General features: G+C 40.7%; 207 protein-coding genes, 10 tRNA genes, 6 pseudogenes and 3 riboswitches (2 of these 226 cut by a window edge). Of the genes and pseudogenes, 31 read left to right on the top strand and 192 right to left on the bottom strand.

The genetic code is table 11. The features are described from left to right. Positions 1-131, top strand: the 3' end of a protein-coding gene (locus NKF87_RS03465; protein WP_253583972.1) for an SseB family protein. 298 nt of this gene lie to the left of the window's left edge; only the last 131 of its 429 coding nucleotides appear in the window; its start codon lies beyond the left edge, outside the window; it ends in the stop codon at positions 129-131. Between the two features lie 167 nt (positions 132-298). Here the strand turns inward: NKF87_RS03465 and NKF87_RS03460 are convergent, their stop codons facing one another. The 7 genes from NKF87_RS03460 to NKF87_RS03430 all read right to left on the bottom strand — a co-directional run bounded on the left by NKF87_RS03460 (position 299) and on the right by NKF87_RS03430 (position 9,225). Beyond that, entirely contained in the window at positions 299-1,315 is a 1,017-nt protein-coding gene (locus tag NKF87_RS03460) for a glycosyltransferase family 2 protein (protein ID WP_161143335.1), read from the bottom strand. A 293-nt stretch (positions 1,316-1,608) separates the two neighbouring features. Then, positions 1,609-3,537, bottom strand: a complete 1,929-nt coding sequence (locus tag NKF87_RS03455; protein ID WP_253583971.1) for a hypothetical protein — start codon at positions 3,535-3,537, stop codon at positions 1,609-1,611. Continuing rightward, a complete protein-coding gene (locus NKF87_RS03450; RefSeq protein ID WP_182448041.1) occupies positions 3,522-5,042 on the bottom strand; it encodes a hypothetical protein in 1,521 nt (506 codons plus the stop codon). The genes NKF87_RS03455 and NKF87_RS03450 overlap by 16 nt, the downstream gene beginning before the upstream one ends. A gap of 278 nt (positions 5,043-5,320) precedes the next feature. Further along, positions 5,321-6,568 carry a 6-phosphofructokinase gene (locus tag NKF87_RS03445; RefSeq protein ID WP_055282344.1) on the bottom strand — a complete coding sequence of 416 codons (1,248 nt, stop codon included), beginning with the start codon at positions 6,566-6,568 and terminating at the stop codon, positions 5,321-5,323. A 194-nt stretch (positions 6,569-6,762) separates the two neighbouring features. Further along, complete coding sequence (locus tag NKF87_RS03440) at positions 6,763-7,335, bottom strand: hypothetical protein (RefSeq protein ID WP_118309208.1); 573 nt, start codon at positions 7,333-7,335, stop codon at positions 6,763-6,765. Positions 7,336-7,358: 23 nt separating this feature from the next. Beyond that, positions 7,359-8,564 carry a sirohydrochlorin cobaltochelatase gene (locus NKF87_RS03435; protein WP_118378025.1) on the bottom strand — a complete coding sequence of 402 codons (1,206 nt, stop codon included), beginning with the start codon at positions 8,562-8,564 and terminating at the stop codon, positions 7,359-7,361. 208 nt (positions 8,565-8,772) lie between these two features. After that, positions 8,773-8,946, bottom strand: a riboswitch (cobalamin riboswitch). 205 nt (positions 8,947-9,151) lie between these two features. Continuing rightward, a tRNA-Arg gene (locus NKF87_RS03430) sits at positions 9,152-9,225 on the bottom strand. 213 nt (positions 9,226-9,438) lie between these two features. Here NKF87_RS03430 and NKF87_RS03425 point away from each other — a divergent pair. Next, the gene (locus NKF87_RS03425; RefSeq protein WP_253584310.1) at positions 9,439-10,293 is read left to right on the top strand and encodes a pyridoxamine kinase; all 855 of its coding nucleotides are present in this window, start codon (positions 9,439-9,441) and stop codon (positions 10,291-10,293) included. A 105-nt stretch (positions 10,294-10,398) separates the two neighbouring features. Here the strand turns inward: NKF87_RS03425 and NKF87_RS14240 are convergent, their stop codons facing one another. The 6 genes and pseudogenes from NKF87_RS14240 to NKF87_RS03395 all read right to left on the bottom strand — a co-directional run bounded on the left by NKF87_RS14240 (position 10,399) and on the right by NKF87_RS03395 (position 16,133). Beyond that, complete coding sequence (locus NKF87_RS14240) at positions 10,399-10,623, bottom strand: GH32 C-terminal domain-containing protein (RefSeq protein ID WP_301291890.1); 225 nt, start codon at positions 10,621-10,623, stop codon at positions 10,399-10,401. Positions 10,624-10,804: 181 nt separating this feature from the next. Further along, positions 10,805-11,908 (bottom strand): IS200/IS605 family element RNA-guided endonuclease TnpB, encoded by a 1,104-nt coding sequence (tnpB, locus tag NKF87_RS03415; protein ID WP_118310322.1) that lies wholly within the window; start codon positions 11,906-11,908, stop codon positions 10,805-10,807. An 18-nt stretch (positions 11,909-11,926) separates the two neighbouring features. Then, a pseudogene (locus NKF87_RS03410) lies at positions 11,927-12,227 on the bottom strand (transposase). Positions 12,228-12,421: 194 nt separating this feature from the next. Further along, positions 12,422-12,532: pseudogene (locus tag NKF87_RS14590) on the bottom strand (family 1 glycosylhydrolase); the annotation flags it as partial. A gap of 122 nt (positions 12,533-12,654) precedes the next feature. After that, positions 12,655-14,361, bottom strand: a complete 1,707-nt coding sequence (locus tag NKF87_RS03400; RefSeq protein WP_118378022.1) for an ABC transporter ATP-binding protein — start codon at positions 14,359-14,361, stop codon at positions 12,655-12,657. Next, on the bottom strand, positions 14,361-16,133 hold the full coding sequence (locus tag NKF87_RS03395) for an ABC transporter ATP-binding protein (RefSeq protein WP_118224205.1): 1,773 nt from the start codon (positions 16,131-16,133) through the stop codon (positions 14,361-14,363). The genes NKF87_RS03400 and NKF87_RS03395 overlap by 1 nt, the downstream gene beginning before the upstream one ends. A gap of 145 nt (positions 16,134-16,278) precedes the next feature. Here NKF87_RS03395 and NKF87_RS03390 point away from each other — a divergent pair, with 145 nt between their 5' ends. Next, the gene (locus tag NKF87_RS03390) at positions 16,279-17,121 is read left to right on the top strand and encodes a LysR family transcriptional regulator (RefSeq protein ID WP_253583970.1); all 843 of its coding nucleotides are present in this window, start codon (positions 16,279-16,281) and stop codon (positions 17,119-17,121) included. A gap of 4 nt (positions 17,122-17,125) precedes the next feature. Here NKF87_RS03390 and NKF87_RS03385 read toward each other — a convergent pair whose 3' ends face one another. The 9 genes from NKF87_RS03385 to NKF87_RS03345 all read right to left on the bottom strand — a co-directional run bounded on the left by NKF87_RS03385 (position 17,126) and on the right by NKF87_RS03345 (position 24,110). Next, positions 17,126-17,500, bottom strand: coding sequence for a hypothetical protein (locus tag NKF87_RS03385; protein ID WP_253583968.1), 375 nt, complete (start codon positions 17,498-17,500; stop codon positions 17,126-17,128). After that, positions 17,487-17,696, bottom strand: a complete 210-nt coding sequence (locus NKF87_RS03380; protein WP_028086111.1) for a hypothetical protein — start codon at positions 17,694-17,696, stop codon at positions 17,487-17,489. The genes NKF87_RS03385 and NKF87_RS03380 overlap by 14 nt, the downstream gene beginning before the upstream one ends. Then, the gene (locus tag NKF87_RS03375) at positions 17,693-17,956 is read right to left on the bottom strand and encodes a DUF2007 domain-containing protein (RefSeq protein WP_118378019.1); all 264 of its coding nucleotides are present in this window, start codon (positions 17,954-17,956) and stop codon (positions 17,693-17,695) included. Before NKF87_RS03375 ends, NKF87_RS03380 begins: the two co-directional genes overlap by 4 nt. A gap of 23 nt (positions 17,957-17,979) precedes the next feature. Further along, positions 17,980-18,648, bottom strand: a complete 669-nt coding sequence (locus tag NKF87_RS03370) for an ABC transporter ATP-binding protein (protein ID WP_118378018.1) — start codon at positions 18,646-18,648, stop codon at positions 17,980-17,982. A gap of 9 nt (positions 18,649-18,657) precedes the next feature. After that, positions 18,658-19,839 (bottom strand): FtsX-like permease family protein, encoded by a 1,182-nt coding sequence (locus NKF87_RS03365; protein WP_118378017.1) that lies wholly within the window; start codon positions 19,837-19,839, stop codon positions 18,658-18,660. Continuing rightward, positions 19,773-20,879 (bottom strand): ABC transporter permease, encoded by a 1,107-nt coding sequence (locus NKF87_RS03360; RefSeq protein ID WP_253583967.1) that lies wholly within the window; start codon positions 20,877-20,879, stop codon positions 19,773-19,775. Before NKF87_RS03360 ends, NKF87_RS03365 begins: the two co-directional genes overlap by 67 nt. 10 nt (positions 20,880-20,889) lie before the next feature. Then, a complete protein-coding gene (locus NKF87_RS03355) occupies positions 20,890-21,942 on the bottom strand; it encodes a 6-bladed beta-propeller (RefSeq protein WP_253583966.1) in 1,053 nt (350 codons plus the stop codon). A gap of 169 nt (positions 21,943-22,111) precedes the next feature. Continuing rightward, entirely contained in the window at positions 22,112-23,422 is a 1,311-nt protein-coding gene (locus NKF87_RS03350) for a HAMP domain-containing sensor histidine kinase (protein ID WP_195956350.1), read from the bottom strand. After that, positions 23,415-24,110 (bottom strand): response regulator transcription factor, encoded by a 696-nt coding sequence (locus tag NKF87_RS03345; protein WP_253583965.1) that lies wholly within the window; start codon positions 24,108-24,110, stop codon positions 23,415-23,417. The genes NKF87_RS03350 and NKF87_RS03345 overlap by 8 nt, the downstream gene beginning before the upstream one ends. A gap of 155 nt (positions 24,111-24,265) precedes the next feature. On the opposite strand from NKF87_RS03345, the gene NKF87_RS03340 reads away from it, so the two are divergent. After that, positions 24,266-24,619 (top strand): SH3 domain-containing protein, encoded by a 354-nt coding sequence (locus NKF87_RS03340; RefSeq protein WP_253583963.1) that lies wholly within the window; start codon positions 24,266-24,268, stop codon positions 24,617-24,619. Between the two features lie 112 nt (positions 24,620-24,731). Here NKF87_RS03340 and NKF87_RS03335 read toward each other — a convergent pair whose 3' ends face one another. From NKF87_RS03335 to NKF87_RS03300, 8 genes are all read right to left on the bottom strand, one after another. Then, on the bottom strand, positions 24,732-26,135 hold the full coding sequence (locus tag NKF87_RS03335) for a uracil-xanthine permease family protein (protein ID WP_253583962.1): 1,404 nt from the start codon (positions 26,133-26,135) through the stop codon (positions 24,732-24,734). 93 nt (positions 26,136-26,228) lie between these two features. After that, positions 26,229-26,945, bottom strand: a complete 717-nt coding sequence (locus NKF87_RS03330; protein ID WP_144101066.1) for a helix-turn-helix domain-containing protein — start codon at positions 26,943-26,945, stop codon at positions 26,229-26,231. 180 nt (positions 26,946-27,125) lie between these two features. Continuing rightward, positions 27,126-28,076, bottom strand: coding sequence for a hypothetical protein (locus tag NKF87_RS03325; RefSeq protein WP_117596794.1), 951 nt, complete (start codon positions 28,074-28,076; stop codon positions 27,126-27,128). Between the two features lie 421 nt (positions 28,077-28,497). After that, on the bottom strand, positions 28,498-28,740 hold the full coding sequence (locus tag NKF87_RS03320; protein WP_117596791.1) for an RDAC family protein: 243 nt from the start codon (positions 28,738-28,740) through the stop codon (positions 28,498-28,500). Positions 28,741-28,745: 5 nt separating this feature from the next. Continuing rightward, on the bottom strand, positions 28,746-29,831 hold the full coding sequence (locus tag NKF87_RS03315) for a MerR family transcriptional regulator (RefSeq protein WP_253583961.1): 1,086 nt from the start codon (positions 29,829-29,831) through the stop codon (positions 28,746-28,748). After that, positions 29,821-30,189, bottom strand: coding sequence for a hypothetical protein (locus tag NKF87_RS03310; protein WP_253583959.1), 369 nt, complete (start codon positions 30,187-30,189; stop codon positions 29,821-29,823). The genes NKF87_RS03315 and NKF87_RS03310 overlap by 11 nt, the downstream gene beginning before the upstream one ends. Positions 30,190-30,310: 121 nt before the next feature. Further along, positions 30,311-30,565 (bottom strand): hypothetical protein, encoded by a 255-nt coding sequence (locus tag NKF87_RS03305; protein ID WP_253583957.1) that lies wholly within the window; start codon positions 30,563-30,565, stop codon positions 30,311-30,313. Further along, positions 30,562-32,088, bottom strand: a complete 1,527-nt coding sequence (locus NKF87_RS03300; RefSeq protein WP_253583956.1) for a DNA methylase — start codon at positions 32,086-32,088, stop codon at positions 30,562-30,564. The genes NKF87_RS03305 and NKF87_RS03300 overlap by 4 nt, the downstream gene beginning before the upstream one ends. Positions 32,089-32,340: 252 nt before the next feature. Here NKF87_RS03300 and NKF87_RS03295 point away from each other — a divergent pair, with 252 nt between their 5' ends. After that, positions 32,341-32,667, top strand: coding sequence for a hypothetical protein (locus NKF87_RS03295; protein WP_006427836.1), 327 nt, complete (start codon positions 32,341-32,343; stop codon positions 32,665-32,667). A 159-nt stretch (positions 32,668-32,826) separates the two neighbouring features. Here the strand turns inward: NKF87_RS03295 and NKF87_RS03290 are convergent, their stop codons facing one another. The 4 genes from NKF87_RS03290 to NKF87_RS03275 form a co-directional block, all read right to left on the bottom strand. Continuing rightward, positions 32,827-33,831, bottom strand: a complete 1,005-nt coding sequence (locus NKF87_RS03290; protein ID WP_117596779.1) for an ATPase P — start codon at positions 33,829-33,831, stop codon at positions 32,827-32,829. Between the two features lie 68 nt (positions 33,832-33,899). Continuing rightward, entirely contained in the window at positions 33,900-34,454 is a 555-nt protein-coding gene (locus NKF87_RS03285; RefSeq protein WP_371286917.1) for a carbon starvation CstA family protein, read from the bottom strand. A gap of 54 nt (positions 34,455-34,508) precedes the next feature. Further along, positions 34,509-35,624: an alanine dehydrogenase gene (gene ald, locus NKF87_RS03280; RefSeq protein WP_055282293.1), complete on the bottom strand. Its 1,116-nt coding sequence runs from the start codon at positions 35,622-35,624 to the stop codon at positions 34,509-34,511. Positions 35,625-35,801: 177 nt separating this feature from the next. Continuing rightward, the gene (locus NKF87_RS03275; protein WP_028086092.1) at positions 35,802-37,199 is read right to left on the bottom strand and encodes an alanine/glycine:cation symporter family protein; all 1,398 of its coding nucleotides are present in this window, start codon (positions 37,197-37,199) and stop codon (positions 35,802-35,804) included. A gap of 348 nt (positions 37,200-37,547) precedes the next feature. Here NKF87_RS03275 and NKF87_RS03270 point away from each other — a divergent pair, with 348 nt between their 5' ends. Next, positions 37,548-38,405: a MurR/RpiR family transcriptional regulator gene (locus NKF87_RS03270; RefSeq protein ID WP_028086091.1), complete on the top strand. Its 858-nt coding sequence runs from the start codon at positions 37,548-37,550 to the stop codon at positions 38,403-38,405. A 43-nt stretch (positions 38,406-38,448) separates the two neighbouring features. On the opposite strand, the gene NKF87_RS03265 is transcribed toward NKF87_RS03270, so the two are convergent. The 4 genes from NKF87_RS03265 to NKF87_RS03250 form a co-directional block, all read right to left on the bottom strand. Continuing rightward, complete coding sequence (locus NKF87_RS03265) at positions 38,449-39,813, bottom strand: diguanylate cyclase (RefSeq protein ID WP_253583955.1); 1,365 nt, start codon at positions 39,811-39,813, stop codon at positions 38,449-38,451. A 74-nt stretch (positions 39,814-39,887) separates the two neighbouring features. Continuing rightward, a complete protein-coding gene (locus NKF87_RS03260) occupies positions 39,888-41,264 on the bottom strand; it encodes an MATE family efflux transporter (protein ID WP_055282289.1) in 1,377 nt (458 codons plus the stop codon). A 70-nt stretch (positions 41,265-41,334) separates the two neighbouring features. Beyond that, positions 41,335-41,892: a chromate transporter gene (locus tag NKF87_RS03255; RefSeq protein WP_055282287.1), complete on the bottom strand. Its 558-nt coding sequence runs from the start codon at positions 41,890-41,892 to the stop codon at positions 41,335-41,337. Next, entirely contained in the window at positions 41,889-42,455 is a 567-nt protein-coding gene (locus NKF87_RS03250; RefSeq protein WP_253583953.1) for a chromate transporter, read from the bottom strand. The genes NKF87_RS03255 and NKF87_RS03250 overlap by 4 nt, the downstream gene beginning before the upstream one ends. 253 nt (positions 42,456-42,708) lie before the next feature. On the opposite strand from NKF87_RS03250, the gene NKF87_RS03245 reads away from it, so the two are divergent. Beyond that, positions 42,709-43,818, top strand: coding sequence for a methionine synthase (locus tag NKF87_RS03245; RefSeq protein WP_117596774.1), 1,110 nt, complete (start codon positions 42,709-42,711; stop codon positions 43,816-43,818). Between the two features lie 129 nt (positions 43,819-43,947). On the opposite strand, the gene NKF87_RS03240 is transcribed toward NKF87_RS03245, so the two are convergent. The 23 genes and pseudogenes from NKF87_RS03240 to NKF87_RS03130 all read right to left on the bottom strand — a co-directional run. Continuing rightward, entirely contained in the window at positions 43,948-44,565 is a 618-nt protein-coding gene (locus tag NKF87_RS03240) for a hypothetical protein (protein ID WP_117596772.1), read from the bottom strand. Between the two features lie 246 nt (positions 44,566-44,811). Then, positions 44,812-46,311, bottom strand: a complete 1,500-nt coding sequence (locus NKF87_RS03235) for an HD domain-containing phosphohydrolase (protein WP_117596770.1) — start codon at positions 46,309-46,311, stop codon at positions 44,812-44,814. Further along, positions 46,304-46,519: pseudogene (locus NKF87_RS03230) on the bottom strand (GGDEF domain-containing protein); the annotation flags it as partial. The pseudogene NKF87_RS03230 and the gene NKF87_RS03235, both read right to left, overlap by 8 nt. Positions 46,520-46,524: 5 nt before the next feature. Next, positions 46,525-48,585 carry an ATP-binding protein gene (locus NKF87_RS03225; protein WP_117596768.1) on the bottom strand — a complete coding sequence of 687 codons (2,061 nt, stop codon included), beginning with the start codon at positions 48,583-48,585 and terminating at the stop codon, positions 46,525-46,527. Between the two features lie 30 nt (positions 48,586-48,615). Beyond that, positions 48,616-51,594, bottom strand: coding sequence for an ATP-binding protein (locus NKF87_RS03220; protein WP_253583951.1), 2,979 nt, complete (start codon positions 51,592-51,594; stop codon positions 48,616-48,618). 80 nt (positions 51,595-51,674) lie between these two features. Beyond that, the gene (locus NKF87_RS03215; RefSeq protein ID WP_253583949.1) at positions 51,675-52,010 is read right to left on the bottom strand and encodes a response regulator; all 336 of its coding nucleotides are present in this window, start codon (positions 52,008-52,010) and stop codon (positions 51,675-51,677) included. Positions 52,011-52,080: 70 nt separating this feature from the next. Further along, positions 52,081-54,948, bottom strand: coding sequence for a response regulator (locus tag NKF87_RS03210; RefSeq protein ID WP_253583947.1), 2,868 nt, complete (start codon positions 54,946-54,948; stop codon positions 52,081-52,083). Between the two features lie 174 nt (positions 54,949-55,122). Then, positions 55,123-55,198, bottom strand: a riboswitch (cyclic di-GMP riboswitch). Between the two features lie 313 nt (positions 55,199-55,511). Then, positions 55,512-56,189 (bottom strand): AraC family transcriptional regulator, encoded by a 678-nt coding sequence (locus tag NKF87_RS03205; RefSeq protein WP_334304159.1) that lies wholly within the window; start codon positions 56,187-56,189, stop codon positions 55,512-55,514. Between the two features lie 82 nt (positions 56,190-56,271). Beyond that, positions 56,272-57,084: a MurR/RpiR family transcriptional regulator gene (locus NKF87_RS03200; RefSeq protein ID WP_055195247.1), complete on the bottom strand. Its 813-nt coding sequence runs from the start codon at positions 57,082-57,084 to the stop codon at positions 56,272-56,274. Positions 57,085-57,101: 17 nt separating this feature from the next. After that, on the bottom strand, positions 57,102-57,989 hold the full coding sequence (locus NKF87_RS03195) for an ROK family protein (RefSeq protein WP_055195249.1): 888 nt from the start codon (positions 57,987-57,989) through the stop codon (positions 57,102-57,104). 134 nt (positions 57,990-58,123) lie between these two features. After that, positions 58,124-59,041, bottom strand: a complete 918-nt coding sequence (locus tag NKF87_RS03190) for a dihydrodipicolinate synthase family protein (RefSeq protein WP_028087690.1) — start codon at positions 59,039-59,041, stop codon at positions 58,124-58,126. 146 nt (positions 59,042-59,187) lie between these two features. Further along, complete coding sequence (locus tag NKF87_RS03185) at positions 59,188-60,438, bottom strand: sialidase family protein (RefSeq protein ID WP_330642799.1); 1,251 nt, start codon at positions 60,436-60,438, stop codon at positions 59,188-59,190. Between the two features lie 227 nt (positions 60,439-60,665). Continuing rightward, positions 60,666-60,878 (bottom strand): hypothetical protein, encoded by a 213-nt coding sequence (locus NKF87_RS03180; RefSeq protein WP_253583945.1) that lies wholly within the window; start codon positions 60,876-60,878, stop codon positions 60,666-60,668. Positions 60,879-60,886: 8 nt separating this feature from the next. Then, entirely contained in the window at positions 60,887-61,996 is a 1,110-nt protein-coding gene (locus NKF87_RS03175; protein ID WP_028087688.1) for a Gfo/Idh/MocA family protein, read from the bottom strand. 19 nt (positions 61,997-62,015) lie between these two features. Beyond that, a complete protein-coding gene (locus NKF87_RS03170; RefSeq protein WP_028087687.1) occupies positions 62,016-62,849 on the bottom strand; it encodes a carbohydrate ABC transporter permease in 834 nt (277 codons plus the stop codon). After that, on the bottom strand, positions 62,849-63,736 hold the full coding sequence (locus NKF87_RS03165; RefSeq protein ID WP_028087686.1) for a carbohydrate ABC transporter permease: 888 nt from the start codon (positions 63,734-63,736) through the stop codon (positions 62,849-62,851). The genes NKF87_RS03170 and NKF87_RS03165 overlap by 1 nt, the downstream gene beginning before the upstream one ends. Positions 63,737-63,795: 59 nt before the next feature. Then, positions 63,796-65,130, bottom strand: coding sequence for an ABC transporter substrate-binding protein (locus NKF87_RS03160; protein ID WP_028087685.1), 1,335 nt, complete (start codon positions 65,128-65,130; stop codon positions 63,796-63,798). 150 nt (positions 65,131-65,280) lie between these two features. Next, on the bottom strand, positions 65,281-66,129 hold the full coding sequence (locus NKF87_RS03155) for an AraC family transcriptional regulator (RefSeq protein ID WP_055195252.1): 849 nt from the start codon (positions 66,127-66,129) through the stop codon (positions 65,281-65,283). A 70-nt stretch (positions 66,130-66,199) separates the two neighbouring features. Then, positions 66,200-66,655, bottom strand: coding sequence for a YhcH/YjgK/YiaL family protein (locus NKF87_RS03150; RefSeq protein ID WP_028087683.1), 456 nt, complete (start codon positions 66,653-66,655; stop codon positions 66,200-66,202). Positions 66,656-66,668: 13 nt separating this feature from the next. Beyond that, on the bottom strand, positions 66,669-67,379 hold the full coding sequence (locus tag NKF87_RS03145; RefSeq protein WP_055195253.1) for a GDSL-type esterase/lipase family protein: 711 nt from the start codon (positions 67,377-67,379) through the stop codon (positions 66,669-66,671). 538 nt (positions 67,380-67,917) lie between these two features. Then, complete coding sequence (locus tag NKF87_RS03140; RefSeq protein ID WP_022381278.1) at positions 67,918-68,196, bottom strand: hypothetical protein; 279 nt, start codon at positions 68,194-68,196, stop codon at positions 67,918-67,920. A gap of 4 nt (positions 68,197-68,200) precedes the next feature. Beyond that, positions 68,201-68,428 carry a hypothetical protein gene (locus NKF87_RS03135; protein WP_055195256.1) on the bottom strand — a complete coding sequence of 76 codons (228 nt, stop codon included), beginning with the start codon at positions 68,426-68,428 and terminating at the stop codon, positions 68,201-68,203. Between the two features lie 2 nt (positions 68,429-68,430). After that, a pseudogene (locus tag NKF87_RS03130) lies at positions 68,431-69,255 on the bottom strand (IS1634 family transposase); the annotation flags it as partial. Positions 69,256-69,302: 47 nt separating this feature from the next. Here NKF87_RS03130 and NKF87_RS03125 point away from each other — a divergent pair. Then, entirely contained in the window at positions 69,303-70,217 is a 915-nt protein-coding gene (locus tag NKF87_RS03125; RefSeq protein ID WP_161143370.1) for a tyrosine-type recombinase/integrase, read from the top strand. A gap of 101 nt (positions 70,218-70,318) precedes the next feature. On the opposite strand, the gene NKF87_RS03120 is transcribed toward NKF87_RS03125, so the two are convergent. From NKF87_RS03120 to NKF87_RS03055, 14 genes and pseudogenes are all read right to left on the bottom strand, one after another. Beyond that, positions 70,319-70,404: transfer RNA gene (locus NKF87_RS03120), tRNA-Leu, on the bottom strand. 112 nt (positions 70,405-70,516) lie between these two features. Continuing rightward, positions 70,517-70,589, bottom strand: a tRNA-Val gene (locus NKF87_RS03115). A gap of 44 nt (positions 70,590-70,633) precedes the next feature. Then, positions 70,634-70,707: transfer RNA gene (locus tag NKF87_RS03110), tRNA-Asp, on the bottom strand. A gap of 6 nt (positions 70,708-70,713) precedes the next feature. Beyond that, positions 70,714-70,787 (bottom strand) — tRNA-Ile (locus NKF87_RS03105). 26 nt (positions 70,788-70,813) lie between these two features. Continuing rightward, positions 70,814-70,886 (bottom strand) — tRNA-Thr (locus NKF87_RS03100). 23 nt (positions 70,887-70,909) lie between these two features. Continuing rightward, positions 70,910-70,981 (bottom strand) — tRNA-Glu (locus NKF87_RS03095). 157 nt (positions 70,982-71,138) lie between these two features. Further along, positions 71,139-71,981 carry a PRD domain-containing protein gene (locus NKF87_RS03090; RefSeq protein WP_253584306.1) on the bottom strand — a complete coding sequence of 281 codons (843 nt, stop codon included), beginning with the start codon at positions 71,979-71,981 and terminating at the stop codon, positions 71,139-71,141. Positions 71,982-72,015: 34 nt separating this feature from the next. Then, a complete protein-coding gene (locus NKF87_RS03085; protein ID WP_055195266.1) occupies positions 72,016-74,208 on the bottom strand; it encodes a PTS transporter subunit IIABC in 2,193 nt (730 codons plus the stop codon). Positions 74,209-74,407: 199 nt separating this feature from the next. Beyond that, positions 74,408-75,508 (bottom strand): GntR family transcriptional regulator, encoded by a 1,101-nt coding sequence (locus tag NKF87_RS03080; protein ID WP_055282254.1) that lies wholly within the window; start codon positions 75,506-75,508, stop codon positions 74,408-74,410. 72 nt (positions 75,509-75,580) lie between these two features. After that, positions 75,581-76,552: an ABC transporter permease gene (locus NKF87_RS03075; protein WP_081021001.1), complete on the bottom strand. Its 972-nt coding sequence runs from the start codon at positions 76,550-76,552 to the stop codon at positions 75,581-75,583. Positions 76,553-76,562: 10 nt separating this feature from the next. Beyond that, positions 76,563-78,062 carry a sugar ABC transporter ATP-binding protein gene (locus NKF87_RS03070; protein WP_055282252.1) on the bottom strand — a complete coding sequence of 500 codons (1,500 nt, stop codon included), beginning with the start codon at positions 78,060-78,062 and terminating at the stop codon, positions 76,563-76,565. A gap of 19 nt (positions 78,063-78,081) precedes the next feature. Further along, positions 78,082-79,032, bottom strand: a complete 951-nt coding sequence (locus tag NKF87_RS03065; protein ID WP_022415810.1) for an ABC transporter permease — start codon at positions 79,030-79,032, stop codon at positions 78,082-78,084. Between the two features lie 101 nt (positions 79,033-79,133). After that, positions 79,134-80,297, bottom strand: a complete 1,164-nt coding sequence (locus tag NKF87_RS03060; protein WP_055282250.1) for a sugar ABC transporter substrate-binding protein — start codon at positions 80,295-80,297, stop codon at positions 79,134-79,136. A 325-nt stretch (positions 80,298-80,622) separates the two neighbouring features. Further along, positions 80,623-80,787: pseudogene (locus NKF87_RS03055) on the bottom strand (family 1 glycosylhydrolase); the annotation flags it as partial. A 138-nt stretch (positions 80,788-80,925) separates the two neighbouring features. Here NKF87_RS03055 and NKF87_RS03050 point away from each other — a divergent pair. Then, positions 80,926-83,301 (top strand): phosphoketolase, encoded by a 2,376-nt coding sequence (locus tag NKF87_RS03050; RefSeq protein WP_022415816.1) that lies wholly within the window; start codon positions 80,926-80,928, stop codon positions 83,299-83,301. A 159-nt stretch (positions 83,302-83,460) separates the two neighbouring features. Here the strand turns inward: NKF87_RS03050 and NKF87_RS03045 are convergent, their stop codons facing one another. The 14 genes and pseudogenes from NKF87_RS03045 to NKF87_RS02980 all read right to left on the bottom strand — a co-directional run bounded on the left by NKF87_RS03045 (position 83,461) and on the right by NKF87_RS02980 (position 101,773). Next, complete coding sequence (locus NKF87_RS03045; protein WP_055282248.1) at positions 83,461-84,360, bottom strand: LysR family transcriptional regulator; 900 nt, start codon at positions 84,358-84,360, stop codon at positions 83,461-83,463. Positions 84,361-84,523: 163 nt separating this feature from the next. Further along, positions 84,524-85,363 (bottom strand): carbohydrate ABC transporter permease, encoded by an 840-nt coding sequence (locus NKF87_RS03040; RefSeq protein WP_055282246.1) that lies wholly within the window; start codon positions 85,361-85,363, stop codon positions 84,524-84,526. After that, a complete protein-coding gene (locus NKF87_RS03035; RefSeq protein WP_044920163.1) occupies positions 85,363-86,205 on the bottom strand; it encodes a carbohydrate ABC transporter permease in 843 nt (280 codons plus the stop codon). Before NKF87_RS03035 ends, NKF87_RS03040 begins: the two co-directional genes overlap by 1 nt. A gap of 134 nt (positions 86,206-86,339) precedes the next feature. Then, entirely contained in the window at positions 86,340-87,638 is a 1,299-nt protein-coding gene (locus NKF87_RS03030) for an ABC transporter substrate-binding protein (protein WP_055282244.1), read from the bottom strand. A gap of 118 nt (positions 87,639-87,756) precedes the next feature. Beyond that, positions 87,757-89,037, bottom strand: coding sequence for an ABC transporter substrate-binding protein (locus NKF87_RS03025; protein ID WP_242998915.1), 1,281 nt, complete (start codon positions 89,035-89,037; stop codon positions 87,757-87,759). Continuing rightward, positions 89,027-90,805 (bottom strand): sensor histidine kinase, encoded by a 1,779-nt coding sequence (locus tag NKF87_RS03020; RefSeq protein WP_055282242.1) that lies wholly within the window; start codon positions 90,803-90,805, stop codon positions 89,027-89,029. Before NKF87_RS03020 ends, NKF87_RS03025 begins: the two co-directional genes overlap by 11 nt. Further along, positions 90,802-92,394, bottom strand: a complete 1,593-nt coding sequence (locus NKF87_RS03015; RefSeq protein ID WP_117598442.1) for a response regulator transcription factor — start codon at positions 92,392-92,394, stop codon at positions 90,802-90,804. The genes NKF87_RS03020 and NKF87_RS03015 overlap by 4 nt, the downstream gene beginning before the upstream one ends. Positions 92,395-92,656: 262 nt before the next feature. Next, positions 92,657-94,144 carry a 4-alpha-glucanotransferase gene (malQ, locus tag NKF87_RS03010; protein ID WP_055284924.1) on the bottom strand — a complete coding sequence of 496 codons (1,488 nt, stop codon included), beginning with the start codon at positions 94,142-94,144 and terminating at the stop codon, positions 92,657-92,659. Positions 94,145-94,246: 102 nt separating this feature from the next. After that, a complete protein-coding gene (locus NKF87_RS03005; RefSeq protein ID WP_055284926.1) occupies positions 94,247-96,784 on the bottom strand; it encodes a heavy metal translocating P-type ATPase in 2,538 nt (845 codons plus the stop codon). A 38-nt stretch (positions 96,785-96,822) separates the two neighbouring features. Next, positions 96,823-97,137, bottom strand: coding sequence for a metal-sensing transcriptional repressor (locus NKF87_RS03000; protein ID WP_055284928.1), 315 nt, complete (start codon positions 97,135-97,137; stop codon positions 96,823-96,825). A 349-nt stretch (positions 97,138-97,486) separates the two neighbouring features. After that, positions 97,487-98,980: a sodium-dependent transporter gene (locus NKF87_RS02995; RefSeq protein WP_055284930.1), complete on the bottom strand. Its 1,494-nt coding sequence runs from the start codon at positions 98,978-98,980 to the stop codon at positions 97,487-97,489. Between the two features lie 298 nt (positions 98,981-99,278). After that, positions 99,279-99,653, bottom strand: a complete 375-nt coding sequence (locus NKF87_RS02990; RefSeq protein ID WP_055284932.1) for an ArsR/SmtB family transcription factor — start codon at positions 99,651-99,653, stop codon at positions 99,279-99,281. Positions 99,654-99,670: 17 nt separating this feature from the next. Beyond that, positions 99,671-101,539, bottom strand: a pseudogene (locus tag NKF87_RS02985) (heavy metal translocating P-type ATPase). 15 nt (positions 101,540-101,554) lie between these two features. Then, positions 101,555-101,773 (bottom strand): cation transporter, encoded by a 219-nt coding sequence (locus NKF87_RS02980; RefSeq protein ID WP_028087251.1) that lies wholly within the window; start codon positions 101,771-101,773, stop codon positions 101,555-101,557. Between the two features lie 785 nt (positions 101,774-102,558). On the opposite strand from NKF87_RS02980, the gene NKF87_RS02975 reads away from it, so the two are divergent. Further along, complete coding sequence (locus tag NKF87_RS02975; RefSeq protein ID WP_253583866.1) at positions 102,559-103,761, top strand: IS110 family transposase; 1,203 nt, start codon at positions 102,559-102,561, stop codon at positions 103,759-103,761. A 399-nt stretch (positions 103,762-104,160) separates the two neighbouring features. Here the strand turns inward: NKF87_RS02975 and gatB are convergent, their stop codons facing one another. From gatB to NKF87_RS02940, 7 genes are all read right to left on the bottom strand, one after another. Further along, a complete protein-coding gene (gatB, locus tag NKF87_RS02970) occupies positions 104,161-105,594 on the bottom strand; it encodes an Asp-tRNA(Asn)/Glu-tRNA(Gln) amidotransferase subunit GatB (protein ID WP_055284861.1) in 1,434 nt (477 codons plus the stop codon). Between the two features lie 2 nt (positions 105,595-105,596). Beyond that, on the bottom strand, positions 105,597-107,066 hold the full coding sequence (gene gatA, locus NKF87_RS02965) for an Asp-tRNA(Asn)/Glu-tRNA(Gln) amidotransferase subunit GatA (RefSeq protein ID WP_055284863.1): 1,470 nt from the start codon (positions 107,064-107,066) through the stop codon (positions 105,597-105,599). 13 nt (positions 107,067-107,079) lie between these two features. Next, on the bottom strand, positions 107,080-107,373 hold the full coding sequence (gene gatC, locus NKF87_RS02960) for an Asp-tRNA(Asn)/Glu-tRNA(Gln) amidotransferase subunit GatC (RefSeq protein WP_028087248.1): 294 nt from the start codon (positions 107,371-107,373) through the stop codon (positions 107,080-107,082). A gap of 58 nt (positions 107,374-107,431) precedes the next feature. Next, positions 107,432-108,559 (bottom strand): hypothetical protein, encoded by a 1,128-nt coding sequence (locus tag NKF87_RS02955; RefSeq protein ID WP_253583941.1) that lies wholly within the window; start codon positions 108,557-108,559, stop codon positions 107,432-107,434. 60 nt (positions 108,560-108,619) lie between these two features. Then, the gene (gene aspS, locus NKF87_RS02950; protein ID WP_028087246.1) at positions 108,620-109,954 is read right to left on the bottom strand and encodes an aspartate--tRNA(Asn) ligase; all 1,335 of its coding nucleotides are present in this window, start codon (positions 109,952-109,954) and stop codon (positions 108,620-108,622) included. Between the two features lie 844 nt (positions 109,955-110,798). Next, entirely contained in the window at positions 110,799-111,365 is a 567-nt protein-coding gene (locus NKF87_RS02945) for a chorismate mutase (RefSeq protein ID WP_253583939.1), read from the bottom strand. 20 nt (positions 111,366-111,385) lie between these two features. Further along, complete coding sequence (locus tag NKF87_RS02940) at positions 111,386-111,571, bottom strand: hypothetical protein (protein ID WP_253583937.1); 186 nt, start codon at positions 111,569-111,571, stop codon at positions 111,386-111,388. Positions 111,572-112,072: 501 nt separating this feature from the next. Between NKF87_RS02940 and NKF87_RS02935 the strand changes: the two genes are divergently transcribed. Further along, complete coding sequence (locus NKF87_RS02935; protein WP_253583935.1) at positions 112,073-113,386, top strand: chloride channel protein; 1,314 nt, start codon at positions 112,073-112,075, stop codon at positions 113,384-113,386. A gap of 81 nt (positions 113,387-113,467) precedes the next feature. On the opposite strand, the gene NKF87_RS02930 is transcribed toward NKF87_RS02935, so the two are convergent. The 9 genes from NKF87_RS02930 to NKF87_RS02890 form a co-directional block, all read right to left on the bottom strand. Continuing rightward, positions 113,468-115,150, bottom strand: coding sequence for a phospho-sugar mutase (locus tag NKF87_RS02930; protein WP_118225356.1), 1,683 nt, complete (start codon positions 115,148-115,150; stop codon positions 113,468-113,470). Between the two features lie 208 nt (positions 115,151-115,358). Next, positions 115,359-116,246: a DUF4340 domain-containing protein gene (locus NKF87_RS02925; protein ID WP_253583934.1), complete on the bottom strand. Its 888-nt coding sequence runs from the start codon at positions 116,244-116,246 to the stop codon at positions 115,359-115,361. A 36-nt stretch (positions 116,247-116,282) separates the two neighbouring features. Further along, positions 116,283-117,704, bottom strand: a complete 1,422-nt coding sequence (locus NKF87_RS02920) for a GldG family protein (protein ID WP_253583933.1) — start codon at positions 117,702-117,704, stop codon at positions 116,283-116,285. A 10-nt stretch (positions 117,705-117,714) separates the two neighbouring features. Further along, entirely contained in the window at positions 117,715-118,581 is an 867-nt protein-coding gene (locus tag NKF87_RS02915) for an ABC transporter permease subunit (protein ID WP_253583932.1), read from the bottom strand. Position 118,582: 1 nt separating this feature from the next. After that, on the bottom strand, positions 118,583-119,542 hold the full coding sequence (locus NKF87_RS02910) for an ABC transporter ATP-binding protein (protein WP_117597982.1): 960 nt from the start codon (positions 119,540-119,542) through the stop codon (positions 118,583-118,585). Between the two features lie 220 nt (positions 119,543-119,762). After that, positions 119,763-122,315 (bottom strand): glycoside hydrolase family 3 protein, encoded by a 2,553-nt coding sequence (locus tag NKF87_RS02905; protein ID WP_253583931.1) that lies wholly within the window; start codon positions 122,313-122,315, stop codon positions 119,763-119,765. A gap of 18 nt (positions 122,316-122,333) precedes the next feature. Beyond that, positions 122,334-123,017 carry a TIGR00266 family protein gene (locus NKF87_RS02900; RefSeq protein WP_253583929.1) on the bottom strand — a complete coding sequence of 228 codons (684 nt, stop codon included), beginning with the start codon at positions 123,015-123,017 and terminating at the stop codon, positions 122,334-122,336. Positions 123,018-123,232: 215 nt separating this feature from the next. Next, a complete protein-coding gene (gene galT, locus NKF87_RS02895; protein WP_253583928.1) occupies positions 123,233-124,723 on the bottom strand; it encodes a UDP-glucose--hexose-1-phosphate uridylyltransferase in 1,491 nt (496 codons plus the stop codon). Between the two features lie 37 nt (positions 124,724-124,760). Further along, entirely contained in the window at positions 124,761-125,930 is a 1,170-nt protein-coding gene (locus NKF87_RS02890) for a galactokinase (RefSeq protein WP_253583926.1), read from the bottom strand. 227 nt (positions 125,931-126,157) lie between these two features. Between NKF87_RS02890 and NKF87_RS02885 the strand changes: the two genes are divergently transcribed. Both NKF87_RS02885 and NKF87_RS02880 read left to right on the top strand, forming a co-directional pair. Further along, a complete protein-coding gene (locus NKF87_RS02885; RefSeq protein WP_161144000.1) occupies positions 126,158-127,114 on the top strand; it encodes an AraC family transcriptional regulator in 957 nt (318 codons plus the stop codon). Between the two features lie 110 nt (positions 127,115-127,224). Next, positions 127,225-127,752, top strand: coding sequence for an ECF transporter S component (locus NKF87_RS02880; protein ID WP_161144001.1), 528 nt, complete (start codon positions 127,225-127,227; stop codon positions 127,750-127,752). 139 nt (positions 127,753-127,891) lie between these two features. On the opposite strand, the gene NKF87_RS02875 is transcribed toward NKF87_RS02880, so the two are convergent. The 21 genes from NKF87_RS02875 to NKF87_RS02775 all read right to left on the bottom strand — a co-directional run bounded on the left by NKF87_RS02875 (position 127,892) and on the right by NKF87_RS02775 (position 145,855). Further along, positions 127,892-129,367, bottom strand: a complete 1,476-nt coding sequence (locus tag NKF87_RS02875; RefSeq protein WP_253583925.1) for a sodium-dependent transporter — start codon at positions 129,365-129,367, stop codon at positions 127,892-127,894. Positions 129,368-129,520: 153 nt separating this feature from the next. After that, the gene (locus tag NKF87_RS02870) at positions 129,521-129,805 is read right to left on the bottom strand and encodes a DUF2325 domain-containing protein (protein ID WP_055284895.1); all 285 of its coding nucleotides are present in this window, start codon (positions 129,803-129,805) and stop codon (positions 129,521-129,523) included. A gap of 171 nt (positions 129,806-129,976) precedes the next feature. Next, positions 129,977-131,419, bottom strand: a complete 1,443-nt coding sequence (locus tag NKF87_RS02865; protein WP_117597975.1) for a RyR domain-containing protein — start codon at positions 131,417-131,419, stop codon at positions 129,977-129,979. Positions 131,420-131,614: 195 nt separating this feature from the next. Further along, a complete protein-coding gene (locus NKF87_RS02860; RefSeq protein WP_242998889.1) occupies positions 131,615-131,860 on the bottom strand; it encodes a DUF1097 domain-containing protein in 246 nt (81 codons plus the stop codon). Further along, positions 131,860-132,567, bottom strand: a complete 708-nt coding sequence (locus tag NKF87_RS14295) for a hypothetical protein (protein ID WP_330412571.1) — start codon at positions 132,565-132,567, stop codon at positions 131,860-131,862. The genes NKF87_RS02860 and NKF87_RS14295 overlap by 1 nt, the downstream gene beginning before the upstream one ends. A 650-nt stretch (positions 132,568-133,217) precedes the next feature. Then, positions 133,218-134,030: a purine-nucleoside phosphorylase gene (locus NKF87_RS02850; protein ID WP_117597974.1), complete on the bottom strand. Its 813-nt coding sequence runs from the start codon at positions 134,028-134,030 to the stop codon at positions 133,218-133,220. Beyond that, positions 134,023-134,991 carry an adenosine deaminase gene (gene add, locus NKF87_RS02845; protein WP_117597973.1) on the bottom strand — a complete coding sequence of 323 codons (969 nt, stop codon included), beginning with the start codon at positions 134,989-134,991 and terminating at the stop codon, positions 134,023-134,025. Before add ends, NKF87_RS02850 begins: the two co-directional genes overlap by 8 nt. A 10-nt stretch (positions 134,992-135,001) precedes the next feature. Beyond that, positions 135,002-135,451 (bottom strand): cytidine deaminase, encoded by a 450-nt coding sequence (gene cdd, locus NKF87_RS02840; protein WP_117597972.1) that lies wholly within the window; start codon positions 135,449-135,451, stop codon positions 135,002-135,004. A gap of 18 nt (positions 135,452-135,469) precedes the next feature. Then, positions 135,470-136,252 carry a uridine phosphorylase gene (gene udp, locus NKF87_RS02835; protein WP_117597971.1) on the bottom strand — a complete coding sequence of 261 codons (783 nt, stop codon included), beginning with the start codon at positions 136,250-136,252 and terminating at the stop codon, positions 135,470-135,472. 203 nt (positions 136,253-136,455) lie between these two features. Next, complete coding sequence (eno, locus tag NKF87_RS02830) at positions 136,456-137,757, bottom strand: phosphopyruvate hydratase (protein ID WP_117597993.1); 1,302 nt, start codon at positions 137,755-137,757, stop codon at positions 136,456-136,458. A gap of 253 nt (positions 137,758-138,010) precedes the next feature. Then, positions 138,011-138,433 carry a flavodoxin gene (locus NKF87_RS02825; protein ID WP_117597970.1) on the bottom strand — a complete coding sequence of 141 codons (423 nt, stop codon included), beginning with the start codon at positions 138,431-138,433 and terminating at the stop codon, positions 138,011-138,013. A gap of 34 nt (positions 138,434-138,467) precedes the next feature. Further along, positions 138,468-139,034 (bottom strand): DUF3793 family protein, encoded by a 567-nt coding sequence (locus tag NKF87_RS02820; protein WP_117597969.1) that lies wholly within the window; start codon positions 139,032-139,034, stop codon positions 138,468-138,470. Positions 139,035-139,193: 159 nt separating this feature from the next. Then, positions 139,194-141,272, bottom strand: coding sequence for a heavy metal translocating P-type ATPase (locus NKF87_RS02815; protein WP_117597968.1), 2,079 nt, complete (start codon positions 141,270-141,272; stop codon positions 139,194-139,196). 92 nt (positions 141,273-141,364) lie between these two features. Further along, positions 141,365-141,700 carry a DUF6110 family protein gene (locus tag NKF87_RS02810; RefSeq protein WP_117597967.1) on the bottom strand — a complete coding sequence of 112 codons (336 nt, stop codon included), beginning with the start codon at positions 141,698-141,700 and terminating at the stop codon, positions 141,365-141,367. Between the two features lie 171 nt (positions 141,701-141,871). Then, positions 141,872-142,273, bottom strand: a complete 402-nt coding sequence (locus NKF87_RS02805; RefSeq protein WP_242998887.1) for a transcriptional repressor — start codon at positions 142,271-142,273, stop codon at positions 141,872-141,874. Between the two features lie 20 nt (positions 142,274-142,293). Beyond that, positions 142,294-142,656, bottom strand: coding sequence for a heavy-metal-associated domain-containing protein (locus tag NKF87_RS02800; RefSeq protein WP_117597966.1), 363 nt, complete (start codon positions 142,654-142,656; stop codon positions 142,294-142,296). A gap of 12 nt (positions 142,657-142,668) precedes the next feature. Next, entirely contained in the window at positions 142,669-142,830 is a 162-nt protein-coding gene (locus tag NKF87_RS02795) for a hypothetical protein (protein WP_181978363.1), read from the bottom strand. A gap of 14 nt (positions 142,831-142,844) precedes the next feature. Continuing rightward, on the bottom strand, positions 142,845-143,054 hold the full coding sequence (locus tag NKF87_RS02790; protein WP_022415935.1) for a FeoB-associated Cys-rich membrane protein: 210 nt from the start codon (positions 143,052-143,054) through the stop codon (positions 142,845-142,847). 61 nt (positions 143,055-143,115) lie between these two features. Next, positions 143,116-145,299 carry a ferrous iron transport protein B gene (gene feoB / locus NKF87_RS02785; protein WP_117597965.1) on the bottom strand — a complete coding sequence of 728 codons (2,184 nt, stop codon included), beginning with the start codon at positions 145,297-145,299 and terminating at the stop codon, positions 143,116-143,118. A gap of 70 nt (positions 145,300-145,369) precedes the next feature. Continuing rightward, positions 145,370-145,588, bottom strand: a complete 219-nt coding sequence (locus NKF87_RS02780; RefSeq protein ID WP_006428445.1) for a FeoA family protein — start codon at positions 145,586-145,588, stop codon at positions 145,370-145,372. A 57-nt stretch (positions 145,589-145,645) separates the two neighbouring features. After that, complete coding sequence (locus tag NKF87_RS02775) at positions 145,646-145,855, bottom strand: FeoA family protein (RefSeq protein ID WP_006428444.1); 210 nt, start codon at positions 145,853-145,855, stop codon at positions 145,646-145,648. Between the two features lie 254 nt (positions 145,856-146,109). Between NKF87_RS02775 and NKF87_RS02770 the strand changes: the two genes are divergently transcribed. After that, a complete protein-coding gene (locus tag NKF87_RS02770) occupies positions 146,110-146,490 on the top strand; it encodes a metal-dependent transcriptional regulator (RefSeq protein WP_006428443.1) in 381 nt (126 codons plus the stop codon). 77 nt (positions 146,491-146,567) lie between these two features. Next, on the top strand, positions 146,568-147,089 hold the full coding sequence (locus NKF87_RS02765) for a nitroreductase (RefSeq protein WP_117597964.1): 522 nt from the start codon (positions 146,568-146,570) through the stop codon (positions 147,087-147,089). An 82-nt stretch (positions 147,090-147,171) separates the two neighbouring features. On the opposite strand, the gene NKF87_RS02760 is transcribed toward NKF87_RS02765, so the two are convergent. The 3 genes from NKF87_RS02760 to NKF87_RS02750 all read right to left on the bottom strand — a co-directional run bounded on the left by NKF87_RS02760 (position 147,172) and on the right by NKF87_RS02750 (position 149,739). After that, positions 147,172-148,293 carry a 5-methyltetrahydropteroyltriglutamate--homocysteine S-methyltransferase gene (locus NKF87_RS02760; RefSeq protein ID WP_117597963.1) on the bottom strand — a complete coding sequence of 374 codons (1,122 nt, stop codon included), beginning with the start codon at positions 148,291-148,293 and terminating at the stop codon, positions 147,172-147,174. Positions 148,294-148,928: 635 nt separating this feature from the next. Next, positions 148,929-149,342 (bottom strand): GNAT family N-acetyltransferase, encoded by a 414-nt coding sequence (locus NKF87_RS02755; protein WP_330371137.1) that lies wholly within the window; start codon positions 149,340-149,342, stop codon positions 148,929-148,931. 181 nt (positions 149,343-149,523) lie between these two features. Further along, positions 149,524-149,739, bottom strand: coding sequence for a helix-turn-helix domain-containing protein (locus NKF87_RS02750; protein WP_004614640.1), 216 nt, complete (start codon positions 149,737-149,739; stop codon positions 149,524-149,526). Between the two features lie 114 nt (positions 149,740-149,853). On the opposite strand from NKF87_RS02750, the gene NKF87_RS02745 reads away from it, so the two are divergent. Further along, positions 149,854-150,162 (top strand): hypothetical protein, encoded by a 309-nt coding sequence (locus tag NKF87_RS02745; RefSeq protein WP_039959858.1) that lies wholly within the window; start codon positions 149,854-149,856, stop codon positions 150,160-150,162. A 183-nt stretch (positions 150,163-150,345) separates the two neighbouring features. On the opposite strand, the gene NKF87_RS02740 is transcribed toward NKF87_RS02745, so the two are convergent. Beyond that, positions 150,346-150,762: a helix-turn-helix domain-containing protein gene (locus tag NKF87_RS02740; RefSeq protein ID WP_004614642.1), complete on the bottom strand. Its 417-nt coding sequence runs from the start codon at positions 150,760-150,762 to the stop codon at positions 150,346-150,348. 161 nt (positions 150,763-150,923) lie between these two features. On the opposite strand from NKF87_RS02740, the gene NKF87_RS02735 reads away from it, so the two are divergent. The 3 genes from NKF87_RS02735 (at position 150,924) to NKF87_RS02725 (ending at position 152,491) form a co-directional block, all read left to right on the top strand. Beyond that, positions 150,924-151,244: a hypothetical protein gene (locus tag NKF87_RS02735; protein ID WP_117597962.1), complete on the top strand. Its 321-nt coding sequence runs from the start codon at positions 150,924-150,926 to the stop codon at positions 151,242-151,244. A gap of 171 nt (positions 151,245-151,415) precedes the next feature. Next, positions 151,416-151,958: a rolling circle replication-associated protein gene (locus NKF87_RS02730; protein ID WP_253583923.1), complete on the top strand. Its 543-nt coding sequence runs from the start codon at positions 151,416-151,418 to the stop codon at positions 151,956-151,958. Positions 151,959-152,002: 44 nt separating this feature from the next. Beyond that, positions 152,003-152,491: a tyrosine-type recombinase/integrase gene (locus NKF87_RS02725; protein ID WP_253583921.1), complete on the top strand. Its 489-nt coding sequence runs from the start codon at positions 152,003-152,005 to the stop codon at positions 152,489-152,491. 69 nt (positions 152,492-152,560) lie between these two features. On the opposite strand, the gene NKF87_RS02720 is transcribed toward NKF87_RS02725, so the two are convergent. From NKF87_RS02720 to NKF87_RS02705, 4 genes are all read right to left on the bottom strand, one after another. Further along, positions 152,561-152,634 (bottom strand) — tRNA-Pro (locus NKF87_RS02720). A 65-nt stretch (positions 152,635-152,699) separates the two neighbouring features. Continuing rightward, positions 152,700-152,770, bottom strand: a tRNA-Gln gene (locus tag NKF87_RS02715). A gap of 134 nt (positions 152,771-152,904) precedes the next feature. After that, positions 152,905-152,975, bottom strand: a tRNA-Gln gene (locus NKF87_RS02710). A gap of 93 nt (positions 152,976-153,068) precedes the next feature. After that, positions 153,069-154,382, bottom strand: coding sequence for an MATE family efflux transporter (locus tag NKF87_RS02705; protein ID WP_117597961.1), 1,314 nt, complete (start codon positions 154,380-154,382; stop codon positions 153,069-153,071). Positions 154,383-154,496: 114 nt separating this feature from the next. On the opposite strand from NKF87_RS02705, the gene NKF87_RS02700 reads away from it, so the two are divergent. After that, on the top strand, positions 154,497-155,297 hold the full coding sequence (locus tag NKF87_RS02700; RefSeq protein WP_117597960.1) for a MerR family transcriptional regulator: 801 nt from the start codon (positions 154,497-154,499) through the stop codon (positions 155,295-155,297). A gap of 119 nt (positions 155,298-155,416) precedes the next feature. Here the strand turns inward: NKF87_RS02700 and NKF87_RS02695 are convergent, their stop codons facing one another. From NKF87_RS02695 to NKF87_RS02675, 5 genes are all read right to left on the bottom strand, one after another. Continuing rightward, complete coding sequence (locus NKF87_RS02695; RefSeq protein ID WP_055284415.1) at positions 155,417-156,631, bottom strand: LL-diaminopimelate aminotransferase; 1,215 nt, start codon at positions 156,629-156,631, stop codon at positions 155,417-155,419. Between the two features lie 4 nt (positions 156,632-156,635). After that, complete coding sequence (dapF, locus tag NKF87_RS02690; RefSeq protein WP_028086310.1) at positions 156,636-157,484, bottom strand: diaminopimelate epimerase; 849 nt, start codon at positions 157,482-157,484, stop codon at positions 156,636-156,638. Between the two features lie 63 nt (positions 157,485-157,547). Continuing rightward, positions 157,548-158,096 (bottom strand): ANTAR domain-containing response regulator, encoded by a 549-nt coding sequence (locus tag NKF87_RS02685; RefSeq protein ID WP_055284410.1) that lies wholly within the window; start codon positions 158,094-158,096, stop codon positions 157,548-157,550. Positions 158,097-158,152: 56 nt separating this feature from the next. Continuing rightward, a complete protein-coding gene (gene glnA / locus NKF87_RS02680; RefSeq protein ID WP_117597959.1) occupies positions 158,153-159,484 on the bottom strand; it encodes a type I glutamate--ammonia ligase in 1,332 nt (443 codons plus the stop codon). Positions 159,485-159,530: 46 nt separating this feature from the next. Continuing rightward, positions 159,531-160,730 carry an FprA family A-type flavoprotein gene (locus NKF87_RS02675; protein ID WP_117597958.1) on the bottom strand — a complete coding sequence of 400 codons (1,200 nt, stop codon included), beginning with the start codon at positions 160,728-160,730 and terminating at the stop codon, positions 159,531-159,533. 389 nt (positions 160,731-161,119) lie between these two features. Here NKF87_RS02675 and NKF87_RS02670 point away from each other — a divergent pair, with 389 nt between their 5' ends. Together NKF87_RS02670 and NKF87_RS02665 are read left to right on the top strand one after the other, a co-directional pair. Then, positions 161,120-162,211, top strand: coding sequence for a sensor histidine kinase (locus tag NKF87_RS02670; protein WP_242998886.1), 1,092 nt, complete (start codon positions 161,120-161,122; stop codon positions 162,209-162,211). A 2-nt stretch (positions 162,212-162,213) separates the two neighbouring features. Beyond that, complete coding sequence (locus NKF87_RS02665) at positions 162,214-162,927, top strand: response regulator (protein ID WP_181978359.1); 714 nt, start codon at positions 162,214-162,216, stop codon at positions 162,925-162,927. Between the two features lie 215 nt (positions 162,928-163,142). Here NKF87_RS02665 and NKF87_RS02660 read toward each other — a convergent pair whose 3' ends face one another. Further along, positions 163,143-165,401 (bottom strand): glycogen/starch/alpha-glucan phosphorylase, encoded by a 2,259-nt coding sequence (locus NKF87_RS02660; RefSeq protein ID WP_117597956.1) that lies wholly within the window; start codon positions 165,399-165,401, stop codon positions 163,143-163,145. A gap of 213 nt (positions 165,402-165,614) precedes the next feature. Here NKF87_RS02660 and NKF87_RS02655 point away from each other — a divergent pair, with 213 nt between their 5' ends. Then, positions 165,615-166,484 carry an AraC family transcriptional regulator gene (locus NKF87_RS02655; protein WP_117597955.1) on the top strand — a complete coding sequence of 290 codons (870 nt, stop codon included), beginning with the start codon at positions 165,615-165,617 and terminating at the stop codon, positions 166,482-166,484. A gap of 110 nt (positions 166,485-166,594) precedes the next feature. On the opposite strand, the gene NKF87_RS02650 is transcribed toward NKF87_RS02655, so the two are convergent. Next, a complete protein-coding gene (locus NKF87_RS02650; RefSeq protein WP_117597954.1) occupies positions 166,595-168,403 on the bottom strand; it encodes a Na/Pi cotransporter family protein in 1,809 nt (602 codons plus the stop codon). Positions 168,404-168,694: 291 nt separating this feature from the next. Here NKF87_RS02650 and NKF87_RS02645 point away from each other — a divergent pair, with 291 nt between their 5' ends. Beyond that, on the top strand, positions 168,695-170,116 hold the full coding sequence (locus NKF87_RS02645; RefSeq protein ID WP_181978358.1) for a DUF512 domain-containing protein: 1,422 nt from the start codon (positions 168,695-168,697) through the stop codon (positions 170,114-170,116). A gap of 109 nt (positions 170,117-170,225) precedes the next feature. Here NKF87_RS02645 and NKF87_RS02640 read toward each other — a convergent pair whose 3' ends face one another. From NKF87_RS02640 to NKF87_RS02615, 6 genes are all read right to left on the bottom strand, one after another. Next, on the bottom strand, positions 170,226-171,116 hold the full coding sequence (locus NKF87_RS02640; RefSeq protein WP_117597991.1) for a cation diffusion facilitator family transporter: 891 nt from the start codon (positions 171,114-171,116) through the stop codon (positions 170,226-170,228). A 125-nt stretch (positions 171,117-171,241) separates the two neighbouring features. Beyond that, positions 171,242-171,368, bottom strand: a riboswitch (NiCo riboswitch). A gap of 244 nt (positions 171,369-171,612) precedes the next feature. Next, on the bottom strand, positions 171,613-171,687 hold the full coding sequence (locus tag NKF87_RS14475; protein ID WP_226850502.1) for a putative holin-like toxin: 75 nt from the start codon (positions 171,685-171,687) through the stop codon (positions 171,613-171,615). Positions 171,688-172,212: 525 nt separating this feature from the next. Beyond that, positions 172,213-173,418 carry a tyrosine-type recombinase/integrase gene (locus tag NKF87_RS02630; protein ID WP_253583920.1) on the bottom strand — a complete coding sequence of 402 codons (1,206 nt, stop codon included), beginning with the start codon at positions 173,416-173,418 and terminating at the stop codon, positions 172,213-172,215. Positions 173,419-173,485: 67 nt separating this feature from the next. Next, positions 173,486-173,719: a helix-turn-helix domain-containing protein gene (locus tag NKF87_RS02625; protein ID WP_021865324.1), complete on the bottom strand. Its 234-nt coding sequence runs from the start codon at positions 173,717-173,719 to the stop codon at positions 173,486-173,488. Then, complete coding sequence (locus NKF87_RS02620; RefSeq protein WP_226853028.1) at positions 173,664-174,782, bottom strand: replication initiation factor domain-containing protein; 1,119 nt, start codon at positions 174,780-174,782, stop codon at positions 173,664-173,666. Before NKF87_RS02620 ends, NKF87_RS02625 begins: the two co-directional genes overlap by 56 nt. Before the next feature lie 132 nt (positions 174,783-174,914). Further along, entirely contained in the window at positions 174,915-175,247 is a 333-nt protein-coding gene (locus NKF87_RS02615; protein WP_009244196.1) for a hypothetical protein, read from the bottom strand. Positions 175,248-175,530: 283 nt separating this feature from the next. Here NKF87_RS02615 and NKF87_RS02610 point away from each other — a divergent pair, with 283 nt between their 5' ends. After that, the gene (locus tag NKF87_RS02610) at positions 175,531-176,370 is read left to right on the top strand and encodes a helix-turn-helix domain-containing protein (protein WP_117537929.1); all 840 of its coding nucleotides are present in this window, start codon (positions 175,531-175,533) and stop codon (positions 176,368-176,370) included. 170 nt (positions 176,371-176,540) lie between these two features. Here NKF87_RS02610 and NKF87_RS02605 read toward each other — a convergent pair whose 3' ends face one another. Beyond that, the gene (locus NKF87_RS02605; RefSeq protein ID WP_004844112.1) at positions 176,541-176,909 is read right to left on the bottom strand and encodes a hypothetical protein; all 369 of its coding nucleotides are present in this window, start codon (positions 176,907-176,909) and stop codon (positions 176,541-176,543) included. Next, positions 176,902-177,543 carry a hypothetical protein gene (locus tag NKF87_RS02600; RefSeq protein ID WP_242995281.1) on the bottom strand — a complete coding sequence of 214 codons (642 nt, stop codon included), beginning with the start codon at positions 177,541-177,543 and terminating at the stop codon, positions 176,902-176,904. The genes NKF87_RS02605 and NKF87_RS02600 overlap by 8 nt, the downstream gene beginning before the upstream one ends. Before the next feature lie 469 nt (positions 177,544-178,012). Here NKF87_RS02600 and NKF87_RS02595 point away from each other — a divergent pair, with 469 nt between their 5' ends. Continuing rightward, positions 178,013-178,684, top strand: coding sequence for a hypothetical protein (locus tag NKF87_RS02595; protein WP_117597952.1), 672 nt, complete (start codon positions 178,013-178,015; stop codon positions 178,682-178,684). On the opposite strand, the gene NKF87_RS02590 is transcribed toward NKF87_RS02595, so the two are convergent. The 13 genes from NKF87_RS02590 to NKF87_RS02530 all read right to left on the bottom strand — a co-directional run bounded on the left by NKF87_RS02590 (position 178,679) and on the right by NKF87_RS02530 (position 193,903). Further along, a complete protein-coding gene (locus NKF87_RS02590) occupies positions 178,679-179,377 on the bottom strand; it encodes a P-II family nitrogen regulator (RefSeq protein WP_117597951.1) in 699 nt (232 codons plus the stop codon). The genes NKF87_RS02595 and NKF87_RS02590 overlap by 6 nt on opposite strands. Before the next feature lie 10 nt (positions 179,378-179,387). After that, positions 179,388-180,932, bottom strand: a complete 1,545-nt coding sequence (locus NKF87_RS02585; protein WP_253583918.1) for a DUF1538 domain-containing protein — start codon at positions 180,930-180,932, stop codon at positions 179,388-179,390. 124 nt (positions 180,933-181,056) lie between these two features. After that, positions 181,057-182,715 carry an acyl-CoA dehydratase activase gene (locus NKF87_RS02580; protein ID WP_117597949.1) on the bottom strand — a complete coding sequence of 553 codons (1,659 nt, stop codon included), beginning with the start codon at positions 182,713-182,715 and terminating at the stop codon, positions 181,057-181,059. Further along, the gene (locus NKF87_RS02575; protein ID WP_117597948.1) at positions 182,708-184,012 is read right to left on the bottom strand and encodes a 2-hydroxyacyl-CoA dehydratase subunit D; all 1,305 of its coding nucleotides are present in this window, start codon (positions 184,010-184,012) and stop codon (positions 182,708-182,710) included. The genes NKF87_RS02580 and NKF87_RS02575 overlap by 8 nt, the downstream gene beginning before the upstream one ends. A 156-nt stretch (positions 184,013-184,168) precedes the next feature. Continuing rightward, complete coding sequence (locus NKF87_RS02570; RefSeq protein ID WP_117597947.1) at positions 184,169-186,700, bottom strand: YfhO family protein; 2,532 nt, start codon at positions 186,698-186,700, stop codon at positions 184,169-184,171. Next, entirely contained in the window at positions 186,687-187,685 is a 999-nt protein-coding gene (locus NKF87_RS02565) for a glycosyltransferase family 2 protein (protein WP_117597946.1), read from the bottom strand. Before NKF87_RS02565 ends, NKF87_RS02570 begins: the two co-directional genes overlap by 14 nt. Before the next feature lie 103 nt (positions 187,686-187,788). Continuing rightward, complete coding sequence (locus NKF87_RS02560; protein WP_117597990.1) at positions 187,789-189,099, bottom strand: sensor histidine kinase; 1,311 nt, start codon at positions 189,097-189,099, stop codon at positions 187,789-187,791. A gap of 16 nt (positions 189,100-189,115) precedes the next feature. Next, the gene (locus NKF87_RS02555; RefSeq protein WP_117597945.1) at positions 189,116-189,790 is read right to left on the bottom strand and encodes a response regulator; all 675 of its coding nucleotides are present in this window, start codon (positions 189,788-189,790) and stop codon (positions 189,116-189,118) included. 16 nt (positions 189,791-189,806) lie between these two features. Further along, positions 189,807-190,460, bottom strand: coding sequence for a phosphate signaling complex protein PhoU (gene phoU / locus NKF87_RS02550; protein ID WP_117597944.1), 654 nt, complete (start codon positions 190,458-190,460; stop codon positions 189,807-189,809). A 3-nt stretch (positions 190,461-190,463) separates the two neighbouring features. Then, entirely contained in the window at positions 190,464-191,213 is a 750-nt protein-coding gene (pstB, locus tag NKF87_RS02545; protein WP_055284374.1) for a phosphate ABC transporter ATP-binding protein PstB, read from the bottom strand. A gap of 45 nt (positions 191,214-191,258) precedes the next feature. Further along, on the bottom strand, positions 191,259-192,122 hold the full coding sequence (gene pstA / locus NKF87_RS02540) for a phosphate ABC transporter permease PstA (RefSeq protein WP_055284373.1): 864 nt from the start codon (positions 192,120-192,122) through the stop codon (positions 191,259-191,261). Beyond that, on the bottom strand, positions 192,115-192,990 hold the full coding sequence (gene pstC, locus NKF87_RS02535) for a phosphate ABC transporter permease subunit PstC (protein ID WP_055284372.1): 876 nt from the start codon (positions 192,988-192,990) through the stop codon (positions 192,115-192,117). The genes pstA and pstC overlap by 8 nt, the downstream gene beginning before the upstream one ends. Position 192,991: 1 nt before the next feature. Then, positions 192,992-193,903, bottom strand: coding sequence for a substrate-binding domain-containing protein (locus NKF87_RS02530; protein ID WP_055284371.1), 912 nt, complete (start codon positions 193,901-193,903; stop codon positions 192,992-192,994). A 336-nt stretch (positions 193,904-194,239) separates the two neighbouring features. Here NKF87_RS02530 and NKF87_RS02525 point away from each other — a divergent pair, with 336 nt between their 5' ends. Continuing rightward, on the top strand, positions 194,240-195,100 hold the full coding sequence (locus NKF87_RS02525; RefSeq protein ID WP_117597989.1) for a class I SAM-dependent methyltransferase: 861 nt from the start codon (positions 194,240-194,242) through the stop codon (positions 195,098-195,100). A 151-nt stretch (positions 195,101-195,251) separates the two neighbouring features. Here the strand turns inward: NKF87_RS02525 and NKF87_RS02520 are convergent, their stop codons facing one another. The 7 genes from NKF87_RS02520 to NKF87_RS02490 all read right to left on the bottom strand — a co-directional run bounded on the left by NKF87_RS02520 (position 195,252) and on the right by NKF87_RS02490 (position 201,440). Continuing rightward, complete coding sequence (locus NKF87_RS02520) at positions 195,252-195,443, bottom strand: hypothetical protein (RefSeq protein WP_117597943.1); 192 nt, start codon at positions 195,441-195,443, stop codon at positions 195,252-195,254. Between the two features lie 26 nt (positions 195,444-195,469). After that, entirely contained in the window at positions 195,470-196,834 is a 1,365-nt protein-coding gene (locus tag NKF87_RS02515) for an MFS transporter (protein WP_117597942.1), read from the bottom strand. Between the two features lie 55 nt (positions 196,835-196,889). Continuing rightward, positions 196,890-197,915 (bottom strand): zinc-dependent alcohol dehydrogenase, encoded by a 1,026-nt coding sequence (locus tag NKF87_RS02510; RefSeq protein WP_055303105.1) that lies wholly within the window; start codon positions 197,913-197,915, stop codon positions 196,890-196,892. A gap of 349 nt (positions 197,916-198,264) precedes the next feature. Continuing rightward, positions 198,265-199,374, bottom strand: coding sequence for an ROK family transcriptional regulator (locus NKF87_RS02505; protein ID WP_117597941.1), 1,110 nt, complete (start codon positions 199,372-199,374; stop codon positions 198,265-198,267). A gap of 162 nt (positions 199,375-199,536) precedes the next feature. Next, complete coding sequence (locus tag NKF87_RS02500) at positions 199,537-200,184, bottom strand: HAD family hydrolase (protein ID WP_117597940.1); 648 nt, start codon at positions 200,182-200,184, stop codon at positions 199,537-199,539. A gap of 1 nt (position 200,185) precedes the next feature. Continuing rightward, complete coding sequence (locus NKF87_RS02495; protein WP_171029252.1) at positions 200,186-200,347, bottom strand: hypothetical protein; 162 nt, start codon at positions 200,345-200,347, stop codon at positions 200,186-200,188. 151 nt (positions 200,348-200,498) lie between these two features. Beyond that, positions 200,499-201,440, bottom strand: coding sequence for a LysR family transcriptional regulator (locus NKF87_RS02490; RefSeq protein ID WP_117597939.1), 942 nt, complete (start codon positions 201,438-201,440; stop codon positions 200,499-200,501). A gap of 204 nt (positions 201,441-201,644) precedes the next feature. Between NKF87_RS02490 and NKF87_RS02485 the strand changes: the two genes are divergently transcribed. Beyond that, positions 201,645-202,862, top strand: coding sequence for an aminotransferase class I/II-fold pyridoxal phosphate-dependent enzyme (locus tag NKF87_RS02485; RefSeq protein ID WP_253583916.1), 1,218 nt, complete (start codon positions 201,645-201,647; stop codon positions 202,860-202,862). 105 nt (positions 202,863-202,967) lie between these two features. Here NKF87_RS02485 and NKF87_RS02480 read toward each other — a convergent pair whose 3' ends face one another. The 5 genes from NKF87_RS02480 to pepT all read right to left on the bottom strand — a co-directional run bounded on the left by NKF87_RS02480 (position 202,968) and on the right by pepT (position 207,843). Further along, positions 202,968-203,816 carry a YitT family protein gene (locus NKF87_RS02480; protein ID WP_055284451.1) on the bottom strand — a complete coding sequence of 283 codons (849 nt, stop codon included), beginning with the start codon at positions 203,814-203,816 and terminating at the stop codon, positions 202,968-202,970. Positions 203,817-203,924: 108 nt separating this feature from the next. Continuing rightward, positions 203,925-204,143: a hypothetical protein gene (locus NKF87_RS02475; RefSeq protein ID WP_055284367.1), complete on the bottom strand. Its 219-nt coding sequence runs from the start codon at positions 204,141-204,143 to the stop codon at positions 203,925-203,927. A 310-nt stretch (positions 204,144-204,453) separates the two neighbouring features. Then, positions 204,454-205,146: a GntR family transcriptional regulator gene (locus NKF87_RS02470; RefSeq protein WP_022416019.1), complete on the bottom strand. Its 693-nt coding sequence runs from the start codon at positions 205,144-205,146 to the stop codon at positions 204,454-204,456. Between the two features lie 30 nt (positions 205,147-205,176). Further along, positions 205,177-206,496 (bottom strand): M18 family aminopeptidase, encoded by a 1,320-nt coding sequence (locus NKF87_RS02465; protein ID WP_117597937.1) that lies wholly within the window; start codon positions 206,494-206,496, stop codon positions 205,177-205,179. Positions 206,497-206,625: 129 nt separating this feature from the next. Beyond that, positions 206,626-207,843: a peptidase T gene (gene pepT, locus NKF87_RS02460; protein WP_117597936.1), complete on the bottom strand. Its 1,218-nt coding sequence runs from the start codon at positions 207,841-207,843 to the stop codon at positions 206,626-206,628. A gap of 185 nt (positions 207,844-208,028) precedes the next feature. On the opposite strand from pepT, the gene yfcE reads away from it, so the two are divergent. Beyond that, the gene (yfcE, locus tag NKF87_RS02455; protein ID WP_117597935.1) at positions 208,029-208,562 is read left to right on the top strand and encodes a phosphodiesterase; all 534 of its coding nucleotides are present in this window, start codon (positions 208,029-208,031) and stop codon (positions 208,560-208,562) included. Positions 208,563-209,039: 477 nt separating this feature from the next. Here the strand turns inward: yfcE and NKF87_RS02450 are convergent, their stop codons facing one another. The 3 genes from NKF87_RS02450 to recQ form a co-directional block, all read right to left on the bottom strand. Next, on the bottom strand, positions 209,040-211,478 hold the full coding sequence (locus tag NKF87_RS02450; RefSeq protein ID WP_117597934.1) for a cation-translocating P-type ATPase: 2,439 nt from the start codon (positions 211,476-211,478) through the stop codon (positions 209,040-209,042). A gap of 169 nt (positions 211,479-211,647) precedes the next feature. Further along, complete coding sequence (locus NKF87_RS02445) at positions 211,648-212,304, bottom strand: viroplasmin family protein (RefSeq protein ID WP_006428390.1); 657 nt, start codon at positions 212,302-212,304, stop codon at positions 211,648-211,650. Positions 212,305-212,309: 5 nt separating this feature from the next. Further along, entirely contained in the window at positions 212,310-214,184 is a 1,875-nt protein-coding gene (gene recQ, locus NKF87_RS02440) for a DNA helicase RecQ (RefSeq protein ID WP_117597933.1), read from the bottom strand. A 229-nt stretch (positions 214,185-214,413) separates the two neighbouring features. Here recQ and NKF87_RS02435 point away from each other — a divergent pair, with 229 nt between their 5' ends. Together NKF87_RS02435 and hcp are read left to right on the top strand one after the other, a co-directional pair. Next, entirely contained in the window at positions 214,414-214,650 is a 237-nt protein-coding gene (locus NKF87_RS02435; protein WP_117597932.1) for a hypothetical protein, read from the top strand. Positions 214,651-214,733: 83 nt separating this feature from the next. After that, positions 214,734-216,302, top strand: a complete 1,569-nt coding sequence (gene hcp, locus NKF87_RS02430; RefSeq protein ID WP_334294263.1) for a hydroxylamine reductase — start codon at positions 214,734-214,736, stop codon at positions 216,300-216,302. Here the strand turns inward: hcp and NKF87_RS02425 are convergent. The 15 genes from NKF87_RS02425 to NKF87_RS02355 all read right to left on the bottom strand — a co-directional run. Next, positions 216,299-216,589 (bottom strand): hypothetical protein, encoded by a 291-nt coding sequence (locus NKF87_RS02425; RefSeq protein ID WP_117597930.1) that lies wholly within the window; start codon positions 216,587-216,589, stop codon positions 216,299-216,301. The two genes, hcp and NKF87_RS02425, sit on opposite strands and share 4 nt — an antisense overlap. 124 nt (positions 216,590-216,713) lie before the next feature. Continuing rightward, entirely contained in the window at positions 216,714-217,346 is a 633-nt protein-coding gene (locus NKF87_RS02420) for an endonuclease III domain-containing protein (RefSeq protein WP_055283031.1), read from the bottom strand. A gap of 5 nt (positions 217,347-217,351) precedes the next feature. Beyond that, positions 217,352-217,906 (bottom strand): prolyl-tRNA synthetase associated domain-containing protein, encoded by a 555-nt coding sequence (locus tag NKF87_RS02415; protein ID WP_117597929.1) that lies wholly within the window; start codon positions 217,904-217,906, stop codon positions 217,352-217,354. Positions 217,907-218,047: 141 nt separating this feature from the next. Beyond that, the gene (locus NKF87_RS02410; protein WP_117597928.1) at positions 218,048-219,058 is read right to left on the bottom strand and encodes an alpha/beta hydrolase; all 1,011 of its coding nucleotides are present in this window, start codon (positions 219,056-219,058) and stop codon (positions 218,048-218,050) included. Between the two features lie 452 nt (positions 219,059-219,510). Beyond that, positions 219,511-220,425 (bottom strand): quinolinate synthase NadA, encoded by a 915-nt coding sequence (gene nadA / locus NKF87_RS02405; RefSeq protein WP_117597927.1) that lies wholly within the window; start codon positions 220,423-220,425, stop codon positions 219,511-219,513. Positions 220,426-220,440: 15 nt separating this feature from the next. Continuing rightward, positions 220,441-220,692 (bottom strand): hypothetical protein, encoded by a 252-nt coding sequence (locus NKF87_RS02400; protein WP_181978356.1) that lies wholly within the window; start codon positions 220,690-220,692, stop codon positions 220,441-220,443. A 25-nt stretch (positions 220,693-220,717) separates the two neighbouring features. Next, positions 220,718-221,893, bottom strand: coding sequence for a MalY/PatB family protein (locus NKF87_RS02395; protein ID WP_117597926.1), 1,176 nt, complete (start codon positions 221,891-221,893; stop codon positions 220,718-220,720). Between the two features lie 12 nt (positions 221,894-221,905). Then, positions 221,906-223,051: a trans-sulfuration enzyme family protein gene (locus NKF87_RS02390; protein ID WP_117597925.1), complete on the bottom strand. Its 1,146-nt coding sequence runs from the start codon at positions 223,049-223,051 to the stop codon at positions 221,906-221,908. Between the two features lie 3 nt (positions 223,052-223,054). Beyond that, positions 223,055-224,209 carry an ATP-binding protein gene (locus tag NKF87_RS02385; protein ID WP_117597924.1) on the bottom strand — a complete coding sequence of 385 codons (1,155 nt, stop codon included), beginning with the start codon at positions 224,207-224,209 and terminating at the stop codon, positions 223,055-223,057. Between the two features lie 395 nt (positions 224,210-224,604). Further along, positions 224,605-225,051, bottom strand: coding sequence for an RrF2 family transcriptional regulator (locus tag NKF87_RS02380; protein WP_055283016.1), 447 nt, complete (start codon positions 225,049-225,051; stop codon positions 224,605-224,607). Positions 225,052-225,079: 28 nt separating this feature from the next. Further along, positions 225,080-226,390: an O-acetylhomoserine aminocarboxypropyltransferase/cysteine synthase family protein gene (locus NKF87_RS02375; RefSeq protein WP_022415468.1), complete on the bottom strand. Its 1,311-nt coding sequence runs from the start codon at positions 226,388-226,390 to the stop codon at positions 225,080-225,082. A 78-nt stretch (positions 226,391-226,468) separates the two neighbouring features. After that, the gene (gene cysK, locus NKF87_RS02370) at positions 226,469-227,401 is read right to left on the bottom strand and encodes a cysteine synthase A (protein WP_006428369.1); all 933 of its coding nucleotides are present in this window, start codon (positions 227,399-227,401) and stop codon (positions 226,469-226,471) included. 304 nt (positions 227,402-227,705) lie between these two features. Then, positions 227,706-228,089, bottom strand: coding sequence for a DUF6483 family protein (locus tag NKF87_RS02365; RefSeq protein ID WP_147332469.1), 384 nt, complete (start codon positions 228,087-228,089; stop codon positions 227,706-227,708). A 319-nt stretch (positions 228,090-228,408) separates the two neighbouring features. Next, on the bottom strand, positions 228,409-229,104 hold the full coding sequence (locus NKF87_RS02360) for an ABC transporter ATP-binding protein (protein WP_055282997.1): 696 nt from the start codon (positions 229,102-229,104) through the stop codon (positions 228,409-228,411). Next, positions 229,094-230,686, bottom strand: partial view of an ABC transporter permease gene (locus tag NKF87_RS02355; protein ID WP_117597922.1) — the 3' portion only. Its footprint extends 570 nt past the window's final position; only the last 1,593 of its 2,163 coding nucleotides appear in the window; its start codon lies beyond the right edge, outside the window — the gene reads right to left on this strand; its stop codon occupies positions 229,094-229,096. The genes NKF87_RS02360 and NKF87_RS02355 overlap by 11 nt, the downstream gene beginning before the upstream one ends.

Below are 230,686 nucleotides of genomic sequence, written 5' to 3'. Positions count from 1 at the left end.
ATATGAAACAGTTATTTAATTCTGCTATTACAACTGATAACATTCAGGGCATCATCATCAACCCCTGGAACCGGACGATTATGTTGGATAAAGTACTATTGAGAATTATTTTAGGGGAGATTTCTATTTAATGCACTAAGCCAAATCCCCGAACCGTAATAAAAGATTACAGTTCTCCATTTAATTATTATGGCATGCGAAACCGCAGGAATAAACTTACAAGGTCCTATCCTGTGCATACGGACCTTGTAAGTTTATTCCGATCGGTGATAGCCGCCATAATGCATTAAATAGAAAATTAATTAAACCCGATCAGACGTCTTGCAACTGTATACGCCAGCGATGATATCTTACGTCCTGATTTTCCCGGAATATTCATAGTCTGTCCGAGAATTCCATAGCGGATCTTTATAAAACTGCGCAGATCTTTCTTCTTCAGATACTGCCATAATTCCTTTTTCTTCTCCAGATTTTCTTTATTCTTGGAACGGATACAAAGAATAGAAGAAACTGTCATCATGATTGCCAGATAATTCAACATATACTGTCTTAATTTCTTACTTCCGATGTTTTTCAGCTGATACATATCGATCATTGTCTTTGTGACAAATATCTGCTGATCCAGCCTTTTGATCATTACTTTCTCATTAACCGACTGATCCTCGCGTCCGATAAAATATCTGTAAAAATCTACATCCATATAGTAAATCTTTCGCACATGTGGAAGTGGATAATATACATAAATATTGTCCACATAGAATGTATGCTTCGGCAGATGAAGCTGGATTAATTTCAACATATCGGTGCGATAGATAACTGAATGCATCAGAATATACTGATCCAGATGAAAATGTCCCATATCATCCCAACGGAAAATCTCATCCTGCGGCAATACATTACGGTAATGGATTACTTTCTTGTGTGCTGCTCCAACTTTCTCATATACGTAGTTGGCAATCAGCATATCTAATTCCATGGCATCTTCTTCCATATGACGCAATACTTCCAGAATTTTATGAAGTGCATCTTCATCCACCCAGTCATCACTGTCTACAACCTTAAAATATTTGCCGGTGGCATGTGTCAGTCCTGAGTTTACAGCATCTCCATGTCCACCATTTTCCTTGTCTACTACTTTAACAATTGTAGGATATTTTTCCATATATTCGTGAGCAATCTCTGATGTTCTGTCTTTTGATCCGTCATTTACGATAATAATTTCAACGTCTTCTCCACCCGGAAGAATACTTTCTATCGCATGCGCCATATAGTCCTGTGAATTGTAACACGGAATGGCAAAAGAAATATATTTCATTCTTCTTTTCTCCTCTTTCTTCAAAATTGACTTCTATTAGTATAATCTATTTTCCTCTGTTTTCCAACAAAATCTTTGTAAAATCCCGTGTTCACAATTTGTTCATTTATCCTTCAAAATTCTTTCACTACTTTAACATTCTTTCTTCATAGGTCTTTTTTATACTATAATCATCAAAGAAATACACAAGACATTATCTAGTATGTAAATACTATTTGGAATAAACTTTTTCATAATACATGCCGGGAATCGCGAAAGCGGTTACCCGGCATCCTCCCTTTTATGGAAAGATTCTACTTGTTTTTGTTGTCTGGCTGCATTTTTTTCAATATATTCCCCAATCTTTCTCTCTTCCAGAAGCCAATTCCCGTTAACATACCCGTGAGCATAATACCTGAACATAATATACTTTTACCATTTCTTTTGTTCATCTGTTCTTCTTTTAACTGCTCTTCTTTTTTTACCGCTTTCTCATTTCCATAAAAAATATATTTCTTTACAGGCTCTGTTATCTTCTGTAATAATGTTTTTTCCTGTTCTATCTGAAATCCAATCCGTGAGATCTGTTCATTGCCCGCAAGATCTTTTGCCTTTACTTCAACTTCATATGCTTTTACTTCATCTACTTTACATTCATAAAGTCCCTTTTGCTTTTCACTCTTTGGCTTCGCTCCATTAATCTTAATGTATTCAATCTGATCTTCCGGATTTTCCGTTCGGATATAAAATTTTCTTTCCTTTTCATAACTTTCTCCTTCTCTGATATTTTCAAATCTGATCACCGGCGGGGTATGATCAATTGTAAACCTTGCCTTTGCATCACTCTTATTGCCTGCAGAATCTACCGCTTCCACAACCAGTGTATGCATGCCTTCTTTCTCGATCTTCTCTCCCGGACGGTATACTGTATCATCTAATTTCATGGTGTATGTATAACTGGTAAAATCTTTGACCGATTCTCCGGCCGAATAATCCCATCGGAAGTATTTTAAATATTTTCCATCGAGTTCATCCACATGAACAATCACTGGATTTTCTTTGTCAATAATCACCTGTCGCTCCACCTGATTTTCATGTCCTGCCATATCAGCTGCATTCATTCTCAGTTTATATATTCCGTCTTCTGTAAGTGTCTGACTGCTTTCTTTTCTCATCTTTCCTGACTCATCCGACTTTCCTATCCGCCACTCTGTGATCTCTGTTTCTTCTTTTCTTCCGGTGATATCTTCCTTCGAAATATGTGCCTGCACAACCTGAAATATATTTTCCTCTTCTGCCAGATAGTTCACTTTAACCGGTTTACTGGTGATCATATAATCCTGCACTCCTTGTATAGATGCCTCCGGAACATTCCTGTCAATATAGACCTTATCTGTCACTATCGTCTTATTTCCCGCAACATCTTTTACAATAAAAGTTACAGGAATTCCTTCACCATTCTTCGATTCTTCTTCCATTCGAAATATTTCTGTTTCTTTATTGCTTTTTCCAATTACTTTTTCTCCTGTTTTACAGATAATTTCCGCAATCTGACTTCCATTTAGCCCATCGGAAGATTCTACCCGGACTTCCGCAATATCTTTGTGCCATATCTCCGAACCTCCTGTTATTTCATAATGTACTACAGGTTTACTGCTATCCAGCCAGAATTCTTTTTGACTTTCTGAATTTTCTACCCGGTGTCCTTTTTCATCTTCCATCCATATCTTCAATTCATTTCCGCCGTCTGTAAAATTCAATTGTTTCAACAGGAAGCTTTCATTTTGTCTGTCCAATATTCCTTCCTGCTGTTCATTATTTCCATTTTTGAAGAGATATCTTGTTGTCCCTCTTTTGCTCATATGCATAATTCTTCCATCCGGACGATGAATATAGTATCTGTTTTCCCCATCTGGTTCGTTATATACAATCTGATAAGGTTTTATCGCTTCTTTTTCAGAGTCTTCTTCCGGATCTTTATCCTCTTTTTCAGAGTCTTTATCCGGATCCTTATTCTCATCCTTGTCTTCTTCCGGATTCTTGTCTTCTTCCGGATCCTTGTCTTCTTCCGGATTTTTATTCTCATCTTTGTCTTCTTCCGGATCTGTTTCTTTTTCTGCTTCTCTGTGATCTCCAGCCTCTGCCTGTACAATGCTTCCAACCGCTGACATATCTGCAAACTGTGAGCCTATGATCATTCCTGCTATTACAACCGTGATTGCTTTTTTTATCTTCCTACCCATACCTCTTCTCCTTCCATCTTGATCGCATATTCTTTCTGCAGCTTTTTAAATTCCTCCTGATCCGGCAGTTGTCCGTCATCTCTTACATACTCTTTGATCTTCATGGAACATTCTTCCCTGCTGACGGACGGATCTGCACACATGAATCGGATATGCATCAGTTTTAACTCCTGAGATTCCTTCAATTCTCCGATTCCCTGAATACAGATATCCATTGCCATATCGCACCTGCCTGCTGCTTCATATAATTGTGCAATTTTTTTATACAACATTTCTCTGTTTCCGTCCTCCTGCTCCATCTCCAATAGCTCTGTATATATCTTTGCCGCTTCCTCCTCCGTCTTCTTTTTTTCACAGGCGGCCGCCTGGTATTCTAACATTTCTTTTTTTACCGGATCATTCAGATAATCCGTCTGCATCCCCCTCTTTACCAGTTCTAATACCTTTTCTACACTGTCCTCGTCATCCAGAAGTCCATATCCTCTGATCAGGCACTGGATTTCCTGTTTTTGCTTCTCCTCGGATATCTTGCTCCTTTTTTTCCATACCTTTTCCAGATATGCAAGACTCTCTTTATATTTTCTTACATCTTCCGGACATTCCTGTTTTTCATATGCGCCGATCAACATTTTCAGATTCTCCGCAAGTTCTTTATTGGTCAGTTCATTCAGACAAATACGGCTTTTCTCCACATTCCCGACATTTAAGAAATACGCAAGTGCCAGTTCCAGATATTCTTCGTCCCGTTTCTCATTCTCCTGACTGTCTGTGCGTAATTCTGTATTGGCATTACTGGTTGCTTTCTGTTGTTCCTTTATGATTCCGTCAGGTACATTTTTTCTTTGCTGTATCAACATGTACCCTGCCGCCACCACTGCGAAAAATAATGCGATATATATCTTCCACCTGCGTTTTCCTTTGTCTCCCGAACTTTCTTTATTAACTTTTTCTTTCCATTTTGGGATTTGTTTTTGAATTTCTGAAACGCTTTGATAATAAGACCCTTTTGTTCCCATTGTTTTTGAAATGATACTCTGAAGTCTGTGTTCTTCCCACCGGTTCAGATGCGGTTCTGTTTCTGACGAAGCGAGAATATATTGAAATGTCTTTCCCAATCCATATATGTCCAGCTCTTTACTGGCATTTTGATAATAATTCTCTTCCGGAGGGAGAAAATATTCCCGCATGTCCCTCCTTTGCATAAATACTACCTGTTTCATGTTTGTCTCGGCTTTCATATCCAGAAAATAGACCCTGCCGTCCTCCGCCAGAATAATACTGTATGGATTCACATACTGATAGCATGGATTCCCTCTGCATCTGTGGATCAGTTCCAGCTGTTCTGCAATTGCCTTTAACAACAGGAACATTTCCTTCTTCTCCATTACCGGATGATACTTCAAATATCTGGCAAGTGTTCTTCCCTGTACATTTTCAGAACTGATATAACAGATCTGTCCATGTTCGATCAGACGCAGTACATCATAGCTTTCCTTTTGCTGCAATGCATTCCACCTCAATTCTATTCTTCAGTTTTTTACAAATGGTAATTTTTTGAACCCTCACACAGGTTATAGAATCTTTATAGATTGATTAACCGAATCTATCTTGAAAATATAGATTAAGCATATACTACCTGATTATTTTCAAAATTTCAAGACTTTTTTTACTTTTCATGCACTTTTTTATCGCAGAAGATCAGACGTCCCGATAAAAAAACGTCCTGACATGAGATATCCTCATGACAAGACGTTCTTTTATCTTCTCTCTGATTTTAAATGGATTATCTGTGGCTGAGTTCTTTCGGTGTATACAGATGTCTTGGAATTCCATCTACCATAACCGGTGATACATCTCCCTGGATCAACGGACGTACATATGAAATAAACTCATTTGTTACATAAGTGCCTTCTTTGTTTACCCAGCTTCTTGGAACCAGCTTCTCATCATTGGCAATCTTATGTACATCTTTCACTTCCGTTCCGCACTGATACGGATCATCGGACAGACGTTTTAAGACAACCATCTTTCCGGTATCTCCTTCGTCTGCTGCTTTTACTGCAGCTCCCCCAACCTGATACGCCTCCAGAATATCTACTCTTGAAGCCGCATGCGATGCTGCTCTCTGCAATGTACTTAATTCAATCGCACGTGTCTTACATCCGATCTCTCCTGCAATATAGCTTGCCAGATAAGATGCCGTTCCTGATAACTGTTTGTGTCCGAATGCATCCACAAAATCAATACTGTTGCCAAGTTCACATACATATGTACCATCTGCTGTACGGATTCCTTCTGATACCGCAACTACGATGGATGTCTTTTCCTGTAATAACTGCCTGATTTTTTCCCCGAATAACTGAAGATCAAACGGCAGCTCCGGCAGATAAATAAGATCCGGACCTTCACAATCCTCTCCCTGTGACAGTGCTGTGGAACCTGTCAGCCATCCTGCATTTCTTCCCATGATCTCTACAATAGATACTACGCCCTTTTCATATTCCAGGCAGAAGCTGTCACGGATAATCTCTTTCATTGATGTTCCGATATATTTTGCCGCACTTCCGTATCCCGGTGTATGATCTGTCAACGCAAGATCATTATCAATTGTCTTCGGACATCCTATGAACCGGATGGAATGTCCAAACACAATTGCATAATCCGATAACTTTTTAATCGTATCCATAGAATCATTTCCGCCGATATAAATAAATGCTTCAATATCCAGTTTATCCAGAATTTCAAAAATCTTATCATAAACTTCCCGGTTCTCATGTATCTCCGGAAGTTTATACCGGCAGGAACCTAAAAATGCAGCCGGTGTTCTCTTTAATAACTCTGCATCCAGCTCTGTCTTGATGTGATCTGACAGATCAATATATTTTTCCTTTAATAATCCCTGAATTCCATGAAGCATTCCGTACACTTTATTCGCTCCACGGTCTTTTGCTGTCCGGTATACACCGGCAAGACTCGCGTTGATCGCTGCAGTTGGTCCCCCAGATTGTCCTACTATTACATTTCCTTTCATTCGCTTGTTTCCTTCCTGTTTTTATTACATTTTGCTGTTGATTTAATATTAGTATATTTTAACATAAAAGTCTAGTAAATATTATATTTTTTATGCATTTTCACTATTTTAAATGAATAAAAAATCTCTTATCCTTCACATCTATACTTTATACAATAATATGAAAGACAAGAGATTTTATGATCAATTGATATTTATTCAGCTTTTACAGGATTGGAAACACTTACTTTATGATTGTACCACTTTCCTTTTGTTCCGATCAGTGCCAGATCAAATTCTTCGTCCAGTGCCGGCACCGGAACATCGAAACCATAGACTTCTTTCGGCTTACCATCTATACCTATTACAGCATTGCCATTTTCATCTGTTATGGTATCCGTCGTTGGCTGTAAAAGTTTCGCTCCTTTTTTCTTGGCATCTTTTATTGTACCAGGAAACAGATTTACAATATTTTTTGATACAAGACTGATATGAATCGTCATCTTTCCGTCTTTTACCGTCAATGTCCCCTTATCATCATATGCATCATTTACATGAAACATAGAACTGTCCGTTTTAAACTCTGCTGTATAGGTTCCATCTTCAATCGGAGCTTTTGTCTCTTCCTTTTCTGCTGCTTTCTCTTTTTTCGCATCAGACTTCTGCTGTTCTGTCTTTTTGCTCTCTGACCTAGATGTCTTACTGTCATCTTTACTGCCGCATCCTGTAAATACAGACACGGTCATCACTACCGCTAATGCAAGCGTCATCAGTCTTTTTCTTAACATTGTTCTCTCCCTTTAATATTTTTTTACTGTGCATCCATGGCTGCTTTTGTATGAGCTGCATATAACTGCTGGATTGCATCGATTTCTCCAAGACCTGCGATCTGTGTCTTCACACTGTCAAAGTTCTTAGATGCCTCGAACTGGCTCAGCCATGAATCATCATCATCTCCGGCCATGTCATTGTTCGCATGATCACCTGCCACAACCATCAGTGGACGAAGAATGACATTCTTATATCCGGCATCTTTTACTTTTGCGATAACAGATTCACACGAAGTTTCCTCCGGTTCTCCTTCTACTGTTCCGATAAATACATTCTTATATCCCAGTGTTTCCATCTGTGTCTGCATCTGAGAATAGCTGATCTTTGCTTCATCTGATGTTCCGTGTCCCATGAATACAAATGCTGTACTGTCTGCTGCGGCCGCATCAAGGCTGTCATATTCTGCTGTCTTAACAGCTTCTGCTGTAATTGCTTCTGCTACTGCTGCTTTATCTGCATTGATCACTGTCGCATCCGATCCGACTTCTCCGAGAAGCGGTTCTGCGATCTTGACAGATTCAAATTTATCTTTGTAACTCTCCACTGCTTCTGTTAACTCTTTATATTCTGCACCATGCATTAAGTGTGTTGGCTGTATAACCAGTTGCTTGACACCGTTTTTTACGGCACGCTCTAAAGCCTGATCCACATTATCAATCTTCTCGCCATCTCTCGCCTGTACATGGTTAATGATGATCTGAGCTGTAAATGCTCTTCTTACAGACCAGTCCGGATTTGCTGCCTGAAGTGCTTTCTCTACTCCACCGATATCAGCTGCGCGGCTCGCATTAAAAGAAGTACCGAAACTTACTACCAGAAGTTCCTTCTCTCCGATATCATCTCCATTTAACGGGTCATCCTGGGAAGCATCTCCTGTATCTCTTCCGAAGTAATCCGGATCTGCATTGTCTCCTTCTACCAGTTCTTTCTGCGCATCTGTCAATTTATCCCACGCTTCTTTTGCTGCTTTACACTGTTCATCCGTCTTGTCTGTTCTTTCCTGAACGTAGATCGCATCAATCTTTTTTGCAACTGCATCTGCTGCTTTCTGATCTTCCTTTTTTGAAGAAGTCTCTGTCTTCTTGTTACTGCTGCTGTCGGAGCTGTCTGATTTTGCTCCACATCCGCCAAATGCCGCTACACACATAGCTGCTGATAATAATACTACTACCAGTTTCTTTTTCATTTCTTTCTACCTCCTGTTTTTTGATTGTCAATACATGAGATACAAGATCTCTGCCACCGGCGGTTCCTTCCGGACACATAATATCAAAAAAAGCCTCCGCCAGGAAACGAAGACAACGAAAATAAAACTGTATTACATAATATCTACATATCACATACAGTTCTGTGACTTATTTCGTACTGCCAATTCCTCGTGGCCTGAACTTTTACGTTCCTGTACTGCGAAAGGCAGGTCTCCCGGCTTATTGCTCTGGCGCTTCAGCTCCCTTCCCGGTCATCCCAGTGGGTATGCAGCTTCCGCTCGCAAAATACGGTGACGAGTTCGTACAGGATTCTCACCTGTTTCCCTTTTCACCAGTCAGATCATTCTTTCTATAAAATAATTCCCATAAATTATCCTTGATATCCTGACTGACACCTCACACAATCATGATTTAATTTACCTTGTAACCTTACCACAGTTGCCCAATCTGTGTCAATACTGCCCGGTCTACCGTGTACGAAACCATATATAAAAAATATGACTCACCGGACATGTAACAACAAAAAACCCTCGTCTGACTTTATATCAAACAAGGGTTTCTCCTACGTGCGCGAGAAGATTCGAACTCCCGACCTTCTGGTCCGTAGCCAGACGCTCTATCCAGCTGAGCTACGCGCACATATTCATTTTATTGTTTCCGAAGCTTTTGTACCTCAGCAACGAAATTAAGTATAGCGCAATGTGTTCCATCTGTCAACAACTTTTTCAAACTTTTTTATTATTTTTTACCCGGAAGATTTCTTTCTTCTTTTGTTAAGGCAAAAAAACCCAACTATGATATAATCAATACATGTTTGTAAATATATTAGGAAACGAGGATTTCTTTATGACAATGACAAAAAAAGTTGCTGTAATCAATGATCTGTCCGGTCTTGGACGATGCTCCCTGACTGCCGCCATCTCTGTATTATCTGCGATGGGCATCCAGACCTGTCCGCTCCCGACAGCCATCTTAAGTTCTCAAACAGAATATCCAAGCTACTACTGCTATGATTTTACCGATAAGATGGATTATTTCCGTCAGGAATGGAAGAAACTCGGCACTTGCTTTTCTGGAATCTACACCGGTTACATTGCCAGTGTACCTCAGATTGAAGAGATTTTTCATTTTCTGGATACGTTCCAGACACCAGATACTTTTCTTCTGGTTGATCCTGTAATGGGTGATGACGGCATGACCTATGATATGTATACTTCCGAATTTCTGTCTGCCATGAAGGAACTGACCGCACGTGCAGATGTTATCACTCCAAATATTACAGAGTTCTGTCTGCTGACAGATATGGATTACAATACCCTGCAGAACTCCTCTTTGTCCCTGCATCAGCTCATTTCATGCCTCAAAGATGCAAGCCATACATTATTAACAGCAGAACGTGCGAAAAAGATCCTTATCACAGGAATTCGCTTTACTACAGATGATGGAATCCCTAAGATTGGGAATCTCCTGTTAGACGGCTCTTCGCATTTTCTGTCGGCATTTCCCTGCTGCGATGGAAGCTATTCCGGTACCGGCGATCTCTTTGCCTCCTGTATCACAGGTGGACTTGCCCGCGGAACTTCCCTTACAGAAATGATGCAGACTGCCGGATCTTTTCTCGAAAAAGCATTAGCCGATTCCGTAAAAGAACATGTCCCTGTAAACGAAGGAGTTAACTTCGAAAAGTATTTATATCTCTTACATTAAGAAAAATCACCATATATCCCGATAAAATTTCTCTACTGAAATTTTTTCTTTTGATATATGGTGATTTTCTTTCTATAATGATTCGTATCTTAAATTCATATTTCGTTACATAATTTCTGACAATCTAATCTGTGCTTCCACAGCTTCTGCCAGTAATTTATGATTTTCCGGATAATATCTTGTCGAAAATACATACTCTCCATTATTCACAAATACTTCTACCGATGATCTATCAGCCAGAATCTTCAGATCCTTCACTTCATCCACTTCCACATAACGCATGCTTCGTCCTGCAGATACAGAAGTCTTGTCCTGACTTATAAAATGCATCCGGAATCTTCCGTCTGCATAATCCAGGATCAGTTCATTCGACAGGATGACTTTAAAATGGTTTTCTGCAATAGTGAACTACCCATTGTCTAAAGCCAATGGGCTTCCTGCTTCGCAGACCTCGTAACCTACTATCTCCACAGGCGTTAATTCGGGCAGTCCCTGCCCTATATTGTTATTTTTATGCTATTTGTCTTAATCCTTCTTCCAGTATATTTTTTGCTGCGTTGATATCCCTGTCATGATTTGTTCCACAGACAGGACATGTCCATTCCCTTACTGATAGATTTTTTGTCTCTGTATTTTGGTATCCACAGACTGAACACAGCTGACTACTGGCATAGAATGTGTCTATTTTGACATATTTCCTGCCATTCCACTTTGCCTTATATTCTAACTGTCTTGTCAGCTCATACCATGATACATCACTTATAGACTTTGACAAACGGTGATTTTTTACCATGTTTTTTATCTGCAAATCTTCCGAAACTATCACTTGGTTTTCGCTGATAATCTCATGGGACATCTTGTGCAGATAATCTTTTCTGGTATTTGTTATTTTTTCATGGCATATTGCTATCTTTTTCTTTGTTTTGTAGTAATTTTGACTTCTTTTCTCTTTATGGGCTAACTGCCTTTGCAGTTTCACCAGTTTCTTTTCGTATTTTCTGATGATTTTTGGATTTTCGTATTTCTTTCCAGCAGAAGTAATACATAACTCCTTAATACCTAAATCTATTCCTGTATTTTGTTTTATATGTGGCAGTTCCACGTGTTCTGTTTCCACTAAAATTGATACATAATACTTTCCACTCGGAACTTGTGATATCGTTGCCGATTTTATCTGTCCGATAAAATTTCTATGCAGTTTTGCTTTTATTCCTTTTAATTTAGGCAGTTTTACTCTATTGCACCCGAAATCTACTGTTATATTGCCGTTCGTAAAATTTGTTGTATATGACTTATGATTATTGTGTTTACTCTTAAACTTCGGATAACCTGCGTGTTCCTTGAAAAACTTCTGGTATGCAGCATCCATGTTGTAAATCGCATTTGTCAGAGCAAATTTATCCACTTCTTTCAGCCATTCATACTCTTTCTTTAATTGTCTATTGCAGTAATTGTTACAGTCGGTTTTACTAACTGTTTTTTTCTCTTTCTCATATACTTCTTTCCGGTATGCCAGTGTCTGATTATATACAAAACGGCAACAGCCAAATGTTTTTGCAATCTGTATTTTCTGCTCATTATTTGGATATATTCTATATTTATATGCCTTTAACATCCACTGTCACCTTCTTTCTCAACCTTGATTTTCTATATATCTCTTCAGCATTTCTTCCGATACATTTCCTACACTACAGGCAAAATATCCATCTTTCCAAAAGGTATGTTCTTTCCAGAATTGTTTTCGTAAATATTGGGGATATCTTTTCCATATATCTTATTATCACACTGTGTCTCTGACATATCTCATACGAAAACTGTTTTATATCATCTGATATCTGCCTCGAAACCGGTAATTTCTTCCTATATTTACAGACAAAAATAATGTGATATTGTAATAGGTATTTGTGTCTGTTTTTAGATTTCCATGTCCCCATGCCATGAGTATACAATAATTTCTGATTTTTGGCTACCTTAACCCACCGTCTAAAGCCAGTGGGATTGCGGTAGCCTTATTTCAAAGTTATCCATCAGTGACCGCTGGAAGTACAATCGCTGTTTTTGGAAATCCTTCATAGCGGCTTACTGTTTCCGACCTTCCGTCTTCTCCCATCCACACACAATATCCATTATATATATTCTGTCCATATACATCGATCGGTTTTCCGTCTTCTTTCACGGCACCTTCTATCTGATATGCACTTGTTGCTGCTCCCCATACAAAATCTTTTCTAAAACCCATGCTTATTCTCCCTGTTTTCATTACACTGTAATTGTATTATACCGCAAAAATTCATACTGTGCATTATAAGTGAGGCCGGAGATTTCAAAAACCTCCGGCCTCACTTATGTTACATTGATATATTAACTTTCAAACTGGCTGTGATACAGTTTATGGTAAAATTCACCTTTTTTCAGCAGTTCTTCATGATTGCCCTGCTCGATGATCTTACCGTCTTTCATAACTAAGATTAACGAAGCATTCCGTATCGTGGAAAGTCTGTGTGCCACGATAAAGCTTGTTCTGCCTTTCATCAGTTTATCAAATGCTTCCTGTACCTGCAGTTCGGTACGGGTATCAATACTTGATGTCGCCTCGTCTAAGATCAGCATCGGCGGCAGACAGAGCATGACTCTTGTGATACACAGAAGCTGTTTCTGTCCCTGGCTGATGCTGTCTTCATGGAGCACCGTGTCCAGCCCTTTCGGAAGTCTGCGGATGAATTCCCAGCTTCTTGCTTCTTTCGCCGCACAGATAATCTCTTCATCAGTTGCATCCGGCTTTCCAAAACAGATGTTGTCTCTCACGGTTCCGCTCTTGATCCAGGTATCCTGCAGTACCATGCCAAAGCTGCTTCTGAGCGCATGTCTGGATACTTCCCGGATGTCTTTTCCATCCACCAGGATTTTTCCTTCATCTACGTCATAGAAACGCATCAGCAGATTAATAAATGTCGTCTTACCGCATCCGGTCGGACCAACGATTGCGATACGCATACCTGGTTTTACATCCAGATTGAAATTCTTAATCAGTTCTTTTTCTTTATCATAACTGAATGCCACATCACCAATTGTAACATTGCCATCGACTGTAGCAAATACTCCTTCTGCATCCGGTGTCTCTTCTTTCTGCTCCAACAGGTCAAAGATACGGTCCGCACATGCCAGCGCATTCTGCATCTCTGTAATTACCGAACTGATATCATTAAACGGCTTCATATACTGGTTCGCATAGGATAACAGTACAGAAAGTCCTCCAACCGTCAGCGTTCCGCCCGGTATCAGAAAAGCTCCGAGTAGTGCTACTCCGGCGTAAATGATATTGTTGACAAATCGTGTAGATGGGTTCGTTAAACTGCTGTAAAATACCGCTTTCTGGCTGTATGTCTGCAGTTCTTTATTGATCTCATCAAATCTTCTGGATGATTCTTTCTCGTAACCGAATGCTTTGACTACCTTCTGTCCGCCGATCATTTCTTCGATCAGTGCAGTCTGGCGTCCTCGGGTCTCGCTCTGCTTCCGGAACATCGTATAAGATCTGGAAGAAATGAATTTCGCTACTACGAAACTAAATGGTGTCAGAACGATCACTAAAAGCGTTACCCACACATTCTTGGAGAACATGAAGATCAGCGTCACAACGATCGTCACAATTCCGGAAAACAGCTGTGTAAATCCAAGCAGCAAACCATCGGATAAGATATCTGTATCTGCAATGACACGGCTTACGATATCTCCGGTACTATGCTGATCCAGATAAGATAACGGCAATACCTGGATGTGGCGGATCGCCTGTGAACGGATATCCTGTACGATCCGGTAAGTCATACGGTTGTTCAACAGATTCATGAACCAGGTAGCAAGTGCCGATATCACGATGAATACCAGAATCTGTCTCAGATAATACCACATCATATCAAAGTTCACCTGATGTGCTGCTACCACTTCATCGATCGCATCTCCGAATAAGACCGGCACATACAACTGCAATACTACAGAGATCGCAGCAAAGATGACACTGAATCCAAGGAAAATCTTATATTTCCCTATGAGCTTTAATAATTTCTTCATTACTCTGCCGCTCCTTTCTCTGTCTTCTCAGAAGTCTTCATTACAACCGGACGTTCTTCCGGGAACTGTGAATAATAGATTTCCTGATAGGTCTCACAAGTTTCCATCAGTTCTTCGTGTGTTCCCTGTCCTGCCAGTTCACCGTCGTCCATAACTAGGATCTTGTCCGCCTGCCGGATGCCGGAAATTCTCTGGGATACCAGGAATGTTGTCACATTGCCTTCCAGTTCACCGATTGCTTTACGAAGCGCTGCGTCTGTCGCAAAATCCAGTGCACTTAAACTGTCATCCAGTATCAGGATATCCGGCTTGCTGACCAGTGCACGCGCGATCGTAAGACGCTGTTTCTGTCCTCCGGACAGGTTGCGTCCGTTCTGTTCCACTTCAAAATCAAGCTTTCCAGGCTTAGCTTCTACAACATCTTTTGCCTGAGCGATTGTGATCGCTTTCCACAGATCTTCATCTGAAGCCTGATCATTGCCCCACTTTAGATTATCACGGATACTTCCTTTGAACAGGATAGAACGCTGCTGAACCACGCCTATCTCACTGCAAAGTTCTCCCTGCGGATAATCCTTTGCATTGACGCCATTTACCTTTACTATACCTTCCTGTGGATCATAGAATCTCGGAATCAGGCTGACCAGTGTACTCTTACCACTTCCGGTTCCGCCGATGATTCCAATCGTCTGTCCTTTCTTCGCCCGGAAGGTGATGTCTGATAAGCTGGATGCTCCGGCACCTTCGTATGTGAAGGTGACGTGGTTGAACTCAACTGCCATATTATCATCAACTTTATCATTTCCAGCCACTGCTTTGTATTCCATACTGGACTTCACATCCAGGATACCAGCCACACGGTCTGCACACGCCATTGATTTATTCAACGTAATGATCAGAGAGGCTAATTTGATCAGCTCTACAATAATCTGTGCCATATAGTTATACAGTGCTACCACCTGCCCCTGTTGCAGATTCCCGATATTCACCTGCACTCCGGCACGTGCGATCAGTAACACAGTTGCCACGTTGATCAGTACATACGTAAGTGGATTCAGAAGAGCGGAAATTCTTCCTACGAATTCATTCAGTCTCGTAAGCTCACGGTTTCCTTCTTCGAATTCCTCCACCGACTGTTCTTCCCTGCAGAACGCACGGATGACACGGACACCTGTCAGATTCTCTCTTGTAAGTCCTGTCACACGGTCCAGTCCTGCCTGTACTTTCTTGAACAGCGGAATACTGATCAGCATAATGGAAAATACAACTACAAACAGGATCGGCACTGTTACGACAAAGATCAGTGCACAACGCACATTGATGGTAAATGCCATCACCATCGCACCGATCACGACAAACGGGCTTCTCAGCAACAGACGCAGTCCCATATTAATTCCATTCTGCACCTGGTTCACATCGTCTGTCAGTCTTGTGATCAGCGTATCCGTTCCGAGCGTATCCAGTTCTGTAAATGACAGTCTCTGGATATGATCGAACATTGCCTGTCTGACACTGGTCGCAAATCCGACACTTGCCTTTGCAGCAAAGAACTGTGCGGTAAAGCTGCACAACAGTCCGACTGCTGCCATAAGCAGTAATACGAAGAACATTTCCACAATATATCCACGGTCATTCTTCGCAACGCCCACATCAATGATCTGAGCTACCACAACCGGAACCATAAGATCGAATACCACTTCCAGCAATTTAAAAAGCGGTGCCAGGATACTTTCCCTGCGGTATGGTCTCAGAAATTTCTCAAGACGCTTCATTTCTTTCACTCCATTCCTTTATTTTCTTGTCTCTTCTTATTATTAATGTCCTTGACTGTTTTATTATAGTCCGTTATCATTGATATGAATAATATTGTTTTTATAGCTTTGCAATACAAAAAATATATAAGGAAGGTGATTCAACATGGAACTCAGACAGTTAGAATATTTCCGCGAGATTGCATCCACCGGCAGCATTAACGAAGCTGCAAGACACTTAAATATGTCCCAGCCGCCGCTCAGCTATCAGATCCGCCAGCTGGAAAATGAATTAAATGTAAAACTTTTCGACCGCACCAGCAAGGGTGTTACCCTGACTGAAGCCGGCAAGCTTCTCTACGACCGCTCCGGTAACCTGCTGGAATACGCAAGGTCTACCGAACTGGAAGTCTCAAAAACCGGCAAAAAACGTATCTTACGTATCGGCCTGACTCCGACAACGGTAGATACCATCATGCCTTATATTTCCCAGTTTTCGAAAAAAAATCCCGACGTGAACTTTGAAGTCCACGACGGAATCACTTATTCGCTTTATCAGTATCTTCTGGACGGGATCATCGATATCTCCGTTGCCAGAACACCACTGCGTCTTGACGAGGTGTCTTATATGGAATTGTGTTCTGAGCCGATGATCGCGGTATCTGCGCCAGAAAATACTGCCCCTTCCTTAAAACTCGCTGATCTTCTACACAGACCATTAATCTTATACCGAAGATACGAAGAACTCATCATGAATACCTTTCATGCCCAGAATATGAATCCGGACATCTTCTGTGTCTGCGACGATCCGAGAGGTGCAATGCTCTGGGCAAAGGAAAATCTTGCGACTGCCATCTTTCCACAGTCCATGGCAAGCTTGTGTGACGGACTTTGTATACAAGAATTGGATGAGCCGGATCTTGTAACCAAGATTCTTCTGATCTGGGCGAAAGGAAAGAAACCAGTGCCGCTGGTGCAGGAATTTCTGGATGTGTGTGGAGAGCGTTAGCACATTAGAGCTTACGGCTCACCCACCATATTCCAACCACAATATATGCCGCCATCACTCCTAATATGGCAGATGCTGCAGCCAGTTGATTCATATTTTCCAAAGCAACTACTAACAGCAGAAGTACAATTTCGCCGCACCAATAGGACCAGATACATTTCCTTTTTCCGTAATCAGTAATCCAGGTTTTGGAATCCACGATCCAGAGTAAATTGATGAATATTCCAAAACCAATAGATACAATTAGTGACGTAACCGCTTCTGCTGACATATTTGTCATTCCATTTTTTACAAACGCAATACATAACACCAGCAAATCATATAGTAATAGCAATATAGCATTTCTTTTTAACGCTTTCATTTTTTTATGAATGTTCACTTTTTCTCCTCCTCGTTATCCTAAAAATAATCCTGGATATTACAAAGACTGTCACTAGGCCTATATACACTCTAACTATCAGGAGTAAATCCTGTTGTATCTCAGGATACTTATTTCCTAACCACATTACAATGAAAAGCAACATCATTCCCCAAGAAACTAATGCGATTCCTACTATATTATCTAATTTTTTCATACGTTCACCTGTTTACTATATTGCCTTAACGCTTCTGTTGCTTTTTGGTAATCCTTATTTCCCACAAAAATATAATACTTTTTTCCTTCATTTTCTCTAAATCCAAAATCTCCTGATCCTGTTATAAATAGCAATGTTACAAATTTAAACATATTATTTTTGTTTCTAACATCTATCCGATATGTTATTTTTTGTGATGATAAAATTGTTTTTATGTTTTCGCATTCCACAGGATTGCTCGTTTTTGCCAGTAATTTCATTTTGTCATCATTCCCTTTCTTTACTATTCATGCTCTTCTATTTTCCCATCCTTAATATAAATGATTCTTGTCCCATATTTCGCCAGTGACAAATCATGCGTCACCATTATAATTGTCATTCCTTCCTTATTCAGACGAGATAAAATCTCCATAACCATTCTAGAATTGTCACTATCCAGATTTCCAGTCGGTTCATCCGCCAAGAGAATCTGCGGTCTATTGGAAATTGCACGCATAATAGAAACTCTCTGTTGTTCTCCACCAGACAACTGCGCCGGATACTTTTTTTCTAAACCTTTCATATGGAATTCATCCAATAATTCCTGTGCTCTTGCAGTTCTATTCTTTTTAGACATTCCTGCATATCCAAGTGGGACAGCAATATTTTCCAAAACATTCATTTCCTGAACTAAATGATACGCCTGAAAAACAAATCCAATTTTCCGGTTTCTGATTTCTGCCATTTTTTTATCATTCAAATTTTTAATAGATATCCCATCCAATGTGTATTCCCCTTCGGTTGCATAATCTAATACCCCCACAATATTTAACAATGTTGATTTTCCACTTCCTGAGCTCCCATAAATACAAACAAATTCTCCCGGATGAATCATCAAATCTACACCTTTCAACACATTGGTTTCTATATTTTTTCCATAATATGTTTTTTTTATATCTTTTAGTACAATCATTTTCTTTTTCTAATCCCCATTTAAAAGCTCAATCACTTTTCTTTGTTTTATTTTTATATAACTCTTTCCAGACACAATAATAGTTATTAACAAATAAACACTTATACTTGCAATGAATGACACGATACTCCCTTCTACTTTTATATAACCGATCATAATTCCCATATCAACAAAGTATGTAACTATGTAGCCAATACCTATTCCTATGAACATTCCTATCCCATTCAATAAAGCAACCTCTGCAAACATTTCATAAAATACCGTCCTATAATCCGCTCCACACGCAAGACTAATCCCGTATGCTTTTTTTCTATGGTTAAATAATAATTCGAAAATTGATATCATCCCTCCCAAAAAAGCTATTAAAAATAAAATACCAGCCTGCATGATTACCCGTATCGATTGCTTCACTTTATATCCATTATTCTTTAAGTCTATTTCCGGAGAATAGATACGGTAAGAATATACTTCTCCATGCATTTTATTTAAATACTCTTCTATATTCTTTAACATCTGATCTTTATTTTCTAATTCCTTAGAATTCCATTCCATATGAATGTATGCCGGTTCTATTTTTTGTTCTATCTGTTCCATATATTCAACAGGAACAATTACACAATTCTTCAGTTCTATATTCTCCACTTCTGTCTTCCATGATTGCTCATTTATCCGTGTCGGCATTTTCCTTGGAACCATTTCAGAAATCGTAAATATATCTTCGATACTTTCTTTATTGCTTCCCCAATAGCAATAGCCTTTCTTTAATCCTAATTTATCATAATCCGCTAAAATCATTGTAAACTCATAATTTTTATCATTTGCTACGTAAAATTCTGGTAAGGCAATATAGAAAAAGGTTTTCCCACTCGATATTTTCTGTATCTTTTCATAATCTTGAATCGTCAACGCTACTGTCTCTGATAACATTTTTTCATTAAATCCAGATATCTCAAGACATAAATCTCGACTTTGGTTTGCTCTTCTTCTTTCTTCCTTTACTAGTGAAGAATACATATTCATTGCATATACCAACACACTCATTCCTAATATCATCTCAATAATCATCAATATTGAGATCCATTTATTCCATTTTAACCGTTGCCATGCTCTTCTTATAATATAGCTCACTCTGTCTCCTTCATTTTCAACATTAATGCAATTGGATATAGCTTTATTTTCTTTATCGAACATCTTGCTAATATTCCACAGGTTAACAACGATATCGTAATCATTTCCGCAATAATCACTCCATCCACCACGATAACATTATCTAATTGAAGCATTCTGGCCAGTGGATTCATCGTAACAATTACTAACAGCACTGCAATTCCTGTAATCCAAAAAGTTTCCAAAAGTGCCTCTATCCGCATCTCTTTCCTGGAAGCTCCCAGTGCCAATTTGATTCCTACCGTTCCCTGCTCTTCGTCCCTCTTTTCTATAAGTACGATAGATTCATTTAATGCAAAAAAAGTGAGTGCAACCATTGCAATAAGTCCCCGGACAATTCTCCATTGTTTTTTTGTTGTCAATGCATTTTTATATAATTCCATTCCTGTAGTTGTTGATATAAGCTCCGATTTCGGATCATTTTTTTCAATGATCTTTGTTCCCTTATCTGCAATTTTTTCTAAATTATTACTTTCTCCCCAAAAAGTTCCTGTAAATTGTATCTTTTCTTTGTTCTGATATATATCCTTCATTGTCTGATACGGGATTACAATTCCCGAATATATGCTGCTGTTCAATATACCTACAATCTTACACTTTTTATCTCGGATTAAAATACCATCTCCAACTTTATAAGAATATGTTTTAGCACATTGACCATCAACCAAGCATACTGCTGCACCAGTCTTCATTTCCCTTTTATTGAACATCCTTCCATTAATATCAGGCATTGGATAAGCATATTTTTCATCTATTCCTATTATAGAAACATATTTATCCCCCCATTGTTTAAAATTCTCTTCTTTATATGCTTTTATCGAATACTCCATTCCTTCTGGAAAAAGAATATCAAATTTTTCACTAAACCAATCAATCTGCACCGAACTATTCATTTTTTTAAATGTCGTAAAATAGAACACTCTGTCTACCGATCTTATATTAGCCAAACAGAATGCTGGAAGCAAAAGACCTACATAAAACGAAAGAATATATAAGAAGTATCTTTTCTTTTGGTATTTGATTTTTATCCAGGTTTGATACCCTATATATAAGTACCGTTTCATACATTTCCCCTTACTTTTTATAAATTCGGTATATTTTTTTTGCTTTCGGCATAACTATAAAGTACTCTCCCTGATTGTTTTCATCTATTTGCGGATTTTCTTCATTTTCCAGTCCTGAAATGATTGCAAGAGTTTCCTTATACTCCCCATTCCATCCCAATGAATATACCGATGCTCCCGATCCAGAAATACATATTATTTTCTTGTCTTCAATCAGAAAATCAGTTATCCCAAATCCATATGGTAATTCAGATACCTTTTTTAACTTGTTCCCACTAACAGACAAAAGCCACTCAGGTGCTGTGGTGACCGCTCCAAAGCTATCATTTTTCTTATCATAAAACCGTACCATGGAATTTATTCCATATATTTCTGATTGATAACTTGCAATTGATCCGATAAAATTTGCTCCTATTTCTTCTTCATCTCCATTGCTATATTTATCTATTACCGCCTCTTTTAATGACATTCCCGTAACGTATATTCCCTCTTCGTTTACTGCCATTTTTTGTGGAACATAATCTGGATCATTTATTTTTTTGTTTATCAAATCTACTTTATCTACATAATTTAACTGCTCATCAAATATCTGAACTCTATTATTTCCTTGATCAAGAACATATATTTCATGATTATATTCTTTAATTGCACCTGGAGATAAAAACTCCCCTTCTCCATTACCAGTCTTTCCAATTTTTTTAATTAGATTTCCAGAATAATCCATTTGTATAATAGCATCACTTGCTTTATCCGAAATCATTATCGAATCTTCCAGGCATATGATTCCATTTGGTTCATCCACATTTTCCAATTCTTCTACACTGTATCCCGCGTCGATATCTTCAAGAGACGCTAAATCGAATGTTTTATTACTTATTTCCTTAGCATTCTCCGCATAAATGGGTAATACATCACTTTTAGAATTAAGCATAATATTATAATTTTCACTCGTTTTGTGTTGACATCCACTCAAACAGCAAAACAAACTCCCGATAATAGCGGTAATAAATATTCTCCTTTTCACAATTCCCACCTCTTCTTTGCCAAAAATAATTTCTACCATGAAACTATAATTGTCCATTTTCTCAATTCAGTAAAATTGTATGATTCCTTTTTCCAAATACCCCAAAACAACTCGATTTACTTACCCTTACTATACCCAATAAATCTTATCCTGCTTCTTAACAAATCTGAATAATTCTTAATTTCTAACAGGCGGTTTTCGCAGTATCTTATTCTATATATATCGGAAAACTTAAAACAATTGCATATCTGTTTTCATTATTTATAATTTCAGATTCTCCTTTCATCTGCTCCATCATATTTTTTATATTCTGTATTCCTATTCCCGTTCCTTTTACATACTCTTTTTTAGTATTTTTTTGATTTTCAAAATCTATCTGTATCATATTTTCATTATTCTTCATCTCCAAAATAATTGGGTACTCTTTATCCGCATATTTTTTTATATTTGAAACCAGATTATCCATAATACGTCCTATATATCTATGGTAAACCTGTACTTTTGCTTCACCCCATTCCATATTTTTAACAATCACTTGATACCCTTCTGCTTCAACAAATGCGCAAAATTCTGATAGATATTCCCCCAATGCATATTCCACATTTGCCGGTGGATCTAATTCTATTTTTTCCTGCTTTTGAATCAAAAAGAAATCGAACAACTGATCTGTCAGTTCCCTGATCTGATTTGCTTTTTGATAGCTCTTTTGTATATATTCCTGATTCTCATTATTTGTTGATTTCTTTATTGCAATTTCTAAAAAAGTAATCAGACTTGTCAATGGCGTCCGAAGGTCATGCGCCATCGCAAGCACCAATTTACTTTGATACTCTTTCATCTGCTTTTCATTTTCTTCTTTTTTTATCAAAGTCTTGCGCATCTGATCCAATCCGTAGGCGAGATTTCCCAGTTCGTCTTTTCCTCTCACCTCTATATCGGCATCCCAATATCCGCCCTCTATTTGCTGGATAGATTCACTTAACTTTTGTATATATTTCACTTCTTTTCTTATTCCAAAAATAAATACAACAAAACATATTCCAAAGCTGATTGCAGTAATCGTAAATATAAAAAAGAGTTTTATCTTCACTTCATAATCCGCATAAATATATACATCCGCATCACCATCTTCGAATTTTACATTTTGCAAAAAATACCAGGTATAATTCAACATGTCATTTTCTACTGGCTTTAATAAATTGGCTTCTACATAAAAATTATCAAATAATATTTTTCTTTCTCTTGAAACTGAAAAATATGAAATCTTCTGCTTATTTGACCATTTTTTCAATTTTTCAGAGTCTGTAGCTGCCACATGATTTTCAGTAACATATTTTTGCAGACGCTTCACATAAGGTGTTTCCGCCTTATATATATAATCGGATTCATAATAGTAGTTCATTAATACATGACTACCACCAAAATATAATAATATAAAAACAATACTTCCTATTAAAATTCCTTTCAAAAGTAATAGTAACATTTTAACTGTAAGATTGGCATTTTTTACTTTAACCAAATGTATACCCCTTTCCCCATACAGTTCTTATTATTTTTGGATTTTGTGGATCTTCTTCTATTTTTGACCTTAATTTTCTGATATGTACCATAATCGTATTAGCCGATGCCTTGTAAAATGGTTCCTGCCATACAGTTTCATATAAATTTTGTATAGAAAATATTTTTCCTGGATATTTCATCAGCAATAATAAGATTCTATATTCTATATCTGTCAAACACAGTTCTTTTTCTCCCATATACACATCATTATACACGCTGCTAATAACTATCCCATGCCTTTCAATCCATTCCTCTTTTTGGGAATCTCTATGAAATTCGGTATCATATACCTGATGTCTTCGTAACAACGCATGAATTCTTGCAAGTAATTCTGCCGCTGAAAATGGTTTTACCAAATAATCATCCGCTCCCGCTGTTAATCCCGTAATCTTATCTTCCTCACTTAATTTTGCTGTTAAAAAAAGAATTGGAACAACTGATCTTTTTCTTATTTCTTCACAAGTTTGAATACCTGATATTCCAGGCATCATAATGTCCAATATTACAAGGTTTATTTCTGCGGAAAATTTATTAAGTCCGTCTGAACCGTTTTTTGCTTCTGTTATCAAAAAATTTTCAGATTCCAACAATATTCTGAGACTCTCCCGGATATCCGGATCATCTTCAATAATTAAAATATGATTCATATATTCCACTCCTTCTACACATTCTACTGTTCAAATCATAACATACAAATCATAATACCCAGAAAAAATTAAGAATTTTTCAGATTTTTTAATCCCATATTTAAGAATTGATCTGTAAAGTATAAATTATCAAATACTAAGGAGGAGCGTTGTAAATGAAATTTCTTAAACAAACACTATTTTTTATTATTGTTGGAATTACAATAAGTATAACTTTTTGTTCTACCACTTATGCTGCTACTGCTTATTCAAAATTATCTTTACCTCCCTCACAATCTTCGGAAGATAATTTAGCGGATTCCAGTGACCGTAGTCTTCACACAACCAAATATGTCGTCACATCTGCCCAAGCCACCTTACGCACCGGACCAGGAAATAACTATTCTTCTGCCGGCACCGTCAAAAAAGGAAACATTATCTTAGTAGTGTCAATTTCTAACAATTGGGCTAAATTTAAACTTAGGAACAATTGGGTTTATATCTCTGCTTCTTCTATCAAAAAGCTTTAACCGATATAAATCATAACTGAAACATATAAACGCATAATGAAAAAAAGATTATCCAGATATTTTTCTCCAGATAATCTTTTTTCTTTATTATTCTATTGTTGTATCTTCTCTTCTACTCCACCTTCGTCTTCTTCGGCAAAAACAGACTCAAAAGTAACGATACCACGAACACTCCTGCCACTGCATTTCCATTAAATACATCTCCTACCGCACTTGGAAATGCTGCAAAGAAGTTCCCGGATGTCTGTGTCAGACCAACTCCGATACTAAATGACAATGACACGATAATCATTGTTCTGTCATCGAATTTACATTCTTTCAGCATCTTGATTCCTTCATACATGATCGATCCAAACATCATAACCGTACATCCGCCAAGCACTGCCTGTGGAAGTGAATTGAAGAACGCTCCAAGCGGCGGGAATAATGATGCAAGGATCAGAATCAGTGCTCCCATCAGAATTGTAAAACGGTTGATTACCTGTGTCATCGTCACAAGTCCGATATTCTGACTGAATGATGTCAGCGGCAGACATCCGAAACATCCGGAGATCGCACTGGAAAATCCATCGACTGCCAGTGAACCGCGAAGTTCTTTCATCTTAAGATCACGTCCAAGTCCACCTGTGCAGACTGCTGTCGTTGCTCCTGTCGTCTCTGCTGCCGATACCAGGAATACGATTGCGATCGTGAAAAATGCTCCCAGATTGAATACCGGTTTATGACTGGTCAGAAACACAAGCTTCGGAATGCTGAATACGCCGACCTCCTGAATCGTCTTATGAATACCGGAAAAGTCAACCATCGGTGCGATTCCTGCTACAGTAAATATAATTGCAAGTGCATAGCCAAATACCAGTCCGACCAGTACATTCAGATTCTTATAGACACCTTTCAATACTTCTCTGGATACCAGACATACGATCAATGTAAATGCTCCAACGACCAGATGATACCAGGAACCGAAGTCTTTCACTCCACTTCCACCGCCCCAGGAATCCATACCTACCGGCAGAAGTGACAACCCAATCGCAATGACTACACATGCCGATACAACCGGCGTCAGATATTTTCTCCAGTACTTGGCACTCAGTCCGACAAAACCTTCAAAAATACCGCCTAAAATAACCGCACCTGCCATAGCTTCATATCCCAGATCCGGATTCGTTGCAATGACCAACAGACTTCCAAGAAACGTAAAACTGACTCCCATAATAATCGGAAGTCCGGATCCGATCACTCCTATCGGATATAACTGTAAACAGGTTCCGATTCCGGCTACAAACATCGCACACTGCAATAACTGTGTAATCTCCGCCGAACTTAAATGCGCCCCGTTACTTCTAAGTACTGCCGCACTGCACACGATCAGCACTGGTGCCAGATTCGATACGAACATCGCCAGTACATGCTGCAATCCAAACGGGATGGCTTTTCTAAGCGGAACCCTGCCGTTCAGCTTATAGATATTCTCTTCACTGACCGTCTTTATCTTTTCTTCTTTGTTGCTTTCCATGACTTTTCCTCATTCTCTCTGTAAAATTTTATTTATTATAAGTTTAACTTATATTTTTCAAGAAAGCAACACGAGAATTAATAAATGCATTTATTACTTTAATACAATCCGAAAATATTCTACTGTCGTTGAAAGAAGAAATATTCCACACACTGCCATTTGCAGATATTTTTTCTTAATTACACTTTCAATAAAATCTTTTAAAAATATAAAATCAATCACACTACCAATAAGAATGCTCCCCACATCCATGATACTGTTTATTGCTTTTATCGAAAACAACCGGAACATCCATATCAGACTGGCTGCCCCCAGACACCAGATAAGTGAAAAATAAAATTCCCTTTTTTCACGAATTTCCCAATATTGCCGTAAAAGAACCACACATGTAGTACATCCTATGATACAGCCATAAAATGCAATCGAAGAAAACACTTTTGTTGACTGTGTAACCATTACACCTAATACTGCCATTACAAAGCTAATTCCACTGATTAACCATTTCATTTTCTTTGCCGCATGATACTCCGATATCTCTGCCGTTGATTTCATAATCTCTACTACGTTCTTCCGATCTACAGCAGTTTCTCTTCTTTCTGTATTGATTTCCGATCTCATAAGCTCCACCACTTCTATCCCGAGTGCATCTGCCAATGGTTCTAACGTATTAATGTCTGGAAAACCAAGTCCTCTTTCCCATCTGCTGACTGCCTTATCCGTTACATTTATCTTTTCTGCCAGTTCCGCCTGTGTCATACCCAGCTGCTTTCTCCGTTCCATGATAAATTTTCCAAATACTTTTGCATCCATGTAATTCACTTCCTTTTTCCGTTCTTCGAAACCGAATAGACTTCTTTGTTTAATTACATCATATACATTTTTTGTTAAATACGTCAATCGACGAATCCTTTACTTTTTTAATTTTAAGGTAAAAAACTTTGAATAGTAAAAGAAGACTCTTGCAATGCAACAGCCTTCCTAATCATATACTTATTCTTCTTTTTGTATTTCTTCTATAATTCGTTGAATTGCAGTTACCTCTTCCTCCAATTCATCCGCAATTTGTCCTATAGACTTTCTTTTTTTCAACTTCTTTTTAATCTGCTTTTTCAAAAGACTCCGTTCTCCAAGCTCAATTCCAGATTCTACTCCAGCCTCCACACCAGCTTCATACTCCGCTTTCCGTAATTTTTTCTCTTCAAATTCTTTATCATACTCATAGATGCTCACTTTGATCACCTCTGCCTTATTCTTCACCAAAAATTCTGCCAGAATTCCTTCCTCTATGCATTCATCTACCGCTCGCGTAACTGCCTCTTCCAGAGGAATATTCTGCGTCACATATTTTCTTACCCTCGCAACATATTTGGCATATTCCTTTAATGTTCTGCAGTGTTCCATCAGTTCTAGGTTATGACCATCATTTACATTCAACATAGTCACCTTTAATTCCAGATCCGGATCATCCGTCGGATTCTCATAAGCTGAAGATAATCGGAATTCATTATAATCGTCTACCTTTTTCGTTCCATTATAAAATACAATAAATCTTGGTGTCGCTATCTTTTGTATTACCGTGGAATATAAAGATTTCCGAACTACTAATCTTTGATATTCATCCGCAATATAGAATAAATTTCTAAGCGGAATATTCGGGTTATACGTCGACTGGTGCTCATACAAATATAAATTCATATCCATAATAAACGCCAGATCATTTTTCATTCCCATATAAATTGCATTTTCTAATGTGACAATCTGCAAATCTTCTACATTAGTATAATTCCGACCATTCACTGCATTATACAATGATAGCAGATTTTCTTTATCATGATACAACATTCGAAAAATCGTATCTTTGTATGGCCGTTTTGCCTTTAACTGACGGTTGCTTACCTGATACTTTTTGTTACGTCTCTTCTGACTTTTTCTTCTCGCCATATTTAATTCCTCCTATGTGCAGGAGGATATCTTACTTACACGTTCAGTCCTCTCCTGCTTTTTACAATTGATTGGTATAAAAAACATAGATTCCTGAAATGCAATTAGAATGTAGATAGTATATGATTCAATATACCTTAGATTTCTTTTGAAGTATGCTTTTATATAGATTAACATATAAATAAATATTATTCAATATATTTTCAAACAAATTTTGTTGCTGTTTATTACATGAAGCGGTCATTCCGTGGGTATCGCATGCTGTAATGATTCAACAGCGGAACCATAACTGCTGTGATACCGGAAGTGTACAAAAAAAGCCGGAAAGTCAAGGCTTCCGCCACAACTTTTCGGCCATACACAGGTTACAATTCCGCTATTGAATTCAGTATCATGGACCGGGGTAAGCCACAATACTGTATTAAACAGCAAAAAAATTCAACTTCGTCTCATCAAACTCTATCTTCTGCCCTTTACTTCTAAAATACTCCTCCACAACCTGATACATCTCCTCATACCGTCCTTCGCATGCACAATTTCCTAACGGTTCGATCCAACAGGACTGTTTTCCACAGGCATCTCTCAAGTGAACCTTAAAATTCAGCCCTTTCTCCTCCAGCAATCCGTTCACTTCAATCATCTCATTAAATGTAATATAATTCATATCCGCTATCTCCTCCAGTTCTTTCCACTATAGTATCCGGCTGAATTGAATATCGTTGCGAATACATTGATCATCTTGTTTGACGTATACACTGCATGATACCGGTTATATTTTCCCCAGTCTGCATTCGCCAGTGTCCATGTTCCGGATACTGCGACCAGGTAAATAACCGCACACAGGAATCCGACGATAAGTTCACCGGTTGCCATCAAGTGTCCATACTTCTGATTCAGCATCTGCGCTATCACTCCTGCCATGATCAGGCTCGCAAGCATACTGATCCAGAGTTTGTTCAGGATATAACGGTTCATCTTTGATCCCATCCACAATATGATTGCAAGAATAAATACCCCGCCATACAGATAGATTACATACTGCTTCAATACCGCCGTATCACGACACACAATATATCCTCTTCCCATCACTGTTCCGATTGTAAAAAGTCCGACAGGCTGTACAACTGCCCCCAGAAGCAACAATGTCAGATGCACTTTCATATTCGCCGAACATGCTCCTATGATCAACAGACCAACCACAGCTGCAAGTGAAATCAGCCCGACATAAAGATGTGTTCCGATATAATCCTTCGGGAGCAGCCATATAGATATCACACTTAAGATCGTTCCTGCAATAAAAAAGCATGCAATCTCATTGTTCATCTCATCCCTGCTTAATTTTTTCTGTACAATATCCTCTTTCAAAAGGATTGCCAGACGTACCTGCCACTCTTCTTTTTCTTCCTCAATCTCAAGCTGATCGATCGATGTAATATCAAGCTTACTTTTCAGTGCTTTCTGGCAGGTCAGTTTCGTTTCCTTTAATGTACGTTCTTCTTTTTCGATCTCGTCCAGTCTACGGGATAAAGCTTCCTGCAAGGTCAGTCTGTCTTCATAGATTTCTTTAATCTCCTGTACCGGAATACCGATCAGACGCAACTTTTTAATTTCCTGAAGCTGTTCTACATCTGTTTCTGAATACTCCCGGTAATTATTTTCCTGATTACGTGCCGGATGGATCAGTCCTTCTTCTTCGTAGAATCTTATATTCGCCTTGGAAATGCCAACCTGTTTTTCTACATCTTTAATCTTCATAAAGTGACACCTTCTTTCCATTTTTCCAGTCTGTTTCTGTAATGATTTCTTTGCGGTGTTTTATCGTCTTGTACTTTACTTTTCCAAACAAACCTTTCTGCTCTTTACAATAAATGATATGAAGCGCCATATGAAATTTCTGGTTCTCATCTTCCAACTCATGACTGTATTCCAGATGAGTCGCACTGTAACGAAGCAGAAGCACTTCACCGGCTCCCACCGGTACATTCCCACCATCCACAGACATAACCTGAAATGTAATGGTTCCCGGTATTTCAATTTCTTTTAATTCAACCTGTTCTTTTATTACTGTCTGAAGCTCAGAAATGATTCTATTTCTTTCTTCACTTTTTTCCATACTGTCACCTTCCTTCATTCCGGATATCTACATCCTTCTCCCTCTTTGTTAAGATAATTATATTCCTTCAAGCCGCTTGAAGGTCAAGAGATTCACCATATTTTTCTTCCATTTTTTGCCTTTACTCGCATTCCCGCTCGATTTTTTTCTCTGCCAGCCGCTCTGTCTCTTCTATTGCTTCTTTATAGCCGGTCAGTGCCGCAAATGGTGCAAACTGAGCCGCCCGGTCTGCTATCGGCATCGAAGGACGCGTCTCCGATACATGATGCGGAAGGTTCAGAATATCTCCATACTTTTGCTGCACTTCGATCACCGATCTCTGTAATTTCCCCGAAACCTGTGTAACATTTTCTTTCGAAACATTTTCATTTCTCACGCTTTATGTCCTCCGATCTGCCGGTTCCGTTCCATCGCAGTTCCATCCTCCTGCAGATTCATTCCTTTTAAGATTGCATTCTTCCCATATTTTTTCTTGATATCCAGCATCGCCTTCTGCATCTTCTTTTCCCGTTCCAGCTTCTCATTCTTCTCTTCTTTTTCCTTCTTTGCAGTGCCAAAATCTGTAAAAAGATTCATCTGTTCATACTGCTGTTCTTCCTGTACCTCTTTCTCACTGATCACATGATTCGCTGCCATCGTAATCCGGCGGATCAGAAGATCCGGATTCACAATTTCATGATACAGCTTTACACCTGCCTGTGTCATCAGCCTCGATGAAGAAGTATGCTGCTTCAGATTAGCGGTTCCGTGTGCATGTTTCGGCAGCTTCCTGCCATACCAGTCTGTCGTGATCTCCCCTACATTTTTCTTCGTTCCTTGTTCCAGATTCTTGATGTCGTATCCGATCGTCAGAACGATCTGATCCGTTACGAGACGTTTATCTACCAGATCCAATGCCAGCTGGTCGATCATTTCCTTTACCACGATCTTCGTCTGCTCGAAATTATATGGACAATGCAGTACCTGTCCCGCACCCATACTGTTATTTTCGGGCTTATACGCCTTCACATCTGCGATCGTGCATGGCTCCCATCCCCATGCATGATCAATCAGAAGTTCTGCATTCACCCCAAATAGCCGGTACAGCAAATCTTCATTATAATATTCCCCCGGCTTACCAAGAGAACATCTTGCCACATCTCCCATGGTAAATAATCCGACTTCCGCAAGCTTCTTCGCATACCCCGGGCCCACACGCCAGAAATCCGTGATCGGCTGATGCGCCCACAAAAGCTTCCTGTAAGAAATTTCTGTAAGTTCTGCGATTCTCACCCCATTCTGGTCCGGCTCGATATGCTTCGCAACAATATCCATGGCAACTTTACACAGGTACAGATTCGTTCCGATTCCGGCCGTTGCCGCAATCGACGTCTCCTGCTGAATCTCCCGAATAATCTTTCCAGCCAGCTCTCTTGCCGTCATCCGGTAAGTATTCAGGTAATCGGTCACATCCATGAATACCTCGTCAATGGAATAGACATGGATATCCTCCGGTGCAACGTATTTCAGATAAAAGTTGTAGATCTCCGTACTGCATTTCATATATAATGCCATTCTCGGAACCGCCGTAATATAATCCAGTTCCAATTCCGGATGTAGTTTTATTTCTTCATTATCTACGGAAGCTCCTGCAAACTTCTTTCCGGGTGCCATACAGATCCGTCTTTTATTCACTTCTTTCACCTTCTGCACAACCTCGAAAAGTCTGGCACGGCCCGGTATCCCGTAGGATTTCAAGGAAGGAGACACTGCCAGACAGATAGTCTTTTCCGTACGGCTTTTGTCCGCTACTACCAGATTGGTCGTCATCGGATCCAGTTCTCTTTCTTTGCATTCTACCGATGCGTAAAATGATTTCAGATCGATTGCGATATAGCTTCTCTGTCCTTTGTCTGCCATGCCTGTTCTCCTCCTTTCTTTACTCACAAATTCATTCACAAAGTTGTCTTTTCTTATTTCGAATGTATGTTCTCATTATACCAACATTCTGATTTGTCCACAATACAGAAGCAGTTACAAATTATTTTTTTTAAAACTATTGACCTTCAAGTTACTTGATGGTTTATATTATAGACAACAAAAGAGAAGAAACAAAAAATTGATAAGAATGCCGGCTATTACCAAATTCTCTTAAAGAAAGGGGACATTAAAATGAAGAACGGAACAAGAAACGAAAAAGTTGTCTTTGATATTATTTTTAACTTAATATGCATGATATACATAATCTACAGTTGGATGTCAATTACAAATGTTGGAGTCGTAACTGCACTGACACATAATAATGGTGATGCTATGCTACTGATCTTCGGTGCTGCAATTGTTCTAATCGTCTTTTTTATAATCGATATCATTTCTTTAATATTAGGCAAAAAGCAAAAAGGATATTTGCTGCCGGGGTATGTCGGAGTGTCTATTGGTGTGAAATGTATCGCAATACTATTCCTGGTTTTAGCATATATATTGAAGCTTAAAATCTAAGTACCCGCCACCGGTGGCTTCTTTCAAACACATAGCGCTACAAAGAACCTCCCGCTGGTATCTTCTCTTGTATACTTTGATATGTCAAAAATACGGCCGGTAATATATTCTTACTCATAATCTCAGAATATATGCCGACCGCATTTTCTATCTGCCAAATTATTTATAATCCATCACCAGAAACATCGGTTTGATCGCTACCACTTCGTCATACTCTTCTTTCTCGACGACTACGCTGGAATTCAACGCTTTCAGATCTTTTTTCAAAACCTGCAATGCTTCCGGAATATTTCTCGCACGCCCTTCTTTCATAATTTCCTGCATTCTCTTTAGCACAATCGGATGTGCATAGTGAGCCGGTACCGGAAAATCCGGATACACTCTGATATACTCTTCCATCTGACTGATCGATTCCGTCAGCCGCTTCTCAATATAATTCTTATTATTCTTCGAAGTCGGAAGTACATTCGCTCCGGCAAATAAGAAGATTGCAGCCAGACCAAACAAAAGGAAATACATTCCAAATCCTGCATGGGTCGTCAATGCATAGATACCATAGACGAATGCCGCACCGCCCATCAGTACGATTGCAAGAGCTACCCATTTATACGCCGGATTACTTCTGTCATAAGTACGCTTTTTCTTCGCCGACTGACTCAAGTCCATATAGATATCCGATTGCTTTTTCAGATACTGTTCTGCCTGTTCCAGCTTCACGAGACATCTTTTTGTTTCTTCCGATACATTTCTTTCTCTTTGCTTTTCTGCCAGCCATCTTTCCTTCTCTGCCAGCTTTCGCTCAGCCTCAAGACTGTGTATCGGAATATCCGGATATTTTTCTTCTATGTATGCAACAAATCTGTCCACATCTTCTTCATGTTTGAAATTACATTGCTTTTCTTTTCCGTCCTCATATACGACCACAAGATAGGATAATGTACCGAATACTCCTTTTCCTGTAAATCCACCCTTACTCATGGCGATTCTTTTGAAGATCCTTTTTACAGAACTGATCGGTATGTAATACCTTCTGTCAATATAAAAGCTGCTAAGATACACCGCCTTTTTTCCAATTCCGCAAGGTCCGATCTTCTTACATTCTTTTCTGTCTTTTATCAATTCTTCATCCGGAATCGATACATTACCCAGTCTTTGTGGTTTCATCTTTTCATCATCTCATTTCTGTCAATTCATTCTGCCTTTTTATGTATTCAAATTACACTGTCTTACAACTATGCTTTCATTGGTTTCTTTGTCGCACGGATAAAGATTCCAAGGAATGCTGCTGCCAGGATAATTCCTACCGGATAAGCAACCTTCGTAGAAAGTCCCAGACACTCTTCTGCACAGAAGAAATATGTCATGGAAACTGCACTCATGAATGTTGCCGGTACCGCTGTGATCCAGTAATTCTTCTTCTCGCGGAACAGATACATACTTGCTGTCCACAGAACGATCATAGCAAGTGTCTGGTTTGTCCAGCTGAAGTATCTCCATACGATTGCATAATCCAGATGTCCGACAAATGCTCCGACTGCCAGAAGCGGAACACATAACATCAGACGTTTCTGCATCTTATTCTGATCAACTTTGAACCAGTCTGCCAGTACCAAACGGGCACTACGGAATGCAGTATCTCCGGAAGTGATCGGGCATACGATAACTCCGATCATTAGATCTGTGTGCATTTTCCACAATGCTATCATCTCGGGAACTGCATGCTTAAAGCCCAATACAGAAAACTCAAAAGAAAAATGCCGGCACCCCAAGATACCGGCATTTTCCACTCATAGGAATCAATCATTTAGTTTTAGTTTCTTCTTATTACAATAGCGATTCAATTAACATACAGTTCTGATATCTGTGTATTCATAGCAGTCAAAACTGTCTGCTACGTTCTTGCATGTTAATTTTCCATCGTATGTATTTACAGCTGAATAGATAACTTCGTTATCTTTGCATGCCTGCTCAAGTCCTTTTCCTGCAATCTGCAGTCCATAAGACAGTGTAGCATTTGTCAGTGCAATTGTAGATGTTCTTGGAACTGCTCCAGGCATATTTCCTACACAGTAGTGAACAACACCATCTTCAATGAAGATCGGATCATCGTGGTATGTAACTTTTGTTGTCTCACCACATCCGCCCTGATCAACAGCTACGTCTACAAATACAGCACCTGGTTTCATCTCTTTGAGATATTTTTTCTTGAAGATCTTAGGAGCTGATTTTCCTGGAATCAGAACACATCCGATTACGAGGTCTGCTTCTTTTACAGCTTTTTCGATATTTGCATCATTAGAAACAAGTGTCTGGATACGTGCTCCGAAGATATCATCCAGATAAGCAAGTCTCTGAAGATTGATGTCCATGATTGTTACATTAGCGCCCATTCCTACAGCGATCTTACAAGCGTTTGTTCCTACAGATCCGCCTCCAAGGATTACGATGTTAGCCTTTGGTGTTCCAGGAACTCCTGCTAAAAGAACTCCCTCTCCTCCAAATCTCTTCTCAAGATATTTTGCACCTTCCTGAATACTCAGACGTCCTGCGATCTGGCTCATTGGAGCAAGCAGAGGAATACTTCCGTTTCTTTCGATCAGTGTCTCATAAGCAACACCTTTTACCTTTGCTCCGAGAAGAGCATCTGTCTGCGGCTTGTCTGCTGCAAGGTGAAGATATGTATAAAGGATCAGTCCTTCATGGAATAATGGATATTCTTCCGGAAGCGGCTCTTTTACTTTGATCATCATCTCTACAGTATCCCATACTTCTTTTGCTGTATCAATCACCTTAGCCCCAGCTGCCACATATTCGGCATCTAAGAATCCTGATCCTTCTCCGGCACCTTTTTCAATATAAACATCGTGTCCTGCGTTCACATAGCTCTTAACATTGTCAGGTGTCATACCTACACGGAACTCGTTGTTTTTAATTTCTTTTACACATCCTACTTTCATTTTGAAAAACCTCCTAAAAAATTTTAATCCGTTTGTTTTTTGAAGTGAAGATTATTTTTCTTCTTGTTATTTTGTTGAAGAATATTCTTCATTTCTGTCTGAACTCATACTAACACACTCAAGTTGTTAATGCAATAAAAGTTATTTTTTTCACTAGTAAGTTATTTTTTTGTCTTTCTAATTCTTTTTCTCTTGTTTTGCAAAGTAATCTTTTACCAGTTTTGCCACTGTTCCTGACAACAGGAATAATGCGATCAAGTTAGGGATAGACATCAGACCATTACAGGTATCTGCAATTCCCCAGATGATACCAAGATCCACTGTTGCACCAAGGATTGCGACCAACGCATACACGATCATAAATGGTTTCACAACCTTTGTTGTAAATACAAACTCGACACATCTTGCTCCGTAAAGTCCCCATCCAAGAATCGTTGAGAATGCGAAACAGCACATTGCAATTGCAGTAAAGATCGTCACCCAGCTTCCATACGTTGTTACGAATCCTGAGATGGTAAGCTCCGCACCTGCTGCCACGCCGTACTGGATTCCTTCGCCGCCACAAAGGATAACCAGTGCTGTCAGTGTACAGATCACGATTGTATCTGCAAATACTTCAAAGATACCAAACATACCCTGTTTTACAGGCTCATCTGTATCTGCACATGCATGTGCGATCGATCCGGTACCGATTCCGGCTTCATTTGAGAAGATACCTCTGGAAACACCACGTCTCATAGTCATAAACATGCTTCCAACCACACCGCCGGTAAATGCGGACGGGTTAAATGCTCCTACAAAAATCATCTCAAATACATGTGGAACTTTGTCTGCATTCAGTGCAACTACTCCGATTGCAAGGATGATATAGAATACTGCCATGAATGGAACCAGCTTCTCTGTTACGGTACCGATACGTTTTACTCCGCCAAGTAAAACAACCGCTACCAGTGCTGCAATCACAATTCCGATCACCAGATTCACCATACTTATCTGTGCGTCATCAATCACATTGTAGCTTATAAGTGCTGAATCGATGGATGTCGTAATGGTATTTACCTGTGTTGCATTTCCTGTTCCGAGTACTGTCAAACTTCCAAGGATCGCATAGACCGAAGCCATCCAGTACCATTTCTTGCCAAGACCGTTCTTAATATAATACATCGGGCCCCCAACATAATCTCCCTCTGCATTCTTCTCTCTGTAATGAACCGCAAGTGTAACTTCTGAGAACTTCGTACACATTCCAAGCAATGCGGACACCCACATCCAGAACACTGCTCCTGCTCCTCCGATTGCAATCGCACCGGCAACTCCGGCAATATTTCCCGTTCCTACCGTTGCCGCAAGCGCCGTACACACTGCCTGGAATGGAGTGATACTACCTTCTTTCGCTTCTGACTTTGTGAAGATACGTCCGATAGAATTCTTAATGGCATACCCAAATTTTCGGAACTGTATAAATCCTGTACGAGCTGAAAGTACAAGCCCTACACCGATGATACAGACCATTGCCGGAACCCCCCAGACGAAATTGTTAACGGCCGCATTCACGTTTTCAATTGTTTGTAACATTTCTTTTCCTCTCTTTCGTCGTTCGTTGGTTTGATAATAACATACCATTATTTTTTTGTACACAATTATTTTTGCACTTTATCCATATGTGTTATTATTTTCACACATATTTTTGTGCAATATGCACATGGTTTTCTCCTTTTTTTACGATTTTCATTCAAAAAGATTGGAGTATACTTCATTTGTGTGATATATAAATAACGAGAAAAAATCATCATTATCTATAAGTTCTATCTTCTTTTCCCCATATCCACACGTTTTTTTCTTTTTTCATGCTCTCCGTCTTGCAACTTTCCCAGATTCATGTTTTAATCTAATTATCAATATCACTTTCGGAGGAACTATATTATGAAAGATATGAAGGAATTACTCCATTCTGCACATCTTACCAAAACGCAGAGGATCATTGCGGAATATGTTCTGGATAATGCTTCGGAAGCCTGTTTTATGACATCTACGGAGATTGCTTTAAAGCTCGGGGTGAGTGAGTCTTCCGTAATCCGTTTCAGCCGTACGATCGGATTTGACGGCTTTATGGATTTTCAGAAGGCACTGCGGAAAGATTATCAGGACAAAGTACTCAGCATTTCCAGCAGTATCACAATCCCATCCCAGCGGATTGCAAAGCAGGCAAAATTAGACAACTCTTCTGATTACATCAACCGGCATTTTAAGAATGCTGCTCATAACCTTGAAGAGATATTTATCCAAAACTCCATTGAGACCTTTGAGAAGGCTGCGGATCTTATTGTTTCCAGTAAGCACAAATACATTGCTGCAACGAGAGGAAATATCTGTCTTGCAGATTTCTTCCTCCTGTATTTAAAACAGATGGTTCCGCATGTAACCATGACAACCACAACTTCCATGAGCCCGATTGATCATATGTGCAATATCTCGCAGACCGACTGTCTGGTATTATTTAGTTTTCCAAGATATTCTTCTCAGGACGAAGTGACCGCCGAGATGGCACGCGATGCCGGAGCTTCAATAATTGTGATCACTGATAAACCGAGTTCCCTGCTTGCACAATATGCCGACATTCTTCTTACAGTCCCGGTAGACAGTAATACATTCTTCAACTCTATGATCGGTCCGCAGTTCGTAACAGAGTCTTTGCTGGAAATCATCAGCCATAAGGCCAAGGGAATTGAAAAAAGACTTAATACGATTGACAAATATCTGAATAAACTCGGAAATTATTAACAAAGAAAACCTGCCGCAGATTTTCTCCAAGTCTCATCAATGATTATGACTTGTCGGAAATCTGTGACAGGTTTTCTCTCTCTTCTATCTGCGCTGTCAGGATTTTTACCAGTCTGCGCTGTTTTGCATATAATTTGATCATGTTAAATACCCGTTGATATACGATCCGCATATCAAACGGACGCCTAATATAATCCACGGCACCGGCTTCGTAAGCTCTCCCGATATATTCTTCCGAATCCTCTCCTGATATTACAATTACCGGAATGTCATCTATCCACTGTTCCTGATTCATATATTCCAGTACTGCAAATCCATCCATCTTCGGCATCACAATATCCAGAAGTATCAATGCTATATCATTTCCATATTTCTCCAGCTTCTCTACACATTCGTTCCCGTTTTCCGCTTCTATGATCTGGTACTTATCCTGCAGAATTTCTGTCAGAAGTTCTCGGTTGATCTTAGAATCATCTACAATAAGAATCCGTGGCTTTAGAATATCCGTATGCTCATCATGATCCTCCTCCGCTATTTTCTGATCCATTCCCTCTACCATTGCAGTATTTTTATACATTTTAGCAAGGTACATCCGTTTATCCGCTCTCTGGACAGCCTCTTCCACTGTCTCTTCTGTCGCTGACACACCTCCGATGCTGACTGATAACTTAATCCGCTCATATCCTGGGACACTCGTTTCAGCAATTTTTTTCTTAATCTTATTCAGCTTCCGCGCAAAGTTCTCACTGTCGATCTCCGGCAGTAAAAGCAGAAATTCATCCCCTCCGTATCTGATCAGTTTATCTGTCTTTCTGATATATTGCCGTATTACTTCTACCACTGTAATCAGTGCCATATCTCCTGCGTGATGACCACGCATATCATTATATAACTTAAAATCATCTACATCAAGAATCGCAACCCCTGCTTTTCCCTTTACATGCTTAATCTCATCTTCATAGTATCTCCGATTATAAGCCCCTGTCAGCGCATCTCTGTAAAGCTTGTCATTATAAACAGAAAGCTTCTGGACCATCTTCCCATATCCAACCGCATCAATCAATGTGTCTTCATCCAGCTTCTTCAACATCTCCATTACGTACGGTTTTCCATCAATCTCCACATATCTTGAAAACACCTGAAAAATATCCGAATCCAGAAATTCCAGCTTCGCTGCCTGTTTTTTTTCTCTCAGCGATTTCATAGATATGCAATTCTCACACGGCTTTGCCTTATTCCAGAATGAATAGCACTGACACATCTCCATTACATCTGCATCCGCACTGTGCTCCGCTCTCTTCTCCAGCATCTCACCATCAACCAGGCGTACAATTGAGAACACTTCTCTTAGGCACTCCATCTTCTGTTCTGCCTGCTCCATTGTCATACAGTCCTTCTTATCCGTCATCGCACACCTCATTCTTTCTGTCCTTTCCTGCTACTCTTTTCTCCAAACATACTGTCTATATTTTAACATATAATCTATGATTTTTGAAGATGAGATCCATATGTACTCATTCTTCTTTTCTTCCGCCAGAAATAGTACGGGATCAGACAAAGTAACGTTGCCCCCCATGCCAGCGGATAACTGATCAGCAGAATCTCCACCTTATGATGAATCTTCGTAAGAATTATGATCCACGGAAGCCTTACAAAGAACAGACCTCCGAATGTAAATATGGTCGGCCAGAGGACATCTCCCAGACCACGCAGTCCTCCAGACAGATTCTCAAGCAGCACACTCAACAGATAACTCGGAATCAGGAAACGTAACATATATACTCCTATCCCGATGACCTTTGGATCTGTCGTGAACATATGGTATAACGGTTCGCAGAATGCAAACAGGACTATAATAATAGCTCCTGTAAATATATAAGAGATCACTACATTCACCCGGATACTTTTATATACCCTGTCCATCTTTCCTGCCCCGTAGTTCTGTCCGGCGAATGTGGTCACTGCCGCACCAAGCGCGCTCGATACTGTCCAGAAGATCATATCAAGCTTTCCGTAAGCTGCCCATCCTGCAGCGGTATCTGTACCAAAACTGTTGACGGATGCCTGAATCACTACATTTGTCACACCGTAAGCACATGCCTGAAGTGCCCCCGGAACACCGATTTTCAATTCTTTTCTCAATACTCTGGCATCCATCCGGAGTTCACGGAACTTTAATTTCATAGCATCATATGCCCTGGTCAGCGACCAGGTAACCAGAACTGCACTGACACATTGTGAAATAACCGTCGCGAGTGCTGCCCCCGCAATCCCCATCTTCATTCCTACCACCATGACAATGTCCAGTATGATATTCATCACACAGCAGATCAACAGATAGAGAAGTGGTCTTCTGGAATCTCCGACCGCCCTCATGATTGCCGATCCCATATTGTAGACCAGCGTAAACAGAATTCCCATAAAGTAAATTCTGAGATAAGTTATAGAATCCGCCATCATATCCTGTGGTGTATTCATGATTTTAAGCAGCCATGGTGTCAATACTGTACCGGTCAGTGATACGATCAGACTGATCACGACAGAGAACAGATATGCCGTATGTACCCCCACATGCAGGCTCCTCCTGTCCTTTGCACCATAATATTGTGCGATAATAACTGCTGCCCCGTTCGCCAGCCCATTAAAGAATGTAACAACAATTGTTGATAAGACGGCTGCCGGTCCTCCGACACTGGCAAGTGCCGCTTTTCCCACGAAGCGTCCTACAATGATCGTATCCACAGTTGTATATAACTGCTGGATCAACGTCCCAAGCATGATCGGGAAGAAGAAGATCAACAGTTGTTTCCAGATAACTCCTTCCGTGATCGCATTTTTCTCAATTGTTTTTTTCCCCATTTTTTTGTCCCTCTCCTACTTTTTCCACATTTTTTGTTTTTTCCCTATGTAATTTCCCCTTTATTCAATTTCAAATGAGTGATATTCCCACTTTCATCACTCCGGCCAGGACCATCACCCATATTGGATTCATTTTCACTTTCCGAAGTAATATCATACAAACTACAAAAATCACTACCAAACTCCATTTCGTCCCTGCAAGTGCGATCAGATCCCTGTTTCCCCAGAATGCCGTGATCAGGATTGTGATCCCTGCTGATGCGATCATCGCCACAACGGCAGGTCTTAAAGATCCCAGTACACCTTGCAATACCTCCATACTGCGATATTTTAAATATAGTTTTGCAATAACAGTTACGATAATACAAGAGGGCAGAATGCATCCAAATGTTGCTGCCAGGGCACCCGGTATCCCCGCAATCTTGATTCCGACAAAGGTTGCCGAATTCACCGCGATCGGTCCCGGTGTCATCTGGGAGATTGTAATAAGATCCGTAAATTCCGACATACTAAGCCAATGATGTCCCGTCACAACCTGTCCCTGTATCAGGGGCATCGCCGCATAACCGCCGCCAAAACTGAACATTCCAACCTGTAAAAAGCTTAAGAAAAGCTGCAGATATATCATTTGCCTTCTCCTTTCCTGCTCATACATGTGCGTAAGACACCCAGCAATCCACATATAATCACAATATACACAACATTTACTTCAAATACACAGGATGCCACAAATGCACCTGCCATGATCAGCAGCGAGATTCCGTCCTTTTCTTTCACTATGCCCGCGCCCATCTCATAGGTTACTGACGCGATCACCGCTCCGACTCCCGCCTGCATGCCTTCCAACATCTGACTTACCAGTTCATTAGTGCGAAACGCATTATAACAGACAGAAAGTAACGCTATAATGACAAATGGCGGAATGACTGTTCCGATAATCGATACCAGTACACCAGCAATTCCTGCAAGCTTATATCCTACAACAATTGCTCCATTTATCGCGATTGCCCCGGGTGAAGACTGTGCAATCGCAACCAGATCCAGCATTTCCTTTTCTTCGATCCAGTGAAGCTCATCTACAAATTTCTTCTTCATCAGGCTCACAATCACGTAACCGCCACCGAATGTAAATGCACTTAAATATAATGTTGAAATGAATATCTTCCATAAGACTTTTTTTCTGCTGTTCATATTCGATTTCCCTTTTCTCCTGTGGTTTCAATTCTAATGTAACACATGTCATATTTATATTATACACTCTTTAAGATAATAAAAAATTTTTAAATATCCACAAACAGCAATATTGATCTTCTTTTTCATATGCTATAGTTTAAAACTATACCAAACCCACAATTTTAAGTATTATGCAAAAAGCTATTACATCTGGCATAATAAAATCATCAACTAAGCAAAGACAAATAATCAAAAAATCGGGGGTTTTCATATGATAAAAGACACATTAACTTATGACATCGTAGGTTCTTTTTTACGACCTGCAGAAATTAAAGAAGCACGTAAAGCTTATAAAGACGGTAAGATTACAAAAGAAGAATTAACACAAGCTGAAGATCTTGCAATCGCATCACTGGTAGAAAATGAAGTGGCACACGGTTTGAAATATGTAACAGACGGAGAATTCCGCCGCAGGTGGTGGCATTTGGACTGGCTCAAAGAATTTGATGGATTCGATACCATTCATTTCACAAAAGAAATCAATGGAACCAGTAATGAAATTGAGCTTGGAACCGTTACCGGTAAGTTCTTCTATGATAAGAACAAGGCACATCCGGAGCTTTGTGCGTGGGACTATCTTCATTCTCTGGCACAAAAATATGACGGTATTACGGCTAAAAAATGTATTTCCGGTCCGAATATGATTCTGATTGATCACTTCCTTCAGCTTGGTAATAAAGAGACACCTTATTACGGAACAGACATCCATGCACTGATCGATGATATTGCAAAAGCCTATCAGGATGCAATTTTAGATTTCTACGACCATGGCTGCCGTTATCTTCAGATTGATGATACATCATGGACTTATCTCATCGATGAGAACTTCCAGAAAAAGATAACTGCTCTTGGATATACAAAAGGACAGATTCTGAACTGGTTCCAGCTTGTATCAACAAAAGCTCTGGAACACAAACCGGAAGATTTCTTTATTGCAACACATTTCTGTAAAGGAAACTTCAAGGGAAATCCTCTGTTCCATGGATTTTACGATTCCGTTGCCCCGGTAATCGCTGAAATTCCGTATGACGCATTCTTCGTAGAATACGACGATGCCCGTTCCGGTTCCTTTGCTCCATGGTCTGTCCTGAAAGATAAGGATGCTATCTTTGTCGCAGGATTAATCTCTACCAAGAACCCGATTCTGGAAGATCATGATTTTCTTAAAAAACGTTATGCCGAAGCCCGCTCCGTAGTCGGAGAGCAGATCGCACTTTCTCCGCAATGTGGCTTTGCTTCCGTTGAAGAGGGCAACTGTATTGATGAAGAGACACAGTGGAAGAAGATTGATCTTCTGGTATCTTGTCAGGATTTTCTGTAAAAACGCAAGAGAAGCTGCCAGTGGCAGCTTCTTTCAAATGCATGGCAATCAAAACCAGTGCTTCTTTACTTCTTTACATAGTAAGAAGCCAGCTATTCATAACTTCCTTCTATATTCCCGCATTTCATACTATTTTTCAAATGGAATACAATTCCACAATTCCAATAATTTTATTTTTCCTGTTTCGTTTTCCCATTGTTCCTTACTCAGTATCACTTTATCAATTTTTTCCGTTTTAAGTTTCTCCGTCCCATAATGTCCCTGTTGTCTCTTACAATAAAGCATTTCAATCTTTCCAAAATACTCCGAATGTTCTTTCCCTGTTACAACTGCATCTAATGCCACATCCCTGGCTTCTGAACCATCAAAACTAATCAACAGAACATGATCACTCACAATATTCCGTCCAGCGATACTTTTTACTCTAAATTGATCAATACCATTTCGTTTTCCCCAAAATTCCAACTCCACAGGCTCTTCTACTGCTTTTGAAATAACGGAAATTTCTGAATTGTACTTTGATGTTAATTTTTCCGTTTCCTTCTCAGTTGTTTTTATTGACTTATCATTTTTCCCTGAAATCATCCAGGTTAACATCACCATGATTCCCAATATGACAATAACACCTATCAACCAGCCAGGTATTACATGCCACGATGATTTTACTCCTGCTGTTCCTGCAGCTCCCATAAATATCCCCCACACAATCAACATTGGATATCTTACTTTTCTCATTTTCTCTTTCATACTCTTACGCCCGCCTTTCTTCTACTTAATCTTTACACTTGCCTTGCTTATAATGTAAACGATCAAGTAACTTGAAGGTCAATATTTTTCGAGAAAATTTAATAGAAAATCGGAATCTTGGTATTTTATCATAAAGTGATCAAATGTGTTCAAGCTTTTTGAAACAAAAATAAGAGAAACGCTGTAATTTCAACGTTTCTCCCATTTTTACTTAATGCCGCATTCCCTCCACTGCTTTGCATTTTTCTATTTTACAGTGTCAAAATATCCAACAATTCCTATATATCCATCTTTCTTTAAAGGCGACCACAACGTACGCAGTTTCAAATGATACATCTGACTGTCGTTCTTCACCTTCGCTTTTATCTGCAATGTGATTTCATTATTTTGTACAGATGTCTGATTTAACAAAAATCTAATGTGTTGAATGTCTTCCATGCTCACTTCGAACACATTGAATATATCAAATTTAGGATCATCTCTCTGACAAAGTATCTGCTGCTCCTCGTTTATTATGATTAGCTGCCCTGAAATTGCATTATACTCGATAGAATTTTTGCCACTGTGCGATCTGAAAAAATCTATCTTTTCCTGCATAATTTTAACGACATTCTGCGAATAGTTTTTGTTCGGCAAAGATTTTTCACTGAGTATTTCATTCGAAAGTCTCTGCGCCTCATAATAATATTTATTACTATCCATCTCTTTGCTGAGCATTTTTGAAAACTGAAGGCTCAATTCTTCCAAACACTTGAGAAGGATCGGATTAAACTGTCCGCATTGCCCGTCCAGGATCATCTTGATTGCCGTATCATGATCAAATGCTTTCTTATAACATCTTTCACTGGTAAGAGCATCATAAACATCCACAATAGACACCACCTGTGCAGAGATTGGTATTTCTTCTCCTTTCAGGCCATCCGGATACCCATTTCCATCCCATCTTTCATGATGCCATCTGCAGATTTCCCATGCGGTATGCACCAGTGGATGATTTTGCAAAAAATGCATATCCCGGATCATGGATGCTCCAATCTCACTATGGGTTTTCATAATTTTAAATTCTTCATCGGTCAGTCTTCCGGGTTTATTCAGTATTTCTTCCGGAATGCGTATTTTACCAATATCATGAAGCGAAGATGCAGTTGTAATTATAGCAATATCAGTCTCCGTCAGATGATATGCATCCGTTGTTTTTACCAGTTGCCTCAGCATCATTTCCGTCGCAGTACGGATATGTAAAATATGTTCGCTACTCTCACTGTTGCGTGATCCTAATACATTGCTCAGAATCCTGATCATAATATTATTATTTTCTTCTTTTTCATAAACCTGATCAACGACCACATTGATCAGGCGCTTTTGATTTGCATATAGCCCCAAAGTATTTTGAACTCTCTTTTTTACGATAACAGAGTCAAATGGCCGTGTAATATAATCTGTGATTCCCATCTCATATGCTTTACGCATAGTCTCAACAGATTCTTCCGAAGATATCATAATTACAGGAGTTTCTTCAACGCATTGGCTTAGTTTCATCCATTTCAGGACTTCAAATCCATCCATCTGTGGCATGTTGATGTCTAAAAGCATCAGATCGATTCCCGGATTCTCTTCCATAATCTGGACTGCCTGATTTCCATTTTCAGCTTCCAGATAATCATAGGTTTCTCCAAGAAATTCTTTCAATATATCCCTGTTGAACTTTGCATCATCGACAATCAGTATTTTTTGTCTTTTATTCATATTTTCTGTTTCCTTTATATTTCTTGCATAACTGTTTATTTTTATACATATAAGCATCTGCATCATCCAATAACATCTGCATTGTACACGACATATCATTGGAGGATAATGCCCATCCGCATGCATAGTCGATTGGTATTTGATTTTCATAACTATTTAATCTATCTTTTTCTCTGTACAAGGATTTCAATATTTCCTTAATTTCCGCCTATATTAGGAACAAATACTTTTAATAGTCTTTTTCATCTTTTCAATATCCAAAGGTTTCGCCAAATGAGCGTTCATACCCACGGCAATGCACTTTTCAGCATCTTCCTGGAATGCATTTGCTGTCATAGCTATAATCGGTACTGTTTTTGCATCTGAACGTTCTAATTCCCTGATTTTTCTCGTAGCTGTATATCCATCCATAACAGGCATCATCAGATCCATCAAAATTACATCAAATGTTCCTGCCGGTTTCTCTTTAAATAGTTCCAGTGCCTGCTGTCCATTCTCCGCTCTGGTAATTAACGCTCCGACATCTTCGAGAACTGTCTTTGCTATTTCCGCATTCAGCTCATTATCTTCTACAAGGAGAATTCTTTTCCCTTTTATTGTATGAATTGCAGATGACTCTATGGTATCCTCACTTCCATATACCTCTTCTTTCAATGCTATGTCAAAAGAAAGATCTATCGTAAATTTTGTTCCAATACCCTGTCTGCTTTCTACCTGAATACTTCCACCCATCAGCTCTATCATAGATTTGATAATAGGAAGTCCCAACCCGGTTCCCGGCACTTTGTTTTCTGTTGTACTATGTTCTCTGGAAAATTCTTCATAGATATGTGGAAGATATTCTTCACTCATACCAATGCCCGTATCTTCACATGAAAAAATATAGCGTATCTTTGAAGGATTCTCTGATACCGCCTCATGTACTTCTACATAGATTGAATGTCCCTCCGGGGTATACTTTATAGCATTGCTGATAATATTCAGCATGATCTCCTGTAACTTTGTCTGATCACAGACAACATAATGATGTCTTACATCTAAAACAGCATGATACTGCAGGTTCTTCTTTCTGACATCCTCTTCAAACACTGTATTTACTCTGTGAAATAATGCATCCATATCTTCAGCTTTTAACTGCAATACCGCAGTACCACTTTCAATCCGGGCCATCTCCAGAACCTGATTGATGATTCTCAGCAAAAGATTACTGGAAGACTGTATCTTTTCCAGATATTCTTTTGCCTTTCTTTCATTTTGCAGATTCTTCTCCAACAAACCGGAAAAACCTACAATTGCATTCATCGGAGTCCGGATATCATGACTCATGTTAAATAAAAATCTTGTTTTTGCCTCATTGGCATTTTTCGCCTGCTCAGCAGCTTTTTCCAGTTCTGCTTCATATTGTCTTTCCCTGTGTTTTTTACTGGATATTAAATAAAATACTGTAGCAATCAATAATGAGAATACATAAGAAATGACAATACACATAATCCAGTAAGAACGTGGACTCCATCCCTCTGAGGGTATAATATCAAAATACCATGTGTTATTGGGAACTGCACATTCTACTGTCAGAATATTATCCGACATATTATCCTGGCTCTCTGCTAAAATAATCTTGTCGCTGCTGCCTCTGTCATATGTCCAAATTCTGTAACAGAAATCTGCATCGCTTAAATAATCAAGATTTATCTCTCCAATGAAACGATCCCAGTCAATCACCAGAATCACAAAGCCCCAGAACTCATCCTGTTCTGAATTATTGTCCTGATAAACCGGATTAAAAAGCAATGCTCCTGTCCCTCCCTGCTTTAACTGGTATGGTCCTCCAAGCGTATATTTCCCGCTATCCCTTGCCAGAATTGCATCCTTTTTCCGTTCATGTTCCTGCAGCATATCCAGTCCAAAAGCCCCCTCATTTCCCTGTTTCGGATAAATGTCTGTAACAATCCCTTCAGGTGCCAGTTCAAATGCCTTTATCACTCCATCTTCATTAGGAATCTTTTCTGCCAGTTCAGAAAATGTATTCTCATCCAGATTCTCTCCTGCACTGATATAATTTCCCAAAAGAGCAGAGAGCATGCTATACTGATCCAGTCTTGCCCTGACTCTTTTCTCAGTAATCTGCGCCATATATTTTCCGGTTGTCTTTTCATCCTTTTCCAAATTATGAAGCAGAAAAACGCCAACAATCAATGCTGTCAGAAAAGCAATCAATCCAACAATATAGCAATGTACTCTTATTTTTTTATATAGTTCGCTGTCCTTTTTCATTCTGCTATCCCTCTGTTATTCTCTTTTCGGTCACTGACATATCTGCTTACCAGCACAGAATTTTCGGATTGTATCCATCAGTTCCTGTACATTTAAAGGTTTTGACAGGTGCGCATCCATCCCTGCCTCCATCGTCTTTCTTTTATCTTCAACAAAAGCATTGGCTGTTATGGCAATGATTGGAATCATTTCTGCATCTTTCTTTCCACTGCCACGAATCGCCCTGGCTGCCTGATATCCGTCCATCACAGGCATCATGATATCCATTAGAACCGCATCGTAATATCCTTCCGGCATTTTTAGGAAACATTCCACTGCCTGCTGTCCATCTTCCGCCTCTGTGACGGAAATTCCCTCATCTTTCAGAAGGAATGCCGCAATTTCCCTGTTAAGCTCGTTATCCTCTGCCAATAGAATACGGCACCCGGACAGATTTTCCTTTGGTAATTCAGACATTTCCTGTACAACTGCAGGTTCTTCTGCTATTTCAAAAGGTATGACCACATGTATGAAAGTGCCCTGATTTTCCACACTGTCAATCTGAATGGTTCCATCCATACGATCAAGCAGCTCTTTTACAATCGCCATTCCAAGTCCGGTACCTTTATAGTGTGATCTGGCGCCCTGATCAGCCTGAACAAATGGCTGAAATATATTCTTCAGGAAATCCTCTGACATTCCGATTCCCGTATCTTTTATAGTCACATCTACCAACACTCTATTATCGGATTGCTTCTCTTCTTTCAAGAAGCAATCCACTGAGCCATTTTTACGGTTGTATTTAATACTGTTTGTAATCAGATTTAAAAATATCTGTTTTACACGCAGGGAGCTTCCGGTAAGATTCGGATATGGAATCGAATAAGGATCATCCATAAAATGAATCGTAATACACTCTTTATCTGCCATCATCTGTGCAATGGTTTCCACCTCATGAAGCAGATCCGGCAGATAAAAATCTTCTTTCGAAATTTTTGTTTCTTCATTTTCCAGTTTACTCATTTCCAGTGTATCATTGATCAGCGACAACAGATGGTCTGCCGCTACTCTTGCCTTAAGACGGCTGGAATCCACCAGTGTTCTGTCCTCCGGGTGCTTCATGCAGATATCCATAAGCCCGATAATTCCATTCAATGGTGTCCGCATATCATGGGACATTCTGGAGAGGAAATCTGATTTACTCTGGTTTGCTTTTTTCTCGCTCTCCAGGGCAATGGTTTTTTCCACCAGTTCATTTTGGTCCAGAATCAGATTCCAGTGTTCGATCATTCCATCCGGTTTGCGGATTTTGTGTCCCCTGTCCTCAATATATTTCCAGGATCCATTTTTGCATTTCATTCGATATGTGATTTCATAATGATCCGATTTACTATACTGCTCCAACGCCTGTGCAATTCCCTGTTCCAGATCGTCCGGATGCGCCAGGTCAACAATCGTCCCTCCGGAAGCTTCCATCAATTCCTCCGGAGTATCATATCCCAGCATCTGTGCAAAATGCTCTGAAACATACTTAAAAGAATATTCCGAATCATCATTGCTGATTTTCACACCACCCGGCAGTGCAGATGTGATCATGTCCAGCTGATTCTTAAGTTCCTGGTTTACTTTTTGCAAAGAATCTTTATAAAACCGCTCTTTCTGTACGATCTCATCTATACTTCGGAAACCAAGGAACGCAAAATGGCTGCCTTCCTCGTACTCTTTTACAATATGTGCCTGAAAGCAGGACAAACCTGCTGCATTTGGTGACGTCTCAAAAGAAAAATGATATTCATCTTCTGTTTCAAAATGCTTTTTAATCTCGTTACGGTCCAGTTCCCGACGCATTACATCACGAAATTCCGGAAGTGCAAATGCAGAAGCATAGGCATCCACATAATCTGAAAATGCTTTGAACTCTTCATGTTTCTGAGCATGATTTGTCTCCTGATTAAATACAAACTCATACTCATCCGTATCCAGATTCAAAACAAAAGCTGTCGTATAATCACGGCTCAGTCCTGACAAAATCCTGTTCTTTTTTATCAGTTCCTGCTTATAAGTAATTTCAACCTGTTTTTCTTTATCAATCTGCCGGACAACATACAGAACATTTGTAACCTTACCAGATGGGTTCCGTTTTTTTACAATAAATCTTGCCAGATGCCAGGATCCACTTTGTGCCCGGTATTCGACCGCAATACTTTCCGTGTCTTTCAGCCTGTCAGCCAGAGTCGATGTATCAAGGAACTTTTTCATCATTTCCTGATGCTCCCCATCAACAATTGTATTGATAGCATGCTGGAAAGCTTCTTCCGTTTTTCCATGCTTGCCTGTAAGTTTATGCATCTCGTTGCCGGCAGATATTTCTTCATAAGTTCCTGTTTCCAGATTCATTCGGTAGATCAGCCAGTATAATTTACTGATGGAATCAATGATTTCTCCATTCAGATTTGCAGTTTCCAGTGCATCCTCAAGTGCCTTCATCATTCTCAGGTTTTCACGGACACTTCCCATATGGCACCCCACATCAGATAACAGATTCATGGACACCATATTCTGATTCAGATCCGGGTTATCCAATCCAATGAAGCCTATAAATTTATGATTTGTATAAATCGGCACAGCAATCAGAGCATGAATATTCTGAGGCTTTAAAATTTCATATTCCTGTGGGGTTTCTTCTGCTATTTCTTCCAGGTCATAAATGATGATATTTTTCTTCTGGATAAATGTTTCCACCCAGTTCTGCATCAGGCAGACAGGAACTTTCTGCAGATTCTGTATCTGCGGTTTGATTCCCGAGGCACACCATTCAAATGTATTTTTAAAACTTTCTTTTTTTTCTGAACTCCATTCAAAAATATACGCTCTGTCTGCTGCTGTATATTTTCCAACGCTCTTCAGTATAGATGGCGTAATGTCATCCAGTTGTTTTTCATTCTCTGCCTGACTCATGGAAGAAATCTTATGAAGGATTTCATCCATGTAATACAATTTACTTTTTTTATCATCTCTGTATTCTTCCATATCACTTTTCCCCATTTTATAATTATTTGCCGCCTGTCTTCTTGCTACTTACATATGCTCCAATTGGGAAACAACAACTTCTATACACCAAACACCTGGTCAAAAACAGCAAGTATTGTATTTATATCAATTGGTTTTGCAATATGAGCATTCATACCTGCTTTAAATGCCTTCTTTTTATCTTCTTCGAATGCGTTTGCGGTCATGGCAACGATTGGAATATTTGCTTTCCTGTTATTCCTCAGAGTACGGATTTCCCTGGTTGTCATATAACCATCCATGGCAAAGAAACCGACTTTGACAGTTTCATGCTGCGAACTGTCCTCGGCCGTATATGCAGTCAGGGAAGAAAATATCATACACACGCATACAAAAACCAGTAACACTGCCACATATTTCTTTGCTCTCGAAATCATATTAAATCTCCTGTCTGTCAAATATATTTCTCTATACGTCTCCTTGTCAAGCTCCTGGTTTAATAAATTTTCACCTGTCCCTACTGCTTCTCAATTCTTCGCATATAGTCTGCTTGATTGTTTTATCATCTAACGGCTTTGCAAGATGTGCGTTCATTCCTGCTTCCATACACTTTTCTGCATCTTCCCTAAATGCATTTGCAGTCATAGCAATAATAGGGATTGTTTTTGCATCCTGCCGTTCCAGGGATCTTATTGTTTTTGTGGCAGTAAGCCCATCCATCACCGGCATCATGACATCCATTAAAATAACATCGTATGTTCCTGATTCGCAGGCTTCAAAGTTCTGAACAGCTTCTAACCCATTTTTCACTGTTTCTACTTTAGCCCCATTTTCCGTCAGTATAAATTCTGCTATTTCCGCATTCAGCTTATTATCTTCAACCAATAATATCCGGACACCTGATATATCTGCATCAAAATCTTCTTTTTCTTCTAGCCGTGCATTCGTATCAATTTTAAATGGAAGTATTACAGTAAAACAGCTTCCTTCACCAAGCTTGCTTTCAACTGTTATGGTTCCGCCCATCTTTTCTACAAGTTGTTTCACAATAGGCATTCCCAGACCTGTCCCATTATAATCAGAACGTGGGGAATTATCTGCCTGTACAAATGGAGTAAACAATTCATTTTTTATAAATTCTTCTGACATTCCAATTCCATTATCTTTTATTTTAAATTCACATGTCATGTAATCTTCTGATCTTTCAATCGTTCTCATACTCATGTAAATAGAACCATTCACCTTATTGTACTTCATACTGTTTGTAAACAGATTCATCAATACTTTTTTCAGATGAACTGCATTGCTCCAAACATATATACCACTGTAATCATCATGTTCTCCTATAACATGAAGTCCTTTTTCTTCTGCCTGAAAAGATAGTGACTCCGTGATTTCCTGACATACCTGATCCAGATTGATGGATTCATCACTAAAAACCACGGTATCCGATTCTAACTTTGCCATATCCAAAACATCATTTACCAATGATAATAGCAGTTTCGAAGACTCATTTATTTTATTCAGGCAATCTTTTGCCCGCTCACCATCACTTCCGCTTTTTTCAAGAATTGTAAGCATGCCCATAATACCATTGATCGGTGTCCTGATGTCATGAGACATGTTATTTAAAAAGGAAGTCTTAGCCTTATTGGCACTCTGTGCTTCTACAAGTGCATTTTGTAATTCCTGCTGTTTTTCTTCAAGCTCCTGATTCAGCTTCAATGCTTGCTCAGCAGACTTCTTGGATTTTTCTTCCGCACGTTTTGATTTTTTCAAAGAATCAAGAATTATACACAGAACAACAAAAATAGAGATTCCAACTATGAGTGAGACAGCCAGTAAATTGTCCTGAATAAAATCCTTCGCTGTAACTTTTCGTGAAGAAGCATTATACGAAACTACTGCCCCCGAGAATTGAGCTGCAGGCATAGATGTCAGTGTTTTATTCAGAATGGACAAAAAAACCGGTTCTCCCTGCCGAACAGCAAATGAAACATCGGCTTCTTTTGTCAGGAAAACACTATGAAGCTTATTATTTTTCAAATAGTCAGAAACAGTACCTGAATTGCTTACAATGCAATCTGCCTCCCCTTTCTGCATCGCTTTTACTGCTGCATCTGATGTCCCATATTCTATAATCTCCCATTTTGGATAATTGTATGAAAGATATGCCTTCAATGAAAAATTATCTTTTTCAACGGCAACTGTATTCTCTTTATTTTCATCAAAAGAATCCTTTGCCGTAATTGCTGCCATATTGAGAGTCAATAGCGTATCCGACAAAGCAAATCCATTTGTTTCTGCGAAGTATGGATTCTGGTTTGCATGAAAAATCAGGTCTATATTTCCATCCTGCAATGCCTGAAGCAGTTCACTTCTTGTATCATACCCCTTTAATTCAAATTCCAGAGTCTGACCTTGCAGACAATTTTCTGCAAGATCCACATAATCTGTGATAACACCTGTCAATTTACCTGTTGATGAATCTACACTACTGATACCTCCATCCTGATTCAGATAGCCTATCCTGATTGCTCCATGCTGCCCGATCCACTCCCTTTCTTCTTTTGAAAGAAACGAGCTGCTCTGTGCAGAAAGATAACGCCTGTAGAGATCATCTGTGTAAAATGGGTTGTCATCCTTGATTCTGCGCATAGCACTATCCAGTGCTTCTTTGATATCCGGACGTTCTGGATTTATAGCGAAATAGATTTCTGTCTCTCCAATACTTGTAATCGGCGAAATCTCCGATTCTTCCCAACGGGGTTCTTCTACCGAAACGAAGCAGTCAATTTCATGTTTCGACAGTTTGTCCATAACTTCTGCGGTATTAGAAACATTGACATGCTGCGTATGCAGACCATACTTTAACTCCCATTCGTTAAGCACATCCTCCGTTATATTATCTTTAAACACACCAATATTTTTTCCCTCAAAAGAATCCAAATTTCCTGCTGTAAGATCCATATTGGATGCATCCGTATAGATGTAATATTTCTCTTCCCCCATAGGCATATCGGAAAAAAGCATATTTTCAGCACGTTCGTCTGTATAGGAAATGCCACCAAGAATATCAATCTCTCCATTTTCCAACTGTGTAAAGCAGTTTTTCCAATCACTTGTTATGTATTTATATGTCCAACCTGCATAACCTGCAATATCTTGAAGATACTCATAACCATAGCCGCTTCTTTCTCCCTTTTCATTGACAGTATTATAAGTTTCTTCAAAAGATCCTACCCGGATAACATTGTCAGAGTTTTCTTTGGCAAATGTAGGAACGGATAAAACAATAAAACATATAATTGTGCAAAATATAATGTAACAAAATTTGAAATTCATTATATTCTGTACTAATTTGCACTTCTTCATCTTTCTCCCCTCCTCTAGGCTACAGTTGCTTGCTTCCAGATTTTAATTTTACATTCATTAATTATCAATAACCTCCCCGCTATTTTTCACAATATTTTTCCAAACAGATTCTGTATTACTTATTCAAGTGCTCTACCATAAAAAAGCACTGCCAAACAGACAGTGCACCTCATTGCATGCAACTGGCTGCCATTTTACAGGCCCTGTAGCTTTGCGTCCCAGATTTTCATCTGGTTTGCCGATTTCCATATTATAACTTTAATACTTATGCAAAAAAACTGATTTTATTATACTATAGCACTCTACTGTACACAAGAAAACATTACCGTTTTAACGCCAAAAAATAAAAAAAGAACAGCCGATACATATACTCGAACTGTTCTTCTACTTCCGAAGTCCTTAACTGCTGTATTTACTTCTTTTTCTGAAGTAGTTCTCCGTTTGTTTCTTCCCCAGTCATACATGACATAATAATTAACCACTACCCCATATTATAAATAACACCCAGAGATACTTATTTCAGACTGATAATCAAATTTTTATTGAATTTATTAATCTATATGTTATGACAACATCTCTTTCACACAAGTACTCCGATAATCACTCGGTGATATTTTATATCTTTCTTTAAATACTCGGTTAAATGTTCTCTGACTTTCAAATCCACTATCCAGACAAATGTTTGTAATAGAATCACTCGTATTTTCCAAACGCTGGCATGCATAGTTCAGCCTTGCATCGTTAAGATATTGATTAAAGTTTCTATGGAATGTTTTGGAAAAGAGTCTGGATAAAACATATTTGCTCACCCCCAGATCTTTTGCCATCTCTTCCAGCGAAAATTTCTTCTTAAAATTTGCTGATATATAGGAAACTGTCTGGTAAATAAGATCGTTGCTCCCCACATTACTCTTTTCTACCAAATTTAATTTTCCTATGCAGCGTGCCAACACAATTTGAAGATATGCCTGTGCAACAGTAATATCCGACTGTTCTGTCTCTAAAATTGCATTTATAACCCTATATACCTCCGGTTCAACCTTTTCCGCTTTGATGATTGGGTATTCAGGAGCCATGGATTGCATGATATCTGCAAATTTGGCTATCGTAAATGGCGATGCCATCAGATAAGTCGCTTTATTTACACCGGGTGTCAGTACCTGATAGTGATGAATAACATCTGGAAATACAAAGCCTAATCCAAATTGGGTTAGTCTTTCTTTGTTTATTGCAAAATTCATAACTCTTCGCTGACACACATAAAGATAATTATTTCTTGCAGTTTTGATGTGTCACCAAATTAATCATTTAATTATTTGTTCATTATTCTTCCAATGCGCATAATGTGCTATCATGCATTCCTTCTCGGATATACTTATTCTGCTCTACATAATAAGCATAAATAATATCGAGTATAATCAATATCGGAAATTGTGGCGAAATCACATTACCATAGTTCAAATGTCTTAAAGAGGAAAGTGCTACTACCTCCGAATAGTACTCAGAAAACTTTTTTCCATTATTTGTGGTAAATAAAACCGTTTTAGCACCTTTGTTATACGCTTCCCGCAATAAATAGGTAACTTCTTCTCTTTCTCCACTTATACTAAAACCAAATATAAGACTTCTTCTATTCTGAAAAACAGATGCCATCTTTATCATATCTGAATCTGTCATCGAATCAACATCTATACCAATTCGCATAAAACGAATTTCCATCTCTTTTGCTGAAAGACCTGAACTACCACAACCACATACTAATACACGGTCTGCTTTATTCAGATATCCCACAATTCTCCCAATTTGAGCCTCATCCACTAAATTATATGTTTTATTTAATACTTCTTGATAAGCATTCAAAACTATTTTTGTATTTCCAGTAATTTTCTCTTCTTTTTCCTCAAATGTGTTCTCGTATTGATAAATGAACTCTTGATAACCTCGATATCCTATTTTTTTAGCAAATCTTGACAGTGTGGCTTTTGATGTATAAAGTAATTCTGCAATATGACTACTAGAAAAATCTGTGTTCTGATTATTATGAATAAAAAAATCTGCAACTGTTTTTTCTGCCGACGTCAATTTATGATAATTTGATTCGATAATCGATATTACTGATTTTACATAATATTCCATAATATAATCCTGCCCTTTTAATGCAAACTACAGAAATGATAAAATGCTCCTAACATTCCTGCATCATTCTGATGTTTTGCAAATACAATTTTTGTATGTTCCTCAATACTTGATACTAAATACCTTTTCACTGCACATTCGACTCTCTCTTTTAAAAATTGTTCCTGAGCCATGATTCCCCCTCCAAGTACTACAACTTCTGGATTAATCACGTAGCAAATATTTGCTATTCCTTCTCCTAAAATATCCACCATTTCATCAATTGCCAAAAGACAAAGCTTGTCTCCTTTTTTTGCCTCTTCAAAAATATGATATCCATCCCATTTCTTTTCTGTTTCCCCTTTCCATTCAGAAACTTTTTTTGTCAGAATACTTGCGGCTCCAAGTGTTTGAAAATCACTATCATTCATATGCATATATCCAACTTCACATGCACTGTTGCTGAATCCATGATACACTTCACCATCCATTATAATGCTCCCACCAATTCCCGTCCCAATTGTAAGAATTAGTGCCACATGACTTCCTTTTGCTGCACCTGAACGATATTCAGCAAGTCCTGCACAATTTACATCATTTTCTACTTCACAAGGAATTTTAAATTTATCTTCTAATAGCTTTTTAAACTGCATTCCTGTATAGTTTGGAATTAATGGTGCCGAATAAAAAATAGCACCTTGTTCTGTATTAACCATTCCTGCCGTTGAAATGCAAATTCCAGAAGCTTTTTCCTGAATTCGTCCTTGTAGTTTTTCTACAATTACAAAAACTTTTTCCAAAATTGCAGAACCACCTTTTTCAGCTTCTGTTTTCATGGTTTCCTTCATCATGATTTCAGCATTTTCACAGATAATTCCATATTTAATCGCGGTTCCTCCAATGTCGATACTAATATATTTTTTCATCTTATGAACCTTTCCTTTCAAATATATTACTTTTTGTTTTTGTGTCATATTATATATATTCAAAAAGGGTAAGCCGTTGCTCGGTTTACCCTTTTGATTATTCGCCAAGAATTCAAAAATTTATTTTCTTATACTTACAAATATTTCTTCTTAGCATCACAAATCATTTGTGCAGCTTTTTTTACAATATCGGAATCTTCGTCAATTAACCCAGGTAAAGGTTCCTTTACTCCACCAAGTTCAAGACCCTCATTAATTTTTAAAATTGCTTTAATCACTGCATACATATTTCCATGTGCAGAACACATTTTATAGATGATTTCATCACATGCATACTGGATTTCTCTTGCTTCTTCCATCTTTCCAGCCCTTACATACTCATCTAACTTCAGATATAACTCTGGCATAACTCCGTATGTACCACCGATTGCTCCTTCAGCTCCGATGACACGTCCGCTCATGAACTGCTCATCCGGTCCATTGAAAATGATATAGTCAGGACCTGCTGCCTGTTTGAACATCTGGATATCCTGTACTGGCATAGAAGAGTTCTTAACACCGATTACGTTTGGATTCTTTCTCATCTCTGCAAAAAGTCCCTGTGTAAGAGCAACTCCTGCAAGCTGCGGAATATTATAGATTACAAAGTCTGTGTTTGGTGCTGCCGCACTAATGTCATTCCAGTACTGAGCGATTGCATACTCTGGCAGGTGGAAATAGATCGGTGGAATTGCTGCAATAGCATCAACTCCAAGGCTCTCTGCATGTCTTGCAAGTTCCTGGCTGTCTTTTGTGTTATTGCATGCAACGTGTGCAATAACTGTAAGTTTTCCTTCTGCTGCTTTCATAACGTTCTCAAGGATGATCTTACGATCTTCTACGCTCTGGTAGATACATTCTCCCGAAGATCCGTTAACATATACACCTTTTACACCTTTTTCTACGAAATATTTTGTCAGTGACTGTACTCCTTCTGGACTTACATTTCCCTCATTGTCATAACATGCATAAAACGCTGGAATCACACCTTTATACTTTTCAAGATTTCTCATATTTTTTACTCCTTTTACAAATACTATTTATAATATTACGTTCTAATATTTAATTTCATTTAAGCAATTCTTATAATGAAAATATGCGGTTCACCTTTTATTTTTGTCAACCGCATATTTTATTTATTCAAAGTACATTATTCCTTTTATGGCTGAACCTTCAATTCGTCAATCGTGAATTTTTCATATTTTAATATATTTTTCAAATGTAGTTCATTTCTTGACCATGAATCATATTTCTCATATAAAAGTCCAACCTTACCATCCGGAAGTTCTGTTAAGCATGAATAGGAATAACCCATTTGCGGTGTATCTACAGAATAACAATATTTCCATTCTACAGAATATTTATTTACTCCAGATTGCCCTGTTTCATTAATTAATCCGATCCATATTTTTCCGTTTTTTCGTCCGTTTGTCGCATTCGGTGCCGATAATATAATAGCTGGTTTTCCATCTATTGGTTGTGAATAATTGATAACAGATAACTGTGTTCCATAAGAAGTGGTAGCAATTTCTGTAAGCGGTACTCTATCACTCCATGTTTCTCCTCCATCTATACTTGTTACTTCAGCAATATATCCAGACCCTGTTCTTAAATATGTTTTTAATGATCCATCTGGCATTTCTACTATCTGTGCTTCTGCGGTTGCTCCTCCAGTATTGTGGTCTGCCTCGACATAATTCCAGCTATTTCCATGATCATCACTATACATAAAGCCCAATTCTGCCGATGATTTTGAATATAATGGCACAATCAATCTTCCTGCATTCTCTCCTGTTGTAATTTGCTTTCCAATTCCAGGTCCCAGTACCAAAAACTTTGATTCTTCTGGTTTAAATGTACTCACTATATTTAAATCGGACCAGTTATCGCCTTCATCATCTGAGTACTTCATTGCCAGATAATTTGTTGGAAATACTTTAAACATAGAGTCCTTGTAAAAGACATTCATATTTACATCTGTATCTGTCGGTGTTTCTAATAAACTTGTTCCTTCAAAATTATAATCATATTGTTTACAGGTTAGTGCTTCGCCATTCTTATACAAGTTGTATTCACCATCTACACTATATTCTGTTGATGCATTTGTTGTATCATCATAAATAATACCATTTTCTCTAATTGAATAATTGTAATCACTAGACGAATCGTCTTTCCAATGTAATTTCAAATATTTTTTGCCATTGATTTCTTTAAATCCAGAACCAACAGATGCATTAGAACTTCCAATGCCGGCTGGCATTAAATCTGCAAAAAGAAAAACACGATGTGTTGATTTGTCTTCCAAAAGTACAGGATCTATATAAGATGCACTTCCCTGAATCTGTACATTCTTGCCTACAGAGTCTCTTGGCCAATCAATATTTTTTGCTACATAATCATCAAATTTCATAGGTAATGTTGGTTCACCCCATGTATTTCCACCATCTGTACTTTTTGCAAATGCTGTATTGATTTTGCTTTTTGAATCATGCGTCCCACCATACCTTGCATCTGCTGCCGCAATTACTGTACCGGAATCTAATGTTAATAGTGATGGAATTCTAAAATAATTTGATTTTGTTGCATCTCCCGCATAAAAGATATTATCTGCATATGTTGTTTGCCCTGTTAATTGAACTAATTCATATTGTTTAAACTATAGCCTGTTCCATTGGAAACTTCGATTTCTTTTTCTTGAAGTACCGGTGTTGGCAAATTTTCTGCGCTTTTTGTTTGACTAATTGTATTTTCAATATTACTATTTGGATCTACCTGTGCATAAACACTCATAGGTGTTATGCACAGAGAAAACATTGTCACTGCTGAAATTAATATTTTACTTTTTTTCATATATACTCCTATCCAATAATTTCGCTCAGTTTCACTTTCCTATCTTCAAATCTAGATCTCGTACATGCATCTGCAGTTGCAATTGCAGCTCTTGCAGCTTCACCTGTAAGAAGCGGTCTAAACTCTTCGTCTACTTCTTTTCCATGAAGAATTCCGTTCAAATATTTCATCTCGTTTTTCATGATACTATGAAGCCACATTGGTGGTTTCTTACCTGGTTTTCCATACATGATAGCACCATCCATCTCAGTACTGTGGTAGATTCGTGTACGGTCATCATCTTCTTCCTGTGATTCATGTACTAAGAAATGTTCATCCTTACCATCGATTTTTAATGTTCCGCCACAATCACACATATCAATTTTAATAGCTCCTTTAGTTCCCTGAATCAGTACATAATGTTCAGGCCAGTGGAATGCTGATCCCCATTCTAATACCGCATAACGATTATCAGAGAACTGCATGTTTACAAATAACATATCATCTTCGTCACCGAATGCTTCTCCCTGATGTGCAACATTTCCACCTGTCATTGTAACCTCTTCTGGCATTCCTCCCATCAAAAACTGTACACAGTCCAGTTCATGAATATGATGGTACAGATGACCTCCTGATTTTTCTCTAATCTTTTTCCACGAAATAGTTGGCTGCTGTTCTTCCCATCCATTTCGTGCTGAATGACAATAAAGTACTTTTCCGATAACACCATCGTTAATCAATTTCTTCGCATGTCTTACGCCATGGAAAAAGTTCATAACATGTCCTGCCATAAAAATCACTCCATGTTCCTGACAAGCTCTTACCATGTCATCACAATCCTGGTATGAAAGAGCAATCGGTTTCTCACAAAATACATTTACCCCATGCTCTGCTGCTTTAACAACCGGTTCTTTATGTAAATAATTTGGTGTTGCAACAATGACCGCATCTACATCATCTCTACTATATAATGTATCCAAGTCTGTTTCTACGTCGCACCCCAATTCATCCGCAATTGTCTGTCCGTTTTCTGGATCTAATACTGCGACGATTTTAGCTCCTTCTTGTTCCTTCATGATTCTTCCAAGTTCTGCTCCAAAATATCCTGTTCCTACAATTGCATATCCTACTGTTTTCATTTTTATAATCCTCCAATTTTTATTTTACTGCACCTTCTGTCATTCCACCTGCAATCTTATTTTGAATAAACATAAAGAAGATTACGGATGGTACAACAACGAGAGCTGATGCCGCCATCATATCTCCCCAATTTAAAATTTCTGCCCCCTGTAAAGACTTGAGCGCTACAGAAACTGTCATTTTATCTGTACTATTAATAAGAATTAACGAATACAGGAATTCATTCCATGCATTGATAAATGTATAAATTGCTGTTGCAACAATACCTGGCATTACCAATGGTAATACAATCTGTATAAATGTTTGAAATTTATTTGCACCGTCTACTTTTGCTGCTTCTTCAATTCCCAATGGAACCGTTTTAAAAAATCCGACTAACATCCAAACAGCATATGGTACACTAAATGATAGATACACAATAATAAGTCCTATTCTTGTGTTTACCAAGCCAAGCTTTGCCATGACCATAGAGTATGGAATCGCAAGCAAAATCGGTGGAAACATATATGTCGCTACTAAAACTTTCGACATAATCGATCCAAGTTTTGGAAAAAATCTTACTATTCCATATGCCGCCATAGATGAAATGACAATCGCAATACCTGTTGTTATAATTGCAATAATTAAACTATTTCCTATGTTTTTAGCAAACCCTAAATCCTGAATTACATGTGTAAAATTCTCTAATGTAAAATGTTTCGGGAAAAATCTTGTCGGATTCGATGTTAACTCTCCAGATGATTTTACCGAGCACAAAAGTACCCATACCAATGGAAAAACAGCTATCAAAGACAAAACAATCAGATAAATATGACAAAACGCATTCCCGACTTTTTCTTTTTTATTCGTCATCACTTATCCTCCTTTTCCCATTTTCCTATAATCGTAAAGTAAATAACACATACTAATAACAAGAATGCAAGTAATAGCATCGTAACTGCAGATGAACGACCTAACAGTTTTGTATTCCATCCCATGTTATAAGCATAAATTGGCATAGTCGTCGTCGCATTTGCTGGTCCACCACCAGTAAGCAGATAGATAATATCGAAGTTATTAAATACCCAAATTGTACGAAGAACTACTAATAAACCAACTACAACTTTAATATGTGGTACTGTAATATACCAAAACTGCTGAACTTTTGATGCACCATCGATCTGGGCTGCTTCATATTGATCCTGCGGAATTGTTTGGAGTGCTGATAATACATTTACCATAATCATCGGTGCCCCAAACCATATATTTATAAAAATTAATGTCAAAAACACAAAGCTATTATCACTCAAAAATTGTGGCAATTCATTACAAATGCCTAATTGAACCAATATGTTAGGAATAAATCCAGATACCCCATTTAAAATCCACTTCCAAGATAATGCAATAACAATGGATGGGAACGCCCATGGAATAATCATTAATGTTCTGTAAATGCCTTTTCCGAAATTTACTCTATTGATTGCAAGAGCACCTGTAAAACCTATAATCAATTGTCCTGCCAATGAACCTAGTGTCCACAAAACTGAATTTAAAAATGCTTTAAAAAAGTTCGGATCTGCCAACACTGCTTTATAATTTTCAAGTCCTATAAAATCATATGTTAAACGAATCAAATGTTTTGTTGTCATACTATAATATAAACTTGAAAAGATTGGGTAAATTAAAAGGATTCCCACAACTAATAGCGCTGGAAGTACGAATACCCAACGGGCATAATCTACCTTTGCTCTTCTTTTCATCATATACACCTTTCTTTATTTCAGAAAGCCGTTCAAATTGAACGGCTTTACTCTTTCATTTACTGTACCGTACTAAATAAATCATTTAGTTGATTTTCTGCTTTTTTAGCAGCTTTTTTCACATCTGTACCATTTGTAATAATGTCTTGGAACATGCTTTCAATGATTCCCTGCGAAGTTAAAAGTCCCGCCTGAACACTTGGTCCATGTTCATATCCGATTGCAGTTCCTTTATCCATTGCATCTGAAATAACATCTACAGCATTTGAAAATTTCTGTACAGTCTCATTTTCCTTATATTCCGGTGTGTCAGAAATTCCACTAATAGAAGGAAGCATTCCTACTGGCGTTGCGTCAAGGAATTTTATATATGTATCTTTTTCATATAATTTTTTCATGAATGCCTTACAGATTTCAGGATGTTTTGAGTTTTTCCAAACAACCATTGGAATATTTGATGTTTCAGCTCCATAATCTGGATCATCTGCATTAATCTTCGGAAGTGGCGCACAATCTATCTGATCAACCAAATCAGGTGAGTTTGTTTCTACACCGCTAATTTGGAAACCTGAGTTAAAATCAAAAGCAGTTTTTCCCTGATAGAACAAATTTGCCTGATCCAATACTGCATAATTTACCGAATCTTTTGGCGAACAGTTTTTATAAATATCTAACCAGTAATTGATTCCATCTATTGCCAGATCACTAGTTAGATTTGCTTTAAGATCATCTGTTAAAAGACTTCCGCCACCGCTTCTTACATAAAAGTTTAAAAATCTAGTTGCCATAAGGTCATTTGAACCACACGGGAAAGAACAACCATAAACACCATCTTTTGTAAGTGTCTTTGCTGCTTCAGCAAATTCATCCCAAGTTTTTGGTACAGAAAGTCCAGCTTTTTGCAGTAAATCTTTTCTATACCACATAACCTGCGCATGAGAATACAATGGTAATGAATAACAAGTTCCATCTTTTTTTCCTTCTGATAATGCTGTTTTTGAAAACTTGTTTCTTCCAATGTCATCAATCAAATCATCAACTGGTTCCAACGCATCTGCATCCATCATTTCAACTACATGGCCTGGAAGTGCCGTACTCATGTCTGGTACATTTCCTGATGCTAATCCTGTCGTCCATTTTGTATAAAAATCGCCCCATGAGAAAGTCTCAATTTTAATTTTTACTCCCGGGTTATCTTTCATAAACTGATCTGCTGTTTGCTGAATCACTTCCATTCTAGGTCCTTGAGTAAATGAATGCCAAAAGGTAATATCACCCTTTAGTTCTCCTGATGTTTCTTTCTTTGTCGGTTCACTTTTTTTGGAACCACACCCTGCTAATATTGAAGATGCTATCATCGTTCCAACAAGTAAAATAGCTAATTTCTTTTTCATAAGCTCTTCCTCTTCTATTTATTTTTCTATTGACTTGTTTCTCTTATTCAATGCGGCCACATCAATTTGTTTACTATGGTTCCATTTTATCCTTTATTTTTATGCATATCTACTAAGTGCACGCTTAATAATAGCATTTAACGCTCATTTTTATTCTCTCGCTATCTTTCTATATTGATTTGGCGTAAATCCAAAGGCCGATTTAAATTCTCTAATAAAATAATTTGCATCTTCATATCCGCATTCATATGCAATATCGTTAATATTTTTATTGCTCACAAGTAATGCTCTCGCTGCTGTAGTAAGTCGAATTTCTCTCACATATTCCATCGGACTTTTCCCCATATTAGCCTTAAACAAACTGCTGAATCTTTGTTTGCTTAATTCAACCATTTCTGCCATCTTTTGAGGTGTATATTTTTCTCTTGGATGAAGCACAACATAGTCTGCTACCAATTGCACTCTTGAGTCAATCTGCTCTTTCCTTTTTGCAATTTTAAGCACTGGGTTTTCATTTTTTTCCGTAACCTTTCCTGTATTTTTATCAAATTTATTTACTCGCATTGACAGAGTACCAATTAAAAGATCCAGATATCCTCTCACAAAACATTTTTTTACCCAGGAATCTTTTTTCACCCATTTGCAAATCTCTTTAAAATAATAATCCTCACCTTCATTTTCAATAATTCTTGGTATTCCATAATACTCTTTCAAAACATCTTCACCTTCATAAAATACAGAAGTTGTAAAACGAAGACTATAAAACTCAAATGATTCACTTAATGCTCTGCATGACATTCTACATCCTTGTGGAATATATACTATCTGGTTTTCCTTTACAATAATTTCTTCCCCGTCAATACAAAATTCAGCCTTTCCTTTTACAATATATCGAAATATATTATAAGGAATATAAGATTCTGGATATACCCAGGTTTTTCCCATTGAATAAAATTCAATATATAAAAATGTTAATCGTATATTATCAATAACTGACATTTCACTCATTTCTCCTATAAGCAAAAACAGCCATAAGTTCTTTTCTTACTTACAGCTGTTCTTCATACCATTATTCTTCCACTCTAATTTTGACTACGACTTTTTTTACCATTCCTGGAACAGTATTCATCATACCTACTTTATGTGCGTCACTCGGAAAACAAACCATAAAATCTCCTGTTTTTAAAAGATAACTACCTGATTCGCACCCTTCATAAAATCCAATATCTTTATCCTTATCAAACGGAACTTTTTCTTGAAGATTCTTTACATCTGCTGTCGCAATTTTTTCAATTCCTTCCATGATATAATGTACATCAATATGTTTTCGATGTGCTTCATACATGCATTCGCTTTCATCTTTGGACAAAAATGAAACTGGATTCGCCGAAATCCAATCCTTCTGTATAATCGCATTCGATTCTACATCATCCCATTTTTTTAACTTTTCCAAAAAATTTAATGTCTGATAGATTTCTTTTTCTTCCTTATAATTTTCCTTATTACTTATTGAATCAAATATCATGTTTCTTCTCCTTTCAGATTCTAATTCCATTTTTTTTCAAAGTATTTTTTAATACAGTTGCCATAATTTGATATCCTTTAGCATTTGGATGTAAACCATCGTATGTAATTCCATCAAGTAATTTATCTGTACCTGGAAATGTCATTGTAGCATAATAATTTACAAAAATTAAATTATTCATCTTTGCCATTTCCATGAGCCATTCATTTAGTTCTTTTATATACATTTTTCTGTCTCTTTCATATCGTAATATAGGAATATTGATTGGTAACAACGACGTTAAAATTAACATTATTTTTTCCTTTTTAGCTTGTTGTATAATTTCAATTATATTACTTTTAACTATTTTCAATTTTTCACTGTAGGGTACCGGTTCGAGTTTTTTCCAATAATCACCTTCCAATTCTATCGAATCGTTAATCCCAATTCCTAAAATACAATATTTTGGTTTAAGTTGAACCGCATCAACATAAAATCTTTTTTTTAAATATTTTGTCGTATCCCCTGCAATTCCTCTATTTATAATCAATTGATCAGAGTTCCTAAAGTATGCATTTAATTCCCAATATTCTGTGATAGAGTCTCCAATAAACAAGAAGTCCGGTCTCTGATTTGTATAACACAATGTATGATTTTTTATATCAAACTCTTTTCTATTTTTGTCTGCGGCAACATCCTCTGAAAAATATTCTAATCTTGTATACCCTTCATTTGTCGAAATCATCTGCTTTCTCCTCTCTGTATGTATATCAATTATAAATAGAAAATCATTTCTGCGAAACAGAGAGAACGCTCAAAAATAGCATTATACGCTTATTTTATTTCTTTTTTTACCATTTGTATATATCATAAATTCGAGTTTTAAAATTCACAAATCTAGCTAATATATTCGAGCTACATTTACTGCAAATATTGCTTTTATCAAAAGATAGTGTTATAAAAAATGAGGCGGTCTTTTTACTGAACCGCCTCATATACATAATATTTTTCCATAAAAACTTTTCTTATAATGCTTCTAACGCTTTATTAGATCCCACTAGGATCAGAACCATATCTTCCCGTAACACGGGAGTTTGACAGTTGAATAATGTAAAAAGTACTTGCAGGCCTTATAAAACCTGCTTTTTTTATGTCAATTTTTTATATATGTTATTTTCTGTTATTGTATGATATAATAAGGGGTGAGGAGGTATTACACATGAATCTTCATATACCTTAATTTCCAGCCTGGAATAGCCCTAAAAGCATCTCGGGCTGGAAATTTACATGTTATTGGCACCTTGAATCTGTGCTTCAGTCATACACATATCATGTTCTTTCGCAAATTTAAGAGTTGCCTTTAACCCTTTGGTTTTTTCTCCTTTCAAACCTTCGAATGCTACTTTTACATCTATCATGTAGCAGTATTCTAAAAATCTTTTCAATGCCTTTTCCTTCTGGCTGTTCTTAAATAATAATTCCCATACAGACATCATATCTTCATGATAGAGAAGAATAATGATATCTCCATACCTGACTGCAAAATAGTATTCCGTTAACATTTGATCACGCCTCTTCAGATTTACTGTGCAGGTACTGCATGATTTCTTCATAGCTCCGTCCACTCTGTGCTATAGCATCCAATAACTTTTTCTGGCGAAGTGCATCCCTCTTATCCAATAAATCTTTTAATGTTGCTGCCGCAGCATCATACCGATGCTTTGCTTTCACCAGATCCTGCTGTGCTTTTTCAATTTTAGTGTCCAGTAGTTCTGCGTTTATTTCACGTGCCATATTTACCGCCTTTCTTTCTGAATGTTTGATTTCTTAAGTGTATTACTGATCTCTCCGGCTCGATAAGTAATGTTTCCTTCATTCATCCCAAAAGCCTTTAAGATTTTTTTCTGCTTTGCTGTTACAGCATGGTCCAGCCGGTATACATTATCCGTCTGGCGTGTCATTTCAATCTTCTCAAGTTCCCCGACTGCTGCCGGAACTGTCATATAATTCTGTTTCTTCTCAAGTTTTTCGTTCTCTTCCTGTAATGCAGTATAAATTTTGTTTCGGATTATCAGTGCGATGAATTGTGTAAAAATCCTTCCCTCAACTCCTTCGTTTGTATGTGAACGCATGCTCTTGTTTCCAAGGAATGATTTATCAGAGGCAAAAAATTTCTCAGATACATCACGGCTCTTATAAAGATGCAGTGCTTCCTTTGCGGTCATCCTTTCGGATGTAATAATAACAAAGTATCCGCATAATGATATTTCCCGTTCTGTCACAGTTGTTTTTTCTTCCGGATATAAAAACACGCCATCTTTATCGTAGTGAAGATAAAAGTATTTTTCGTAAGCTGAACCGAACTCTACTGTTTCATTCTGATGTGACATCAGCAAAGCTGTCCGCTCTCTCAGTGCGTTTTCAAAATGCTCCCGTTCATCAGCATCTTTTGAAATACTATGATAAATATGAATGTATCTCTTTTTTTCATCGCCTTCAAATAAAGTCCTTTGCACTGTTTTTCCATACACACCATAGGCATTCATGTCACAAGAGCGCTTATTTTCGAACGTTCCTTTGTTCTCTAAGATCAAATCACTTATGAAAGAAGACATGCCTTTATGATTACTACTTCAATAACACATTAGAAGATATCTACAAGCAGTGGGTGCAGCATCGTGCAGAAACCCAAATCGTATCTCAGAAAACGATTGAAGAGGACATCGGAATTTGGAACCGATTCATTGCAGATACAGAATTAGCAAGAATGCAAATTGCAGAGATCAAACCAGTACATGTAATGAAATTATTTCAAATTTGGACCGGAAACGGAAAGATTACCAGAAAGGACTTTAACAACCGTAAGTCTGTACTAAATGGCATCTTTCGTCATGCTGTGCTAAATGAAATTATTACATTTAGTCCTATTACCGATCTTCCTTGCAACACATTAAAGTTCAAATTGCCAAATGCTTCAAAAAAAGCTTACACAGTAGAAGAACGTGCTATGCTACTGTCTTATCTAAAGACTTTAGAGCAAGATGCCTACACACTTGCAATTCAATTCGCGTTTTATGGAATTTTTCGAGTCGGAGAAATCAAAGGATTAACTTGGGATACGGAGAACGAAAATATTATCACAATCAAGCAGCAATTGGTAGAAGAACGTACGTTACAAGAGGATATGACTTTCAGTCATCCTCATCGTGTCTTAAAGGATCCAAAAGGCAATCCCTTTTACAGTATACGTACCGAAGAACTTCCAGAAGCTGGAATTAATATTCTGAGAAAAATGAAAGAGCTTAATCCAAATGGAAAGCTTGTATTCATGCACGAGGGACGGCCGCTTACTACAGATACGTTTAACCGGCGTTTAAAGAAATATTGCGGTGAACTGGGGATTACATATCTTTCCAGCCATAAAATCCGCTTTACCAACGCCTCGATGCTTTTTGATGCTGGTGTAAAAGCAATTGACATCCAGCCACTCTTGGGACATTCGAATCTTGCGATGACCCAGCACTACATCGGACAACGTACTACCGAACGAGACTCAACAGAAATGGCCCGAATACTGGCCTAAGCCCTGTAAATACTGCCTGTACAACTTTGTACAACTTTTTATGTAAAACAAAAAGTGCCTCAAACCCTATAATTATAAGGGTTTGAGGCACCTCAACCTAATGCCGCAGACCGGAATCGAACCGGTACGAGAGGTTAGTCCCGCAGGATTTTAAGTCCTGTGCGTCTGCCAGTTCCGCCACTGCGGCATACAAGATGAATCGCGCCAACTCCGAAGGAGTTGTGTGCATCGATGCGAAGCATCGCGTCACATTTCGTGATTACACTACTTGCAAATCGTGATAACTTACTATCACGAAATGGGACCAATAGGGCTCGAACCTATGACCCTCTGCTTGTAAGGCAGATGCTCTCCCAGCTGAGCTATGATCCCATATTTAATTGTTTATCGCCTGCTCACTAAAAGTGACAAGCAAGCGACCCAGAAGAGACTCGAACTCTCGACCTCCGCCGTGACAGGGCGGCGCTCTAACCAACTGAGCCACTGGGCCATTTCATGGACCTTCGGGGACTCGAACCCAGGACCGATCGGTTATGAGCCGATTGCTCTAACCAACTGAGCTAAAGGTCCAAAATCTTTAAGTCCCGTAAGGACTAAGCCGATGATCGGACTCGAACCGATAACCTGCTGATTACAAATCAGCTGCTCTGCCAATTGAGCCACATCGGCATTTTACCTAATTACTTAGGTAATGACTCCAACGGGAATCGAACCCGTGTTACCGCCGTGAAAGGGCGATGTCTTAACCGCTTGACCATGGAGCCATATCTCAGTCACTGTTTCGTGTTTTTATTCCTCTTGCGTGACCGAGATTTATAATATCATAACGCAATATCTTTTGCAAGTGTTTTTTTGAATTTTTTTTTATTTTTTTCAAAAAAAATTATTTTTGTGTATTTTCCGCCTTTTTTCCGAAGTGTACTATTCTTCTATTTCACGTTCGTCATTGGCAACTCTTTCAATATGCATTGCCAGATATCCTGTCTCTACTTCTTCCAGCTTTACTCCCAGACTCGTACCTACCCGGTCGCAGATGACTTGTGCCATCCCAAAAGATTCCGGGAATTTCACTTCCATATAGTCGTTCATATTCACCTTCAGCTTCTCACCGCTCAAGGCTCTTGCCACCATATAACGGATATGATTCATCAGACGGTTGTAAGATAATGATGCAATATCGATCGGTTTTCCGATCGCTTCTTCTACCATACTGATGCATTCCCTGACAGATCTTGCCATCTGCATTGCCTGTGATACTTTCTCATCTTCTATTGCCGAATGGATATGAAGTGCCACATATCCGATCTCGTCGTCTTCTATATCGATCTGAAACTGCTTTTTCAAAAGAGGCCGGATACTTTCCGCCACCTTGAATTCCATATGAAATAACACACGGATGTCTTCTGTGAGCGGATTACTGATCTGCTCATGATTCTGAATACGTTTTACTGCAAATGCAATATGGTCTGCAAGTGGGAATAGTACCATACGGTCAATCTTCCCAAATACCTTTTCAGCCTCGTTGAGCACAGCATTCGTCAGTTCCAGAAATTCCGGTGCGATAGACTTTACGATTTCTTTTGCCCCGCCCCGCTCTTTATATTTTTGGAGAGAATATAAACGGTCTTCTGGCCTTACTTTGATTCTTTCTGCAACTTTTCTGCCGAATCCTACTCCCTTTCCCATGATCAGGACTTCTTTATGATCGTCCTGATGGATGGCTATTACGGTATTATGATTTAAAACTTTCTCTATCCTGTACATCATATCCCCACTTGTATCTCCACATTACATTCTTTTACGCTTCGTAGATATCAATTGCGAAAAGCTCATCTCCTGCCTTGATCTCTCCCTCATTCAGAAGGCGGATCTTCTGGTTATCTTCAAGCTCTGTACAGAGAACCGGTGATGCTACCGATGGTGCATTTGCTTTCAGGTAATCCAGATCCAACTTCAGCATCGGATCACCCTTCTTCACCGTCTGTCCGTTCTCAACGAAGCATTCGAATCCTTTTCCGTCCAGTTTTACGGTATCAATACCGACATGGATCAGAAGGCTCACTCCGGACTCTGTCATGAATCCGATCGCATGCTTGGTATCGAATACGAAGCATACTTCTCCATCTTCCGGTGCTCTTACGATCGCATCTTCCGGTGTTACAACAGCACCGTCACCCATCATACGTCCGGCAAATGCTTCGTCCGGCGTTGTGGAAAGGTCTGCCGCAACTCCTGTGATCGGACTTGAGATCACGATTGTATCTACAATTTTCTTTTCTTCTGCTTTGGTTTCTATTTTATCATCTTCTGATATGTTCTGACCAGTACTTTCTGCGTCTTTCTGAGGCTCATACAGCTCTTTTGGCGCATGTTCCAGATAGTCTTCCAGGTTCGCCTTAATAACCGTCACACCCGGTCCGTAAATGATCTGTACACCCTGTCCGCGATGGACCACGCCGGATGCACCTGTTGCTTTCAAAATTCCGTCATTTACCAGATCTGCATTGCTTACCGTACAACGAAGTCTTGTCGCACAGCAGTCTACGTCTTCGATATTCGCAGAGCCTCCAAGTCCTCTTGTAATTTCCGCACTAAGCGAATCTTCGGAAGTTCCTTCTGTACCTGCTTCTGTATTTCCTGCTTTTTTGGCATTGACATCTGCTTTTGTATAAAGTTTTGTCTCTGCATCATCATCTTCACGACCCGGTGTCTTAAGATCTAACTTCTTGATCAGGAATGAGAAGATAAAGTAATACAGGAAGAAATAGATAATTCCTACCGGAATGATTCTGATCCAGCTTGTCTTCGCATTTCCCTGAAGGATACCGAATAACAGAAGATCTAAGAATCCGCCGGAGAATGTCAGTCCTACTGCAATATTCAGGATATGTGCAATCATGTATGCACTACCTGCAAGTACAACCTGTACTGCGAACAGAACCGGTGCCACAAACAGGAACGAGAACTCCAGAGGCTCTGTGATACCTGTTAACATACATGTCAGTGCTGCGGAAAGAAGCAGTCCGCCTGCCGCTTTTTTCTTTTCTGGTTTTGCCGTACGGTACATAGCAAGTGCCGCTCCCGGAAGTCCGAAGATCATGAAGATGAACTCACCGGAGAAATATCTTGTCGCATCCGCGCTGAAATGTGTAATATTGGCAGAATCGGCAAGCTGTGCGAAGAAGATATTCTGACCACCCTGGATCAGTTTTCCGCCAACTTCCATCGTTCCGCCGACAGCGGTCTGCCAGAACGGAAGGTAGAACACATGATGCAGTCCGAACGGGATCAGCGCACGTTTTACAATACCGAAGATCAGTGTTCCGAAATATCCGGTTCCTGTTACCAGACCGCCCAGTGCATAGATACCGTTCTGCACAACCGGCCATACGAAATACATTGCGATTCCGACGAACATATAAGTAATTGTTGAAATGATCGGTACGAATCTTGAACCGCCAAAGAATGATAATGCATTTGGCAGTACAATCTTGTGGAAACGGTTATGAAGCGCCGCAACTCCAAGTCCTACAATAATACCGCCGAACACACCCATCTGCAGTGTATTGATTCCACACACAGAAGCGATCGTTCCTTCAAGGACATTCTTGGAAATGGTTCCGTCAGCTGCGATCTTCCCGCTGATTTCCAGCATACTGTTAATGGAAATATGCATAACAAAGTATGCGATCAATGCTGATAATGCTGCAACTTCTTTTTCCTTCTTTGCCATTCCGATGGCTACACCAACGGCAAAAATCAGTGGAAGGTTATCGAAGATCGCACTTCCAACCTTGTTCATAATAATCAGCAGCGAATGAAGGATTGTTCCCTCTCCCAGGATTCCCTGCAGTCCATAAGTTGCAATGGTTGTGGCATTGGTAAATGAGCTGCCAAGACCGAGAAGCAATCCTGCTACCGGGAGGATTGCGATCGGGAGCATGAAGCTGCGCCCTACTCTTTGCAATACGCCAAAGATTTTGTCTTTCATATTTTTCTCCTTTTCTTTGTACGTGTATCTATGCATAGTCTTTCCTTTTTATCAACTTATTAACACAAAAAAGGCACTAACTCTGCATAAATACATTTAATAATTTACACATAGTTAATGCCTCGTTCATCGTTTACTAACAAGTAACATACTATATTTGTATAATACTCTTTTTCCCATTTCCTGTCAAGATTAACTTCTACAATTTTCTCACGGAATTACCATCATTTATTCTCACCGGAAAACGGTATGCATAATTTTTTGTCTGCCAGTCTTCATCATCCATCATACGCAACAGATGATTCCCTGTAATATATCCCAGCTTGTTTTTCGGATGTATGGCGGACAGTACTTTAACATCTGTATTATCCATCAGCTCCGCATCATCAAAAGATACTACCGACAGATCTTCCGGAACGTGTATCCCTCTCTCATCCAGAAATTCCAAATACACTCTCGCCACTTCATCATTATAGATCATCATCGCTGTACACTCTCTGGTGTGACGGTAAATATGAGTAAGTCCTTTCTTACCGAACTTGTCTTCCATCTCTCTGGTAGAATACCATCTGATGCAGTCATCGTCATATTTAATTCCATAATCCGACATGCATTGGATCAACCCCTTATAACGTGCAATCCCCTGCATATCATCATATTTCAGAATTCCTCCGATTTTTCTGTGCCCATGTTCGATCAGCGTCTTTGTCAGTTCATAGGCCGATCTGGTGTCCGACATCTCTACACTGTCAAAAGACATATTTTCATAATGATTGTGTATAAAGATTGTCGGTATATTCCGCTTCTTAATTTCTTCAAACAGACGCAGATTCGGATTCGGAAATGCAGAACGTGAACCTTCAATGATCAGACCCGAGACGTTATTCTTCAGCATACTCTCCAGATAAACCGCTTCATCGTTCAGACGGTTCTTGGTAACTGCCACATCAATACGATACCCCTTTTCACTCAGGGAAGCTTCTATGCCGTCATACACCTCCGGGAAGAGATATTCCGAATAATAGCTAAGCAGCAGTCCTACTCTCGGCCGGTCATCATCTATCATCTGTCCTTCATAAGACACATATGTTCCGCTCCCCCTCACCCGGGTGATCAGCCCTTCTTCTTCCAACTGCTGCAAAGCCGTTCTTACTGTCTGCCTGGAATACCCGAACTTCTTCTGCAGACTCGGCTCTGATGGGAATTTATCCATGTTCCTGATCACACCACTGGTGATCAGTGTATGTGCCCAGTTATATAATTTTTGATATTTCAGACCTTCCTGATTCGTATTCTTCATAAATGCTCCATATACCAATTACGGGCAAAAACATTAAAGAATGCCTTTGCCCGTAATGAATAAATAATTTTATTATTTGATAACTGTAAGTGATTCACGGTCTGCGAATACTGCTACGAAGATCAGGAATACAACTCCCTGGATCAGCTGCATCATCTGTGTTGAGAATCCCATCATTGTCAATCCACTGTTCAGTACGACGTAAAGAAGAGATCCAACAACGATATTTTCAAATCTTACCTTGGCTCCACCGGAAATAGGCATACCACCTAATACCAGAGCGATCAGAATCTGTGTCTCTAACTGGTTACCACCGGAAGATGTAACAGATCCAACCTTGATAACGTTGATAAATGCTGCAAATCCTGTCAGTGCACCTGCCAGTACATACATGAGGAATTTCATTCTGTCTGTGCGGATTCCTGAGAACATTGCTGCTTTTTCACCGGCTCCGATCGCTTTTAAATATGTTCCGAATTTTGTATAACGGAATGCGATAAATCCAATAACCAGAACAACTACTGTACAAGCCACTTTGAATCCTGTACTGTCATAATTGATCAATGTTGCAGAACCGGAAACGGGTGCATTCGTTGTCATATATTTGATAAATCCACGGAATAAGAACATGGTACAAATTGTAACAATGAATGATTTGATCTTACGGTATACATAGAAGAATCCGTTGATCGCACCGATGATCGCACCTGATGCAATACCACCAAGAATTGCAATTGCAATTCCATGTTTTGAAAGAATACATACAACGATTGAAGCAATTCCAAGGATAGATCCCTGAGAAAAGTCCAGGCCGCCCATTGTCATAATAAAGAACACGCCCATAGCTGCAATCATTGTAACATATACCTGCGAAAATGCCAGTGACATATTTCCCATCATACGGAAATCTGTCAGGACATTGAACAGCAGGAAAATAACAACCAATCCTACGATTGGCAGGAGCGCACGAACCATCGCCATCTTAGACGCTTTCTTAAGCTGCTGCTCCTTATCGTTTGTTTTTGCACTTACTTGACTTCCCATAGTTGCCTCCTTATACCATCATCGAAATCAGACCATTTTCATCCAGGTTCTGATTACGTTCAAGTTCTCCACTGATACTTCCATCTTTCATAATAATGATACGATCACTCATACCAATCAGTTCCATCAACTCTTCTGAGATCATGATGATGGATTTACCGTTCTTTCTCATCTGGTTCATCAACTGATAGATGTCCTGTTTTACCTTAATATCGATTCCTCGGGTAGGACTGTCCAGAACAACGATATCAGAATCTTTTCCGATCCATCTTGCAAGAACAACTTTCTGTTTGTTACCACCGGACAGATTTGAAACGAACTGGTTTACATCATTCATCTTTACAGACATCTGTTTTGCATATTTATCGGCAAACTCTCTACGTTTCTTATCGCTTAATATATGTGCTTTATTAGCAAGTTCATCTAATGATGGTAAGCAGATGTTGTCACCGATACTCTGATTCAGCACAACCGACTCATTGTCACGGTCTTTGGATGTATAAGCAACGCTGTGCTTAATTGCTGTAGGAATATCGTTGATGTGTGTTCCGTCAGCCAGAACAACTTCACCTTCTCTGTCATAAGATGCACCGAAGATTGCTTTACCGATCTCATGCATACCTGATTCTGACAGACCACCGAATCCAAGGATCTCTCCTTTGTGTAAATCAAAGCTGATATCTTCGATCAGTCCTGGAACTGTAACATTCTTTACGGATAATACAACTTCATCTGATACTTTTTCACCATAGTCTGAACGATAGTAATCACCTGTTACCTCACGTCCAACCATCAGCTTCTTCAGATCATCTTCGTTCACATCTGCACTTTTAACCGTATCGATATATACACCATCCCGGAGGATTGTGATTGTATCGGATTTGTCAAGAATTTCCGGAAGGTCATGGGAAATAAAGATAACCGTATTTCCATTGTCACGGACACGATTCATCTGTTTGTACAGTTCTTCACGTCCTTCCTGCGAAAGAGCAGTTGTCGTCTCATCGACAACGACGATCTTAGGATTAAAATATGTAGCTTTTACGATCTCAACCAGTTTACGGTCTTCGAAATTATAATCATCAATCATATCTCCTGCTTTGATCTTATCAAATCCATAGGATTGTAAAAGCTCATTTGCTTTTTTGTTCATTGCTGCGGTATTCTTGATCCCCAGATGAACGAACTGATCTTCATGTCCAAGGAAGATATTCTCTGCTACCGTCAGTCCGGAAAGAGTTCCAAGTTCCTGTACGATGATAGAAATACCTTCTTCATTTGCTTCTACCTGGTTCTTCGGATGAACTTCTTTTCCATCCAGAATGAACTGTCCACTTTCCAGTGTATAGATTCCTGTCAACATATTTGTCATTGTTGATTTACCGGATCCATTTTCACCGATCAGTGCGTGAACCTCACCTTTATTGATATTAAATGACACATCTTTCAACGCCTTCGTGATACCGAAGTTTTTAGAAACATGTTTTACCTGTAATCTCACTTCACTCATTGCTGTCTTCCTCCTTCTATTACTTGACAATCTCGCCTTTTGTAACCTTTGTTGTCAGAGTAACGATAATCAGCAGTGCAAATCCTGTAATAACGTCCTGGATCGCTGTAGGAGCACCAAGTGCGATGAAACCGAAGAAAATAATATTGATTACGAATTCACCGATGATAATAGCCTGCAGCGGCATACCATATTTCTTAAATGCCAGACCGAAGAAGCATCCCATTGTCGGTACGAAGTTTCGGCTCATAGATGCCATACCGGTAACCGCTACCATTGAAGAACCATAACTGATTGTCAGAATTGCCATTACTCCAAGGAACGCACCACTTAAGATGAATGCAAGTACCTTGTATTTATTAACATTAATACCCATGTTCTTAGCAACGAACTCGTCACTTCCGATCGCATAAGTATAAGTTCCGATTTTAGTGTAGTTTAAGAATATGTAAGCAACAACGCATGCTACCAATGCAAGGATGATATCCCATGGCATACGTCCGAATGCTCTTAAGTGTGCCGGAAGTGTCTGTTCTACACCACCTGCCATGTAGTTTGCCAGCGACTCATAGATAAGTGCCAGACCTGTTGTAACGATCATAGATGGAATTCTTAATTTCACATAGAAAATTCCGTTTAATAAACCAACGATTGTACCTGTAAGAATACCTCCGACGATCAGTCCGAAATATCCTAAATTAAATTTTGTTGCCAATACGCAACCAACGATTGCGGAAAGCATGATGTTTGCACCAATAGAGAAATCGAACATTCCCATTACCATTACGAAATAGAAACCAACCGCACCTACAGTGGCAATCAGACTGGCCTGAAAGTAATTGAGCATATTGGAAAATGAGCCGAAGTTATGTGGTGTCAATATTTTAAAGATTACCCAGGAAACAATCACAAGACCGATCAGGATTACATACCCCATTGTCTTTCCTGAGAGTTTTTTAGTAGTGCCCATATTATCTACCTCTTCTTATTATCTTTTTAAAAGAGAAGGTGGCATCGCCTTTTTTGCGACGTCACCCTCCCCAAATTATTTTCTGTTATCTTGTGTCCGTCTTATTTAGCGGCACGGCTCTCTGCATCAGCGATAGATACGCTTGCTGCAGTAGCTTTCAGCTCTTTCATACTTTCTTTAGACATAGCTACTAATTCATCGTCTGTGTATGGAAGCTGATCTACGAAATATTTCTCGTATGCTGCATAGTCTTCTGCTGATGATACATACAAGTATGGGAATGGAACATCTTCGAATTTACCAGCGAAGTCTTTGTAGTTACCTTTGACTGCATTGTAAACCATCATGAATGCGATCAGTGGGTCACAGAAGTGTCCACCGGATTCACCGGCCATTGATCCGTTCTGAAGTCTTTCTCCAAGGTCTGGAAGGAAGTCTGTAGAAACGATATCGATGTCCTGAGTCTTTCCTGCACGTTCAACTGCTGCGATTGCTCCCTGAAGTGGATCTCCACCACCACCAGCTGGGATCAATGCATCAAGCTTAGGATCTGCTGCCATTAAAGCTTCAGCGGCTTTTGATCCACCTTCTGAAGTTGTACCAGCGTACTGTGGCTCAGAAATTTTTGCTTTGTCGTCTGGGTTTTCTTTGTTCCATTTTTCAACTCCGGCTTTGTAACCTTCCCATCTTCCAAGCCAAGTAGCATCTCCCTGCTCCCAGCCGATCAGACCGATGTTACGATCACCTTTGTCAAGAAGAATCTTAACAAGTTCTGCACCGTTTTCAGGTTCATCTTCATGAACTGCTCCGATGTAGTAAGCGGAATCTTTTGCTGCTTTGTAGATATCTGCACTGTCTTTTTTGCTGATTACACGGAAGAACTGTGCAAGATATACTTTATTATCATTACATGTCTTGATTGCTGATGTCATCTCTGTATCAGATGAGTTACAGATGATGATTCCCTGGCATCCTGCTGCTGCTAACTGCTCTACAGAAGCTGTAACTTTCTCAGATACATGTCCCTGGTCAACATACTGTACTTCTACATCCAGTGCTTTAGCTGCTGCATCCAGCATCTTCTTACACTGTGATCCAAGAACGTCTGTTGAAGACCAGATAGAAACTCCGATTTTAACCTTTCCTGATTTACTGCTCTTGCTGCTCTTGTCATCAGAACTTCCACCGTTTCCGCATGCAGCAAGTCCAACTACCATTGTTGCTGCCAAAAGAGCTGCTGTTACTTTTTTGAGAACTCTCTTCATAATGTTTCCTCCGTTTTCTGTATTTATTTGATGATTAGATTATATACTTAACTGGTATCGTTTTGCAATAAAATACAACCATTTTTTTCAACAAAGTTGTACTGTCTCATAGCGCTTTTCATGGTGTTTTCATCTGTCAAAACCGTTTTTTGTGCGTTTTGACAGTCTTGGTTTCAATAATTATGAACAAAGAATGAATTTTTTGTGCATTTTTCTTCATTTCTTTCATACTTTCTTTATAGTACAATACAACTTTTATTTTGTACTCACTTGTATTATTTTTACAAAACAGCAACCTAAGTTGTATTTAATCTTATAAATAGCAATATTCTTTCAGGTATGCAATACGGTAACCATCATCACAAGTATGATCTTTTTTCAAGATATCAACTGCTCCTAAACCATTTTCTACTATAAATAATGGTACTTCATAATGTTCATATAATGTAACCAGCGCATAACGCACTCCTACCGGGTCAATCTGCCAGCCCAGTCTTTTCCTCCATCCATACCAAAAACTTATATTTGCAATGCATAATTGCTATTTTACGCATACTTTTCATTGTGTTATTCTACAAATGGTTAAAAAAATAACACAAAAAATTATTTTTAAGAAAGAGGTATGAATATGGAAGACACAAAAACATGTCTTGAGAAACAGCCGTTATCCCAGGAAATGCTTGAAAAGATGAATGCCTACTGGCGTGCTGCCAACTATCTGTCAGCCGGTCAGTTATACCTTCTTGACAATCCATTATTAAAAGAACCACTTACAATGGATCAGATCAAGAAGAAAATCGTTGGGCACTGGGGAACTGTCCCAGGACAGAACTTTATCTATGTACACTGCAACCGTGAGATCAAACGTTATGATCTGGATATGATCTTATTATCAGGTCCTGGACATGGCGGAAACTTCTTAATTGCCAATACATATCTGGAAGGTTCTTACAGCGAAGTATATCCGAACATCAGCCAGGATGAAGAAGGTATGAAGAAGATGTTCAAGCAGTTCTCATTCCCATGTGGAGTTCCGAGTCACTGTGCACCAGAGACACCAGGATCTATCAACGAAGGTGGAGAGCTTGGATACTCTATCGCTCATGCATTCGGTGCTGTATTCGACAACCCGGATCTGATCGCAACAGTTGTTGTCGGTGACGGTGAAGCTGAGACCGGACCGTTAGCTACTTCATGGCAGTCTAACAAGTTCCTGAACCCAGTTACAGACGGTGCTGTACTTCCAATTCTTCATTTAAATGGATATAAGATCAGTAACCCTACTATCTTCTCTCGTATTTCCCACGAGGAAGTTGAGAACTTCTTCAAAGGATGTGGATGGAAACCTTACTTCGTAGAAGGCGATGATCCGATGACAATGCACAAGAAGATGGCAGAAACAATGGATACTGTTATCGAAGAGATCAAAGCAATCCAGAAAAATGCACGTGAGAACAACGATCCAGAGCGTCCGGTATGGCCAATGATCGTTCTGCGTACACCAAAGGGATGGACTGGACCAAAGGTTGTAGATGGACAGCAGATTGAAGGATCTTTCCGTGCACATCAGGTACCACTTACAATGGAAAGTCCAGAACATCTGGAACTCTTAAAAGAGTGGCTGGAAAGCTATCATCCGGAAGAACTCTTCGATGAAAACGGACACCTGATCCCAGAACTTGCGGAACTTGCACCTAAGGGAGATGCCCGTCTCGGAGCTAACCCACATGCAAATGGTGGATTATTATTAAAAGACTTAAGACTTCCTGATTTCCGTTCTTATGGAATCGAAGTTGAACCAGGTAAGACAAAGGCTCAGGATATGATCGAACTTGGCGGATATATCCGTGACATCTTCGAATTAAACGAAGAGAACAAGAACTTCCGTATCTTCGGACCTGACGAAAGTATGTCTAACCGTTTATACAAAGTATTTGAAACACAGAACCGTGACTGGAATGCCGGACTTCTTGACACAGACGATTGTCTTGCAAGAAACGGACGTATCATGGATGGTATGTTAAGTGAGCATATGTGTGAAGGATGGCTGGAAGGTTATCTGTTAACAGGACGTCACGGATTCTTCGCAAGTTACGAAGCATTCATCCGTATCGTTGACTCTATGGCAGCTCAGCATGCAAAATGGTTAAAAGTATGTAACCAGCTTTCATGGAGACAGCCAATTGCTTCTCTTAACTTCATCCTGACATCAAATGTATGGCAGCAGGATCACAACGGATTTACACATCAGGACCCAGGATTCCTGGATCACATCGCTAATAAAAAAGCAGATGTTGTCCGCATGTATCTCCCACCGGATGCTAACTGCTTACTCTCTTGCTTCGATCACTGTATCAAGAGCAAGAACTATGTCAACGCTATCGTAGCTTCAAAACACCCAAGCTGCCAGTGGTTATCTATGGAACAGGCTGTTAAGCACTGTACACAGGGTATCGGTATCTGGGATTGGGCAAGTAACGACTGTGGTGAAGAACCAGATGTTGTTATGGCTTGCTGCGGTGACACACCAACTCTTGAAACAATGGCTGCTGTTACAATTCTTCGTGATGAAATGCCAGAACTCAAGATTCGTGTTGTTAACGTTGTTGACCTGTTCAAGATGGAATCAGATCACAAACATCCACACGGATTAAGTGATGCAGAATATGATGCAATCTTTACAAAAGATAAACCGATCATCTTCGCATTCCACGGATATCCGACACTGATCCATGAACTTACATACGAACGTAACAACCACAATATTTCCGTTCATGGATATCAGGAAGAAGGAACGATCACTACACCATTCGATATGCGTGTACAGAACCAGATCGACCGTTTCAACCTGGTAAAAGATGCTATCATGCACTTGCCACAGCTTGGCAACAAGGGATCATTCCTGATCCAGAAGATGAACGACAAGCTGGTTGAGCACAAACAGTACATTGCCGAATACGGACAGGATCTTGAAGAGATCCGTAACTGGGAGTGGCATAAATAAAAATTCCTACTAATTAGTTTGTTTTAATAAAAAGCCCGAAAGCTTACCATATTTTACTCCAATTCGATACCTTTTATCTTTGTCAGATCGTTATGATCATCCGAATTTGTGTAAGCTTCCGGGTTTTTATTATATTTCTCATTTCTCATGATTGGCAGATTAATTGCCCTTCTCTTTCAGGAATTTCTGGAACTCCTTTGCTGCGATACTCTGCGGATATTCCATATCGTAAATCAATATGATATTACGTTCCGGCAGTTTTTCTTTTACCTTGATTTCAAATACCTGTCCGGACTTAAGTTCCGCATCCGCAAATTCCGCCGGGATGAATCCCAGTCCCAGATTATGTCTTACTGCCGGAAGTATCATATCCGTCGTCGCAAGCTCCATATCCGGTGTAAATGTCAGACTGTTCTTTTCAAAATATTCATTTAGAAAACGTCTGGTAATCGTCTCTGCAGTCAGACTGATCCATGGATACGACACCAGTTCCTTAAGCGATAACTCCTCTTTCCCCGCTTTCAATTCTTCAAATCGCATTCCGGCGATCAGTATATCCCTGTATTTTCTCAATATCTTCATCCGAAGCGGCTTTGCCACCTGAAGGTTAGCCGATACAAATGCAAGGTCTACTTTTCCTTCTTTTACTGCATTCACCGACTCTGTCGTACTGTTATTCAGAATCTTAAACCTCACATTCGGATACAGGCTGTTGAATTCTTCCATTGCCTGAAAAAGATAACAGTGAAGTGCCGTCTCCGTAGCGCTGATATAGATTGTTCCGTTCTCCAGCGAGATCAGATTGCTCAGATCATTCTCTCCTTTGAAAAACTGGGCACATCCTGCCGCTACATATCCATAAAATGTCCGGCCTTCCGGAGTTAGCTGCATTCCGGTCTTACTCCTCGTAAATAAGCGGCAGCCAAGTTCATTTTCCAGTTTGTGTATGGTACGCGTGACTGCCGGCTGGCTGGTCTTCAGTACCGTTGCTGCCTTGGTAAGATTTTCATATTTTGCTACATAATAAAATATTTTGTAATATTCAAAATTTGAATTCATAATAAAAACTACTCCTCTTCATCTCTCACTATATTTTAAAAAATAAGTGAAAAATGTCAAGTGATATCTTCATTCTCCACCGCTGTCAACTTTTCTTATATACTTTTACATATTCCAAAAGAGATCTGACATATCCAAATGCCAAATCTCTTTTTTGTCCTTATTAACCTTTTACAGCTCCGGCTGCAACACCTTTGATAATATGCTTCTGACAAGCCAGATAGAAGATAACTACCGGAATTACCGCAAGGATCAGCGCTGCCATAACAGCACCCATATCTACACGTCCATAACTTCCCTTCATATACTGGATCGCAATTGAGATTGTCTTATACTTATTCAGATCCAGTACCAGGTATGGAAGCAGGAAGTCGTTCCAGATCCACATCGTCTCCAGGATTCCTACGGAAATGTATGTCGGCTTCATGATCGGAAGTACAACGGAGAAAAAGGTTCGAAGTGGTGTACATCCGTCGATCATTGCTGCTTCCTCAATTTCCAGTGGAATGGATTTTACAAATCCGCAGAACATGAACACTGCAAGACCTGCACCAAATCCGAGGTAAATGATGATGATTCCCCAAGGTGTACGAAGCCCTGTACGGTCAGCTACCAGCGATAAGGTGAACATAACCATCTGGAACGGAACAACCATGGAAAATACGCAGAATAAATATAACAGTTTTGTAAACTTACTGTTTACTCTTGTAATATACCATGCACACATAGAAGTACATACAAGGATCACAAGTACGGAACCAACTGTGATAAATACAGTCCAGCCGACTGCACTCAGCAGTTCATATTTGTCAATTGCGGACAGGAAGTTATCGATTCCTACCCATGTCTGCTTTGTCGGGAGTTTGAATGGTTCTTTGTTGATAAATACTTTATTTTTAAATGAGTTGATCAGCACGATCAGGATCGGCATGATATATACAATACCGATGATCGTAAATGCACCTGTTCCAAACCAGCTTAATTTACTTGTTTTTTTCTTCATTACTGCTGTACCTCCTTAGAACGTGTTGCACGTAACTGGATCATACCGATCACAACTACGATCGCAAAGAAGATGACTGCCTTCGCCTGTCCGACTCCTTCCCATCCGGTACGTCCGTAGAACGTATTGAAGATGTTTAACGCCATCATCTCAGACATCTTAGACGGTTCACCGGCTGTCAGGGACAGGTTCTGATCGAATAACTTGAATCCGTTTGTAATTGACAGAAACATACAGATCGTGATCGATGGCATCATCATCGGGATTGTTACCTTGAATAATGTCTGGATCTTATTTGCTCCGTCAATCTCTGCTGCTTCAATGACATCACCAGGAATGGACTGAAGACCCGCAATATAGATGATCATCATATAACCGATCTGCTGCCAGCTGACCAGAATGATCAGTCCCCAGAAGCCATACCACTCATTCAGAGCAAGTGCGGTACCATATCTGGAAAGAACTCCGTTAAAGATCAGCTGCCAGATATATCCAAGTACGATACCACCGATCAGGTTCGGCATGAAGAAGACCGTACGGAAGACATTTGTTCCATGCATTTCTTTTGTCAGTGCCATTGCAAGTGCAAATGCTATGATGTTAATGATCAGAAGAGAGGCAATCGCGAACAGTACGGTATACCAGAATGAATGACGGAATGCCGTATCTTTCAGTGCTTCTATGTAATTTGAAAATCCTACGAATTTCGCGTCTGTTACGGTTGTAAATTTACAAAATGAAAGCCAGATTCCCATAATAAAAGGAACGATAAAGCCAAGAATAAATGCAAAAAACGTTGGAAGCACGAAAATCGGCATATAACGTTTGATGGATTTTTCCATAATAAATTCCTCCTTCCATGCAGAGAATCTCCGCTTCATTTCCCTGCACTTTTTCATAAAAGCGGCGGGTGTTTCTTGCAACCGCCCGCCACTACTCACTTCATATAACTATTTTGATTGTTACATTTTTATTTTTATTTTGCTGCTGCAGCTTCTTTTGCCCATCCGTCAACGAATGCTGTTGTAACTTTTGCCCAGTTTGCATCTGTCGGATCTGCTGCGTAACTTGTCAGTGCAGAACCCACTCCGTTCTTCCACTCTTCTGATGGCATTGTTGAGAAGTTCCAAGATACAGGAGTCTTTCCGTCTTCTGTATATTTGTTTGCTTCGTTAACAAGTACGTTGTCTGATTTCAGGTTCTTCTTAAATGGAATTGTGAATCCCATGTCTTTGCACATTGCCTTTACACCATCATCAGATGTTACACACCAGTTCATGAAATCAAGTGTTGCCTGAATGTCGTCTTCAGATGCTTTGGAGTTTACACACCAGTAGTTCTCTGTACCTGTACAGATTCCCTGATCTTCTTCGCCTTCTACACCGATGTAGATTGGAAGGATTCCAAGATTGTCATCTCCGACGTCTTTGATGTTGTTATATTCCCATGTACCATTCTGGTAGAATACTGCATCACCTGTTACGAAATCTGCTGTTGCATCGTCAGCTGTCTTTGTAGAAAGTTCTGTTGGTTTGCAAGTAGCGTTGTTGATGTAGAGATCCCAGATCTGACGGTAGTTATCAAGGTATGTTCCTTTGATAGCATCTGTGTTATCGATTCCTTCATCTTTGTATTCATAGTAGATTGGAAGGTTTGCCAGATGAGTTTTGAATCTCCAGTCAGATGATCCGTCCATACCAGCGGATGTAAATGCTGAGAATCCAAGTTTGTCCTTATTCTTTGTGATGTCTTCTACAACTTTCTTGAAGCTGTCAAAGTTAGTGATATCATCAGCTGAGTATCCTGCTTTCTTTAACAGTTCTTTGTTGTAAATGATTCCGTAGCTTTCTATTACGTATGCGATTCCTGACATCTTGTCGCCGTCCATCAGTGCGAAATCATCACTTGTCAGCTGTTTTGCAACATCAGAATCTTTCAGATCGTAGCAGTAATCTTTCCAGCTTGCAAGTCCAACCGGTCCGTTTACCTGGAACAGTGTCGGAGCATTGCTCTTAGCCATCTCAGATTTTAATGTCTTTTCGTATTCTCCGGATGCTGCTGTAAGTACTGTTACATCCACTCCTGTTTCTTTTGTATACTCTTTTGCCAGATCCTGCCACTGCTCATCCTGTTCTGGTTTGAAGTTTAAGTAGTATACTTTTCCTTTTGCGTCTTTCTTGTCTGACTTGCTGTCAGAAGAGCTTCCACATCCTGCAACCATTCCTGTTGCCATGGCTGCTACCAGCATTGCTGATACAACTTTACGCATTTTCATAATTCATTTCCCTCGCCTTTCTTTTTTGAAACCTTCGTTTCTCTTGTTGTCATTATATTAACAGAAATGCGCTCAAACCCTGTATCAATAAAACAACCTGATATACAAAAAAACATATCTATTGTTCTTCTTCAAACTGCCGGATGCTTTCGTCTTCTGCCTGCGTGAATTCCTGCTCCGTTATCTTTCCCTGTGCCAGTTCCGCCAGACATTCTCCCAGTACATCCTCCTGTAGCAGTGAATTCCACTTCACCTGATAATTCGGTACAATCTGTGGATTTCCCGTATAAGCCTTCAGATAATCATCCAACAGCGTTCCTTCCTGTCTTGTCCTGCTGTTCAGCAATTCTTCTTTCTGTTCTTTATTCAATTTCGTTCTGAATTTGAGGAACTCAACTGCTCCTTTTTTCACCTTTTCACTATAAGTTGATACAACTGCCCAGCCGAATGTCTCTGGTGAGCCTATCAGTTTATTTTCAGGAAATGTAGAAAAACATACTTTTTTCTGCATTTCCTCCGGAATCTGATCAATCATCCAGTAACCATTAGGTATCATCGCTGCATTTCCTGCCACGAAATTATCATGAGCTACGTCAAAATCATTATGTAATGCATCCTGGGTCGTATATTGGAATAATTTTTTTAATGTACCGGCTATCTCCAGCCCCGGTTCATTCTGATAGGTATCCGGATATAATTGCTTCATGAATGCCGCACCTTCTTCACTTCCTGCTACTTCTGCTGTTGCAAGCAGCATTGCGGCCCATGCTGTTCCTTCCGTATGCAGGGCAAGCGGCGTGATCCCTGCTGCTTTCAGTTTCTCACAACATTTCCAGAATTCTTCCCATGTCTCAGGAAATCTGCTGATTCCTGCCTGTTCAAATAACTCCCGGTTCCAGAAAACCCCTGAACAGGCGAATGCCGCCGTGCTGACCGGACCCAGATAAATCTTTCCATCCTCTTCCCGGACCGATTCCATTACTGACGGTTCGATCATATCTTTCCATTCCTGATCTTCGTTTATGTAAGGTGTCAGGTCCTCAATCCTGCCTTTCTTGATCATCATCTGATAGAAAGACGGAAGCATACGCAGATCAGTGATAATAGCCGGTAATTCATCTGTCACATTCATACGTTTCAGATTCTTCCGGTATTCTTCCTCTGTCTCCATCACCCAGTCCACATCTATATGATACTTCCCTTTGTATGCCCTGTTGAACCGCTCCACCACTTCCTCTTCATTCTTATTACCGGTACTGGAATCTACGGTAAGGATCATTGGGATCTCTACTACTTTATTCTTTTTTCTGGTCTGTGTATTCTCTTTTCCCGCACAGCCGGTCAGTGCTGTCAGCATGGCGATCACCATCACTGCTGCCATAATCCGTCTACTGTTCACAGTTTTCTTTCCCGTCATCCGGGATCTGGATAACACAGACGGTTCCATTTGTATCCGATTCATAGAAAAATCTCACATCCTCCCCATACTTTAACCGCAGTCGCGTAATGATATTTATCACACCGTAACCATGTTTTTTGTCTTCAAAACTGTCTTTCATTTTTGATACCGGTATCTCTGACAGTCCGTTTAACTTCTCCGCCATCTGCTCTTCCATCGGAGTTCCGTTATTATAGACACTGAAAGTAAGCTGTCCTGCCTGTTCAGTGACACTGATCCTTATCAGACCGCCTTCGAAGATATCACAAAATCCATATTTGACTGCATTTTCCACAATTGGCTGTAAGATCAGCTTTAATATCCACCTTGTTTTCAGTTCTTCTGCACATTCGATCTCATAACGGAACAGATTCTCATTGCGGATCTGCTGAATCTCCATATAACTTTTTACATTTTCCAGCTCGTCTTCTACTGTCACAATCTCACGTCCTTTGCTCAGTGACAGACGCAGATACTTTGACAGTGCCTGTATCATCTTCATCGTCTTCTCTTCCCCGTTGATCCGCGCCAGCATATAGATGGTATCCAGAGTATTATAGAGAAAATGCGGATTGATCTGGCTGATCAGCGTATTCATCTCACTGATTCTTAGTTCTTTCTGCTGATTCTTGACCTCGTTCTGGAACTCTTCGATATTCTTTAACATCTCGTTATAGGCATGCCCGATCTTATCCAGTTCTGTATCCGTATGGATCTGAATGGTATGTGTAAAATCATTTCCATCAAAACTTGTCATGGCATCACTGATCTGTCTGATCGGCCGGGTAAATGTCTGTGATGCATAAAGACTTAATACAAACGCCAACACTGCGATCACCGCATAGATAGTGAGTAATACGATCAATATCTGCATCATTCCCTGATTCAATACCATATCCGGCACCAGTGTAAAGATCACCATCCCTGTCTCTTCCTGCCGGTATGCCTGTAAAATCCCGCCTTCTATCTTTTTTCCCCGCACGATCACACCGGATTTTTTCGTTCTGGTCAGTTCCGTAATCTTCTTCATTGTCCTTTTTTCGATACTGAGATCTTCCGGTTCCTGCCGGATGCAAGTCTTTCCTTCCGGACTTATGATTCCCACTGCAACATCTTTTGCAATCTTCCTGTCTTTATCCATAACACTTTCCAGAAACTGTTGATTCATCTTCAGATACACGATTCCAGGTTCGTGTGCGTAATCCATACTGTTCACATATCTTCCGATAAACAAAGCTTCGTTCCCCGTACCAAACAGGTAATCCCGGGTCCATATCCACTGCGTCTTCGCATACTCATCCCCCATTTTCTCACGCAGACCGCTGCTTTGAAAATCCGAATAACCAATCTGGGAATAGGATTTTGCGTAAACATTTCTTTTATTATCAATGTAGCAGTAATCAGCGACATGATTTAGATCTATATATGCAAAATATTTGCTCAGTGCATTCTTCTCTACTTCCTGCAGTTCTTTATTCTTCAGACTCTTCTGCACATCATTTTCCAGGATGATTTCCGCTGTCACGGCATCCGTCTTCCGGTACAGATTATCCAGGGCTATCCCCATCTTCTCATTCATGAATTCATACTTATCCACAATCACATCTGTCATATTCCGTCTGACATAAGTCCATACACAGATGCTGGAAAGAACCAGTGCCAGTATCAGAAGCGTACACATATACTTCAGATACTTTTTCTGGATTCCTGACATTTTACTTTTTTTCATACTTCATATTCCCTTTTGTAATCTCTCGGAAGCTGTCCTGTATATTCTTTAAACAAATGTGAAAAATAGGATGGATTACTGATTCCGACCTGCTCGCAGATATTACCGATGCTGGTTCTTCCGTCTTCCAGCAGTCTCTTTGCCAGCTCCATTCTACGCTGCAACAGATATTGTTTGAATGTCATATGAAAGGTATTCTTGAATACCCGTCCAAAATATACCGGATTCAGATATACATGTGTCGCCACTGATACAATCGAAAGATCTTCATTATCCAGATGTTCATCTATATATGCCACAGCCGCTGCAATGTATTCTTTTGATCCTTTATTCTCTTTCTTCTCTGCATTTTCCAGTCTTTTTTCAATAGCAGTTCCCAGAATCTTATAACAGACATCCACCGCTTTTGCCGCCTTTAAGTTTCTCATATTCGAATAATAATTTTCAAATTGCTGATTCAGTGATTCGTCCATCCCGTAACTGTCTTTTAACATGAATTCTGTCTTTACCATGATCTTGTGCATATACTGGCATTGCAGTTCTTCTCTGTGTGGCAGTTGGTAAATAAAATGTACAAATGCCTGCTTTAACTGTACGGCGTCGTTCTTCCGCACGCTGTTGACCACCATCATCTCTGCCTCCGCCGGATATGGGCTTTCCTCTTTTTCTTCAACAGTCTCCGGGATTGTAAATACTCCCGCTCCGGATGCATTTGTAACAGCGAACAATCTCTGTGCTTCTTCAAAACTTCTTCTGATTCCGCGGATCCCTTTATATGGTTTGGATATTGCTGCAATAACCGGGCTGTTCTCTTCTTTTTTTACCTCTTCCAGCAGTTCTTTCAATTCATGTACCGCTGTGTTCTCCTGCGTCTTTATAATAAATGTACGATGTCCTTCTTCACTCTCGAATTTCCAGTATGTGAATCTCTCTGCGATCTTTTCTTCAATCATTCTGACCATGGAAAATCTCGAGGCTTCATATTCCAGTTCATTGGTAATCTTATAGGCCAGATCAAGATCTGCATATACTGTAATAAACCGGTCCCCTTCCTTCATGACATCCTGCAGCGTATGGAAGACTTCATCTACTTTTTCTTCCGGCAGCCGGTTCTGGACATATTTTTGCACGACAACCTGCAAAAATCCATCTCCGTCCTTTTTCAGAAGTCTCTCCCAGCGGTCATACTTTTCCTCATTTCTGATCTGATCTTCACAGATTTTACCGACATCTGTCATCGTCGCCTGTAATTTTTCATCTTCAATCGGCTTCAGAAGATATGCGAATGCCCCCAGATCACATGCCTTCTTCGCATATTCAAAATCCCTGTATGCACTTAATACCACGAACTGACACTCCGGGTTCTCTTTCTTGATTTCTTCCATTACCATAAGTCCGGAAATCTGTTTCATCCTGATGTCTGTCAGCACTACGTGTGGTTTTTTTTCGCGTATTACCTTTAACGCCTGCTCTCCGCTCTGCGCAAAACCAACCACCTCATATCCCATACCGTTCCAGTCATACGTCTTTACCAGACCCTCCAGCAGGATCGGCTCATCATCTACGATCACCAGTTTTAACAACCCCATAGTACACCTCATACCTTTTATTAATACCATCTTAACATATTACAGTCTCATTCTATAATTTTTTATACTTTTTCTTTACCAAAAATCATATCTGTTATGCAAAAATCATACTTTTTATATCAAAAATTATACTTTTATGAAAAATCAGAGGTTTTGGCATATACAAAACAAAAAGAAAAACACAATATCCAAAACGTTTCCATTCCCTTCTCAGTGAATCCTTCGTTTGAATATTGTGTTTTCTTTTTGTTTCCTGTTATGTTTATCTTGCGCAGACTTCTGTCGTTTTTCTGATCTTCTTGATCAGTTCATCTGTAAATGCGCCTTTTTTCATTCTCCACATCCAGTTACCGCCGAGTGTAGATGGCATATTAATTCTTGCCTTATTACCAAGTCCCAGATAATCCTGTACCGGAATGATGCACGTATCTGCCACACTTCTCATCGCCAGACTTATGAAATCCCAGTGTACTTCTTCATCCGGAGTATATGGATTATTCAGATATTCCTTTGTCATCTCTTTATCTTCTTCGGAAAGTGTCTGATACCATCCCTGAAGGGTATCGTTATCGTGGGTTCCCGTATAAACTACACAGTTTTTATCATAATTATGTGGAAGATAATCACTGTCCTCTCCTGCCACAAATGCGAATTCCAGTACTTTCATTCCCGGATAACCACTGTCTTTTAACAATTGTCTCACCGTATCCGTCAGGAATCCCAGATCTTCCGCAATGATCGGAAGGTCACCTAATGTTTCCTTCATCTTAAGGAACAGATCCATGCCCGGTCCCGGCATCCATTCACCATTCTCTGCCGTCTCATCTCCATACGGGATTGCATAATATTCATCAAACCCACGGAAATGATCGATACGGATGATGTCATATAATTTAAAGCAGCAGGCCACCCGCTTCATCCACCAGTCATAGCCTGTCTTCTTATGGTAATCCCATGCATACAATGGATTCCCCCACAACTGCCCGGTTGCCGAAAATGCATCCGGCGGACATCCCGCTACCGCAACCGGCAGATTCTCTTCATCTAACTGGAACAGCTTCGGATTCGCCCAGGTATCTGCACTGTCAAATGCTACATAGATCGGGATATCCCCGATAATCTCAATGCCTTGTTCATTGGCATATGTTTTCAGTCCGGCCCACTGTCCGGCGAACAGATACTGCAGAAATTCATAAAAATCAATCTCTGCACTTAATTGTTCCTGATATGCCGCAATTGCTTCCGGCTTACGCAGCCTGATGTCTTCCTCCCACTGATCCCAGCTTTTTCCGTCAAATGAATCTTTCACTGCCATATACAATGCATAATCCGCAAGCCATGCTTTTTCTTCTTCCAGATAAGTACGGTATGCCTTACTTTCCATCAATCCGTTCTTTTTGGCTCTTTTATATGCAAGCTTTAATACTTTAAATCTTGCATTATATATTTTTTCATAATCGATTTCTTCTTCATTCTCTCCGAAATCTGCCTGGTCACACTCTTCTTTTGTCAGAAGTTCATCCTCGATCAGCGTCTCCAGATCGATAAAATACGGGTTTCCCGCAAATGTTGAAAAAGACTGATACGGTGAATCACCGTATCCTGTCTGTCCAAGCGGCAGGATCTGCCACAATTTCTGTCCTGCTTCTTTTAATATATCTACAAATTCATACGCTTCTTTTGAAAAACATCCGATTCCATATGCCCCCGGAAGTGCAGAGACCGGCATTAACATTCCACTCTTTCTCATTAACTTTCGTTCCTTCCTCGTTATGATACTTATAATTAAGTATAGCAGTGTTCTTTGGATGCTTCAAATAAAAAGTATACTCTGTATATAAGAAATCATAGATTATTCCACAGATGTCACCGTATAATCCTTGTCTTCTACTGTCTTCTTCAGCACATCATCTGCGATCTCTGCATTTAATGTCAGCTCTGCTGTTCCTGCCTCATGGCTTACAACTGCTTCATCTACCTGTGGAAGTGCTTCCAGTGCTTTCTTTACAGCTGCCTCACAGTGTCCACACATCATTCCCTCAATATGCATTATTTTTTTCATTGTCTTGTCCTCCTTCTTGGATCTCTTTTTTTCTTTTTTGGCTTTTAATTTTTTATCTTTTGATGCATCATACATCTTAAAAAGATTCAATCTCAATGCGTTCGATACTACGCAGAAGCTTGATAAACTCATGGCTGCCGCACCGAACATCGGATTTAATTTCCACCCGAACAGCGGATACCATACACCAGCCGCAAGCGGGATTCCGATAATATTATAGAAGAATGCCCAGAACAGGTTCTCATGAATATTACGGAGTGTCGCACGGCTCATGCGGATTGCTGCCGGCACATCACTTAACCGGCTCTTCATCAGAACAACATCTGCCGCATCGATCGCAACATCCGTTCCGGCTCCGATCGCAATACCCATATCGGCTCTTGTAAGTGCCGGTGCATCGTTGATACCATCCCCGACCATCGCAACTTTTCCTTTTTCTTTCAGCTTACGGATCACCTGCTCTTTTCCTTCCGGAAGTACGCCTGCAATCACTTCATCAACTCCGGCCTGCTGTCCGATGGCTTTTGCAGTACGTTCGTTATCTCCGGTCAGCATGACTACATGGATTCCCATGTTCTGTAATTCTTTGATTGCCTGCGGGCTGTCTTCTTTGATGACATCCGCCACTGCAATTACACCTAATAAACGGTCTTCATTTCCAAAGAATAATGGTGTCTTACCTGCTTCGGCAAGTTTCTCTGCCTTCTTCTGGATATCTCCATCAACGGATACCTTACTGCTGATAAATGTATAATTTCCTCCATATAATGTATGGTCATCCAATATGGCTGTCAGGCCGTTACCCGGAAGAGCCTGGAATCCGGTAACTTCTTCGATGCCGGCATTTTCCTCTTTTGCATTTTCAAGGATTGCTCTTGCCAGTGGATGTTCACTCTTATTCTCCAGTGCATACGCACATTTTAATAAGGTATCTTCTGTCACTCCCGCTGCCGGAATGATATCTGTCACTTTCGGTTCTCCACTTGTGATCGTACCGGTCTTATCCAGCGCAACAATTTGCATCTTTCCAGTCTCTTCCAGTGAAACTGCTGTCTTGAACATAATACCATTTCTGGCACCCATTCCATTTCCGACCATAATTGCTACCGGTGTTGCAAGTCCAAGTGCACATGGACAGCTGATCACCAGCACCGCAATTCCTCTGGATAACGCAAAACCAATACTCTGTCCTGCGATCAGCCATACAATAATTGTGAGCACTGCAATTGTGATAACCATTGGCACAAATACACCGGATACACGGTCCGCAATCTTTGCGATCGGTGCTTTCGTTGCAGCCGCATCACTTACCATCTGAATAATCTGCGAAAGTGTCGTATCCTCGCCGACTCTGGTCGCACGGCACTTCAGATATCCGGACTGATTTACGGTTGCGGCTGATACCTTATCACCGACAGCCTTATCTACCGGAATACTTTCACCTGTAAGAGCAGATTCATTGACTGCACTGTTTCCTTCTATGACTTCTCCGTCAACCGGAATATTCTCTCCCGGTTTTACAACAAAGCAATCTCCCTTTTGTACCTGTTCGATCGATACCTGAACTTCTTTTTCTCCACGGATCACAACCGCTGTCTTTGGCGCAAGCTTCATCAGTCCTTTTAATGCATCGGTCGTCTTTCCTTTTGATCTTGCCTCCAGCATCTTTCCGACCGTGATCAGTGCAAGGATCATAGCTGCTGATTCAAAATAAAAATCATGCATATAAGACATTACTGCATCCATATCCCCATGCATCTGCGCATCTGTCATTGCAAACAGTGCATACGTACTGTATACAAAAGACGCTCCGGATCCAAGTGCCACCAGGGTATCCATATTCGGTGCCCGGTGGATCAGTCCTTTGAATCCACTGATGAAAAACTTCTGGTTGATCACCATGACTGCAATCGTCAGAAGCATCTGTAACAGTCCCATCATTACATGATTGTCTTTCATGAATCCCGGAACCGGCCAGCCCCACATCATATGTCCCATGGAGAAATACATAAGGACGATCAGAAATCCCACCGATGCGATCAGACGTCTCTTTAGTACCGGCGTCTCTCTGTCTTTTAGCATATCCTCTCCGGCCAAAGCCTGTGCCGGCTGCGCCTTCGCTGCTCCTTCTCCTTTTTTTGACGCTCCATATCCGGCATCTTTGACTGCCTTAATGATCTCCTGTTCCGTTGCAGTACCTTCTACTCCCATAGAGTTTGTAAGGAGACTCACTGAGCAGGATGTTACCCCCGGTACTTTTGAAACTGCTTTTTCCACTCTTGCGCTGCAGGCTGCGCAGCTCATACCGGTTACAATATATTGTATCATCGTTGTCTGTTTCCTCCTGTCATCTTATTTCTTATTGTTTACCGCATCAGTTTCTGCAGAACCTTTACCAACTCATCAACCGTCTCATCTTTTCCTTCTCTGATATCATCCGCCACGCAGGTACGGATATGATTCGCCAGTAATACTTTATTGAAACTGTTCAATGCCGCATTCACTGCCGACACCTGTACCAGGATCTCCGGACAATAGGCATCCTTCTCCAGCATACCCTTGATTCCTCGCACCTGTCCTTCTATCCGGCTTAAGCGGTTCATCAGATCTTTGTATTCTTTTTCCGAACGATGCTTGGACGTGTGGCAACAGCATCCTTTGTCTATATTTTTATCCTCCATATATCTTCTCCTTCTCGGTTCTCATACCCTTACCGGGTATATGTATTTTACCTCTTATTCACAGATCTGTCAAGCATCCAAATAACAGACCGGAGCCGGAATCCTGTCACATCTGACAAGAATCCGGCTCCGGTCTGTTCGGTTATGTATTCATTTCAATCAGAACGTCGTCTAATCTATCATACTACCCTTTATTCCTTCCTCATTCGATAGCTACTCTTTGGATTTACTTCTTTCTTTTTTAAATACACGTATCATGAAATAACTAAATCCGCCAATATATCCAACCAGTGTAATCACCATCATAATAATTGCATCCATCGTCATAGTTCATACCTTCTTTCTACTATTATTTTCCAGCTTCGTTATCTTTCATAGCTCCCTTTGCAGTCTTTGTATTAAAGAACTTGGAAAGTGCGAGACCTACAAGGATCACTACTCCGAACTGAAGTAATACAGTTCCTGTGTTATCCTGGATAATAAACGGATTCAGCCATGTATCCGGGAACCATTCCTTTGTCTGTAATAACCAGTAAACCACCATGATCACTACCAGAACCGGAATCAGATACATACATCCGGTATAATATGCTTTTGGAAGATGTACATCTGCACCTTTTGCATTTACTTCCTGTGTACGTAATTTTTCCACACCATATTTCCATGCCAGGATTGCAATAAAGGCACCACTTACCAGAAGTCCGATTCCCCATACCCAGTCCTGATTATCAATGTTAACCAGTGACCAGCATGAGAAGCATCCTACTAAAAATCCTGCGAAGCAGACACTGACCACTGCTTTCTTCCGCGGCAATCCAAGGTCAACAACACATTTTACTCCAACTTCGATCATAGAGAACAGTGATGTGATTGCTGCAATTGCAAGTAATCCAAAGAAGATAAAGGAAATGAATCTTCCACCCGGGATTGTTGTAAATAACTGATAAATGTAAATAAATGTAAGTCCGAAGTTGCCCTGACTGAGTGCTTCATTCGCTGCCTCCGGTGTAGCTGAAAGTGCACAGATTGCCGGGATAACTACCAGTGCCGAGAGGATTGCTCCAAGGTTATCACCAAGTCCCATGATCAGACAGCTTGTCGGAACATCTTCCTCTTCTCCTACGTAGTTCGCATATGTAATAATGAATCCCCATCCGGCTCCGGTGCTCCATGCTGCCTGGATGAAGGCTTGAATCCATGTATTCGGGCTTAAAATATACTCTTTCTTAACAGTAAAGAGATACTGAAGTCCCTGATTTGCTCCATTTAATGTAACTGCGTAAATTGCTAATCCTACAAGGATGATAAACAGTGCCGGTATCGCTACTTTACAGAATTTTTCAATTCCACCTGCAATTCCCTGATAAACGATGAAACATGCAAGTGCAAATCCGATCGCATGGAATAAAATAACCTGTGCCTGTGAATCTGTAAATGCTGTCCACATTGCCGATGTCGTCTCTGTTGACAGATTCGGTTTAAATGCTGAAGTTACAGAATTAACTGCGTATTTCATACAATATCCCTGAAGTACACAATAATAACTCATCAGGAAGAAACATACTGCTGCAACAAAGAATCCCATCCATGTATATTTCTTTCCACCTGCATCACGGAATGTACCGATACATCCAAGTCTCGTCTTTTTACCGAATGCCATCTCTGTAGAAAGAAGCGGTACAGCAAATACCAGCATTGCAATCGTCCATGCTATGATAAATGCTCCTCCTCCGTTCGCCGCACACACTCGCGGAAACCGCCATACATTACCGGTACCAATACACATACCTAACGCGGCTGCTATGTAACCTATGGTACTAAATTTTTCTTGTTTTTGTTCCATATCAAAACCTCCATTCATATACCAATTTTTTAGAAATGAATACCTTGTAACTATAGTGTAAAAGATGGTTATATAATTGTCAATGAAAAATATTATGTTTTTTTATACAAATATAACAAACTGTAATATTAAATGCATTTTATTATATTTTTTATTAATTTCTGATAATTCAAAAGTAAATAGACTGTTTTTCATACTTTAGTCTAATTCATCTACAATTCCAAAAGTTTCTCTTGTATATTGGAGATATAAAAAAACCGTATCAGACTTTTTATCGTCTGATACAGTTTTCTTCTTTTCAATATAAATCTTCTTCTATATGTTCTCTTCCCTGATCCACAATTGTACGCACATGATCGTCTGCCAGTGAATAGAACACGGATTTTCCCTCTCTTCTGCTCTTGACCAGTTTGTTCTGCTTCAGAATCCTAAGCTGATGTGATATTGCAGACTGTGTCATATTCAATGCCTCTGCAAGATCGCACACGCACACCTCTGCTTCAAATAACACGAACAGGATACGCATTCTAGTCGAATCACCGAATACCTTGAACAACTCCGCAAGATCATATAATTCCGTTTCTTCCGGCATCTTTTCATTTACGATCTTCAGAAGATTCTCATGTACCTCACATGAGTCACATACTTCCATTCCTTCTTCTATTTTTGCCATCTGCCCACCAGCCTTTTCTATAAGTGTTTTACGAATAATGCACGGATTGCATTCAATACGGCAATAACCATGACACCGACATCTGCAAAGATTGCCATCCACATATTTGCAATTCCAAGTGCTCCGAGGATCAGGCAGACTGCCTTGATTCCAAGTGCAAAGTATATATTTTCATATACGATACGCATACATTTTCTGGAAATCCTGATTGCTTTTGCGATCTTCTTCGGATCATCATCCATCAGGACAACATCTGCCGCCTCAATCGCTGCATCTGATCCAAGCGCTCCCATGGCAATTCCGATATCTGCCCTTGACAATACCGGTGCATCATTGATTCCGTCTCCGACGAATGCCAGCTTTTCTTTCTCTGATTTCTGTTACAGAAGTTCCTCTACTTTCGCAACCTTATCTGCCGGAAGGAGTTCACTGTATACTTCGCCGATTCCCAACTCTTCTGCGACCTTATCTGCCACTCGCTTCATATCACCGGTCAGCATTACGGTCTTGGTGATGCCTGCTTTTTTCAGATCTCTGACAGCTTCTTTCGCATGTGGTTTTAATTTATCTGAGATCAGGATATGTCCCGCATACTTACCGTCCACCGCAACGTGAACGATTGTACCTGTTTCTTCACATTCACTGTATTCCACATTCAGATATTTCATAAGTTTTGCGTTACCGGCTGCCACCGGAATACCATCGACCTTCGCTGTCACACCTTTTCCGCTCAGTTCTTCAATCTCAGTCACACGATCCCGGTGAATCTGTTTTCCATATGCTTTCTGAAGACTCTTACTGATCGGATGGGATGAGGAACACTCCGCAAGTGCCGCATACTCTAATAACTGTTCTTCCGGTATCGTATTGTGATGCACTCCGCTCACCTCGAATACACCTTGTGTCATCGTTCCGGTCTTATCAAATACCACATACTTTGTCCGTGCCATCGTCTCCAGATAATTCGATCCTTTGACCAGCACACCTTCATGACTCGCCCCGCCAATTCCTGCAAAAAAGCTGAGCGGAATACTGATCACCAGTGCACATGGACAGCTGATAACCAGGAAGGTCAGCGCTCTGTAGACCCAGTCACCCCATTCCGGTGCGAGTCCCATTGCCAGCATCCTTACCAGTGGCGGCAGGATGGCAAGTGCAAGCGCACTGTAACAGACTGCCGGTGTATAATATCTGGCAAATTTTGAAATAAAATTCTCTGATCTTGACTTCTTAGAGCTTGAATTCTCCACCAGATCCAGAATTTTTGATACCGTAGATTCTCCGAATTCTTTTGTTGTACGAATCTTCAGAAGACCTGTCAGATTAATACATCCACTTATGACCTCCTCACCGGCTGCTGCTTCTCTCGGAACACTTTCTCCGGTCAGTGCACTGGTATTCAATGTACTGCTTCCTTCTTCGATCACACCATCGATCGGAACTTTTTCTCCCGGCTGAACGACAATGACAGTTCCAACTTCCACTTCATCCGGATCCACCTGTTCCAGCTCTCCGTCTTTTTCAATATTCGCATAATCCGGACGGATATCCATCAGTTCACTGATATTCCTGCGGCTCTTTCCAACCGCATAGCTCTGGAATAGTTCTCCGATCTGATAGAAGAGCATAACCGCCACACCTTCTGTATAATTTCCAAGTGCAATGGCTCCTATGGTAGCAACTGCCATCAGAAAATTTTCATCGAATACCTGCTTATTCAGGATTCCTTTGAATGCTTTCCTTAAAATGTCATATCCCACAACAAGATACGGGATCATATAAAGTACGAACCGCAGCCATCCTTCCGCAGGTAAGAACTTCAATATAATCATAAGTAGTGCTGCAATAATAATTCTGGTAAGCGATTTCTTCTGCTTTTTTGTCATATTTTTTCCCAACCTTTACAGAAATATCTCACAATCATCTTCTACTACTTTACAGTTCTTCTGTACCTCTTTCATTACCTTCTTAGGATCTGCGCCTTCTTCAAATTCTACGATCATCTTTAACATCATAAAATTCACAGTTGCATCCTTTACTCCGTCAGTGTTCTTCGCTGCCTGCTCCATCTTATTTGCACAGTTTGCGCAGTCTACGTCGATTTTATAAGTTTTTTTCATGATAAATACTTCCTTTCCTGTTTTTATTTGATTATTTGAATATATGAACAGTTATTCATATGTTTGTTTTAATTATAGCACTGCGCTGCATAATGTCAATACATTTTTTTGGGATTTTATTTATTAACGTAGTTGGCCTCTCGATCCTTGAAGAAAACAGTATAAAGTGGTTCTGGTTCAGGTTCCACGCTCTAAGAAAAACTAAGAGAGCCAGAATCTCCTAAAAGCAAAGGAACTACGCTCAAACTCGGCATTCGCCTCAAACACGTTCGCTTCGTTCCTTTAACGGAGATTCTGACTCTCTAACTTTTTCTAAGAGCATTTCACATTCACCAGAACCACTTTATACTGTTTTCTTCAAGTCGTGACTGGCTGCGGATGTTAAGAAATGAAATACCCGGAACTATAACCTGGTGTAGTCCACTACGGTACACAATCTTGTCAAAAGCCTTGAAAATCCGCTAATGACAGCTGATTACTGTAACCTTCCGTTGTCACAACCGTTACGCAATTGCCATTTAGTACCATAAAAGTGTAGTTGTTAGAGAGTAATTAACTCTAACATCTACACTTATTTTATTATAATAAGGGAAGTAGTTGGTATGACATATTGCCATTAGGATTTTCACATCCGTGAATGAAACCGTCAGCCATCCCCTTATTATAAACATTCATTTAAGCAGGTTGAAACTCGCAGGAGCTTTCGCGTAACGAACTAAACTGAATCATAATAAGTGTAGATGGGATAAACAACTGCAATTCTATAAAAAGAAAAGGAGTATATTATGATCAGCGTAGGAATTGATGTATCAAAAGGGAAAAGTACAGTATGTATTTTGAAACCATATGGAGAGATTGTTAGTAAGCCTTTCAATATTACCCATACCCAAAAGGATTTAAGCGAATTATCTTCCATGCTTTTCAGACTAAATGATGAAGTCAAAATCGTTATGGAAGCAACCGGAATTTATCATCTTCCAGTTCTTACATATTTACAGGAAAAAGGATTTTTTGTTTCTGTAATTAATCCGTATCTTATGAAAAGTTATCGTAACGAAAGTCTGCGAAAAGCCAAAACCGACAAGATTGATTCCCGTATCATTGCTAATTATGGAATTGATCATTGGTTTAAAATGAAAGAATTTCAAACTTCTGGAGAGATTTATGAAGAGTTGAAGTTGCTTGGACAGCAATATCGGCATTATATGAAGCTTCATCTTTTATCTCTCGCTGAATTGACCCATCTTTTAGATTTGACCATGCCTGGAATAAAGAATCTTCTTGCAAGTTGGAATGAAACAAATCGGAAAGATAAAAGAAGTGATTTTGTGGAACGTTTTTGGCATTATGATGTAATAACATCTATGTCTGAACAGGAATTTACTGAAGAGTATATACTTTGGGCAAAAGAAAAGAAATACGTCCCAAGCCAGGAAAAAGCCAAAGTTATATACACCCTGGCTCAGGAAAGTATTCCCACATTACCTTCAGAAACCTCATCGATCAAAATGCTGGTGACTGAAGCAGTTCGGGTGCTCAAGGAAGTTGATGCAACCCTTGGTCTAATTTTATCACGGATGCAGGAAATAGCCAAAACTTTGCCAGAATATTCGGTTGTAAGAGAAATGGGTGGAGTGGGAAATACATTAGCCCCAAAGTTAATTGCAGAAATAGGAGATGTTCGCAGATTTCGCAACGGGAAGGCATTGGTTGCATTCGCAGGAATTGATCCACCACCGTATGAATCTGGTCAATTTGTAGGTTGTAATAGGAAAATCTCGAAACGTGGTTCAGCATCATTGCGCAAAGTAGGATACGAAACAATGAGAAGTTTAAAAATGCATTCCAGACCAGAAGATCCGGTTTACCGATATGTTGTAAAAAAGGAATCAGAAGGTAAAAGTAAAAAATCAGCAAAGATAGCCGGATTAAATAAGTTTTTACGCATTTATTATGCTCGAGTAACCGAACTATATAAAAATATATAATCTTATATAAAATAAATAATTTTTTAGACTGCCAATCAGACAGTCTATTTGTGGTACGCAAATATATTTTGTGACAGAAAATAAAAAAGATAAAAATAATTATTGACTTTTCTTAGCAGGTTTCATTCGTAAGGCATTTGATACACACGGAATAAAACTTGGAAAGGCGTTCCAGTGAATGTGAAAGAGGCGTTGGTAATTCTTAAGGGGTAAAATTCTGCGTTAGGTTTTCAAAATTTGACTGTCTGAGGCGTATGCCGAGTTTCAAATTTTGAAAGCCTGCTTTTAGCAGAATTTTGCCCCTTTAGAATTGACCCGCCGATGGAACCTGAGCAGGAACGCCTTTTCAAGCTTTATTCCGGTTCGGGTATCCAAAGCCTTCCTGAATTAAATCCCAATTTAATTTAGCATCTCCCGCAATTTCTCATTCACCATTCCGGGATTTGCCTTTCCTTTCATGGCTTTCATAGTCTGTCCGACCAATGCGCCGAGTGCTTTTTCTTTGCCGCCTTTGTAATCGGCGATTGCTTTTGGATTCTTTGCAATGACTTCTTTTAACACTTCTTCCAGTGCACCTTCATCATTGACTGTCTTTAATCCATGCTCTTCTACGTAACTTTCCGGATCTACATTCTTTTCAAATACCTGTTCGAATACTTCTTTTGCAACGGAACTGTTAATGGTTCCGTCCTCTGTAAGCCCGATCAGTTTTGCAAGATTAGCCGGTGAGAAGCTGATATCTTCCGGTTCCATGCTGTGTTCTTTTAACAGACGCATGGTTTCTACCATCAGCCAGTTGGATACTTTCTTCGGTTTCCCACAGATTGCCGTCGTCTCTTCAAAGATATCCGCCATGTGTTTGGATTCTGTGAGTATTTCTGCATCATACTGCGGGATATCGAATTCTTTTTTATAACGTTCCAGTTTTTCATCGCGGAATTCCGGCTGTTTTTCTTTGATCTTTTCGATCCACTCATCATCGATCACGATTGGTACAAGATCCGGTTCCGGGAAATAACGATAATCCTGAGCATCTTCTTTGGAACGCATGGCATGAGATGATTCTTTATTGTCATCCCATCGTCTCGTCTCCTGGATAACGGATTTTCCCTCTTCAATGAGTTCGATCTGACGTTCTCTCTCTCCTTCAATGGCTCTTGCGATTGCCTTGAATGAGTTCAGGTTCTTCATCTCTGTTCTGGTTCCGAACTCCTGGGTTCCCACTTCTCTTACGGATAAGTTGACATCCGCTCTCATCGAACCTTCCTGGAGCTTACAATCAGATGCTCCCAGATACTGGATAATCGTTCTTAATTTCTCCAGATATGCAATGACTTCTTCCGATGAACGCATATCCGGCTCGGATACGATCTCTACAAGCGGCACACCGCTTCGGTTAAAGTCTACCAGAGATGTGTCATCCCATTCATCATGTACCAGCTTTCCGGCATCTTCCTCCATATGCATTTCATGGATACGGACTTTTTTCTTTGTATCTCCTACTGCAATCTCCACATAGCCGTTTCTGGCGATTGGCTGATAAAGCTGTGAAATCTGGTAGTTCTGCGGGTTATCCGGATAAAAATAGTTCTTACGGTCGAATTTGCACACTCTTGTAATATCGCAATGTGTTGCAAGGCCGATTCCCATTGCATATTCTACAACTTGTTTATTTAATACCGGAAGTGATCCAGGCATACCGGTACAAACCGGGCATGTATGTGTATTCGGTGCTCCTCCGAATGCAGTGCTGCATCCGCAGAAGATCTTCGTCTTTGTTGCAAGCTCTACATGGACCTCAAGTCCAATGACTGTCTCATATTGTTTTGCCATGACTATCTGTCCTCCTTTGCAAGTTCTGGTGCTTCATATACTTTCGTCTGTTCAAATGTATATGCGGTCTGAATGATTTTATTTTCTTCGAAACAATTTCCAATCAGCTGCATACCTACCGGAAGTCCTTTGGAATCCTTTCCTACCGGGATTGTGATTCCCGGAAGTCCTGCCAGGTTGACGGAAATCGTGTAAATATCTCCCAGATACATCTTGATCGGGTCACTTAAGCTCTTTCCAAGTTCCGGTGCCGTTGTCGGAGCCGCCGGAGCCACGATCACATCATATTTTTCAAACGCTTTATCAAATGCTTTCTTAATTAACGCTTTTGTTTTCAATGCTTTCAGATAATACGCATCATAATATCCGGAACTCAAAACAAATGAACCAAGCATAATTCTTCTCTTTACCTCCGGTCCGAAACCTTCGGAACGGGATTTTTTGTACATATTGTGAAGTCCTTCGTATTCCTCGGTACGATAACCGTATTTTACGCCATCGAATCTGGCAAGGTTGGAGCTTGCCTCAGCTGATGCAATGACATAATATGCAGGAATCGCATATTTTACAAGGCTTAAGTCGAATTCTTCTACAACTGCGCCTTTTTCTTCCAGAACTTTTACTGCCCGAAGAATATTTTCTTTTACCTCAGCATCCAGACCATCTCCAAAATAATCTTTTGGAATACCGATTCTCATGCCCTTCACATCATCTACCAGTGCAGATGTAAAATCATAACTGTCACGTCTGATTGATGTGCTGTCTTTCGGATCATAAGATGCAATGGTCTCCAGAACCGTTGCGCAGTCTGTCACATCTTTCGCAACAGGACCGATCTGATCCAGGGAAGAACCATAAGCGATCAGTCCGTAACGGGATACCGTTCCATATGTTGGTTTGATTCCGACTACGCCGCAGAAAGAACTTGGCTGACGGATGGACCCGCCTGTGTCAGATCCAAGTGCATATGGCGCTTCTTCTGCTGCCACCGCTGCACAGCTTCCCCCGGAAGATCCTCCCGGAACATGCTCTAAGTTCCATGGGTTCTTTGTCGGTCCGTAATAAGAAGTCTCGGTTGTACTTCCCATGGCAAATTCATCCATATTCGTCTTTCCCAGAATGACAGCTCCTGCTTCTTCCAGATTCTTTACTGCCTCTGCCGTGAACATCGGCCGGAAGTTTCCCAGGATCTTCGAACTGCAGGTTGTGAGCATTCCTTGCGTACACATGTTATCTTTGATTGCTACCGGCACACCTGCCAGTGGCCCTGTCAGTTTTCCGTCATCAATTAATTTCTGTACTTCTTCTGCACGTTTTAATGCGCCCTCTTTATCCAACGTCACAAAACTGTTTACATCTTTTTCTACTTTTTCAATCTGTGCAATGGAGGCTTTCACGGCTTCCACAACAGATATTTCTTTTGCCTTAATCTTCTTTCCAAGTTCTACTGCTGTAAGACTTGTGATATCCATAACCGTTTTCCTCCTATCCGATCGTCTTTGGTACTTTGAAGCTCTGGTCTTTTTCCAGCGGTGCATTCGCCAGTGTCTCCTTACTGCCGTCTCCATTTGTCACAATATCTTCGCGGAATACATTCTTTACCGGAAATACATGTGACATTGGTTCAATTCCGTCTGTGTCCAGTTCATTTAATGTATCTATATAATCTAACATTTTTTCCATATCTGCTTTGGCATCTTCTTTTTCCTGACCGGATAATTCCAGCTTTGCAAGAATACCAACATATTCAATGGTTTCATCTGATATTTTATTTGCCATCTTCCTGCTCCTTCTTCCCTGATGTTATCGATTTCCCTATAATTTATATTCAGTAAACTTATCTGTTATAAAAGCCATAATAATCCGTCGATGCAATCTCTTCTGACGGTGTAAGCCTTATTTTCAAATCTTCTGACACTTCCAGTGTTGCATTTTCCGGAATTACCAGATAATGGAATGTCTCTCCGTCTATTCCATCTTCCGACAGCCCCTGGCTCCATGAATTTATTTCTTCCTGTTCGTCCGAATAAATGATTACATCCACATTTCCAGCCCCTGATACACGGCTGAGATCATATATTCCCGGTTTAAGATCTCTTCCGGCCGTCAACGTTTTCTGACCTTTAATATCCACTGATTCTGTGAGCGGATTACTCTGTCCGGCCGTTTCCATTGCCTCTACATCCTGTGCATTATCGGTATGCAGTTTTACTGTAGTCTTACAATTTAATGTAAGATGCGCACCTTTATAAAGACGGATATCCTCTATCTTGTCTTTTTTACCCTCGGTGTATTCATACAGATAGATGCTGTTCTCAGGATCATCGATCTGCACGGTGTCATAGTCGTCTTTCGGTGTCACTGTATAGATTCCCTCCGGGATCTCCACACCTGCCACATAATTGCCGGAAGAAAGTTCATAGTCTGCACGTTCTCCCTCTTTCGGGATTTCCCGAGTCACATACTGATAATGATCATAGTCTGTTTCATCCGTATCATTTGTCTTTTGATCCCCCGTATCCTGAAATACATCTTGAACTGCATCTCCAATTGCATATTCTATATCGTACTTATGTTCCTCATAGAGATTACCCAAAACTGTAATCACGATAATTGCCAGAATCACTATTTTCAATGGTCTTCTCCGGTTTGTAATATCCGGAGTCTGCACATGCTTTCTCCGTTTTTTCCCGGTCATATCAGACTCATTCATACGGTAGCCTTGTTTTCCGTAATCTCTTTTTTTATGATTTGTCTCCTTGTGATTTATTTCCCTGTGATCTGCTTTCCTGTCCGGTCTGTATTTTTCTTTCTCCTCATGTACATGTGTAAGCGGCATTCCGTCACAATCACTCCGGTTGATCCGGTAATTCTTATCCGATTTGCTGTTATCAAGCCCACATTCCGTACAGATTCCTCTACTGTTTAACTTTCCTCCGCATAAACTACATCTTTTTCCAAACATATGATTTCCCTCTCATGACATGTTATCACCGGTATCATATCTATTATACCTTACTCCCCGCTATGGTTCCAGTCTGCTTAAATCTCTTGGGAATAATGTAGTCTCTCTTACGTTGTCTTCTCCTAACAACTGCATCGTCAGACGTTCCAGTCCGATTCCAAGTCCTCCGTGTGGCGGCATTCCATGCTTAAATGTCGCAAGATACTGTTCCATTCCTTCTTCTGTCATTCCCCTTGCAGCAATCTTATCTGTCAGCATCTTGTAATCATGAATACGCTGTCCGCCTGTCGTAATCTCCAGTCCTCTGAACAACAGGTCAAAGCTTAATGTATATCTTGGATCTTCCGGATCATCCATTGCATAGAACGGGCGTTTCTTAGAAGGATAATGTGTGACAAATACAAAATCACTTCCCCACTCTTCTTTCGCATAACGTCCGATCAGTACTTCTTCTTCCGGCTCAAGGTCGAATGGATTTCTCATCTTATGGTTGTATTTCTCTGCAACTATTTCTTTGATATCTGCAAATTTCACTGCTGGGATCTGACTCACATCAGGGAGTTCAACACACAATACTTTTAACTCTCTTGCATAATCTTTTTTCAGCAATTCCATCGCATACTGGAGGAATCCTGTCTCCATTGCCATGATGTCTTCAAATCCATCAATATATCCCATTTCAAAATCAAGACTGGTATATTCGTTCAGGTGGCGCTTTGTGTTATGTTTCTCTGCCCTGAATACCGGAGCTGTCTCAAATACTCTGTCAAATACGCCGACCATCATCTGCTTATAGAACTGTGGACTCTGCGCCAGCACTGCCGGTCTGTGGAAATATTCCAGTTTGAAAATGTTGGCTCCCCCCTCGGCTCCTTTCGCTCCGATCTTCGGTGTATGGATCTCTGTAAATTCCTGACTGTAGAGGAAATCTCTGAATGCTCTTGTAAGTCCTTCCTGGATTCTGAATTTGGCACGCTCCCGGATATTTCTAAGGGAAATGGAACGATAGTTCAGTTTTGCTTCCAGAGATGTGTTCAGTTTCCATTTGGAAATTGCAAGCGGCATCATCTCGTCTTCCGGCTCACTTAAGATTTTTACGTTCTCCATACGGATTTCAATTCCATTTGGTGCTTTTTCATTCTCTTCTAAGACGCCTTCTACTTCGACAGTTGCTGCTTCTTTGATGTCTTTCAGTTCGAAATCAGCACTGCCTTCTTCATAGACACACTGAAGCAGACCTTCTCTTTTTCTTAAGATCACAAATGCAACAGTTCCCATATCACGGATCGTATGCACTGCTCCGTTGACTTTTACCTTTGCTCCTGCTTCTGCCTGTTCCAGTAATTCACTGATTTCTTTTGTCTCTTTTGGCTTTACACCTGTTAAATACTCCATGTTCTTTTCCTCCTTTTCTTCCCGGGACGAATAACGGTTATAAACATAAAAATCCGCCCTGGAATACATACTTGTATCCCGGGACGGATATCATCATCGTTATCCGCGGTACCACCCGCATTGAATCTCAAAGCTGTATAGTGCTTTCTAAGATTCCTCTTTTCGTGCGTAACGTGCAGTCTACGTACCAACCTACTTTTCATTCAACTTTACCATATTTACTTGTTCAGCTGGTCTGCTCCAGAGTGTTCCCTATTGTCCTCATTCCCCAAGCAGTGCTCTCAGTCGGTGACACCACATTCCTGTCAGGTTCCAGAGTCCAGAGTCTCTTTCATCGCTTTACTATACTAAAATTTGTTTTAAATGTTAGCACATGTTTTTCCAGATTGCAAGAGGGTATTTCTAATTTTATGTAAAATGCCTTTCTTGCTTTTCATTTAAGACTTGTTATGGTATTATTTACTAAATATAATGTAACTATAGTTTAGTCTTTCTATGTGTGAGGAACTATTATGACCAAAAAACAAAAGTACTATTTGTGGTTTGCTCTTATTATCTCCATCTGTATAACTATACTGATGGAGATATTTCAACTGTACAGCTTGCCGGTACTCGGCATATTGGAACTTTTCATGCTCGTGAATGTATGCATAATCATAGTGAATTTATTTATTCGTAAATGCGTAAATCATGTCGAAACATTGATTGTTACGGGATGTTTTTTCCTGTTTCTGCTTGCGCGAAATACATTTATACTTTTGTTTTCTATTGGCATTCCACATTCACAATAATCCTTATCTATTGTTTCCTTCAATTCTCGTGACTGGCTGCGGATGTTAATAAATTAAATCCCAAACAATTCTAAAATCCGGAACTCCTCTGCCTCTTTCCCTATCTGACACAACAAGCACCGCATTCCCGCATCCGTGATCTTACCATCCAATGTCATAGTTACTTTCTGATTCCCATTTTCTGTCATCAGATTCATAGCATCAATCTGGATTCCATTTAACTTTGTCATGTTCACGAACAGGTTCAGATCACTTGTCTCTTTTGGGCAGGTAAATCCAATCTTTACCTGTGTATGTTCAGTCTCAGCTGTCAGTCCTGCTGCCGTCAAAGCTGCCGTTATAACTTTTTCCTGCATCTCTGGTAATAATTCATATTCATATTTTCTGCAAAGACTCATTAAGTGTCTCAGGAATGTTTTATATTCTTCCTGGATCTCCGGATCTACATCCATGGCTCTTTTTCCAATGATTTCAAGTTCTCTTTCGAGAACAAATACATCTCCTCCGTTCTGTCCTTTTACTTCTGCAACATGTTTTCCACATTTCATTCTTCTTAAAAACAGTGGCTTCATATTTGTATCTATTTCATCAATTTCATTTCTTACTTCTTCTAATGTCATCTTAGTTTCCTCGTAAAATTTTATACTATATTATATTTTTCAAATAGCTGCTGACAATATGATTTCTCTTCTGTCGCACGTTTCAACTCATCATATTGTTTATTTGAAAGCAACTTTTGTGTAAGCTTCATAAAACGATCATATTCTTTCATTCCTTCTTTTATTCCTTCATCACGGATCTGTCGTTCTCTTTCCTCTGCTTTCATAAACTCTGCCTCCATTTCAGCACTATCCTTTATTATCTGTACATTAGCATGAAGCTTCTGAAGACGTTTATCGCATACTTTTTCTAAGTCTACTGAACTACTATCTGATACATAATGCAAAAAATCAATCAATGAAGAGTCTACATTCCTCTCTATCTTTCCTTTCGTGTTAAGAATGCACTTCGTACATTCATATTCATCGGCATATCCTCCTTTGTAGGTACAGCGAAGAACTACCGTTTTACATTACTTTTGCAATCCGTTCTACAATTCCTCTCTGCCTGTATAAAATCTCTCTGGGTTACAAGCATTGAAAATTCATAGAATGCGAAATGCATAAGTTCTTGATAGGGCGTATATGCCAATGAAAATATAGAATTATAATGCTTAATTCAATTGTATCACATAGTATATAAATTGTCGAGTAAAAAATATATTTGCTTGCAGTTTCCGCCATACAAGTTATAATAAATACGAGAGAATTTATCTTTGGGGGTTATTATGATTAAAGCTTTGTTCAAACACATTTACAAATACTATAAAGATACTTTTATCCTGGCTATTGCCGGAGTAGTCATCGGTGTTCTCGTCGGAATCATCGATGCAGCATTCGGGCTGGGGCTTAATGCCTGTACCGCTATCCGGACGAAATACTTCTGGTATCTGATCTGGTTCCTGCCTCTTGGCGGGGTGTTCATCTGGTTCATCTATCACCAGTTCGGTAAATCTGTCGCGAACGGCATGAAGATGGTATTCCATGTAGGACTTGGTAAGAACAATAAACTTCCGATCCGCATGGTGCCGCTTGCCGTGATCGGAACCTGGACAACGCATCTGTTCGGCGGAAGTGCAGGACGAGAAGGCGTTGCCGTACAGATCGGGGCTGCTGTTTCCAACAACGTTGGGCGTCTGGTCGATAAGACTATTGATATCGAAAACAGCCGGAAGATGTTCCTGATCACTGGTATGGCTGCCGGATTTTCCGGACTTTTCTGTACTCCGCTTGCTGCAATCTTTTTTGCACTGGAGGTATTGGTTGCCGGAAAGCTGGAATATCATGCTTTGATTCCAGCAACAGTAGCTTCCATCAGTGCAGCTTTTACATCACGGGCGCTCGGACTTCGGAAATTTCATATTAATATACTGGAAACCCTGAACTATCATCCTTCTACGTACAACGCTGTTTTTCTTTTAAAACTGGCAGCTATGGGACTGTGCTTCGGTATCGTTGGTTCTTTATTTGCACTGATTCTCCGATATCTGCGTTTGAAATTCGCCTTCCGTTTTTCTTCGCCTATAAAAAAGGTTCTGATCATGGGGGTTGTTATCGCAGTTCTTATGATGGTCTTTCATCAGGGAAGATACTCCGGAACCGGCTCTAATCTGGTTGCTCTGTGCTTTGACGGTATTACAGACGATATATATGCTTATGACTGGATTCTTAAGATGACTCTTACGATTCTGACACTTTCCTCCGGATTCATCGGCGGTGAAGTTGCACCGCTGTTCTCCATCGGTTCCTGCTTAGGATATGTCCTGGGACCTGTATTTGGATTTGACCCAATGTTCGGTGCTGCGCTTGGATTCGCCTCTGTGTTCTGTAGTGGATCCAATACACTGCTTGCTGCGATTCTGGTCGGTGTGGAAAGTTTTGGATATTCAATGCTACCTTTCTTCTCTGTGGTATGCTTTGTGTCCTTTATCTTTAACTTTAACAATTCAATTTTTACGGCACAGAGAGTTGCATTTATCCACCCGACAAGACGACAGCGATTAAAAGAAAGACTTTCCGAGAAAAAGAATATTAATAATTAACTGCATACTCTGGTATAAAAAATAAGTGTACAATCCTTTCTTCCAAAAGAACTGTACACTTATTTTTAAATTAAAAAACTCCTATGCCATAATCGGCTTCACTGCCTCAGCAAGTTTGTCCTTCTCAGCCTGTGCCTCAGCAAGATCTTTACCAAGTGTTGTGTAGTAAATCTTGATCTTAGGCTCTGTACCTGATGGGCGAACAATCACGGTCTCGTTATTCTCCAGTTTATAAACTAATACATTTGCTGCCGGAAGTCCGGTCTCTTCTGTCTTCGTATAATCTGTTACTTCTGTTACCTTGTATCCAGCGATCTCTGCCGGTGCATTCTCACGCAGATTCTGCATGATTCCAGACATCTTGTCCATTCCGCTCAGTCCTGGGAATTCAAAGCTGTCGATCTTGTTGAGGTAACGTCCGTACTCTGCATAGATCTCTTCCAGTCTCTGTTTCAGAGAGCTGCCGATACTTCTGTAGTAAGCTGCCATCTCACAGATCAGCATAGATGCGATAACGGCATCTTTGTCACGTACATATGGTCCTGCAAGGTATCCGTAGCTTTCCTCAAATCCAAAGATGAATCTATCTACTTCGCCTGCTGCCTCTAACTGTGCGATCTGGTCTCCGATCCATTTGAATCCTGTCAGTACGTTTCTTAATTCTACTCCGTAATGAGCTGCTACTGCATCAGCAAGTGGTGTAGATACGAGAGATTTGACTGCTACTGCTTTTTCAGGCATTGTACCTTTCTCGATACGTCCTGCACATATGTAATCCAGAAGAAGTACTCCGACTTCGTTACCGCTTACTAATTCATAAGATCCATCCGGGCACTTCATAGCGATACCTACACGGTCTGCATCTGGGTCAGTTGCAAGCATAAGGTCTGCATCTGACTCTTTTGCAAGGTTCAGTCCAAGCTCCAGTGCCTCAAAGATCTCTGGGTTTGGATAGCTGCATGTTGTAAAGTATCCATTTGGATATTCCTGCTCCGGAACGATTGTGATATCTGTGATTCCGATATCTTTTAATACCTGTGTTACAGGAACAAGACCTGATCCATTTAATGGGCTGTATACCAGTTTTAATCCGGCTGTCTTACACAGTCCCGGACGAACCTGACGGGATTCAATCGCATCATAAAGTGCTCTCTTACAGTCATCTCCTACAAATCTGATCAGTCCTTCTTCTACACCTTCTGCAAATGACATATATTTTGCTCCGGTCAAAACGTCTGTCTTCTGGATCTCTTCGTATACAATTGCGGCTGCATCATCTGTCATCTGGCATCCGTCCGGTCCGTATGCTTTGTATCCATTGTATTTTGCAGGGTTATGAGAAGCTGTTACCATAATACCTGCATTACAGTTATAATAACGTGTTGCAAATGAAAGTGCAGGTACCGGCATCAGTGCATCATAGATTCTTACTTTGATCCCATTTGCTGCAAGTACACCTGCTGCTGTCTTGGCAAATACATCACTCTTTAAACGGCTATCATAACTGATTGCTACAGTCTGTGTTCCGCCCTGTGTCTTTACCCAGTTAGCCAGTCCCTGTGTTGCCTGACGTACTACATAAATATTCATACGGTTCGTTCCTGCGCCAAGCACACCGCGAAGTCCGGCTGTTCCGAATTTCAGTGCTACTGCAAAACGTTCCTTAATTTCATCATCGTTTCCCTCAATTTTTGACAATTCCGGCTTCAGATCTGCATCTTCAAGATCTGCCGCAAGCCAGCGTTTGTATTCTTCCTGATACATTTTTTATCACTCCTACTTATTTCTTTTCCGGGTTTTTTGTATATTTTCACAACAAACCTATTAATAATATACCATTTTTTATACTTTCAGGCAATAAATGTATTGTAAATTATGTGAAAACTTTTCGTCATTTTTCTCAAAAATCAGAAAAAGGCGGAAGACACATTTTCTGTGCCGCTCCCGTCTTTTTTCTTTCTATCGATATGTTTTATTTATCTACCGACATCATATTTTCTACGATCGAACTTCCAACCTCATATACCATATTGGAATCTTTGAGCTGTACATAGCGGTTATCACCATTTTCATTCCCAATATAAACGGTACAGGTCTTCTTATCTCCGGAAGTACTGTCTTTATAAGTTGCCGTCACCGTGATCCGGTTTGCTTCATCCAGACCATATTTTGCAAGATTTTTGACATTATAGTCTGCACACTGGGTAAGCGAGATGGTTCCCCAGCCACCGGCAAGTTCACTGCGTTGCTTCTTTTTCTTATAAGTCGTGGTCTCACCATTTTGTGTCACTTCGACCTTCTTCAGATTACCACTGCTGATCGATGGCAGTGTGTCGTTCTCCGTCAGGGATGACAGATCGAATACCAGATCCGATACCAGCGTACTTGAAATGGTATATACTGCATCCGAATCCTGGATCATCGCATAATAATTGTCTCCGGCTGCATCGCCGATTTCAATCGTTCCTTTGGTTCCATCCTTTGCCGTGTAGGTAACGGTGTAATCCGAACTGTCCAGTCCATAATCTGCTTTTTCATCCGGATCACTCAGCTTGCGGACCGCTGTCAGTCCAGTAATCTCTTTTGCCGTGCTCTTGATCGTACTCTGATTCAGACGTACCCCGTCATCCTCATCGTATACCCATTCGCCATCATCTTTGGTAAAACTCATCTTGCTTCCGCCGCTTTCATAGGCAAATGACTTCAGACTCTTTACATCTACCAGGCTGACTTTTTCTTTGTCCTCTTTTGCCTTCTTCTGCTTCTCGCTGTGACTGTTCCAGGCTTTTAATCCTCCGTACAGCGCAAGCAAGACCGCAAGCACAATCACCATGATGAGCATTGTCTTTTTCTGTTTCATCAAATTTCCCCTTTTCTGTCCATAAATCTTCTTAATTTACACTTTTCTTCTCTTCCACCAGCGCATGAATCCATAAATCAGGATTACAAGCGGAATTCCGAAGATTGTCAGGATGCTGATGATTCCCGCATGCTGCATCGTATTGTTGCTTACCTCCAGGCTCTTCGCCTTGATTGCTATATTTTTTGTCTTGTCAAAGTTAGCTGTCACCGCATTCATGAACAGATCCAGGTTCTCCAGTGTTGTGTAAGTATCTGTAATCTGTGAATTGATCATGCTTTCTGAAGAAATTACCGTCAGACGGCTGGTTTGGGATGAGCTGCTGTCGGATGAATCATCAGATGTAATCTGCTCAGTCGCAACTGCTCCTAATGTATATGTTCCCTCTTCCTGCTTATTCTCTGTCACTGCATAGGAATTATCTGATGTCTGCATAAACACCGTTGTTGTGATCGTATCTCTTGCCGGATCTGTTGTAGTCAGACCATGCGCATTGATCATCAGAACCATCTCGGATTCCAGATTATTGGCCAGATCGTCTGTTGCTGTAATCTCCGGGAAGATATAATAATAGTTGCCCTGGTAGCTTCTCTGCATATCTGCGATGTAACCGTCCGCTTCCTGCATACCATATTCTTTCAGCACTTCATCCAGATTCGGTGTCTCATCCTCAGGATCTCCAAGAATGATAAATACCTTTCCGCCCTTTTTCAGGTAATTCAGAAGTAATGTTTTCTCATCATCGGAAATGTCTTTTGATGGAGCATCCATGAATAACAGATCACAATCATCAGGAATTTCACCTGTCATCATCAGATTCACTTCATCTGTCGTCAGATTATTTTTACTGAACAGTTTTGTCACAGAATCTGAAAATGCTGCTTCTCCGTGTCCTGTTGTATAATACATCTTCTCTGTCTGTTCACTTGTAACCGAATTGATCGCACTTGTAAACTGACCTTCTCCGTCGAATTCAGATGCAGAACTGCTTCCTGTCGTATAGTAGGAATAAGAATCCGAAACTAAAATATCATCAAAAGAAACAGATTTCGTTTTTCCGGTATCTTTGCAGGAGATTACGATCGTATCTTTCTCTACTCCTGCTTTCGTAAGTGCTGCCGGATGCAGGACCGGATCGATCCATGTTACACTGATCTTATCAGACAATGCCGTATATTTCTTGATAAATGATTTGATCCTTGTATCTGTCGAATCTTTTTCTGCATAGATTTTAAATGTTACTTTTTTATCCAGTTTGTTCAATACCTTTTTACTGGTCTTTGATACTCCGTAAATGTTGTTATCACTGATATCTATGCTCTTAACATTCTCCGGAAGCTGACCTGCGATCAGATTGACAACGATCACCATGCAGATCACAAGTGCGATCATTCCCACACTGTAACTTCCGTTTTTCGATGATGCACTCCGGAATGACTTCTTGATTTTTTCTAACATTATGCTCCTCCTAACTCCAACGTCTCTTCTGAATCATCTGCATCGTCAAAAAGAAGAACAAGACGATCAGTGACAGGTACAATATAATCCCGTTCACATCCAGAAGATGGTTATCGGCAATATTGGAAAATACTTCTGTCAGTTCCAGTTTGCCAAGTACTGTGGAAAGCAGACTTTCAAACACTGTTTTCTTTACAAAGTAAGTAATCAGTGTTCCTGCCAGTACGATCAGCTCCAGTACCCCGCTGATCACGACATTTTTCGTCATATTCCAGACTGCAAGTACGACCAGCGTCAACAACACCGCAACTGCCAATGCATTTGCCCATGCTGCCGAAGGGATAAAGTTCAGAATGCCGCTCCAGAGATAAGTCAGAAGCAGGATACCGAATGCGCCGATTGCCGCAATGATCACACTTTCTGTCAATGAAGAGACAAACATTCCAATGGAAATATATACGCATCCGAGTAAGAAGAACACAAGGATTGCCAAATAGTCTACCTTAATGTATGCCGTCCCCTGCGCTTTAATGATCAGTGGAAAGATCAGATAGATCACACACGGTACAGCCGTGATCGTTACCATTGCAAGATATTTTCCAAGCACGATCTCGAACAGGCTGACCGGTGCTGTCAGTAACATCTGATCCGTCTTATTCTTCTTATCTTCTGCAAAGCAGCGCATCGTCAGGATCGGAATTGCTACCAGGTATACGAACAGAATCCCTGACAATACATAAGAAAAGTACGGATATCCATAGTTCAGGTTATACGCCAGGAAATAGATTCCCGTATAAGCTACCAGGAAAGCGATAAATACATATCCTATCATAGAATGAAAATAGGACCTTAACTCTCTTTTATAGATGGCTCTCATCTTACTTCTCCTCCTTTATCATTCTATTGCCTGACCCTTGTGTCAGCTCCAGGAATATCTCTTCCAGTGTTGTCTTACTCTGATTCAGGGTAAGCATCGGTACATCTGCATGGGAAAATGCAAGGAATAACTCTTCTCTGATATCTTCCCCGCCTTTTGCTATAATCTGCGCAGTTGTAATGCCGCTCGCACTGGTGCGGTATTTTACTTCTTTGATCTTTCCTGTCCGGCGGATAATATGATCCATCTCATCCCTGGAAGCCTTTGCTTCCACCTCGATCTGACCTTTGCCACTCATCATATTCTCCAGATTCTCGGTCGTATCACTAGCGACCAGCTTCCCTCCGGATATGATCATGATATAATCACAGACTTCCCTTACTTCCGCAAGAATGTGAGAACTTAAGATCACGGTATGTTTCTTCGCAAGCTTCCTGATCAGTTCACGGATTTCGATGATCTGCTTCGGGTCAAGGCCTACTGTCGGCTCATCCAGGATAATGATCTCCGGGAATCCCAGAACTGCCTGTGCAAGTCCGACTCTCTGTTTATAACCTTTTGACAGGTTCTGGATCAGCCGGTTTTCTACGTCTCTCAGCTTTGCAAGTCTTATAACTTCTTCTATCTGCGGCTCTCTTTTGTCTTTTTTAATTCCTTTTAATTCTGCAGCGAATTCCAGATATTCCCGCACCGTCATTTCCATATATAACGGCGGAATTTCCGGCAGATAACCGATATTCTTCTTGGCTTCTTCCGGCTCCTTTAAAATGTCGTGTCCATCGATCAGCACCTGTCCCTCTGTAGCTCCCAGATAACCGGTCATAATGTTCATGGTCGTAGATTTCCCTGCACCGTTTGGTCCTAAGAATCCATAGATTTTACCGGATTCTACGGTGAAGTTCAGATGATCTACCGCCAGATGGTTACCATAACGTTTGGTAAGATTCTTTACTTCTATCAAATTTCCTTCCTCCTGTTAAACTCAATCTGTTAACAATATAAGGGGGATGTTTGAAAAGTATGTGGAAAAAATATGTTTATTTGATGAATTAAAGTTTAACTGTTGAACAAAAATATTGTTTTTCCCCGGACGCAAACAGATACACACTATATTCCCAAGTTTCTCCTCTCACTTCGTTCGAAGTCAACTTTTGTGAATATAGTGTGTATCTGTTTACTGATTATACTCCGCTTTCTCTCTGCTTCCTTAAATACCCCTGGTAGATACGGCTGCTGATGATTCCTTTCAACACGTTGGCCGCACTCCTTTTTACATCTTCTTCCAGAATAATACCTTTGGAAACTGCTTTTACGATGTCATCTACGGTTCCGGAACTGCCTGGCATAATCAGGTCGTTGCCTGATGCAATCGCATGTGCCGGATCACCGTATTTTCTTCCGGTTGCGAACCAGTCAGTCATAACGAAACCATCAAATCCCCATTCATTCCTCAGTACCTGTGTCAGCAGACGATAGCTGTTGTTGACGTATTTGCCATTTACCTTATTATAGCTGCTCATCACAGCTCCCGGATGCGATTCTTTCACCGCAATTTCAAATCCTTTCAGATAGATTTCCCTAAGTGCTCTTTCATTTACGTTAGCATTCATCTTATTACGGTTGTCTTCCTGATTATTACAGCAGTAATGCTTTAATGTAACATAACATCCACGGTTCTTCTGAACTCCTTTTGTAATTGCTGCCGCAAATTTACCCGTAAGTAATGGATCTTCAGAGAAATATTCAAAGTTACGTCCACATAAAGGGTTGCGGTGTATATTCATGCCCGGTGCCAGCCAGTAAGTTACACCATAAGCTTCCATCTCTTTTCCCACTGCATTCCCGACCTCTTCTGCAAGCTGCAGATTCCAGCTCGATGCCAGAGAGATTCCCACCGGAAATGCCGTTGTAAACTGATACAGAAGATTCTTGCTGTCCGGATTGCCAAGCATTACTTTCTTTACCGGTTCGGGAAGATATTTCATAAAAGAGATATTTGGTTCTATTCCTTTTACTTTACCCGTTATAGATACAGACGATATCTTATGAAGCCTGAGTCCCGCAGGTCCATCCGCCATAACGACATTTGGAATTCCCTTTGCAGTCAGATTTCCAGTCGTCACGCCTGCTGCTCCCGGTGCTTCAAAGAATCGATGTCCGGACATGCCTCCGCCCACAACCAGCTCCGCCATATCTCTTAGCGTTAATGACTCTAAGATCCTGTCAGTCTCTTCCGAAGAATAGATCTCCACCGGGCCATACTCATGCTCCGTTTCCGGAATAATCCCCGGTTCGATCTGAAAGCTCTGAATTTTTTCCACATCGTCGATGATTATTTCACAGGTTCTTCCCCAGTTCTGTCTGCAGTCACCGGCTGCATGAAGAAGTTCCTTTTCTTCCTGCCATTCCAGTTCTGTCACCCTTAACGGTACCTTACAGATATGAGAATGTTTCTCTGTAATTATTTCCGTTTCCAGTTTTAATATTCCACATACTCTTGTATTCCTGCTGGAATTACCGACTCGCACGACATATTCGCCCGGTTCCAGAACAGTGGCAGCATCTTTTTCCCTGTAACTTGTAAGATCACGCAGATCAAATTGTAATACGATCCGTTCTTCCTCTCCCGGTTTCAGATTCTTTGTCTTGGCAAATGAAGTTAATCGCTGTGCTTCTTTTTTCAGTTCACCATCCGGACAGCTTACATAGATCTGTACCACTTCTTTTCCGCTGTATACTTCGCCTTTATTCTTTACATCTACGGATATCTCGACGGTAGTTCTTTCCAGCCTCATACCTGCAAGATGCATTTCGAACTCTGTATACGATAGTCCATATCCAAACGGATATCTTGGTGCTACATGAAATGTATCAAAATACCGGTATCCGACATAGATCCCTTCCCGGTAATACTCTTCATCGAGATTCCCATTCAGATAACTGTAATCATCTGACGCCGGATAGTCCCGGTAATGCTTTGCCCATGTATCTGTAAGTTTCCCGGACGGTGTATGCTTTCCGCAGACTATATCCGCAACTGCCTGCCCGCCCATCGTTCCAAGCTGTCCCATGAAGATCACCGCATTGATGTTCGGAATCTCATGCAGAAAATTCAGGTCAAACTGCCCTCCTACATTGATCACTACGATCATATGCTCATATTGTTCCGCACAAAATGTCAGATTTACTCGTTCTATCTCTGCTAGACCGTATTCATTCTCACTGAGTTTACGGTCAGCACCTTCTCCTGCCTGTCTCGAAATGACGTAAATGCAGGTATCGGTCTCTGATTTTTCTACATCTTCCTGCAGCACTGCTCTTCCATATGGATAGCGGTATGGACTGCTCATCAGATTCATAAAATCCGACAGATTCTTCGGACTTAGTTTCTTGCGAAATTCTTCTGCGTACGCGCGTTCTCCTTCCTGAAAACTCTGATCATAATCATCAATCCAGTTCATCGTTGTAATCTTGAATCCCGCATATTCCATTCCTTCCAGGATCGATACTGCATGCCGTTCATTGACCTCTCCTGAACCGGTCCCTCCTTTGATCGTCATTTTGGCACCGGCTCCGTATAGTGCAATTTTTCCCGGATTTAACGGAAGACATCCGTCATTCTCCAGAAGCACGATCCCTTCCACCGCTGCCTGATATGCAATTTTCTTTCCGGCTTCCTCCAACGGTGTGACTGCATCTGTTAGTGCGGCTTTATGAATGTTTCTTGTTCTCATTGTAATTATGCATCCTTTCTATTTTCCGGATGATGGCATATATGGGCGCAATGCTCCTGCCACATTACTGATCGGCATTGTCTGAAGCCACACTTTTCCAGGTCCGTGAATTATTGTATTAAAGATTCCTTCTCCGCCAAATAACATATTCTTCACACCCGGTACGCTCTTTATCTCTATCTGGCATGAAGCATCCATTGCAGCCAGATGTCCAGTATCTACGACAATTTCCTGTCCGGCGTTCAATTCATACTCCACTACATGTCCGTCAAACTCAGCAAATACAGTTCCCTGACCAGATACCTTCTGCATGATAAATCCCTCTCCGCCAAATAATCCAGAGCTGAACTTCTTATTAAAGAACACAGACAATTCTACCCCTGCTTCGCTTGCAAGGAATGCACTTTTCTGGAATACCATCTCGCACCCCGGTCCGATTTCAAATGCTTTGATGGATCCAGGAAAGCACGATGCAAATGCAATCATCCCCTTGCCAGCTTGTGCGGTATAAATATTCTGGAATATATGCTCACCGGAAAACATTCTTCCAAATGCCTTGCCGATTCCTCCATTCGTGGTCGTCTCCATCTTCATATTCGGTGACATCCAAGACATTCCGCCTCCTTCTGTGATCATCTTCTCTCCGCCCTCCAGATAGCAGATAACTACCGGTAATGTGTCTCCTTTGATTTCATATCTCATATAAGTTTCCTCCTGAAATTTTATTTTTCTTTTAATATACTTTTTCCCGAAAAACTATATTTTCATTATAGCATCTACTATCTCTATTCACAATCAGCACTTTATATTTACGTAAAATTTTATTACATTTTCACCATAACAACTCAAACATGACAAAACGCCAAAAATCTTCCGGGCTTTTCATCCCTTCTGATTTTTGACGTTTTTCTAACATCTTATAATGTTTTTACAAATCTTAAAAATGCTTCTCTTCCCTTTTCTGTACATTTATACACTCCGGCATCCTCAAGTACATGTACAAATACTTCACCGACTTCTTTTTTCAATATATCCATTACATTTTCTTCTGTAATCCCATCATATTTTTTACAAAATGTATCTGCCCAGTCCGCATGCTTTGCAATCTTTTCATTACTTCTGATATCTTTTTTCTGAACCAGATAATCCGCAAGAATCTCCAGCTCTTCTTTTAATCTGGATGGAAGCACCGCAAGTCCCATAACTTCGATCAGTCCGATATTTTCCTTTTTAATATGATGATACTCTGCATGTGGATGATAAACGCCAAGTGGATGTTCTTCGGTTGTGATATTATTCCGAAGAGTCAGATCCAGTTCAAACAATCCATCACGTTTTCTTGCAATCGGGGTAATGGTATTGTGTGGTTCCCCGTCTGTATTTGCATAGATGAAGGCCTCTTCATCGGTATAGCCTCTCCAGCATCCGAGAATGTGATCTGCCAGTTCGATCAGACGTTTTTCGTCTTTGTGACGTATACGGATGACAGATAACGGCCATTTTACAATTCCGGCCTCAACATCTTCATATCCCGGAATCTTGAATCCGATCTCAATCGGTGCTTTTGCCATTGCAAATGTATAATGTCCCCCCTGGAAGTGATCATGACTTAAGATAGAGCCTCCAACGATCGGAAGATCTGCATTGGATCCCAGAAAATAGTGTGGGAATAACTTTACGAAATCAAATAATTTCTCAAATGCTTTCTTATCAATCTTCATCGGAATATGCTGTCCGTTAAATACAATACAATGCTCATTATAGTACACATAGGGTGAATACTGGAATCCCCATTTTCCTCCCGCAATCTCAATCGGAATAATTCTGTGGTTTTCTCTTGCCGGATGATCCAGCCGTCCTGCATATCCTTCATTTTCCATACAAAGCTGACATTTCGGATATGCTGTATTCTTTGCATTTCTTGCCGCTGCAATCGCCTTTGGATCCTTTTCCGGCTTAGAAAGATTGATTGTGATGTCAATCTCTCCATATGGGGAATCTACTTTCCACTTCATATCTTTCTTCACACGGTATCTGCGGATATAATTACTGTCCTGACTTAATTTATAGAAATATTCTGTTGCAGTTTCCGGCGATTCTTCGTATTTTTCTGCAAATGTCATCTGTATCTGGGCCGGCCTTGGCACCAGACAATTCATGATCTTTGTATCAAAAAGATCACGGAATCCGATGCTGTCTTCAATGATTCCTCTTTTTACTGCCTCATCCAGTAATCCTTCCAGAACTGCTTCCAGTTCGATGGAGCTTCTGTTGATTTCTACATCTTCGTATGAGTCTTCCTGAAATAATTCCAACAATAAATTTGTTGTGTAGATTCTCTCACATTCCGGTGTCAGTCCGGTCTGAATGCCATATTCTACCAGTTTCTTAATATTTTCATACAACATATTATGATCCTTCCGTTCCTTTTTCTATCCTGTGAATTTATACAATCTTTGCTCCGTCACCAATCTCTACTACATAGAATTCTGCTTCATGTCCGACTTTTTCTTTATATGTCTTTCCAATCTCTTCGATAAATCTGTCCACTGTTGCATCTTCAACAATGCTGACCGTACATCCGCCGAATCCGCCTCCGGTGATACGCGAACCAATAACTCCCGGCATAGCCTGCGCCAGGTCCACTAAGATGTCGATCTCTTCGCAGGATACTTCATAATCATGACGAAGTGACTCATGAGATGCATTCATAAGTTGTCCGAATAATTTCACATCATTGTTACGGAGTGCTTCTACCGCACGGATTGTCCGCTGGTTTTCATATACCGCATGTTTCGCACGCTTCTGTCTGACCGGATCTTTAATCGCATCCTTGTACTGTTCGAATCCGTCCTCTGTAAGATCTCCAAGTGTCTTTATATCTGTAACCTTCTGAAGTTCCTTTAATGCAGTCTCACATTCATTTCTTCTGTCATTGTAAGCAGAATCAACCAGACTGTGCTTTACCTTACTGTTGATGATCACGATCTTCGCATTTTCAAGAACGACCGGTGCATATTCATATTTTAATGTATTGGTATCCAGGAAAATTGCATGATCTTTCTTACCCATCGCACTTGCGAACTGATCCATAATTCCACAGTTGCATCCATTGAAATTATTCTCCGAATACTGTCCGATCAATGCAAGATCAATCATGGAGAGATCTTCAAATCCAAATGTATCTTTTAACATCAGTCCTGTCAGCACTTCCAGTGATGCGGAAGAAGAAAGTCCAGAACCATTCGGAATATTTCCATAGATCAGGATATCCATTCCATGTGTCAGTTCATACCCTCTCTTTTCGAATGCCCACATTACTCCCTTCGGATAATTCGTCCATCCGGCATTTTTACTCGGAATCAATTCATCGAGACTTGTCTCAATGATTCCAAGCTTTTCAAAGTTCAAAGAGAAGAAACCTAATTTTCTGTCTTCTCTGTTCCTTACCACTGCCCATGTTCCCATTGTCAGTGCACATGGGAATACATGACCTCCGTTATAATCTGTATGTTCTCCGATCAGGTTTACTCGTCCCGGTGCAAAATAAGTACGGATTTTCCCGCCTTCTCCGTATAATTCCTGAAATTTTGCGATCAATTGCTCTTTCTGCATTCCATTACCTCCATTTGTAATACATTTTTATCATTTTTTCTTTCGTACCTTAAGTTTCAGGCCTTCTTTAACATCCACTTACATACTTTTTTGTAGTTGACTGTCTTCTGTTATTGCTATAATATAATCATAATGAGATATGCAAATTCTCACAATAAGAATATTGGCATATTTTATAAGAATATTGAGATTTTATTTGTTTTTGACTTTTATATACGGAGGATGATATGAAAGGTATTCAGATTCTTACAGAAAAAAACAAAAAAGAAGTAAAAGAACACGGAAGTTACACTTTCCCCGTTCAGGTATCCCCAGAGGCAATACAGTCTTATGAACAGCATTCCTTCATGTGGCACTGGCATCCGGAGATCGAACTTACATGGTTCGTATCCGGACAGATGGAATATGTCGTCAATGACCAGCGTTATATTATCTCAGAAGGCGAAGGGATATTCTGCAACAGTAATGCTTTACATGCCGGATATATGATTGATGACCAGGACTGTAATTATATCTCTGTCACATTTCATCCCAAATTCATCTATGGATACGAGAACAGTATCCTGCAGACCAAATATGTCGATTTTATCACTTCCAACGAATTCTGGTCTTCACTTGTATTAAAGCCAGAGATTTCGTGGCAGAATGAAATTATTGAATACATAAAAGAAATATATAGATTGACCTGCCATGTTCAATCTTCTTCCGCTTCTGGATATGAAAGCATGTCAGAACAGCCGGAATTACCTGACTATGAATTCCGTGTCCACCTCCTGCTCTGTGAGATCTGGCACAGACTTTATCTGCATTATGTCCAGATTGCCCAGGATACACCACAGCCACAGAAGCATCTGCAACGTTTGAAAGACATTCTTTCTTATATTCAAGAACATGCCTCGGAAGAACTTGGTCTCGAAGATATTGCCTCTCACGCCGGACTGTGCAAAAGTGAATGCTGCCGCTTTTTCAAAAAGTATATGCGGATGACCATCTTCGACTACCTGCTGTCTACACGGATCCAGAACAGCCTTCCACTTCTTATGAATGGAGAGAATATTACTACGATTGCCGGACTTGTAGGATTTTCCTCACCGGCATATTATGGTCAGATTTTTAAACGTTATATGGGGATGTCCCCCAGCCAATATAAAAAACATGCAGCCCAGTCATCTTCCGCTGATTAAGTGATGTGCTTTCAAACTGGTATGGTGTTTTTTCTCATAACTGGCTCTTTATCTCATGCCACTACTATTGTAAAGTAATGACAATTACGAAAGGAAAGAGGGTTTTTGTTATGAATTCCAATCTAAAAAAAATAATTATGACAGCATTATTTGCTGCATTGGCCTGTGTTGCTACGATGTCCATCCGCATTCCGACACCGGGAACCAGCGGATATATCCATCCTGGTGATGCAATCGTAATCCTCGCAGGTATCATCCTCGGTCCTGTATATGGTATGCTTGCCGGTGGTATCGGTTCTGCACTGTCTGACCTGATCGGTGGATATTTTGTATACGTTCCGATCACACTGGTGATCAAGGGGCTTGTCGCACTGGTATCCGGACTGATTTACCAGAAGATGTGCCGTTCCGGTAAAAACCGTTATATTGCAGTCATTCTTGGCGGTATCACGGATATCGTATTCGTTGCCGGCGGATATTTTATCTGCGAATTCTTCCTTTATGGAAGCGGTGCTGCCGCAAGTATTCCTGCCAATATCATCCAGGGAATCGGCGGACTGATTATCTCTGCAGTATTATATCCTGTACTGATCGCGATCCCGGATGTCCGCCAGGCTGCTTACGAGGCGAAAAATTAACTTCATTTGCATGCTTTACTATTTATAGAATCTGCCACCGGCAGTTTCTTTCAAATGTATGATGAACAAAAAAAGGATAAGTTCTTTTCCACTTTACAAAAGAACTTATCCTTTTTCCACATCTTTTTACTTTTTTTCTTTACTTGTCCACTTTTTCCACAGTACTTTTTCCACAAGAGCATCCGATCACAAATGCAAGGAATAAGAACGCCACGATCATCCAACCGATCAGTGTCTTCGTTCCCATTGGTTGAAATTTATCATAATATCCCTTCAGGTAAATGATAATGATCAGGAGCGGCAGTCCGTAAGACATATAACCCTTGATTCCTGCCGGGAACTTCCATCCTTCTCCTTGATTGATTTCTTCAAGGAAGCTGTTCCATCCCCATCCGTTCTTCTTTGTACAGAACAGGACATAGCCAAGACTTCCAAGCGGAAGCAGGTTATTCGATACGATGAAGTCCTCCAGATCCATGATTGTCGATCCTTCTCCAAGTGGAGTGAATCCGGCCAATACATTGAATCCCATAACACATGGCATACTTAAGATAATGATCAGAATCAGACTTACCAGTGTACTCTTCTTTCTTGACCATCCGAATAAATCCATATCAAAAGAAATAATATTTTCAAATACCGCAACCAGTGTCGTAAATGCAGCGAAGCTTAAGAACAGGAAGAATAATCCTCCCCATACACGCCCGCCTGCCACCTGCGCGAAAATATTCGGGATCGTGATAAATATAAGGCTTGGGCCTGCTCCCGGTTCAATTCCGTATGCAAAGCATGCCGGAATAATAATGAAACCTGCCATCAGCGCTACGACCGTGTCAAGCACGGTAATATTCACAGCCTCTCCGAATAAACGCTGATCTTTTTCCATATAACTTCCAAAGATCAACATCGCTCCGATTCCAATTGATAATGTAAAGAATGCCTGGCTCATAGCCCCGAAAACCACGTTTCCGATTCCGATCTCTGCCATCTGTCTGAAATCAGGAATCAGATAAAAGCGGATTCCCGCTCCGGCACCTTTCATCATCACAGAGTGAATCGCAAGTACGATCATGATCAAGAGCAATGCTGTCATCATGAACTTGGATACTTTTTCGATACCTTTCTGGATTCCAAATGCACATACACCGAATCCAATGATACAGATCAGAATCGTCCAAAATGTCATAAGCGGCATATTTCCAAGCATATCACTAAATCCAGCCGATACCGTCTCCATATCCGCACCTACGAAATCTCCACTGAAGCTTCTGACACAATAATATAGCATCCATCCACCAACCGTAGTATAGAACATCATCAGAAAATAGCATCCAATGATACCGATCCATTTTGTAATATGCCACTTTGTTCCTTTAGGTTCCAGTGTCTCATATGCAGCAGCAACACTGTGTCTGCTCGCACGTCCGACACCAAATTCACAGACCATAACCGGAATTCCCATGATCAGAAGAAATACCAGATATATCAGGATAAATGCAGCTCCACCAAACTGTCCACACATATATGGAAATTTCCACACATTCCCGATGCCAACGGCACACCCTGCGGATACAAGGATGAAGCCCAGTCTTGATCCAAATGTCTCTCTCTTCATTCCATAAACCTCTCTTTGTTTTAAGTCAAGCATTTTTTATTATATCGCATATTATCAGCCAAACGCAAGGATTATCCTTATGGAGTTTTTAGATTAAAAAAGATCAAGAAAAGGTGTCAGCATCTGACGTGGGCTTTCCCACATTCCAGATACTTATGCTGTACAGGCATTCTGAAGAATCTCATTTAATGCATTTCCACTGCTTGTATGGCATCTCACGATTTGTGCATTGCATTTTTCCGCTTCTGTCACTGCACAGTGTACCATCTTATGAGATACTGTGTTGGTAAATAGGATCAACAAATCAGGACTTCCGATCTTTTCACTTAAATTTCCAGACATCTGTGTGAATACTTTCGCTTTGCACTTGTATTCTTTACAGATTTTTTTATATTGATGAACCATTCTGTCGTGTCCGCCTACAATTACTATACTCATGTATTTCCTCCTTTTATGTACACAGGTTAGCTTTATCTAACTAGTATGATACATGATTTTTGTAAAAATAGGAAGAGGATATGTTGAGAACATTTCTCAATATATTTATTACACAAGAAACACCACTCCTTTCGGGGTGGTGTTTCTACGCAAAAATGTTATCCTGTTTTTTTAACTTTCTGCAAACAACTTCTGCAGCATACGGATATTATCCTTATCTTTTTTCTTTTCTTCTTCCGTCAATTCATCATATGGTATCAGATCCTTGTGGATCCGAAGCGTGGCATCTTTTCTCGCACCATTTTTCGGAATTCCCATTCGCCAGTTGTGGAACTGATGATACCTGCACCACCGGATATGTTCGAGTTCAGCCAGAAGTTCCATCTGTTTCTGGCTCAGTCCGGCAGCATCCATACTCCATCCGTCTATCTTCATCATATGTACCCGTATCTTATGATAATCGGCTGCACTGACATTGGAATATCTCGTAAATCCATCCAGTTTTCCCCATTCCAGTTCCATATTTTCCGAATTTTCCTCCACACCTCCGTACAGATGTGCATAATGAAGATTCAATTTCTTTGCATGCTCGAACATCTCTGTTCCCAGCACGTTGGCCGGATTCCATGCTTCTTTTTCCCATTCCACTACATGCAGACGTTCTCTTCCCGATAACAGTTCAAATCCATCGTCTTCCACCGTAAATACTTCAAAAGCTGTACCCGTTGTAGATGCCAGAAGCTTTCCTGCCATTCCAAGCTGCCCTTTCTGCGGGAGCAGAAGGATCCTGTCTGCAGATTCCAGAAGCGGTATGTTCTCATACCAGTGTTCTGCATGAAAGATCACCGGGTCACTCATCTGGAACAGTTCTCTGTGCGAAGCCTGAAATTCTGCTCCGTCTCCAAAGATATGATACTCTATCCGCTGTTTAGGGTCAAAGATATTATCCTGCAGTGCATATTCCAGAAGTTTTTCCCCTAGAAGTCCGAATCCCAGAAATATGATCTGCAAATGATGCCCTTGTGCACAAGAGGTTTCATACAGGCAATTCCTTCTCCAGTATAATCTAGCCGCCGTTTCTTCCGGACAAAACAGGCGTAAATGCGGATTCAGGATTCCCTCTGCCGCAAGATTTTCAGATTTCAGATAAACGGTATGCCCCGCAAATGCTTCTCTGTGCTGTCCGTAAAACCGGAAATTCTCGTCCTCATTTCCAAGAAGCAGGTATTTCTTCGCTTTCACCCACTCCCAGTCTTCTCCGGCATCTATCCCGCAGGATCCCAGTGCCTGTACCATTTCTTTCCGGTGAATATTATCCCCATATACGGCAATGCTGTCTCCGCTGTAATACCGCAGCAACTGCAATATCCTGCCACGAATCTTTGATATCGACATCAGAACACCGCTGGCCGTCATAAGCGGTGCTGTCCATCTGGCGATCTCGATCAGTATATTCGGCGGTGAATCCGAATAATTCAGGAAATACATCTCCATACTCAGAAACAGCGAATCCACCACCGGCTGACCATCTAGAACCGTAAATCCTGTAACACCCATGACAAACGGAACCAGGATCAGCAGATATTTTCCTATATTGCTTTTCTTCTCTTTCATTCTTTTTTCCTTTTTCTCCTATGATTTCTTTACTGTCTGTACAATATAGTACATCAGCGGAATCTGATCTTCAATGTATATAAGATCCCTGGTACAATAAAATCAATGATTCAGTCAAATTCTATCACATCTTTAGATTTCTGCATATATTTTCTATTTAATGCATTATGGCGGCTATCACCGATCGGAATAAACTTACAAGGTCCTATCCTGTGCTGACTGCAATACATTTTCTCCCATATATGTATCACATTCTTTTTTCTCAGTCACTGCCTGATACAGCCAGTTTCCTCCATACTCACAGGAAAGTCCTAAGAATGCTCCGATCACCAGCGATATCGCCAACACACTCCAGTTTCCATCCGTTGCGAATGTTATAAAGCATCCCATGAATATTCCCGGGCAGAAATCAAACCACTCGGATTTTGCAATGATGCACATCACAAATGTAATGATCCCGCACCGTTATCTGTATTTTTCATGATCTTCACCAGACGGCTTGTTCCAAGTCTGTCTGCTCCAAGGCTCATGAATTTCTCAGCATCGTCGAATGAGCTGATTCCACCCGCTGCTTTTACCTTCACACCTTCTCCAACATGATCATGCATCAGTTTTACATTTTCAAATGTTGCTCCGGCTGTAGAGAATCCTGTAGATGTCTTGATGAATTCTGCTCCGGCTTTTGTTACGATTTCACACATCTTAATCTTCTCTTCTTCTGTCAGTTCGTCCAGGATCTCTGTTCCGCTGGCACTCTTATTACCGATGATCGTACGTCCGGTTCTTTTTGACAATTCATCGATCAGTTCCTTTGGAAATCCTGTCTCTGTAAATGTCTTGAACGGAGTTGTGATGTGAAGTCCCATCATCTCCCAGTGTTCGGTCATGGTGTCTTTTCCGTTGCTTGCTTCTCTTAATTTTCCATAATAAGCCAACGTTTTTTCTACAGGTGCAACACCTGCAAGATCTTTTAAGTTAGCAATTCCAAGTTTCTGCAGATTCGGAATTTTAAACTCTTCTACATTTGCCGCAATATGTCCCAGGGTATCTGTCCCCGCATCACCATAAGAAGCGGCGTCCGGCATCTCTCCGGCGCCGAGTGAATCTATGACTACGGTAAATATTCTTTTATATTTCTTTTCGTTCATATTATACACCTTCTTAATTCTCGTATATCAAATATCTGGAACAGTAACGTATTTGCATTCCTGTTCCAGAATTTTTTGACAACATTATGACTCACCCTGTTTATGACAGCTGTCAGGAAGAACTGGACAATGTTGAACTGGATTTCCGTATTGAGCCGCCATCAAAATCAATTTTAGACAACTTTGACCACTATACGGCTGCTGTTGTCATCGTCGACCGCTAGTATAAGCATGAGGGACATACCATTGCGTATTCTTTAAGTTTTATCCCGATCGAGCTGGTCGGCAGACTGCAGATTGACCTGAACAGCACAGATGCCCTGCTGAATTTTCTGGAACATACCTGTTATGAACAAGACCATCACTGCAACCGCTGTGTTACGTATTCTACTGCCGGAAACTTCTCTGCAAAGAATTATAAACTGTCCAGCCATGATTCTTTCCTTATGACACATGAGAATGTGTATGATGAGAATGAGGAGATACTTGTGGTTAGTAAGCATTATATACCGGCGGAGATGTTTGAATTGAAGTATTCTATTTAATCTACCAGACTGGCTACCCAGACCTCCTAAAAAGGGGATGTGAAAAAAATCGATTGAGTTTTTTCACATCCCCTTTTATTCCGTAAATATAGAATGCCTGAAGAATCAAATTGCATCTATCACATCTGTCACCAGTTTTTCAAAATCTTTCGCCACCCTGTCCGCCGTCTCCTGAACTTCGGCGTGGTTAAGCTTTGCATCACTGACGCCTGCTGCCATATTCGTAATGCAGGAGATTCCGCACACTTCCATTCCCATATGTCTGGCTGCCATGGCTTCGCATGCAGTACTCATACCGACTGCGTCTGCGCCCCAGCTTCTGACCATTCGGATTTCTGCCGGTGTCTCGTAATTCGGCCCAGTCAGCTGTACGTATACCCCTTCCTGAAGTGGTATTCCGCAGTCTTTTGCACTTTTACGGATGATTTTCTGAAGATTTTTACTGTATACCTCACTCATATCCGGGAATCTGGTTCCGAGTTCTTCGATATTCGGTCCGATCAACGGACTTGGCACTGCTGTTGTAATGTGATCTGTGATCAGCATAAAGTCACCCGGTCTGAATGATGGATTGACTCCGCCTGCAGCATTAGTCAGAAGAATCTTCTTTGCTCCCATCACCCCCATCAGTCTGGTCGGGAGTACAACATCCTGCATGGAGTACCCTTCATAATAATGCACTCTTCCCTGCATCAGTACGACCGGGACATCTTTCACATATCCGAAGACAAACTGACCTTTATGCCCCTGAACGGTCGATACCGGAAAGTCTTCGATGTCTGTATATTTTACAACCTTTTCTATCTTGATCTTCTCGGCATAATCTCCGAGACCGGATCCTAAGATGACTGCTTTTTCTGGTTTGAAATCCGTCTTTTTTCTTATGCTTTTTAAACATTTTTCCAGTTTTTTATACATACTTCAACATCCTTTCTTTCACTGCATCATCCGCAAATGCCACATCCACTGCGTTCCTCATCATAAGATGAATCTCTTCATCGGTGATTCCATAATTCTTCTGGATAAATTCCAGTTCTTTTGTCAGTGTCGTATTGCTGACTGTACGGTTATCGGTATTTACCGTTACCTTTAATCCGGTATTCAGGAACTCCCGCATCGGATAATCCTTTGTGCTTTCTACCGCTTTTGTCTGCAGATTGCTGATCGGACACATCTCGATACCGATGCCTTTTTTCTGCAATTCTTTCTGTATATCGTCATGCCCTCTCATGGCAATTCCGTGTCCGATTCTTCCGGCTCCGGCTTCTACTGAATCGAGAATATTCTGTACGCTCCCGCATTCGCCTGCATGTAAGGTAAATGGCATGCCAAGTGCTTTCGTCTTTTTGAACAGTTCCATGAACTCTGACATCGGATACAGGCTTTCTGCTCCTGCAAGATCTGCCGCGCATACTCCATATCCCAGATATGCTCTTGCAGTCCGGATCATCCTGACATTCTCTTCTTCACTGTGATGACGCATGGCACAGGTAATTACTCCATACTCTATACCGAAATCTTTCTTTCCTCTTTCCAGTCCGTTAAGCAATGCTTCGATAACTTTGTTACAGTTCATATCCTGCGTCTCAGACAGAAGCGGTGCAAAACGGATCTCTGCATAGCAGACATTTTCCTGTTTCATACTTCTTAATACATCATAGCCAGCTTCTTGCAGTCCGGCTTCATTCATGATACATTTCCCCGGAAGATCAAATTTCTGCAAATATTCATTCAGGCTTCTGCAGTCGTCAGATACACTGAGTTCACTTTGTGACACTTTCCGTCCCAGTCTTTTTTCTATAAATGTGTGGCTCAGCGATCCGTCCAAATGACAGTGCAGCTCGACCTTTGGCAATGCTTTTAATTCTTCTGCTGTCATGATTTCCCCCTTACTCTTTTTTCAGATTCCCAGGTCCGAATCCCAACGGTAATAACTCTTTTAACGTATAGATATCATAATGTTCCAGATCTGTTGCAAGAATGATCTGAAATGTTTCCGGATCACAAAATTCCATCATCACCTGTCTGCACACTCCGCACGGCGGTGCATATTCTGTCAAGACCCCATCTTTTCCTCCTACAATACAGATCGCATCGAATTCCTTCACGCCTTCACTTACTGCCTTAAAAAATGCTGTCCTTTCTGCACAGTTTGTCGGTGTATATGCTGCATTTTCAATATTGCATCCCGTATATACGCTTCCATTTTTCGCCAATAATGCAGCTCCGACTTTGAATCCTGAATAAGGTGTGTAAGAATACTTTAACTGTCCTATTGAAATTTCGATCAGTTGTTTTGGATTATACTTCGACTTATTTCTATTCTCTGTCTTCCCCATCTTGTTTCCCTTCTTCTGTTATTCTTTTTCTTTGTCATACCGGATCAGATTTCTCACTGCATCTATTGCAGTCCGGACTGCCATATTAGTATCATGTACCACCGGATTTTCCAGTCCGAGCTTCTCTCTTTCCTGATTTGCCATAACCAGAAAGCATGCCCCTGCTCTGACACGCAATTTACCGGCCACTATGAAAAGTGCCGCTGATTCCATCTCGGAAGCCAGACATCCCATCTTCTTCCATGCTTCCCATTTGTTCAGCAGTTCATAGCCGACAGGCATTGCTTCCGGTTCATGCTGTCCATAGAATGCATCCTTTGATTGTACCACCCCTGTATGCCAAATGCAGCCATCTTCTTTTGCAGCCTGCACCAGTGCATTCGTTACCTCCAGACTGGCAACTGCCGGATATTCGATTGGTGCATATTCTTTGCTTGTCCCTTCCATGCGGATTGAACCGGTTGCGATCACTATATCACCGCTTTTTACTTCCGGCTGCATTCCACCGCAGGTTCCGATCCGGACAAATGTATCTGCCCCGCAGCGTACCAGTTCTTCCATTGCAATTGCTGCCGACGGTCCTCCGATTCCTGTCGATGTCACACTGACTTTCTCACCATCCAGCATTCCCGTATAAGTCATAAACTCCCGGTTACTTGCAACCAGAACCGGATTTTCCAGATATTCCGCTATCTTTTCACATCTTCCCGGGTCTCCCGGCATGATCACATAGCGTCCGACTTCACCTTTGGCAACCTGAATATGATACTGTCTGCTTGTATCTTCTGAATAATTTTTCATACCGATCCTTCCTTTCGAGCCAGTGGGGACGGGGTTTCCCGGCCTTTTTTCTGTCCCCTCTGGTCTTTAATCTTACCTTTATTTTATCACAATTCAGGCCAAAATAATTTTATTTTCTGACTTTTTCAAAATAGCTTTCAAATAACACCACGAAAAAAGCCAGCGGGGACGGGGAAAAAACCATTTTCCCCGTCCCCATTGGCTTATCTGTTCTTCACATTAAATGCTGCTTTTCCAGGATATACAGCACTTGCTCCGAGCTCTTCCTCGATTCTCAGTAACTGATTGTACTTTGCAACTCGTTCTGATCTTGAAGGTGCTCCTGTCTTGATCTGGCAGGTGTTCAGTGCTACTGCAAGGTCTGCAATTGTTGTATCTTCCGTCTCTCCGGAACGGTGAGATGAGATAGCTGTGTAGCCGGCTTTATGAGCCATCTTGATTGCTTCCAGTGTCTCTGATACAGATCCGATCTGGTTTAACTTGATAAGGATTGAGTTACCGCATCCAAGTTCGATACCTTTGGAAAGTCTCTCTGTATTCGTTACGAACAGATCGTCTCCGACTAACTGTACTTTGTCTCCAAGTTCAGCTGTCAGTTTCTGCCATCCTTCCCAGTCTTCTTCGTCTAATGCATCTTCGATAGAGATGATCGGGTACTTGTCTACCAGTTTCTTCCAGTGCTCAATGAGCTCTTCAGAAGTGAATTTTGTACCTGCCTTTGGAAGTACATATTCGCCCTTCTTCTCACCTTTCCATTCAGAAGATGCTGCATCCATAGCGATCATGACGTCTTTCCCAGGCTCATATCCAGCATCTTTTACTGCCTCTAAGATGTACTGGATTGCTTCTTCATCGGATGCAAGGTCTGGTGCGAATCCACCTTCATCACCTACGGAAGTTGCAAGTCCTTTTGATTTTAATAATGCTGCCAGTGCATGGAAGACTTCTGCACACCAGCGGAGTGCTTCTTTGAAGCTTGGTGCTCCTACAGGCATGATCATGAATTCCTGTACATCTACTGTGTTGGCTGCATGTGCGCCTCCGTTTAATATATTCATCATAGGTACCGGAAGTTTGTTACCATTTACGCCTCCGAGGAAACGGTAAAGCGGAATCGCAAGTGCATTTGCTGCTGCACATGCACTTGCGATCGATACTGCCAGGATAGCATTTGCACCTAAGTTCGATTTATCTTTTGTTCCGTCTGCTGCGATCATTGCTGCATCTACTGCATAAATGTCTGATGCATCTACACCTTTCAGTGCATCGTTAATCACTGTATTAATATTCTCTACGGCTTTGGTTACACCTTTTCCGCCGAAACGGGATTTATCTCCGTCACGCAGTTCCAGTGCTTCGAATTCCCCTGTGGATGCGCCGCTTGGTGCCGCACCTCTTCCTACCGTTCCATCCAGAAGATATACTTCTGCCTCTACCGTCGGATTACCTCTCGAATCAATAATCTCTCTTCCAATAACCTTCTCAATTGCTAAAAAATTCTCCATGTCAAGATCCTTTCCCATGGAACCACTTCTGTCTCTCTTGCTCAGGGATGAGACAGAAGGAGTCTGCCATGATTTATTCACACGATAGTTAGTTTTTTCTAACCGCTGTTAGCATATCATATCTTCTTAGGTGAATCAAGAATATCTTTTTATTGAAAATGAGAACTTTTACCAGTTATTTTATTCTTTCCCGATACTCCTGAAAGAAAATAATAACAAAAATGACAAAAAGCCACTTTTCACGTCCCCTCGGCTAGCAGAGCGCCTTTCCAAGTGCCTGGCAAGCTGCCACCGCATTATCATCCGGTGCTTCGTTCGCAAGTACACTCTCACATGCAAGAACAGCTCCGTCAGCTTTGCATGTCTCTTCCCATGTTCTCATCCATTCTCCGTCTCCCCATCCGTAAGATCCGAAGAGTGCGATCTTCTTTCCGCCAAGCTTGCCTTCGCAGTCAGAGAACATCGGCTCGAATTCGCTGTCTTCCAGTTCTTCCGCTCCCATAGCCGGGCATCCGAATGCTACCGCATCGTAAGCGTCCATCTTATCTGCACCGAATTCTGAAGCTGTTAATACATCCACTTCTGCGCCTGCAGCCTTTGCTCCTTCTGCTACTTCGTTTGCCATAGCCTCTGTGTTACCTGTTCCACTCCAATATACTACTGCAATTTTACTCATTGTTTTCTACCTCTTTCATTGATAATTTTATATGTCAGGCAGCTACTGTAAGCTGCAAAACACTTCTTCCCTGCTGCCAGAGACGTACATAGACATCTCTGCATTTTTTATATTTTGCAAATGTTTTCCGGCATGCGCACTCATCACAATATACTTTCCAGCATCCCACACACTTGAAATTGCGCCCTTCATTTGTAATAAATCCGATCACATCTCCCAGTGGATAATCAAGAAAAATTCCGATTTCATGTGGAAATTCATTGTTTTCGCCGATTCTTGATTTTAACCGGTCCAATGCATATTCCACATCCGTGCTTCCATATCCGTATTTTTTGAGGAACTTCGCCACTCCCGGACGGTTCAGACTGACCTCGAGCTGTTTTTTACGATAGACATAAACCAATACGCGGTTCTCCTGTCTCCGCAATATATAGAGACGGATGCCCTTTTCTTTCATGCACCGGTTCCAGAACTCAATCTGATCTTCCACGTCTGTATCATCTGCAAATGTCATATTAAATAAATTTGCCGATTTCATAGATGCAAGTGTTGCCGAACAATGTTCCACCAGGCATTTTTCAATCAGATATCTGTTTGCCATCTTAGCCCCTCCTAATTTGCGTTAGTTTTTACTAACATCCTTGTATTTGAATATTATCTTATTCTTTCAAAACTGTCAAGAATTATGCACAAAAAAGAAGCTTAACGAATTTAAATCTCATTAAGCTTCTTTTTTTCTTTTTTATATGTCAGTTTTATTCTACGCATCCAAAAGATTCTGCATACTCTTAAGTCCGATTACCAGTGTTGATGTATTGTGCAGCAATGCAGATGTTGTCGGCATGATGATTCCTGTCACGCCAAGACCGATCAGCCCTGCGTTAAATCCGACGATCATACGGTAATTGCGGCTGATTCTCCTGATCAGACCATTACTGATCTTCTTCAGAGTTACCAATTCTCTTAAATTATCTGCACCGACAGTAATATCTGCAATCTCTCTTGCAAGTTCTGCACCATCACTGATCGCGATTCCTACATTGGCTGCGGAAAGAGCCGGTGAATCATTGATACCGTCACCGATCATAATAACCTTACGCCCTGCTGCTTTTTCTTTATCACAAAAACTTGCCTTATCTTCCGGCAGTACTTCCGCATAGTATTCATCCACGCCTACGCGTTTTGCAATTGCTTTTGCGGTACGTTCACTATCACCGGTCATCATAACAATCTTACTTAATCCCGCTTCACGAAGTTCCTTTATTACCTCTGCTGCTTCTTCACGTAACGGATCTTCGATGCAGATCACTGCTGCAAGTTTTCCTTCAATCGCCATATACAGATGTGAATATTCTTCCGGCAGATTATCAAACTGTTCTTTCTTGCCATCCGGAATGATTACCTTTTCATCTTCGAATACAAAATGATAGCTTCCGATCACTGCTTTCTTTCCTTCGATCTGTGTGGAAATTCCGTGGGCTACGATGTATTCCACTTTTGAATGCATCTCCTCATGATCCAGATGTTTTGCCTTTGCTGCGCTGACAACTGCTTTTGCCATAGAATGCGGGAAATGTTCCTCCAGGCATGCAGCAATACGGAGCAGTTCATCTTCATTCATTTCATTGAATGATACCACTTTTGCCACTGTCGGTTTTGCTTTTGTCAGTGTTCCCGTCTTATCAAATACGATGGTATCTGCTTCGGCAACTGCTTCCAGATATTTTCCACCTTTTACTGTAATCTTATACATACCTGCTTCGCGGATCGCAGAGAGTACGGAGATTGGCATCGCAAGTTTTAAAGCACAGGAGAAATCTACCATCAGAATAGACAATGCTTTTGTCGTATTTCTTGTAAGCAGCCAGGTAAGTGCTGTTCCTCCAAGAGAATACGGAACCAGTTTGTCTGCCAGATGTTCTGCCCTGCTTTCCAGACCTGATTTCAATTTTTCAGAATCTTCTATCATAGCCGCAATCTTTTCGTAACGGCTGGATCCACCGACAGCCTTTACATCAATTGTGACCTCTCCTTCTTCCACAACAGTTCCTGCATATACATAATTTCCAATTGTTCTTCTTACCGGCACAGATTCTCCTGTCAGGGAAGCCTGATTGATCATTGCTTCTCCGTCCACAACTTCACCGTCAAATGGAATTACATTTCCCATATGGACTACTACCTGATCACCTGCTTTAATCTTACTTGACGGAACAAGGACGGCCTGGTCTTCTGTCTTCAGCCATACTTTTCCGACGTTCAGTGACATGGTCCTTGCCAGATCATCGACTGATTTCTTATGTGTCCACTCTTCCAGAAGTTCTCCGATTCCAAGTAAGAACATCACAGATCCCGCAGTATCAAAGTCACTTCTTAAGATAGAGACACCGATCGCCGTAGCGTCCAGTACAGGGACTTCCAGTTTTCTTTCCATCAGTGTCTTAATACCTTTCCAGATATATTTTGCAGACATAATGGTTGTATATGCTGCTGAGATCGGATATGGCAGTAAGAATTTTCTTCCATAATGGAACAGAATCTTATCCACCAGTTTCTCCTGATACTCTGCATTCATTGCTCTTCCGGATGTCTCTAACAGGCCATTCGGCACTTCTACTTCCTCATAACGGAATCTGCGGAGTCCTTCGATGATTGTTTCTCTGTTTCCCTTATAATGAATCGTTGCGTCCGCCGTTCTGTCATAGACATCTGCGCGGAATACGCCGTCTATATTCTGCAGATAAAAGAGAAGAATGTCTGCCTGTTCATGAGTCATGCGTTTCTGCTCCATATGGATACGGATTCTTCCTCTTATCTCATGCTTAACCTTAAATTTCACTCTTGTCACCTCTTGTTAGTCTTGCAAAAGCACCTGCAGATGTTCCGCAGGTGCCCGTGTATTATGGCAACTTATAATCTTCGTGCCCGTTTTTATGCTTCTGTAGCTGCTTCAGCTTCTGCAGTCTCTGCTGCTTCCTCTGTCTCTTCCGCTACTTCACAATAGTCATCTACAACTTCTGCTTCTGCCTCTGCTGCTCTGTCTTCATTGATCTGCTTTGCTTCCGCTAAAATATCTCCTGCATTCTCCTGAACACTTGTTGCTGTCTTCATCACACAAGATTTTGCTCTTAATACGGCTGCTGTACAATTTGTATATAATTTCTTGGCATCATCACTTGTCAGAATCTTGATTCCTGCTGTTCCGAAAGCTACTCCTGCTGCAAAAAGTCCTGGTTTTTTCCAATTAATGTCTTTTAAATTTAACATATGTATTCCCTCCATTGTATATTTATTAATTAAACACTATAAACACTATAACAAAAAGGACATCCCTTCATTTGTGTCCGGCAGTCATTTTTGTTTCTGCAAATTATAACACCAAAGAATGTCCTTTTCAAATATTTTTCATGCTATTGATAAATTTTTTCAATAGCATCTTTATGACTGCACTGTTATGTTCCGTACTTTCTGATCTTCTACATAACCACATGCTTTCAAGCCTGCCTGTATCACAGCATTCCAGTTCTTTGCAGACAGATGCTTGATCGTATCATCGTCCAGTTCAACCGTACATGCATTCTGCAGGTCACAGTCCGGATCACATGCTACTTTATACATGTTCCTGCGGTTGATCGCTCCGATTTCCTCCAGCTTGTTGATCATCCGGTATACGGTTGCTGTTCCGATACTTGGATCGATCCGGGATGCGCGGTAATAGATTTCTTTGCAACAGGAACAGTTTTCTTCCAGTATAATATCCAGAAGCATCCGTCTCTGCTTGGTGATCCTGCATCCACTGGCTTTTAGTTTCTGTACAATCGCTTCTTTTGCCTTATCCACCTGTCATCCTCCTATCGTATCTACTCTGTTATAGAAACAACCTGAAATCCTGCTTTTTCAACTGCTTTTTTCAAAACATCATTTGCAATCTCACGGTCATAAGACACCACTGCTTCTTTCTTCTGTAAGTCCACTCTTGCCGAAACACCTTCTATCTCATTTAACGCTTTCTTTACTGACTGTACGCAGTGCTCACAGGTCATACCTCCGATATGAACTGTCTTCTTTCCGATCACCGGATTCTTCAGTTCTTTATCGTCAGTTTTGATGATACCGGTTCCGCCGCCACAGCAGGGACTGTCACCTTTAAAATGCCTGATTGCTCCTCTCAGTGCAAATCCAAGAAGAACGATCACGATTAATACAACTATAATATCTGCCATATCTCTATCCCTCTATTCTTTGTTCTCCTCATTATCCATGCTGAACTTTTCGTCTCTTTTTTTCTCCTGCCATTTCCCGAACCAGAGAAATGCCTGATAGATAGAAGCACCGACAATGTAAAGGACGATCACGATCACGAACAGGTAGAACATAGAGCCTGTCGAATTGCCCATGACTGCCAACTCCTTTATTTACCATACATATTTTCGATCATTTTTTTCACTTCATCAGGATCTGAACTGCAGCATCCACCACCGCATCCACTGCATCCGGCACAGCTGCCGCCACATCCCTGGATGACTCCATTTTTAAATCTCTTCACAATTCCGTATACCAGGTATGCGCAATACCCTAATATTAATGCTAAAATAATGATATCTGCTAAAATGGCTACCATGAAAACTGCCTCCTTCAAAGGGAAATCCGGACGTAAATAAGTTACGTCCGGTCCGCTCTACTTATGCATTTACAGAACGTTTAGAATAAACTTTCTGATCTTTATACGGATCAGGTCTGAATAACAGGAACAGCATGACTGCTACTACCACAAATGCCACTGCTGTACCAACTCCAAATCCGCCGCCGGTTACTAATGTACCAATCTGGTATACACAAAGTGTTACGAGATAAGCGAATACATTCTGGAACAGGATTGCAAACCAGAACCATTTCTTAGACTGCATCTGCTGTGCCATCGTTGCTATGGCTGCCAGACAAGGGGAATCCAACAGGTTGAATAACAGGAATGAAAATGCTGCTACTGCACTCGGGAACCAGTTCTGGATAGCCTGAGCTACTGTTACAGTATCTTCTGACTGGCTCTCTGCTACGTTCGCAAGTACACCCATTGTTGAAACGATTGCTTCTTTTGCTGTGAATCCGGAAAGAGAAGCTGCTACCGGCTGCCACTCTCCAAATCCAAGTGGTGCAAAGATTGGTGCAATAAATCCGCCGATTACTGCAAGTAAACTGTCTGCACTGTCATCTACAAGTCCGAATCCACCGTTCGTAAATCCGAATCCACCAAGGAACCACATAACTACACATGCAAGGAACAGGATCGTTCCGGCTTTGATGATAAAGCCTTTCAGTCTTTCCCATACATGAAGAAGAACTGTCTTAGCCTGTGGAACGTGATACTGTGGAAGCTCCATAACGAATGGTGCCGGTTTTCCTGAGAATGGTTTTGTCTTCTTCAGGATGATTGCTGCTACTAATACTGCTACGATACCTACAAAATACATGATTGGCGCCATAAGTCCGCCTGCTGTATAGCTTCCGGTTGCGTAACTTGCCATAACTCCACCCATTAATGCGATAACCGGTAACTTCGCTCCGCATGGGATAAATGTTGCTGTCATAATTGTCAGACGTCTGTCATTGTCCTGTTCAATGGTCTTAGAAGCCATGATTCCAGGAATACCACAACCGGATGAAATCAGAAGTGGAATGAAGCTCTTACCAGACAGTCCGAAGTGTCTGAATACACGGTCCATAACGAATGCGATACGTACCATATATCCACAGTCTTCCAGGATAGAAAGGAAGAGGAACAGGATTGCCATCTGTGGTACGAATCCGAGTACGGCTCCGATACCGCCGATGATACCATCAACTACCAATCCTTCGATCACGCTGCTTATGCCGGCTGCTTCAAGTCCTTTTGAAGCGATATCCTGAATTGCACCTACGAATGTATCATTCGTCCAGTCTGTAACAATTGTACCGATTGTTGTTACGGAAATGTAGTAAACAATAAACATAACTGCGATAAAGATCGGAATACCAAGAATACGGTTTGTAACGATCCGGTCGATCTTATCGGATGTTGTTAATTTGTCTTTTCCTTTTTTAACTGTTGTCTCAACGATCTTCTGGATGAATTTGTAACGTTCATCTGTTACGATACTTTCCATATCATCGTCATGTTTTGTCTCAAGTTCTTTTCTGTCTTTATCAACTGCTGCTTTTGCTGCTGCAGAAAGATTCATGCTTTCTACAACCTTGCTGTCGTTCTCAAGGAATTTCACAGCATACCATCTCTTCTTGTCTTCTGAGATTGTATCCGGGAGAACCCCTTTCACATCTGCAACTGCTGCTTCCATTTCTTTAGAGAAAATTTCTCTTGGAAGATCAACTTCTTTTTTATTAGCTACTTTGATTGCTGTCTCAACCAGCGCATCCAGTCCTGTCTGTTTCAGGGCAGAAGTCTCAACGATCGGGCAATCTAACAACATAGAAAGTCTCTTTGTATCGATCTTGATTCCTCTCTTCTCCAGAAGGTCTGTCATGTTCAGTGCGATAACTACCGGAACACCTGTCTCGATCAGCTGTGTTGTAAGATACAGGTTACGTTCAATATTCGTTGCATCTACAAGATCAATAATAACATCCGGATTATCGTTTAAGATATAATCTCGGCTGACTACTTCTTCCAATGTGTACGGTGAAAGAGAATAGATACCCGGAAGGTCTGTTACAACAATGTCATCATTCTTTCTCTTTCCTTTTAATTTTCCTTCTTTTTTCTCTACTGTAACCCCCGGCCAGTTACCAACATACTGGTTGGCACCCGTTAAGGCATTAAACATTGTGGTCTTACCACAGTTTGGGTTTCCCGCAAGTGCGATCTTGATTCCCATTCCTATTTACCTCCTTGAACGTGTAAATTCTAATGCGACAATATGTATCTGTCAGTTCCTTCGGTAAGTCTTATTTTACCTGAACACACTGGGCATCGTCTTTTCTTACTGAAAGTTCATAGCCTCTGACTGTAATCTCTACAGGATCTCCGAGAGGAGCTACTTTTCTGATATACAGTTCACTGCCTTTTGTGATTCCCATGTCCATAATACGGCGCTTGTATGCGCTGTCCCCTTCAATCTTCGTTACAACAACTGTACTTCCAACTTTTGCATCACCTAAAGTCATTGCTGTTTCTCCTTTCCTTAGATTGTTAGTATCTATAATACAGCAGACACCCCGGTACTAAACCATGATGTGCCGCGCCATATCCTCATTTACTGCCACTCTGGAGTCTTTGACATTTACGATCACATTGCCTCCGATCTTCGACAGTACAACAACTTCCGCTCCTGCAACAAATCCAAGATTTGCCAGAAAACGTCTTGTCTCTTCATTTCCACCAATACGTGAGATTGTGTTTGTTTCACCGATACCGGCCATTGTAAGTGGCATAATAACACCTCATTTTCTTTATGTAGTATTTTTTACATCTTTCCATGTAATTTCTCAAGGATTTTGATAATGATAAATGTTTTCATTATCCCCTCGCAATAGTTAGTATATGCTAACGTTTGTTAGCTGTCAACCACTTTTTTTCATTTTATTGATTATTATTTCTCAATAAGTTTTTTCTTCCGTTTGCCAGTCGTAACTAACTATGTTATACTAAACTCAATGTTAACGTATAAAGGAAGGAATGACTTATTATGAGCAATGTATTAAATGAATCTGCCGAGAACTATCTTGAAACAATTCTGATTTTAAGCCAGAAACTGCCCGTAGTGCGTTCCGTAGATATTGCCAATGAGCTTGGTTTTAAGAAATCCAGTGTCAGTGTTGCTATGAAGAATCTTCGCGAAAAGGAACATATTAAAGTAGATGAACAGGGATTTATCCATTTGACACCATCCGGTCTGGAGATTGCAAATATGATTTACGAACGCCACACCCTTTTATCATCCTGGCTGATACATCTCGGCGTACCTGCGGATGTCGCTGCTGCCGATGCATGTAAGATGGAGCATGTGATCAGTAAAGAAAGTTTCGAAGCGATCAAGAGACATGTATACGAGAACAAGGAAGTGTAAATCATCCGTTTCGTTTTATTTTCTTTTTATATTATGAGTTTTTATTTTTTCACTGTATTCTAAAGGAGTCTTGATTTATGAACGAAAGTATTAAAAACATGATCGAACGCCGCAGTGTACGCGGTTACAAACCGGACATGATCCCGAAAGAAGATCTGGATCTGATTCTTGAAGCAGGCACTTATGCCGCAACCGGCATGGGAATGCAGTCACCGGTTATTGTTGCTGTTACCGACAAGGCAACCCGTGATCAGCTTTCCAAAATGAATGCGGATGTCATGGGAACTGATACAGATCCGTTCTACGGAGCACCGGTTGTCCTGGTTGTATTAGCTGATAAGAACAGACCGACATATATCTATGACGGAAGCCTTGTTATGGGGAATCTGATGAACGCCGCTGCTTCTCTTGGAATCGGAAGCTGCTGGATCCACCGTGCGAAAGAAGTCTTCGCATCGGAAGAGGGAAAAGTACTTCTTAAGAAATGGGGCGTGGAAGGTGACTATGAAGGTATCGGGCATTGTGTGCTCGGATATCCTGCTGCGGATATTCCTAAAGCGAAGCCTCGCAAAGAGAATTATGTGTATTATGTAGATTAAATTAATAACGAGAACAAAAAAGAGGAATCCCAGATCAATGTGATCTTCAGGATTCCTCTTTTTGTGCTTTACTATGTATAATCTATGCTTTCTTCCACACTTCTTCAGCGATCTCTTTTACCAGTTTTAATTTTGCCCACTGCTCTTCTTCTGTCAGTTTATTACCGATTTCGCAGGATGCAAATCCACACTGCGGGCTTAAATACAATCTCTCAAGCGGAATATACTTTTCTGCTTCATGGATTCTTTTGATCACGGTTTCTTTGTCTTCAAGTTCCGGTGACTTAGTTGTGACCAGTCCCAGAACGACTTTCTTATCCTCTGAAACTTTTGCAAGCGGTGCAAATCCTCCTGATCTTGCATCATCATATTCCAGGAATAATGCGTCTACATTTTCCTTTGCAAATACATAGTCTGCTACGGAATCATATGGACCACTTGTAAAGAATGTTGAGTGATAGTTACCTCTACAGATATGTGAAGTGATCACCATATCTGCCGGTTTTCCTTCTAATGCAAGGTTATTTACTTCCAGCAGCTGTCCTTTTACTTCGTCCAGATCCTGTCCAAGATTCTTATATCTCTGTTTTGCAGCATCACCTACAATTGCTCCCCATGTACAGTCATCCAGCTGCAGGTTGCGGCATCCGGCCTCATAAAACTGCTTAATGACTTCCTGATAAGCCTTTCCGATATCCCGGATCAGTTCTTCATTAGTTGCATAGTATTTTCTTGTATTCTCAAAGTTTGCCGGAACGATCATCTGCTGGAACATCTGTGCCGGTGCCGGAATTGTATATTTTGCGACCGTATTCTCGTCTTCGAACTGTTTCAGGAATTTGAACCCTTCTACAAACGGATGTGCCTTTGCCTTTACTTTTCCGGTCAGATAAGTGTCTTCCAGCGCTGCCATCTCCGCATTGAACTGTACACCCGCTCCTGTCTGTTCGTGGCCAACACCTTCAAATCCCCACATGAAGTCCAGGTGCCAGTAAGTTCTTCTGAATTCCCCATCTGTAATGATGTGGAATCCCAACTCTTTCTGCTTTGCGACTACTTCTGTAACTGCCTTATCAACGACAGCATCACATTCTTCTTTTGTGATCTTTCCTTCACTGTAATCTGCTTTTGCCTGTTTTACTTCCTGTGGTCTTAAAAAACTTCCCACAAAATCATATCTGTATGGTGTCTGGTATTTGCTCATTTTCTATATCCTCCTGTATGTATATTCTTGTTCTTTGCCTGGATATAGAGTAGCATGATTTGAAGGATTTGAATAATACATATAACTTGCAGTTTGCTATAGTTTTAAGCTATAGCAGTTTATCCTTTTTGAAATCAATTTTTTCCATTTAATATCCATTTTCCATAAACATGATATTTTTCAGAGTAAATTGTTTGTTCTACAATCTTTTGTTTCATATCTTGTAAACTTTTATGATATTTTTGTAATCTTTCTTCTCTTAATTGTTTTTATAAAAAAATACAGCATCCATATCAGATACTGTATCATTCAATCGGAGTGACGTGATTCGAACACGCGACCTCTACGGTCAACGAACAACGTATTTACGGGCTTTGTAAGGGGTATTTAAGAATCCCAACCAAAAGCCAACCAATGACAAATATAAACAAGCGACCTAAACGGTCAGAAAGGAAAACTTGTATATCCGTTTGTTCTAAAAGTTTATTAAATTCAATAGATTAGCTAAAAAACACTAGCCATAGGTGTTCCCTGTGGCTAATTTCCGCCATTGTGCCAAGCAAGATTATGTACTTAATTTTGACAAACTGGAAGTTGTCGAGTTTTATATATTGACCAAAAGTTTGATTTAAGAACTATAAGACTTTTTTCAAATAATATCTATAATGCTTTTCTGGACAATTTTCTAATATACCAAATACAATATACCCTTGCTTCTCATAAAATTCTTTGGCTTGAAAATCAAATGTATCAAGATGAATAAGTTTAGCACCTTTTGATTTAGCATCATTTTCAACTTCTTCTAAAAGTAAGCTACCAAGTTTTTTCCCTCTATAACTAGAATCGACCCACAATGTATCAACATAAACTACATTCCAACAATACATCCTTGCTACAATACCAGCAACAATCTTATCATCCTTACCGATTTTCTTGCTTAAATCTATGAAATTTTCTTTCTGTTTAGCCTCAACCTGAGATAGATTATATTCCACCAGTCTTTCAATAATATAATCCTGTTCTTTCTTTGAACATACATCAATTTTCATAATATAATTTCCTTTCATATAATAAATCGGATTTGTCCAGATTTACAAATTCTATTTGCTTAACTTTCACTACTCACAGTATAATTCGATTTTATAAAATACACAAGTAAAAAGGTATGAGAGACTTTCACACCTCCGCATACCCTTTTATCCATTCCATGCCAATAACAGCAACAGCTCGTTATTCTTTTACATAACAAATCAATTCGCCAACTTCACAATCAAAATAATCACATAACTTACAAATCAAATTTGCATCCAGCCTTTGAAATTCATTTCTGCAATATCTGTTAAAATTTGACCTCGGAATATCCAACTCTTTGCAAATGGTATTCTTACTGATATCCCGTTCTTTCAACAGTTCTTCTATCCTTAACTCTAAATGTCCATAATTCATATGCATCACCCCTACACAAAGTATATTTAATAAATCTTTATGTAGTAATTCACTATACAGCGAGGTACTATATAGTTATCCCCTTAGGGATTTAAGAAAGAGAGGTGCATACACATGAAAATAAAAGTCATAACTACATTTTTATTGTTCTGTCTAATTGCCGGAATCTGCTATTACATCAGTCTGCCCGATTACCATGTCCGTAACAGCATGTCATTCAGTAATCAAGGCACACGAGACACGGAGCTAACTGTTATTGTTTACAAATATTGGGGAATTGATGAGACTATTCGTAAAATCGAAACAGAACACAACAAGATTAACGGCACTCCTACTACCCTTGAAATCAATCTCTATTATTCTGCATGGCTGATTCGTTATGGAGAGAAACCCTTTAAAACCGTTGTTTTTGAATATGACTAAGAAAAAGAATAACAGACAACACTTTCGCAATCGTGCTGTCTGCTATTCTCTGTATACTTTCCACATCTAGTTCTTTCTTGTTCGTGTTCTTTCAAAAACCAACGTTCCGAAGGATGCCCAGAGCGACGGTTCCTAACAGGGCGGCGGGTCGGCTGGGCAAGTGGACGCCTTAGATTACTTCTGCTATTTCGTCACATATTCGATTGGACTATCTTCAATTCCCTCATATTTCTTTATAGTAAGAAGATTGTTAATAAAGTCTAATACCTTGTTTGTATCTTCATCATCCAGTAGGTCCAACTTAGTCAAGATATCAATGTCTGTTTGATTTTCCACTTGTATTGATATGGGTTCTGACATATCCACAACCGCTTTAAATTTTTTCTTTCTGTGAACCACATCAATATCTGTAGTCAATCCCATAACATGACTTTTGCTTACGCCAAACAGTTGTGATAACCTATCCCATATAGAATCATCCCTTGGAGTTCCATTCCCATTTTCATAGTTAGTCAGCATACTTTGTGAAATTCCCAACTCTTTTGCCAATTCCGCAACTGTGATGTTATTTTCTTTTCTCAATTCTTTTATTTTATTCATCGCAATCCTCCTTGTTTATGCTCATTATATTTCAATGTTTTCACTCTGTCAATCTTTTTATCGGATATTAAGATATTTCTCTTGACATCGCTTATTCTGTGCTGTATTATAATAAATATCTGAATATCAGATAATCAAATATTTTAAGGAGGTCATATTTATTGATTAGAGGAACTGATTTCATTTTAAACCCGGACAAACTGGAGGAACAATTTCAATTAGTCGAAGTATCTGAATGGATTGACTACAACACCAAAGAGAAACTAGGCTTCTACTACACTGTTCTTTTTCCAAAGCTGAAATTTGAGAAAATCAAAGTTGGCGTTAAAAATGCCAATCAGCTTGTGTCTAATGAAGAATTGGAGCAAAGAGGACAAGTGACCGTTTCATTTGAGGGACTACTTACATGGGCGAGTCTTTATAATGGACGCTTATCCGTCAAAGCAGAAGCTGCCAATATCAGAAAAGCCGGAACAAAATAGTTCCCTAAAGGGGGCAGATAGTCAGTGCCGGACAACGTCATAAGGTGCTGACTATCTGCACCATTTAAGGAAACAGATATCGTTCTATCTTTACTTGATATATAAAACAACATCTTCCGAAAAATCGGAGTAGAAACAAGCACATACAAAATAGGATACGAGGTGAATTTCGTGGGCAAAGCAAAACAATGTTTTGTATACAATACGAAAATCATTGAAACTCCTACTACGAAAGAAGTGTATTTCTATGAAACTCCAATTTACAGCCATTCAAATTCAGATTCAAAAACAAGTAATACACAAGCACATAAACGTAAAGTATTTGATGAAATGTCGGCTCATAAGCAATATGACAGTTTAAAGCGCAAGCAAAAACACTATGAGCAAACCCGTTGGGAGATTGCCCGTATTGTTGACTGCAATTTTGATAACAAGACCAAATTTTTAACGCTGACATTCCGAGAGAATATTCAAGACATCACTATAACCAACAAGGAATTTAAGTATTTTATACAACGATTAAATTACTATCTGTATCAAACCAAAGTCCAGACATTGAAATATATTGCAACGTGGGAGAAACAGAAACGTGGAGCAATCCACTACCATGTTATTTTCTTTGATTTTCCGTTTGTGGCAAAGGAAAAACTACAAGATTTATGGACGTATGGATTTATCAAAATAAACCGCATTGATGTAGACAGCATGCCATAGAATTAGCAATGTACACGGGTATGAGGGTTAGTGAGCTATCAACCTTGAAATGGTCTGATATCAATGATATCTGCATCAGTATCAATAAATCTGCAAAACACAATCGGTTAAAAAATGAATTTTCTGTTGGTAAGACTAAAACCAAGAAATCAAGAGCCTATCCGGTTGACGGACAGATTAATCACTTATTGGCACGCATCAAGCGAGTACAAGAAGAACATGGAATTTTATGTGAATGGATTTTCACGGATGGCAATGGAAGTTATACCCATGCAAGAAACATAACTGACTGCATGACACGGTTATGCCGGGAAAACAAATTAAACGGTGGTGGTATCACTAAGCTACGGAAAACAACCAGTTCCGACTTACAAGCTAAAGGCACACCAAAATCAGTGGTCGCAAGTATGTTAGGACATACTACCGAGGTCAACGAGAAGTATTATACCTATGACACTTCAAACCTTGCCGAAAAGAAAAAGATTATCCAAGAGCGAAATGCCAAATTTAAGAATCTGGCACACACTGGATAATCCCAACCAAAGCCAACCAACTTTTTCAACACCTAAAAAATGAAAACCCCCCATAAAATGGGGGTAAAATCGGAGTGACGTGATTCGAACACGCGACCTCTACGTCCCGAACGTAGCGCTCTACCAAGCTGAGCCACACTCCGATATATACAATTTTTAAAAGTAACCGGACACCTTCTAAAAAGTATCCGGCGCCCCTGCCAAGGAACTACGGATAGAGGACTCGAACCTCTACTAACAGAGTCAGAGTCTGCTGTGCTGCCATTACACCAATCCGCATCAGTGTGATGTTCTGCATTGTTCAGCGAACAAATATTATTATACCAATTTTTTCAAAAAAGTCAATAGGTATTTTTGATTTTTTTCTATAACGAAAAACCGGATACTTCTTAATGAAGTACCCGGTATCATAACTACGGATAGAGGACTCGAACCTCTACTAACAGAGTCAGAGTCTGCTGTGCTGCCATTACACCAATCCGCATCAATAAGACTTTTCTCTGCTGTCCTTAAGTTGTCCAGCGAATATTAATTATACTCGTTTACAGAGAAAAGTCAATAGATATTTTTAAAAAAATTATTTTTTTCTGTACCACTGATATAACCCGGCTGATAACACCAGACAGCAGCTCTCCGCAATCAGCGGTGCCCACCAGATAGCTTCTCCTCCAAACACAGCTGTCAGAAATACCAGACTGATCACCAGTGCGATCAGACTTCTGGTAAGTGAGATCATCGTTGCGAATCCAGCCTTTTCCACAGAGGTAAAATATCCTCCCAGGACCACATTGAGTCCCGCAAGCAGAAATGACAGGATAAAGATGCGAAGCACCCGCACCGAATATACACTCAGAGATGCTTCACTCTCTTTTAAGAACAATCCCACAATACTTTCTGCCCCAACATAACATATGAGTACAGCCGCCACGGAACCTGCCGCAGCTGCCACCATTCCATACTTCAGAAGCTTCTTATATTTTTCCGATTCGTTTTTTCCATAGTAGTAACTGATCAGTGGCTGGGTTCCCTGCGCAATGCCTGCCATGGACATGACAACGATCGTATTCACATATGAGATGATCGTATAACTTACCAATGCATATTCTCCTATATATTTCAGGATTGCCTGGTTAAAAAAGAAGATGATAATCCCACTTGAGAATTCTGTTATCCCGGAAGACATACCGTTACGGATCTGCCTCCCGATTTCCGATGGCATCAGATGAAATTTCGAGAATCTTATTGTTCCTTTCGGTCCCAGAAAATGCCACAGATACAAGAGGATCACTGCTGCCTGCGAGATCCCGGTAGCAAATGCCGCACCCCAGACGCCTTTATGCAGCACCATGACCAGAATATAATCCAGGATACAGTTCAGCACAGCCCCGGATGTCACATAGATTGTCGCAAGCTTTGGATAGCCATCTGTCTTGATCAGCGTCTCAAATGAATAAGATAGGATATATACTACAGAAAATGGTGCGATCGTTCCAATATATGTTCTCGCATATGGAAGAATATGATCCGTTGCTCCAAGGAATCTTGCAAATGGATCCAGAAATATCATAACCAGTATTGTAATCAACACCGACAGGATACATAATAAGACCACATTCTGCGTAAAGACTTCGTTCGCCTTCTGTTTTTCCCCCTGTCCTAGAAAGATTGCCACAATCGTCGAATTTCCGACTGCAAACAGGATGGAGACAGAAAACAGTCCTGTTGTAAACGGCATGGAGATATTCACCGCTGTCAGCGCCACTTCCGATACCCCTCTTGCCACAAAGATACCATCTACCATGGTATAAAGCGAGAATACCCACTGGGCGATAATTGACGGGATGATAAAACGAAAAAAATCACTCTTCAAAGACTTTCCTTCGAGTCTCATATTAAAACCTCATTTCTTTTACCTGTTTTTCTTTCATTCATAGTCTAAACCCTGGTATAATACTAAGGTCAAGTATTATGTATCAACAGAATTTTGTTTTCAACAGGTGAATATATGAAACAGTTTTTTAAGATCAACGAAATATCCAAACTATACAACATCGGACCGGATTCTCTCCGCTATTATGAGAAGCTGGGACTTCTGGCTCCAAAACGCGGAAAAAATAATTACCGGCTCTATACGCTTGATGATCTGTGGCGTCTGAATATCATACGTGATCTGAGACGTCTGGGATTTCCTATGGAAAAAATCCGGGAATACATGGACAATCGAAGCGTTGAGAACACGCGTAAGCTGCTCACAGAAGAACTGGATGTCATCCATCAGCAGATTCAGGAATTAAACCGTCTTCAGAAAAATGTAGAAGAACGGCTTCTGACATTATCCGGTGCGGAAGACCAGGCACTGCTTAAAATCCGTCTGCAGACGTTTCCCGACCGTTATTGTCATACCTTGCATATTCCCTACCACACAGACGAAGAAATGGATCTTCTGGTAAAACAGTTGTTGAATAAAAATACAGAAAATCTTTATATTATCAGCAACCATAACATCGGATCTTTTCTTCCGTTAGAAGAAATAAAGAAAGGACAGTATGAAAATTATTCCGGAGTGTTTATCATTGATAATTCGGGAGAGTATTGTCTCCGCGGCGGTACTTATCTTACCTTCACCTATGCAGGTGATTACCGTCAGAACACCTCTTATATTCCGGAACTTCTCAACTATGCAGATGATCATGGTCTTGTTCCTGATGGACCTATTCTGGAACTGATCTGGGTAGACAATCATCAATCAGCAGATATCCGCGAACATATTACAGAACTACAGATAAGAGTATATCCAAAATCCTGACCGCATCTCTCTGCATTTGTTGTGACGCCATCTGCGGAACACATATGCCAAACACATAGCGATAAAAAAACCGGTATTCCCGTGCTTTTTTCAGCATAGGAATACCGGCCGTTTTTTTATTACATCTTCTTAATTCTCTCAATTGCTGCAACAGTACTCTCATAGGTTCCGAATGCAGTCAGACGGAAATATCCTTCTCCGCTTGGTCCGAATCCCGATCCAGGAGTACCTACTACATTAGCCTTATCAAGCAGATAATCGAAGAAATCCCATGATGTCATTCCCTTTGGTGTCTCAAGCCAGATATATGGTGCATTGACACCGCCTGATACATTGTATCCGGCATCTTTGAGTCCTTCTTTGATTACTTTGGCATTGTTCATGTAATAAGCAACCTGTGCACTCAACTGTTCTTTTCCCGCATCAGAGTATACAGCCTCTCCTGCTTTCTGGATGATATAAGAAGTTCCATTGAACTTTGTTCCGTGACGTCTTGCCCACAGAGAATGTAACATAACATCTCCTGACTTGATATCTTTTGGAATTACTGTTGCACTCAGACGTACTCCTGTAAATCCAGCATTCTTAGAAAAACTTCTGATCTCGATCGCACATGTTCTTGCGCCCTCGCACTCATAGATAGAATGCGGCACTTCTTTTTCTGAAATATATGCTTCGTAAGCAGCATCATAGATGATCACTGCGCCTGTTTTATTTGCATAATCAACCCATGTCTGAAGCTGTTCTTTTGTTACCGTAGATCCTGTTGGGTTGTTCGGGAAACACAGATAAATGATGTCCGGTGTCTCTTTTGGAAGCTCCGGTGCAAAGTTCGTCTCTTTTGTACAAGGCATATAGATGACATTGCTCCATGTTCCTGCTGCAGCATCATATGTACCTGTACGTCCTGCCATAACGTTTGTATCTACATAAACCGGATATACTGGGTCGCACACAGCGATCTTGCTGTCTTTCGAGAAAATCTCCTGAATATTACCGCAGTCTTCTTTTGCTCCGTCGGAAATGAAGATCTCATCCGCTTTGATGTCGCATCCTTTTGCCTGATAATCATTCTTCGCCATTGCGCTTCTTAAGAACTCATATCCAAGATCCGGTGCATATCCATGAAATGTCTCTGCATGTGCCATCTCATCAACTGCCCCGTGAAGAGCCTCAACAATTGCAGGTGCCAGAGGCTGTGTTACATCGCCGATACTCAGCTTAATGATCTCGGCTTCCGGATGTGCTGCCTGATATTCACGCTGTTTTCTTGCTACTGTTGAGAACAGATAGCTTCCTGGTAACTTCAAATAATCCTGGTTTACTTTAAACATCTTCTTACTCCTTTATCTCTGTAATGTCTATCACGCCGTCGAATACAACTGTTGCAGGTCCTGTCATAAATACACGATCCTTTTCTCTGTCCCACTCGATCTGCAAGTCTCCACCTAATAATTTTACCGTAACTTGTGTATCTGTCAAGTTATTTAATATACTGGAGACAGCTACGGCACATGCTCCGGTTCCACATGCAAGGGTTTCACCCGAGCCGCGTTCCCACACACGCATCTCTACCGTCTGTCTGTCGATACAGTGCACAAACTCTGTATTGATACGCTTCGGAAATCTTTCATGATTCTCGAACTTTGGTCCTATTTTTTCCAGATCCAGTCCCTTTACATCATCCACATAGATAACTGCATGCGGATTTCCCATAGATACTCCTGTCATATGGTACTCTTTCCCATCCACCTCAATTGGTTCGTCGATCACCTGTTCCCGCTCTGATATGATTGGAATCAGATCAGCCTCAAGTTCCGGTTTTCCCATGTCTACTTTTACCAGTGACACTTTCCCATCTTCTACGGTAAGATCCAGATATTTTATTCCTCCAAGTGTTTCCACGGAAATCTGTGTCTTATCGGTCAGCCCGTAATCATAGACATATTTCGCCACACAACGGATTCCGTTGCCGCACATCTCGCCTCGGGAACCATCTGCATTGTACATCTCCATCTCGAAATCAGCTGTTTTTGACGGATTGATCATAATCAGTCCGTCAGAACCAATACCGAAATGTCTGTCACTGACGAATCTTGCCACCGCCGGCGGATTGTCAATCTTTTCTTCAAAACAGTTGACGTAGACATAATCATTGCCAAGTCCATGCATCTTTGTAAATTTCATCTGTTCTTTCTTCCTGCCTTTCCTGCATCCGTTTTCTCTATAATATGTTTACTCTTTCATCTCTTACTCTGCCATAATGCTCAGTACCATCTCTGCTGTCTCTACCATATTCGTTCCACTGTCCATACTGCTCTTCTGAAGATAGCGGTGTGCTTCTCCTTCAGACATATTATTACGTTCCATCAGGAGTTCCTTTGCCCTGCGGATCGTCTCTTGCTGCTTTGGATCACGATTCTTTGATTCTTTCTTTCGTTTTTTTCGTTTTCTGTCCATGGACTGAAGCATCATGTTCATGGTATTCATAAGGTCGTATACCTTGATTGGGGTAGAAAGCCCTACAATTCCTTCTACATCCCCGCTGCTCCATTTATCCTGCGATGCGATCAGGAGCATTTCAAACGAATCCGGTAAATATTCCCGCAGCTGTGTATACATCATATCTTTCATGCGGTAACCGCAGACCACGATCCCGTTATCCACAGTATCTGCATAGTGCATAGCCTGTGCACCGGTGGAACACACGCCAATTACATCCATACCGCCCCTGGCAAGCAGATTTCTGATATTTGTTGCATTATCTTTATTCGGGAATACAACAATAATCCCTGTCACTCTGCCACCTCCTGTCAGATACTCTTTTGCGCGTTTCTGTTAAGTGCAAAATCGTATTACAGTAAGTGCAGATATTTTTCAAGCTCCCAGTCTGTAATTTGGATTCTATACTCATAATACTCTCTGGTCTTTGCTTCGATGTATTTTTTGGAAAGATCTTCCCCTAATATCTCCTGGATAAAGGTATCCTTCTGGAATTCTATTGCTGCCTCTCTCAGACTTCCCGGCAGTTTCTCAATTCCAAAGATCTTACGTTCTTCATCCGTCATCTCATATACGTTGCGGTTGACTGCTTTCGGAGGCATCAGGCCCTGTTTGATCCCGTCAAGACCCGCCGCAAGACATACCGCCAGCGCCAGATAAGGATTCGCTGAAGGATCCGGATTACGAAGTTCTACTCTTGTATACTCTCCGCGGCTTCCCGGAATCCGGATCAGTGGTGTACGGTTCTTTGCAGACCATGCGATGTATACCGGTGCCTCATATCCCGGAATCAGACGTTTGTAGGAATTGATACTTGGATTCGTGATAAATGTCAGCGCTTTCATATGTTTCATGATTCCGCCGATAAAGCAATATGCTTCTTTACTGAGTCCATACTCATCCTTCGCATCCTGGAATACATTGATTCCATCCCTGCTGATCGACATATTCAGATGCATGCCGGAACCATTGATACCGAACTTCGGCTTTGGCATAAATGTCGCATGTAATCCATGGCGCTTGGCAATCGTCTTTACAACTAGCTTGAATGTCATAATATTATCTGCAGTTGTCAGCGCCTCATCATAACGGAAATCTATTTCGTGCTGTGCCGGTGCCGCCTCGTGATGTGAAGATTCGATCTCGAATCCCATATCCTCCAGCGTCAGAACCATATCACGTCTTGCATTCTCGCCCAGATCTAAAGGCCCAAGGTCAAAGTATCCGGCACTTTCATGAGAAAGCGTAGTCGGAAGTCCGTCGTCATTTGTATGGAATAAAAAGAACTCCAGCTCCGGTCCCACATTGAATTCATACCCCATCTCTTTTGCTTCGGCCATGACCTTTTTCAGAATATATCTCGGATCACTTTCATATGGAGTTCCATCTGGTTTATAGACATCACAGATCAGTCTTGCAACCTTTCCCTGCTGCGGTCTCCACGGAAATATCTCAAATGTATTCAGATTCGGATACAGATACATATCGGACTCTTCCACTCTTGCAAATCCTTCAATAGCCGAACCGTCAAACATAATTTCATTATTCAGGGCTTTGTCTAACTGACTTGTGGTAATTGCAATGTTTTTCATGGTTCCGAAAATGTCTGTAAACTGCAGACGGATAAATCCTACATCCTCTTCTTCTACCATTCTTAATATATCTTCTCTTGTATAATTATTCATTCTACTGACCTCCACTCGATATACATCTTTTATGTGTCATGACTTCTTACATTGCATCAATAATCTGCTGTGCAAATGCATCCAGGTTTTCTTCCTGATCTGCTTTTAATGTCGATTTAACAGATAACTTCTGATCGAGTACTGTCATATTTTTCATCTCTTCTAACTGTTTTACGATCTGCTTCCCTGCTGTGGCAGCCCAGGTTCCGTTATCCATAATCGCAACTGTTCTGTTCTGCACCGCCAGTGCTTTCATATGTGCAAGCAGATTTTCAATCGGTGGGAAGATACCTCCATTGTATGTCGGGCATGCAATTACCAGATGGCTTACCCGGAAGATTTCTGCGATCAGTTCCGACACATCTGTTTTTGATGCATCGTAAACTGCAATATTTTTCACGCCTTTTGCACCAAGCTTTGCTGCCAGCGCATCAGCTGCCTGCTCTGTATTGCCGTAAATCGAGCCATAGATAATGGCAACTGCCTGCTCTTCCGGCTCATACTTACTCCACTTGTCATGTTTCTCGATAAAATAATTCAGATTGCTTCTCCATACCGGTCCATGAAGCGAACAGATCATCTGGATATCCAGCCCAGCTGCTTTCTTCAGAAGTGCCTGTACCTGCATACCGTATTTTCCGACGATATTGGTAAAATATCTTCTTGCATCATCGATCCAGTCTTTTTCAAAGTCCACATCATCATTGAACAGGTTACCGTTCAGAGCCCCGAATGTTCCGAATGCATCCGCAGAAAACAGTATCTTCTCCGAAGCTTCGTAAGAGACCATAACCTCCGGCCAGTGTACCATCGGTGCCATTACAAAATGAAGCGTATGGTTTCCAAGTTCCAGTGTATCTCCTTCTTTTACTACAATCTTCCTGTCTTCCAGATCCACATCGAAAAACTGTCCGATCATCTGCATGGTCTTCGCATTTCCGACTACTTTTGCTTCCGGATATAATTCCAGGATTCTCTGGATATTGGCACAGTGATCTGGTTCCATGTGCTGCACAACCAGATAATCTAAGCTTTCTCCGTTTAATGCATAAGCCACATTTTCGATAAACTGCATGGATGCAGATGCATCTACAGTATCCATCAGAGTATTCTTCTCGTCTTTAATTAGATAAGCATTATAAGATACCCCTCTCGGAACCGGAAATAAATTCTCGAATAAATTTAATCTTCTGTCATTTGCTCCTACCCAGATGATATGATTTGTTACATTTCTTGTACATTGCATGATTGATTCCTCCTGTCAGTTTCCTGTTTTTATTTTTTTAATGATTCAGGTTTTCTTTTTCCTGATGAATAGATTACATAGGTATTCCGTCCCTGTCTCTTAGCCTCATATAACGCTTCATCCGTTTACTCCTTTTATCTATACGCTTCCCGTCACATAATATCACATTTTTTAGCACATTAACGCACAAACTTTTAAAGTTTACGCATTAAATTTCATACAATATTATAAAACATTCATTTCTGATTACAATTTCAGTATAGCATAGTTCTAATAACGTTTTCCACTTATTATATTTTTTCTGATGTCTCCGTTTTGTATTTTTATGGTACAATAAACATATTATATCTTATATTTTATATCGCATACATTTGCAGAAAGGAGTCCTTTTGAAACATACCGCACCGACAACTACACTTGAGTCCCGGACATTATGGCACAATATCGTATCTACCATAATCATACTGGCCATTGCAACCATACTGGCATTTTCTTTTTTTCATATCACGCAAAGTGACCCTGCCAATATCGCATTGATCTATATCCTTGCACTGATCATAATCGCAAGAATCACTACCGGCTATTTTTTCGGAATTATTTCTGCTTTTTTTTGCGTGATATTTATCAACTGGTGTTTTACCTACCCATATTTTAAAGTAAGTTTTGCAATCAGCGGATATCCTGTAACATTTGTATTTCTTCTTACCATCTCCATGATCGTCTCTACCCTGACTACACGATTAAAAAAGCAGGATAAAATGATCCTTGACCGGGAGCGTGCGATCAATGAAGCCGACAAAGAACGTATCCGTGCCAATCTTCTGCGGGCTATTTCACATGATCTGCGCACTCCCCTTACATCCATCATCGGATCTTCTGATTCTTTTACTGAGAATTATGCAGCCCTTTCCGATCAGGAAAAGTTAGATCTCGTCTCCTCCATTAACGAGGATTCACACTGGCTTTTGAACATGGTAGAAAATCTGTTGTCCATTACCCGGATCCAGGGAGATACCGGAAGAGTCCGAAAAGAAGATGAACTGGTAGAAGAAGTAGTATCTGAAGCGATCACCCGTATAAAAAAGCGGATTCCGGATATTGAGATTCACGTAACTGCGCCCGATAACATACTGATCATTCCAATGGATCCTCTGCTGATTGAGCAGGTGCTTATGAACCTTATAGAAAATGCTTTTGTCCATTCCGAAACTAACCGGCCGGTTGAGTTGCAAATATCAGAAGAATCTGATACTCTTACATTCCATGTCATTGATTACGGAAAGGGAATTGATGAACAGACCATTCCTCTGATATTAAAAGGGGAATATCATGTTCCCAAAACATCGGATACACACCGTGGTATGGGAATCGGCCTCTCCATCTGTAATACGATCGTCCAGGCTCATGGCGGACAGATTTCCGCTCATAACCATGCACATGGTGCGGAATTTTTATTCACACTACCGAAAGGGGATATTTAATTATGATTGACAGTTATTCCATTCTGATTATAGAAGATGAAAAAAACATACTGGATTTTATGGCAAGAACTTTAAGATCCAATGGTTACAAAACCATCACCTCCGAAACCGGACAATCCGGACTTTCTATCATCAACTCCCAATGCCCGGATCTTATCCTTCTGGATCTCGGTCTCCCGGATATGGATGGCAATGACATCATTTCATCTGTTCGGAAATGGACAAGTTGTCCGATCATCGTAATCTCTGCAAGAGCCGGAGAACAGGATAAAGTTGCCGCTTTGGATCTCGGTGCCGATGATTACATTACAAAACCTTTCGGTACGTCCGAACTACTGGCACGTATCCGAACTTCTCTGCGTCACAGTAACCGTATGGCTTCCAATTCTCCTCTTTTTATCCGGCCATACAAATGTCAGGGACTGATGCTGGATTTTGAAAAACGTATGGTTACTCTGGATGGGAAAGAAATACATCTGACTCCGGTTGAATACAAGATTGTAGCCTATCTTTCAAAGAACTCCGGAAAGGTTATGACCTATGCTTCTGTCATGGAAAATGTATGGGGACCGTTCACGGATAGCAACAATCGTATCCTGCGCGTAAACATGGCGAATATCCGGCGGAAGATTGAACGCAATCCATCCCAGCCACAGTTCTTATTCACCGAGGTCGGTGTCGGCTACCGGATGTGTGAAGATGAAAATGAGATGTAAGCTGCGGACTCTGCACCGTTAAGAAGGTGTTAAGGAATCTTCACATATCTGTACATTCAGATCAGATATGTTATTATAGAAGTGAAGTGGCATATCGTAAAAGAAAAGTCTCATTCATTATTCTCTCAAAAAAAGGATGCACGTGCATGCATCCTTTTTTGTTACTTTTTTCTTCTGTTTTAATTTGAATGAAGCTTCTGAAAGAATCTTACATTTTACACATGCCAGATATCTCTGTTGTACTCTGCGATCGTACGGTCTGATGAGAAGAATCCTGCTTTGGCAATGTTCACGATCATCTTCTTCGCCCATGACATACGGTCTTCGTAATCTGCAAATACTCTTTCTTTTGTCTGAACATAATCCTTTACATCCAAAAGTGTCATAAACCAGTCTTTCTGAATCAGTTCTGCATGAATCTCAAGAAGTGTACGTACATCACCGATCTTCATCATCTCAGGGCTGATGATGAAATCTACCCACTTGCGGATATCTGCATCATTGATATAGTAATCTGCTGCCACATAGTCTGATTTTGCATAGTGCTCAATTACCTGATCACTGCTCTCACCAAAGATATAGATATTCTCATTTCCGACAAGCTGATGGATCTCTACGTTTGCACCGTCTTCTGTTCCGAGTGTTACTGCACCGTTCAACATAAACTTCATGTTACCCGTTCCACTTGCTTCCTTCGATGCCAGTGAAATCTGTTCAGATACTTCACATGCAGGAATCAGTTTTTCTGCCATTGTTACGTTGTAGTTCTCTACCATTACAACCTGCAGATATGGTGCCACTTCCGGATCATTCTTGATCAGTTCCTGCAGACACAGGATTACATGAATGATGTCTTTTGCGATAATGTATGCAGGCGCTGCCTTGGCACCGAAGATCATTGTGATCGGTCTCTTTGGTTTATTTCCGGCTTTAATATCCAGATATTTGTAAATAATATACAGGACGTTCATCTGCTGTCTCTTGTACTCATGAAGACGTTTGATCTGGATATCAAAGATTGCATTATCATTTAATACTACTCCGGATTCTTTTTCCAGATATTCTTTTAATGCAGTCTTATTCTGCTGTTTAACATCCAGAAGTGCGTTCAGAGCTTCTTCATTGTCAATCTGTGCAAGAAGTCCTTCCAGCTTTGAAGCATCTTTACGGAATTCCCCGACTCCATATTTATCCATCCATTCTACCAGTTTCTTATCACAGTGCATCAGCCATCTTCTAAATGTGATACCATTTGTCTTATTATTGAATTTCTCCGGATAAATATCATAGAACGGCTTTAATTCTACGTCTTTCAATATTTCTGTATGCAGTGCCGCAACACCGTTAACACTGAATCCATAATGCATATCCATTCTCGCCATATGCACACGGTTCCACTCGTCGATGATCTGTACATCTTTGTTATTATATTTTGCCGCTACTCTTGCCGCCAGTTCACGAATGATCGGCATTAAGTGTGGAACAACTGCCTCCAGATAATCAACCGGCCATTTCTCCAGTGCTTCTGCAAGGATGGTATGGTTGGTATATGCACAGGTGTTTGTCACAATCTCAATTGCTTTATCCATAGAGATTCCTCTTGCTGTCAGAAGACGGATCAACTCCGGAATTACCATAGAAGGATGTGTATCATTAATCTGGATCACTACATGTTTGTCGAGTTCTTCCAGTGCATATCCTTTTTCTTCACATTCCTTCAATATGAACTGTGCACCATTACTAACCATGAAGTACTGCTGATAGATTCTGAGCAGTTCTCCCTGTTTGTCACTGTCATCCGGATAGAGGAACAGTGTCAGATTCTCACGGATATCATTTTTGTCAAATGCGATTCCATCTCCTACGATATTCTCATTTACAGATTCAATGTCGAATAAATGGAGCTTATTTGTTCCGTTTTCATATCCGGTTACATCAATATCATATAATTTAGAATGCAGGCTGAAATCTTTGAACGGTACATCGAATCCGATTCCTGTATCAGTAAGCCAGCTTGTATTCTGGATCCATGGGTTTGGAGTCTCTTTCTGTTTGTGATTTTCAAATATCTGTTTGAACAGTCCAAGATGATAGTTAAGCCCGATTCCGTCTCCTTCCAGACCAAGTGTTGCAATGGAATCCAGGAAGCAGGCTGCCAGTCTTCCAAGTCCTCCGTTACCCAGTGACGGTTCCGGCTCTACTTCTTCAATCTCACAGATATCCTTTCCATTTGCTGCGAGAAGTTCTCTTACTTCATCGTATACCCCAAGGTTGATCAGGTTATTGGATAACAGTTTTCCGATCAGGAATTCTGCTGATATATAATATACTTTCCTTCCGATTTCCGAAATATTTCTTCCTTTATCTGCCGCAGCTTCTTTTACTGTTGAAAGAAGTGCTGCGTAGATCTCTTCATTTGCCGCATCTTTGATTGATTTACCAAGTGTCTGCTGTAATTTTTCTGAGAAATTCATAATTAACCTCCTGAATCTGCACTGCCGCATCATTATCCTGAATCTGTGTCTGATTCATTTCTATAAATTCTTTGTTTATCAGTTTCCGTTTGCTTTACACTGATATTATAATCAGATTATAACCATAATCTCTTGCATCATAGTAGTAAAAAGTAATACAATACTATCAAACAAACAACTTTTTGACAGTAGAAAGGACTCCAGTATCTGATTATGAACACACTCACCTACGAAAACCTCCACGAAGTAAAAAAACACGTCAGCTCCCAGTTTCCATACAACACCTATCTGTGCTCCATTCCATTGGACTTCACACAGGTTCCGCTTCACTGGCATAATGACGTGGAGATCATTGTAATAAAAAAAGGCTGTGGTATCATTTCCGTTGATACCGAGCCCAGAGCTGTGAAAGCCGGTGACATCATCCTGGTCCGACCGGGGCAGCTTCACTCCATTTCCCAGCATGAAAAAGACAGTATGGAATATGAAAATATCCTGTTTCAGAGCAGTCTTTTATATTCTGCTGATTCCGATCCCCGGACAGTCGAATATTTCCAGCCGTATTTTACACTGGAATACAAACTTCCATGGCTCTTTGACAATACCTGTTCCTCCCATGAAGAACTTTCTTCCTGTATTGATGCAATCGATGACCTCTGCGCTAAGCGTCCGGACTATTATGAATTATCAGTAAAAGGACATCTCTTTCACTTCTTTTACCTGTTATTCTCCTCCCAGGGATCACCTGTCACTTTCAGCCGCAGTAAATCTCTGGATAAGGTAAAACAGATTGTTTCCTACATTGAATCACATTACACAGAACCGATTACCGTTCAAAGCGCAGCAGACTATATGGGATTCTCCGAATCACATTTTATGAAATTCTTTAAGCAGCACCTGCACACAACGTTCACCAGTTATCTGAATGGCTACCGTCTTACCATTGCCGCCAGACTTCTGCTCACGGAAGATGACAGTATTCTGTCCATCTCGGAACGCACAGGATTCAATAATCTGTCTTATTTTAACCGTTTATTCAAAAAAGAATATCAGATGTCACCGAGAGAATACCGGAATCGTTAGTAAACAAAAAAAGAACAGCGTCTGAGATATTTCCCTCTCAGGTTCTGTTCTTTTTTTATTTTTATAAGATAAACTTACCTCTGTCTTACTTATATGCTCTTATGCAAATCCTACTCAACCTCTTCCGGTTCCATGCTTCTCATATGTTCCCCGTCTTTTTTGATCTCATATTTCTGATTATATTCATTCAGATAAGTTTTATATTCAGTGCTGTCGGAAGGATATACCTTCGAATTATGAATATGTGTATCCATATTCTCTTTATCGCTGTTCATAAGTGCAACCATCGCACTTGCACAGTGTGCCGCAATACGGTTAAAGCTGTTCAGGATATCTGTAAATACTGTTCCTTCTTCCAGACCGCATCCACCACTGCTCATACGCTCCACATGACGCATCTTCAGTTCATCACACAGTGTTGTAATGACCATACCAAGCGGTGCTACTCTCTGTGCCATCTCTTTATCATTCTCAAGGAACGCCTTGCATGTAAGATTAATCTCCTCACGTACCGCTTCCATGACAACATTCAGTTCATCCCAGGCATCTTCTGAGAACTGTGTCTTATTCTCATGCATATCACTGGACATATATGCAATATAAGAAGCATGATCTCCGATACGTTCAAAGTCATTGATCGTATGCAGATAAAGTGAAACCTGCCTTGTCTGTGCCGTGTTCATCTCATGCTTTGTAAGCTTGATCAGATAATCGCCCAGACGGCTTTCATACTTATCGATCAGGTCTTCCTTTTTCTGAACCTTGTCGAACTTACTCTGCTGGTACTCATTCAGAAGATTCATTGCACGGTTAACATTCTTACGAAGCTTCTTCGCCATACCGCTCATTGCTCTGTGGCACTGACCGATCGCAAGTGCCGGATACGCAAGAAGACGCTCTTCCAGAAGATCAAAGTCTGCTTCATCTTCCAGTTCTTCTGCGCTGTCTTTTACCAGCCAGCATACCAGCTTCTCAAGTTTATTAATAAACGGAAACAGAACACATACCGTTACCAGACGGAACACAGTGTTCAACAGGGCAATCGATACCGGCGACATAATATTGTCCATAAAATCAAAATGGACAAATGCATTGATCGTATAGAATCCGATCGACCAGATCAACATTCCGAAGGTATCATTTAATAAATACACAAGTGCGGTTCTCTTACCATTCTTATTTGCTCCGATCGCTGAGACCAGTACCGGACAGGATGCTCCTACACCGATACCAAGAATAATCGGAAATGCACTGGAAAATGTAAGGATTCCTGTTACCGATAAAGCCTGCAATACACCAACGGTAGCAGATGCGCTCTGCAGGACGGCCGTAAATGCAATACCTACCAGGATACCTGCGATTGGATTCGAGAACATCGTCAGCATATCAATAAATACTTTACTCTCTCTTAATGGTGTAACCGCACCACTCATTGTCTGCATGCCTGTCATCAGAATTGCAAAACCAAGCATAATATTACCGATGTTCTTGTGTGTCGTTCTTTTACAGATCATCCGCATGATCGTACCAATTACCGCCACGACAGCCGCTATCGTTGCAGAAGATAAAATCTTTGCAATACCATTCGATCCGTCAATATAGGAAAGACATAAGATCCATCCAGTGATACTGGTACCGATATTGGCTCCCATGATGATACCGATCGCCTGTTTCAGTTTCATCATACCGGAGTTAACAAAACCGATGACCATAACGGTTGTTGCGGAAGATGACTGAATGACACTGGTCACTCCTGTTCCAAGTGCTACTCCTTTGAGCGGTGTATTTGTCATTTTGTAAAGGAATGCTTCCAGTTTATTACCGGCAACCTGTTTCAGCCCATCTCCCATAAGGGACATTCCGAACAGAAACAAAGCGACTCCACTTAACAATGACAATACCATAGAAAATATTTCCATAATTTTCTCCTTTGTTGTCAGCTTATTTTACGCTTACTTAACATTCTTTTAAAATATTCTTAACCTTTTCTTTTTTATTATGTCACGTTAAACGTTTGATTACAATCGTATATTTGTCAGAAATCACATTTTTTTACATCCCGTAGAAAAATGAATCCCGTCAATTCCTCTTTTTTCATCAATTTATCCAAAAATTACGTTCTGATTTTATAATTCTTACCTTGCACTCAGACTGAGAATAAGCTATCATTTTGTCTATATGGGTAAATGTTTATACGGAGGAATATATTTGTGAAAAAAAAGGAACAGGAACACCTGATACAGACCGTCTATCCGGGTTCTATTGCTGAAGAACTGGAAATCGAACCCGGCGATGTACTGTTAAAAATAAACGGACAGAAAATTGAGGATGTCTTTGATTATCGTTATCTGATGAAAGATGAATATGTCGAAGTCCTGATCCGCAAGCCTTCCGGGGAAGAATGGCTTTTGGAAATCGATAAAGAGTACGACGATGAGCTTGGAGTTGAATTCGAGAATGGACTGATGAGTGAATACCGCTCCTGCAGTAATAAATGTATGTTCTGCTTCATCGACCAGATGCCTCCGGGCATGCGTGAGACTCTGTATTTTAAGGATGATGACTCCCGTCTTTCATTTCTGCAGGGAAATTATATCACCATGACAAATATGAAGCAGGCAGATATTGACCGCATCATCCATATGCAGCTCGCACCGATCAATATCTCTGTACAGACAACCAATCCGGAGCTCCGCTGTAAGATGCTGCATAACCGGTTTGCCGGAGAAAAGCTAAAATTTCTGCAGGATCTGTATGAAGCACATATTGAGATGAACGGTCAGATCGTATTATGTAAAGGCGTAAATGACAAAGATGAATTAAAACGTTCCATTGAGGATCTTTCCAGCTATCTTCCTTTTATGAGAAGTGTATCCGTTGTACCTGCCGGACTTACAAAATACCGTGAAGGTCTCTATCCGCTGGAACTCTTTTCAAAAGAAGAAGCCGGTGAAGTCATTGATATGATTGAAAGCTATCAGCCAAAATTCTATGAAGAATATGGTCTGCACTTCATACAGGCAAGTGATGAATGGTATATTCTTGCCGAACGTGATTTTCCGGAAGAAGAACGCTATGATGGATATATCCAGCTGGAAAACGGAGTTGGCATGATGCGTCTTTTAAAGACAGAATTCCATGACGCTCTGGAAGCTCTGAAGCAGAATGACAACTATGAGACCTGGAAAAATGAGACCTGCCGTACACTTACCATTGCAACAGGCAAGCTTGCCTACAGTACCCTTGCCGGATTCGCAGAGGAGATCATGAAAGCATTTCCATATATTAAGATCAATGTATTTGCGATCCGCAATGATTTCTTTGGCGAGACTGTTACCGTATCCGGTCTGATCACCGGTCAGGATCTCAAAGCCCAGCTTCTGGAAAAGAAAGCCTCCGGCACCGATCTTGGTGACACACTTCTTATCACATGCAATATGTTAAGAAGCGGAGAACAGGTATTTCTGGACGATATGACGGTACAGGAACTGGAAGATGCATTAGATATGACTCTGGTCGCCGTAGAAAACCAGGGACAGGAACTTATCGAAGCTATGCTCAATCATCACTATACGATGCAGCGTGACAATGATACAGACAGTTTTGTATATGTAAAAGGTTATAACTCATAGCACAAACGAAAACATACTTTCATTAGCAGGATTAAATTTTTCAGACAACACCAACAAAGAAAAAATACCGCAGCTTTTTCAAAATTTGAAAGCTGCGGTATTTTTTCCATTATGCCGGATTTACATGAATCATAATATGCTTTGTATTCGGAAACTTCTTTTCTACATTGTCGTGCACATCCTCTGCAATTGCATGCGCATCTTTCAACGAAAGTGTTCCATCTACCGCAATCTCTGCATCGATATACACCTTGTTGCCGAACATTCTCGTTCTTAACAGATCCAGTCTTTCTACTCCCTGGCTCTTTCTGATATAGTCTGCCAGTTTCTCTTCATATTCTTCACTGCATGAAGTATCCAGCATCTTATCCAGTGCATCTTTGAAAATATCAAATGCTACTTTCAGGATAAAAATACAGATAACTACACTTGCCAGCGGATCCAGCACAGGAAATCCAAGCATTGCACCACCTATACCAATCAGTGAACCAACGGAAGAAAATGCATCTGATCTGTGATGCCATGCATCTGCCATGAATGCTGCGGAATCCAGAATCTTCGCATAATGTCTGGTATACCAGAACATCCCCTCTTTTGTAAGAATCGACACGATAGCTGCCACAAGTGCGATCGTTCCCGGTGCCTGCAAATGACTGTAATCACCGGCTATGATCGTCTTCACACCACTCATTCCAATTCCAATACCCGTTGCAAGAAGAATGGCTGCAAGCACCATCGATGCTACACATTCCAATCTGTCATGACCGTATGGATGTTCGCTGTCCGCCGATTTCTTAGATAATTTTACCCCGAGAAATGCAATGAATGTGGCAAACACATCCGATAATGAATGAACCGCATCGGATATCATGGCTCCCGAATGTCCGATAATTCCTGCCAGCAGTTTGAACGCTGTCAGAATGACATTTCCAAGAATTCCCACGGTTGATAAATGATTGATCATTTTCTGTTCATTTAATTGTTGTTTTTGACTTGTCATAAGATAACCTCCATTTTTCATAATGTCATGTCTCCTATGGCACCTAAGGTGAGACTACTGTTCCTCCGTATTCTATTTACAAGACTGCTTTTTTGCAAAAAAATACACCTGTGGAACTTTCTACTTACTGTCCCACAGATGTATGATATATCGTCTCATCTGCTGCCGGTAATCGACCGGCCCGGCATGCACATCATTTTTCTCGATTTTATTCTTATAAAAAATGAATGTAGCCTGATCAGTTTGTACTGTTATCCCTTATCCGTATTGGATATATTCAGTGCAAAGAGATTTTATATATAATATTCGATTTTCATGAAAAAGTCAACTGCTTTTTCAGGTTTTCATTTCAGTAAAAAATAATAATTTTCTGATCTGCTTGAATCTATTTATCAGATATGCTATATTTAAGACACAAGAGGGAAACCGCAAGCGGCTACCCGAGTATAATTGTTAACTATTTATATAGTCGTCAACTATTCGCAGTAGTTGGCGGCTATCTTCGTTTTCCCTTGAAAATCTCATAACAAAGACTTACAAGGGCAACAATGAATATACAAAACTGAATCATGTCAGAATATGTAACCATCGCATCGCCCTCCTTTCTTTCGTCTGGAGGGTGTTTTTATCCCTCCAAAGTTGGAGGGTAGCCGCCTGCTTTTGGTTTCCCTGTCCGTATCATATCACAGCGTCATTAAATAATCAACTATATTAATTCTATTAGTATAGTTACATCTAGTCCTGTAGCGTTTTCAGATTATTTATATCCTCTTAAGTTCTTCTTAAGATTTTTCCGATTTCTTTAAGGAATTTAACATACTTTAGACATATTTGTTTTTTATAATAAACTCAGATAGTTGAGAGAGACAAAATCAACTATCTCCCCCTCATAAAGTAGCACACCGGGAATCCGGTGCAACACTTTACTCTCATTCCTTTAGATAACTATAAAACAACGAAGCCCGTTAGCCCTTGTGGTTAGCGGGTTTTCGCTGTTCTGTACTTGTTGCAAAATCCGCTTCGGTCAAATCTCGGTCAAATAATTTTCTAAAGAAATGTTGCACCTTTTCTATTCTCTTTCTTATTCTTGTTCTGATTATATGATTTCCTTATACAAATTCTGTAATTTATCCATTTCCGATTTTGCTTTATCATCTGTGACGTGCGTATACAAATCCAGTGTGATTGCTATGGAATAATGTCCGAGGAATCCTTGTACTACCTTTGCGTCAATCCCGGCTTCAAAACAACGCGTTGCAAAAGTATGACGAAATGCATGTGGATAAAAATGCGGAATCGGTATAAACACTGTCTTGTTTTTCTCTGCCTGCTTTTTTCGTTCCTTATTGATAGATTTTTCTATCCAGTCTAACGTCACTTGAAAGGTGTGTTCTGTAATCGGTTTTCCGTTCTTTCCAACAAACACAAGATTTTCAAATCCCTCTAATGGTTGCCATTCACTAGCTGACAACTGCATTTCTTTCAACTGAATCCACTGACGTTTTAAAGCCTTATACACACTGTCCTGCATGGGAATCGTCCGTATACTGTTCTTTGTCTTTGGTGTCTGGTACTTGAATACATACTTCTTTGTTTCCTTATCTTTGATATACACCAACGTTTTATTTACAGAAATTTCCCGTTTCCGAAAATCTACATCATCCCATGTAAGCCCAAGCAGTTCTCCGCCACGCATTCCCGTTCCGAGTGCTACCTGTATGAGATTCTCGTGTATTCTCTCCTTTGCGTGTTCCAATACTTCCCGTTGTTCTTTCACAGTCAGTACCCGTATCTGTTTTGTCTTTGTTTTGGGAACTTCCACTCCTGCACATGGGTTGAATGTAAGAATCCTGTTATGCACTGCATATTTGAACATAGCATTGAGAATATTATACACATCCCGTATAGTCTTTGTGCTGTAATCATCATCTGCCATATTCTGAAGCAGACGTTCCAAAATAATCGGATTAAAATCTGCCACACGTTGTTTTCCTATCTGCTTCTTTATGTAACGTCTGTAAAAATCATCATAACGTACTTGTGTACTCTCCTTGATAGTCCGCTTCTTATGGGTATTCAGCCAGATATCAAACCATGTATCCAGAGTGATATTATCGCCCTTTCCTTTCAACCCATGCTTGACTTCATAGCGTAAATCTTCCATTTCTTGAACTAACTTTTTTAAGTCCGCATTATCTTTTGTATACGTTTCTCCTTTGTAATAAAACCGCCCTCTGTAAATTCCGCTTTTTCTCTGCATAATTCCCGGCGGTAATGGATTTCCTTTTAAGTCCTTGCCCAATCTGCACGCTCCTTTCCGTGCAAGGACTATCAGAACTGGTCTGACAGTATTATATGCTTATTTGTGTTTATACTGCAATTACTTCATATTTATTTTTCAGATTATGCCCTTCGTTTTTCTTCAAAAACTGGTCTAAAACCTCAGAGCGTATAAGAATCTTATTTCCAATCCTTATGACCGGAATCTTCTGCCATGTAATCAGCTTTCGCAGATTATTTCTTCCAATTCCCGTATACTCTGACGCTTCATTCACTGTAAGGGCTTTCTTTGTCTGTATCGTGTTCTGTGTATGTTCTGTCAAAGATTCTCCTTTCTTCTTCCCTCAAAAGGAAAGATTTTTTATAGTCCTCATATATGCGTTGTTGTTCTTCGTTCATCTGCCCCCGTTCTATTAGCTGGCGGATATAATCTCTGTTATCCAGTTTTCCGATTTTATCCATTAGCTTTAAAGAGGGCGAAACTGCTACGTTCAGCCACTGCCATGTTCGTTCCAGTGTCTTTTTCTCTGGATTCATGGTCAACTTTATCTTCCCTACATCCTGCATGAGTTCTTCCCACGGGGGATAAGTAGGATAAAGCCGTTTTCTTGTAACCGTGCTGTTTTCCGGCTTCTGTAAAAACCGCACTTTCTCGTTTAATACAGACAACGCAATCCGTGCCACATCCCTGTCTTTCAGAAGTTCTTCTACTAATCTGACCGCTTTTTTGTGCCGGAATCGAAGTTCATATCTGTTCCAGTCCGGGTTGAGTTCTTTTCCGAACTTTTCTGCCTGTTCATATCCCTTTTCATAGAATGTAATCCGAAAATCACTGTGTTTACTGCCGAGATATAGTGTTTTTCCCTGCGCTTCTATTTCATCCTCTTTCAGTCTATCAGAACGATTCTCTGCTGTATCACGCAACTGACTAGATATCAGCCCCTCGTTTTTCAGACGAATCAATTCCGGGATAGACAGATAAGGCTTTGTATCGTCGATTGCCAAGTCTATCCTCGGAAAATTCACCGGGTATCTGCAAACTCTTTCCAGAAAATCAAACCATGTTTCCTTATTCATCATAAGGAAATTTTCATAATTCCTGCACCCCGAACCACTCATAAGAATCTGAAATCCCTCATACTGTGCATTTCCTGTCGGTTTCAGAATCTTGATATTGTCAAATCTTGCTATCAGTTCGTGTCCAGCAATTCCTTTTTCCTTACCATGCAGTTCCATAAAACTCAGTGGAATCCGCAAGATATCTTCTATGATTATGAACACGTCTACACCTTTGACAGTAATCTGACACCAGTCAATCAGTGCTGTCAAATCTTCTTTCTGACGAGTTACCCCCCTGTTAGTATAGGGGGGTTCTGAAATTTTCATTACCTCTGTTATCATCATCCCTGCCTTTCGTAGTATGCCGTGGCTTTCGCCACGTTCCCGGAACTTCCTCTACTCCCTTTGCTCCTTTCACGCTGTACGGAGCAGTCCGCAGAGAATTTCCGGGAACAGTCTCTACACGTTTCCTTTTCCGGTAACAACACGGATACCCTTGCAGGAGATTCTGTCCACCAATACTGGGAAGTTTCCTCTCTGCACATAAGGGGCATATACCGCTTCTTCTAGTTCTACCACTGTGTAAGGCTCTACCTTTGGAAGTTCTGTTGCTTCCAGACGGATATCTACGCTGTTTCCAAGTTTCATGCTTCCGAGGTGAAGTTTCAATGCTTCCACTTCCTCGGTTTTCTTCCGGGTTTCCTTATCATACTTATAGCAGTAGTCTGCTCCCATGTAACGGAGTTCCCCGAACGCTTCTCTGACCTGTTCTTTTGTCAATGTAATCTGCATGCTACATTTCTCCTTTTTTGAAATCATGGTGAATGAGTGTCTGGTAAGTGTGACAAGTCCTTTTCATATCCACGTCTATATTTATTTCATTACTTTTCTCCTTACCTCTTAACCTCATCATAGACCTGTTTTTTCTTCTTGTCAACAATTATTTTACTTTTTCCCTTACTTTTTATTTTTGTATTTCAAACGCTTAACTATATCTTTTTATAACTTATTATAATTTTACCCTTACATTTATCCTTATCTTGTGTTATGATGAAAACAGAAACGAGGTGTGCATATGTTTGTGAATAAAGAAGCAGTAGGAAAACGAATTTTACAGATACGCAAGAAATACGGTTACAGTATGCAGAAGTTTGGGGAAATCATAGATAATGCCCCGAAAGGCTCTGTAAACAGTTGGGAAAAGGGTGTGAATCTTCCCAATGAGAAACGCTTGAAGCAGATTGCCACGTTGGGCAATATGACGCTGAATGAACTTCTGTATGGTTCATTTAAAGAATATGTAGATATGCTTATCACAGAAAAACTGGGGATTGAACTGCCGGAAGAATTTACCAGAACTTTCTATTCTCTTTTAGAGCAGAACGGATTTACCTACGGGGATGATATCGAAATTGTCCGGCTTGTAAACGGCTTTCTGACTTATCATAACCTTACAACAAAAGAAACCGCCATTTTCTATCAGCCAACTGCATACTCCGGCGATTATTTTGACGGTATCATACAAAAAGCGGATTCTTCCGTTCTGGTCTGCCGGGCATATGCAGATAAGGCAAACAACACCTTACATATCATTCCGGCTTTTGAGAATGGACAGACTGAGGAAGTAGCAGACTTCTTTCATGCACTGAAAAGCATAACCGCTCCACACAACAACAATTATTTCACTTCCGGCTTTCTGACACTCGGACTGGCATTGAGAGATTCCAAAGTAATTATCTATGGAATTGATGAAAAACAGGGAACAGCACAGGTAATCCCTTACGAATATGATTGCGAATCAGACGCTTATATCCAGAATGAACATCTGGCATATACCAGACAGGATAGCTTTTTCCGAGAAGCCACGAAAGAAGCGGTCTATCGGAAAATGCAATCCGACAGAAGTAACCCATAAGATAAACAAGAGGACTTGCAAGGTTTGTGACCTTTCAAGTCCTCTTATGTATCATGATGGTATTGGCTGTGTCCGTTCCGTAAAGGACTGCCCTACGGCGTCTCGGCTTCGCCTTGTTCCTTTACCTCACTAATAATAATGTTCTGATAGCAGAACTCTTACTTATACTTTTATCTTACTATTCTTTCAATTTTTACCGTTTCACCATCAATATTATACTTAAAAAAATAAAATTTAATAACATTTCCTTCTGATACTTGTTCTAGATCACCTTTACACTTAGTACAATCTAAACTAACTTTTGTCGTATCAAAAAATAGACTACTTTCTTCCTTCTCATTTAGTTCTATTAAAAGTGTATCAAAAGTTTTCTCTACAACAACCCCACTCAAATGAAACCAATGAGAATTATCATCTCCACTAGAACGCAACTCCATATTTTGACGATTCTCCTTAAAAACATTTCCTTTTACGCCAAGCACAATTAATACTATTGCAAGCAAAAGTATGATTAACAAAATCAATCGTTTCTTATCCATTAAATGTAGCCCCCGATATGTCTGTCCAACTATCAAAATCAAAATTCAAATAACGTACTGTATCCCCCCATCCATCAAATACCATCAATGTATGTACTGTATTTCCAGAATTATATGCTCGCAAAGTTGCATATCCCTCTGCTGCCATTGAATGCCCCGCACGTTCTCCAGTATCACTGCTAATTATACCACAATGGACAACTGCTATATCTCCTCTATCAATGCAATTAGTGAAAAAATTATAATTGGGACTATAGTCAGTATTTTGTGTTACAGAAACATTCTTTCCAGCACAAAAGTCCACAAATCCAGGTCCAATATTGCCAATAGTTGTTGAACCATATGTTATTCCTCCACTCTCCGATGAAACTGTCGTTCCTGTTGAATCCCAAATATCCATATAATCACCTGCAATATCTGTATAATCAACAGCATTATAATATGCACCACATGCTAATAATGCACTAACTGCACATGCATAATGTCCTGTTACACTTTCTATATACGGCTCATTAAAGGAAATAAATTCTTGAAGATGATTTGTTGAAACAAGCGTGTAGTTTTCATAAACTTCAGCAACATCTAACAAAACCTCATCCCAAGTAGCTGGGTCTTTTCCCCTACTCTCATTCAATGACAGTACTGTTTTTTCTAATGTTTACTTTAATAATATATCTTATTTCCTATTTTGTCTATATTTTTTTATGTTTATTTCAAATATTTCATTCTATTTTATTTTTATCAAACTATTTTCAAACAAATCCAAACAAAGAATCTCGGGGCAAATTTCGGTCAAATCAGGATAAATAAATATAACACTTTATATGTAAGTCAATTTTAAAAAAGCCTGTAATTCCGGGCTTTACAACACTTTGTAACACAATATAAACCAGTTCGATAATCCCTCATTCCTTTAGATAACTATAACGACAACAAACGCCACAGGCCGAAAGGTTTGTGGCGTTTGTCGTTTCTTTTTTCAGCAAAATTTAATGCTTGTTTAAAAGTTATATGCTATAATAAATTATCAACAAAACCCTTATATAGCTTATCATTTTCTCTCATTTCCCAAAAAGAATGTTTCAAAGAAAGCAGTGGTTACTATGAAAGGAAAATATCTTTTTACAAGTTTCATTATGATTTCACTTATCATGATAGTCTCAGCCTCTTGCGGCAGTTCCAAAACTGACAAAACCTCACAGGAAACACCGGTAAACTACACCGGTGAAAATATCAATCAGCTTCTGACCTATACCGTTCCAGATGGATACCATATCGATACAGAGAATTGTACAGATAAAAACGAAGCTTCATACACAATTATTTTATCCTCTGATGACTTAGATGAAGAAGTATTTACTCTTGAGATTATCTCTTATAAAAAGCAAGGTGTAGCAATCACTGACGATTGCGACATTGATATGGACTACCTGTTAAATGTTTCCAAGGATTCTGTGATTAAAAAGATAACCTTAAACGACACATTTACAGTAGATGGGCATACCTGCAATGAAGTTACAGAGTACTGGCCATATGATCCGGATGAAGAATTCATTTCTTCATCCCAGAATCCTGTATCATATCTTTTACATGCTCTCGGATTCAAAAAGGAGCAAAAAACGATTGCATTTGAACAGGCATATATTCAAAATGGTGATTATATTATCGGAGTAGGCGTCCGAAGTTTCAATGCAGTGCAAGATATTGAAAATGATGTATTAAAAAAAGATTTGTATAAAATACTGAATTCCATAAAATTTTCAGGCAACCTATAACAAATCATCCTGAATATCTTCCTCAAGCATCCGTATCCCCGCAACACTGGTCACCGGCAGCGAGAACACAATCGTACGTTCTTTGCTGTCGAGACCGGCCTGCTCCATGATTGCTTTCATGATCTGATTCTTCTCTCTGCTCTTCGTTACGATCAGAATGACTTCTTTTTCTTCCACCAGTGACACCCCGAGATATTTCTTTGCAAGCTCCATCCCAGTTCCTTTTGCATGGATCACAGTCCCTCCGCCGGCTTTTGCTGCTCTTGCCGCATCCATGACTGTATCGATATATCCCTGATTCGCGATTGCTACCAGAAGTTCATAGTCTGTATCTTTCATCGCTGTCTCCTCCTCTTTTTCAAATTCCTGTTCATTTACAAGAAACTGCAGTGTCTTTCTTCCGCCCACGCTGCTAAGCGGCACAATGAACGATACCCCTGTCCCCGGTACATCGATCAGCATCTTCGTGATCAGTCCCCGGCGCAGCTTTTTCCACGTCTCTCCTGTAACGATTGCAAGAAATAACAACTTTTCCGATTCTTCCAGGCCGAAATAATCCAGCACTTCACTCTGTGCCGTCCCCCTTCCGATCGTTTCCAGAAATACAGGAAGTCCGTACTCTTTAAAAAATGTTCGGAAATCTTTTCGTTTGTTTCTGTTCGTGATGGTCACCATCATATATACCTTACTCATAAATTCTCCCTTACAGCTCTATAATATCCGCATCCCCATATGCCTCCAGCGGTAATACCTTAACAGGCTGCGCGAGCATCTCTTCTTTATCCTTCTTACGCTCCTGATACTGATACACCACGCCCAGGATCTGTATCGTGATAAGCGGTGTCATTGCTACCATTGCCACGACTCCGAATGCATCGGTTACTACATTTCCGCCAACGGCTTCACAGGCTCCCTGTGCAAACGGAAGTAAGAAAGTTGCCGTCATCGGTCCGGATGCAACACCGCCGGAGTCAAATGCGATTGCCGTAAATATCTTCGGCACGAATAACGTCAAAATTAGTGCCAGTGCATACCCCGGTACCAGAAACCACAGGATCGAGATACCTGTCAGCACACGTATCATCGCCAATCCAAGGGAAAATGCAACGCCAAGCGACAGACTATATCCCATTGCTTTTCCCGGTATTGCTCCGGATGTCAGCTCTTCTACCTGCTCCATCAGCACATATACCGCCGGCTCTGCCTTTACGATAAAGTAACCGATCAACATACCGATTGGAATGATCACCCAGCGGTAAGGAAGCCCGGCGATCACCTGTCCCAAATAATTACCTACCGGCATAAATCCTACATTTACTCCTGTCAGGAATAATACCAGTCCAATGTATGTATACAGGATACCGACTAAAATCTTGATCAGCGTTTTCTTTTTCAGTTTCAGGGACACCACCTGAAAGAATGCGAAGAACAGAATGATCGGGAGCAGTGAGCCACCGATTTCTTTCATATAATGCGGGATTCCTGACTCGAATAATTTCCACAATGCTACAGATGTCTCTGCATCTGGTATCACAGTCTCGGAATAGCTGCCGCCCTGTGGATGATAGATAATCCCAAGAAGCAGTACCGCAAGCACCGGACCGATGGAGCACAATGATACCAGACCAAAGCTGTCCGTCTCCGCGTATTTATCACTACGCACCGCAGAGAATCCGATTCCCAGTGCCATGATAAACGGTACCGTCATCGGTCCGGTCGTCACGCCGCCCGAATCAAATGCAATCGCCAGAAAGTCCTTCGATACAAAAAATGTCAGGATAAACACTACCGGATAAAAGATCAACAGCATATAGGACAGCGGTTTGGAAAATAACATACGCAGTACAGCAGCCACCAGAAAGATTCCGACTCCTACGGCAACTGCCAGAATCAGCGTCATATTCGACATTGACGGTACCTGCCCTGCCAGCACCTGCAGATCCGGTTCCGATATCGTAATGATGAAGCCAAGTATGAAACACAATCCAATAATCACGGGAAGTTGCTTCGACTGTGCAATCCGAGTTCCGATCCGTTCTCCCATAGGCGTCATCGACATCTCCGCCCCCAGTGTGAAGAACATCATTCCCACCACCAGAAGGATCGCTCCAATAATAAAAGCCATCAGAATGCCCGGCGGCACCGGTGCGATCGTAAAGCTTAATATCAATACGATCGCGATGATCGGTACCACCGCTTCCAATGACTCTTTTAATTTCTCTGATAATTTTGTCCGATATAAATTCAATAAATATTCATGCCTTTCTGTGTTAATTATTCTACAATTTTCTGACTATTCAATATATTCTTTATATTATCACAGAATTCCAATCCTATCTATTTTTCTACTGTTAAGATCTTGCTAAGAACGCTTACTCTGTAACCATATCCTTAGCAAATAATGCAGCTCCCAGTGCTCCACAAAGCTGTGCCTTATCGCTGATCACCAGTGTCGTTCCAAGCTTCTCTTCCAGTGTCTTCACCAGTCCTTGGTTCTTTGACACTCCTCCGGTCATCATATAGCGTTCCTCGCCGCCGACACGTTTTGCCAGTGCTGCTGTCTTGGACGCAACAGCCTTATTCAGTCCATGTACGATATCATCGGTTGCCTTATTCTGTGCGATCAGTGATACCACTTCCGATTCCGCAAATACGGTACACATGCTGGAGATTGTAATATCTTCCTTATATGACAGACCTGCCTTTCCCATATCATCCAGGCTCATTTCCATCGTTCTTGCCATCATTTCCAGGAATCTTCCTGTTCCTGCAGCACATTTATCATTCATAACGAAATTGGCTACAGCCCCGTTCTCATCCAGGCGGATGACCTTGCTGTCCTGACCTCCGATATCTATAACAGTACGGACTTCCGGGTTCAGGAAATGTGCCCCTCTTGCATGACAGGTAATCTCTGTAATACTCTTATCTCCATCAGAAATGGCCGTTCTTCCGTATCCGGTTGTAACCATTGCATCGATGTCTTCTCTCTGAAGTCCCGCATCCTTCAGTGCTTCTTCCAGTGCACGCTCTGCTCCGATTGCTGCTCCCGCACCTGTCGGCAGGATGATACCTGTCACGATATTTTGGTCTTTATCAAGAATTACTACATCTGTACTTGTTGATCCGCTGTCTATTCCGGCAAAATATCCTTTTCCCATCTTCAGTTCCTTCCCTTCCAGTTGTTCCATATTCATGCTCTCTGCAAATGCTTCTAATCTTGTCAGAAGCTGCCCGCTGCTCTGCACCGTATAATCCGATTCGATCTTCAGAAGCGGCACGGTCACATTCTGCTTGATCTGTGCATATTCAAAACTGTAAAAATCGCAGAATTTCACAGTATGATAAATGATTCCTTTTAATCCGGGATCGTTATATAATCTCTTTCTTCCGCTGTAATCCATCATTCGCATACATGGAATTTGTCCGAGAAGTTCTTTCGCATACCATGCCATCAGCTCATCGAATTCCAGATCTTTTGGCGGCTCTGCCTCGCCCACCGAACGGTTATTGACACAGGTATCATTTTCCACCGGATATGGCATACTTTTCTGTACCATATCAAAAAGTTCATTTCCCATACGTGCACCCAGCACACTGATATGCGGCTTTACGATGCGTTCCGGCTTCTTGAATGCCTGCCGGAACTTCTCTTCATCAAATCTGGTACCTTTATATTCTCCATATGCTTTCGCAAGACCTTTTAACTGCACTGCTGTACGTTCCCTGCTGCATTCTGCATCACAGTGAAGTACATCAATCATATATAAGAAATCCAGTTTCCCGCTGTCTTCCAGAATATCATACACACTCCGAATCGTGTCACAGCAGTTGACCAACACCAGTTCCTTTACTTTTCCACTCATAACAGCTTCCAGAAGGGCCTTGCCGAATCCACAGATATTCGGATGCGCTATCTGATCCGCATGGTCAAAGCCCTGCGGCATCTCATTCAGGTTCTGACATTCCCCGCCGAACGCTTCTAAGAGTTCGATTGGGGTATATTTACAGACATAATATGTTTTATTCATCGTGCGATTCCTCCTGTCTGTCCGTATTTTCATCCGTTTCTGTATTCAGCATCTCTAAGAATGCCCCGAGTCTGGTAGATGTCTGCCCTTCTCCGCCATGACTTCTGTCGCATCCATCGCCGTCCAGGATCAGAAGCGGGATTCCCTGTTCTTCGAATTTGCGCTTGGCAAGCTGTGCTGCTCCAAGGGTATGCTTACATCCCCAGTGTCCGAACCAAACAGCACCGTCTGCTCCTGTCTCCTTTGCATGACGGATTCCTGCTTCGATTCTTCTGATCGCGCTTCCATTTAATGCATGATATACCATACGTCTCGCCATTGCCTCATAAGGCTTCTCCGGATCAAAATCCGGCTCACAGACGTGACTCAGTTCACAGCCGACAATCTGTGCTTTTTCCTGAAAGCATAGCTCGTTCTTCACCGCATCAGACCAGAATGGGATCGTATGCATCCAGTAGATTTTCTTTCCTTTTTTTGCAGGAGCATTCTTTACGTCTTTCAAAAGGCGATCCACATAATCCTCTTCTTCTTTTGTGCCAAGCAAAAGATTGTTGGTCATTCCCACATAAAGAGGCGTAACCAGATCTGCCGGAACATATTTATCTGCACTTTCTTTCTCATACTGTGCAAACTTCTCCAGTGTCCGTTTGCTTCTTCTCAGCCGTTCTGTTAATGCCTCGTCTGTAATCTTTTTACCCGTACATTTTTCTATAAACTCTTTCAGCTTCCGAAGCTGGTCTGCCACATACTGTACATTGTCCTCATTCTGCTGCATCGGGACATCAATTGCAAAGATTGGCACTTCATACATTTTCGCCAACTTTTTAAACGTCAGAAGGTTTGCATCACAGGTCAGGTTCGTGTACACAATGCACTTTGGTTTCGGAAGCACTTTCTTCTGTGCCGCCCCGATAAATGTCTTATGATAACTGCAAAGTGTCTCAGAAATTCCTGTATTTTCTGCCTGCTGTAAAAATGCTCTTTCTGCCTTTGATGCAGAAAGATAACAGGAAAATCCTTCCACATTATACGGATGGATTCCTGCCTCCTGCAACAGTTCGCAAGGAGTAAAGATGCTGACTATTGCACTTTCCTGTGGTTTTTCCAAAGGCATAAGCATCGTATCCATCATAAGTCTTGCCAGATACCGGTCTGCCGGCATCAGTCTTTTGTCCGGGGCAAACCGGAACTTCAGATTCTGTGCCTTCCATCCGGTCTTTAAAAGCCATCTGGCTCTGTCCGGATCCTCATTACTCCATTTTTCTATATAATTTCCATATGTTTCTATGATCTTCATGTTCTCATCCTCGTCTTACCCTGTTGTCTGTTTCCATTTTTCTTCCTTATTCAAGTAAAAAAAACATTTAACATCATACTCTTCTTTTTTATAAAATGCAAATATACAGCAGCAATTTTCCGCAAATCTGCTGCTGTATATAGATATCAACGTATACTACCTTGTATTTTTTTGTTTTCTTTTTTCCCGTACAAGAACTAACAAGAATCCGGCTATTCCGATCAAAGACAGGATTTTTCCTGTTGTTGTACCCGGTGCATGATAGATGATCTTCAATTCATGGTTACCACTTTCAATCTTACACCCCAGAAATGCCGTATTTACTTTTTGTATCTCTGTTTCTTTTCCATCAATATAAATCTTAAAATGTTTATCATAAGGGATGGACGTAATAAACCATCCATCTTTCTTTACACGAATTGTCCCCTGGATCACGTTATCTTCTGTCTGCTTTTTGTCCACCTGGATTTCTGACTGATACAACAATTCTGACCGTTCCGGCAGACTGCCGAGATATGCCTGTACATGCCTTAATCGATATTTTCCTTTGCCAAATGTCACAGAAATATTATCTTCTCCATCCTTTAACGGCACTGCATAGGTAAATATCTTATTTTCATTATAATATACATGATCTTTCGCGCTTAGTTTGTTACGGATTCCGTTGATCCAGACTGCCACGTCCTTATTCGGATGTGCGTTGTCCACCCGGAATCTTAAAAAAAGAATCTGTTTCTGCCCCTCTTGCTGCATCGTTTTCTGCTCCGCTCCACCTGTAGTTCTATTATTAGCCATTTTCAGACTAACCGGCTCATAGGCTGTCATTATGTTCTGATCTGAAGATTCCGTATGTTCTCCAACAACCGCATATTCCAGAAATGCCGTCTGATTATATGGAAATGTAAGTTTCTTATATTCCTCTTCCGTCATCACACGATCTGTTGCATACATGACCGGTGCTGCATCTTTATTCTGATATATACCGGTTGTGCCGCATTTCTTAACCAGAGTATATCCTGGCACATCCGAATCTGATACGATATACCGCACTCCCATCATCCGTTGAAATACCGGATTTTTCGAAACAGACTGCATCATCCCATTGCGGAACGGTTCTTCCAGTCCGAATGTCTTCTGACGGAATGTCTGATAGTCCGGATTGTATGCAGATGAATAGATGGAAGTAATATTCTGATCCACATCCCAGATCCGGTTTAAATCTGCTGCATTTTCATCATCACTTCCCATCTGTTCTGTACGGTAATATCCATCATCATCTTTCAATGCTTCTTTTACGGCCTGTCTATTCTGTTCTTCCACAACATCCCGGTACAGTTTGCGGCTGACATACCTGTCCGGCTTCATCTGATAAAAAGTGTTCATCGTGACCGCCAGACATATCACCGACGGCAGAGCCAGCATCAGAATCTCTTTCGTCTCTTTGTGGTATCTCTTCAGCGCACAATACAGCACGTAACAGATCAGAAACAGAATACTTTCTGCAAGCAAGACTTTCCATATACTTTCCCCTATGCCTTTTGAAACAAACTGATTTCTTGCCATATAAACGAATATCGTTGTGATGATATATGGAATCATTCCTGCAATAAAAGACAGTTCTCTTTTTCTGCACTTTTCCAGATAAATGGAAATCAGATAACAAAGCAATGGCAGAAACGGAATAAAGACTTTATCCCTGATATATAGTCCGCCATTCAATAAGTAAGCAAATACCGGAATCACAAGTACGATCACACATCCATATGTGAGTACCTTTTCATATACTTTCCGATACAACAATCCCGTGAGCAGAACTGTGATCACCAGTGTCGTAAGTCCGATTCCATAGATACTATAAGCAAATCGTTCTACTGTGATCTGCGGAATAAAAAAGGAAGCAAACGATGTGTTCTGCTCTTTACTTCTCCCACCCGTCAATGCGAGTGCCGTCGGTACCAGAAAGAAACCACTCATGAGTACTGCCAGAATCATCGAACGCACGAAACACAATCCGTCCCGCAAAAAGCTGCGAACTGTGACCCTGTTTTCTTCTCTTTGTTCAAAATAGCGGTGCAGTCCATAAAGAACCAATGACAGCATTCCGCCAATACTGAAATAAAAACTGGTCATGATCATCAGAAATACACTAACTGTAAAAAGACCACTTTTTTCTTGCTCAAAATACCGGTCTACACCTATGAGTGCCAGACATAAGAACGGCATATAATCCACAAACATGATCTGCCCGCTGTACTGACCGATCATCGGTCCTGCCAGCAGGAACATCAGTGACAGGATAAAAGCAGTGCCTGCATCCGTCTTTCTGCTTTTCAGCCAGTAATAAAACAGCAGTACCGAAGCAGTCAGACCTGTTATGCTGACCGCCATGATATAATCCGACATTTTCACAAACGGAAGCAGATATGACGGCAGAATCAACGGACTATATAGTCCGTAATAAGCAAAATGATAAATATTCTGGCCGCCGCCCAGATTCGCCGCAAATTCGGGAAATAACTTTCCGGTTGCATAAAACTGCTGCCGGAAATAATCCGGCAGCACACTATGCTGACTGAGCCAGTCTACCTTTGCTCCAAAGATTCCATATCTGCCCACAAATATCCGGCAAAAAAAGAGTGTTAAGCCTGTAAGCAGCAGGTAAGGAATGTATCTCTTAACCTTGTCCATAACTCTTCCTCCGCAGATTTTGTGATAATGGCATCATCATGATCCGCTGTTCTTCTTTACTGGAATCCTTTAACAGGTATACAGGCCGGTTCTTTACTTCCAGGTATGTCTTGGCAAGATACTGTCCCAGAATTCCGGTACACAGAAGCTGTACACCACCCACGCCAAACAAGATACAAACCATCGATGGCCATCCGGCCACCGGATCTCCCCAGATTAATGTACGGACTACGATCGCAACAATCATCAGGAATGATAATCCGCAGAACAAAACTCCCATATACGCTGCAATCGACAGCGGAACTACAGAAAATCCCGTGATTCCCTCCAACGAGTAAATGAATAATTTCTTTACATTCCATTTTGTTTCTCCGGCAGATCTTTCGATATTCTCATATTCCAGCCATTTGGTGCGGAATCCTACCCACCCGAAGATTCCTTTGGAAAAGCGGTTATATTCACTCATTTCCAGCACTGCATCTATCATCTTACGGTTCATCAGGCGGTAATCTCTGGCACCGCTTACAATCTCTGTCTTGGAAATCTTATTGATCACGTTGTAAAACTCTTTAGATAAGAATGAACGGATCTTTGGTTCACCCATTCTTGTTGAACGTCTGGTTGCCACGCTGTCATATGCTTCTTCTTTTAAAATTCTGTACATATCAGGCAGCAGCGACGGCGGATCCTGCAGATCTACATCCATGATTGCTGCATAATCACCGCTTGCGTTTTGAAGTCCCGCATAGATCGCAGCTTCTTTCCCAAAGTTTCTGGAAAAGGAAAGATACTGACATCTTCCGTCCTTTCTGTGTAAGTCTTTCATAATCTCATATGTTCTATCGGATGACCCGTCATCTACAAATAGCAGTTCAAAACTGGTATGTTTTTTCATGCTGTCCATGACTTTTTTCATTTCTGCATAATAAATTGGCAATGCTTCTTCTTCATTGAAGCACGGGATGATAATACTGATCTTGTCCATAACAATAAGCCTCCTCATCTTTTTCTTGATGCTATTGTAGGCTTCGTTTCTTAAAGACATACGCAAATAATTCTTAAGATTTCTTAAAAACTTCTGTTATTTTTTAAAATATAAGTTCTATCTTCGTACCTTCACCCAGTTTACTGTCCACATGGATCTTCGCCCCATGAAGCATTGCTCCATGCTTTACGATAGACAGTCCAAGACCTGTTCCACCTGTTTCTTTAGAATGGCTTTTGTCTACACGATAAAAACGTTCAAAGATACGGTCCGTCTCATTCTCCGGGATTCCGATTCCGGTATCCGTAACGCAGACCTTCTTTCCCTGCAGGGTATTGCCTACCCAGACGATTAATTTTCCGCCTTCTTTGTTATACTTGATCGCATTTTCACAGATATTGTAAATCATCTCATCCAGGATCTGACGGATACCCACATACTCTACCGGTTCTCCCGTCACCTCTACATGCACTTTCCGCTTCGCTGCCTGTGGTGAAAGTCTGGTCAGAATCTCCCTCGTCAGCTTATAGAGATCTACTTCTTCTTTTTCCAGCTGCACATTGCCCTCATCCAGTTTTGATAACTTGATGATATCTTCTACCAAAGTGATCAGACGTCTTGCTTCATTATAGATTCTTTCCGCAAAACCTTTCATATCTTCCGGCTTTACCAGTCCGCTTTTCATGATTTCTGCGTAACCTGAAATTGACGTAAGCGGTGTCTTCAGCTCGTGAGATACATTTGCCGAGAATTCTTTTCTCATATTGGCAACTGCATCTTTTTCTTTATTCTGCTTGTCGATACTCTGTAAAAGAGGTGTTAATTCTTCGTACACGTCATTCTCCAATGGATTCTCAAGATCCAGTCTGTTGATCGGGCGGATCAGTCTCGTTACCTGCCATTTTACAAGGATTCCTGCAAAAGCCAGCATGATCAGTGTGATCAACCCCATCGCCGGGAATACCTTCATTGCTGTCCGTAATGCAGTATCTACCGTCTTTGATACTCGCAGGATATCTCCATTTTCCAATTTCACTGCATAATAGAACATCTCTTTATTCAATGTATTCGATTCACGGATATCCTGACCACTTCCGTTTTTCAGCGCAGCTTTTACTTCCGGCCGGTTCTTGTGATTCTGAAGGGTTACATCATCTTCTTTTGAGTCATATTTCACCTTACCATCCGGATCGATCAGGGTAATTCTTGTGTCCGCATGCACGTTATCCATCGTCTTCAGATAAGACTCCCCGGAAGTGTCGAGTGCTACGTTAATATAGTCCGCTTCCTGTCTTACCTCTCCTTCCATGATATGGATCGTCTGGCGATATACAACCAGCGTGGTGATCGCATAAGCTATGAGCATCGTCAGGGTAATGACAAGAATCATGCTGCTTTGGATCTTTTTTCTCATACTTTGTTTCATATTATTACCTGCTCATACGGTATCCGACTCCGCGGACCGTCTCAATCTGTTCGCCTGCATCTCCAAGCTTCTGTCTTAAAGTTCTGACATGCACATCCACGGTTCTCGTCTCCCCATCGAAATCATATCCCCAGATATCTTCCAGAAGCTGGTCTCTGGTAAGGACAATATTCGAATTCTTCATCAGGCGTTTCAATAATTCATACTCTTTCAGTGTCAGGTTCACCACTTCTCCGTGAACGGTCACTTCATGCTTCTTCGGATCCAGCCGGATCTCTCCGATCTCAAATGCATCCTCTCCGGATATGCTTCCATTTGCGCTGCGTCTTAATACAGCCTTGATACGTGAGATCAACTCCATCATGCCAAATGGTTTTGTAACATAATCATCCGCACCGGCATCCAATCCTTTTACCTTATCGTATTCTGCTCCCTTGGCTGTAACCATGATGACCGGAATCTCTCTCGTTTTCTTAGATGCTTTTAACTTACTCAAAAGCTCCATTCCGTCTTCTCCCGGCAGCATAATATCAAGCAAAACAAGCTCTGGCGTCTCTAATGCCAGAGCTTCAAGGAATGAACTTCCATCTTCGAATCCGCGCGCCTGAAACCCTGTGCTCTCCAGGGTATACACCACCAGTTCCCGTATGTTACTGTCATCTTCTACACAAAAAATCATTCCTCTTTCTCCTTCTTTATACTACAGAAGCCTTGTGGATTCCTGTGATAGAGAATTCCACCCACTCTGCGATATTTGTTGCATGGTCTGCGATACGTTCCAGATATTTTGCAACCATGATCAGATCAATCGCCTCTCCCCCCTGCTCTCCTTTATTTTCCGCAATAAAGTCGATCAGTGTTGTCTTCACTTCTTCAAAAAGTTCATCCACGATATCATCATCTTTTATAACTTTTCTGGAAAGTTCAAGGTCTTTTTCCACATATGCATTGACGCTGTCACGCACCATCTTTCCGGCCGCTTCTGACATTTTGATGATCTTTGGAATGTCCTGTGCTTCCGACTTCTCCTCTGTAATGATGATCTCTGCAATATCCGAAGCCTGATCGCCGATACGTTCCATATCTGTGATCATTTTCAATGCCGCTGAAATCTGTCTCAAATCTCTTGCCACAGGCTGCTGCTGGAGAAGCAGTTTCAAACAAAGTCTTTCAATATCTGCCTCTGCCTGATCGATCTCTTCATCTGCCTCGATCACCTTCTGTGCCTGTTCCATACTTCCTTCTTTTAATGCTGTTGTTGCTTTTCCGATTGCAACTTCACATAATTCACCCATACGTGTAAGCTGCTCATTAAGTAACTCCAGCTGCTGATCAAACCGATTACGCATATCCTAGCCAAACCTCCCTGTGATATAATCTTCCGTTCTCTTATCTGCCGGAATCGAAAATAATTTTTCTGTTTCATTATATTCAATGACTTCTCCCAACAGGAAGAATGCCGTATTATCAGACACACGTACCGCCTGCTGCATATTATGTGTTACCATAACGATAGTATAATCTTTTTTCAATTCCATCGCAAGGTCTTCTATCTTAGATGTCGAGATAGGATCCAGTGCCGATGTCGGTTCATCCATAAGGAGCACTTCCGGCTGCACCGCCAGTGCTCTTGCAATACAAAGTCTCTGCTGCTGGCCGCCTGACATTCCAAGTGCGCTGGTCTTTAATCTGTCCTTGCATTCATTCCAGATTGCCGCATCTCTTAAAGATTTTTCTACCAGATCATCCAATTTTGCTTTTGAACGTATTCCATGGGTTCTTGGTCCATAAGCAATATTATCATAGATACTCATTGGAAACGGATTCGGTTTCTGGAACACCATTCCAACTCTCTTTCTTAATAAATTTACATCGATATCACGGAAAATATCCTTGCCATCCAGAAGAATCTCTCCGTCAATCTTACATCCCTCTACCAGATCATTCATACGGTTGATTGATTTTAATAATGTAGACTTTCCACATCCGGATGGACCGATGAATGCTGTGATCTTATTCGCTTCTATCTCAAGATTCACATTTTTCAGAGCATGGAAATCACCGTAATGAAGTTCCATGTTCTTGATACTTATTTTACTCATGTATGATTCCTTCCTGTTTTTTTCTGATTTATCTCTGTACAGCTGCTATGCTTTTGTAATCCGTTTGGCGATCATGCCCGACAGGGTATTGATCACAACTACCAGAACCAGCAGTACTACAGCCGTCGCATAAGCCTGATTCATATAAAGGCCTTCACTTGACAGATTATACATGTGCACTGCCAGGGTTCTTCCTGAACTCAATACATTCTTCGGCACCTTTGCAACAGTACCTGCTGTATAGATCAATGCTGCTGTCTCTCCGACGATTCGTCCGATCGCCAGGATCACACCTGCAAGGATTCCAGGTATTGCCGATGGAAGTACGATCCGAAATACTGTACGTAATTTTCCTGCTCCCAGTCCGAAACTTCCTTCTCTGTAAGAATCCGGTACGGATTTCAATGCTTCTTCTGTACTTCTCATGATCAGCGGTAATACCATGATCGCAAGAGTAAACGCTCCTGCCAGAATCGAAAATCCCCATTTACAGGTATTTACAAAGAACAGCATACCAAACAGTCCATATACGATAGATGGAATTCCCTGAAGCGTCTCTGTTGTAAGTCTGATTACTTCTACAAATTTATTCCCACGTTTTGCATATTCCACAAGGAAGATCGCTGCGAAGATCCCAAATGGAACTGCGATCAGAAGTGATAACAGGGTCATGATCACTGTGTTGATCAATGCCGGCATCAGCGAGGCATTTTCCGATGTATAATGAAGTGAGAAAATGGATGGTTTCAAATACGGAACACCATGCGCCAGCACATATACGATCAGAAATATAAGTACTGCAAATGTCATAATTGCAGAAAGCATGACAAGAAGCATTACGATCAGTGATCCAGGAGTTCTGGTATATGCTTTTAACTTATCTTTCCATGTTACTTCATTACTACTCATAATTCTTCCCCCTCTTCAAAAGTGCTACACAGAAGTTCAGAAGAAGGATAAATACGAAGAGAACTACGCCGGTTGCAATCAGCGCTTCTCTGTGAAGTCCGGATGCATATCCCATCTCAATTACGATATTTGCTGTCAGTGTTCTGACTCCTCTGAAGATTCCTTCCGGCATTCTCGGCTGATTACCAGCCACCATGATCACTGCCATCGTCTCTCCGATCGCACGCCCGATTCCAAGAACAATAGCTGCCACTACTCCGGATTTGGCTGCCGGTAAAACAACAGTAAAGATTGCTCTTTCATGTGTTCCGCCAAGTGCTACCGCACCTTCATAGTACTGTGTAGGAACTGCTCTAAGCGCAGATTCCGTAAGTCCGATGATCGTTGGTAAGATCATCATTCCCAGAAGAATGGATGCTGTGATCATACTGCTTCCGTTTCCACCCTGATGAAGTGTTCTTCCGATTTCTCTTACCCACGGTACGAGAACTACAAGACCGAAAAATCCATAGACAACGGATGGGATTCCTGCCAGAAGTTCTGTTGCCATCTTCAGTGGTTTATAGATTACTTTCGGACAGTAGAATGCCATGAATACTGCTGTCAGGATTCCAATCGGTACACCGATGATAATTGCGCCGGCCGTTACATACAGACTTCCAATGATCATCGGAAAGATTCCGTATATGTCATTCTTTGGTTTCCATAATTCACCGGTCAGGAATTCCCCGAATCCGATTTTACTCATTGCAGGAATTCCATTTGCAAACAAGAAAATACAAATGAGTGCAACCGCCAGTACTGAAGCACAGGCGGCAACTGCAAACACTCCCTGCATGAATTTCTCTGTCCATGCTTTTGATTTCATATTATTTCACTACCTCATCCCATGTGGTTGCATCACCAGTGTAAATTGTCTTTACCTGATCACTACTGAGTTCATCTGTTGTATTGTTTTTATTTACAATAACTGCAATACCGTCTGTAGCAATTACCTGGCTGTCCAGTTTATCTTTTTCTTCATCCTGTAATTCACGTGATGCCATTCCGATATCATAACTTCCATCGATTGCTGATGTCATACCTGTTGTAGAGTCTGTAGTCTGAAGCTCAATCTCTGCTCCTGTATTGACTTTCTTATATGCCTCGATCAATTTTTCCATAACCGGTGATACGGAAGAGGATCCGCCGACAACTGCTTTTCCGGATGGCTTGCTTCCCGCATAAGCTTCTGCTGAATCGTCTCCGATATATCCGTTGTCTGAAATTACCTGCTGTCCTTCTTTACTCATGATATAAGCAATGAAGTCTTTTACCACTTCGTTATCTGCACCTTTCTTTGTTGCAATGTTAAATGGTCTGCAAATTTTATATTTTCCATCTTTGATGTTCTGCTCTGTAGCTTCTTCTCCGTCAATCTTTAAAGCTTTTACTGTATCATTTAATGATCCGAGTGATACATAACCGATTGCATAATCATCTCCGGCTACTGTTGTAAGCATTACGGATGTGCTGTTTGTGATCTGTGCATCATCTGTTGTCATATCAACTTTTTCACCGTCTTTCTTTTCTTCAATCCCGAAAAGTTCGATGAACGCTCCTCTTGTTCCTGAGCCATCTTCTCTTGAAACAATTGTGATATCATTTGAAGAATCCCAGTCGCTTTCACTCTTGCTGCTCTTGTCATCTGAGGAAGCACTGTCGGAGCTTCCACATCCGACTGCAAGTCCTGCTGTCATTGTTGCTACTGATAAAATTGCAATAAACTTTTTCAACTTCATAATCATACTCTCCTTAGATTCTCATCTTTTTTCATTCTGATTTTTTTCCCTGTCGCTTTCGACAATAGTTATCTTAAGGGACCTATGTTAAATCCAAAATCCGTGGATTGTTAAATATATGTAAAGTGTATGCAGAAATTTTATAGAAATGTAAAATCACTTTTTTCACAGCCGGATTTTATGACTGTGCGCTTTCAAATTGAATTTCTTAATTTTTCATGCTATAATTCCTCTACAGGACTGTCTGAAAATGCTTTTTCTGATATGTTCTTATTACTTATTTACAAAAACAAACAGAAAATTTACATTATAAAAAAGAAAGAGGATTATAATTCTATGTGGATTGCAGATCAATGGAAAGATTATGAAGTAATAGATTGTAGTAAAGGTGAGAAATTAGAGCGCTGGGGACAGTACACTCTGATCCGTCCTGACCCGCAGGTTATCTGGGATACCCCGAAAACCGAGCGTGGATGGAAACATATGAACGGCCACTATCACCGCAGCAAGAAAGGCGGCGGGGAATGGGAATTCTTCAGTCTCCCGGAACAGTGGCAGATTCATTATAAAGAACTGACATTTAATCTGAAGCCTTTCAGCTTCAAGCACACTGGACTTTTCCCGGAACAGGCAACGAACTGGGACTGGTTCTCTGAGAAGATCAGAAATGCAGGAAGACCGATCAAAGTACTGAATCTCTTTGCTTACACAGGTGGAGCTACTCTCGCATCCGCTGCTGCCGGAGCAAGTGTTACACATGTAGATGCTTCTAAAGGAATGGTTGCATGGGCAAAGGAAAATGCAGCCTCTTCCGGATTATCTGACAGACCGATCCGCTGGCTGGTTGATGACTGTGTAAAATTCGTAGAGCGTGAGATCCGCCGTGGCAATCACTATGATGCCATCATTATGGATCCTCCGTCATACGGACGCGGACCTAAAGGAGAAATTTGGAAGATCGAAGATGCAATTCATCCGCTGATCAAACTGTGTACACAGATTTTGTCGGATGACCCGTTATTCTTCTTGGTCAATTCTTACACAACCGGACTTGCACCGGCTGTTTTGACCTATATGCTCGGAACGGAGCTTAAGAAATGGAACGGACATGTGGATTCACAGGAGATTGGACTTCCTGTTACACATTCCGGACTGGTGCTGCCTTGTGGAGCTTCCGGGAGATGGGAAGCGGTTTAATGCAATAGGAACTGAATTTCCTGGTCCCGAATAAAATATAGAAGCGCTTTCTGTGCCTAAAAGTTTCTAACCATGATCTCATATACACAGAAAGCGCTTCTATATTTTTATTCAGTTACGTTTTCGCATACTCTACTCATTAAACAACTTCTCATGAATGTTTTCTATATTCTTTATACCATTTTTCTGCTTCTTCAGTGGTCATATGCATTCCTTCAGCCAGTTGTTGAATTGTTTCATTTTTACCCAGATTAACAAGTTCTGCCAAATGTATAATTGCTCTAATACCTTCGATTCTTCCTTCTTCACGGCCACGTTCTATCCCCGGCTTCTGTAAAATCAATCATCAGTTCGCCTAACGCAACAATATCAACCTCTTTTTCCATTCTTCAGATCCTCCACAATTTCATTATACCGTTTTTTATTTAACCGGTAGAAAAATAATACAACAGCTGTTACAATCCACAGAATCCCCGGAATGGTTGTAAATGCATATTTCATAATACTGATAACCGTATCATTTTGTGCCTGATTTGCCACGTATCCATATTTTCCAAGTAATGCCGCAAGCATCGCTGTACCGATCGCCATTCCAATCTTATTTCCAAGAGAAACGAATGCATATTGAAATCCATCATTCCGAAGTCCGGTTTTCCATTCTCCGTATTCCACACAGTCCGGAATGATTGCATAGATTGCTGTATTAAATCCTGAAAAAAAGAACTGTGTAACACCTGCCAAAATATAGAATACAACTGCTGAATCTTTTACATTAAAGAAATACATTGCCAGCATTGAAATACCTGTTAAAAAGGCAAATATCGAAGCTGTCCTTCCTTTATTGTTAAGTTTTCGGAATACCGGTTGAAAACATGCGGCACCGATAATGGATGGAATAATAATGCACATAGAATAAGTAGTATAATAAGATGCATTTCCTTCTACATATGTAAAATAATATAAAATGTCAGCATTTCTTCCATATAATGTAAATCCAAATAAAACCTGTCCGATTAATGCAAGTATATACGGTCTGTTCTGCATCACGGCTTTTAACTGTACTTTAATTGATATTTTTTCCTTTTCCGGAATTGTCACCTGCTCCTTCGTCTTCGCAAAGCAGAAGAAATGGCATGCCGCAAATATACATCCATAGATAATTGCTACAAATAAATATCCGTTCTTCGCACTCTGGCTTCCCAGCTTTCCAAGCAAAGGTACTGTAATAATGTTGATAATCCCGATTGCAATCATAGCCGCAACCGAACGCGAAGTATTAATTTTTGCCCGTTCATCAATGTCCTGTGTCATCGCACCGCAAAGTGTTCCATACGGAATATTTACACATGTGTATCCCAGTACAAGCAGGCAATATGTAATAATCATATAGATAATCTTTGCCGTATCTGGCCAGTCCGGATGTGCCCAGAATGTCAACATTAAAAGCACTGCCGTAATGGGTGCTGCAACAAGCAGCCATGGACGGTAACGTCCCCATCTTGTTTTTGTCTTATCCGTCAACCCTCCGACAATCGGATCATTAATCGCATCCCAGAATCTTGAAAATAACATCAATGCTGAAACAGCCGCCATACTGATTCCAAACACATCTGTATAAAATATCATTAAAAAATTACTTACAAACATCCAACTGAAATTGCATCCGACATCACCAAATCCATATGCAATTTTACTGATCAATGGCACTTTTCCATTCTTACCCTCGTTTCCCATGGTTCCTCCTTATCAGAGTTTCTGACAAAACTTCTGTTCTCTCCTGATCTAATCTTTATTCCTGTACATTAATGATTACTTTCATCGTTGTTTCTCGGTTATCATCGATATACTGATAAGCTTTCAGATACTCCTGAAATGCAAATGTTTTTGAGATCAGTGGTCTTAAATGAACCTTTTCTTCATTTACAAGTCTGATTCCGTCAACATAGTCATCGTGCCGGTACATCATTGTGCTCTTGATATCCAGTTCGTGATCATTAGCCACTGCAAGATCAATCTCTGCCATTCCTGCAAACACTGCAACCAATACAATAATGCTTCCTTTTCTTGCATACTTGATTGCCTGTCCCATTGTGATGTTATTTCCTGCACAATCATAAATCACATCGGCTTTGTCTGGTCCGAATGTTTCCAACATTGCTTCACCGAAATCTTTTTCTTTTGTATTCACACAGACATCAATGCCACATTCTTTCGCCTTATCCAGACGGAGATCACTGACATCCGTGATCATAACTTTTGCTGCTCCCATTCCCTTTGCTACCTGTGCCACAAGATTACCAATCGGACCGGCACCAAGCACGGCAATGTTCATTCCTTTCACATCACCAACCTGCTTTACTCCGTGAACTGCAACAGCCAGTGGCTCGATCATTGCACCTTCTTCATATGACATTTCTTCCGGAATTGGTGTTACTTTCGATGCATCTACTGCAAAATATTCTGATGCTGTTCCGGTTGTCTGGAATCCCATAACTTTTAATTCTTCACACAAATTGTATTTTCCGTGTCTGCATGGATAACATTCTCCGCAATAAACCTGTGGCTCAATTGTTACTTTCTGACCTTCGTGAAATACTGTCACATCTTTCCCAAGTTTTACAACTTCACCGGATACTTCATGTCCCTGTGTTACCGGATATGAGGTAAATGGATGCTTACCGTGATATACATGAATATCAGAACCACAAATGCCGATATTCATAATCTTTACCAATACCTGATCATCTTTTACCTCCGGAACTGGTACCTCTCTGAAAATAATCTCTCCTGGTTTTGTCATTACCTGCTGTAACATATTGTTTTTCTCCTTCATTCTTTTATCTTATCTTTTATTAAATGTTTTATTAAAGTAATTACATTATTGTACAACCACTCTATTTTGTCAATATATGAATGCCTATTTCTACTTGTTGCACAAGTTTGATCAACTTTTTTATGCATATTTACCAACTGGATATACATAGAATTTGCCACTGGCAACTTCTCTTGCATACTTAGATATCTATAAAACCTGCCAATTGCAGCTTCTTCCGAACATCTGACAATAAAAAAAAGAGGTAAATATTCAAAGTCCGTAATCATTACGAGCCTTGAATTTCACCTCAGTTTTTCATTCTTATTCTTTTTCCTACAACATATCAAATTTATAAATGCTGTATATATTCAGAGAGGAAATGTTTTGCCGCTCCGACAGCTGATGCCTCTCTTTTATAGGAGCAATTTTTTAAGTAACGTACATCATGTTCAAAACCATTATATGCCATCACTTTTTCCCCCAGTGGTATCATATACTCTGATAAATACCCCCCGACTTCTCCTCCAAGTATGATATCTGTGTCATACGCCATTCGCAGATTGGAAATCAAAATAGCCAGATTATCCAGATACTGATTCCATTTTTCCACAGTCTTTGTATTTTTCTGCTCCACTTTTTCCATAAATTGTTCCAACGTCATTTCCTGCTCTTCATCAGTCAATGCACTGGCTGCGCAATAGGCATCTGCACACCCGGCTTTTCCGCAATAACATTTCTTTCCTCCCGGCACCAGAATCATATGTCCGAATTCTCCTGCTTTCTGATTCTGACCAGCCACCAGTTTTCCATTAATACAGAATGCGCCGCCTAATGTATTGTTGAGCGAAAGATACACAGCATCCTGATATTCATGCATATCTTCTGCCATCATCGCAGCATTTGCATCATTTGCAAAATACACCGGATAAGAAAATACCTGTTCCAGAAAGCTCAGACTGAAATTCTCCAATTGCAGTGCATGAGATTTCACAACCATTCTATTCGCCTGATCAATAATACCGGGAATCGAAATTCCGATTCCTAATATCTTTTCCCGGTCTTCTACATCCTTCAGGAAGTCCTCCACCATTTCAGCTACTTTTAAGCAATAAGATGTTTCTGTTGAAAATTTTAACCGCATCCAGATTATTTTTTCTATTTCATACTGCATGTTCAGCAATACGATTCCCAGATGATTTGCTGTGATCACTACACCGACTGCATATTTATATGCCGGATTAATCCCTATCCGTTTTGCTTTACGACCGCCGGTAGATTCATATTCTCCTATCTCGATGACCATATTCCGGTCGATCAGTTCGTTTACATTAGAAAGCACCGTCGGCATACTTAAGCTCAGATTCTGCGCCAGTTCTGCCTTTGATATAATTTTATTATTGATGATATAGTTTACAATTTTAGATTTTGTAATATTCTTTTTTTCATTTCGCCCTGCCATATCAGACCTCTTTTATAAATTATTTTACAAAAGTATCTTAGTCCTTTTTTGCTATTCTGTAAAGAATAAATATGTTGCTTCTAAAAAACTTTTTCCCAAGGCACAAAGATATAAAACAAGCCACCGGGACAGATACCACTCTTTTTTCTCCATCCCAATGGCTCAATTTAATATTCCTATTACATCTGCCAACGAATCGCAGACCCGGTACGTAAGTTTCCGTATCTCCTCCGTCGGCTGTACAAGATCCGGCACCATGATCACCTTCATTCCTGCCTGATGTGCTGACAGGATTCCTCCCGGAGCATCCTCAAACGCCATGCAATATTCCGGCGGTATTCCAAGACTTTCACTTGCTTTCTGATATATCTCCGGATCCGGCTTTGCTTTCTTAACCATATCTCCACAGATCACACTGTCAAAATAGGGATCTATCCCGGCCCGGATAAGATTCCCCATAGCATACTCTCTGCTGGAAGATGTCGCTACCGCCATCTTATATCCTTGTGCTTTTCCATATGCCAGCAGTTCTTTTACACCTTTTTTCAGTGGAAGACCTTCTTTATCCACAATTTTCCAGAAGTTATCCCGTGTCAGTCTTCCAAATTCTTCAAATGGAAAGTCTTCCCGGATATATTTTCTGAAATATTCATTCCTGCCTGTGCGGTTCATTCCAAGTGTGTGATAGATGACATCCCCCATATGTAGGATTCCCAGTTCATCACCTGCCATCTTCCAGGAGCGCTGTACAATTCTTTCAGAATCAAATAACAGACCATCCATATCAAATATAAATGCTTTTATATCCATTTTAGAACTCAATGCCTCTTCCAAGTGCATCCTTCAGATAATCTGCAACTTCTTCTAATTTATGTATGGCTTCCATCTTCTCTTCAAACTCGTCCCCGACAGATTCTTTATTAATAAGTGCCTGTTGGATTTTCTTTACATCTTTGATCAAATTCTCTGTCATATCAAAAGCCCCCTTTTTATTATCTTGCAGGAAATTTACTTTCCGATAATCGATTTATCCTAATGTATATATTATGATTATAGCATAATTTTTTTACTATTCTCTGAAATTATGTTACATTTTAATTAATTTTTGCATATTATCATTTTTTTCAGATTTGTTCATGCATCATTCTGATAAATTCCTCCATCACACGTGTTTTGTACTTGTGTGTTTTGTAGTAAAAGAAGACTTTTCTCTTCGCTTCTTCTCCGTCTAATTTGTAATACACCAGGTTTTCAAATGTCGGGAGCTGGCTTACCAGGATATCACTGATGAATGTTGCTCCAAGCTGCGTAGACGAGGCCATATATGCTGTCGACTGCTGATTGAATTCCAGCACGATATTGGGCTTAAATCCGACGTTTCGGCACAGCCTGTCTCCTCTGGTTCTGGTATCATTTCCCTGTGTCAGCATAATAAACGGAAGATCCGCAAATCTCCCTAACGGAACTGCCGGATATTTCTGGTTCAGATAATTTTTATTTTTGATATTCTTATAAGAAAGCTGATACATTCCCAGTTCTTCATTTACGGCAAAATGTTTCGGAACCGCAAGTAATATATTTTCTTCGCAATATAATTCTTTATTATATAGAATACTGTCATAGTGATAATTATCAATGACAAAATCCAGCGCATTACTGCCCAGCATTTCTTCCAGTTCGGCTGTATTCCCCTCTATCAGCTGAATATGTACATCCGGAAATTTCTGATTAAATTGGGTGATCAGAGACGGTACCACATATGCGGCAAACAGCGTACTTGCTCCTACTGCAAGATTCCCCGTCTTCAGACCCGCCAGGTCATTGATGTAATTCTCTACCCGCTGTTCGATCTGGGTGATCTCCTCCGCTGCCTCAATATATACTTTTCCGACCTCTGTAAGCTGGAGCGGTGTTGTACTTCTGTCAAATAACGGTTCCCCGATAATCTCTTCAATCTTTTTGATCCTTGCACTCAAAGACGGCTGACTGATGTACAGATTCTGTGCCGCTTTGGTAAAACTTCTTTCTTTATACACTTCATAAACATATTTTTTCCATACAAACATACACGTAACCTCTCATATCCTGCTATCATCTGTTTTCCCTTTTCACATGACAGCTATAGTCAGACTCTTATAATTGTTATAGCACTATAAGTATTGGATTCTCTGTCCACACGGACGTATCATTATATTAATAAAACAATTATTCCAATATGAATTTGGGGTTTATTGGAATAAAGATAAAATAATAAAGCGGGGAATAAAATTATGAAACCAATCGTACGCGCCGGGCGCATGAAACCAGTACACTCTGATATCCGTGGTCCATTATTCGTAGAAGCTATGAAACGCCAGAAACAGGGGATCGATATCTTAAAATTAAATACCGGGAATCCTGCAACCTTTGGCTTTGGTCTGCCTGACAGCATCAAAAACGCTCTGATGAAACACATGCAGGACGGTGTCGGCTACTGTGATTTCAAAGGAATGCCTCAGGCAAGACAGGCAATCTGTGATTATGAGACCAGTAAAGGTATCAACGGTATCACATCAGATGATGTATTCATCGGTAACGGTGTCAGCGAAGTGGTATCTTTCGCCTTAACACCTTTGTTAAATGATGGAGATGAGGTCTTAGTTCCTTCTCCTAGTTACTCCCTTTGGGGCAATTCCGTATATCTCGAAGACGGTAAACCGGTCTTCTATACCTGTGATGAACAGGCCAACTGGTATCCGGACATTCAGGATATCCGTTCCAAGATTACAGATAAGACAAAAGCAATCGTTATCATCAATCCGAACAACCCGACCGGTGTTCTCTATCCGAAGGAAATCCTTCTCGAGATCATCCAGATTGCAAGAGAATTCGGCCTTCTGATCTTTGCAGATGAAATCTATGACCGTCTCGTTATGGATGGCAAACAGCACATCTCTCTTGCTTCACTGACAGAGGATGTTCCGGTCATTACATTAAACGGTCTGTCCAAATCACACTGTCTGTGCGGATACCGCTGCGGATGGATGGTCATCAGCGGTCCAAGAGAACTGACCGAAGATTACAGACAGGGCATCATCCAGTTAACATCTCTGCGTCTGTGCGCCAATACCATGGCACAGATCGTCATCCCTGCAGCTCTTGATGATATGGATACACCTGCTTCTATGGTACGGCCGGGCGGCAGAATCTATGAGCAGCGTGAAGCGACCGTTCGTGAACTTGAGAAGATCAACGGTCTGTCATTTGTAAAAAATGACGCTGCATTCTATGTCTTCCCGAAACTGGACGTGAAGAAATTTAATATCACCAATGACAAGCAATTTGCTCATGATCTGCTGGATGCCACCAATATCCTGCTCGTTCCGGGCAGTGGATTCGACTGGAAAGATCCGGATCATTTCCGTATTGTCATGCTTCCGCAGGCAGATATCTTAAGTGATGCGATTCGCCGGATGGGAACATTCCTTGACGGATATAAGCAGAAATAATATGAGCAACAGCCATCCTTAAATAGTACATAGATAAAATACATTCCCGATAAAAATCCAATCTCTCTTTTTTCGTCGATGTTTCAGTTATCCGGGAATGTATTTTTATCTGCTTTTCACTGTATTCCAGGCTCCGACTACTTCATTTACGGTACTGACGGTCACAAATGCATGTTCATCTGTTTCGTGGATGAAAGATAATAATTTTCCATATTCATTCTTTTCTAATATCGTTACAACTTCTACATGCTCTGCATGATCCAGGCCTCCATATGCCGGATAAATCGTCGCACCTCTGCGTAATTCCCTTACAATATAACTCTGAATTTTTTCATGCTCCTTTGAAAGAATGGATACTTTCTTACGCACATGGAATCCATCACAGAACCGGTCTAATACCTGACCATAGATCAACGTACCAACAAGACTTATTACCATTGTCTCTCGATCATATACAAAGATTGCTGCCATCGATATGAGCACACCTATGATCGTAATACTCTGTCCTATTTTAAATCCAAGATACTTATTGATCAACTTCGCAACAATATCAATTCCCCCGCTGGATGCATTCATGTTAAATAAGACGGCCTGTCCTGCACCAACCACGATCATGAAGCATACCAGATCGATCACGATATTCCCGGACAAGGATTCCACATGCGGAGTCAGTATCTCAAAAATCCTCAGATACATCGGAAGCATAAGTGATGCAAGAACGGTCTTCACACCGAATTCCCTGCCGATAAAAATATACCCTATGACCAACAGTACCATATTTAAGACAAATGTAATTGTCGATACCGGTAACGGAATGATCTTTACCAGAACAAGAACCAGTCCTGACAGACTTCCAAGCACCAGATTATTTGGCATCATTTCATAATATACAGCTGCCGACATTAAGAACATGCCGCCTAGCATCATAATAAATTCTTTTTTTGTTATCTTCATTTCATTCTTCCTTAATTCAATATTTCTGCACAAAGATGTACTCCTCTTTTTTTGTGCAAAGAGGAGTACATCTTTCCTTCCTATGACTGCTTCAGATGATATATTTTTCTACTCTTCTCCCTCAACCAGACTATTCAGCTTCTGGTTTGCAGCAAATAACAACACGGTAAATATCAGCATGATCGCACAAATTCCGATGAATACCGGCCAGAGTACACTTGCTTTTACCGAAGCATCTGCTCCGACTCCACGGGTAATTTCACATAATGCCATCACACCAAATGCCAGTCCGACAAACAGAAATCCAAGTCCTACTTTTTTGAACATATTCATATCTCCCTGTGGACGTTCTGCAAGCTTTAATATCTTTTGTCGACAATCGTCAATGATTGAATGTAATATATCATATTTTTGTATGTTTTTCAACATATTATTTGTATTTTATATCTCTTTTTGTATTTTATGCACAACATCTGTCATTTCAAAACCTGCTACATACTAAAAAGATCGTTACAGGCATCTCCTTACAACACATGACAAAAAAAGAAATGCCTGTGTCATTACACCAACATTTCTCTTTTTCATCCATCATTCATTTTCCCGGAATCATGCTCTCCAAGATCCCTCTACGACTTCTTTATGAAATCAGAAAGTCCAGTGAAAACTTCGTGTCTGCTTCCGTCATTCCCTGTTCTTTTAAAAGTCTGTGGATCGTACTCATATAATGATCCGACAATACCCTGCAGATTTCTTCTTTCTTCCTGCTCTTGCATGCTTCCAGCAGTTCTTTATGTATCGGATATTGTCGTGTGATTACTGCTTTTTTGTCCGATGCCAGATTATACCCCGTTACGATATTCCCATAATTCAGACTTTTCCATGCCTTATACAAACTTTTCATTCCGGTCATTCTGATCAGACAGCTGTGGAACTTATTATCATATGAAAACAGCTGATCATATTCGTCCACATCCAGATTCTTCATGCGTTCCAGGATTTTTTCCATCTCCTGCAGCGTTTCTTCCGGTATCTTTCCTCCCAGAAGACGCACTGCCATAATCTCATAATTCGCACGCATCAGATAGATTTCAAATGATTCTTCGAATGTGATCTCTTTCACAGAACATCCGGCATTTCTTACATATTCTACCAGGCCTTCGTTCTCCAGTTCGCGCAGTGCCTCTCTGATCGGCGCACGACTGGTCTGGAATTCCTTTGCGAGTTCCTGTTCGACAATCTTCTGCCCCGGCTGCAATTCCCTGTTAATGATCCGTTTTCTTATAATATCTACAATACTTTCACGTAATGTCTTATATCCTAATTCTGTCATAACTTCTGTTATCCTGTCTTATTTTTCTAACTACTGGTTAATCTGATAATTTCCATCCGAATCAGCCTGTATATGCGATGCATAAAATGTCTCTACCGCTTTCACCATATACTCCGTGTCCTTTACACCGGCCGTCTCATAGGCCGAGTGCATGGCAAGCTGCGGTAATCCAATATCCACTGTATTCATGGACACCTGCGTCATCGCAATATTCCCCAATGTACTTCCCCCGGCTTCATCCGAACGATTAGCAAAATACTGTAATGGTACGCCTGCTTTTTCGCAGATCATCCTGAATACTGCCACACTGACCGCATCACTCGTATATTTCTGTCCGGCATGTGATTTGATCACAATGCCGTCATTCATATAGACGCAGTTTGTCGCATCCGTCTTCTGCCTGTAATTCGGGTGTACCGCATGGGCATTGTCACAGCTCAGCATAAAGCTTCCTGCTACTGCACGGTAGAATTCCTCTTCGTTCTTTCCAAGTGCTTTGTTCATTCGCCACAATACATCATAAAGAAATGTAGATGCAGCTCCCTGTTTTGTTCCCGAACCCACTTCTTCGTTATCAAAACAGGCATAGACATTGATATTCTGTTCATTTTCCGCTGCCAGGAATCCTTTCATAGATGTAAATGCACACTGCAGATCATCCAGTCTCGGACACCCGATAAATTCACGGTTGCTTCCCCATCTGACCGCTTCCATACGGTTATACAAGAACAGATCCATGCCATAGATATCCGTATCTTTTAATCCCAATTCTTCTGCAACTAAGGATCTTACCTCTCCTTGTTCTTTCACGCTTCCCGATAATACCGGTAACATATCAATCTGTTTATTAACAGCTCTTCCTTCATTCACTTTCCGGTCCATATGAATTGCAAGACTCGGAATCATCAGAAGATCTCTGTCCACCTTCACAAGTCTGGTTTCGATTCTTTCCCCATTCTTAACCATAACTCTTCCGGCCAGTGACAATGGTCTGTCGAACCATGTCTGGCAGATCATACCGCCGTAACCTTCGGTATTCAGTACCGTATATTTCTTTGCGACCTCAATCTCCGCATTTTCTTTCAGTTTAAATGCCGGCGAATCACTGTGTGATGCTGTCACATGGAAACTGTAGTTGTCCAGTTCTTTTCCGGCTTTTACTGCAATGATACTGGAATTATTTCTTGTTACATAGTATCTTTTCCCAGGTTTGATCTTCCACTTTTCTGACTCTTTTAATTCTTCGAATCCTTCCTGCTTCAGGATCTCTTTTAACTCTGCAACCGCATGAAATGCTGTCGGTGCATGTTCTATAAATGTTGTCAGTTCTGATATGATATTTGTTTCCATTATATTCCTCTTCATCTTCCGTTTTGTTCCGTTCCTGTCTGACAAATGTAAACGGTTCTTTACTGTACTTCCCCATAATACATCAGATCGTCATTGCAAACAAGCACCAACCGCCAAAGAAATCCCTGTTTATTTTGCAAACATACCAACGATATCTTTTACCATCACAACAGCTTTATCCATTCCTTCTACTGTAATGTGCTCATATACCCCGTGGAATGCATATCCGCCTGTTCCAAGATTCGGACAAGGAAGTCCTTTGAAGCTTAATCTTGCACCATCCGTTCCCCCGCGTATTGGCGCAACATCCGGAACGATATCTGCATTCTCGGCCGCTTTCTTCGCATATTCAATGAGCTGCATACATGGTTTGATCTTTTCACGCATATTGTAATAAGATTCTACGATCTCAATTTCAACCGTTCCTGCTCCATACTTTTCATTCAGACTGCCTGCAATCTCCTGCATTTTTGCTGCTCTTGCATGGAATCCTTCTGTATCAAAGTCACGGATAAAGTACTTCATCTTTGTCTCTGTAACATTTCCATGAAAGCTTACCAGGTGATAGAATCCTTCGTACCCTTCCGTTGTCTCCGGTCTTTCTGATACCGGCAGCATCTGGTGGAATTCTGTTCCGATCGTCTGCGAATTCACCAGTACATCTTTTGCAGTTCCTGTATGTACACTGACACCATGGATCGTGATAAATGCTGTAGATGCATTGAAGTTCTCATACTGGATCTCACCTTCGGCGCTTCCATCTAAAGTATATCCGTAATCTGCTCCGAATCCTTCTACATCGAAATGCTTCGCTCCCCTTGCGATCTCTTCATCCGGTGTGAATCCGATACAAATTTTTCCATGTGGAGTTCCGTCTGTCAGGATCTCTTCTACAACAGTCAGTACTTCTGCAATTCCTGCTTTGTCATCTGCCCCAAGAAGTGTCGTTCCGTCCGTTGTGATCAAAGTCCGTCCTTTTAAATCTGCCAGATATGGAAATTCTTCTACTTTGATCGTCTTTCCGCTTGTTCCAAGTACTACGTCTTTGCCATCGTAATTCTCGATGATCTGCGGATGAATATTGTCTCCCGGCGCATCCAGTGCTGTATCCATATGCGCGATCAGTCCCAGTGCAGATGCATTTTCACATCCCGGTGTTGCAGGAACAGATCCGTATACATATCCTTTCTCATCCACTCTTGCATCTTCAATTCCCAGTTCTTTCATCTCTTCCACCAGTAACTCTGCAAGTACCAGTTCCCTGTCTGCCGATGGAACCGTCTCGCTCGTCTCATCACTTGTCGTCCATACAGACACATACTTTAAAAATCTTTCGTAAGCTTTCATCTTACTTCCTCGCTTTCTGCATTTCTTAACTTTATTGTAAATCATTCTTTTATAAATGTATATTGGCGAATGTCGACAATTTAATGTTCTTAATTTTGTTATATTTTTCCCGGAATTTATGTTAAAATTCTTTTAGGTGCTCTGACAACAGATACTTATATAATATCAAAGTGAGGTATATACATATGAAATTAATGATTGCATCCGATATCCACGGCTCTGCTTACTACTGCCGTAAAATGCTTGACGCTTACAAACGTGAAGGTGCTGACCGTCTTCTTCTTCTCGGAGACATCCTTTATCACGGTCCGCGTAATGACCTGCCAAAGGATTACAATCCAAAGGAAGTTATTGCCATGCTGAATCCAATGAAGAAGGAACTGCTCTGTGTCCGCGGTAACTGTGACACGGAAGTAGACCAGATGGTACTGGAATTCCCGATTCTTGCCGACTACTGCTTCCTTGAAATTGACGGGCGCACCATCTTCGCTTCTCACGGACATCATCACAATCCAAAGAATCCTCCGATGTTGAAAAAAGGAGATATTCTTCTGAATGGTCATACACACATTCCTGCAAATGAAGATATGGGGGATTTTATCTATATGAATCCAGGTTCTGTATCAATTCCTAAGGAAGGTTCTGCTCACGGATATATGATCTGCGAGGGCGGCGAATTCACCTGGAAGGATCTGGAAGGAAATATCGTTGGGATTTAATTTAGAAGGCATGACTACCCGGACCTGCATAAAAAGTAGGCATCAAATGCCTTAAGAATGAAATGGCAATTGCGTAACGGTTGTGACAGCGGAAGGTTACAGTAATCAGCTGTCATTAGCGGATTTTCAAGGCTTTTGACAAGATTGTGTACCGTAGTGGACTACACCAGGTTATAGTTCCGGGTATTTCATTTCTTAACATCCGCTGCCAGTCACGACTTGAAGAAAACAGTATAAAGTGGTTCTGGTGAATGTGGAATGCTCTTAGGAAAAGTTAGAGAGTCAGAATCTCCGTTAAAGGAACGAAGCGAACGTGTTTGAGGCGAACGCCGAGTTTGAGCGTAGTTCCTTTGCTTTTAGGAGATTCTGGCTCTCTTAGTTTTTCTTAGAGCATGGAACCTGAACCAGAACCACTTTATACTGTTTTCTTCAAGGATCGAGAGGCCAACTACGTTAATAAATTAAATCCCAATCGACTTATTCTTCTCTATGCCTTATCTTCCGATATCCTTTCTGCAATCCTTTTACCAGAAGTGTCAGGTATCGCAGTACTGCCTCGGTTGCAATCGAGAATACTACGAATAACATGATACACTTCGTTGACATTCCCGTAATTGCGAATAATTTCGGCAGGAAGATGATACATAAGATACAGCCGGTCAGGCATCCTCCCCAGACTACACCGCGGAAGATATTGACCGGTTTACAGATATTGAACAGGATGATGAATCCTACGATCAGAAGCAACATCGTTGCTGCTGTCGAGATATCTGTAGTATTTACGCCAAATGTCTTACCGAATACGACCAGTGCACCGACCATCAGTACATCGGTCAGGCCTGCCGGCAATGCCTTCAGGAATACATTGGTCAGGAAATGTCCCTGTATTCTTTCTTTATTTGGCTGGAACGCCAGGAAGAATCCAGGTACTCCGATCGTAAACATGCTGATCAGCGATATCTGGGATGGTTCCATCGGATAGGTAATCATCAGCACTACGGAGAATAAGGACAACAGGAAGGAGAAGATATTCTTCACCAGGAACAGACTGGCTGAACGCTGGATGTTATTAACCACCCGTCTTCCTTCCATTACTACCGACGGCATACATGCAAAGTTGGACTCCAGTAATACCACCTGCGAAGCCTGTACTGCCGCGTCACTTCCGGATGCCATGGCTACACTGCAGTCGGCATCTTTCAATGCCAGTACGTCGTTGACACCGTCTCCGGTCATTGCTACTGTCTTGCCCTGGTCTTTAAGGGCGTGTACGAATTTACGTTTCTGATCCGGTGTTACACGTCCGAATACTGTATAATTGGCAACCGCATCTGCAATCTCTGCATCACTGTGAAGAGTCGCTGCATCGACATAACGGTCTGCATTTGCAATTCCGGCTTCTTTTGCCACTTCAGAAACGGTCAGGGGATTATCTCCGGATATAACTTTCACTTCTACACCCTGTTCTGCAAAGTAAGCAAATGTCTCCGGTGCTTCTTTTCGGATTGGATTGGCAAGAAGGACATATCCAAGCGGCGTTACCTTGCCGGTCAGTGCTTTTCCGTCCAGTTCTCCGTCATATGTACCGAATACCAGCACACGGTTTCCTTTTCCTGCATACCCTTCAATCTCTTCTTTATATTCATCAAAATCATCTCTCAGCACGAATTCCGGTGCTCCAAGTACATGTACTTCCTCTTCGTATGTGACACCACTGTATTTGGTTGCAGATGTAAATGGAGTTACAGACTCAGCCTTTTTTCCTGTTCCTTCTTTAAAATATTCTTTTAACGCCTCCATAGTGATGTTATCACTGCTCATTGCTTTCGCAAAATCACCGAGCATTTTCGGAAGTTCCTGCATTTCATCTTTTTTATAATTGGATGTCGGAACCACATCCTTTACACTCATGTTTGTCTCTGTGATCGTTCCGGTCTTATCAACGCAAAGCACATTAACTCTTGCGAGAGTTTCAATACTCTTCATATCGTGAAGTAAAACCTTCTGTTTTGCCAGACGCATTGCACTGACTGCCATTGCTACACTCGCAAGAAGGTATAACCCTTCCGGAATCATACCGATCACAGCCGCCACCATAGAAGTAATACTGCTTCGGAATGGATCTCCGTTAAAGAAGAAGCTCTGCACGAACAGTATAATTCCGATCGGGATCAATGCGATACCGACAAATTTTACCAGTTTGTCAAGTGAACGGATCATTTCTGACTGCTCACCTTTCTGCATTGCTTTTGCTTCCAGTGTCAGTTTGGAAATGTAGGAATCCACACCTACTGCATCCAATCTTGCATGACATTCTCCTGCCACAATAAAGCTTCCCGACATCAGATGATCTCCCGGATTCTTGGTAATCTCATCTGATTCTCCTGTCAAAAGAGATTCATTGACCTGCACACTTCCATGTACCACTTCTGCATCAGCACAGACCTGATTTCCTGCTTTAAAGATTACAATATCATCCAGAACCAGACTCTCCGAATCGACCCGTGAAGTCTTTCCGTCTCTGACCACTGTTGCATGTGGTGCATTTAGCATATTTAATTTTTCCAGTGTCTTTTTGGAACGGATTTCCTGTATGATACCGATCAGTGTATTAAAAATGATAACCGGAAGGAATGTCAAGTTACGGAACGAGCCCACAATTATCAGAAGAATCGCCAGGACCAGAAAGATCAGATTAAAATATGTAAATACATTTTCCTTAATGATCTCTTCCGTTGTCTGCGCCGGAGGATCGACTGATATGTTGCCCCACCCGTCACGCCTGTGTTCTTCTGCCTGCGCCGACGTCAGGCCTTCCTCATAATCCGGCTCGTATCTGGTTGTCGGTGTACGTTCTATTTCATAATCACAGGCTTCTTCCTGCAGTTTTCGTTTTCGCCTGTCGTTTTTTTTCATAGAGTTCCTCCTTATCAGCTGCATTCTACTGTTACATTCTGATTTTATCTATTATTTGTATTTAGTATACACCAGAATATGCCAATATTGTATTAACACTTTATGAATTCTGTATGTATTTTTGCTGAAAATGCAGTTCACATCTTCATGTAAACTGCATCTGCTTCCTCTATATACTCACATTTTCATCCGTACGAAGCAACGCACTTTTCGCAAGCTGATCCGCTTCTTCGTTATAATGATTTCCTGTATGCGCTGCGACTTTGCAGAAAGATATCTTTATCTGCTCTGCTGCTTCCTGCATATGCGCCGCATACTTGCTGGTAAGCGGTGTCTTGGCCCGCCACACGCCTGTCACCCATTTTTCCACACCTTCGTAATCATAGCGGATCTCTACTGCCGGATACTCATGCTCTTTCGCCCATTGCACTGCATTCATCGCGCCGAGCATTTCTCCTGCAACGTTCCGGATCTTCACGCCTTCCGGATCACAGCCGCTTCCGGATTTTCTGAATTCTTCTCCGGCCGGTGTCAGGATCACACAGCCAAATGCATATCTTCCGATGCTTTTTTCAAAGCTTCCGTCCACATAGGCAATCACCATATTTTCCGGCACTTCAACAATTCCTGCTGCTTCTTTTTCTTCATCCTTAGATACATTTGCAGTAGTTGACATTTGCAAGAATGCCATGGCTTCTTCCCTGTCTGTAAAGCCTCTGAACTCTGCTCCGGAGTATCCGGACGTCGCTTTCTGACACTCTGCCCAGGTCTCAAATAATCCTGTCTTATGTCCTTTTCTTACTGCATATATTTTCTTTTTTGCCATATCTATTATCCCTTTCTGAGAATTTCTAAGAATCTATCTCCATACTTTTCCAGTTTATGCTCTCCGACACCCGATACTTCCAACATCTCATCCCGTGTCGCCGGACGCATTACACACATACCGGCAAGCGTCTTATCTGCAAATACCATATACGGCGGTACCTTTTCTTCCGATGCGATCTCACGTCTGAGTTCCCGCAGACTTTCGAATAATTCTGCATCTTTTTCTGAAAGTTCCGCTGCCACTGCGCCTTTTTTGCGTCTGTTCTTTTTCTCTTTTGATTCAGATTTCTTTTCTGTCTCTTCTTTCGGAAGCTTCATGATCAGCGGTTCTTCCGTTTTCATAAATGCTTTCCCTTCCGGTGTCAGACAGATCACCGGATATTGTTCGCCCTTTTCTTCCACATATTCGCGGAACTGTAATTCCCTTAATATCTGTCGTAATCTCGGAACCGTCCGCTCACTTAACACTGCATATTCCGGATTCTTATCCAGATTCTTGCCCAGGATCTTCTGACTCTTTCCGCCGTGCACGATGTCGATCACCGTCGCTGCCCCGTAATTCCAGTCCAATGCATCCAGACACCGCAGGATTGTATTCGCCTCCAATGTGATATCTACCTCTTCAAACTGTGTCTGGCAGTTCAGACAGTTTCCGCAATAAGAACTGCTCTTTTCTCCAAAGTAATTCAAGATATATTGTCTTAAGCATTCTGATGTAAAACAGTAAAATGTCATCTGTTTCAGACGGTCCAGATCCCGTTCTTTTACGATTTTGCGCGTCTCTTCATCCAACTCACTGTTCTCTTCTCCATTTTCAATAAACAGACGGTTCGTCCTTACATCCCTCGGCTCATAATAAAGAATACATTCTGACGGCTCCCCGTCTCTTCCTGCACGTCCGGCCTCCTGATAATAGCTTTCCATATTTTTCGGCATATTATAATGAATGACAAAGCGTACATCCGGCTTGTCGATTCCCATTCCGAATGCATTTGTCGCCACCATGATCTGCCGCTTTCCGTATATAAAATTCTCCTGATTTTCCTTCCGTTCCTCATCCGATAGTCCGGCATGATATCTGGTCACGGAAAATCCTTCATTTCTCAGATCAAAGCTTACCTGTTCCACGCTCTTTCTCGTCAGGCAATATATAATTCCGCTGTCACCGGATGTATCGTATCCTTTTTCCTTCAGATAACTGACCAGTTCCTTATACTTATCCACAGGCTTCTTAACTGCAAAGAAAAGATTTCCACGATCGAACCCGGTTGTTTCCACATATGGATTCTGAAGCCTTAAGATATCAAGGATGTCTTCTCTTACTTCTGCCGTCGCTGTCGCCGTATATGCACCGACCACCGGGCGGTATGACAGACGGTCCAGAAAATCCAGGATCTTGAGATAGCCCGGACGGAAATCCTGTCCCCACTGCGATACGCAGTGCGCCTCATCTACCGCTACAAAAGATATCTGCACCTGCTCAGAGAGTGCAAAATCCAGAAAGCTCTCGGTTTCCAACCGTTCCGGTGCCACGTATATGATCTTGTATCTCCCCTGTTTTGCAAGCTGCAGTGCTTTGTAATACTGTCCGGAAGTCAGAGAACTATTTAAGAAAGCTGCATGAACACCCATCTGGTTCAGCGTTCCAACCTGATCTTTCATGAGTGAGATCAGCGGCGAGATTACGATCGTAATTCCTTTCATCATAAGTGCCGGCACCTGATAACATACCGACTTTCCCGCTCCGGTCGGCATGATTCCAAGCACATCCCTGCCTTCCAGTACCGCTTCTATCACAGGGATCTGTCCCTCCCGGAAATGATCATAGCCGTAGTATTGTTTCAGTATCTTTTCTGCTTCTTTGATTGCCTTACTCATTCTGCCCCGACTCCTTACATTCTGTCTTTTTTTGTCCATTTCTTTTCTACTCATTACTTTTTTGATCCGCAGACTTTCCCACACCCACTATGTTTTACTATCTTATCACATTTGTCTCTATCTTTCATCCTATCTTTACAATCCCCTCTTTCATGGAGAAATCCTTTTGACTTTCCGATTCTTTTTCAGTATAATTGTTTCAGTTTTTGAAATAAAGGAGGACAAACACATGGATTTCCGTCAGATCACCATGATGCAGAAGATAAAATCAGGTATGGATCGTTTTCGTGCCAACCACCCAAAATTTCCGATGTTTTTACGCGCAGTATCACAGGATGCGTTGGTGGAAGGAACGATCATTGAGATCAATGTGACCACACCGGAAGGAAAAAAATATTGTACCAATGTCAAGTTGAAAGCCGATGACATGGAACTTTTTGATTCTTTTAAATCTATGCAGGGATAGTTTCCCTGCATATTTTTTATTCAGTGGGAACATACTAATTCTGTCATAAATATATAACAAGGAAGGTATTTATTATGGAAGAAATGTTTTGTTTCCAATGTCAGCAGACCGCCCATAATTCCGGATGCGAGGGTCGTGCCGGTGTCTGTGGGAAGAAAAGTGACACCGCTAATTATCAGGATGAGCTTACTGGTGCACTGATCGGTCTGTCACGTGCCGTGCGTAAAAAGCTTGCCCTGAATCCGGATGCTTCTTTCGAACATGCGGATGAACTTATCTTAAAAGGGTTATTCACCACCATTACCAATGTTAATTTTTTCAATGATACGATCATCGAACTTATTCATGAAGTAAATGTTGAAAAGGACCGGATCTATCCGGATATCATGAATTATGATGTCCGCCATATCTGGGAAGATCAGGAAGATATCCGGTCTTTAAAGTCTCTGATCCTTTTCGGACTGCGTGGCATGGCTGCTTACGCTTATCATGCTTATGCGTTGGATTATGTAGACAGAAATATCCTTGATTTCTTCTATGAAGGGCTCGAAGCCATTGCTTCGGAAAAGAGCAGTGACGAATTACTTGCACTCGTATTAAAAACGGGCGAGATCAATTTTCGCTGCATGGAGCTTCTGGATCATGCAAACTCCGGCACTTATGGCAATCCGGTACCGACAGAAGTTCCACTGACCATCGAAAAGGGACCTTTCATCGTTGTCAGCGGACATGATCTTCATGATATGGAACTGTTATTAAAGCAGACGGAAGGAAAAGGAATCAATATCTACACCCACAGTGAGATGCTTCCGGCACATGGATATCCGGAATTAAAGAAATATTCTCATTTAAAAGGAAACTTTGGAACTGCCTGGCAAAGTCAGCAGTCGGAATTTCACAACATTCCGGCACCTATTTTATTTACTACCAACTGTCTGATGCCGGTCCGTCAGAGTTACTGCGACCGGGTATTTACCACCTCCATCGTGTCATATCCGGATCTGGTGCATATCGGAGAGGACAAAGATTTCACTCCGGTTATTGAGAAAGCTCTGGAATGCAAGGGATATCCGGAAGATCATCCGATGACCGGAATCAACGGCGGGTCTACAGTCACAACCGGATTCGCCCACAATGCTGTTCTTTCTAATGCCGGGCATATCGTGGAACTTATAAAGGCCGGCAAGATCCGCCATATCTTTCTGGTCGGCGGATGCGACGGTGCCGCTCCAGGACGCAGCTATTATACGGATTTCGCCAAAGCTGCACCTATGGACACCTTGATTCTGACTCTTGCGTGCGGAAAATACCGGTTGAATGACCTGGATCTTGGTTCCATCGACGGTATTCCAAGGATCTTGGACATGGGGCAATGTAATGATGCTTATAGCGCTATTAAAGTTGCTCTTGCACTTGCGGAAGTCTTTGACTGCACCGTAAATGACCTCCCGCTCACCCTGGTTCTTTCCTGGTATGAACAGAAGGCCATATGTATTCTGCTTACGTTATTATCTCTCGGTGTGAAAAATATTCTGCTTGGTCCGACACTTCCTGCATTCGTCTCTGAAAATGTATGGAAGATACTGGTGGAGAATTATAATATTCAGAAGATAAGTACTGTGGAAGAGGATATGAAGAAAATCCTTGGTTAATGATCTTCAAGATTTGCGAAAAACAATTCATAGAAATCATCTTCAGCCTCGATCATCGGCGAGTTCTCCCCTCCGCCATTGGTGCTTCTTTTCATTGCGGCATGGAATTCTTCTCCTGCCGCAATTAATTCCATTTCGTATAATTCGTAACCAAGATTCCGGCAGGTCTTGCAGAAGGCAGATAGCGGGTCTGATTCTGTTCTGGTTGCGAGGAGCTGTTGTTTTAACTTTTCGTCTTTTAATGCTTTGTTTTGTAATTCGTCTAATATACTTACTACGTCTGCCATAATCCTCAATCCTTTCCTGCTAAAAAAGAGAGTAACACATTTCCTATGCTACTCCCTCGTCTCTAAGACTATTATATGAATTTCATTTTACTTGCGCAAGCTTTATTTTCATAAATGCATTTACTTAAATATGTTTCCCACAGATATCTGCCAGACAACATTTCTCACAATGCGGCTTCGTCCTCGCTGTACAGACGTCTCTTCCGTGATATACCAGCCTGTGGCAGAAATCACTGCCTTCTTCCGGCGGGATGATCTTCCAAAGTTCCATCTCTACTTTCTTCGGTTCCTTGATTCCATCTACCAGACCGATCCGATTACAGAGTCTGATGCAATGCGTATCCGTAACAATCGCCGGTTTGCCAAACACATCCCCCATGATCAGGTTCGCACTCTTTCTTCCGACTCCCGGAAGTTTCAACAATTTATTAAAATCATCCGGAACTTTTCCACCATATTCATCACGGAGTATACGCATACAGGCACTGATATCTCTCGCCTTACTCTTTCCAAGTCCACATGGTCTTACGATTTCTTCAATCTCTTCCGGTGTTGCTTCTGCCAATGCGTTGACATCCGGGTACTTTGCATATAAGCCTTCTACTACTACATTGACTCTCGCATCCGTGCACTGTGCTGCCAGACGTACACTGACCAGCAGTTTCCACGCATCGTCATAATCCAGCGTACAGTCCGCATCCGGGTATTCTTTTTTCAGGCGGTCGATGACCACCAGTGCCAGTTCTTGTTTATCCATTTTTATTACTCCTGTTCATTTCCATCCGAAAGCTTCACCATAATATAATCATGATGGATTTCTTTCAGAAATTTATCAAATACATCCGCTGTCTTCATCTTGATACTGGAAGTATTCACACATGGATGACATCCGAATTCTTCCTGTTCCAGAAGTTCCTCATCCACCAGAAGCTGCACTTTATTCTCCTGATCAAAGATCAGTCCCATGACAGTAGCTGAGCCCGGCGTTACATTCAGATATGTTTCCATGTCTTCTCCCGATGCAAAGGATAATCTCGTGGTCGGGATCTGCTGTGACAGTTCTTTTGTCTTGAACGCTTTGTTTCCTGGCATCAAAAGCAGATAATATGACGTTTTCTTCCGGTTACATAAGAACAGATTCTTACAGATCTCCATTCCCAGCGCTTTATCAATCTCTTCACAGGCTTCCATTGTCATGACCGCTTCGTGATCCGCTCTGATGTAGGGGATATGCAGACTGTCCAGTATATCGTAAACTTTTATTTCTTTTTCTTTTCGTCCGGATGTGTCTTCCGGGCGTCCATTGTATAACTCCATTTTATCTCTTATCCTATATCAATTTTCTTGTTCCTTCTTTTCTCACTATTATACAATTATCAATTTAGTACTACAAGTAATTTCCAGTTTATAGATTCGATTGCCACACTGTTTTGAAATGCCTGTACCCTTTATTCTCCTCTATTCCACTTTCAGATATTTCTCCATCCACACTTCTGCAAGCTGCGTCCAGCTCTGTACTTCTTTCAGCGTTTTGCGGATTCCCTCTTTCTGCTTTTCCGTCCATCTTGCCGGCTTTTTACGTCCGATACCGAACTTCACCAGAAGTTCCTCTCCTTTTTCCTTTGGAAATGGAGTCTCGCCGGCCTCGATTGCCTCTGCAAGCATCTGCACCTGTTCCTGTGTATATCTTTTTCCTTCTTCCTGTCCTATATTCTGCTCTAACCACTCTTCGGTTGCCACAGATAGTCCATGGATTCCTTCTGAAAATACATGCTGTGCAAATGGTACACCAGCCTGTGCACAAGCTTGTGCAAAGAGATAACTGTTCTCCACCGGAACTGTCTGATCTGTTACGGTCTGCCACAGGAAACATGGCGGTGTATCTTTTGTCACATGATTTTCCAGCGACATATAGTCCAGTTCCTGCTCTGACGGCTCTTTTCCAAACAGTGCAACAAATGAATCTCTGTGTGCATATTTCCCTGAAGTGATGACCGGATAAGACAGAATCACCACATCTGGGCGGTTGGATATGTTCTGGTATGCTTCTTCCGGATCTTCCACATCTTTATTATGTACACAAAGGCTTCCACACAGATGTGCTCCTGCTGAGAATCCGCAGACTGCGATTCTGTCTGGTCTGATATGGAATTCCTCTGCACGTGAACGAATCATGCGGATTGCTCTTGAGATATCGTGTAACGGCTGCATCTTCAGCGGTGCTTCATCTAACTGATTAATCGTATATTCCAGAACGAATACATTGTACCCTGCACCATAGAATTCCATTGCCGGCAGATGCGCTTCCGATGGGGATACTTCCCGGTATGCGCCGCCCGGTGCGATGATCATTGCCGGATGCTTCTTTTCATCCTCATGAATATAGCTGAACATCACCGGTATAAAGCCATGTGCTGCCGGATAATGATACTCTTCTTTTTTCCAGATTTCGATTCTTTCATTTATCATAATTTTTATCTTCTCCTTTATTCCTTAACAATTACTTATTTCTACCGTTCTTTCCCCATTATACTTCTCTACGTCTTCAAAAACAAATAAGGATATTTCCGCATTTGTGCAAATATAATCGTTTCCACCCGTTTTCGTATCTCATCTGAATAGCCTTCTGCGTTTTCAAGCAATTCTGTCACGTCTTTTTTTGTAAAACGGAACTTTAATTTGTAAACAAAAAACAATTAAAATAATTGTTTTTCACCTTTTCAAACAATCATTTTAATTGTTTTATTGATTTTAATAACTCATCTACAGAATCTGCCACTAACAACTTCTCTTATATACTTTGATATACTAACAAAGACTTCGCATCCTACATCAGATACGAAGTCTTTCTCTTAATTATTTTCTTTTTTTACTAGAGCCACCCGGGACACTAAAAAAGCCACTTTACCTGTCCCCCTGGCTTACTGCGCTGCCAATTTCAGCATCTTTTCAAGTGGAAGTGCCGCTTTCTGGCGCATCTCCTCATCCAGATTCACCTCCGGCTGCATGGTCTCAAGTGCTTCCTTCACACCTTCCAGACGCACCATCTTCATATTCGGGCAGAACTGTCTGTGCCCTACAGAATAGAATTTCTTCTCCGGATTTTTCTGATGCAATTCATAGAATACTCCCATCTCTGTACAGATGATAAATGTGTTATTTTCTGATTTTGTAGCATAATCGATAATCTGCGAAGTACTTCCGATAAAATCAGATAATTCCAGAATATCTCCTGTACATTCCGGATGAGTCAGTACGAGTGCTTCCGGATGTGCTTCTTTGGCTTTCTGAAGTTCTTCTTTGTGAATACTCTTATGTACATGGCAGAATCCATCATTGAAAATAAAGTGCTTCTCTGGAAGCTGGCTTGCCACGAAACGACCAAGGTTCTCATCCGGGATAAAGAAGATATCTTTATTCGGAAGGTTCTTTACGATTTTCAGCGCATTGGACGATGTTACACAGACATCAGACTCTGCTTTGATCTCTGCAGTCGAGTTCACATAACAGACTACAGATACATCCGGGCACTCTTTTCTCACTTCTCTGATCTTATCCACGTCTACCATGTGTGCCATCGGACAGTCTGCATGACCGTCTGCCATTACGACTCTCTTCTTTGGATTCAGGATCTTCGCACTTTCTCCCATGAAAGAGACTCCACAGAAAACAATCGTGCTCTCCGGAACTTTGGTTGCAATCTCTGCAAGATAATAAGAGTCTCCTACATAGTCTGCAATCTCCTGCACTTCCCCATCTACATAATAATGTGCCAGGATTACAGCATCTTTTTCCTTTTTCAGTTTTTGGATTTCATTTTTGATTTCTTCGTTCATTTCCGACTTTCACCTCTAAATAAAGTATTCAATGGTCTCTTCTTCCGTAAGTCTTGTCTTTTCATTAAATAAAATGACAACTTCCCGCCCATCGTACGGTCCAAGGGAATACATGTTAAGTGCCGTCTTATTAAAATACTTCCACGGTACGATTCGGTTACAACATGTAGGCTGGTCCAACACTCTGATGATATCTTTCTGTTCATACTCCTGGTCGCAGTAATAAGGATCAAACATCCGCACATTTTTACCATCTATTCCGGTCAAATTCCCTTCTTTAACGTATTCTCACTTACCTATCATGCACCGATTCAGCCAGTTGTGTCAATGCCTGTTTTAAAATTTCTCGTGGGCATGCAATATTTATACGCTCAAATCCCTCTCCGTCCGGTCCAAACATTGCTCCGCTGTCAAGCCAGAGTTTTGCTTTGTTCTCCACCAGATCTTTTAACTGCTCTTCTTTCATGCCGAGACTCTTAAAATCCAACCATAAAAGATAAGTCCCTTCCGGCTCTGTCAGTTTAATCTCCGGAAGATTCTCTTTTAAAAATGTACGGACATAATCCAGATTTCCCTCCAGATAAATTTTCAATTCTTTTAACCACTCTTCACCGGTCTCATAAGCTGCCTGACATGCAACCAGTCCCATCAGATTCACCTGGCTGTAACCGGCTGCTGTCACTTCCGCCCGGAATCTCGCACGAAGTTCTGGATTCGAAATCCATATATTGGAAATCTGAAGTCCGGCAATGTTAAATGTCTTACTTGGTGCGGTACACGTTGTAGTGATTGCAGCGTATTTTTCATCTAAGGATGCAAATACATGATGTATATTCTCTCCATATGTAAAATCACTGTGGATCTCATCACTGACTACCAGCACGTTATGTTTCAGACAAATGTCTCCTATCTTACGAAGTTCCCACTCCTTCCACACACGTCCGATCGGATTGTGCGGACTGCACATCAGAAATAATTTTACATTTTCTTCGACAATCTTCTGCTCGAATTCTTCGAAATTAATCTCGTAATGTCCGTCTATCTGCTGAAGCGGACTATTGATCAGCCTCCTGTGGTTGTCTGTGATCACTTCGCTGAACGGATAGTAAACCGGCTGCTGCAGAAGAACTGCATCACCTTCTTTTGTATAAGCCTTCACTGCCATCGCAAGTGCGAATACCACGCCCGGTGTCTTGATCAGCCATTCTTTTTCTACTTTCCATCCGAAATGCTTCTCATACCATCCGGCTGCTGCCTGGAAATAATCCTCTTTTCCTTCGCTGTATCCGTAGATTCCGTGTGCGACTGCGTCACTTAAGCTTTTCTGGATTCCAGGTGCTGTCGGGAAATCCATATCTGCCACCCAGAGCGGAAGCATATCATCACTTCTCCCTCTTTCTTTTGCGAAATCATATTTCAGGCATTTTGTTCCATGTCTGTCCACTACTTTATCAAAATCGAACTTCATCTGTGCATCCTCCTACGCAAGTGCCTGCTCAAGATCTGCGATTAGATCATCTGCATTTTCAATTCCAACTGACAATCTTAAGAAATCTTCTGTGATTCCAAGTTTCTCTCTTACTTCTACCGGCAGATCTCCATGTGTCTGAAGCATCGGGTAAGTGATCAGTGACTCTACGCCTCCGAGACTTTCTGCATAAGCGATCAGTTTTACACTTTCCAGGAGTTTCCTTGCTGTTGCTTCACTGTCTACTTTGAAAGAAATCATACTTCCGAATCCGCTTGCCTGTGATGCATTTACTCCATACCCCGGATGCTCTTTCAAGCCTACATAATAGACCTGTTTTACTTTTTCATGTCCTTTTAACCAGTTCGCAATCTTCATCGCATTATCCTGCTGTGCTCTTAATCTTACAGACAATGTCTTAATTCCACGCAAGATCAGATAGCTGTCAAATGGTGCAAGACAGCTTCCGACTGTCTTATATATATAACGAATCTTCTTCGCTGTCTCTTCATCCGCCAAACACAGGAATCCTGCCAGCGTGTCATTATGTCCACCAAGAAATTTTGTCCCGCTGTGGATGACCATATCTGCCCCCAGTTCAATCGGTCTTTGAAATAATGGTGAAAGAAATGTATTATCAACAATAATCTTCAGATCATGTTTATCTGCGATTTCTTTCATCTTTCTGAGATCTGTGACACGCATGGTCGGGTTACTTGGTGTCTCGATATAAAGTGCTTTTGTATTCTCCCGGATACCTGCTTCTACAAGATCTGCATCTGCAGTATCTACATAAGAGAACTCCAGTCCCCTCTTCCCGCCGACAGATTCAAACATTCTGACAGAACCGCCATACAGATCATCTGTACAAAGGATATGATCCCCGCGGTCAAATAACTCCAAACAAAGACCTACCGCAGCCATACCGTTTGCGCATGCTACAGTATCTACCGCACCTTCCAGTGCCGACATCGTATGCTCAAGCTCTGTTCTTGTCGGGTTGCTCTCTCTCGTATAGTCATATCCGGTAGACTGTCCAATACCAGGATGGGCAAATGTCGCTGCCTGGTAGATCGGTACTGCTACTGAACCGTAAGAATGTGTCTTTTCATCTGTTCCGTTTCCATGTATACATCGTGTCTCAAATCCGTAATTCATTATTTATTTACCTCTTTCATTGTAATCATCAAGGAAATTATATTCCATGTCGTCTTTGTGGTATCCGATAATGGTTCTTAAGTTGACATTATGAACACTTCGGAAAATGTTCTTTTCTATGGTATCTCCCTGTTTTCTGAATTCCTTGATCAGCTCCTTCATCTCGTCACGTTTGGAACCTCTTCCGCCGCCACAGGATACACAGTTCTCTGTGAATCTGCATGCGCACTGAATGAAGTTGAGCTGATTGTAATCCCTCCATGCTATAATGTCATCTTCCTTGATCAGATACATTGGTCTGATCAGCTCCATACCCTCGAAATTCTGGCTATGGAGCTTCGGCATCATCGTCTCCACCTTTCCACCGTAGAACATCCCCATAAGGATCGTCTCAATCACATCGTCGAAATGATGTCCGAGCGCAATCTTATTACATCCCAGTTCTTTTGCGTGAGAGTATAGATAGCCTCTTCTCATTCTAGCGCAAAGGTAACATGGATTCTTGTCAATATCTGCTACCGTATCAAATATCTGTGTCTCAAATACCGTAAGCGGAATTCCAAGTACTTTGGCGTTATCCTGAATGATCTTCCAGTTATCTTCATTGTATCCCGGATTCATTACCAGAAATACTAATTCAAAATTCGCTTTGCCATGTTTTAACAGTTCCTGAAAAAGTTTTGCCATCAGCATGGAATCTTTTCCGCCGGAAATACAGACTGCAATCTTATCTCCGTCCTGGATCAGATCGTATTCTCTGATTCCTTTCGTGAACTTTCTCCAGATTCCCTTGCGGAATTTCTTGATGATACTGCGTTCAATCTCTTTCTGCTTCTCTCCGGTAGTATTTTCATCCTGTACGAACTCACTTAGTTTCTTTCTTAAAAAGGAACGATATCCGCCTTCAATATTCGCCGCATCATATCCGGCTGCTTCCAGTTCATAAACAGCATCGACACTCCATTCACCGGTATGGCATAATACATACACCGGCTTTTCTTTCGGAAGTTCTTCCATACGTTCTTCTACTTCTGCAAGCGGGATGCTGACCGCTCCCGGTACAGAGCCTCTGATATATGCATCTGCAGGACGGACGTCCAGCACTGTGATTGTATCCTGATCTAATTGTAATAACTCTTCTATCGTGATTGTCTTCATATCTTTTAACCTCTCTTTGTGAGTTGCTGTTCATGCAGCATCTTTTCCTATTAACCAGATAGGTTTTGTTATTTATCTGGTATTATATGACGTTTTTTCCTGTCTGTCAAGGAACTGAAATGTGTTTTAAAAACATTTATCTTTCAAATATACGCTAGAAAAGTTTACCACAAAAAAGAATACTGTACCAGTGGTTTCCCGCTAATACAGTATGTTTTGTTGTTTTCTCCGGACGTTCACTCCGCGCCCATTCGTAAAACCGCACCTTCGGTGCTTTCCGCTGCTTCTCAGCTACTTTTTACTCATAAGCGGGCGCTCCCTCCAAGCGTTAGAAAGACCTGCAATCCTTGTGCAAGCACAAATTGCAAGTCTTTCAACGCTTGTGTGAACTGATATTATATATAATACATATCCTGTCCATAATCAATGTATTCCTGATACTCTTTCTCCAGATCATGCAAGGTTACTGACCGGAGGATCTCTGTCACGCTGTCATTTACCCTGTCGATCACCAGTTTCTGGATTGCTTTGACACTCCCGGTATATTTTCCTTCTTTCGGAAGTTCCTCATCTTCGATGCGGTAGTCACCTTCCAAAGCTTCTATAATAGAAGAAACGGTAATCTCCTGTGGCGGACGGCTTAAGAAATAGCCGCCCTGGGAGCCTTTTATACTCTTTACAATTCCTGCTTTTCTAAGACTTGCAAATACCTGTTCCAGATACTGTGGAGATATCTTGTTCCGCTCTGCAATGCTGTTGAGCGCCACCTGTTCAGTTTTTGAATTGATGGCCAGATCGATCAACGCTCTCAGACCATATCTGCTTTTCATTGAAAGTTTCATATATATCTCCACACTCCTTCATTATTTCTTATTCTACGGCTTTGAATGCCTCATCCAGATCCTGGATAATATCATCAATATGCTCTGTTCCGATTGACAGACGGATTGTATTAGGCTTAATTCCCTGATCCAGTAATTCTTCTTCTGTGCACTGGCTGTGTGTTGTTGTTGCCGGATGGATAACCAGAGATTTTACATCTGCAACGTTAGCAAGCAGTGAGAAGAGTTCCAGATTATCGATGAAATCTTTTGCTTTCTGCGCGTCACCTTTGATCTCAAATGTGAAGATAGATCCTCCGCCATTTGGGAAATATTTCTTATATAATGCCTGCTGCTCCGGATCATCAGATACAGCCGGATGGTTAACCTTCTCTACCAGTGGATGGTTGTTCAGGTAATCTACTACTTTCAGTGCATTCTCAACATGACGCTCTACACGTAATGATAATGTCTCGAGTCCCTGTAAGAAGATAAATGAATGGATCGGAGAAATGGTTGCTCCTGTATCTCTTAAAAGGATCGCACGGATCTTTGTAACAAATGCTGCAGGTCCTACTGCTTTTGTAAAGCTGATTCCATGGTAGCTCGGGTTTGGCTCTGTAAGAGAAGCGAATTTTCCTGATGCTTCCCAGTCGAATTTACCACTGTCAACGATGACGCCGCCGATTGTTGTTCCGTGTCCACCGATGAATTTTGTTGCTGAATGGATAACAATGTCTGCACCGTACTCGATCGGTCTTACAAGGTAAGGTGTTGCAAATGTATTATCTACAACGAGCGGAATCTTATGCGCATGCGCGATATTTGCAATCTTCTCAATATCTACAACATCTGAGTTTGGATTTCCAAGTGTCTCGATATAGAGTGCTTTCGTGTTGTCCTGGATTGCTGCTTCTACTGCATCATAATCGAAGATGTCAACGAATGTGGTTGTAATTCCGTACTGTGGAAGTGTGTGCTCTAACAGGTTAAATGATCCACCGTAAATATTCTTAGCTGCTACGATATGATCTCCGTTCTGTGCGAGATTCTCGATCGTATATGTTACTGCTGCTGCTCCGGATGCTACTGCCAGTGCTGCAACTCCGCCCTCCAGTGCTGCAATACGTTTTTCGAAAATGTCTTCTGTAGGGTTTGTAAGACGTCCGTAAATGTTACCTGCATCTGCCAGTCCGAAACGTGCTGCTGCATGATCACTGTTGCGGAATACATAAGAAGATGTCTGATAGATCGGCACTGCTCTTGCGTCTGTAACCGGATCCGGACTTTCCTGTCCTACGTGTAACTGTAATGTTTCAAATTTTAACTCTCTATTCTCTCTTGTGATTTTTTCGCTCATTGGGTTGATCTCCTTTTTCTTTATAATTTTATCGTTATTTGTTGATACTGTCCGTTCTGTTTCGGATTCTATATCTTTTTATTCTGTAAATAATGGTGTTGAATAATATCTGTCACCTGAATCCGGAAGTAATGCTACGATCGTCTTACCTTTGTTCTCCGGACGTTTTGCAAGTGCGATAGCTCCTGCAAGTGCAGCTCCTGATGAAATACCTACCAGAACTCCTTCTTTCTTAGCAAGAAGTTTTGCTGTCTCAAATGCTTCGTCTGCTTCTGCTTTGTAGATTTCGTCATAGATCTTGGTATCTAATGTATCCGGAACGAATCCGGCTCCGATTCCCTGAATCTTATGCGGGCCTGCTTTTCCTTCTGAAAGTACCGGTGAAGAAGCCGGCTCCAATGCTACGATCTGAACTTCCGGTTTCTGCTCTTTTAAGTAAGCACCGATTCCGGAAAGTGTTCCGCCTGTTCCGACACCTGCGATCACGATATCGACTGCTCCGTCTGTGTCGTTCCAGATCTCAGGACCTGTTGTCTTCTTATGTGCTGCTGGGTTAGCAGGATTTACAAATTGTCCCGGAACGAAGCTGTTTGGAATCTCTTTTGCAAGCTCATCTGCTTTTGCGATGGCTCCCTTCATTCCTTTTGCTCCTTCGGTAAGTACGATCTCTGCACCGTAAGCTTTCAGGATGTTTCTTCTTTCCACACTCATCGTCTCCGGCATCGTAAGAATGATTCTGTATCCTTTTGCTGCTGCAATAGATGCAAGACCGATTCCTGTATTACCGGATGTTGGTTCGATAATCACAGAACCTTCTTTTAAGATTCCTTTTTCTTCCGCATCTTCGATCATTGCTTTTGCAATTCTGTCTTTGACGCTTCCTGCCGGGTTGAGGTACTCAAGCTTTACAAGAAGTGTTGCTTCCAGACCAAGTTCTTTTTCTATGTTTACTACTTCCACCAGTGGTGTATTTCCGATCAGTCCTAATGTTCCTTTATAAATCTTTGACATTTTGCTTCCTACCTTTCCTACTTTTTTGGTATGTTTTCTTGATGAATTTACTATACTACCTTAATTCCTATTTGTCAACTATGTTTAGTATGTTTTTTATATTTTTATTTTACATGCGCGCAAGCGCAACAACATCGCATTCGTCCCCACATTCGCTTTTCTTTTGTCATTATCCTGCACGCTCCCTTCCGTTCTTTAAACTAAATAAAACCAATCCTTATATTTCCTATTATTTTGATAGGTTTTATGGATTGGTTTTATTATATTACCGCTATGTCATATTTGTCAAGTATGTTTTATAGTTTTATCTGTATATCAAATCAATAACATTTAATATTCCATAATGCTCCGCAACCATCTTCAGCCCTTTTTTAATTTTTTCATGGCTATAATTCCCGGACAATAATTCATCTTCCGTCAATTCATTTAGATATCCATAAAATACAAGCGCTTTTTCTAAAGCTCCTTCTTTATTCGCATCTACAAGTGTTAGTATTTCCTCTTCCAGCTTCTTAATATTGTTTATACCACTTTGTCCGTTCGCAGCTTCTAACATTTTTTTATTTTCACCTTTAATTGCTCCATCTGAAATATCTACAGGTGTACCTATATCCTTGTTTAATAATAATTTCACCATTGTTCTGATAACTTCATTATTTATTCTTATTATATAATCCTGCTCATACATATATTTCACTCCTCCGATTATTAAATCATTCCAAAACTGGATGTTCCGAAATTTTAATACTAGTGTATCTCCGAAAAATACTTTCTCTAAAATATTATACATCCCGGTATCTTCCCGTGTACACTTTTATATCACAAAAAGCTGTCTGGTTAGTTTTCCGATGAAATTGCATTACAGCTTTCTAATATTGCTGATCCTGACCGACCAAACGAAAATGTAACTTTGGATGTCAGGCTGGTAGAACGGAATTCTGTCTCTACACAATAACGAAATGATTAATAACTTTTTTATAATATGAACCATATAATAGAAATCGGTATTATCTGTCTTCTGTGATCTTACCGTCTTCTATATAAAGGATTCTTTCCGAATATTCCGCCACACTGATATCATGTGTAACCATGATGATCGTCTTGTGCATTTTAGAATGGATCGTGCTGAATACATCCATTACAATCTCTGTTGACCGGGAATCGAGGTTTCCGGTCGGCTCATCTGCAAAAATCACATCCGGCTGATTTACCAGTGCTCTGCAGATAGCCGTTCTCTGTTTCTCTCCTCCGGATAATTCATATGGATATTTTCCCAGAAGATTTTGGATTTGAAAAGAAACCGCCAGTTTTTCCGCTTCTTCTTTACATACTTTATCATCTTTATGATCAAGGATCATCGGAAGCATAATATTTTCAAACACAGACAATGAATCCAGCAGATAATAATCCTGATATACGAATCCCATGTCCTGACGTCTGATCCTCGCAAGACGGTCTCCTCTTAGTTCTTCGCTGTCGACTCCTTTAAAATACAATTTTCCTGATGTCGGACGGTCGATCAGTCCAAGTAACTTTAACAATGTCGTCTTACCGGATCCGGATTTTCCCATGATAGAGATAAATTCCTGTTCTCTGATTTCCAGATTGATGTCTTTTAGTACTTCAATTTCTGTCTCCCGCCGATCCGAAATCACATATTTCCGGGACATATTTTCCGTTCTTAATAATACATTATCTTTCATCTCTCATCCCTGCCTTTCTGGAAAACACCTGATATACTGCCACAACATACAGCATTCTTAAGAGAAGTACACCAGCTATTAACACCCCTTCCATTCGTATACACGTTTCTGCTATGGTCTCTGGAAACATCCTTGCTCTCAAAACAGCTCTAAGGAATAATACCATTGCTGCAAGCATGATACATGTCGGGGAAACATAATAGAAACAAATCTCTTTCCGATAAACCTTTCTTCTTTCTTTTCCACTCATCCCCAGATTTTTAAGAAATCTTTCTCGTAAAATAATTTCCTTTAATTCCATCTGACACATCGTATAGAAAATGATCATATCTACAATTATGACCATAATCATCAGATAACTGTTGATTAGAATTTTTACGGCCCTTTCTGATATGATATCTGCTTTTGCACTCTCCGAATCATAATGAAATCTTACGGTAGAATCATAGTTTCCTATATATTGGTGTGCCTCTTCTTTCTTTTCCAGCAACTGGTCTATCCGTTCCAGCATCTTATTTCTATTATTTATTCCTGATTTTACAGCTATCAACACCAGTTTTGTCGGTCCTTGGATTATCGTTGCTTCTCCGTAATAGCTCTTTGCATCTTCGACTGGAATTCCCCAGATTGCATCTGTTTTTTTCCATTCTTTTTCTGCCTTTTCAAAGTATTTATCCGAAAATACAACGATGTTCTCACTTTTTTCTGTACTATAGCATCCGGTCAGACTCCCTATTTCTTCTCCGGTTACCACTCTTTCTATATAAGTATTTTTCTTGTTTCCCCAGTCATACTCTGCGGCTGGTACACCTATGTGAAGATTTGGCCGGGATTTTCCATAAAACCAGTCCATCGGCTGTGCTTTTACGGAACGATCCTGCTGGTGTACCAAATAAACCTTTTTTCCTTCTGCGTCCAGATCCATCTTTTGGGCTTTATCCTCTTTATGGATTGCTTTTTTTAACCTGTGATATGTCGTCTCTGAAATTCCAATCTCCTGTCCCTGAATCCGTTGTTCCGCTCCCCTTTCGCCACGTTCTATTTTATCTGCCGTTGCAACACGCACCATCGGATATTCCTCAATATGAATATCTGACTTATATGTTTCTTTCAAATTCTTTAAAAGCTTTTCATCCTTATCATCTGCAATACACATAAAGTCATATGGATATAATGATGAGACCGGCTCTGCGGTAGCCGTACTGACTACCTGGAATCCAAAATAAAAACAGACCAGAAAATTCAGTATAAAGAACAAGACTCCATATCTTACAACCGTTTTAGACCGGTAATACAATTTATTGCGTTGCAGCAGATGACGGTAGTAGTTTCTTTCCTGCTTGTTCCGTATATAACTTAATATCAATGCCATACCACTTCGCAATATCAGATATGTTCCGGCAAAGAACAGACCAAGCAAATATACACTTTCATGATTATAAATTTTTCCATATTGTACTACGGCATAACTACAGCAACAGATTCCTATTACCAGTTTTCCACCCGTAAACTTTCCGGTCAGCTTTTCTTTTCTTACACTTTCCTGTGTACTGGTTATGATTCTAAAATCTGCTTCCAGTTC

Origin of the sequence: Dorea longicatena, assembly GCF_024168045.1 — a bacterium.
Lineage (GTDB): Bacteria > Bacillota > Clostridia > Lachnospirales > Lachnospiraceae > Dorea_A.
Note: the sequence above shows the minus strand (reverse complement) of the source record. Positions and strands in the feature narration are given on the sequence as shown.

Coding starts and splice junctions, on each gene's coding strand:
- NKF87_RS03460 (WP_161143335.1), bottom strand. CDS start 1,315: ATGAAATATATTTCTTTTGCCATTCCGTGTTACAATTCACAGGACTAT.
- NKF87_RS03455 (WP_253583971.1), bottom strand. CDS start 3,537: ATGGGTAGGAAGATAAAAAAAGCAATCACGGTTGTAATAGCAGGAATG.
- NKF87_RS03445 (WP_055282344.1), bottom strand. CDS start 6,568: ATGAAAGGAAATGTAATAGTAGGACAATCTGGGGGACCAACTGCAGCG.
- NKF87_RS03440 (WP_118309208.1), bottom strand. CDS start 7,335: ATGTTAAGAAAAAGACTGATGACGCTTGCATTAGCGGTAGTGATGACC.
- NKF87_RS03435 (WP_118378025.1), bottom strand. CDS start 8,564: ATGAAAAAGAAACTGGTAGTAGTATTATTATCAGCAGCTATGTGTGTA.
- NKF87_RS03425 (WP_253584310.1), top strand. CDS start 9,439: ATGACAAAAAAAGTTGCTGTAATCAATGATCTGTCCGGTCTTGGACGA.
- NKF87_RS14240 (WP_301291890.1), bottom strand. CDS start 10,623: ATGCATTTTATAAGTCAGGACAAGACTTCTGTATCTGCAGGACGAAGC.
- tnpB (WP_118310322.1), bottom strand. CDS start 11,908: ATGTTAAAGGCATATAAATATAGAATATATCCAAATAATGAGCAGAAA.
- NKF87_RS03400 (WP_118378022.1), bottom strand. CDS start 14,361: ATGAAGAAATTATTAAAGCTCATAGGGAAATATAAGATTTTCCTTGGA.
- NKF87_RS03395 (WP_118224205.1), bottom strand. CDS start 16,133: ATGAAGCGTCTTGAGAAATTTCTGAGACCATACCGCAGGGAAAGTATC.
- NKF87_RS03390 (WP_253583970.1), top strand. CDS start 16,279: ATGGAACTCAGACAGTTAGAATATTTCCGCGAGATTGCATCCACCGGC.
- NKF87_RS03380 (WP_028086111.1), bottom strand. CDS start 17,696: ATGAAAAAATTAGATAATATAGTAGGAATCGCATTAGTTTCTTGGGGA.
- NKF87_RS03375 (WP_118378019.1), bottom strand. CDS start 17,956: ATGAAATTACTGGCAAAAACGAGCAATCCTGTGGAATGCGAAAACATA.
- NKF87_RS03370 (WP_118378018.1), bottom strand. CDS start 18,648: ATGATTGTACTAAAAGATATAAAAAAAACATATTATGGAAAAAATATA.
- NKF87_RS03365 (WP_118378017.1), bottom strand. CDS start 19,839: ATGTTCGATAAAGAAAATAAAGCTATATCCAATTGCATTAATGTTGAA.
- NKF87_RS03360 (WP_253583967.1), bottom strand. CDS start 20,879: ATGAAACGGTACTTATATATAGGGTATCAAACCTGGATAAAAATCAAA.
- NKF87_RS03355 (WP_253583966.1), bottom strand. CDS start 21,942: ATGGTAGAAATTATTTTTGGCAAAGAAGAGGTGGGAATTGTGAAAAGG.
- NKF87_RS03345 (WP_253583965.1), bottom strand. CDS start 24,110: ATGAATCATATTTTAATTATTGAAGATGATCCGGATATCCGGGAGAGT.
- NKF87_RS03340 (WP_253583963.1), top strand. CDS start 24,266: ATGAAATTTCTTAAACAAACACTATTTTTTATTATTGTTGGAATTACA.
- NKF87_RS03335 (WP_253583962.1), bottom strand. CDS start 26,135: ATGGAAAGCAACAAAGAAGAAAAGATAAAGACGGTCAGTGAAGAGAAT.
- NKF87_RS03330 (WP_144101066.1), bottom strand. CDS start 26,945: ATGGATGCAAAAGTATTTGGAAAATTTATCATGGAACGGAGAAAGCAG.
- NKF87_RS03325 (WP_117596794.1), bottom strand. CDS start 28,076: ATGGCGAGAAGAAAAAGTCAGAAGAGACGTAACAAAAAGTATCAGGTA.
- NKF87_RS03320 (WP_117596791.1), bottom strand. CDS start 28,740: ATGAATTATATTACATTTAATGAGATGATTGAAGTGAACGGATTGCTG.
- NKF87_RS03315 (WP_253583961.1), bottom strand. CDS start 29,831: ATGAAGATTAAAGATGTAGAAAAACAGGTTGGCATTTCCAAGGCGAAT.
- NKF87_RS03310 (WP_253583959.1), bottom strand. CDS start 30,189: ATGGAAAAAAGTGAAGAAAGAAATAGAATCATTTCTGAGCTTCAGACA.
- NKF87_RS03300 (WP_253583956.1), bottom strand. CDS start 32,088: ATGGCAGACAAAGGACAGAGAAGCTATATCGCAATCGATCTGAAATCA.
- NKF87_RS03295 (WP_006427836.1), top strand. CDS start 32,341: ATGAAGAACGGAACAAGAAACGAAAAAGTTGTCTTTGATATTATTTTT.
- NKF87_RS03290 (WP_117596779.1), bottom strand. CDS start 33,831: ATGAAACCACAAAGACTGGGTAATGTATCGATTCCGGATGAAGAATTG.
- ald (WP_055282293.1), bottom strand. CDS start 35,624: ATGAAAGTAGGATGTGTAAAAGAAATTAAAAACAACGAGTTCCGTGTA.
- NKF87_RS03275 (WP_028086092.1), bottom strand. CDS start 37,199: ATGTTACAAACAATTGAAAACGTGAATGCGGCCGTTAACAATTTCGTC.
- NKF87_RS03270 (WP_028086091.1), top strand. CDS start 37,548: ATGAAAGATATGAAGGAATTACTCCATTCTGCACATCTTACCAAAACG.
- NKF87_RS03265 (WP_253583955.1), bottom strand. CDS start 39,813: ATGACGGATAAGAAGGACTGTATGACAATGGAGCAGGCAGAACAGAAG.
- NKF87_RS03260 (WP_055282289.1), bottom strand. CDS start 41,264: ATGGGGAAAAAAACAATTGAGAAAAATGCGATCACGGAAGGAGTTATC.
- NKF87_RS03255 (WP_055282287.1), bottom strand. CDS start 41,892: ATGATATATCTGCAGCTTTTCTTAAGCTTTTTACAGGTTGGAATGTTC.
- NKF87_RS03250 (WP_253583953.1), bottom strand. CDS start 42,455: ATGAACAGCAGAAAAAAAGTCTTATGGAAGATATTCATTTCAACATTA.
- NKF87_RS03245 (WP_117596774.1), top strand. CDS start 42,709: ATGATAAAAGACACATTAACTTATGACATCGTAGGTTCTTTTTTACGA.
- NKF87_RS03240 (WP_117596772.1), bottom strand. CDS start 44,565: ATGAAAGAGAAAATGAGAAAAGTAAGATATCCAATGTTGATTGTGTGG.
- NKF87_RS03235 (WP_117596770.1), bottom strand. CDS start 46,311: ATGAATAAAAGACAAAAAATACTGATTGTCGATGATGCAAAGTTCAAC.
- NKF87_RS03225 (WP_117596768.1), bottom strand. CDS start 48,585: ATGAAAAAGGACAGCGAACTATATAAAAAAATAAGAGTACATTGCTAT.
- NKF87_RS03220 (WP_253583951.1), bottom strand. CDS start 51,594: ATGGAAGAATACAGAGATGATAAAAAAAGTAAATTGTATTACATGGAT.
- NKF87_RS03215 (WP_253583949.1), bottom strand. CDS start 52,010: ATGATTTCGAGAGCAAAGAAATATGTGGCAGTGTTACTGGTTTTTGTA.
- NKF87_RS03210 (WP_253583947.1), bottom strand. CDS start 54,948: ATGAAGAAGTGCAAATTAGTACAGAATATAATGAATTTCAAATTTTGT.
- NKF87_RS03205 (WP_334304159.1), bottom strand. CDS start 56,189: ATGAATTTTGCAATAAACAAAGAAAGACTAACCCAATTTGGATTAGGC.
- NKF87_RS03200 (WP_055195247.1), bottom strand. CDS start 57,084: ATGGAATATTATGTAAAATCAGTAATATCGATTATCGAATCAAATTAT.
- NKF87_RS03195 (WP_055195249.1), bottom strand. CDS start 57,989: ATGAAAAAATATATTAGTATCGACATTGGAGGAACCGCGATTAAATAT.
- NKF87_RS03190 (WP_028087690.1), bottom strand. CDS start 59,041: ATGAGAAATCTTGAAAAGTATAAAGGTGTGATTCCAGCGTTTTATGCA.
- NKF87_RS03185 (WP_330642799.1), bottom strand. CDS start 60,438: ATGAAATTTGATGATTATGTAGCAAAAAATATTGATTGGCCAAGAGAC.
- NKF87_RS03180 (WP_253583945.1), bottom strand. CDS start 60,878: ATGAAAAAAAGTAAAATATTAATTTCAGCAGTGACAATGTTTTCTCTG.
- NKF87_RS03175 (WP_028087688.1), bottom strand. CDS start 61,996: ATGAAAACAGTAGGATATGCAATTGTAGGAACAGGATATTTTGGAGCA.
- NKF87_RS03170 (WP_028087687.1), bottom strand. CDS start 62,849: ATGACGAATAAAAAAGAAAAAGTCGGGAATGCGTTTTGTCATATTTAT.
- NKF87_RS03165 (WP_028087686.1), bottom strand. CDS start 63,736: ATGAAAAGAAGAGCAAAGGTAGATTATGCCCGTTGGGTATTCGTACTT.
- NKF87_RS03160 (WP_028087685.1), bottom strand. CDS start 65,130: ATGAAAAAGAAATTAGCTATTTTACTTGTTGGAACGATGATAGCATCT.
- NKF87_RS03155 (WP_055195252.1), bottom strand. CDS start 66,129: ATGTCAGTTATTGATAATATACGATTAACATTTTTATATATTGAATTT.
- NKF87_RS03150 (WP_028087683.1), bottom strand. CDS start 66,655: ATGATATTTGATTCAATAAGTAATAAGGAAAATTATAAGGAAGAAAAA.
- NKF87_RS03145 (WP_055195253.1), bottom strand. CDS start 67,379: ATGATTTCGACAAATGAAGGGTATACAAGATTAGAATATTTTTCAGAG.
- NKF87_RS03140 (WP_022381278.1), bottom strand. CDS start 68,196: ATGTTAACGGAATACTATTTTGCAGTCAGGTATGGAGATATCATTATT.
- NKF87_RS03135 (WP_055195256.1), bottom strand. CDS start 68,428: ATGGCACGTGAAATAAACGCAGAACTACTGGACACTAAAATTGAAAAA.
- NKF87_RS03090 (WP_253584306.1), bottom strand. CDS start 71,981: ATGTACAGGATAGAGAAAGTTTTAAATCATAATACCGTAATAGCCATC.
- NKF87_RS03085 (WP_055195266.1), bottom strand. CDS start 74,208: ATGAAAGACAAAATCTTTGGCGTATTGCAAAGAGTAGGGCGCAGCTTC.
- NKF87_RS03080 (WP_055282254.1), bottom strand. CDS start 75,508: ATGAAGAATACGAATCAGGAAGGTCTGAAATATCAAAAATTATATAAC.
- NKF87_RS03075 (WP_081021001.1), bottom strand. CDS start 76,552: ATGGGAAGTCAAGTAAGTGCAAAAACAAACGATAAGGAGCAGCAGCTT.
- NKF87_RS03070 (WP_055282252.1), bottom strand. CDS start 78,062: ATGAGTGAAGTGAGATTACAGGTAAAACATGTTTCTAAAAACTTCGGT.
- NKF87_RS03065 (WP_022415810.1), bottom strand. CDS start 79,032: ATGGGCACTACTAAAAAACTCTCAGGAAAGACAATGGGGTATGTAATC.
- NKF87_RS03060 (WP_055282250.1), bottom strand. CDS start 80,297: ATGAAGAGAGTTCTCAAAAAAGTAACAGCAGCTCTTTTGGCAGCAACA.
- NKF87_RS03050 (WP_022415816.1), top strand. CDS start 80,926: ATGGAAGACACAAAAACATGTCTTGAGAAACAGCCGTTATCCCAGGAA.
- NKF87_RS03045 (WP_055282248.1), bottom strand. CDS start 84,360: ATGAATTCAAATTTTGAATATTACAAAATATTTTATTATGTAGCAAAA.
- NKF87_RS03040 (WP_055282246.1), bottom strand. CDS start 85,363: ATGAAGAAAAAAACAAGTAAATTAAGCTGGTTTGGAACAGGTGCATTT.
- NKF87_RS03035 (WP_044920163.1), bottom strand. CDS start 86,205: ATGGAAAAATCCATCAAACGTTATATGCCGATTTTCGTGCTTCCAACG.
- NKF87_RS03030 (WP_055282244.1), bottom strand. CDS start 87,638: ATGAAAATGCGTAAAGTTGTATCAGCAATGCTGGTAGCAGCCATGGCA.
- NKF87_RS03020 (WP_055282242.1), bottom strand. CDS start 90,805: ATGAAAAAAAGTAAAATGTCAGGAATCCAGAAAAAGTATCTGAAGTAT.
- NKF87_RS03015 (WP_117598442.1), bottom strand. CDS start 92,394: ATGGGGTTGTTAAAACTGGTGATCGTAGATGATGAGCCGATCCTGCTG.
- malQ (WP_055284924.1), bottom strand. CDS start 94,144: ATGAGAAAGAGTGGAATGTTAATGCCGGTCTCTGCACTTCCGGGGGCA.
- NKF87_RS03005 (WP_055284926.1), bottom strand. CDS start 96,784: ATGATACAATATATTGTAACCGGTATGAGCTGCGCAGCCTGCAGCGCA.
- NKF87_RS03000 (WP_055284928.1), bottom strand. CDS start 97,137: ATGGAGGATAAAAATATAGACAAAGGATGCTGTTGCCACACGTCCAAG.
- NKF87_RS02995 (WP_055284930.1), bottom strand. CDS start 98,980: ATGGAACAAAAACAAGAAAAATTTAGTACCATAGGTTACATAGCAGCC.
- NKF87_RS02990 (WP_055284932.1), bottom strand. CDS start 99,653: ATGGCAAAAATAGAAGAAGGAATGGAAGTATGTGACTCATGTGAGGTA.
- NKF87_RS02980 (WP_028087251.1), bottom strand. CDS start 101,773: ATGAAAAAAACTTATAAAATCGACGTAGACTGCGCAAACTGTGCAAAT.
- NKF87_RS02975 (WP_253583866.1), top strand. CDS start 102,559: ATGATCAGCGTAGGAATTGATGTATCAAAAGGGAAAAGTACAGTATGT.
- gatB (WP_055284861.1), bottom strand. CDS start 105,594: ATGGCAAAACAATATGAGACAGTCATTGGACTTGAGGTCCATGTAGAG.
- gatA (WP_055284863.1), bottom strand. CDS start 107,066: ATGGATATCACAAGTCTTACAGCAGTAGAACTTGGAAAGAAGATTAAG.
- gatC (WP_028087248.1), bottom strand. CDS start 107,373: ATGGCAAATAAAATATCAGATGAAACCATTGAATATGTTGGTATTCTT.
- NKF87_RS02955 (WP_253583941.1), bottom strand. CDS start 108,559: ATGTTTGGAAAAAGATGTAGTTTATGCGGAGGAAAGTTAAACAGTAGA.
- aspS (WP_028087246.1), bottom strand. CDS start 109,954: ATGGAGTATTTAACAGGTGTAAAGCCAAAAGAGACAAAAGAAATCAGT.
- NKF87_RS02945 (WP_253583939.1), bottom strand. CDS start 111,365: ATGACATTAGAAGAAGTAAGAAATGAAATTGATGAAATAGATACAAAT.
- NKF87_RS02940 (WP_253583937.1), bottom strand. CDS start 111,571: ATGAAAGCAGAGGAAAGAGAACGACAGATCCGTGATGAAGGAATAAAA.
- NKF87_RS02935 (WP_253583935.1), top strand. CDS start 112,073: ATGATTAAAGCTTTGTTCAAACACATTTACAAATACTATAAAGATACT.
- NKF87_RS02930 (WP_118225356.1), bottom strand. CDS start 115,150: ATGTATCAGGAAGAATACAAACGCTGGCTTGCGGCAGATCTTGAAGAT.
- NKF87_RS02925 (WP_253583934.1), bottom strand. CDS start 116,246: ATGAAACAGAAAAAGACAATGCTCATCATGGTGATTGTGCTTGCGGTC.
- NKF87_RS02920 (WP_253583933.1), bottom strand. CDS start 117,704: ATGTTAGAAAAAATCAAGAAGTCATTCCGGAGTGCATCATCGAAAAAC.
- NKF87_RS02915 (WP_253583932.1), bottom strand. CDS start 118,581: ATGAGAGCCATCTATAAAAGAGAGTTAAGGTCCTATTTTCATTCTATG.
- NKF87_RS02905 (WP_253583931.1), bottom strand. CDS start 122,315: ATGAGAACAAGAAACATTCATAAAGCCGCACTAACAGATGCAGTCACA.
- NKF87_RS02900 (WP_253583929.1), bottom strand. CDS start 123,017: ATGAGATATGAAATCAAAGGAGACACATTACCGGTAGTTATCTGCTAT.
- galT (WP_253583928.1), bottom strand. CDS start 124,723: ATGTTGTATGAAAATATTAAGAAACTGGTAGAATATGGCATTCAGACC.
- NKF87_RS02890 (WP_253583926.1), bottom strand. CDS start 125,930: ATGCAGAAAGAGCAATTGATCGCAAAATTTCAGGAATTATACGGAGAA.
- NKF87_RS02885 (WP_161144000.1), top strand. CDS start 126,158: ATGAAAGGTATTCAGATTCTTACAGAAAAAAACAAAAAAGAAGTAAAA.
- NKF87_RS02880 (WP_161144001.1), top strand. CDS start 127,225: ATGAATTCCAATCTAAAAAAAATAATTATGACAGCATTATTTGCTGCA.
- NKF87_RS02875 (WP_253583925.1), bottom strand. CDS start 129,367: ATGAAGAGAGAGACATTTGGATCAAGACTGGGCTTCATCCTTGTATCC.
- NKF87_RS02870 (WP_055284895.1), bottom strand. CDS start 129,805: ATGAGTATAGTAATTGTAGGCGGACACGACAGAATGGTTCATCAATAT.
- NKF87_RS02865 (WP_117597975.1), bottom strand. CDS start 131,419: ATGAAAGAGAAGAAAAGCAATATAGGAAAATATCTGCTGATCCTGGTT.
- NKF87_RS02860 (WP_242998889.1), bottom strand. CDS start 131,860: ATGTGCATCATTGCAAAATCCGAGTGGTTTGATTTCTGCCCGGGAATA.
- NKF87_RS14295 (WP_330412571.1), bottom strand. CDS start 132,567: ATGAACGAAAAGAAATATAAAAGAATATTTACCGTAGTCATAGATTCA.
- NKF87_RS02850 (WP_117597974.1), bottom strand. CDS start 134,030: ATGTATAAAAAACTGGAAAAATGTTTAAAAAGCATAAGAAAAAAGACG.
- add (WP_117597973.1), bottom strand. CDS start 134,991: ATGACAGCAGAAGAATTAAAAGCATTGCCAAAGGTCGAGCTGCACTGT.
- cdd (WP_117597972.1), bottom strand. CDS start 135,451: ATGGGGAAGACAGAGAATAGAAATAAGTCGAAGTATAATCCAAAACAA.
- udp (WP_117597971.1), bottom strand. CDS start 136,252: ATGAAAAATTATTCAGAAGATACAAGCAGACAGTATCATATTCAGGTT.
- eno (WP_117597993.1), bottom strand. CDS start 137,757: ATGGAGAATTTTTTAGCAATTGAGAAGGTTATTGGAAGAGAGATTATT.
- NKF87_RS02825 (WP_117597970.1), bottom strand. CDS start 138,433: ATGAGTAAAATTGCAGTAGTATATTGGAGTGGAACAGGTAACACAGAG.
- NKF87_RS02820 (WP_117597969.1), bottom strand. CDS start 139,034: ATGGCAAACAGATATCTGATTGAAAAATGCCTGGTGGAACATTGTTCG.
- NKF87_RS02810 (WP_117597967.1), bottom strand. CDS start 141,700: ATGTTAAATTTAAAAGACATTAATTGGAAAAAACCAGGACTTTTTGCA.
- NKF87_RS02800 (WP_117597966.1), bottom strand. CDS start 142,656: ATGGCAGATATTATAGTTGTATTAATCGTGATCGTTCTTCTTGGATTT.
- NKF87_RS02795 (WP_181978363.1), bottom strand. CDS start 142,830: ATGGGCAATTCGACAGGCTCTATGTTCTACCTGTTCGTGATCGTGATC.
- NKF87_RS02790 (WP_022415935.1), bottom strand. CDS start 143,054: ATGGTAGCCATTTTAGCAGATATCATTATTTTAGCATTAATATTAGGG.
- feoB (WP_117597965.1), bottom strand. CDS start 145,299: ATGGGAATCAAGATCGCACTTGCGGGAAACCCAAACTGTGGTAAGACC.
- NKF87_RS02780 (WP_006428445.1), bottom strand. CDS start 145,588: ATGACTTTAGGTGATGCAAAAGTTGGAAGTACAGTTGTTGTAACGAAG.
- NKF87_RS02775 (WP_006428444.1), bottom strand. CDS start 145,855: ATGCCACTTACAATGGCCGGTATCGGTGAAACAAACACAATCTCACGT.
- NKF87_RS02770 (WP_006428443.1), top strand. CDS start 146,110: ATGAGCAATGTATTAAATGAATCTGCCGAGAACTATCTTGAAACAATT.
- NKF87_RS02765 (WP_117597964.1), top strand. CDS start 146,568: ATGAACGAAAGTATTAAAAACATGATCGAACGCCGCAGTGTACGCGGT.
- NKF87_RS02760 (WP_117597963.1), bottom strand. CDS start 148,293: ATGAGCAAATACCAGACACCATACAGATATGATTTTGTGGGAAGTTTT.
- NKF87_RS02755 (WP_330371137.1), bottom strand. CDS start 149,342: ATGAAAATTGATGTATGTTCAAAGAAAGAACAGGATTATATTATTGAA.
- NKF87_RS02750 (WP_004614640.1), bottom strand. CDS start 149,739: ATGAATTATGGACATTTAGAGTTAAGGATAGAAGAACTGTTGAAAGAA.
- NKF87_RS02745 (WP_039959858.1), top strand. CDS start 149,854: ATGAAAATAAAAGTCATAACTACATTTTTATTGTTCTGTCTAATTGCC.
- NKF87_RS02740 (WP_004614642.1), bottom strand. CDS start 150,762: ATGAATAAAATAAAAGAATTGAGAAAAGAAAATAACATCACAGTTGCG.
- NKF87_RS02705 (WP_117597961.1), bottom strand. CDS start 154,382: ATGAGACTCGAAGGAAAGTCTTTGAAGAGTGATTTTTTTCGTTTTATC.
- NKF87_RS02700 (WP_117597960.1), top strand. CDS start 154,497: ATGAAACAGTTTTTTAAGATCAACGAAATATCCAAACTATACAACATC.
- NKF87_RS02695 (WP_055284415.1), bottom strand. CDS start 156,631: ATGTTTAAAGTAAACCAGGATTATTTGAAGTTACCAGGAAGCTATCTG.
- dapF (WP_028086310.1), bottom strand. CDS start 157,484: ATGAAATTTACAAAGATGCATGGACTTGGCAATGATTATGTCTACGTC.
- glnA (WP_117597959.1), bottom strand. CDS start 159,484: ATGAATAATTATACAAGAGAAGATATATTAAGAATGGTAGAAGAAGAG.
- NKF87_RS02675 (WP_117597958.1), bottom strand. CDS start 160,730: ATGCAATGTACAAGAAATGTAACAAATCATATCATCTGGGTAGGAGCA.
- NKF87_RS02665 (WP_181978359.1), top strand. CDS start 162,214: ATGATTGACAGTTATTCCATTCTGATTATAGAAGATGAAAAAAACATA.
- NKF87_RS02660 (WP_117597956.1), bottom strand. CDS start 165,401: ATGAATTTCTCAGAAAAATTACAGCAGACACTTGGTAAATCAATCAAA.
- NKF87_RS02655 (WP_117597955.1), top strand. CDS start 165,615: ATGAACACACTCACCTACGAAAACCTCCACGAAGTAAAAAAACACGTC.
- NKF87_RS02650 (WP_117597954.1), bottom strand. CDS start 168,403: ATGGAAATATTTTCTATGGTATTGTCATTGTTAAGTGGAGTCGCTTTG.
- NKF87_RS02640 (WP_117597991.1), bottom strand. CDS start 171,116: ATGACAAGTCAAAAACAACAATTAAATGAACAGAAAATGATCAATCAT.
- NKF87_RS02620 (WP_226853028.1), bottom strand. CDS start 174,782: ATGAAAATTTCAGAACCCCCCTATACTAACAGGGGGGTAACTCGTCAG.
- NKF87_RS02615 (WP_009244196.1), bottom strand. CDS start 175,247: ATGCAGATTACATTGACAAAAGAACAGGTCAGAGAAGCGTTCGGGGAA.
- NKF87_RS02610 (WP_117537929.1), top strand. CDS start 175,531: ATGTTTGTGAATAAAGAAGCAGTAGGAAAACGAATTTTACAGATACGC.
- NKF87_RS02605 (WP_004844112.1), bottom strand. CDS start 176,909: ATGGATAAGAAACGATTGATTTTGTTAATCATACTTTTGCTTGCAATA.
- NKF87_RS02595 (WP_117597952.1), top strand. CDS start 178,013: ATGAAAGGAAAATATCTTTTTACAAGTTTCATTATGATTTCACTTATC.
- NKF87_RS02590 (WP_117597951.1), bottom strand. CDS start 179,377: ATGAGTAAGGTATATATGATGGTGACCATCACGAACAGAAACAAACGA.
- NKF87_RS02580 (WP_117597949.1), bottom strand. CDS start 182,715: ATGAATAAAACATATTATGTCTGTAAATATACCCCAATCGAACTCTTA.
- NKF87_RS02575 (WP_117597948.1), bottom strand. CDS start 184,012: ATGAAGATCATAGAAACATATGGAAATTATATAGAAAAATGGAGTAAT.
- NKF87_RS02570 (WP_117597947.1), bottom strand. CDS start 186,700: ATGGACAAGGTTAAGAGATACATTCCTTACCTGCTGCTTACAGGCTTA.
- NKF87_RS02565 (WP_117597946.1), bottom strand. CDS start 187,685: ATGGACAAGATCAGTATTATCATCCCGTGCTTCAATGAAGAAGAAGCA.
- NKF87_RS02560 (WP_117597990.1), bottom strand. CDS start 189,099: ATGAGAAAAAAGATCCAAAGCAGCATGATTCTTGTCATTACCCTGACG.
- NKF87_RS02555 (WP_117597945.1), bottom strand. CDS start 189,790: ATGATTTTTTGTGTAGAAGATGACAGTAACATACGGGAACTGGTGGTG.
- phoU (WP_117597944.1), bottom strand. CDS start 190,460: ATGCGTAATCGGTTTGATCAGCAGCTGGAGTTACTTAATGAGCAGCTT.
- pstB (WP_055284374.1), bottom strand. CDS start 191,213: ATGAGTAAAATAAGTATCAAGAACATGGAACTTCATTACGGTGATTTC.
- pstA (WP_055284373.1), bottom strand. CDS start 192,122: ATGAGTAGTAATGAAGTAACATGGAAAGATAAGTTAAAAGCATATACC.
- pstC (WP_055284372.1), bottom strand. CDS start 192,990: ATGAAATCAAAAGCATGGACAGAGAAATTCATGCAGGGAGTGTTTGCA.
- NKF87_RS02530 (WP_055284371.1), bottom strand. CDS start 193,903: ATGAAGTTGAAAAAGTTTATTGCAATTTTATCAGTAGCAACAATGACA.
- NKF87_RS02525 (WP_117597989.1), top strand. CDS start 194,240: ATGTGGATTGCAGATCAATGGAAAGATTATGAAGTAATAGATTGTAGT.
- NKF87_RS02515 (WP_117597942.1), bottom strand. CDS start 196,834: ATGGGAAACGAGGGTAAGAATGGAAAAGTGCCATTGATCAGTAAAATT.
- NKF87_RS02510 (WP_055303105.1), bottom strand. CDS start 197,915: ATGTTACAGCAGGTAATGACAAAACCAGGAGAGATTATTTTCAGAGAG.
- NKF87_RS02505 (WP_117597941.1), bottom strand. CDS start 199,374: ATGGCAGGGCGAAATGAAAAAAAGAATATTACAAAATCTAAAATTGTA.
- NKF87_RS02500 (WP_117597940.1), bottom strand. CDS start 200,184: ATGGATATAAAAGCATTTATATTTGATATGGATGGTCTGTTATTTGAT.
- NKF87_RS02495 (WP_171029252.1), bottom strand. CDS start 200,347: ATGACAGAGAATTTGATCAAAGATGTAAAGAAAATCCAACAGGCACTT.
- NKF87_RS02490 (WP_117597939.1), bottom strand. CDS start 201,440: ATGTTTGTATGGAAAAAATATGTTTATGAAGTGTATAAAGAAAGAAGT.
- NKF87_RS02485 (WP_253583916.1), top strand. CDS start 201,645: ATGAAACCAATCGTACGCGCCGGGCGCATGAAACCAGTACACTCTGAT.
- NKF87_RS02480 (WP_055284451.1), bottom strand. CDS start 203,816: ATGAAGATAACAAAAAAAGAATTTATTATGATGCTAGGCGGCATGTTC.
- NKF87_RS02475 (WP_055284367.1), bottom strand. CDS start 204,143: ATGTTCAAAAAAGTAGGACTTGGATTTCTGTTTGTCGGACTGGCATTT.
- NKF87_RS02470 (WP_022416019.1), bottom strand. CDS start 205,146: ATGACAGAATTAGGATATAAGACATTACGTGAAAGTATTGTAGATATT.
- NKF87_RS02465 (WP_117597937.1), bottom strand. CDS start 206,496: ATGGAAACAAATATCATATCAGAACTGACAACATTTATAGAACATGCA.
- pepT (WP_117597936.1), bottom strand. CDS start 207,843: ATGAAAGCTTACGAAAGATTTTTAAAGTATGTGTCTGTATGGACGACA.
- yfcE (WP_117597935.1), top strand. CDS start 208,029: ATGAAATTAATGATTGCATCCGATATCCACGGCTCTGCTTACTACTGC.
- NKF87_RS02450 (WP_117597934.1), bottom strand. CDS start 211,478: ATGAAAAAAAACGACAGGCGAAAACGAAAACTGCAGGAAGAAGCCTGT.
- NKF87_RS02445 (WP_006428390.1), bottom strand. CDS start 212,304: ATGGCAAAAAAGAAAATATATGCAGTAAGAAAAGGACATAAGACAGGA.
- recQ (WP_117597933.1), bottom strand. CDS start 214,184: ATGAGTAAGGCAATCAAAGAAGCAGAAAAGATACTGAAACAATACTAC.
- NKF87_RS02435 (WP_117597932.1), top strand. CDS start 214,414: ATGGATTTCCGTCAGATCACCATGATGCAGAAGATAAAATCAGGTATG.
- hcp (WP_334294263.1), top strand. CDS start 214,734: ATGTTTTGTTTCCAATGTCAGCAGACCGCCCATAATTCCGGATGCGAG.
- NKF87_RS02425 (WP_117597930.1), bottom strand. CDS start 216,589: ATGGCAGACGTAGTAAGTATATTAGACGAATTACAAAACAAAGCATTA.
- NKF87_RS02420 (WP_055283031.1), bottom strand. CDS start 217,346: ATGGATAAACAAGAACTGGCACTGGTGGTCATCGACCGCCTGAAAAAA.
- NKF87_RS02415 (WP_117597929.1), bottom strand. CDS start 217,906: ATGGAGTTATACAATGGACGCCCGGAAGACACATCCGGACGAAAAGAA.
- NKF87_RS02410 (WP_117597928.1), bottom strand. CDS start 219,058: ATGATAAATGAAAGAATCGAAATCTGGAAAAAAGAAGAGTATCATTAT.
- nadA (WP_117597927.1), bottom strand. CDS start 220,425: ATGAACGAAGAAATCAAAAATGAAATCCAAAAACTGAAAAAGGAAAAA.
- NKF87_RS02395 (WP_117597926.1), bottom strand. CDS start 221,893: ATGAAGTTCGATTTTGATAAAGTAGTGGACAGACATGGAACAAAATGC.
- NKF87_RS02390 (WP_117597925.1), bottom strand. CDS start 223,051: ATGAATTACGGATTTGAGACACGATGTATACATGGAAACGGAACAGAT.
- NKF87_RS02385 (WP_117597924.1), bottom strand. CDS start 224,209: ATGAAGACAATCACGATAGAAGAGTTATTACAATTAGATCAGGATACA.
- NKF87_RS02380 (WP_055283016.1), bottom strand. CDS start 225,051: ATGAAACTTTCAATGAAAAGCAGATATGGTCTGAGAGCGTTGATCGAT.
- NKF87_RS02375 (WP_022415468.1), bottom strand. CDS start 226,390: ATGAGCGAAAAAATCACAAGAGAGAATAGAGAGTTAAAATTTGAAACA.
- cysK (WP_006428369.1), bottom strand. CDS start 227,401: ATGTCAAAGATTTATAAAGGAACATTAGGACTGATCGGAAATACACCA.
- NKF87_RS02365 (WP_147332469.1), bottom strand. CDS start 228,089: ATGTATGAGCAGGATTATATAATAAGAATAAATAATGAAGTTATCAGA.
- NKF87_RS02360 (WP_055282997.1), bottom strand. CDS start 229,104: ATGAAAGATAATGTATTATTAAGAACGGAAAATATGTCCCGGAAATAT.